The 230,686-nt window shown below is 45.2% G+C and carries 183 protein-coding genes and 4 pseudogenes (2 of these 187 running past the window's edge); 75 read left to right on the forward strand and 112 right to left on the reverse strand.

Translation table 11 applies throughout. From position 1 onward, the window contains the following. The 3 genes from NP165_RS14310 to NP165_RS14320 all read right to left on the reverse strand — a co-directional run. Nucleotides 1-914, reverse strand: partial view of a putative 2-aminoethylphosphonate ABC transporter permease subunit gene (locus NP165_RS14310; protein ID WP_257086830.1) — the 5' portion only. Its footprint begins 799 nt before the window's first position; 914 of the gene's 1,713 nt are visible here — the first part of the coding sequence; the start codon lies at nt 912-914; its stop codon lies beyond the left edge, outside the window. A 25-nt stretch (nt 915-939) separates the two neighbouring features. Continuing rightward, a complete protein-coding gene (locus NP165_RS14315; RefSeq protein ID WP_257086404.1) occupies nt 940-2,055 on the reverse strand; it encodes a putative 2-aminoethylphosphonate ABC transporter ATP-binding protein in 1,116 nt (371 codons plus the stop codon). A 166-nt stretch (nt 2,056-2,221) separates the two neighbouring features. Then, on the reverse strand, nt 2,222-3,232 hold the full coding sequence (locus NP165_RS14320; protein WP_257086405.1) for a putative 2-aminoethylphosphonate ABC transporter substrate-binding protein: 1,011 nt from the start codon (nt 3,230-3,232) through the stop codon (nt 2,222-2,224). Nucleotides 3,233-3,525: 293 nt separating this feature from the next. Between NP165_RS14320 and phnW the strand changes: the two genes are divergently transcribed. Further along, the gene (phnW, locus tag NP165_RS14325; protein WP_257086406.1) at nt 3,526-4,641 is read left to right on the forward strand and encodes a 2-aminoethylphosphonate--pyruvate transaminase; all 1,116 of its coding nucleotides are present in this window, start codon (nt 3,526-3,528) and stop codon (nt 4,639-4,641) included. Nucleotides 4,642-4,699: 58 nt separating this feature from the next. Continuing rightward, entirely contained in the window at nt 4,700-5,521 is an 822-nt protein-coding gene (phnX, locus tag NP165_RS14330) for a phosphonoacetaldehyde hydrolase (RefSeq protein WP_257086407.1), read from the forward strand. A gap of 102 nt (nt 5,522-5,623) precedes the next feature. Here the strand turns inward: phnX and yjjG are convergent, their stop codons facing one another. Then, nucleotides 5,624-6,298: a pyrimidine 5'-nucleotidase gene (yjjG, locus tag NP165_RS14335; RefSeq protein WP_257086408.1), complete on the reverse strand. Its 675-nt coding sequence runs from the start codon at nt 6,296-6,298 to the stop codon at nt 5,624-5,626. 95 nt (nt 6,299-6,393) lie between these two features. On the opposite strand from yjjG, the gene NP165_RS14340 reads away from it, so the two are divergent. From NP165_RS14340 to NP165_RS14360, 5 genes are all read left to right on the forward strand, one after another. After that, nucleotides 6,394-7,323, forward strand: coding sequence for a LysR family transcriptional regulator (locus NP165_RS14340; protein WP_257086410.1), 930 nt, complete (start codon nt 6,394-6,396; stop codon nt 7,321-7,323). A gap of 121 nt (nt 7,324-7,444) precedes the next feature. Then, nucleotides 7,445-7,579 (forward strand): hypothetical protein, encoded by a 135-nt coding sequence (locus NP165_RS14345; RefSeq protein ID WP_257086411.1) that lies wholly within the window; start codon nt 7,445-7,447, stop codon nt 7,577-7,579. Between the two features lie 101 nt (nt 7,580-7,680). Further along, complete coding sequence (elbB, locus tag NP165_RS14350; RefSeq protein WP_257086412.1) at nt 7,681-8,331, forward strand: isoprenoid biosynthesis glyoxalase ElbB; 651 nt, start codon at nt 7,681-7,683, stop codon at nt 8,329-8,331. Between the two features lie 296 nt (nt 8,332-8,627). Continuing rightward, the gene (yiaY, locus tag NP165_RS14355) at nt 8,628-9,776 is read left to right on the forward strand and encodes an L-threonine dehydrogenase (protein ID WP_257086413.1); all 1,149 of its coding nucleotides are present in this window, start codon (nt 8,628-8,630) and stop codon (nt 9,774-9,776) included. Between the two features lie 215 nt (nt 9,777-9,991). After that, the gene (locus NP165_RS14360; RefSeq protein WP_257086414.1) at nt 9,992-10,723 is read left to right on the forward strand and encodes a dienelactone hydrolase family protein; all 732 of its coding nucleotides are present in this window, start codon (nt 9,992-9,994) and stop codon (nt 10,721-10,723) included. Between the two features lie 96 nt (nt 10,724-10,819). On the opposite strand, the gene NP165_RS14365 is transcribed toward NP165_RS14360, so the two are convergent. Then, nucleotides 10,820-11,482: an SH3 domain-containing protein gene (locus tag NP165_RS14365; protein ID WP_257086415.1), complete on the reverse strand. Its 663-nt coding sequence runs from the start codon at nt 11,480-11,482 to the stop codon at nt 10,820-10,822. 55 nt (nt 11,483-11,537) lie between these two features. Between NP165_RS14365 and NP165_RS14370 the strand changes: the two genes are divergently transcribed. Continuing rightward, nucleotides 11,538-12,098: a hypothetical protein gene (locus NP165_RS14370; protein WP_257086416.1), complete on the forward strand. Its 561-nt coding sequence runs from the start codon at nt 11,538-11,540 to the stop codon at nt 12,096-12,098. A 90-nt stretch (nt 12,099-12,188) separates the two neighbouring features. Here the strand turns inward: NP165_RS14370 and NP165_RS14375 are convergent, their stop codons facing one another. Continuing rightward, nucleotides 12,189-12,521: a 4a-hydroxytetrahydrobiopterin dehydratase gene (locus tag NP165_RS14375; RefSeq protein WP_257086417.1), complete on the reverse strand. Its 333-nt coding sequence runs from the start codon at nt 12,519-12,521 to the stop codon at nt 12,189-12,191. Continuing rightward, nucleotides 12,514-13,305: a phenylalanine 4-monooxygenase gene (phhA, locus tag NP165_RS14380; RefSeq protein WP_257086418.1), complete on the reverse strand. Its 792-nt coding sequence runs from the start codon at nt 13,303-13,305 to the stop codon at nt 12,514-12,516. The genes NP165_RS14375 and phhA overlap by 8 nt, the downstream gene beginning before the upstream one ends. A gap of 224 nt (nt 13,306-13,529) precedes the next feature. Between phhA and NP165_RS14385 the strand changes: the two genes are divergently transcribed. After that, a complete protein-coding gene (locus tag NP165_RS14385) occupies nt 13,530-15,521 on the forward strand; it encodes an acetoacetate--CoA ligase (RefSeq protein WP_257086419.1) in 1,992 nt (663 codons plus the stop codon). Nucleotides 15,522-15,576: 55 nt separating this feature from the next. On the opposite strand, the gene NP165_RS14390 is transcribed toward NP165_RS14385, so the two are convergent. Then, the gene (locus NP165_RS14390) at nt 15,577-16,155 is read right to left on the reverse strand and encodes a class I SAM-dependent DNA methyltransferase (RefSeq protein WP_257086831.1); all 579 of its coding nucleotides are present in this window, start codon (nt 16,153-16,155) and stop codon (nt 15,577-15,579) included. Nucleotides 16,156-16,300: 145 nt separating this feature from the next. On the opposite strand from NP165_RS14390, the gene NP165_RS14395 reads away from it, so the two are divergent. Next, on the forward strand, nt 16,301-17,179 hold the full coding sequence (locus NP165_RS14395) for a LysR family transcriptional regulator (RefSeq protein ID WP_257086420.1): 879 nt from the start codon (nt 16,301-16,303) through the stop codon (nt 17,177-17,179). 197 nt (nt 17,180-17,376) lie between these two features. Next, a complete protein-coding gene (locus NP165_RS14400; RefSeq protein WP_257086421.1) occupies nt 17,377-18,270 on the forward strand; it encodes a cation diffusion facilitator family transporter in 894 nt (297 codons plus the stop codon). Between the two features lie 72 nt (nt 18,271-18,342). Here the strand turns inward: NP165_RS14400 and NP165_RS14405 are convergent, their stop codons facing one another. Then, nucleotides 18,343-19,377 (reverse strand): ABC transporter substrate-binding protein, encoded by a 1,035-nt coding sequence (locus NP165_RS14405; RefSeq protein ID WP_257086422.1) that lies wholly within the window; start codon nt 19,375-19,377, stop codon nt 18,343-18,345. A gap of 170 nt (nt 19,378-19,547) precedes the next feature. Between NP165_RS14405 and NP165_RS14410 the strand changes: the two genes are divergently transcribed. After that, nucleotides 19,548-20,411, forward strand: a complete 864-nt coding sequence (locus NP165_RS14410) for a DMT family transporter (protein ID WP_257086423.1) — start codon at nt 19,548-19,550, stop codon at nt 20,409-20,411. Nucleotides 20,412-20,502: 91 nt separating this feature from the next. On the opposite strand, the gene NP165_RS14415 is transcribed toward NP165_RS14410, so the two are convergent. The 4 genes from NP165_RS14415 to NP165_RS14430 form a co-directional block, all read right to left on the reverse strand. Then, nucleotides 20,503-22,110 (reverse strand): methyl-accepting chemotaxis protein, encoded by a 1,608-nt coding sequence (locus tag NP165_RS14415; protein ID WP_257086424.1) that lies wholly within the window; start codon nt 22,108-22,110, stop codon nt 20,503-20,505. Nucleotides 22,111-22,489: 379 nt separating this feature from the next. Continuing rightward, nucleotides 22,490-23,506, reverse strand: a complete 1,017-nt coding sequence (locus NP165_RS14420; RefSeq protein WP_257086425.1) for a manganese-dependent inorganic pyrophosphatase — start codon at nt 23,504-23,506, stop codon at nt 22,490-22,492. Nucleotides 23,507-23,736: 230 nt separating this feature from the next. Next, a complete protein-coding gene (locus NP165_RS14425; RefSeq protein WP_257086426.1) occupies nt 23,737-24,510 on the reverse strand; it encodes an ABC transporter ATP-binding protein in 774 nt (257 codons plus the stop codon). A gap of 3 nt (nt 24,511-24,513) precedes the next feature. Further along, nucleotides 24,514-25,566, reverse strand: coding sequence for a FecCD family ABC transporter permease (locus NP165_RS14430; protein WP_257086427.1), 1,053 nt, complete (start codon nt 25,564-25,566; stop codon nt 24,514-24,516). Nucleotides 25,567-25,779: 213 nt separating this feature from the next. On the opposite strand from NP165_RS14430, the gene NP165_RS14435 reads away from it, so the two are divergent. Continuing rightward, nucleotides 25,780-26,862 carry an ABC transporter substrate-binding protein gene (locus NP165_RS14435; protein WP_257086428.1) on the forward strand — a complete coding sequence of 361 codons (1,083 nt, stop codon included), beginning with the start codon at nt 25,780-25,782 and terminating at the stop codon, nt 26,860-26,862. Between the two features lie 99 nt (nt 26,863-26,961). Here the strand turns inward: NP165_RS14435 and NP165_RS14440 are convergent, their stop codons facing one another. The 7 genes from NP165_RS14440 to NP165_RS14470 all read right to left on the reverse strand — a co-directional run bounded on the left by NP165_RS14440 (nt 26,962) and on the right by NP165_RS14470 (nt 34,615). Continuing rightward, nucleotides 26,962-27,720 (reverse strand): SDR family oxidoreductase, encoded by a 759-nt coding sequence (locus NP165_RS14440; protein WP_257086429.1) that lies wholly within the window; start codon nt 27,718-27,720, stop codon nt 26,962-26,964. Between the two features lie 9 nt (nt 27,721-27,729). Next, complete coding sequence (gene mmsB, locus NP165_RS14445; RefSeq protein WP_257086430.1) at nt 27,730-28,626, reverse strand: 3-hydroxyisobutyrate dehydrogenase; 897 nt, start codon at nt 28,624-28,626, stop codon at nt 27,730-27,732. An 18-nt stretch (nt 28,627-28,644) separates the two neighbouring features. Next, nucleotides 28,645-29,775 carry an enoyl-CoA hydratase/isomerase family protein gene (locus tag NP165_RS14450; RefSeq protein ID WP_257086832.1) on the reverse strand — a complete coding sequence of 377 codons (1,131 nt, stop codon included), beginning with the start codon at nt 29,773-29,775 and terminating at the stop codon, nt 28,645-28,647. Nucleotides 29,776-29,803: 28 nt separating this feature from the next. Further along, the gene (locus NP165_RS14455; protein ID WP_257086431.1) at nt 29,804-30,580 is read right to left on the reverse strand and encodes an enoyl-CoA hydratase; all 777 of its coding nucleotides are present in this window, start codon (nt 30,578-30,580) and stop codon (nt 29,804-29,806) included. A gap of 49 nt (nt 30,581-30,629) precedes the next feature. Then, a complete protein-coding gene (locus NP165_RS14460; RefSeq protein ID WP_025541258.1) occupies nt 30,630-31,784 on the reverse strand; it encodes an acyl-CoA dehydrogenase family protein in 1,155 nt (384 codons plus the stop codon). Between the two features lie 88 nt (nt 31,785-31,872). Then, entirely contained in the window at nt 31,873-33,366 is a 1,494-nt protein-coding gene (locus tag NP165_RS14465) for a CoA-acylating methylmalonate-semialdehyde dehydrogenase (RefSeq protein WP_025503677.1), read from the reverse strand. Nucleotides 33,367-33,436: 70 nt separating this feature from the next. Beyond that, complete coding sequence (locus NP165_RS14470) at nt 33,437-34,615, reverse strand: thiolase family protein (RefSeq protein ID WP_257086433.1); 1,179 nt, start codon at nt 34,613-34,615, stop codon at nt 33,437-33,439. Nucleotides 34,616-34,824: 209 nt separating this feature from the next. Between NP165_RS14470 and NP165_RS14475 the strand changes: the two genes are divergently transcribed. From NP165_RS14475 to NP165_RS14500, 6 genes are all read left to right on the forward strand, one after another. Then, a complete protein-coding gene (locus NP165_RS14475) occupies nt 34,825-35,211 on the forward strand; it encodes a MerR family transcriptional regulator (protein WP_140084906.1) in 387 nt (128 codons plus the stop codon). A gap of 45 nt (nt 35,212-35,256) precedes the next feature. Then, nucleotides 35,257-36,426, forward strand: coding sequence for an isovaleryl-CoA dehydrogenase (locus tag NP165_RS14480; RefSeq protein WP_257086434.1), 1,170 nt, complete (start codon nt 35,257-35,259; stop codon nt 36,424-36,426). A gap of 114 nt (nt 36,427-36,540) precedes the next feature. Continuing rightward, the gene (locus NP165_RS14485; RefSeq protein WP_257086435.1) at nt 36,541-38,148 is read left to right on the forward strand and encodes a carboxyl transferase domain-containing protein; all 1,608 of its coding nucleotides are present in this window, start codon (nt 36,541-36,543) and stop codon (nt 38,146-38,148) included. 107 nt (nt 38,149-38,255) lie between these two features. Then, on the forward strand, nt 38,256-39,038 hold the full coding sequence (locus tag NP165_RS14490) for an enoyl-CoA hydratase-related protein (protein WP_257086436.1): 783 nt from the start codon (nt 38,256-38,258) through the stop codon (nt 39,036-39,038). Next, nucleotides 39,031-41,106, forward strand: coding sequence for an acetyl/propionyl/methylcrotonyl-CoA carboxylase subunit alpha (locus tag NP165_RS14495; protein WP_257086437.1), 2,076 nt, complete (start codon nt 39,031-39,033; stop codon nt 41,104-41,106). Before NP165_RS14490 ends, NP165_RS14495 begins: the two co-directional genes overlap by 8 nt. Next, nucleotides 41,087-41,989: a hydroxymethylglutaryl-CoA lyase gene (locus NP165_RS14500; RefSeq protein ID WP_257086438.1), complete on the forward strand. Its 903-nt coding sequence runs from the start codon at nt 41,087-41,089 to the stop codon at nt 41,987-41,989. The genes NP165_RS14495 and NP165_RS14500 overlap by 20 nt, the downstream gene beginning before the upstream one ends. Before the next feature lie 122 nt (nt 41,990-42,111). Here NP165_RS14500 and arsB read toward each other — a convergent pair whose 3' ends face one another. Then, complete coding sequence (gene arsB, locus NP165_RS14505; RefSeq protein WP_257086439.1) at nt 42,112-43,179, reverse strand: ACR3 family arsenite efflux transporter; 1,068 nt, start codon at nt 43,177-43,179, stop codon at nt 42,112-42,114. A gap of 148 nt (nt 43,180-43,327) precedes the next feature. Then, entirely contained in the window at nt 43,328-44,386 is a 1,059-nt protein-coding gene (trpS, locus tag NP165_RS14510; protein WP_257086440.1) for a tryptophan--tRNA ligase, read from the reverse strand. 366 nt (nt 44,387-44,752) lie between these two features. Here trpS and NP165_RS14515 point away from each other — a divergent pair, with 366 nt between their 5' ends. The 7 genes from NP165_RS14515 (at nt 44,753) to ppsA (ending at nt 55,877) form a co-directional block, all read left to right on the forward strand. Further along, a complete protein-coding gene (locus NP165_RS14515; protein WP_257086441.1) occupies nt 44,753-47,587 on the forward strand; it encodes an AMP-binding protein in 2,835 nt (944 codons plus the stop codon). A gap of 107 nt (nt 47,588-47,694) precedes the next feature. Continuing rightward, complete coding sequence (locus NP165_RS14520; protein ID WP_257086442.1) at nt 47,695-47,868, forward strand: hypothetical protein; 174 nt, start codon at nt 47,695-47,697, stop codon at nt 47,866-47,868. A gap of 185 nt (nt 47,869-48,053) precedes the next feature. Next, on the forward strand, nt 48,054-49,781 hold the full coding sequence (gene acsA / locus NP165_RS14525; protein WP_257086443.1) for an acetate--CoA ligase: 1,728 nt from the start codon (nt 48,054-48,056) through the stop codon (nt 49,779-49,781). Then, nucleotides 49,778-51,805 carry a pyruvate dehydrogenase (acetyl-transferring) E1 component subunit alpha gene (gene pdhA / locus NP165_RS14530; RefSeq protein ID WP_257086444.1) on the forward strand — a complete coding sequence of 676 codons (2,028 nt, stop codon included), beginning with the start codon at nt 49,778-49,780 and terminating at the stop codon, nt 51,803-51,805. The genes acsA and pdhA overlap by 4 nt, the downstream gene beginning before the upstream one ends. Further along, the gene (locus NP165_RS14535) at nt 51,798-53,090 is read left to right on the forward strand and encodes a dihydrolipoamide acetyltransferase family protein (protein WP_257086445.1); all 1,293 of its coding nucleotides are present in this window, start codon (nt 51,798-51,800) and stop codon (nt 53,088-53,090) included. Before pdhA ends, NP165_RS14535 begins: the two co-directional genes overlap by 8 nt. Next, on the forward strand, nt 53,087-53,332 hold the full coding sequence (locus tag NP165_RS14540; protein ID WP_257086446.1) for an acyl carrier protein: 246 nt from the start codon (nt 53,087-53,089) through the stop codon (nt 53,330-53,332). Before NP165_RS14535 ends, NP165_RS14540 begins: the two co-directional genes overlap by 4 nt. Before the next feature lie 106 nt (nt 53,333-53,438). After that, a complete protein-coding gene (ppsA, locus tag NP165_RS14545; RefSeq protein WP_257086447.1) occupies nt 53,439-55,877 on the forward strand; it encodes a phosphoenolpyruvate synthase in 2,439 nt (812 codons plus the stop codon). 101 nt (nt 55,878-55,978) lie between these two features. On the opposite strand, the gene NP165_RS14550 is transcribed toward ppsA, so the two are convergent. The 4 genes from NP165_RS14550 to NP165_RS14565 all read right to left on the reverse strand — a co-directional run bounded on the left by NP165_RS14550 (nt 55,979) and on the right by NP165_RS14565 (nt 60,977). Beyond that, on the reverse strand, nt 55,979-56,800 hold the full coding sequence (locus tag NP165_RS14550) for an iron-sulfur cluster-binding protein (protein ID WP_257086448.1): 822 nt from the start codon (nt 56,798-56,800) through the stop codon (nt 55,979-55,981). After that, a complete protein-coding gene (locus NP165_RS14555; RefSeq protein ID WP_257086450.1) occupies nt 56,790-57,842 on the reverse strand; it encodes a 4Fe-4S dicluster domain-containing protein in 1,053 nt (350 codons plus the stop codon). Before NP165_RS14555 ends, NP165_RS14550 begins: the two co-directional genes overlap by 11 nt. Further along, nucleotides 57,839-60,031 carry a formate dehydrogenase subunit alpha gene (gene fdhF / locus NP165_RS14560; protein WP_257086451.1) on the reverse strand — a complete coding sequence of 731 codons (2,193 nt, stop codon included), beginning with the start codon at nt 60,029-60,031 and terminating at the stop codon, nt 57,839-57,841. The genes NP165_RS14555 and fdhF overlap by 4 nt, the downstream gene beginning before the upstream one ends. Before the next feature lie 118 nt (nt 60,032-60,149). Next, nucleotides 60,150-60,977 (reverse strand): formate/nitrite transporter family protein, encoded by an 828-nt coding sequence (locus NP165_RS14565; RefSeq protein WP_257086453.1) that lies wholly within the window; start codon nt 60,975-60,977, stop codon nt 60,150-60,152. A 92-nt stretch (nt 60,978-61,069) separates the two neighbouring features. On the opposite strand from NP165_RS14565, the gene NP165_RS14570 reads away from it, so the two are divergent. Next, a complete protein-coding gene (locus tag NP165_RS14570; RefSeq protein WP_257086455.1) occupies nt 61,070-63,799 on the forward strand; it encodes a cation-translocating P-type ATPase in 2,730 nt (909 codons plus the stop codon). Between the two features lie 236 nt (nt 63,800-64,035). On the opposite strand, the gene NP165_RS14575 is transcribed toward NP165_RS14570, so the two are convergent. The 10 genes from NP165_RS14575 to NP165_RS14620 all read right to left on the reverse strand — a co-directional run bounded on the left by NP165_RS14575 (nt 64,036) and on the right by NP165_RS14620 (nt 75,590). Then, nucleotides 64,036-64,695, reverse strand: coding sequence for a PEP-CTERM sorting domain-containing protein (locus NP165_RS14575; RefSeq protein WP_257086456.1), 660 nt, complete (start codon nt 64,693-64,695; stop codon nt 64,036-64,038). Between the two features lie 207 nt (nt 64,696-64,902). Next, the gene (locus NP165_RS14580; protein WP_257086457.1) at nt 64,903-65,505 is read right to left on the reverse strand and encodes a methyltransferase domain-containing protein; all 603 of its coding nucleotides are present in this window, start codon (nt 65,503-65,505) and stop codon (nt 64,903-64,905) included. A gap of 98 nt (nt 65,506-65,603) precedes the next feature. Beyond that, complete coding sequence (locus NP165_RS14585) at nt 65,604-66,806, reverse strand: phenylacetate--CoA ligase family protein (protein WP_257086458.1); 1,203 nt, start codon at nt 66,804-66,806, stop codon at nt 65,604-65,606. Nucleotides 66,807-66,815: 9 nt separating this feature from the next. Further along, nucleotides 66,816-67,637, reverse strand: coding sequence for an ABC transporter ATP-binding protein (locus tag NP165_RS14590; RefSeq protein ID WP_031427966.1), 822 nt, complete (start codon nt 67,635-67,637; stop codon nt 66,816-66,818). Between the two features lie 48 nt (nt 67,638-67,685). After that, nucleotides 67,686-68,930: an ABC transporter substrate-binding protein gene (locus NP165_RS14595; RefSeq protein WP_140256964.1), complete on the reverse strand. Its 1,245-nt coding sequence runs from the start codon at nt 68,928-68,930 to the stop codon at nt 67,686-67,688. A gap of 54 nt (nt 68,931-68,984) precedes the next feature. Then, the gene (locus NP165_RS14600) at nt 68,985-70,052 is read right to left on the reverse strand and encodes a branched-chain amino acid ABC transporter permease (RefSeq protein WP_029850350.1); all 1,068 of its coding nucleotides are present in this window, start codon (nt 70,050-70,052) and stop codon (nt 68,985-68,987) included. 11 nt (nt 70,053-70,063) lie between these two features. Then, on the reverse strand, nt 70,064-70,957 hold the full coding sequence (locus tag NP165_RS14605; protein ID WP_257086462.1) for a branched-chain amino acid ABC transporter permease: 894 nt from the start codon (nt 70,955-70,957) through the stop codon (nt 70,064-70,066). After that, nucleotides 70,957-72,909, reverse strand: a complete 1,953-nt coding sequence (locus NP165_RS14610) for a long-chain fatty acid--CoA ligase (RefSeq protein WP_257086463.1) — start codon at nt 72,907-72,909, stop codon at nt 70,957-70,959. Before NP165_RS14610 ends, NP165_RS14605 begins: the two co-directional genes overlap by 1 nt. Next, nucleotides 72,909-73,709 carry an ABC transporter ATP-binding protein gene (locus NP165_RS14615; protein WP_029805691.1) on the reverse strand — a complete coding sequence of 267 codons (801 nt, stop codon included), beginning with the start codon at nt 73,707-73,709 and terminating at the stop codon, nt 72,909-72,911. Before NP165_RS14615 ends, NP165_RS14610 begins: the two co-directional genes overlap by 1 nt. A gap of 243 nt (nt 73,710-73,952) precedes the next feature. Then, complete coding sequence (locus NP165_RS14620) at nt 73,953-75,590, reverse strand: electron transfer flavoprotein-ubiquinone oxidoreductase (protein WP_257086464.1); 1,638 nt, start codon at nt 75,588-75,590, stop codon at nt 73,953-73,955. Between the two features lie 157 nt (nt 75,591-75,747). On the opposite strand from NP165_RS14620, the gene NP165_RS14625 reads away from it, so the two are divergent. The 3 genes from NP165_RS14625 (at nt 75,748) to NP165_RS14635 (ending at nt 78,177) form a co-directional block, all read left to right on the forward strand. Next, complete coding sequence (locus NP165_RS14625) at nt 75,748-76,500, forward strand: electron transfer flavoprotein subunit beta/FixA family protein (RefSeq protein WP_257086465.1); 753 nt, start codon at nt 75,748-75,750, stop codon at nt 76,498-76,500. Beyond that, entirely contained in the window at nt 76,497-77,423 is a 927-nt protein-coding gene (locus NP165_RS14630) for an electron transfer flavoprotein subunit alpha/FixB family protein (RefSeq protein WP_257086466.1), read from the forward strand. The genes NP165_RS14625 and NP165_RS14630 overlap by 4 nt, the downstream gene beginning before the upstream one ends. Before the next feature lie 112 nt (nt 77,424-77,535). Beyond that, nucleotides 77,536-78,177 carry an START domain-containing protein gene (locus NP165_RS14635; protein ID WP_257086467.1) on the forward strand — a complete coding sequence of 214 codons (642 nt, stop codon included), beginning with the start codon at nt 77,536-77,538 and terminating at the stop codon, nt 78,175-78,177. An 85-nt stretch (nt 78,178-78,262) separates the two neighbouring features. Here the strand turns inward: NP165_RS14635 and rsgA are convergent, their stop codons facing one another. The 5 genes from rsgA to NP165_RS14660 form a co-directional block, all read right to left on the reverse strand. Next, nucleotides 78,263-79,306, reverse strand: a complete 1,044-nt coding sequence (gene rsgA, locus NP165_RS14640; RefSeq protein ID WP_257086469.1) for a ribosome small subunit-dependent GTPase A — start codon at nt 79,304-79,306, stop codon at nt 78,263-78,265. Between the two features lie 350 nt (nt 79,307-79,656). Further along, nucleotides 79,657-80,136, reverse strand: coding sequence for a copper-resistant cuproprotein CopI (gene copI, locus NP165_RS14645; RefSeq protein WP_257086471.1), 480 nt, complete (start codon nt 80,134-80,136; stop codon nt 79,657-79,659). Between the two features lie 71 nt (nt 80,137-80,207). Further along, nucleotides 80,208-83,357, reverse strand: coding sequence for an efflux RND transporter permease subunit (locus tag NP165_RS14650; RefSeq protein ID WP_257086473.1), 3,150 nt, complete (start codon nt 83,355-83,357; stop codon nt 80,208-80,210). Beyond that, nucleotides 83,354-85,066, reverse strand: coding sequence for an efflux RND transporter periplasmic adaptor subunit (locus tag NP165_RS14655; protein ID WP_257086475.1), 1,713 nt, complete (start codon nt 85,064-85,066; stop codon nt 83,354-83,356). Before NP165_RS14655 ends, NP165_RS14650 begins: the two co-directional genes overlap by 4 nt. Nucleotides 85,067-85,080: 14 nt before the next feature. Then, nucleotides 85,081-86,406, reverse strand: a complete 1,326-nt coding sequence (locus NP165_RS14660) for a TolC family protein (RefSeq protein WP_257086833.1) — start codon at nt 86,404-86,406, stop codon at nt 85,081-85,083. A 281-nt stretch (nt 86,407-86,687) separates the two neighbouring features. Between NP165_RS14660 and NP165_RS14665 the strand changes: the two genes are divergently transcribed. The 3 genes from NP165_RS14665 to NP165_RS14675 all read left to right on the forward strand — a co-directional run bounded on the left by NP165_RS14665 (nt 86,688) and on the right by NP165_RS14675 (nt 89,926). Next, the gene (locus NP165_RS14665; RefSeq protein WP_257086476.1) at nt 86,688-86,822 is read left to right on the forward strand and encodes a hypothetical protein; all 135 of its coding nucleotides are present in this window, start codon (nt 86,688-86,690) and stop codon (nt 86,820-86,822) included. A 543-nt stretch (nt 86,823-87,365) separates the two neighbouring features. Further along, complete coding sequence (gdhA, locus tag NP165_RS14670) at nt 87,366-88,718, forward strand: NADP-specific glutamate dehydrogenase (protein ID WP_257086477.1); 1,353 nt, start codon at nt 87,366-87,368, stop codon at nt 88,716-88,718. A 134-nt stretch (nt 88,719-88,852) separates the two neighbouring features. Continuing rightward, a complete protein-coding gene (locus tag NP165_RS14675; RefSeq protein WP_257086479.1) occupies nt 88,853-89,926 on the forward strand; it encodes an HPP family protein in 1,074 nt (357 codons plus the stop codon). A 94-nt stretch (nt 89,927-90,020) separates the two neighbouring features. Here NP165_RS14675 and norW read toward each other — a convergent pair whose 3' ends face one another. Both norW and norV read right to left on the reverse strand, forming a co-directional pair. After that, a complete protein-coding gene (gene norW, locus NP165_RS14680; RefSeq protein ID WP_257086481.1) occupies nt 90,021-91,163 on the reverse strand; it encodes an NADH:flavorubredoxin reductase NorW in 1,143 nt (380 codons plus the stop codon). A 10-nt stretch (nt 91,164-91,173) separates the two neighbouring features. Continuing rightward, the gene (norV, locus tag NP165_RS14685) at nt 91,174-92,664 is read right to left on the reverse strand and encodes an anaerobic nitric oxide reductase flavorubredoxin (RefSeq protein ID WP_257086488.1); all 1,491 of its coding nucleotides are present in this window, start codon (nt 92,662-92,664) and stop codon (nt 91,174-91,176) included. A 189-nt stretch (nt 92,665-92,853) separates the two neighbouring features. Between norV and norR the strand changes: the two genes are divergently transcribed. After that, nucleotides 92,854-94,386: a nitric oxide reductase transcriptional regulator NorR gene (gene norR, locus NP165_RS14690; protein WP_257086490.1), complete on the forward strand. Its 1,533-nt coding sequence runs from the start codon at nt 92,854-92,856 to the stop codon at nt 94,384-94,386. Here norR and NP165_RS14695 read toward each other — a convergent pair. Then, nucleotides 94,383-94,588: pseudogene (locus NP165_RS14695) on the reverse strand (transposase); the annotation flags it as partial. The gene norR and the pseudogene NP165_RS14695 overlap by 4 nt on opposite strands. Nucleotides 94,589-94,985: 397 nt before the next feature. Here NP165_RS14695 and NP165_RS14700 point away from each other — a divergent pair. Continuing rightward, complete coding sequence (locus NP165_RS14700; RefSeq protein WP_257086492.1) at nt 94,986-95,195, forward strand: cold-shock protein; 210 nt, start codon at nt 94,986-94,988, stop codon at nt 95,193-95,195. Nucleotides 95,196-95,398: 203 nt separating this feature from the next. Further along, a complete protein-coding gene (locus NP165_RS14705) occupies nt 95,399-95,554 on the forward strand; it encodes a hypothetical protein (protein ID WP_257086493.1) in 156 nt (51 codons plus the stop codon). A 235-nt stretch (nt 95,555-95,789) separates the two neighbouring features. Here NP165_RS14705 and NP165_RS14710 read toward each other — a convergent pair whose 3' ends face one another. Both NP165_RS14710 and NP165_RS14715 read right to left on the reverse strand, forming a co-directional pair. Beyond that, nucleotides 95,790-96,284, reverse strand: coding sequence for a YcxB family protein (locus tag NP165_RS14710; protein WP_257086495.1), 495 nt, complete (start codon nt 96,282-96,284; stop codon nt 95,790-95,792). A 295-nt stretch (nt 96,285-96,579) separates the two neighbouring features. Continuing rightward, nucleotides 96,580-96,840, reverse strand: coding sequence for a DUF5062 family protein (locus tag NP165_RS14715; protein WP_257086497.1), 261 nt, complete (start codon nt 96,838-96,840; stop codon nt 96,580-96,582). A gap of 290 nt (nt 96,841-97,130) precedes the next feature. Between NP165_RS14715 and NP165_RS14720 the strand changes: the two genes are divergently transcribed. Next, nucleotides 97,131-97,469 carry a cytosolic protein gene (locus NP165_RS14720; RefSeq protein ID WP_257086499.1) on the forward strand — a complete coding sequence of 113 codons (339 nt, stop codon included), beginning with the start codon at nt 97,131-97,133 and terminating at the stop codon, nt 97,467-97,469. A gap of 226 nt (nt 97,470-97,695) precedes the next feature. Here the strand turns inward: NP165_RS14720 and NP165_RS14725 are convergent, their stop codons facing one another. The 3 genes from NP165_RS14725 to NP165_RS14735 all read right to left on the reverse strand — a co-directional run bounded on the left by NP165_RS14725 (nt 97,696) and on the right by NP165_RS14735 (nt 99,777). Beyond that, the gene (locus NP165_RS14725) at nt 97,696-98,307 is read right to left on the reverse strand and encodes an NAD(P)H-dependent oxidoreductase (protein WP_257086501.1); all 612 of its coding nucleotides are present in this window, start codon (nt 98,305-98,307) and stop codon (nt 97,696-97,698) included. A 23-nt stretch (nt 98,308-98,330) separates the two neighbouring features. Beyond that, nucleotides 98,331-99,050: a carboxymuconolactone decarboxylase family protein gene (locus NP165_RS14730; RefSeq protein ID WP_257086503.1), complete on the reverse strand. Its 720-nt coding sequence runs from the start codon at nt 99,048-99,050 to the stop codon at nt 98,331-98,333. A 376-nt stretch (nt 99,051-99,426) separates the two neighbouring features. Continuing rightward, entirely contained in the window at nt 99,427-99,777 is a 351-nt protein-coding gene (locus NP165_RS14735) for a cyclophilin-like fold protein (protein ID WP_257086504.1), read from the reverse strand. A 556-nt stretch (nt 99,778-100,333) separates the two neighbouring features. Between NP165_RS14735 and NP165_RS14740 the strand changes: the two genes are divergently transcribed. Further along, nucleotides 100,334-101,248, forward strand: coding sequence for an AraC family transcriptional regulator (locus NP165_RS14740; RefSeq protein WP_257086506.1), 915 nt, complete (start codon nt 100,334-100,336; stop codon nt 101,246-101,248). 147 nt (nt 101,249-101,395) lie between these two features. Here the strand turns inward: NP165_RS14740 and NP165_RS14745 are convergent, their stop codons facing one another. The 8 genes from NP165_RS14745 to NP165_RS14780 all read right to left on the reverse strand — a co-directional run bounded on the left by NP165_RS14745 (nt 101,396) and on the right by NP165_RS14780 (nt 114,474). Next, entirely contained in the window at nt 101,396-102,847 is a 1,452-nt protein-coding gene (locus NP165_RS14745) for a glycoside hydrolase family 32 protein (protein ID WP_257086507.1), read from the reverse strand. A 54-nt stretch (nt 102,848-102,901) separates the two neighbouring features. After that, on the reverse strand, nt 102,902-104,557 hold the full coding sequence (locus NP165_RS14750) for an ABC transporter ATP-binding protein (RefSeq protein WP_257086516.1): 1,656 nt from the start codon (nt 104,555-104,557) through the stop codon (nt 102,902-102,904). A gap of 22 nt (nt 104,558-104,579) precedes the next feature. Further along, on the reverse strand, nt 104,580-105,659 hold the full coding sequence (locus NP165_RS14755; protein ID WP_257086517.1) for an ABC transporter permease: 1,080 nt from the start codon (nt 105,657-105,659) through the stop codon (nt 104,580-104,582). A gap of 9 nt (nt 105,660-105,668) precedes the next feature. After that, nucleotides 105,669-106,667 carry an ABC transporter permease gene (locus NP165_RS14760; protein WP_038884521.1) on the reverse strand — a complete coding sequence of 333 codons (999 nt, stop codon included), beginning with the start codon at nt 106,665-106,667 and terminating at the stop codon, nt 105,669-105,671. A gap of 49 nt (nt 106,668-106,716) precedes the next feature. After that, the gene (locus NP165_RS14765; RefSeq protein WP_257086518.1) at nt 106,717-108,777 is read right to left on the reverse strand and encodes an ABC transporter substrate-binding protein; all 2,061 of its coding nucleotides are present in this window, start codon (nt 108,775-108,777) and stop codon (nt 106,717-106,719) included. 688 nt (nt 108,778-109,465) lie between these two features. Then, entirely contained in the window at nt 109,466-110,584 is a 1,119-nt protein-coding gene (locus tag NP165_RS14770; protein WP_257086519.1) for a carbohydrate porin, read from the reverse strand. Between the two features lie 301 nt (nt 110,585-110,885). Then, nucleotides 110,886-112,265, reverse strand: coding sequence for a melibiose:sodium transporter MelB (gene melB / locus NP165_RS14775; protein WP_257086521.1), 1,380 nt, complete (start codon nt 112,263-112,265; stop codon nt 110,886-110,888). Nucleotides 112,266-112,356: 91 nt separating this feature from the next. Continuing rightward, nucleotides 112,357-114,474, reverse strand: a complete 2,118-nt coding sequence (locus tag NP165_RS14780; RefSeq protein ID WP_257086523.1) for an alpha-galactosidase — start codon at nt 114,472-114,474, stop codon at nt 112,357-112,359. Nucleotides 114,475-114,734: 260 nt separating this feature from the next. Here NP165_RS14780 and NP165_RS14785 point away from each other — a divergent pair, with 260 nt between their 5' ends. Beyond that, nucleotides 114,735-115,670: a helix-turn-helix domain-containing protein gene (locus NP165_RS14785; protein WP_257086524.1), complete on the forward strand. Its 936-nt coding sequence runs from the start codon at nt 114,735-114,737 to the stop codon at nt 115,668-115,670. A gap of 335 nt (nt 115,671-116,005) precedes the next feature. Then, nucleotides 116,006-117,004, forward strand: coding sequence for a substrate-binding domain-containing protein (locus tag NP165_RS14790; RefSeq protein WP_257086526.1), 999 nt, complete (start codon nt 116,006-116,008; stop codon nt 117,002-117,004). Nucleotides 117,005-117,088: 84 nt separating this feature from the next. Here the strand turns inward: NP165_RS14790 and galM are convergent. The 4 genes and pseudogenes from galM to galE form a co-directional block, all read right to left on the reverse strand. Further along, nucleotides 117,089-117,211: pseudogene (gene galM / locus NP165_RS14795) on the reverse strand (galactose-1-epimerase); the annotation flags it as partial. A gap of 9 nt (nt 117,212-117,220) precedes the next feature. After that, nucleotides 117,221-118,381, reverse strand: coding sequence for a galactokinase (galK, locus tag NP165_RS14800; protein ID WP_257086528.1), 1,161 nt, complete (start codon nt 118,379-118,381; stop codon nt 117,221-117,223). Nucleotides 118,382-118,505: 124 nt separating this feature from the next. Then, nucleotides 118,506-119,558, reverse strand: coding sequence for a UDP-glucose--hexose-1-phosphate uridylyltransferase (locus tag NP165_RS14805; RefSeq protein WP_257086530.1), 1,053 nt, complete (start codon nt 119,556-119,558; stop codon nt 118,506-118,508). A 55-nt stretch (nt 119,559-119,613) separates the two neighbouring features. After that, nucleotides 119,614-120,624 (reverse strand): UDP-glucose 4-epimerase GalE, encoded by a 1,011-nt coding sequence (galE, locus tag NP165_RS14810; protein WP_257086531.1) that lies wholly within the window; start codon nt 120,622-120,624, stop codon nt 119,614-119,616. A gap of 603 nt (nt 120,625-121,227) precedes the next feature. Between galE and NP165_RS14815 the strand changes: the two genes are divergently transcribed. Together NP165_RS14815 and NP165_RS14820 are read left to right on the forward strand one after the other, a co-directional pair. Then, a complete protein-coding gene (locus NP165_RS14815) occupies nt 121,228-122,397 on the forward strand; it encodes an iron-containing alcohol dehydrogenase (protein ID WP_257086532.1) in 1,170 nt (389 codons plus the stop codon). 91 nt (nt 122,398-122,488) lie between these two features. Next, nucleotides 122,489-123,358: an aldo/keto reductase gene (locus NP165_RS14820; protein ID WP_257086533.1), complete on the forward strand. Its 870-nt coding sequence runs from the start codon at nt 122,489-122,491 to the stop codon at nt 123,356-123,358. A 228-nt stretch (nt 123,359-123,586) separates the two neighbouring features. On the opposite strand, the gene NP165_RS14825 is transcribed toward NP165_RS14820, so the two are convergent. The 4 genes from NP165_RS14825 to NP165_RS14840 all read right to left on the reverse strand — a co-directional run bounded on the left by NP165_RS14825 (nt 123,587) and on the right by NP165_RS14840 (nt 128,946). Then, on the reverse strand, nt 123,587-124,687 hold the full coding sequence (locus NP165_RS14825; protein ID WP_257086534.1) for an alpha/beta fold hydrolase: 1,101 nt from the start codon (nt 124,685-124,687) through the stop codon (nt 123,587-123,589). Between the two features lie 289 nt (nt 124,688-124,976). Further along, complete coding sequence (locus NP165_RS14830; RefSeq protein WP_257086535.1) at nt 124,977-126,170, reverse strand: acetate/propionate family kinase; 1,194 nt, start codon at nt 126,168-126,170, stop codon at nt 124,977-124,979. Nucleotides 126,171-126,556: 386 nt separating this feature from the next. Beyond that, complete coding sequence (locus tag NP165_RS14835; RefSeq protein WP_257086536.1) at nt 126,557-126,844, reverse strand: DUF2218 domain-containing protein; 288 nt, start codon at nt 126,842-126,844, stop codon at nt 126,557-126,559. Between the two features lie 107 nt (nt 126,845-126,951). Next, nucleotides 126,952-128,946 (reverse strand): TonB-dependent siderophore receptor, encoded by a 1,995-nt coding sequence (locus NP165_RS14840; RefSeq protein WP_257086537.1) that lies wholly within the window; start codon nt 128,944-128,946, stop codon nt 126,952-126,954. Nucleotides 128,947-129,064: 118 nt separating this feature from the next. On the opposite strand from NP165_RS14840, the gene NP165_RS14845 reads away from it, so the two are divergent. Both NP165_RS14845 and cueR read left to right on the forward strand, forming a co-directional pair. Beyond that, nucleotides 129,065-130,033: a helix-turn-helix transcriptional regulator gene (locus tag NP165_RS14845; protein ID WP_257086538.1), complete on the forward strand. Its 969-nt coding sequence runs from the start codon at nt 129,065-129,067 to the stop codon at nt 130,031-130,033. 31 nt (nt 130,034-130,064) lie between these two features. Next, on the forward strand, nt 130,065-130,451 hold the full coding sequence (cueR, locus tag NP165_RS14850) for a Cu(I)-responsive transcriptional regulator (RefSeq protein ID WP_257086539.1): 387 nt from the start codon (nt 130,065-130,067) through the stop codon (nt 130,449-130,451). Between the two features lie 56 nt (nt 130,452-130,507). Here the strand turns inward: cueR and vctC are convergent, their stop codons facing one another. The 5 genes from vctC to NP165_RS14875 all read right to left on the reverse strand — a co-directional run bounded on the left by vctC (nt 130,508) and on the right by NP165_RS14875 (nt 134,817). Continuing rightward, the gene (vctC, locus tag NP165_RS14855) at nt 130,508-131,263 is read right to left on the reverse strand and encodes an iron chelate ABC transporter ATP-binding protein VctC (protein ID WP_257086540.1); all 756 of its coding nucleotides are present in this window, start codon (nt 131,261-131,263) and stop codon (nt 130,508-130,510) included. Between the two features lie 7 nt (nt 131,264-131,270). Next, nucleotides 131,271-132,221: an iron chelate uptake ABC transporter permease subunit VctG gene (gene vctG / locus NP165_RS14860; protein WP_257086541.1), complete on the reverse strand. Its 951-nt coding sequence runs from the start codon at nt 132,219-132,221 to the stop codon at nt 131,271-131,273. Next, nucleotides 132,211-133,146, reverse strand: coding sequence for an iron chelate uptake ABC transporter permease subunit VctD (vctD, locus tag NP165_RS14865; protein WP_257086542.1), 936 nt, complete (start codon nt 133,144-133,146; stop codon nt 132,211-132,213). Before vctD ends, vctG begins: the two co-directional genes overlap by 11 nt. A gap of 70 nt (nt 133,147-133,216) precedes the next feature. Continuing rightward, nucleotides 133,217-134,131: a siderophore ABC transporter substrate-binding protein gene (locus tag NP165_RS14870; protein WP_257086543.1), complete on the reverse strand. Its 915-nt coding sequence runs from the start codon at nt 134,129-134,131 to the stop codon at nt 133,217-133,219. Nucleotides 134,132-134,355: 224 nt separating this feature from the next. Beyond that, nucleotides 134,356-134,817, reverse strand: coding sequence for an RNA-binding S4 domain-containing protein (locus NP165_RS14875; RefSeq protein WP_257086544.1), 462 nt, complete (start codon nt 134,815-134,817; stop codon nt 134,356-134,358). A gap of 496 nt (nt 134,818-135,313) precedes the next feature. Here NP165_RS14875 and NP165_RS14880 point away from each other — a divergent pair, with 496 nt between their 5' ends. After that, on the forward strand, nt 135,314-137,026 hold the full coding sequence (locus NP165_RS14880; protein WP_257086545.1) for a sensor domain-containing phosphodiesterase: 1,713 nt from the start codon (nt 135,314-135,316) through the stop codon (nt 137,024-137,026). A gap of 98 nt (nt 137,027-137,124) precedes the next feature. On the opposite strand, the gene NP165_RS14885 is transcribed toward NP165_RS14880, so the two are convergent. The 5 genes from NP165_RS14885 to NP165_RS14905 form a co-directional block, all read right to left on the reverse strand. Next, nucleotides 137,125-137,928 carry a MetQ/NlpA family ABC transporter substrate-binding protein gene (locus NP165_RS14885; RefSeq protein ID WP_257086546.1) on the reverse strand — a complete coding sequence of 268 codons (804 nt, stop codon included), beginning with the start codon at nt 137,926-137,928 and terminating at the stop codon, nt 137,125-137,127. Between the two features lie 86 nt (nt 137,929-138,014). Next, a complete protein-coding gene (locus NP165_RS14890) occupies nt 138,015-139,607 on the reverse strand; it encodes an ABC transporter ATP-binding protein (protein WP_257086547.1) in 1,593 nt (530 codons plus the stop codon). Between the two features lie 2 nt (nt 139,608-139,609). Beyond that, nucleotides 139,610-140,647 carry an ABC transporter permease gene (locus NP165_RS14895; RefSeq protein ID WP_257086548.1) on the reverse strand — a complete coding sequence of 346 codons (1,038 nt, stop codon included), beginning with the start codon at nt 140,645-140,647 and terminating at the stop codon, nt 139,610-139,612. Continuing rightward, a complete protein-coding gene (locus NP165_RS14900; protein WP_257086549.1) occupies nt 140,647-141,735 on the reverse strand; it encodes a microcin C ABC transporter permease YejB in 1,089 nt (362 codons plus the stop codon). The genes NP165_RS14895 and NP165_RS14900 overlap by 1 nt, the downstream gene beginning before the upstream one ends. Nucleotides 141,736-141,798: 63 nt before the next feature. Continuing rightward, nucleotides 141,799-143,607: an extracellular solute-binding protein gene (locus tag NP165_RS14905; protein WP_257086834.1), complete on the reverse strand. Its 1,809-nt coding sequence runs from the start codon at nt 143,605-143,607 to the stop codon at nt 141,799-141,801. A gap of 428 nt (nt 143,608-144,035) precedes the next feature. Here NP165_RS14905 and NP165_RS20105 point away from each other — a divergent pair, with 428 nt between their 5' ends. The 6 genes from NP165_RS20105 to NP165_RS14930 are packed head-to-tail and all read left to right on the forward strand — an operon-like array spanning nt 144,036 to nt 148,776. Then, on the forward strand, nt 144,036-144,200 hold the full coding sequence (locus NP165_RS20105) for a hypothetical protein (protein ID WP_371133750.1): 165 nt from the start codon (nt 144,036-144,038) through the stop codon (nt 144,198-144,200). A 23-nt stretch (nt 144,201-144,223) separates the two neighbouring features. Next, on the forward strand, nt 144,224-144,955 hold the full coding sequence (locus NP165_RS14910) for an immunity protein TsiV2 protein (RefSeq protein ID WP_371133751.1): 732 nt from the start codon (nt 144,224-144,226) through the stop codon (nt 144,953-144,955). Nucleotides 144,956-144,981: 26 nt separating this feature from the next. Next, complete coding sequence (locus NP165_RS14915) at nt 144,982-145,926, forward strand: immunity protein TsiV2 protein (RefSeq protein WP_257086550.1); 945 nt, start codon at nt 144,982-144,984, stop codon at nt 145,924-145,926. Nucleotides 145,927-145,929: 3 nt separating this feature from the next. Beyond that, on the forward strand, nt 145,930-146,874 hold the full coding sequence (locus NP165_RS14920) for an immunity protein TsiV2 protein (RefSeq protein ID WP_257086551.1): 945 nt from the start codon (nt 145,930-145,932) through the stop codon (nt 146,872-146,874). A gap of 3 nt (nt 146,875-146,877) precedes the next feature. Continuing rightward, nucleotides 146,878-147,822: an immunity protein TsiV2 protein gene (locus tag NP165_RS14925; protein WP_257086552.1), complete on the forward strand. Its 945-nt coding sequence runs from the start codon at nt 146,878-146,880 to the stop codon at nt 147,820-147,822. A 3-nt stretch (nt 147,823-147,825) separates the two neighbouring features. Further along, a complete protein-coding gene (locus tag NP165_RS14930) occupies nt 147,826-148,776 on the forward strand; it encodes an immunity protein TsiV2 protein (protein ID WP_257086553.1) in 951 nt (316 codons plus the stop codon). Between the two features lie 129 nt (nt 148,777-148,905). On the opposite strand, the gene NP165_RS14935 is transcribed toward NP165_RS14930, so the two are convergent. Next, the gene (locus tag NP165_RS14935) at nt 148,906-149,424 is read right to left on the reverse strand and encodes an NUDIX hydrolase (RefSeq protein ID WP_257086554.1); all 519 of its coding nucleotides are present in this window, start codon (nt 149,422-149,424) and stop codon (nt 148,906-148,908) included. Between the two features lie 172 nt (nt 149,425-149,596). Between NP165_RS14935 and NP165_RS14940 the strand changes: the two genes are divergently transcribed. Next, nucleotides 149,597-150,595 carry a 2-hydroxyacid dehydrogenase gene (locus NP165_RS14940; protein WP_257086555.1) on the forward strand — a complete coding sequence of 333 codons (999 nt, stop codon included), beginning with the start codon at nt 149,597-149,599 and terminating at the stop codon, nt 150,593-150,595. A 1,064-nt stretch (nt 150,596-151,659) separates the two neighbouring features. Here NP165_RS14940 and NP165_RS14945 read toward each other — a convergent pair. Beyond that, nucleotides 151,660-154,020: a Lon protease family protein gene (locus tag NP165_RS14945; RefSeq protein WP_257086556.1), complete on the reverse strand. Its 2,361-nt coding sequence runs from the start codon at nt 154,018-154,020 to the stop codon at nt 151,660-151,662. A gap of 199 nt (nt 154,021-154,219) precedes the next feature. Here NP165_RS14945 and NP165_RS14950 point away from each other — a divergent pair, with 199 nt between their 5' ends. Continuing rightward, nucleotides 154,220-154,714, forward strand: coding sequence for a hypothetical protein (locus NP165_RS14950; RefSeq protein WP_257086557.1), 495 nt, complete (start codon nt 154,220-154,222; stop codon nt 154,712-154,714). Nucleotides 154,715-154,802: 88 nt separating this feature from the next. Here the strand turns inward: NP165_RS14950 and NP165_RS14955 are convergent, their stop codons facing one another. Next, entirely contained in the window at nt 154,803-155,702 is a 900-nt protein-coding gene (locus tag NP165_RS14955) for a LysR family transcriptional regulator (RefSeq protein ID WP_257086558.1), read from the reverse strand. Nucleotides 155,703-156,049: 347 nt separating this feature from the next. On the opposite strand from NP165_RS14955, the gene NP165_RS14960 reads away from it, so the two are divergent. The 3 genes from NP165_RS14960 to NP165_RS14970 all read left to right on the forward strand — a co-directional run bounded on the left by NP165_RS14960 (nt 156,050) and on the right by NP165_RS14970 (nt 162,113). After that, nucleotides 156,050-157,747, forward strand: coding sequence for an L-lactate permease (locus tag NP165_RS14960; protein ID WP_257086559.1), 1,698 nt, complete (start codon nt 156,050-156,052; stop codon nt 157,745-157,747). A 268-nt stretch (nt 157,748-158,015) separates the two neighbouring features. Then, nucleotides 158,016-159,152 (forward strand): FMN-dependent L-lactate dehydrogenase LldD, encoded by a 1,137-nt coding sequence (gene lldD / locus NP165_RS14965; protein ID WP_257086560.1) that lies wholly within the window; start codon nt 158,016-158,018, stop codon nt 159,150-159,152. Between the two features lie 123 nt (nt 159,153-159,275). Next, the gene (locus tag NP165_RS14970) at nt 159,276-162,113 is read left to right on the forward strand and encodes an FAD-binding and (Fe-S)-binding domain-containing protein (protein WP_257086561.1); all 2,838 of its coding nucleotides are present in this window, start codon (nt 159,276-159,278) and stop codon (nt 162,111-162,113) included. A gap of 81 nt (nt 162,114-162,194) precedes the next feature. On the opposite strand, the gene NP165_RS14975 is transcribed toward NP165_RS14970, so the two are convergent. The 6 genes from NP165_RS14975 to ugpB form a co-directional block, all read right to left on the reverse strand. Continuing rightward, a complete protein-coding gene (locus tag NP165_RS14975; RefSeq protein ID WP_257086562.1) occupies nt 162,195-163,742 on the reverse strand; it encodes a long-chain-fatty-acid--CoA ligase in 1,548 nt (515 codons plus the stop codon). Between the two features lie 351 nt (nt 163,743-164,093). Beyond that, entirely contained in the window at nt 164,094-164,900 is an 807-nt protein-coding gene (locus NP165_RS14980; protein ID WP_257086563.1) for an HAD-IIB family hydrolase, read from the reverse strand. Next, nucleotides 164,893-165,993, reverse strand: coding sequence for a sn-glycerol-3-phosphate import ATP-binding protein UgpC (locus tag NP165_RS14985; RefSeq protein ID WP_257086564.1), 1,101 nt, complete (start codon nt 165,991-165,993; stop codon nt 164,893-164,895). The genes NP165_RS14980 and NP165_RS14985 overlap by 8 nt, the downstream gene beginning before the upstream one ends. Nucleotide 165,994: 1 nt before the next feature. After that, nucleotides 165,995-166,843, reverse strand: a complete 849-nt coding sequence (ugpE, locus tag NP165_RS14990; protein ID WP_257086565.1) for a sn-glycerol-3-phosphate ABC transporter permease UgpE — start codon at nt 166,841-166,843, stop codon at nt 165,995-165,997. Next, complete coding sequence (gene ugpA, locus NP165_RS14995) at nt 166,843-167,724, reverse strand: sn-glycerol-3-phosphate ABC transporter permease UgpA (RefSeq protein WP_257086566.1); 882 nt, start codon at nt 167,722-167,724, stop codon at nt 166,843-166,845. Before ugpA ends, ugpE begins: the two co-directional genes overlap by 1 nt. Nucleotides 167,725-167,815: 91 nt before the next feature. Further along, nucleotides 167,816-169,123, reverse strand: a complete 1,308-nt coding sequence (ugpB, locus tag NP165_RS15000; RefSeq protein WP_257086567.1) for a sn-glycerol-3-phosphate ABC transporter substrate-binding protein UgpB — start codon at nt 169,121-169,123, stop codon at nt 167,816-167,818. A gap of 226 nt (nt 169,124-169,349) precedes the next feature. Here ugpB and NP165_RS15005 point away from each other — a divergent pair, with 226 nt between their 5' ends. Together NP165_RS15005 and NP165_RS15010 are read left to right on the forward strand one after the other, a co-directional pair. Further along, nucleotides 169,350-170,084: a glycerophosphoryl diester phosphodiesterase gene (locus tag NP165_RS15005; RefSeq protein WP_257086568.1), complete on the forward strand. Its 735-nt coding sequence runs from the start codon at nt 169,350-169,352 to the stop codon at nt 170,082-170,084. Then, nucleotides 170,084-170,866 (forward strand): DeoR/GlpR family DNA-binding transcription regulator, encoded by a 783-nt coding sequence (locus tag NP165_RS15010; RefSeq protein ID WP_257086569.1) that lies wholly within the window; start codon nt 170,084-170,086, stop codon nt 170,864-170,866. The genes NP165_RS15005 and NP165_RS15010 overlap by 1 nt, the downstream gene beginning before the upstream one ends. A 7-nt stretch (nt 170,867-170,873) precedes the next feature. Here NP165_RS15010 and NP165_RS15015 read toward each other — a convergent pair whose 3' ends face one another. Together NP165_RS15015 and NP165_RS15020 are read right to left on the reverse strand one after the other, a co-directional pair. Continuing rightward, complete coding sequence (locus NP165_RS15015) at nt 170,874-171,185, reverse strand: cupin domain-containing protein (RefSeq protein ID WP_257086570.1); 312 nt, start codon at nt 171,183-171,185, stop codon at nt 170,874-170,876. A gap of 136 nt (nt 171,186-171,321) precedes the next feature. After that, nucleotides 171,322-171,951: a CAP domain-containing protein gene (locus NP165_RS15020; protein WP_257086571.1), complete on the reverse strand. Its 630-nt coding sequence runs from the start codon at nt 171,949-171,951 to the stop codon at nt 171,322-171,324. Between the two features lie 644 nt (nt 171,952-172,595). Between NP165_RS15020 and NP165_RS15025 the strand changes: the two genes are divergently transcribed. Further along, nucleotides 172,596-173,216 (forward strand): esterase/lipase family protein, encoded by a 621-nt coding sequence (locus tag NP165_RS15025; protein WP_257086572.1) that lies wholly within the window; start codon nt 172,596-172,598, stop codon nt 173,214-173,216. Nucleotides 173,217-173,281: 65 nt separating this feature from the next. On the opposite strand, the gene NP165_RS15030 is transcribed toward NP165_RS15025, so the two are convergent. The 3 genes from NP165_RS15030 to NP165_RS15040 all read right to left on the reverse strand — a co-directional run bounded on the left by NP165_RS15030 (nt 173,282) and on the right by NP165_RS15040 (nt 178,585). Further along, nucleotides 173,282-176,032 carry a M16 family metallopeptidase gene (locus tag NP165_RS15030; RefSeq protein WP_257086573.1) on the reverse strand — a complete coding sequence of 917 codons (2,751 nt, stop codon included), beginning with the start codon at nt 176,030-176,032 and terminating at the stop codon, nt 173,282-173,284. 254 nt (nt 176,033-176,286) lie between these two features. Further along, complete coding sequence (locus NP165_RS15035) at nt 176,287-177,162, reverse strand: mechanosensitive ion channel family protein (RefSeq protein ID WP_257086574.1); 876 nt, start codon at nt 177,160-177,162, stop codon at nt 176,287-176,289. 214 nt (nt 177,163-177,376) lie between these two features. Further along, the gene (locus NP165_RS15040; RefSeq protein WP_257086575.1) at nt 177,377-178,585 is read right to left on the reverse strand and encodes a NupC/NupG family nucleoside CNT transporter; all 1,209 of its coding nucleotides are present in this window, start codon (nt 178,583-178,585) and stop codon (nt 177,377-177,379) included. 578 nt (nt 178,586-179,163) lie between these two features. Between NP165_RS15040 and NP165_RS15045 the strand changes: the two genes are divergently transcribed. After that, nucleotides 179,164-179,607, forward strand: coding sequence for an exoribonuclease R (locus NP165_RS15045; protein WP_257086576.1), 444 nt, complete (start codon nt 179,164-179,166; stop codon nt 179,605-179,607). Between the two features lie 67 nt (nt 179,608-179,674). On the opposite strand, the gene NP165_RS15050 is transcribed toward NP165_RS15045, so the two are convergent. From NP165_RS15050 to prsK, 7 genes are all read right to left on the reverse strand, one after another. Then, nucleotides 179,675-180,394 (reverse strand): carbonic anhydrase, encoded by a 720-nt coding sequence (locus NP165_RS15050; protein ID WP_257086577.1) that lies wholly within the window; start codon nt 180,392-180,394, stop codon nt 179,675-179,677. 242 nt (nt 180,395-180,636) lie between these two features. Next, nucleotides 180,637-183,846 carry a chitinase C-terminal domain-containing protein gene (locus NP165_RS15055; protein ID WP_257086578.1) on the reverse strand — a complete coding sequence of 1,070 codons (3,210 nt, stop codon included), beginning with the start codon at nt 183,844-183,846 and terminating at the stop codon, nt 180,637-180,639. A gap of 292 nt (nt 183,847-184,138) precedes the next feature. Next, nucleotides 184,139-185,707 (reverse strand): sensor domain-containing diguanylate cyclase, encoded by a 1,569-nt coding sequence (locus NP165_RS15060; RefSeq protein ID WP_257086579.1) that lies wholly within the window; start codon nt 185,705-185,707, stop codon nt 184,139-184,141. Between the two features lie 268 nt (nt 185,708-185,975). Beyond that, the gene (locus NP165_RS15065) at nt 185,976-186,887 is read right to left on the reverse strand and encodes a polysaccharide pyruvyl transferase family protein (RefSeq protein WP_257086580.1); all 912 of its coding nucleotides are present in this window, start codon (nt 186,885-186,887) and stop codon (nt 185,976-185,978) included. A gap of 91 nt (nt 186,888-186,978) precedes the next feature. Then, nucleotides 186,979-188,241 carry a hypothetical protein gene (locus NP165_RS15070; protein WP_257086581.1) on the reverse strand — a complete coding sequence of 421 codons (1,263 nt, stop codon included), beginning with the start codon at nt 188,239-188,241 and terminating at the stop codon, nt 186,979-186,981. Between the two features lie 73 nt (nt 188,242-188,314). After that, nucleotides 188,315-189,661, reverse strand: coding sequence for a PEP-CTERM-box response regulator transcription factor (gene prsR, locus NP165_RS15075; protein ID WP_257086582.1), 1,347 nt, complete (start codon nt 189,659-189,661; stop codon nt 188,315-188,317). 85 nt (nt 189,662-189,746) lie between these two features. Next, nucleotides 189,747-191,771 (reverse strand): XrtA/PEP-CTERM system histidine kinase PrsK, encoded by a 2,025-nt coding sequence (gene prsK, locus NP165_RS15080; protein WP_257086583.1) that lies wholly within the window; start codon nt 191,769-191,771, stop codon nt 189,747-189,749. A 415-nt stretch (nt 191,772-192,186) separates the two neighbouring features. On the opposite strand from prsK, the gene NP165_RS15085 reads away from it, so the two are divergent. The 4 genes from NP165_RS15085 to NP165_RS15100 all read left to right on the forward strand — a co-directional run bounded on the left by NP165_RS15085 (nt 192,187) and on the right by NP165_RS15100 (nt 196,264). Next, nucleotides 192,187-193,230 (forward strand): glycosyltransferase family 2 protein, encoded by a 1,044-nt coding sequence (locus tag NP165_RS15085; RefSeq protein WP_257086584.1) that lies wholly within the window; start codon nt 192,187-192,189, stop codon nt 193,228-193,230. 119 nt (nt 193,231-193,349) lie between these two features. Further along, the gene (locus tag NP165_RS15090) at nt 193,350-194,339 is read left to right on the forward strand and encodes a glycosyltransferase family 2 protein (RefSeq protein ID WP_257086585.1); all 990 of its coding nucleotides are present in this window, start codon (nt 193,350-193,352) and stop codon (nt 194,337-194,339) included. Further along, complete coding sequence (locus NP165_RS15095; RefSeq protein ID WP_257086586.1) at nt 194,332-195,108, forward strand: hypothetical protein; 777 nt, start codon at nt 194,332-194,334, stop codon at nt 195,106-195,108. Before NP165_RS15090 ends, NP165_RS15095 begins: the two co-directional genes overlap by 8 nt. Before the next feature lie 148 nt (nt 195,109-195,256). Continuing rightward, entirely contained in the window at nt 195,257-196,264 is a 1,008-nt protein-coding gene (locus tag NP165_RS15100) for a glycosyltransferase family 2 protein (RefSeq protein WP_257086587.1), read from the forward strand. 53 nt (nt 196,265-196,317) lie between these two features. Here the strand turns inward: NP165_RS15100 and NP165_RS15105 are convergent, their stop codons facing one another. From NP165_RS15105 to NP165_RS15125, 5 genes are all read right to left on the reverse strand, one after another. After that, nucleotides 196,318-197,799, reverse strand: coding sequence for an oligosaccharide flippase family protein (locus NP165_RS15105; protein WP_257086588.1), 1,482 nt, complete (start codon nt 197,797-197,799; stop codon nt 196,318-196,320). Nucleotides 197,800-197,905: 106 nt separating this feature from the next. After that, nucleotides 197,906-198,922, reverse strand: a complete 1,017-nt coding sequence (locus tag NP165_RS15110) for a polysaccharide deacetylase family protein (RefSeq protein ID WP_257086589.1) — start codon at nt 198,920-198,922, stop codon at nt 197,906-197,908. After that, on the reverse strand, nt 198,919-200,697 hold the full coding sequence (locus tag NP165_RS15115; RefSeq protein WP_257086590.1) for an arsenate reductase/protein-tyrosine-phosphatase family protein: 1,779 nt from the start codon (nt 200,695-200,697) through the stop codon (nt 198,919-198,921). The genes NP165_RS15110 and NP165_RS15115 overlap by 4 nt, the downstream gene beginning before the upstream one ends. Before the next feature lie 90 nt (nt 200,698-200,787). Next, complete coding sequence (locus NP165_RS15120) at nt 200,788-202,275, reverse strand: oligosaccharide flippase family protein (protein WP_257086591.1); 1,488 nt, start codon at nt 202,273-202,275, stop codon at nt 200,788-200,790. Between the two features lie 18 nt (nt 202,276-202,293). Then, on the reverse strand, nt 202,294-203,487 hold the full coding sequence (locus NP165_RS15125; protein ID WP_257086592.1) for a GNAT family N-acetyltransferase: 1,194 nt from the start codon (nt 203,485-203,487) through the stop codon (nt 202,294-202,296). A gap of 228 nt (nt 203,488-203,715) precedes the next feature. Between NP165_RS15125 and prsT the strand changes: the two genes are divergently transcribed. The 3 genes from prsT to NP165_RS15140 all read left to right on the forward strand — a co-directional run bounded on the left by prsT (nt 203,716) and on the right by NP165_RS15140 (nt 208,484). After that, nucleotides 203,716-206,478 carry an XrtA/PEP-CTERM system TPR-repeat protein PrsT gene (gene prsT, locus NP165_RS15130; RefSeq protein ID WP_257086593.1) on the forward strand — a complete coding sequence of 921 codons (2,763 nt, stop codon included), beginning with the start codon at nt 203,716-203,718 and terminating at the stop codon, nt 206,476-206,478. A 59-nt stretch (nt 206,479-206,537) separates the two neighbouring features. Further along, a complete protein-coding gene (locus NP165_RS15135; protein WP_257086594.1) occupies nt 206,538-207,320 on the forward strand; it encodes a S1 family peptidase in 783 nt (260 codons plus the stop codon). Between the two features lie 357 nt (nt 207,321-207,677). Then, nucleotides 207,678-208,484, forward strand: a complete 807-nt coding sequence (locus NP165_RS15140) for a PEP-CTERM sorting domain-containing protein (RefSeq protein WP_257086595.1) — start codon at nt 207,678-207,680, stop codon at nt 208,482-208,484. 336 nt (nt 208,485-208,820) lie between these two features. On the opposite strand, the gene tdh is transcribed toward NP165_RS15140, so the two are convergent. Both tdh and NP165_RS15150 read right to left on the reverse strand, forming a co-directional pair. Further along, nucleotides 208,821-209,852 carry an L-threonine 3-dehydrogenase gene (tdh, locus tag NP165_RS15145; protein WP_257086596.1) on the reverse strand — a complete coding sequence of 344 codons (1,032 nt, stop codon included), beginning with the start codon at nt 209,850-209,852 and terminating at the stop codon, nt 208,821-208,823. Continuing rightward, complete coding sequence (locus tag NP165_RS15150) at nt 209,852-211,048, reverse strand: glycine C-acetyltransferase (protein WP_257086597.1); 1,197 nt, start codon at nt 211,046-211,048, stop codon at nt 209,852-209,854. Before NP165_RS15150 ends, tdh begins: the two co-directional genes overlap by 1 nt. Nucleotides 211,049-211,247: 199 nt before the next feature. On the opposite strand from NP165_RS15150, the gene NP165_RS15155 reads away from it, so the two are divergent. Next, the gene (locus NP165_RS15155) at nt 211,248-212,168 is read left to right on the forward strand and encodes a LysR family transcriptional regulator (protein WP_257086835.1); all 921 of its coding nucleotides are present in this window, start codon (nt 211,248-211,250) and stop codon (nt 212,166-212,168) included. Between the two features lie 44 nt (nt 212,169-212,212). On the opposite strand, the gene NP165_RS15160 is transcribed toward NP165_RS15155, so the two are convergent. From NP165_RS15160 to NP165_RS15175, 4 genes are all read right to left on the reverse strand, one after another. After that, entirely contained in the window at nt 212,213-213,664 is a 1,452-nt protein-coding gene (locus NP165_RS15160) for a PepSY-associated TM helix domain-containing protein (protein WP_257086598.1), read from the reverse strand. Between the two features lie 111 nt (nt 213,665-213,775). Next, nucleotides 213,776-214,135, reverse strand: coding sequence for a hypothetical protein (locus NP165_RS15165; protein WP_257086599.1), 360 nt, complete (start codon nt 214,133-214,135; stop codon nt 213,776-213,778). A gap of 130 nt (nt 214,136-214,265) precedes the next feature. After that, nucleotides 214,266-214,649 carry a cytochrome b562 gene (locus NP165_RS15170; protein ID WP_257086600.1) on the reverse strand — a complete coding sequence of 128 codons (384 nt, stop codon included), beginning with the start codon at nt 214,647-214,649 and terminating at the stop codon, nt 214,266-214,268. A gap of 84 nt (nt 214,650-214,733) precedes the next feature. Beyond that, nucleotides 214,734-215,477, reverse strand: coding sequence for a phosphatase (locus NP165_RS15175; protein WP_257086601.1), 744 nt, complete (start codon nt 215,475-215,477; stop codon nt 214,734-214,736). A 187-nt stretch (nt 215,478-215,664) separates the two neighbouring features. Between NP165_RS15175 and NP165_RS15180 the strand changes: the two genes are divergently transcribed. From NP165_RS15180 to NP165_RS15205, 6 genes are all read left to right on the forward strand, one after another. Then, entirely contained in the window at nt 215,665-218,544 is a 2,880-nt protein-coding gene (locus NP165_RS15180; RefSeq protein ID WP_257086602.1) for an HD domain-containing phosphohydrolase, read from the forward strand. 376 nt (nt 218,545-218,920) lie between these two features. Beyond that, nucleotides 218,921-220,423, forward strand: a complete 1,503-nt coding sequence (gene zwf / locus NP165_RS15185; RefSeq protein WP_257086836.1) for a glucose-6-phosphate dehydrogenase — start codon at nt 218,921-218,923, stop codon at nt 220,421-220,423. Then, complete coding sequence (gene pgl, locus NP165_RS15190; RefSeq protein ID WP_257086603.1) at nt 220,420-221,136, forward strand: 6-phosphogluconolactonase; 717 nt, start codon at nt 220,420-220,422, stop codon at nt 221,134-221,136. Before zwf ends, pgl begins: the two co-directional genes overlap by 4 nt. A gap of 39 nt (nt 221,137-221,175) precedes the next feature. Next, on the forward strand, nt 221,176-222,624 hold the full coding sequence (gnd, locus tag NP165_RS15195) for a decarboxylating NADP(+)-dependent phosphogluconate dehydrogenase (protein ID WP_257086604.1): 1,449 nt from the start codon (nt 221,176-221,178) through the stop codon (nt 222,622-222,624). 75 nt (nt 222,625-222,699) lie between these two features. Further along, nucleotides 222,700-223,014 (forward strand): DUF4144 family protein, encoded by a 315-nt coding sequence (locus tag NP165_RS15200; protein WP_257086605.1) that lies wholly within the window; start codon nt 222,700-222,702, stop codon nt 223,012-223,014. 409 nt (nt 223,015-223,423) lie between these two features. Further along, nucleotides 223,424-223,561 carry a hypothetical protein gene (locus NP165_RS15205; protein WP_257086606.1) on the forward strand — a complete coding sequence of 46 codons (138 nt, stop codon included), beginning with the start codon at nt 223,424-223,426 and terminating at the stop codon, nt 223,559-223,561. Nucleotides 223,562-223,657: 96 nt separating this feature from the next. Here NP165_RS15205 and NP165_RS20005 read toward each other — a convergent pair whose 3' ends face one another. The 3 genes from NP165_RS20005 to NP165_RS15225 form a co-directional block, all read right to left on the reverse strand. Continuing rightward, a complete protein-coding gene (locus tag NP165_RS20005) occupies nt 223,658-225,139 on the reverse strand; it encodes a methyl-accepting chemotaxis protein (protein ID WP_306439764.1) in 1,482 nt (493 codons plus the stop codon). A gap of 13 nt (nt 225,140-225,152) precedes the next feature. Further along, entirely contained in the window at nt 225,153-225,665 is a 513-nt protein-coding gene (locus NP165_RS15220; RefSeq protein ID WP_257086607.1) for a PAS domain-containing protein, read from the reverse strand. Nucleotides 225,666-225,857: 192 nt separating this feature from the next. Then, on the reverse strand, nt 225,858-227,618 hold the full coding sequence (locus NP165_RS15225) for a sigma-54-dependent Fis family transcriptional regulator (protein WP_257086608.1): 1,761 nt from the start codon (nt 227,616-227,618) through the stop codon (nt 225,858-225,860). 318 nt (nt 227,619-227,936) lie between these two features. On the opposite strand from NP165_RS15225, the pseudogene exaC reads away from it, so the two are divergent. After that, nucleotides 227,937-229,455 (forward strand): annotated as a pseudogene (exaC, locus tag NP165_RS15230) (acetaldehyde dehydrogenase ExaC). 41 nt (nt 229,456-229,496) lie between these two features. On the opposite strand, the gene NP165_RS15235 reads toward exaC, so the two are convergent. Then, a complete protein-coding gene (locus NP165_RS15235) occupies nt 229,497-229,688 on the reverse strand; it encodes a hypothetical protein (protein WP_257086609.1) in 192 nt (63 codons plus the stop codon). Nucleotides 229,689-229,848: 160 nt separating this feature from the next. Continuing rightward, a pseudogene (locus NP165_RS15240) lies at nt 229,849-230,686 on the reverse strand (HD-GYP domain-containing protein) (it continues 314 nt past the right edge of the window).

Here is a 230,686-nt window from a genome sequence, read left to right on the forward strand (position 1 = left end):
CCATCACGCAGTTTGTTTGGCTCCGGTTTGTAAGGAACAGAGCGAGTATCAAATAGGCTTTTCTGTTTTTTCTGCACCCAACGATCCGCTGTGAATGCAAACAAAGCAGGGATTAACAGCACAATACTTGTCACCGCACCCATCGAAAAGTTTTGCTGGCCAACCACTTGTTTGAAAATATCGGTCGCTAACACGTTATAACTGCCACCGATCACTTTTGGCACACCAAAGTCACACACAACCAACGTAAATACGACAATCAACGTGCTGATAAGTCCGTATTTAGCCGCTGGCAAAGTAACGACAAAAAAGGTCTTTAACGGCGATGTTTTAAGTGCTCGTGCCGCTTCATACAATCGCGCATCTGATGTTCTGAGTGAGGTCGTCATGATCATAAGTGCATGAGGAAACGTCCAGAATATCAAACCCAGTGAGATACCAATCAATCCGTAAACTGAATGACCACCTAAAAGCTCTTTTGCAATACCTTGATTACCAAATAAGAAAATCAGGCTTATAGCAGGCAGCAACGAAGGCGCAAGAATTGGCGCAGTACCCAACACATGAAACAGCCCTTTACACGGCATACATGAACGAGTGAGCGCGTAGGCATAACCAAACGATAGTACACCGACCACCGCAGTAACGAGCAAGCCGACCGTGAATGTATTTCCTAAAGAGTGCCACAATGCGGCTTGAGAGAAGTAATCAGCAAAGTTTGCAAAACCCACAAACTCGCCATCACGACCTTGCACACTTTTTACCATCATCGCCCATAACGGCATGACAATAAATAGGATCATCAGTATCGACAAAATGGTTAACAGCCCAAACAACGTCAGATTGTCGCGGCTTAAACGTCTTATAAAACCTAACGTGAACGGTTTCGGCACCTTAATTGTTGGATTGGTCATAGTGTAAGATTCCATTACTGCTCCCCTACGCCGCTCTGTCTTGCTGATGAGCAGCAGAACTTATCGATGGATACGCACGCACTCCCTGATTAGCGAACTCAATATAGCGAATCTCACCCACTTTTAGCTGTAGCTGCTCGGCCTTTTCACCAGTGATATCGATGTAGATAGCATCGGCACTTTGGTCATCTTGCAACGTACACTCGACCCGATAAAAAGCGCCAAGAAATTCAGATGATGTGATTCGAACAGGTAATGCACCTTTTGAGTGCTCTACAATGCGAACGCTTTCAGGGCGCACAGCAAGAGCGAAATGATCACCGCGAGACAGCTCAACGTTTTCAATAGTAGGTAGCGGTATTAAAGACTCAGCGATACGTAAGCTTGTGTCCGTCGTCAATGACGCTTCAATAAAGTTCATCTTCCCGACAAAGCCCGCCACAAAGCGAGTCGCTGGCTGCTGATAGATCTCTTGCGGCGTACCGACTTGCTCAATCACACCATGATTCATAACCACAATGCGATCCGCCATGGTTAACGCCTCATCTTGGTCATGCGTAACCATAATCGTTGTGATCCCCAATTTGCGTTGGAGCTTACATATTTCATCGCGCAGATGAACACGAACCTTGGCATCAAGCGCCGATAAAGGCTCGTCAAGAAGAAGCAAACCCGGAGATAGAGCCAACGCACGCGCCAAGGCTACACGTTGCTGCTGCCCGCCAGAAAGTTGGTTAGGGAATTTGTGCGTTGAAGTGGGAAGACCGATCATCTCAAGCCAGTATTCGACTTTCTCTAACGCTTCTTTGGTCGACATGCCTTGATTTTTTAAACCAATCGCAATGTTCTCTTGCACAGTCAGGTTCGGAAATAACGCGTAGGACTGGAAGACAATGCCAAAGTCACGCTTTTCAGGTGGTAGAAACGTCGTATCTTCGCCGTCTTGGTGGATACTGCCGGAAGTGGGTAAATCTAGTCCCGCTATCGCTCTCAGTAATGTTGTTTTCCCGCAGCCAGAAGGGCCAAGAAAGCAAACAAACTCCCCTTTTTCGATTGCTAAGGATATTTGCTTTAACGCGGTGAATTGGCCAAATTGCTTCACCACATTTTCAATTCGTAGATAAGGTTGGTTAGTTGACATAACACACTCTCCAAATGGTATATACCAATTTTAGTTTTAATGTGTTACAGCCGAATGACAAATTTATAGAGAAAAGATGACATCCAGATGACGAATAATAATTCAACAAACGTAAAAAAGGAGAGCCAGCCCTCCTTCATTTAATACTTTCAAAACAAAATGTTACTTACGATTTCGGTTCAGACTTCGCGTCAAATTTTTCAGACCATTTCGCCAAAACTTCCGCACGTTTGCTGCCCATTTGCGCAAAGTCCATCTTCGCCATATTGTCTTGTACATTCGGGAAGTGGGATGTTGTCGCTTTCACATCTTTGTGAGCAACCACTGGGTACATTTCTACGTACAGTTCGTTCGCTGCTTTAGAGATTGACCAATCGACAACGCGTTTAGCTGCATCAGACTCTTTCACCAAACCAACCGCTTCAGATTCCCAGCCAATACCCTTTGGTGTGATGACATCTAACGGCGCACCCTGCGTTTTCAGTTTAGCGCCGCGGCTAGCCATAGAAATACCAATTGCGACTTCGCCCATACCAGCTTGAACACATGGTTTAGAACCAGAATGAGTGTAATGCGCGATGTTTTGGTCTAGATCTTTCATGTAGTTCCATGCTTTATCTTCGCCCATATTTTGCAGCCAAGCAGACACCTGCATGTAACCAGTACCAGATGATGCAGGGTTAGGCATTGCAATGTGGCCTTTGTAAACTGGCTTAGTTAGGTCTTCCCAGCTTGTTGGTTTTGGAAGATTAAGCTGCTTTGCAACAATTTCGTTAAAGCATACCGCGTTAAAAAATGCGTCGTTGCCGTACCAAGCTTGGTTTGTTTGAGGATCGTTGAGGCTGTTATTAAGCTCGTTAACCCCTTTTGGTGTGTAAGGCTTAAGAATGCCTTCTTCTTTAAGTAGCGCCATAGATGAGCCTGCCAAGCCCCAAACTACTTCAGCGTGTGGGTTATTTTTCTCTGCTAACAGCTTAGCCGTCATGATGCCTGTAGAATCGCGTACCCATTTAATCGATACGTCTGGATTTTCTTTCTCAAACGCTGATTTGTATTTTGCCAGAATGTCAGTTTCAAAAGCGGTGTAGACCGTCACTTCCTGTGCTGCCAATGCATTTGTTGCAAGCAGTGACACAAGTGCAGCTAGCGATCCTTTCATCAAACGGTTCTTCATCATCTTCTCCAATTTAGACTATTTCGTTAGAGACCTGTTGCTTAGGAAAATGCCTAAACAATTGGTCTGTACCAGTTAATTGCTATACACCCTAAAAGCGCTTTATGACGATTGTGTGAATAAAAATTGTCAATTTTGCTAAATGAAATTAAAAAAGACAGACACACAAAATCACACGACAAGTGATGTTAAAGTTTTATGAATTTCGTAATTACGCTATTTACTCGTGTTTTAGCGTCCTGATAAAGTAGATTTCATATTCTGGTATACACCAAAAATAAGTAATGGACACTGGCATGAAAAACGAATATCTACTGCTGACACCTGGACCTTTATCGACATCTGAATCTGTACGCGAAGCGATGCTGAAAGACTGGTGTACTTGGGATGATGACTACAACAAAGAGATCGTCGAAGTCATTCGCACAAAACTGGTCAACTTAGCCACGCAGCAACAAGGCTACACTAGCGTACTCATGCAAGGCAGCGGCACCGCATCGGTTGAAGCAACCATCGGCAGCGCCATTGATAAAAACGGAAAGTTATTGGTCATCGATAACGGTGCATACGGCGCCCGTATTGCTCAAATAGCAGACTATCTGAACATCCCGTGCCATGTCGTTTCTCCCGGCGAAACATCACGGCCAAACTTGAACAAGGTTGAAACGGCATTGGCATCGGACCCGACTATCAGCCACGTCGCCATTGTTCACTGCGAGACAACAACGGGCATGTTAAACCCGATTAAAGACGTTGCTGAATTAGCAAAACGCCACAATAAAACCGTGATTCTAGATGCGATGTCGAGCTTTGGCGGTATCCCTATGGACATCGGTGAGCTAGATATCGACTTTATGATCAGCTCTGCGAACAAATGCATTCAAGGTGTTCCGGGCTTTGGCTTTGTTATTGCCAAACAAAGTGAACTGGAGAAATGTAAAGGTCGTGCACGCTCGCTGAGCTTAGACCTCTATGACCAATGGCATTGCATGGAAGCCAATCACGGTAAATGGCGTTTTACGTCACCAACACATACGGTACGCGCGTTCTACCAAGCGCTGCTCGAGCTTGAGCAAGAAGGCGGCATTGAAGCGAGACACCAACGCTACCAAACCAACCAAAAGACATTGGTTAAAGGTATGCGCTCATTGGGTTTCGAGACGCTACTCAGTGACGATCTGCACTCACCGATCATCACCTCTTTTTATTCACCAACCGATGAAACCTATCAATTCAAAACGTTTTATCACTCACTGAAAGAAAAAGGCTTTGTTATTTATCCGGGTAAAGTCTCCAACGCGGATTGTTTCCGAATCGGCAACATCGGTGAAGTTTACCCAGAAGATATTGAGCGATTAATCGTTGCGATTGGTCAGTCAATGTACTGGAAACAAGCAGAATTGGTGGCGTGAGCACGGCTGCTCATTTAAACCAACTCATCACGCAACAACTACTTATAAGGAAAACGACATGACTGTATCAACTTCACCTGTACAAGCGGTTATTTTTGATTGGGCAGGCACCATTGTTGATTTTGGCTCTTTTGCACCAACCAGTATTTTTGTTGAAGCGTTTAAACAAGGCTTTGACTTTGAGATTTCACTCGATGAAGCACGTGAGCCTATGGGAGTGGGCAAATGGGATCATATCCAGGCTGTCGGCCGTATACCGCAAGTTGATAAACGCTGGCAAGAGCAGTTTGGCCGTTCAATGAACAGTGATGATGTCGACCGCATTTACGCGACTTTTATGCCGCTTCAAAAAGCGAAAGTTGCTGACCATGCCGAGCCGATTTTGAATGCCATTGAAGTCGTGAATCAACTTAAGCAGCGTGGCATTAAAATTGGTTCGTGTTCTGGCTACCCACGCGAAGTCATGGACGTATTGATCCCAGCTGCGGCAGATTACGGCTACCAGCCAGATTATGTGGTTGCCACTGACGACTTACCACAAGGTGGCCGCCCTGCACCATTCATGGCGCTCAAAAACGTCATCGAGCTAGGCGTGACCAACGTTGGCGCGTGCATCAAAGTGGATGACTCTGCGCCGGGCATCGATGAAGGGCATAACGCGGGCATGTGGACAGTGGGATTACTGCTTTCTGGAAATGAAGCCGGATTAACTTTTGAAGAATATCAAGCGGCTAGTGAAGAGACTCTTGCTAAAGCTCGCGAAAAAGCACGAGCAAAATTCATCAAGAGCTCGCCGCATTACCTTATTGATACTATCGCAGACCTCCCGGCTGTGATTGCTGAAATCGAAAGCCGAATTGAAGCTGGCGAACGTCCATAGGATTTAAGCAATAAAAGCAGTTCGGGCGCTCTTAAACAGAGCGCCCGCTTTATTATCGTTTCTTAAAGAGTTGGTTAATACTAATCGATTGATATAAGTGCATTAAGCAACAAGAATCTCTCTCAGTTGATGCAATGAATTCACCGTATACTTTGGCGAAATCCCTTGTACCTGCTCTTCGCTATGGCTGTTTAGCCAACACGTTTCGATGCCAAAGTTAATACCACCGAGAATATCCGAGTGCGGGTTATCGCCCACCATCAATATTTTGCTTTTACACGGATTCCCCATCACTTCTAGGGCATGACTGAAGATACCCGCATCCGGTTTTGCTACGCCGACTTCCTCAGAAATGATCACATGGTCAAAGAACTCTGTCATACCTGTTCTTTCTAAACGAATCGCTTGTAGCTCAGTAAATCCATTCGTAATGATGCCCATTTTCGCTTTGCCGTGGAGGGCTTCCATGAGCTCTTTAGCACCCGGCAGCAGTGTACAAATATCAGCCATCGCTTCCAAAAAGGCGCTATTGAGTTCTTGCGTTGTGGTTTCTAATTTCTCAGCCCACTCCTGAAAGCGCGTGTGTTTAAGTTCGTGGGCGGTAATCTTACCGTCTTGGTAGTCCACCCATAAAGGCTTGTTCACCTTTTGGTAATGCTCAAAGTCCTGTTGAGTAAAATCGACACCTTTGCGAGAGAACATCAGCTGCATCCCCTTGAATGAATCAAAGTGGAACAGGGTTTCGTCAGCGTCAAACAAGATCCAATCGTACTTCATTTTTCTCTCCTCAAATTTGCAGCGCTAGTGTAGATTGTTTTCCATTAGATGATAATCTAAGAATATAGAAAATAATTGTAAACTAAAACTCAACTATGCAAGCTTTCTCATCCATTCCTGTTTTTGTTGCCGTCGTCGAATGCGGTGGCTTCTCTCCTGCGGCAAACAAACTTAACATCACTAAGTCAGCGGTGAGTAAGCGCATCAACCAGCTGGAAGACGAACTGGGTATTCGCCTGCTCAACCGCACCACCAGAAAACTGAGCCTAACCGAAGCGGGTAAACGCTATTATGAGTATGTTTCTCAATCTTTAAACCTAGCTCAGCAAGGGATCGACGCAGTCACCGAGCTACAAGGAAAGCCACGCGGGAAGCTCAAATTAACCGCTCCCATGTCTTTCGGTGTGCTGCATGTTGCGCCTTTAGTGGCGGAGTTCCTGACCCGTTACCCTGATGTCGAGATAGATCTCCAACTGGAAGATCGCATGGTGGATTTGGTTCAGGATGGCTATGACTTAGGTATCCGCATTGGCAACCTACCCCTCTCAAACCTTGTCGCCAAACGACTCACTCCGTGCCGAAGCGTACTTTGTGCATCGCCTGATTATCTAAAGCAACACGGTTCTCCAACCAAACCGTCCGACCTGTCGAGTCATAACTGCCTGCAATACTCCTACTACCGTGGTGGTTCGGAGTGGACCTTTGAGTCAATGGGGCATGAGTTTAAAGTCGTGCCAAAAGGTCGCTTAACGGTTAACAATAGTGAGGCGATCCGCAGAGCAGTGATTGAAGGTGTGGGTATTGGCCAACTGCCTACTTTCATCGTCGCAAAAGACATTGCTGCTGGCTCGCTCGTTCCCGTGATGCAAGACTACCAACTTCCCATACACGCCGTTTACGCAGTCTTTCCAGAACGAAAACATATGCCTGTAAAAGTAAGATCTTTCATTGATTTCATCAGTGAGCGATTAGGCGCAGATAGGCCTTACTGGGATGACTTGATTAAAGGCACGCTCAATGTGTGATCTCATGCCCACAGTACAGAACAATCCATTTTTCTTTGCAAACTCATGATTTAACGCAAATAAATGTAACTTCCTCCTGTTTACATTACCTGAGGAGAACAACCCAATTAAGGAGCCTGCAATGAAACATTTTCTCCCTTCTAGCGTCATGCTTACTCCTTTTGTTGTTAAATACTATGCTTCTCCAGAAGAAGACGAGGATCTTGAACAACTCGACGAAGAGTGCGTAGAGCAACAACCCGAAGAAGAAGATTGAGATCCACTTCCAATCGTTATTGGAAAAGATCATCTACCCTAAGTAGCACTAGTAACAAAGCGTTAGTAACAACGCGTTAGTAACAAAAGGAAACGTTAACGATGAAAAAAGTAGCCGTCATACTTAGTGGCTCAGGTGTATTCGATGGATCTGAAATCCATGAGGCTGTACTAGCATTGCATGCAATAGAAAAAGAAGGTGCGAGCTGGCACTGTTTCGCGCCTGATATCGATCAGCTTCACGTGATTAATCATAAAACCGGCGAAGAAATGGATGAAAAGCGCAACGTGCTCGTCGAAGCTGCACGTATTGCGCGTGGAAATATTGAAGACGTCGAAAAGTTACATGCGGATGACTTTGATGCTCTGCTTCTGCCGGGAGGATTTGGCGCAGCCAAAAATCTGACAGACTTTGCAGTAAAAGGCGCAGAATGCAGTATTAACACGCATGTCGCTAGGGCTTGTCGCGATTTTGCTAATGCCAAGAAGCCAGCTGGCTACTTATGTATTTCGCCAGTAATTATACCGATGATCTACGAAAATGGTGTGAAAGGTACGATAGGTAACGACGCGGCCACATCTGCTGCGTTTGACGCTATGGGCGGTGTTCATACCGACTGTTCAGTGAACAGCATTGTCTACGATGAAGAGCACAAGGTGCTTTCTACTCCCGCTTATATGCTCGCTGGCTCAATTTCTGAAGCCGCTAGTGGTATCGAGAAGTTGGTGTCAAAACTCATCTCCCTCACCTAATATTGAATTTTTATTCAACCCTACCCAATCCAATTCATTTATGGATTGGGTGCTTTAGCATTCACCAAGCCTTGCTTTATTGACAACCAAAAAACAGATAACCAATTAATATTTAACACTTATATCAACAAAAATATACAACAAGACTCATATCACAATTCCGACTTAAACTAATACTTTTGGGCTATACGCCAATCTAATTTCGCCTATACTCAATGTCAACTTACGCAATTTTATTCATAACAAACCAATGGATTGATTTGCGTTTTGTAACCCAATAACAATGGAGCAAGCCAATGACTAGTGCGTTTTTCATTCCTACAGTTAACCTAATGGGTGCTGGTTGTCTTACAGACGCAGCAGATAACATCCAATCTCAAGGTTTTAAAAAAGGCCTTATCGTCACTGACAAAATCTTGAACCAAATCGGTGTTGTTAAAAAAGTTCAAGACCTTCTTACAGAACGTGGGGTTGGTACTGTAGTCTTTGATGGCACTCAGCCTAACCCAACTATCTCTAACGTGAATGACGGGCTTGAACTGTTAAAATCCAATGACTGTGATTTCGTTGTTTCTCTGGGCGGCGGTTCTCCGCACGACTGTGCAAAAGGTATCGCTCTTGTTGCATCAAACGGTGGGAAAATTGGCGACTACGAAGGCGTAGACCAGTCAGCTAAGCCTATGCTGCCATTGATTGCTATCAACACAACAGCAGGTACGGCATCTGAAATGACACGTTTCTGCATCATTACCGATGAAGAGCGCCACATTAAGATGGCTATCGTTGATAAGCACACAACGCCACTTGTTTCGGTAAATGATCCTGAGCTAATGCTAGCAAAACCAGCTTCGCTGACTGCAGCAACAGGGATGGACGCACTTACACACGCTGTTGAAGCTTACGTATCAACAGCAGCGACACCAATCACTGATGCTGTCGCGATTAAAGCGATCGAGCTGATCCATGCGCATCTACGCACGGCTGTAAGCAACGGCGACGATCTTGAAGCACGTGAGCAAATGGCTTACGCACAGTTTATGGCGGGTATGGCGTTTAACAATGCGTCACTGGGTTACGTTCACGCAATGGCGCACCAGCTAGGTGGGTTCTACGACTTACCTCATGGTGTTTGTAACGCGATTCTTCTTCCGCACGTACAACGTTACAACGCGCAAGTGGTACCTGCTCGTCTACGCGACGTAGCGAAAGCACTGGGTGTAAATGTTGAAGGTATGACACCAGAACAAGGTGCGGACGCGGCGATCGACGCAATCGTGTCACTAGCGAAAGATGTTGGCATCCCAGCAGGCATCCAAGAGCTTGGTGCAAAATCAGAAGATATCCCTACCCTTGCTGATAATGCGCTAAAAGACGCTTGTGGTTTTACCAACCCTAAACAAGCCACTCACGAAGAGATCTCTGCTATCTTCGAAGCAGCAATGTAAAGTTTCTCACCTTTCATCCTTTTCCTATTCAAGCCTCTTCGGAGGCTTTTTTCATGCCTTAGCTTCTAAAATACCGTCTACAATCATATTACTAAACAAAATCAGTCGCGGGTTATCGGTTGTTCAGGGGCCTTGCTTTAACCTCTATTCTCGAAATTTAGACTTTCGAAAGATGAACACGCTTCTGGAGACGTTGCAATGACACGGAGTGAAATATGAAACCAGTACTAGCACTAAGCCTGGCAATTCTAAGCTGTTCGGTAATCGCTGGAGAGAACAAAGTTTACAATGTAAATGGTAGTGAATACGAGGGCTACTGGGCTGCTGTCGATGACAACGCGCCACTGGTATTGCTCATTCATGACTGGGATGGTCTCACGGATTATGAAGTGAAGCGTGCCAATATGCTAAACGACTTGGGATACAACGTATTTGCTGCCGATTTGTTTGGTAAAGGTATCCGCCCAACAAAAGTTGAGGATAGACGACAACATACAGGTGAACTTTACGAAGACCGAGAAAAACTCAGAGCCTTGATGCAAGGCAGCCTGGATTTCGCTTCAAAATTGACCAAAAAAACGCCTAAAACCGTCGTGATGGGATATTGTTTTGGTGGAGCCGCTGTTTTGGAGTCTGCTCGTGCTGGAATGAACGTAAAAGGCTTTGTCACATTCCACGGTGGTTTAACAACACCAGAAGGTCAAAATTATGAAGAGACCAAAGCCCCAATTTTGATTCTCCATGGTACAGCAGACTCAGCCATCACTATGGATCAATTTGCGGATTTAGCAGACGCATTAGAGGCTCAGCAAGTCGATCATGAGATGATCACTTACAGCGGAGCACCTCATGCATTCACTGTCTTTGATAGCCCTAGATACCGTAAAAACGCGGATGAAAAGTCTTGGAAACGTTTTGCTGAGTTTCTGGCACAAGTAACGAAGTAGCAGTTTTGAGTGTAGATCTTAACTCTCCCGCTAAGGACTCCCCCCTCTAGCACAATGGTTTAGATCTACGCTCACTTTATTCGCAGTAAGCATTTATTATCGGTAAAAAGTCTCGCCAGTCTGTACATCCAAGTAAATTTTATTCGCTTGTTTTAGGCCACCACAATAAACAAAATACACGTCCCGCTCACTGAATGTGACCGACCGCATCCACCCTTTTGTCTCTTCAAAATCTTCTGGTGTACAGGTTTTGTCTCTTAGCAGTTCTTCTGTCTTCCAGATAAATGACTCAAAATGCTGTTTAAAATCATCTGACGATTCAATATAGCTGCTTATCGTTTCGATACGCTCTTCTTTTGTGATCGTTGGCGGGACTTCTAACAACTGATCCATCGGCACCCACTCTGCCACTTCCTCTCCGCCTTCTTCATAAACGTAGTAGACAGAAATTCGCCCCCACCCATCTTTTTGTTCAAGAATATGAAGCTTATCCCCTTTGTAAGCCAAACTCTCTACAAAGGCGTCGTAGCTAGGATGTTCTCTTATGCCCAACTTTGCGACATTGACATAGTAATCTGTGATCGGCGCTTCTTTGATTTCTCTTATTTCAATTGGCTGCTCTACAGGTTTCGGTACAAGCTCCGTTTTTTCAGGCGTCTCTTGAGGTTCATGCTGAGGCTTCCAATAGAATATATAGTAGCCGCCACCAGCACACCCGATCCCAAGCAACAACAACAGAATCATGACTATCTTTTTCATATCTAGGCGGTAATTTCCTATACTTAATGCATGGCTAACAACTTTTGTATGATATATGAAATGGCGTTACTTCTTTTTAACTATAGCGGCAGTTATATCGATCTCTTTACCCAATTATGCGGTAAGCGAAGAGTGTAACGAGGAAACATGGAATCAAGCGCTCAATTATCAGAAAAAAGTGGATAGGTGGTACAACTCGCAAGCACGACAATTCAATGATTTTCTTAAAGTGCATAAGCAGCACGTGTTCTTGCATCAAGAATTTAATGCGCGAGAACTGGAAACGATCTGGAATCCACGCAAACGAAACCTACAAAGAAAGATCGACATGCAAATTAAAGCATCTGAAATCGTCATTGTGGCATTAGACGATCAATCAGACCAAATAAACGAAGAATCAGAGATAGTTCAATCGGCGTTAAGCCGCTGGCAACGCATTAGTCAGAATTGTGAAAAGGAACATAAAATAGCGAACGCCATTTCTAGCCTTAAATACATAAAATCTAACCAAAATTTGAAAGTTGAATTAGTGCAACTATTAGACAAAATAGACCGTGTCAAGCGCATCTATCAAACTGAGGTGGACACACTGAACTGGACTAAAAACGTCCACTGACTTCCAGTTTTTCGCGAAAGAAAATAGCCGAAGCCCATCGTGTAAACACAGGATTGCTTCGGCTATATCGTTTATTTAGATTAGATAATCTTAGTTAGGGAGTTTGTCGCACTTCGCTGCGCAAATGAAATCGTTTTGATGTAACCCTTTAATAGAGTGGCTCCACCATGTAACCGTCACTTTACCCCACTCAAGCAATATTGAAGGGTGATGGAATTCGTCCTCAGCCAATTCAGACACCTTGTTAGCAAACACCCACGCCAATTTATAGTTTTTGAAGGTATACACTTTTTCTAGCTGCGGAATATCGTCTCGCTCCACGATCTGCCAACCGTCTAACTCGGTCAGTAAAAGCTTTCTTTCCTCTGCACCTAATGCAACAGCGTCGCCGCTACACGATTCACAGCGTAATTCATCAAGCATGTGTCACTTCCTTTGGTTCAAATAATGGGGGTAATAATCCTGCTCTCATCGCTTGTCTTACATGGAACATTAAGTCCATTTGGCTTAGCTTATAGAGCTCTTCAATACTATCTAATACAAAATACTCCGGTTGCATAATATCAATGCGATATGGCGTTCGAAGTACGGTGTGAATATCAAACGTTTCTCGATGGGGTTTAGGGTCATCAAGCGAGTAGACGGTTTCGCCTGGTGAAGACAAAATACCACCACCATAGATTTTGCACTGCTCGCCTTCTTTAACTAAACCAAACTCAACCGTGAACCAATAAAGCCTTGCCAAATAAACACGCTCTTTACTTGTAGCGTTCTGGCCTAGCTTCCCATAAGTGTGTGTAAATTCAGCAAACTGAGGGTTGGTTAACATGGCGCAGTGGCCAAATATTTCGTGAAAGAAGTCTGGTTCCTGTAGATAATCAAACTCTTCACGCGAGCGTAAGAAGGTGGCAACCGGAAACTTCTTATTCGCCAACAGTGCAAAAAACTTATCAAAGTTAATCAGTGCAGGGACAGGTTCAACTTGCCAACCGGTTTCTCTCATCAACACTTCGTTGATTTCCGGTAACTGCGGCACTCGATCTGTCGGTAGATTAAGCATCTCTAAACCGCGCAAATATTCCTTGCAAGCGCGCTGTTTTATCAGCCCAAGTTGGCGGGTTACTAAGTCATGCCAAATCTGATCGTCTTCATGGTTCCATTCCACAAATCCTTTATCATTCACTGGCTTAGATACGTACTGAGTCATTGTTTTATCCTTTAACAATTCCTTTACAATTAAGCCTATCCTGATGTCTGAGTGGTGACAATCAAACGACACACATACGCCCCTTTACCTGTGTAACATTTTCTTTACAACTTGTGTTTTTTTACTTATTTTTCAGCGTTCTGATCCTGCATTGTTGTTTGACTTTGTCCAATTTTCATTCAAAACTTAATCGGTCAAATATGGATCAGCCAGACGAGGAAGTCATGTCAGATTGTGTAACATCACCAGTGGAGCCTATTTGGGTTCCGAGCGAAAAGCGTATTGAATCTTCTAACCTTCAGCAGTTTATTCAACATATCAATATCCAAGGACACCAATTCAAAAACTATGCAGAGCTCCATCAGTGGTCTGTAGAGTGCAAAAAAGATTTTTGGTTAGAGGTATGGCAGTTCTGTGACGTCATTGGCTATCGAGGTGATTGCATATACGGTGAAGGCTTAGCAAAATGGGCAGAATTTAGCACCAGCAGAGATACCATTTGGTTTCCGCAGGCACAACTGAACTATGCCGAAAACCTATTGGCTTACGCTTTTCAAGCTCCCCAAGACGTCGCAATCTGGTTCAAAAATGAGCGAGGAGAAACCAGCAAACTGACTTGGCAAGATCTGTGCGATAAAGTGTCCATCGTTCAGCAATGGCTGTCCCACAATGGCGTAGGTAAAGGTGATGTTGTCGCTGGCTACCTTCCACATATGCCAGAAACGATCATCGCTATGCTCGCGACCACCAGCTTGGGTGCAATTTGGACCTCCACCTCTCCCGACTTTGGTGTGGCAAGTGTTGTCGAACGATTTGGTCAAGTGCAACCAAAGATTCTGTTCTGCTGCAACGGCTATCAATTCAATGGCAAAACATTCGATATGCAGGAAAAGAATCATGAGATCGTGAAATCACTTCCTAGTATCGTCAACACTTGCCAAATTGAATACCTCAAATCCCAACCGGCCAGTGATTTAAGTAACGAAACGTTCTCTGATTGGGAAGCCATCTTGGCCAGCTTTTTACCGCGCGGAGTAGAATACAACCGTGTCGGATTTAACGATCCGCTGTTCGTACTCTATTCATCAGGCACGACAGGCAAGCCCAAATGTATCGTTCACTCCGTTGGCGGCATCACCATCAATCATCTTAAAGAACACCAGTTACACAGTGACATCCAACCTAAAGACCGCGTCTTCTACTACACAACATGCGGCTGGATGATGTGGAACTGGCACGTATCAGCCCTTGCTAGTGGCGCTACCTTAGTCATTTTTGATGGTAGCCCAATGTACCCCAACCCGGACGTACTTTGGCAACTGGCTCAAGAAGCGGAAGTCACCCTATTTGGTACATCCGCCAAGTACCTCGAAGCGTTGCAAAAGGTCGATTTCGCCCCTGGAGAGCATTATCAACTCGATCACTTAAAAACGCTCTGTTCAACAGGCTCAGTACTTTACCCTCAACAATTTGATTTTGTTTACGCCAATATAAAAGTCGACCTGCATTTGGCCTCAATCTCTGGCGGTACGGATATTTGTGGCTGCTTTGTTCTCGGCAACCCTATTTCACCCGTGTATCGTGGGGAGTGCCAGGCTGCGGGTTTAGGACTGGATATCGCCGTCTTCAATGACAAAGGGGACCCCGTCGTTGGTGAGCGCGGTGAACTCGTTTGCCGGAACAGCTTCCCTAACCAGCCGTTGGGTTTTTGGCACGACAACGGCGAACGCTACTACGATGCGTATTGGGCAAAGTATTACAATACTTGGCATCATGGTGACGATGTTGAGCTCACTCCATCAGGCGGTGTGATCTTTTATGGTCGCAGCGATACCACACTAAACCCAGGTGGTGTAAGAATTGGAACGGCCGAAATCTATCAACAAATCAATCAATTACATGGCGTTAAAGACTCTATCGCCGTTTCACGCCATGTTGATGGCGATGAAAAAATTGTCCTGTTTGTCCAGCTCGACAACGATTCTGTTTTAGATGATGAGCTGAAATCACAGATCCGTGCCACTCTCAAATCTAAGTGTTCACCTCGACATGTTCCAAGTGAAATCTATGCGTTGAGTGAAATACCAAAAACAAAGTCAGGAAAACTTGTGGAACTTGCCGTTAAGCAAGTGTTACATGGACAAGAAGTGAAGAACAAAGGCGCGATTGCTAATCCGCACGTATTGGAAGAAGTGGTTCAATTTTCACATCAATAACGCACCAAAAGAAAGCCCGGCGACTTGCCGGGCTTCCTTTCATTGTGATTAGACATCATTTTTTCGCAACGGCCATTAAGACTGTCAAAGTGCCTTGCGGTGTATCCACTTCAAATGCCGTTGTTACTGTCACTTCATCAAACCCAACGGAGCTTAATACTTGCTTAGCGTGAGAGAGTGTCATTCCACCCTCCTGACCATCTTGAGCCAGCCAATCCCAATGAACAAAGTAACCACCCTTATCAAGCAGGCTGTAGACAATATCAACAACATCTGAGTAATTCGGAAGGAAACCACACACAGAAGATGCGACGACAGCGTCAAACTGTCTACGAAATGCAGGGTGCATTGCAACAAGCCCACGAGTTAACATATCAACCACAGGCTCTACATTTTCTAACTCTTTTTGATCCAACTGCTCGATCATGGCTTCAGAGCTATCTAAAGCAACAATGTCTTTTACTATAGGAGACAGTTTTTGGCTGAGTAAGCCAGTACCACACCCAAAATCAAGAATGTGAGTACCTTTTAGATCAATGATATCTAGCAGTGACTCAAATGCTTTAGTGGCAAAAGCTTCTGTAGATTTTTCTTTTTCCCAGTCGACTGCGACATCATCCCAACTAATTGCCATCATGATCTCCCTATAACTTCTTCATTTGGCGCTTCCCAAGAGTATCAAAACTTCATGAAATTCCTAGCGTTTCAAAGCGGAAAACGGACAATCTGCGAATATTGTTGTACTATTCGGCTAAAATAAGACTGATATTGACCAATAAATGAACTTATCTCAAATCGAAGCTTTCTGTAGTGTTGCAGATACGGGCTCTGTCTCTGAATCGGCTCGCCAGCTTGAGTGCAATAGAACCAAATTGAGCATGGCAATCAAAGCACTAGAGAAAGATCTTAACATCGAGTTGTTCATCCGTAGTGGTAATCATCTTACACTGTCAGAAGCTGGAAAAGCGATTTATAAAGACTCGCAAAACCTACTGATTACCGCTTCTCGAATTCGACAAACCTGTGCTCAGGTGTCCGGAGAATTTAACGCAGAAGTTTGGATTGCACGTGACGACTCTCTCCCCGACGAATTATGGCAAGACCTTTCACACCGGTTAAATAATCGTTTCCCAGCGACGTCGTTTAACATTGTACTCGCCTCTTCTGGTGACTTAGCCAACCTCGTTTCCACACAACAAGTCGATTTCGCGTTTGGTGTCGACTACGATAGTTCAGGTGATCCGCATATCGAGTATCAACCGCTGGGTAAGATTCGCATGATGTCTGTCTGCAAAGCGGAAAATCCCCTCAGTAAACTCCGACGCGTTTCCGATGACGAACTTCGTAACTCGATGCAAGCGGTGATGGTCTATTTAAACGAAAAAGATAACCCCGAATTACAGCCTTTTTCCCTCCGACATATCGGTTTTTCATGCTTTGATTACATGCTCAACACCATCTTAGAAGAAGACGCTTGGGGGGTATTGCCCGAGCCCTTAATCCGCCACCTTCTAAGAAAACAGGAACTGGCAGTCATTAAACATACATACGGTTTAACCCAAGAAGATTACTGTATGTTTACCGCCGCAGGCATGGCTGAACATCCTGGGATGTCATGGCTCGCTGACAAGTTGAACGAGTATTTGTTTGACTTCTAACCTTATTTATCGGTATTCATCTCCACGAATATCAGTGAGTGTCAAAAATACTGACAGATAGATTTACTCATAAGACACTGAAAAATAACCAATTTATTTTCAACACACAAAAGCCAATCATTTTTCGTACAGAAGTCGTTTGTCAAATCCTCATAATTTGAGAAAAATATACATGTGTTTTGCGAAGAGATTCCACCATGTGTGCTAGGACAAGTTTAAACGAGAAAAGACTGCTTACCTTTTCAGCCCTTTTGGCATCTGGGTTTGCGGGGGGCGGTATGTTCCTTGGTTTATTGGTAGGCTCACTTGTCATTGTTTTTGACGGTGTTTATTCCCTCGTCAGCTTACTGTTAACATTATTGTCACTGGCTGTATCTCGCTATATTGAACGTCCGTCTCACTCCCACTTTCCGTTTGGTAAAGCCATCTTTGAACCGGTTGTCATTGCTATTAAAGGACTGGTGATTTTACTGGTCGTCAGCTACTCACTTTATGCTGCTATCGTCGCGATGTTTAGCGGTGGTCGTGAAGTAGACGCCTCTATCGCTACCCTTTTCGGTGCGGTTAATGTGATCGGCTGTGCTTATGCTTGGTGGTATATTGCGAAAAAATCTCAACGCTTTTCATCTGGTCTGATTGAGGCAGAAGCGACTCAATGGAAAATGGATACGCTACTCAGTGTTGCAGTAACGTTAGGGTTTATCTCCGCTTGGTTAGTCTCTATTTCCCCATACGCGGAATATGCTGTCTACGCTGACCCTATGATGATGATTTTGATGTCTTTTTATTTCATCAAAGTGCCATTTGAGATGCTTCGAGATGCCGTTCGTGAGCTTCTGATGATGACGCCCAGTGATGATATTTGTACTGCGGTAGACAAAGAAGTTACAGCATTAGATAAACAAATCTCACAGAGTATAGAGATCGCGGGGATTACTAAAGTTGGACGAGAATTGCGAGTTAATTTGGATGTGCGCGCGAATGGCAACGAGCTAAAAGTGGCCGAGATTGAAAAAACACGCCGAATCCTCAAAGACAAGCTTTCAAAACTCTCTTTGAACCTCAGCCTCACGATGAATATTGCTCGCTAAGGTTGAAACAGATCCCGCTTTAATAGAAGAGCAAACCCCAATATTACTGGGGTTTGCTTTTTTAGTTCACGATTATTGAGTTCTTAAACGTTGCCAATATTTTTCGTAAATGGCCAACGTTTCACTCCCTACATCATTAATGAATTCACCATTTTTCATATCTTCGTCTTTAGGGAAAATGGTTTCGTTGTATTTCAATTCATCTGGCAACAGTGCTCGCCCTGACTTTGTCGCAGACGCATAACCTAAACTGTGAACGATTTCCGCTTGGTTCTCAGGTTGATACATAAAATTGATAAATGCATGCGCCAACGCTTTTTGCTGACTGCCGGATGGAATCACAAAATTATCCATCCAAAGCACAGCACCTTCTTCTGGCATTACAAACTTCAGCTCTGGTAAGTCTGTTTGCCCTTGATAGGCATTACCATTCCATTGCATGCCAAGCGCCGCCTCACCAGACACGTAAGGAACATGCGGTGCGTCCGAGTTATAAAGCAATGTATTGTCTTTTAACGCCGCTAACGATTCGTACGCTTTTTGAATCTCTTGTTCATTTTTGGAGTTAACACTGTAGCCATTCAGTTTTAACGCCATACCAAATACATCTCGGATATCATCAATCAGCATGACTTGCTGTGCATACTGTTTATCCCAAAGCTGAGCCCACTTCGTGATAGGCGCATCAACCAAGGTTTCATTGTAACTGATGCCCGTCACACCCCAAATGTACGGAAGCGAGTAATCATTTTTAGGATCATGCCCTTGTCCAAGTAGACCTTCCATCGTATCTGACATGTTTGGAATCAAACTATGATCCAATTTAGCGAGCAAACCTTCACGAGCCATTTTTTCAATGAAATAGGCCGATGCAAACACCACATCATATCCGCTGCCCTTAACGAGTTTGAGCTTGGTATACATCGATTCATTATTCTCAAAAGTAGAATAATTAATCGTCACATCGTATTGCTGTTCAAAGGCTTTAAGCGACTTTTCTGGTAAATATCCACCCCAAGCGTAGACATTTATAGTTTCAGTACTGGCTTGAGCCACTGAAGCAATAGATAACGCACTAAAAACAAGTCCTTTGATAAATGGATTCATTACTTTTGTCCAAACATATCCAGCACCGCGCTGGTGGTCAAACGCATAATTAGGCAAATTGTCGTTCTTGAAAAGAAAATTATATTTATCATCAAGGATGTTATTCGTTATGAATCTGAGCAATCATTCGACTAAATTCATAACAGGCCTACTCTCTTATAAGGAAATGAATGTCGACTCTCATACTCACTGCTGTCGCGATGATCGCTTTTGCTGGAAACTCAGTGCTATGTCGTCTCGCTCTGGCGGAAGAAGCCATCGATGCAGGAAGCTTTACATTAATTCGATTAGTCACTGGGGCTATCACATTAGGGGTTATTCTCTTCTTCCGTGCTGGCGGCGACAGAGCGACATATCCTGGCCTCAAATTTACACTGCTTGCTGGCACTGCTCTATTTAGTTATGCGGTGCTATTTTCATTTGCGTACACACAATTGTCCGCAGGTACGGGAGCGCTGCTTTTATTTGGCTCGGTTCAACTCTCTTTATTGGGCTTGCATTGGTGGCAAGGTCAACATTTTCGCGGATTAGAGATAGTGGGCATTATTTGCTCACTCGGAGGGTTTGTGTGGTTAATGCTGCCCTCTGCATCACAGCCAAACCTCTTTTCGGCAATACTCATGCTAAGTTCTGGCGTTGCATGGGCCATGTTTACCGCCCTCGGCAAAACCATCAACTCGCCCGTTTCAGGCATTACATGGGGCTTTATTTCTGCCTCTGCACTCTCGATATTGTGTATTCCTTGGATGCTTAGCAATGCCACGGTTTCGGCGGAAGGAGTCATCCTTGCCACGCTTTCTGGATCGATCACATCAGCAATGGGATACGTGCTTTGGTATCGAGTGTTAAAGCAACTCACTTTGCTCCAGGCATCCATCAGCCAGCTATCTGTTCCGGTCATTACGTTGATATTGGGCGTCATATTGCTGAGCGAGGTCATCTCAATACGTGAAGTGATAACAAGCGTGGTAATCTTAGGCGGGATAGCCCTTGTCTTCGTATCTCGTTGGAACAAAAACAGTGGCAATGCTTAATTAAACACGCCACTGTTGTCGATACGCTCGGGTTTTGTCTGAGTTTTAAATGAATGGCGGTAATAAGCTACCGCCATATCAGGTCTACAGATTAAACGATGAACTTACTCATCAAACGATTGATTTGCTCAACATTAGACTTTATGTTTTCTCCCGTCTGATAAACGGTATTTACATAGTCTGAATTGGCATTTGTCACGTGCGAAACATTTTCTATATTGCGATTGATCTCCATTGAAACCTGACTTTGCTCTTCTGCAGCAGTCGCGATTTGGATGTTCATCTCGTTAATATCTGTAATATTCGTACCAATCACTTCTAAAGATTGCTTCACTTGCTCTACAGAATTCACCGATTCATTCGCGAGTCGACCACCAGACTGAATAACATCAATCGCCTCTTGAATGCTCTGTTGAAGTTGATTAATCGTTGCTTGAATATCTTCTGTAGATTGCTGTGAGCGACCAGCCAGTGAACGAACTTCGTCTGCAACGACCGCAAATCCACGCCCCTGTTCGCCAGCCCTTGCAGCCTCAATAGCAGCGTTAAGTGCAAGCAAATTGGTTTGTTCTGAAATACCATTAATCACATCGAGCATAGCGCCAATTGAAGTACTGTCTGCGCTTAGCTGTTCAATAACCGCTTGTGCTTTTTCCATTTCAGTTACTAAAGCGGTGATTTGTACAGAGGTTGCTTCACTTACTTCTCTACTCTCGAGTGACAATGACATCGCTTTTTCAGTGCCTGCTGCCGTTTTTGAGGTGTGCTGCGCAACTTCTTTCGCTGTCGCCATCATTTCGTTCATCGCGCTTGCTGCTTGCTCTGCTTCAACGAGCTGAGATGACATTCCATCCCTCGCTTGTTGCACTGAACGATGCAAAGTTTCCGTTGCGTCTGCGAGCTCATCGGTTGCTTTACCAACCGTCTTAATGGTCTCTTGTGTTTTCTCGACAAATCGGTTGATCCACCTTGCAGTCACACCCAATTCATCTTGGCGAGATTCATCTAATCGTTTTGTCAGATCCCCTTCACCCTGAGCGAGATCCTCAGCCATACTCGCCATCGCATTGATTGGTTTTAATACACCGTTGATAGCAAAGAAATACATGGCGACGAGAGTGATGACAAACAGTACCGTTGTTACATACATAGCTTGCTGAATTGCGGTGCTACTCTCAACTTGTTGTTCAGCATAGTAACGAGAGCGTTGAGTCACAATGGTCATGACGTTTTCGATTTGATTAGAAATCTGTTCAGACGCCTCATCGAATTCAGACATCATCTTGTTACCACCACTTGGGCCAAACTCAATATACGCATTGGCCATCACTTTACCCGTTTTGAAATAGCTATCTAAAGCAGGTTTGAGGTTCTCGTAGGCACTCGCATTCTCCTTATCAAGCGATGCCAATTCAGCGATGAGGTTATGCGCCTTATCATAGTGTTCTTGGGCGACATCAATACCGTCATTTAATCCGTCTAAACCTCTAGTTGCACTAATATCAGTTAACCACTGTTGAATCTGAATAATCTCAATCTGCAACTCGTAAGACTTAGCCACGGTCGGCTCAATCGCTTCACTGATAAGAACTGAAGACTCGTGAATACGATTACTTTGATAAAGCATAAAAGCGGACTGGGCTGTAAATCCAATCAACAACCAAATCAAAGCTATTGTTATTTTTCTTTTTATATTCATAACGTCCCTCTCCCCCCTGGCTAGTAGAAACTAGAGATTAACAATAAGTGATGAATAATATTCTCACTCTTTTCGGTTAAACTTTTACCACTAGTTCACCTGTTAGTCGCAATTTTCCCGTTCACAACGGGATACCTATCACTATTGGACTCCATTAGTGACCTATATCGTTGAAAGGCATCCATAAAGTTGGAACTAGCTTCAATCAAGTTAGCCATGCTGTGCCATGTTCTAAACAGAAAACTTAAAAAATCACTGGAAGGGAATTGAGATGAATTAAAAAAGGCTCAGCCACATTGTGACTAAGCCATTTATAGAGGTATTTTAAATTGTATTAACAACTGCCCTTTACTCTTTAGAAGAGCACGGGCAGGAACGGTTAAAGTGCTTCTACCGCTTTCTGAATCGCAGGACCAATTTGACGCTTACGTGAAGTAACGCCGTCTAGAACTAACATGTCACCTTTGATCTCTGCATCAAATGCGTTGGCAAGAATTTTCTCATCTTGCTTGTCAGCCCAAAGAATATTTGCACGTTTATTCTTGGTATCTGTAATTGAGAAAAATAGATAATCGAGTTCCTGCTCTTGTTTGTAAGACTTCATCGCTTTAAGGAAGTCTTCCTTGCGGTCAATGAGCTGTTGCGCCGTTAGCGTTTCCGCTACACCGATTCCGACCTTTTTGCCTCCGAATTCAAAATTCTTGTAATCCATGGTCAAAATCGTTTCTGCCGTGAAGTGACTAAGATCGGACTTTGCAATGAGCATCTGCTGACCAAAATCCTGAATATCTTTAACGCCTGCTATTTTCGCAAGCTTAGACGCATAGTGTTTATCGTACTCAGTCGTGGTGGACGATTGGAAAACGACAGTATCAGAAAGGATTGCGCCTAGGCCAGCACACGCCACAGATTTAGGCAGTTCTACATTCAACTTATCTGCGTTTGCGGCTAGGATTGTAGCGGTTGAACCCCACGCACGAATATCCATGCTCACAAGTTGTGGCATGCTAATCGGCTTACTACCCATGGCATGGTGGTCGATGATGGCAACAATTGAAGCAGGGTCGACCGAAGGTGCAAGCTGAGTTGATTGGTTAAAATCCAGTAAGCCGATTTGGTGTGAAGAGAAATCCGTTTTAATCTGTGGTGAATCGATTCCACAGTATTTAAAGACAAATTGGCTTTCAGGATTTGGAGCTTCAGTTACAGCGGGTGTACCGCCATAAATATGAGATGCAACAATAACAGAAGCCGCACTATCGGTATCAGGACTTAGGTGCCCTACCCAAACAAGGTTTTCTGTATTGTTATTTTTGATTGTTTCCAAATCCAACGCAGCGTTTGCAGCACAGCTAAACGAAGCAAGAATTGTCAATCCAAGTAGTGAGCGTTTCATTTGAGTCCTCAATATTAATTACATTTAGTGGGCAGGTATTACACATGCCATTGGTTGCAATTTAGATAGGTAAGAGGCTCAAATCATTAGATATTTATCTGCAGACCTGTTTTTTTCGACACGCTACACACTTACTAAATTCTCATTAAGCGTAGGAAAACATTATTTATTCTTCATTGGTGATAAATTGCACACTAATTAGTTGTATCAATGAGATAAATTTCCAGAACTCAAGCTGCCCTCTTGCGAATAGTGCGAACAAATGGCGTACCCATGTCGTCTTTAATCACCTGTGCATCGACATCATAAACACGTTGTACAAGCTCAGACGTCAAAATATCTTTAGGGTGACCAGACGCCACTAAATCACCCGATTTTAATACCAGCAAATTGTCCGCGTATTGGGCCGCCAAATTCAGGTCATGCAGGACCATAACGGTAATATATTGCTGCTGGCGAGTTTGGCTGACTAAATGATCGAGTAATACATGTTGATGATGTAAATCTAACGCGCTGACAGGTTCGTCCAACATCATAATCGTTGGCTCGCGCATCAGGGCTTGGGCAAACAGCACCATTTGACACTGACCGCCACTCAGCGTGTTGACGTTTCGGTTTGCCAAATGCGAAAGCCCGATACTCTCTAAGATATGCAGCGCTTGATGGAGGGTGTGATCGTCAACACGTAGACTCAGAGCGTCCATTCGCCCCAACAAGATGACTTCCGTCACCGTTAAGTTCACATCGAGATTAATATCTTGCGGCATGTAACCAAACTTGCTGCGCCACTTTGCCAACGACTTATATGACAAGGCTTCGCCGCCATATCTGATTTCGCCACCACTCAGTTTTTGATCGCCAAATAACGTTTTCAGTAATGTACTCTTACCCGTGCCGTTTGGGCCCAGAATCGCGGTCACTTGACCCGGTTGTAGATCAAAACTCATTTCACGGGCTAGGGTTAACGAGCCAATCTGAATGTTTACATTGTTTGCGGTCAGCATACATTAACCTCGCTTTGCGATAATCAGCCAAAAGAAAAATGGGACGCCGATGATCGCGGTGACAATTCCGATAGGGAACAGCGCACCAGGAACAATTACTTTTGAGAGCACTGATGCTGTAGAGAGCAGAAATGCACCAATCAAAAAGGAAAGTGGTAAGAAGAAACGCTGATCCTCACCAACCAAAATTTTGGCGATGTTTGGCGCGACAATTCCAACAAAGCCAATAATACCCACAAAGCTCGTGACCGTTGCAGTCATTAACGCGACAATAAACAGTGTTTTCAGGCGTAGCTGTTTAACGTTAACACCGACACTTTTTGCCCGTTCTTCTCCCAAACGCAGCGCCGTTAACTTCCAGGAATCTTTCATCAGAAACAGGAAACCAAAGACCACAACCACAGAGGTTATCAATAAGTTGCCCCAAGTCGCTTTCGATAAACTACCAAAAAGCCAGAATAAAATTTGTTGGCTGAGTTCTGGAGAGGAAACAAACTGAACCAAAGACAAGAGCGACTGGAAAAGAAACAAGAGTGCAATACCAGCCAAGATGAGTTGCCCTGAGCTGATATGGCGCATGGAAGCCAGAGCAAACAAGAAACAGGCCGCTAGCATGCAGCAAATAAACGCCCCGAGTGGCACTGCGTAATTGCTGTCTATCCCTAAAGATCCAAAGTAAAGCGTAATGGCTGCGCCAAAACCGGCTGCGGCCGCCATGCCTAACGTGTATGGGCTCGCCATATTATTATTGAGTAAGGTTTGCATCTCTGCCCCACCGACTCCCAACGCTCCACCCACAACGATAGCCATTAACGCTATTGGCAGGCGTAAATTCGTCACAATGACTTGCGTTGACGCATCGACCTGAAACGGTAAACCAACAAACTGTAATATCGCATGCAAAACACTTGTCGCATCCAGCAAAGATGGCCCCGTCATAACATCGAGTACCAGTGATACCACCAAAATAAGACAAAATGTGCTGAGAACAACCATGCGACGATGTTCGTGCTTTCTCTGTTGTTCAATGGCTTGTAATACTGCTTCAGACTGCATCTGACACTACCTGATTCTTTTCATTTATGGGTTATTTGCTACGGCTAAGATTGACGCTGGCGCTAAACAATTTATCGAGGTTTCAATTTAGTCCGCATACTAACAGAAATGATAATAATTTGCATAAGTGTTAGTAAATAAATTATCATCTCGACCAAATAGGGACTGGCAGAGCACGCTGGCGACAATGGATAAAAATCAAGGTTATCATCAATGTATAAAAATTTAGTTAGTATTGCTGCGCTCGCATTCAGTTCATTCGCACTAGCGGATATGACGACGGTGACGGATGTTCTGGGAAGAGAAGTCACGTTTGACGCGCCAGCTAAGAGAGCCATCGTGGGTTTCTACCCAGAAGATTACATGGCTATCGGTACAGAAGCTGCTTATGACAATGTTGTCGGCATGTCTAAATATATCTGGCAAGCACGCCCCGCTAACTGGGATCTTTACGTAAAACATCGCCCTTCTTTGGACACTATTCCGGGCATTGGTCGCGTAGATACCAACACATTCTCAGTAGAAAAAGTGATTAGTCTAAAGCCCGACCTATTGATGTTGGCAGATTGGCAATATAAAGGATTAGGCTCTGAGATAGAACGCATCGAAAGCGCAGGAATACCTGTTCTTGTCGTAGACTACAATGCCCAAACTCTTGAGCGACATATCCAAAGCACCCAATTGATTGGTGTCATTACAGGCCAAGAAGAGCGTGCCGAGAAAATCGCGGATGAATATCGCCAAAATATTGAACTCATCAACAATCGCTTAGCCTCTGCTAACCTCGAAAAGCCAAAAGTCTATACAGAATACGGTGCTTCTGGCATCAATGAAGTAGGCTACACGTTCGGCAAAAACATGTGGGGCGCAATTGCTACTATGGCTGGCGGTAACAATATTTCAGCACCTTACGTTGAATGGTGGGGGAAATTAAACCCAGAGCAGATCATCGCTGCCAACCCAGATGTTATTGTCATGACGGGTTATGAGTCAGGCAGTTCGGATGACGCGATGGTAATGGGACAAGGTGTTCAAGAAGATTTAGCGAAAGAGCGTTTAGCCGGATTTAAAAACCGCCTAGGTTGGTCATCAATTTCTGCGGTTCAAAACAATCGTATGTATGCCGCCTACCACGGCGCTTGTCGAACGATCATGGATGGCGCGATGATTCAGTTCTACGCCAAAGCCCTATATCCAGAATTGTTTAGCGATGTAAACCCAGAGCAGGCGTACTTAGATTTTTATAAAAAGTACCTACCCGTGACTCCAGAAGGTTCGTTTGTCACTCAGCTGTAGCGGCGCGACAAATAGATAAAAACTGTATTTCTGTAAATTGTGGAACCGTCACGTTAAAGAGCTAGCGACACCAATAGTCGCTAGCTCTTTTTTTTGACTTTACATTCGCATTCCACCATCGACTTCCAATACTCTTCCGGTGACGAATTCGTTCTTCAGCACGTACTTGATGGTCATCGAGATTTCATCTGCTAAACCTAGTCGGCCAGCAGGAATCATACTCACCAAGCGATCCATCGCTTCAGGTTTTATTTGATCGGTCATTGCAGTTTTGATGACACCCGGTGCAATCGCCACTGAACGAATGCCAAAACGCCCTAACTCTTTCGCCCACACCGTCGCCATGGTGGCTACCGCCGCTTTGGATGCGGAGTAGTTGGTTTGACCAATGTTCCCGGCACGCGCAACGCTCGATATGTTGATCAACACGCCTTTACTGTCGGTGTTCAGCATTACCTTGCTCGCTTCGCGACCGCACAGAAAAGTGCCTGTCACATTCACATCCAGAACGGACTGAAACTGTTCCAGCGACATCGTATTGATCTGACCATCTTTTACTTTAATGAACATGCCATCGCGCATAATGCCTGCGTTGTTAATCACGCCATTGAGCTGTTTGAAATCCGCTTCAATTTGCGCAAATGCAGCGCACACCTGCTGCTCGTCAGTCACGTTCGTCACATAAAAACGAGCGGTAACGCCGAGAGCTTCACACTCCGCTTTCGTTTCAGCCAGTTGATCTGGGTTGAGGTCGATAAGCGCAAGATGAACGCCACTTTCCGCCAAAGACAGTGCCATTTGTTTACCCAGTCCCTGCCCTGCCCCCGTGATCGCAATGACCTTATTTGCTAACTCCATAAGCGCTCCTTAGGCCTGATTTTGCTTTTGGTAGAACTCAAACAAGCTTGAGAAATCTTTTTGCCCGTTGCCCTGACCGTTGTGAAAATTAAACAGGTTACGAGCCAAGCTGCCCATTGGCGTTGATGTTTGACTGGCAACCGCCGCTTCCATCGCAAGACCGAGATCTTTCGCCATTAACTGGCTCATAAAGCCGCCCTGATAACCATTGCTTGCAGGTGTGTTTTCCATCACGCCCGGACACGGGTTGTAGAGCTCTAGAGCCCAATTTCGACCCGAACTTTGCAGCATAATGTCGGACAACACTTTAGGATCGAGTCCATTTTCCATACCCAAATTGAGTGCTTCACAGGTGCCGCTCATCAAAATGCCCAACATCATGTTGTTACAGATCTTCGCCACCTGACCGGCTCCGGCGTCTCCCGCATGAAAAATGTTTTTGCCCATGTGGCTAAGCACCGCTTTGGCTTGAACAAAATTCTCTTGTGAGCCACCAACAATAAAAGTCAACGTACCTGCCGCTGCGCCTGCAACGCCACCGGACACTGGCGCGTCCACAAAACTGATGCCACGCTGCTCTGCTTGCTCTCCAACTGATCGTGCTATCGCTGGATCAATCGTCGATGAATCAATCAGCAAAGTGCCCGATTCAACGCTATCTAAGATCCCGTCTTGGCCAAGATAAACGCTTTGAACGTGTTGGCTCGCTGGCAACATGGTAACGACCACGTCCGCACCTTGTACTGCCTGCTGAACCGAATTGGCACTTGAAGCGCCTAGTGCGGTAAGTTCTGCCACAGCGTTTGGATTCAAATCAAACACTTCAACGTTCAAGCCCGCTTTGAGTAGGTTCTTAGCCATAGGCGCACCCATGTTGCCAAGGCCAATAAATGCAATTTTGTCCATGTCGTATTTCTTCCTTGTCTAAAGTGCCTCAGTGGCAACCGACGATGCGGTCAGTGGGTATTCTGTTGAGTCAATTGGTGCGAAGAAGCGTTCCAAAGCTTGTGGCGTTACGTCAGAAACCGTGCGATATTGCCAAGTCGGTTGATTGGTTTTATCAATAATCAACGCGCGAACCCCTTCTCTAAAATCACCTTCTAACCCACAACGTAACGTAAGGTTAAATTCCATATCAAAACACGCTTTCAAAGAGAGTTTTTGATACTGCGTTAACTGCTGATAGGTGATATTGAGTGAAAGTGGACTACCGTAGTGCATCGCTTTTTGTGCACTGATGAACCATTTATCGTCGACATCAACACTGGATATCGCCTCAACAACCGTTGGCAAATCTCCCGTGCAGAGCTGTTCAATCAATTCCGCATGAGGCATCAATAATCCTTCGCCTAACTCCTTAGCTTCTATAGCATTGAGAATCGAGGAGAGTTTGTCGTGTATATTCGGTTGACTGAGCCAATTGACGTTAGACAAATGTTCGATTAACTGTTGCTTCCCTTCGGGTGGTGCAACCCATCGGCTTAGCCCCAGTGCTTTCATATCCGTGGCGTTGATTTGACATGCAGTCAGGCCAAGGAAAAGTGCCAAATGTTTCGGTAACTGATTTAAGAAATAGGTCGCGCCCACATCAGGATAAAGACCGATTTTAATTTCTGGCATCGCAAAGCGAGTGGTTGTTTCCGAAACGCGATGGCTTGCGCCCATAAACAGGCCAACTCCCCCGCCCATCAGGTAACCGTGTCCCCATGCTATGATCGGTTTTGGATAAGTATGAATAAGATGATCACAACGGTATTCAAGGTCGAAAAACGTTTTCATTGCATCAACCGCTGAATCAAAGTCTTGCTCTTTATTCTCAAGAGCGCGGTAGATAGCCTGAATATCGCCACCAGCACAAAACGCTTTTTCACCTTGAGCATGCAAGAATACCGCGACGATGCTGTCGTTCGATTGCCACTCTACCAGTTGGTTATAGAGCTGCTCGATCATCACATAGCTAAGTGCGTTGAGTGCGGCTGGGTTATCTAACTCCAACACACCGATGGCAGAGCCATCAGCACACTCAATTTGTGACACGTTTACTTTGCTGGGCATATTTACTTTGCTGGTCATGACGCCTCCGTTAACTGTTCGTCCAGTTGGCTTTACGTTTCTGCAAGAAGGCGTTCACACCCTCCGTCTGATCTTGTGTATTGAACAGCTGTAAGAAGAGTTCACGCTCCAGTACGAGTCCGGCCGCGTGAGTTTGGCTGCGTCGACCTTGAATGAGCGTTTTGCATGCAGAAACGGATTTCGGAGATTGACCTGCGACACGCTGTGCCAGTGCCATCGCTGAATCTAGTGCTTTGCCTTTTGCAACGACTTCTTCAACCAAACCGATTTGTTCCGCTCGATCCGCAGTCACACGTTCACCACACAGGATCATGCGCTTCGCCCAACCTTCTCCAACCAATGCGGTCAGGTTTTGCGTCCCGCCCGCACACGGCAACAAGCCTACCGATGCCTCTGGCAGTGCCATTTGTACTTGTTCTTCTGCGATGCGAATGTCACACGCCATCGCCACTTCTAGCCCGCCGCCCATCGCGTAACCATTAATTGCCGCGATAGAAACCCCATCGAATGCAGACAGCGCTTCAAAAGCTTCACCAAATGCGAACGCCATATCTGCTGCTTGCGATTTATCGCCGGATGCAAAGTTGTTGAGATCCGCACCTGCAGAGAAGAATTTCTCGCCTTCGCCTGTTAATACCAACGCATAAATAGAGCGATCATTACTGAGTTCAATCGCCAACTCTTTTAGCTGATTCAAAGATTCAAGCGTCCACGTATTTGCAGGCGGGTTACTAATCGTGAGCTTGGCAATGTGCGCTTCGCGCTCTAGTTTGATTTGTGCCGTCATAATCTTTCAGTCCTTTTTTATTCCTTTAGGTAAGGCTCTGTCTCGCTTTCTAAAGCAGCTCAACGCCTTCCGTGAGTAAACGTCTTGAAATGATCAGACGCATGATTTCGTTGGTACCTTCAAGGATTTGGTGAACACGAACGTCTCGGAAATGGCGCTCGACTGGGTATTCTTTGATGTAGCCATAGCCACCGTGAATTTGCAGCGCCTGATCGCAGACTTTAAAGCCCACATCCGTGGCAAAGCGTTTTGCCATGGCACAGTACGCACTTTTTTCTGCGTGTTGAGCATCGAGTTTGGCGGCAGCGAGTCGCACCATTTGACGCGCAGCAACCAGCTCTGTTGCCATATCGGCCAATTTAAACTGTAGTGCTTGGAATTGTGCCAGTGAACGTCCGAATTGTTTACGCTCGGTCATGTATTGCTTGGCTTCGTTCAGTGCCTGTTGTGCCGTACCGACGGAACAAGTAGCGATGTTGATTCGACCGCCATCCAGACCAAGCATGGCGAACTTAAAGCCTTCGCCCTCTTCACCCAACAGATAGTCAGCAGGAATGCGGACATTTTCGAAGGTGATCATGCGCGTTGGCTGGCAATTCCAACCCATTTTGGCTTCTTTCTTGCCATAGCTAATGCCTTCGCAATCAGCAGGAACGACGAACGCAGAAACGCCACCCGCCCCTTCGCCGCATGAACGCGCCATCACGACAAGAACATCCGTATCACCTGCACCAGAGATAAATACTTTTGCGCCATTCAATACAAACTCGTCACCTTCACGTACCGCACTTGTCGTTAGCGAAGCGGCGTCAGAGCCTGCATTGGGTTCGGTTAAACAGTAGGAAGCGAGCTTTTCACCTGAAATTAAATCCGCGCTAAATTGCTGCGCCACTTCGGCTTTGGCAAAGCTGGTGATCATCCACGTCGCCATGTTATGGATTGTCATAAACGCCGTAGTCGCGGTACAACCCATGGCCAATTGCTCGAAAATGATCGCCGCATCCAAACGAGATAACCCCAAACCACCGTGCTCTGGCGGCGTGTAGATGCTCAAAAAGCCAAGCTCACCCGCCTGACGCAGTACATCTTTAGGGAAATGATGGTTTTCATCCCACTCGGCCGCGTGCGGCGCTAACATTTGGTCTGCAAACTGCTTTGCTACTTCGGCAAACGCGAGTTGATCTTCGTTTAATTCAAAATCCATCTTGAAGTCCTAAGGTCTAATTCGTTGCACTTGACGCCAAGCCCACTCAAACGGAGGGGCTTAGCTAGAGGTATCGCTACTTCTGTGACTAGCTCAATTGAATGGTCATGTTTGGACCGCTTGGAATGTCATCTTCAAACCAACGTGCGGTGACGGTTTTCGTTTCGGTGTAGAAGCGAACCGCTTGTTTGCCGTAAGCATGTAAATCGCCATAGAAGCTGCCTTTCCAGCCAGTAAACGAGAAGAACGGCAATGGCACCGGAATCGGCACGTTGATGCCTACGTTACCCACTTCGATATTGTGTTGATACTTTCTCGCTGCTGCGCCATTCGCCGTAAAAATAGACGTACCGTTACCGAAACGGTTTGCATTGATCAGCTCAATTGCCGCGTCTAAATTGTCGACTTCCATTGTCAGCAGCACAGGACCAAAAATCTCTTCCTGATAAATCGACATGTCAGTGGTCACGTTGGTAAACAGCGTTGGTCCCACCCAGTTACCATTAGGGAAGCCGGGTACTTGGCAATCTGTCCCATCCAGAACACAGTTCGCGCCAGACGCTTTGCCTTCATTAATAAGATTCACCACACGCAGCTTCGCTTGCGGGCTAATCAGTGGGCCATAACCTGCGGTTTCATCGTCCCACGCCCCTGGTTGAACTTGAGCTAACGCCTCTTTAAGCTCTGGAATCCATTCTTTCGTTTCGCCAACAAATACTGCCACCGAAATCGCCATACAGCGCTGACCTGCGGCACCGACCGATGCGCCAACTAGGTTATTGATGACTTGCTGTTTGTTTGCATCTGGCATTATGACCATGTGGTTCTTCGCACCCGCAAATGACTGCACGCGCTTTAGGTTGTCCGTACCGGTTTTGTAGATGTACTCACCAACTGGCACTGAGCCAACAAAAGAGATCGCACGAACGACTGGATCAGTTAGAATGCGGTCAACCTGCTCTTTGGTGCCGTGAACAATTTGCAGCACGCCTTTTGGTGCGCCTGCTTGTTCAAACAGCTCCGCCAGTTTCATTGCCGTTAGTGGCACTTGCTCTGACGGCTTCAAAATGAAGGTATTACCGCAAGCAATCGCCATTGGGAACATCCACAACGGGATCATAGCCGGGAAGTTAAACGGTGTGATGCCAGCACAAACGCCGAGCGGTTGAATGTAAGAGTAACCGTCGATATTGGTCGCGACGTTTTCAACCGTTTCGCCCATCATTGAGCTACAAATGTTCGCCGCTTGTTCTACAACCTCAATTCCGCGCCAAACATCACCTTTTGCATCCGCTAGAGTTTTACCTGTCTCACTTGAAAGCAGTATCGCCAACTCATCGTGTTGCTCTTTTAGCAGGTGTTGGTAACGCAGCATCAATCTCGCACGCTCCGGCGCTGCGACTTCCTTCCAACGCTTGAACGTCTCTGTTGCGCTGGCGATCGCCGCATTCATTTCTGATTCCGTGGCACAAGGTACTTGCGCAATCACTTCGTTGGTTGCCGGGTTAGTTACATCTAGCCATTGTTTTGAGTCGGAGATGGCAAATTCACCACCGATATACTGCTTTACTTGTTCTGTCATGATGACATCCTTGTATTTTTCAGCTTGTTACTGACTACTGTTATGTAAATGAAACTTTGTTGAGAATGAATTAGCAGATTTCAATCGCGATTGCGGTAGCCTCGCCGCCACCAATACAAAGCGATGCAACGCCGCGCTTACCGCCCGTTTGTTTAAGAGCGTGAATCAAAGTGACGAGGATTCGGTTACCACTTGCACCAATGGGGTGGCCTAAAGCGCATGCACCGCCGCGAGGGTTCACTTTGCTCTCGTCCAGTTCGAGTGCCTTCACCGCGTATTGAGTCACAACAGCAAAGGCTTCATTGATTTCCCAAAGGTCCACGTCTGATTTGTCCCAGCCCGTTTTTTCCAGCAGCGTTTCAATCGCGAATACGGGTGCAATTGTGAACTCATCAGGCTGTCTTGCATGCGTGCTGTACGCGACAATTTTGGCTAGAGGTTGAAGGTTTTCCTGACGGCCAAATTCACTATCGACCAATACCAGTGCCGATGCACCATCAGAAATGGAACTTGAGTTGGCTGCCGTTACGCCGCCATCTTTGGCAAACGCAGGACGTAAGGTAAGAATTTTAGCGACGTCGAGTTTGCTCGGCTGCTCATCGTCTACAACCAAGGTTTCGCCGCGTCGACTTTTTACGTTAACGGCAACAATCTCTTCTTTGAACAAACCTTGCTCAATCGCTTGCTGCGCGCGAGTCACCGACTGCTGCGCCCAGGCATCCATACTTTCACGGCTGAACTGATACTTTTGCGCGGTTTGTTCAGCAAAGACACCCATCAATTCGCCTTGGTAGGCATCCTGCAAACCGTCATAAAACATGTGATCAAGCACTTGCTCGTGACCCAAACGGAAACCATCACGCGCTTTCTTTAATAGATAAGGAGAAGACGACATGTTTTCCATGCCACCCGCGATAACCGCGTGCGCGTTGCCAGATTGAATCAGGTCATGTGCCAGCATGACGGTTTTCATGCCCGAACCACAGACTTTGTTCAGCGTCGTACAACCAATCGATTGAGGCATTTCTGCTTTTAGGCTTGCTTGTCTTGCTGGCGCTTGCCCCACGCCGGCAGGTAAAACACATCCCATCAACACTTCGTCTATTTTATGTGCGTCTAGCTGGCTTTCAGCTAGTGCTCCTTGGATGGCTTTAGCACCAAGTTCCGTGACATCGGTTGAAGCCAATGCACCTTGAAAAGCGCCGATAGGTGTTCGTTTAGCGGCAACAATCCATGTTTCATTTTTCATTTCATTAACCTTTTGTTGACGTTTACGTCATAACTATACTAACATTTACGTTAACGTCAAGTTTGAGGTTATTGTTTGTTCGATTGACTAGCCAACTTTGAGTAAATGCGAGTCATATCAATGCTTCAGGGATACTGAACTATATTTACTTTAACGTTAACGAACTGTATATTCGTACGAATGTTATACGAAAGTCTTAAGGTTAAAGAATGAATACATTTAAGATCAGTGAGCTCGCGAAGGAGTTCGATATTACCACCCGAAGCATTCGCTTTTACGAGGATTTAGGTCTCTTAACTCCGGAACGTAAAGGCAATACACGAATCTACAATGGTCGCGATCGAATTCGACTAAAACTGATTTTGCGAGGTAAGCGATTAGGCTTTTCTCTTGCAGATATCAAAGAGTTATTTGAACTCTACGATACCGATCAAAGTACTGAGCAGTTGAACTACATGATTCGGTTGATCGAAGAGAAGAAGGCAGCATTGCAACAGCAAGCGAATGACATCCAAGCGGTGATGATGGAGTTGAGCGCGGCTCAGTTGCGATGTGAAAACACACTGAGATCCATGAAAGGCGAAAAAGTCACCTGACACCTCAACTCTGGGATGTAGGTGACGTAAAGGCAAGGACACGCAATGAAATCTACCTACTCTTCCCTAAACTTTGTATACGATGACAATACCGATTTGCTTCGCGAGCAAATCAATAGTTTTGCTGCAAGAGAAATTGCGCCTTTAGCGCAATCTATCGACCAATCTAACGACTTTCCAAACCATCTTTGGTCCAAATTAGGTGAAATGGGTCTTTTAGGTGTGACCACCAGCGAGGAGTTTGGTGGTGCGAACATGGGCTATCTCGCCCACGTGATTGCCATGGAAGAGATCAGCCGAGCATCCGCTTCAGTTGCATTAAGTTACGGCGCTCACTCCAATCTTTGTGTCAACCAAATCCACCGCAACGGTACACAAGCGCAAAAAGAAAAATACCTACCAAAGCTCATCTCCGGTGAACATATCGGTGCCCTTGCAATGAGCGAACCCGGCGCTGGCTCTGATGTTGTCTCTATGCAGCTTAAAGCCGAACGTAAAGGCGATATATTCCTGCTAAATGGCAACAAAATGTGGATCACCAACGGCCCTGATGCACACACCTATGTTGTCTACGCAAAAACCGATCCAAGCCAACATTCCAAAGGCATCACGGCATTTATTGTAGAACGCGGATTCCCTGGATTTACTCAAGCACAAAAACTCGACAAGTTGGGCATGCGCGGCTCAAACACCTGTGAACTGGTCTTCCAAAACTGCGAAGTCCCTGCGGAAAACATTCTCGGCGAAGAAAACCAAGGTGTGAAAGTGTTGATGAGCGGTTTGGACTACGAACGCGTGGTGCTTGCAGGTGGCCCGCTTGGCATCATGCAGGCGTGCATGGACATCGTTGTGCCTTACATTCACGACCGCAAACAGTTCGGCAAATCCATCGGTGAATTCCAGCTAGTTCAAGCAAAAATCGCCGATATGTATACACAAATGAATGCCGCGAAAGCCTACGTTTACGCAGTGGCTGCCGCTTGTGATCGCGGTGAAACCACCCGTAAAGATTCTGCTGGCGCGATCCTCTACAGTGCAGAGCTGGCAACCAAGATGGCATTAGATGCCATTCAGCTACTCGGTGGCAATGGCTATATCAATGAGTTTGATACGGGCCGTTTGTTGCGTGATGCCAAGCTGTATGAAATTGGTGCCGGCACTTCAGAAATTCGCCGCATGCTTATTGGTCGCGAATTGTTTAACGAAAGCGCCTAATCATCATACCTAGGCGTTCTGACTCGAAACAACTTCCTTATTCAACCTAAATCTTATTCAACATAGATAAAGACGGGATTTGTCACCCGTCTACCGAATGGAGATCGGCTATTTATGGCTTGTTTGACGACCAATATTAATACCCATTCAGAGCAGTATCAGGAAAATTACCGCTCTATGGCATCACTCGTGGATCAACTCTATACTGTGACTGCGCAAATCGAAGATGGCGGCGGTGAGAAAGCCCGCGAGCATCAGCAGAAGAAAGGCAAACTTCCGGTACGTGAGCGCATTCTTGCCCTCCTCGACCCCGGTTCGTCCTTTCTAGAAATTGGTCAGTTTGCTGGCTGGGATGTGTATCCAGATTACGTTCCATGCGCGGGCGTAGTAGCGGGTGTGGGTGTGATTGACGGCACCGAGTGCATGATCGTAGCGAATGATGTAACGGTAAAAGGCGGCAGTTACTACCCACTTACGGTTAAAAAACACTTACGCGCACAGGAAATTGCAGAAAAGTGCCAACTGCCGTGTGTTTACTTAGTCGACTCTGGCGGTGCCAACCTCCCCCGCCAAGATGAAGTTTTCCCTGACAAAGACCACTTCGGTCGTATTTTCTATAACCAAGCTCGAATGTCAGCCAAGGGTATCCCGCAAATTGCGGTGGTCATGGGGCTATGTACCGCTGGCGGCGCTTACGTACCTGCCATGTGTGATGTTTCCATCATCGTCAAAGAACAAGGCACGATCTTCTTAGCTGGCCCTCCTCTGGTAAAAGCGGCGACAGGCGAAGAAGTGAGTGCGGAAGATCTTGGCGGCGCAGACGTGCATTGCCGTACATCTGGCGTGGCCGATTATTATGCAGAAAACGACCACCATGCATTAGAGCTGGCAAGACAAGCGGTTTCACAAATCAACCACTTGAAACCCGTCCAACTCAAGCAAAAAATGCCACAAGAACCACGCTTTCCTGCGCAAGAGCTGTACGGCATCGTCGGAACCGATCTTAAAAAGCCGTTTGATGTTAAAGAGGTCATTGCCCGAATTGTTGATGATTCACAATTTGATGAATTTAAAGCCTTGTTCGGTGAAACCTTAGTCTGTGGCTTTGCCCATATTCACGGTATGCCGATTGGCATTGTCGCTAACAACGGCATTCTATTTTCAGAGTCGGCACAAAAAGGGGCGCATTTTATTGAGCTGTGCGCACAACGCAAAATTCCTCTGCTTTTCTTGCAGAACATAACGGGCTTTATGGTCGGTCAGAAGTACGAAGCCGAAGGCATCGCCAAACATGGCGCGAAAATGGTAACCGCTGTTGCGTGTGCAGACGTACCTAAGTTTACCGTAGTGATTGGTGGCTCGTATGGCGCAGGGAACTACGGCATGTGTGGCCGCGCTTATGATCCAACCATGATGTGGATGTGGCCAAACGCGCGCATCTCCGTAATGGGTGGAGAGCAAGCGGCTGGCGTAATGGCGCAAGTCACCCGCGATATTAAAACGCGCAAAGGAGAAAGCTGGAGCGCGGAGGAAGAAGAAGCGTTCAAACGTCCAATTGCGCAGCAATATCAGACTCAAAGCCATGCGTATTACGCCAGTGCACGCCTGTGGGACGACGGGATTATTGATCCGGCGAAAACACGCGATGTTGTCGGTATAGCTCTGTCTGCTGCGCTTAATGCTCCAATACCAGACAGCAAATTTGGCATTTTCCGCATGTAGCCAGATACAAGGCAAACCTTAACTCCTCGCTATCCACCGATGTTTATCCGAGTTCTGGTTAGCGAGCAATGGAATATCAGACTGAAATGTCAGACAAAGGAAGTCACATGACCGGACTACTGCTTGAAAAAGACAGCAATGGCGTTGCCTGGTTGAGCCTGAATCGACCAGAAAAACACAACGCGTTTAATGATGAATTGATTGCTTCTCTGATTGAAACGCTGGAACAACTTGAACGAGAGGATTCTTTACGTGCGCTGGTTCTAACGGCGCAAGGGAAACACTTTTCTGCGGGTGCAGACCTTGGCTGGATGCAGTCAATGGCCACCAAAACCGAGAGTGAAAACCTTCAAGATGCACAGCAATTAGCGATACTCCTGCATAAACTGGATACCTTTAGCAAACCAACCATTGCCATGGTGCATGGCGCGGCATTTGGTGGTGCGCTTGGGCTTATCTGCTGCTGCGATATCGCCATTGGCACACCTGAGAGCCGCTTCTGTTTGAGTGAAGTGAAACTCGGCTTATTGCCCGCGACCATCGGCCCTTACGTAATCCGAGCAATTGGACAACGACAAAGCCGACGCTATTTTTTAACCGCGGAACTGATCGATGCCGAGACAGCGCTATCGATCAATATTCTTCATCAAATAGATCCTCAACCACGTGAAGCCGTCAATCGCACCATTGAGCACCTGCTTAATAATGGCCCGCAAGCGATGCAGGCAGCAAAAGCACTCTGCTTACGTTGTGATAGCCAACCTATCGATCACTCATTAATTGAATACACCAGCCAAGCCATTGCAACCGCCCGCGTGTCCAGTGAAGGACAAGAAGGACTGAGTGCATTTTTTGAAAAGCGCGCCGCCAATTGGAGGAATCATGTTTAAAAGAATACTGATCGCAAACCGCGGTGAAATTGCCTGCCGAATCATTAAAACCGCAAAAAGCATGGCTATAGAGACGGTTGCCGTCTATTCCGAAGCGGATCGCAGCAGCTTACATGTTAAACAAGCAGATTTCGCTGAATTCATTGGCCCTGCTCCGGCGAGTGAATCGTATCTCGATATCGATGCGATTATCGGCGCTGCGAAAAAATGGCAAGCTGATGCAATCCATCCTGGATATGGTTTTCTCTCCGAGAACCCGAAACTAGCCAAAGCGTGTAGTGAAAATGACATTGTATTTATTGGCCCTTCCACCAGCGCAATTGAAGCGATGGGCTCGAAGTCTCAAGCCAAGGCCATCATGTCAGAGGCGAACGTACCTCTCGTTCCGGGCTATCACGGCACAGACAACAGCGTTGAGCACTTATTGGCGGAAGCGGAAAAGATTGGTTACCCTGTGATGCTCAAAGCAACCCAAGGTGGCGGCGGTAAAGGCATGCGAGTGGTCAACAGTGCAGCCGAAATGCCGTTGGCCATCGACGGTGCGCAGCGTGAAGCGCTTTCAAGCTTTGGCGACAAGCAGCTTCTTATCGAAAAATGCATATTGCAGCCTCGCCACGTTGAAGTTCAGGTATTTGCTGACCAACATGGCAACTGTGTTTATCTTTCTGATCGCGATTGCTCTATTCAACGTCGTCACCAAAAGGTGGTCGAAGAAGCTCCTGCACCCGGCCTGAGTGATGAACTGCGAAAACAAATGGGTGAAGCCGCAGTTCAGGCCGCTCAAGCGATTGACTATGTAGGCGCTGGTACGGTTGAGTTCTTGCTCGATAGCCGAGGTCAATTCTACTTCATGGAGATGAATACCCGTCTGCAAGTTGAACACCCTGTCACTGAATTGATCACTGGCGTTGATTTGGTTGAATGGCAATTCAAAGTCGCAGCTGGCGAGTGTTTACCTATCTCGCAATCCGAAATCACCCATAACGGACACTCAATCGAGCTGCGAATTTACGCCGAAGATGCCGACAACGACTTTATGCCGTCGACTGGACGCATTGATTATTTACAAGAACCCATTTCGGACAGCAATGTTCGACTAGCATTTTTGCGCGTTGATAGTGGTGTGACCCAAGACGATACCATTAGCGAGTACTACGATCCGATGATCAGCAAACTGATCGTCTGGGGGCAAACACGTGATATCGCGCTGAAGCAGCTTAAACAGGCGTTAACTCAATATCACGTGCGTGGAGTAACGACAAACATCGGTTATCTGCATAGCATTGTTTCGCAGCCAGCCTTTGCCGACATTGAGCTCGATACAGGTTTCCTAGTTAAACATCAGCAAGACATTAGCGCTCAGCAAAACGTGTCGGATTCTATCTGGCTAACGTTGGCGGCGGTTGCTCGCTGGAATGCTCTCATTTCAAAATCAGACAGCTCAACGTTACCCTCGCCAACCAAACGAGGTTTTAGGCTGTCAGTTGACAACGTTTATCGATTTAACTTCACGGATGACAATGCCAATCATCAAGTACGTTTGCATCATTCGTCTCAAGAGAATTCGTCTCAGCAATCATGCACTCAACATCCTGAGCCCTTCACTATCGAATGTGGCGAAGAACGACATCAGGTGACACTGCTTGAAAATGACAACCCGTTTATCGTTGATATCGATAATGTGCGTTACACCTTTAACGCGCTCAACGACGAACAAAAGACAACCGTGTTTTATCTTGGTCAGCAACGTACGTTCGCTCATCAACCAAGTTTTGAATCACCAAAAGGCAAAGACGACGAACTTAGTCCAACCGCACCACTCAACGGCGTGATCTCGGCGGTCATGGTGAATAAGGGTGATGAAGTAGCGGCTGGCGATCCATTGTTAGTGCTCGAAGCGATGAAGATGGAATACACCATCACGGCTCCGGTAGCAGCGACCGTTGATGAAGTATTTTATCAACATGGAGACCAAGTACAGCACGGTTCAATTCTGCTGCATTTAATTTCTGCACCCGATAATGTCTGTGAAGATAAGGAGCGCGAATATGCTACCAGCGAAGGTTAATATCGTCGAAGTCGGCGCACGCGATGGCCTGCAAAACGAAACGGCAGTAACGCTGGTCGATAAAATCCGTTTGATTAACCAACTAAGCACCAGTGGCTTAAAACACATTGAAGCAGGCTCTTTTGTCTCGCCGAAATGGGTACCTCAAATGGCCGATTCCGATCAGGTGTTTGCTGGTATCACGCAAAAGCCTGACGTGGTTTATAGCGCGCTCACACCAAATCTCGCAGGGTTAGAACGTGCACTGGAAAGTGGCGTAAAGCAAATTGCGGTATTTGGCTCCGCTTCTGAAGCGTTTAGCCAAAAGAATATCAACTGCAGCATTGCCGAAAGCCTCTCTCGCTTTGAGCCCGTTATCGAATTGGCGAACCAGCACAACATACCTGTGCGCGGATATTTGTCTTGCACCATGGTTTGCCCCTACGAGGGTGAAATCAAGCCAGAACAAACTACCAAGGTCGCCAATACGTTGTTTGATATGGGATGTTACGAGATTTCGCTCGGCGACACTGTCGGAAAAGCAACGCCTAATCGCGTTATCGCCATGCTGGATTCGCTGTTAACGCAACTGCCAAAAGACGCGCTAGCGGTACATTTTCATGACACTTATGGACAAGCGTTGGCCAATATTTACCAAGCCTTGTTAATGGGCATCAACACCATTGATAGTGCGGTAGCGGGTCTAGGCGGCTGCCCTTACGCGAAAGGTGCCAGTGGCAATGTTGCAACGGAAGATGTGCTTTACCTGTGTGAACAGCTTGGTATTGAAACGGGGGTTGATCTCAACATCATCAATGAAGCGGGTTGGCAAATTTGCCGAGCCTTAGGTAAACGACCAGCTTCGAAAGTGGCGTTGGCTTTGGGCGATCCGCACAGCTTGTAATTCCTTTTCATATTCTTTGCTCCCCTACTCGCTTCTGTTGGAGCGAGTAGTCCTTCCTTCATGTTTCTAAGCATTCTCGAGCTTTTTATTAATGAATGAAACGTCACTACTGTGTACAGTAATTACACTTCATAGTATTTACGTTTCATTCTGAGCGCGACATTGACCAAAGCGATCAACACCGGAACTTCCACCAGTGGGCCTATCACACCCGCAAAGGCCTGATCGGAATTTAAGCCAAATACCGCGATGGAGACCGCAATCGCGAGCTCGAAATTATTGCCCGACGATGTAAACGCAATTGAGGCATTCTGATCATACGGCAACCCCATTCGCTTACCGATGTAGAAACTGGCAAAAAACATCACCATAAAATAGATCACAAGAGGGATCGCGACTCGAAGTACGTCCATGGGCAACTCAATGATCATTTCGCCTTTGAGGCTAAACATCAAAACGATTGTCGCGAGTAACGCTATTAGTGTGATAGGAGAAATGCGCGGGATAAAGACTTCGTTGTACCACTGCTCACCTTTCGCTGACACCAACCACTTACGGCTTAAGAACCCTGCCAAAAATGGCAATCCAAGATAAATCAGCACACTTTTCGCGATATCTAAAATGGTGATATCGACAACGAAGCTGTCCAAGCCGAAATAAGGCGGAAGAACCGTAATAAATAGCCAAGCCATAAAACTATACGTCACAATTTGGAACGCACTGTTTAACGCAACCAAAGTAGCGCCGTATTCTTTATTTCCGCCGCTAATATCGTTCCAAACCAGCACCATGGCGATACAACGAGCCAGACCAATCAATATCAACCCCACCATGTAGCCAGGTTGTTCGCGCAAAAACGTGATTGCTAACAGGAACATGAGTACGGGGCCGACGATCCAGTTCATGACAAGCGACAGCGTGATGGCTCTTTTATCTCGCGTCACTTCTCCAAGTAGGCTGTAATTGACCTTGGCCAATGGCGGATACATCATCAGGATCAAGCCAATCGCTAACGGTATGTTGGTTGAACCCACAGACATGCTTTCATTCCACTGTGCCACTTGTGGAAACAACACACCGATACCGACCCCGACCGACATCGCTAAAAGAATCCATACCGTGAGGTAGCGATCCAGAACATTCATTCTTTGTGAAGCGCTAGCCTGCGCAAAACTTTCCATATTACTCATATCAACCTCAATCGCCTTTTCCACAACCACTTACTGCAATGCGAATACTTAACAATCATTATTCAAGCACAACATGCCCGCTTTATGACGCATTATTGCTTTGGTTTCTTCATTCGCACACAGCAATAGAAGAAACCAAACTCAGAATTTAAAGAATGTTCAGACCAAATACCTCTTTCACATCCACAAGCACTTGTTGTGTTTTTTCTCGAGAGATCTCACTCCCTTTAGACAATATCTCAATTAGCTGAGCTTTGTCCGACAAGAACTCCGTTCTCTTCTGTCGAATTGGTCTGAGCATTTCTTGTAAACATTCTTCCAGTATCTTCTTGGTCGTGCCATCGCCAAGACCGCCGCGCTGATAATGCGCTTTCAGTTCCTCGACGTAGGCCGCCTCAGGGTGAAAGGCATCCAGATAAGTAAACACAACATTGCCATCGACGCTGCCTGGATCTTCAATTCTCAGGTGGTTAGGATCGGTGTACATCGACTTCACCGCCTCTCTGATTTCTTTTTCAGAAGCACCGAGGTTGATGGTGTTTCCCATCGTCTTGGACATTTTGTTTTTGCCGTCGGTACTTGGTAATCGCGATGCGTTACTCAGCAGCGGTCTGCATTCTTTTAATATCTTTTTCCCCGCCAAAGAATTAAGTTTACGCACAATTTCATTGGTTTGTTCAAGCATCGGTAATTGGTCGTCGCCCACAGGAACAAGGGTGGCATGAAACCCTGTGATGTCTGCAGCTTGAGAGATCGGATAGGTTAAGAACCCTGCCGGTATAGAACGCTCGAAACCTTTGCTTTGAATTTCACTTTTCACAGTAGGGTTTCGTTCTAAACGCGCGATGGTCACGAGGTTGCTGTAGTACATGGTCAACTCCGCTAAAGCGGGCAATTGCGATTGCAGACAAATGGTCGTTTTCGCAGGATTGATGCCTACCGCCAGATAGTCCGCAACGACATTAAGAATGTTTGATGACACTTTGGTCGGGTTGTGGGCATTGTCGGTCAAACCTTGCATATCCGCGACAAGGATCGTCTGTTGATGATGGTTTTGTAGATCAACGCGCTGCTTCAAAGAGCCGACATAATGGCCTAAATGCAATGGGCCCGTCGCTCTGTCACCGGTAAGAATGATTTCGGCTGTTTTGGTGGATTGCTTGGTTGCTTGATTAGTGGCTTGATTAGTGAATGGTTGGTCGTTCATATGATTATCTCCAAAGTAAATAGATCGCTACTGGAGATAAATTGAGAACACACTCTTAGCTACCTTCCAGCAGCTTAAGAATGTAAGAATTCCGCGCCGCTCTAATAAGAGCGCCACCAGAATAAGATTAAGAAAGTATTCGGATAAAATGTCATTCGAGCAAAGTATCAGCATTAATCGGCGAAATCAATGCAGCACTTTTTTATCTTATATTTTGCATTGCAGCTGCGTTTCTCAATCTCTTAACTCCTGAGCGTCCGCCCCTCACCACTTAATATTTAAATCATCAATAAGCTAAGCTTTAAGCAGCCGGCTATTTATGAAAAGCAAAACGAGTGATCACTCTTCTAGCTCTAGGAGCTTTGCATGTCTGACGACAACCGTACCCATCAAGATTCAGAGAAGATTGCGCTATCAGTGATACAAATTGTGCGTGATTTGGCGCTTGAGTTAGATCCCAACGCGTTCTCATCAATATCGCTGAGCTTGAAGAGCAACCTTGATAGTGACCTTGGCTTTGATAGCCTGACCAGAGCTGAGCTGTTAACCCGCATTGAAAGTCACTTTCGCGTTTCGCTGCCAGAACACGCACTGGCCAATATTGAAACTCCTGAAAATATCGTCGCGGCGATAATGCAATCCTCCCCTGCAAACCAGGCGGCTTTACTCGAAACACAGGCCCAGCCCATCCATTTAGACAACGTTGAAAATCAGCCGACGGACGTGACGACATTACAGCAGTTGCTCGACTGGCATGTGACGCATCACCCTGATCGGCCTCACCTCTATGTTTATCAAAACGCAGATCAAGTCGAAGAAATCAGCTACAAAAAGCTGAGGGACAAAGCGCTTGAGATTGCGGCGGGGTTGATGGAAGCAGGCGTCGAAGCGGGAGAGTGTGTCGCGATTATGCTGCCAACCAGCAATGATTACTTTTACAGTTTTTTCGGAATCCTGTATGCCAGAGCGATACCTGTGCCTATCTATCCACCAGCCAGAATCCAGCAAATCGAGGACCATTTAAAACGCCACGCCAGTATCTTAAACAATGCACAAGCGAAGCTACTGATCACTGTGCCTGAAGCCAAAGCAGTTGCGCACTTGTTAAAATTGCAGGTTCCATCCATTGATGCGGTTGTCACAGCAACTGAGCTAGCAAGTTCAGCAAACCTGCCAGAGACTGGCGCAGCAAAAAGCAGTGACACGGCCTTTCTTCAATACACCTCCGGCAGCACTGGAGTACCTAAAGGCGTCACCCTTACGCACTCGAACTTATTAGCGAACATTAGAGCAATGGGCAAGGTGGTCGGCGCTAACTCGGATGATGTTTTTGTCAGCTGGCTGCCCGTTTATCACGATATGGGGCTGATTGGGGCATGGCTTGGCAGCTTGTACCACGCGATCCCTTTGGTGATCATGTCTCCTTTGCTTTTCCTGACCAAGCCAGAGCGTTGGCTGTGGGCGATTCACCGTTACCGTGGCACACTCTCCCCCGCACCGAATTTTGCGTATGAGATTTGTGTCTCTCGGGTCAAAGAAAGCGATCTAGAAGGACTCGACCTCAGTAGTTGGCGACTGTCTTGGAATGGTGCAGAGCCCGTCAGTCCGCAATCTATCGCGAACTTTACTGAAAAATACGCCAAATACGGCTTTAAGCCCGAAACCATGTCTCCGGTTTATGGCTTGGCCGAATCTTCTGTCGGGCTAACATTTCCGGCAAACACCAGAAAGCCTCGTATCGAATATTTCCAAAGAGAAGCACTAACGCATTTTGGCCATGCAATTCCCGCTCGAAACCAAGACTCTGGCTCTATCCCCTTGGTGGGGTTAGGCCAACCACTCCCAGGTCATCAGATCCGCATTGTCGATGAGCTAGGTAAAGAGCTACCGGAAGGAGAAGAAGGCGCGCTCGAATTTAAAGGCCCGTCAGCCACGCAAGGCTATTATCGCAACCCAGACAAAACCAAAGCGCTGTATCACCACGACTGGCTAGTCACCGGCGACCGTGCGTTTACGATTGGTGGCGAGCTATTTCTAACCGGGCGCAGCAAAGACATCATTATCAAAGCGGGGAGAAACATTTACCCTCACGAACTAGAGCAAGCGGTAGGCAACGTAGAAGGGATACGCAAAGGCTGTGTCGCCGCCTTTGGCTGTCATGACCGACGTTCTGGCACTGAAAAGTTAGTCGTACTGGCTGAAAGCCGCGAGAGCGATGAAGAAAAAACAAAGCAGTTCAAGAAAGAGGTAAACAACCTGTCATGGAGCCTGCTCGGTAGCCCCGCTGACGACGTGGTCATTGCTCCCCCTCACACCATCCCTAAAACTTCCAGCGGAAAAATTCGCCGTAGCGCCTGCAAAGAGCTGTATGAACAAGGCGCTCTAAGCAAACAGACGCGAGCATTCTGGCTGCAAGCCATTCATTTAGCGACCGCTGGCATAGTGCCACAACTACGAAAATACACTCGCACCCTGCTGGATATCGGCTACGCCGCATACGCTTGGCTCATTTTTGGCTTGCTCGTTCCTGTGGTTTGGAGCCTTGTTGCTGTCATACCTAGCCAAGATTGGTGCTGGAAGACGGCGAGGCTGGGCGCGCGAGTTTTAATGCGAATGACGGGCACACACTGCAAGATTGAAGGACAAGAGCATCTGCAAGCCAAGAGCAACCCCTGCATTTTAGTCGCTAACCACTGCAGCTATTTGGATGGATTGGTACTGATTTCAGCAAGCGATTTAAAGTGTCGTTTTGTGGCCAAAAATGAGCTGACGCGTAACCCGTTTGCACGAATTTTTTTAACCAAACTCGGCACTGAGTTTGTCGAACGTTTTGATGCTGAGAAAAGTGTTGGGGATGCGCGAAAACTCTATGACAACGTGAAAGATTGTCGGCCACTTGTCGTGTTTCCAGAGGGCACCTTGTACCGAATGGCGGGGCTGCATCCATTCCACATGGGCGCTTTCATTGCCGCGGTCAATTCTGGTGTACCTGTCATTCCCGTGACGATCTGCGGTACTCGCTCTAAGCTCCGAGGCAATTCTCTGTTTCCGCGCCGTGGCGATATCAGTATCAAAATTGGTGAGCCGCTCTACCCTGATGGAAACAACTGGAACGCCGCCATTGCACTCAGAGACAAAGCGCGAAGGCACATCTTACAGCATTGCGGCGAGCCCGATTTGGGCCATGAAGCGGTAAGGTAAGCAGCTACGTTATCCTCACAACGTTATCCACACACCGTTACCCACACTACGCGATACGAATGCTCTTCTATACTTGGAGTAAGGCACCGTCATGGAGGCATGTGACAATGGATTTCACAGAAAAGCTGCGCTTAAAAGGTAAAGCGGAAGAAGACCTGTATTTCGCCGAATTGGACCGCCAACTGATCGATGCTATGCATAAAAAGACGCAACAGGAGCAAAACGGTTTTCAGCCAGAAAGCATGGACAATGTTCCGCCTCAGACCACACCAGGAAAATAGCCTAGCTTGAGACCCGCAACTAAAATTGAGCACTCGTCCCTCGGTGCTCTCGGCTGTTTTAGCGTCATAAAAATAGAACATTAGCAAAATCTTAAACTCACGCTGGAAAAGCCCCCTCAATAAACCATACTTTTGTTACGTCTATTTCTCTCTGGGCAAGACTCTTTTTGTGCAGGACATCCAATATGGTTAAAACTATCTTTCACCAAGATTTAGCAGACAAGGCTAACTTTCAAATTGATGCACCCGCCCCAGCGCCAGAGGTAAAAGGGCTACCCAAAGGGGGATTGAATATTGGTTATGAAGCACTGGATAGCCATCTTGGACAGCCCACGCAAAACAAATTGGCGCTGCGTTGGATCAGCAAAGAGAACCACATCGTCGATTTCAGCTATCAAGCACTTTGTCAGCACACCAACCGTTTTGCTGATTTGCTGGATCAGCTCGGTTTAGCCAAAGGCAGCCGAGTCTTCACGCTGGCAGGCCGTAGACCTGAGCTTTATATTGCCGCGCTCGGCACACTCAAAGCCGGATGCGTTTTTACCCCGTTGTTTTCAGCCTTTGGGCCAGAGCCCATCCGCTCTCGCATGGAAATCGGTAACGCCAACCTGATTGTCACCACGCGCAGCTTGTACCGAAAAAAGCTCAAAAGCTGGTGGCAAGAGCTACCTCACCTAAAAGCGGTGCTGCTTATTGATGGCAATCCTGACAACGAGCCCGGCTGCTGCGATTACAGCGAACTGATGGAAAAGGCAGATCCAAACCGAGGCTGTGAAACTACTCAAGCAGAAGATATGGCCCTGCTGCATTTTACCAGCGGTACCACAGGCAAGCCCAAAGGAGTGATCCACGTTCATCAAGCGGTGCAGCACCACATCCACTCCGCATTTTACGCGTTAGACCTCAAGCCCGATGACATCTATTGGTGCACCGCCGACCCTGGTTGGGTAACAGGCACGACCTACGGCATCATTGCCCCACTCTGCATGGGCGTCACCATGGTGATTGATGAAGCAGAGTTCGACGCCGAGCGCTGGTATCAGATCTTGCAAGAACAGCAGATCACTGTTTGGTACACCGCCCCCACGGCAATCCGGATGTTGATGAAAGTGGGTGATGCGTTAGCCAAACAGTACGCTAGACCCAACTTGCGCTTTATGGCCAGTGTAGGAGAACCATTGAACCCAGAAGCGGTGGAATGGGGTGAGAAAGTATTTGGCATGCCGTTTCATGACAACTGGTGGCAAACGGAAACAGGCGGCATCATGATTGCCAACTTCCCTAGCCAACCGATCAAGCCCGGCTCCATGGGTAAACCACTGCCCGGTATTGAAGCCGCCATAATAAACACCAGCAATAGTAGTGAATTGCAGATGGAAACCCAGCCGATGCAAGTCGGCGAACTGGCACTCAAAACGGGTTGGCCTTCCATGTTCAGGGGCTACCTCAACCAAGCCGAAAAATACCAGTCCTGCTTTACCAACGGATGGTATCTCAGCGGTGACCTCGCCATGCGAGATGAAGACGGCTACTTCTGGTTTGTCGGCCGTAAAGACGACTTAATCAAATCGTCTGGACACTTAATCGGCCCTTTTGAAGTGGAAAGCGTGCTGATGGAACACCCAGCAGTCGCCGAAGCGGGAGTTATCGGCATCCCCGACCCTGTAGCGGGTCAACTTGTTAAAGCCTTCGTCGCGCTGAAACCTGACATCACCGCCGATGAAGAACTGCAACAAGAACTGCTCGGACTAGCGAGAAAACGGCTCGGCGCGGCGGTCGCTCCTAAAGAGATTGTCTTTCGTCACAACCTGCCTAAAACACGTAGCGGAAAAATTATGCGCCGTTTACTTAAAGCTCGCGAACTCGGGCTCCCAGAAGGGGACATTTCTACATTGGAGAGCGATGAACAATGAATAAAAGGCTTCATATCAACCGCCAACATCTACTCGACCAGCTTGAAAAAATGCTCCGTATCCGCCGCTTTGAAGAAAAGTGCGCCGAGCTGTACGCCATGGAGAAAATTCGCGGTTTTCTTCATCTATATATCGGTGAAGAGGCGATAGCCGTCGGCGTGATGTCGGCGCTCAACCCAGACGACCAAGTCGTTGCCACGTATCGCGAGCATGGGCATGCGCTCGCCCGTGGGCTGAGTATGGATAGCGTCTTGGCAGAAATGTACGGCCGCGCGAACGGTTGCAGCCACGGGCGCGGCGGCTCGATGCACCTATTTGATAAAAACTTACGCTTTTACGGTGGCAACGCCATTGTCGGCGGAGGGCTACCCCTCGCCACAGGGCTCGCCATGGCCAATAAGAAAATGCACCGAGACGACATCGCGGTGTGCTTTTTTGGCGAAGGCGCTGTGGCCGAAGGGGAATTTCACGAAAGCCTCAACTTAGCTGCGCTGTGGAATCTTCCTGTCCTTTTTGTGTGTGAAAACAACCGCTACGCCATGGGCACAGCACTCGCGCTTTCCGAATCCGAAACCAATATCGCTCAAAAAGCCAAAAGCTACGGCATAGAAGCCGCCCAAGTCGATGGCATGAACGTGGTGGATGTGGAAGCCGCTGCCTCTGAAGCGGTCGATTTTATTCGCCAGAATCAAAAGCCTTATTTCATTGAATGCCAAACCTATCGCTTTCGAGGGCATTCGAGTTTTGATACTCAATTGTATCGCGATAAAAGTGAGGTCGCCCTGTGGGAAGAGAAAGGCCCAGTAAAACAGCTGATCTTATGGCTGAAGGAGAACAACCACTTCCAAGATAACGAACTGACCGCCATCGAAAGCAAAATTGCGCAAGAGATCAACGACGCCATCGCGTTTGCCGAGAATGGCGAGTGGGAACCCGAAGAGCACCTGACTCGGTTTGTTCATAGCCCCAAAACCCAGCCCCCTGCTAGCCCGATACCGTCAAGCCAAGCTCCTGCTACCCTTACCTATCGAGAAGCATTACGCGCAGGCATTAGCGATGTACTAATCAGTGAACCACGCGCCTTTCTCATGGGTGAAGACGTCGGCCGTTATGGCGGCTGCTACGCGGTCAGCAAAGGGTTGTTTGACCAATTTGGAGCAGACAGGATCATAGACACTCCACTCTGCGAGTCTGGCTTTGTAGGCGTTGGGGTTGGCGCGGCACTGGGTGGGCTGCGCCCGATTGTCGAAGTGATGACGGTGAACTTTAGCTTGCTCGCCATGGATCAAATCATTAATACCGCCGCGACCTTACTGCACATGTCGGGCGGGCAGTTTAACGTCCCGATAGTGATCCGAATGGCGTGTGGCGCAGGCAAACAGCTTGCTGCGCAGCACTCGCACAGTTGGGAAAATTTCTATGCTCATGTTCCGGGCTTAAAAGTGCTTAGCCCCGCAACACACAATGACGCTCGCTACATGCTCTCTCAAGCGATGATAGACCCAGACCCTGTGCTCATTTTTGAACATGTCATGCTGCTGAATGAAGAAGGACCAGTAAGCGCAGAGCCCGATGCCCCAATGAACCAAGCGCTGGTGCGCCGCGCAGGTACAGACGTTACTCTGATCACCTACGGCGGCAGCCTTAGCAAAACCTTGCAAGCCGCTGAGCAACTGGCCAGCGAAGGCATTGACGCCGAAGTGGTAGACCTTCGCTCTCTCCGACCGCTGGATACACCAACCATCATTGCGAGCGTCAGTAAAACCCACCGCGCCGTTATCAATGACGAGGGCTGGTACACGGGCAGCCTCGCGGGCGAAGTCAGTTCGATTATTATGGAAAACGCGTTTTGGCAGTTGGATGCCCCCGTTCAACGCGTTTGCACCCAAGAAGTTCCGATTCCCTATCCTCATCATCTAGAACAAGCCGCTCTTCCTCAGTGTGACAAAATTGTGGCTGCAGCCAAAGCCACACTCGTGCTTCCCAATTGGCAAACAAACGAACGGAAGCCAGACAATGGATAATACCGGACACAATTCAGCACTGGTCGATATCACCATGCCTGCATTAGGGGCAGACATGCGTGACGGGACGTTAATTGAGTGGCTTGTTAAGCCCGGCGACCAAGTGGCAAAAGGCGACGTTATTGCAGTGATAGAAACCAGCAAAGGCGCGATAGAGGTGGAGTCCTACCACAGCGGCACCATTTTAGAATTGTTGGTGGAGCCAGAGATCAAACTCCCTGTCGGTAGCGTGATGGCAAGAATGGAAAGCGATAGCGCAACCAATGACGCCGTCTCTGAAAACGCCTCCTCCGAAGAAAAGGAAGCCGAAGCCGCAGCCAAAAACATGGATGTGATTCAGGCATCTCAGCCGAGTGATACACCTTTGCCTCCGTACATCGCGCCTAAAACACAACGCGATGCAACAAACGCAAATCAGACGCATAGGCCGCTAGCCTCCCCTGCTGCGCGCCACCAAGCACATCAATTAGCGCTAGACTTGTCTGCCTTGAGCGGCAGCGGGCCACAAGGTGCGGTGATTTTGCGGGATCTCGCCACGCTGACAGAGGGAAGCATCGAGAAAGTCGTAGAGAGTCCAAGCCGAGAAAATACCAGCCCTACGTCTACACCGCCTATCGCGCCCCCTTCGCCGATGCGCCAAGCGATCAGTGATGCCATGACGCGCTCAAAACGGGAAATCCCTCACTACTACCTTGCGTTAGACATCAATCTAACCAAAGCGCAGCATTGGCTGACTGAGCAGAATCAGAATCGCGAACCAGAGCAACGCATCCTCCTACCCGCGTTAATACTCAGTGCCATCGCCCGTCAACTGACTCGCTTTCCGCAACTGAATGGTTTTTATGATGAAGGGCATTTCACCCCTTCAGCGCAAGTGAACATTGCCAACACCATTAGCCTTCGTGAAGGTGGGCTTGTGACCCCCGCGATTCTCAATGCAGACAGCCTCTCCTTGGCGCAAACCATGGACGCCTTACGCGACTTAACCGAACGAGCTAGGCATGGGCGGCTTCGCAGCTCGGAAATCAGCCAAGGCACCATTACCGTCACCAGCATTGGCGAGCGCGGAGCGGACATGATCACTGGCGTAATTTACCCGCCTCAAGTGGCCATCATCGGTTTGGGTCAAGCGCGTAAAGCCCCCATCGTACAAGGCGAAACGGTTGAAATCGGCGATGTCTTGACCGTAACGCTCGCCGCTGACCATCGAGTGAGTGATGGCATCAACGGCGCACGCTTTCTACATGCGCTCGCCAAACAACTGCAACATCCGGAGGCACTATGAACAACGACGATATCTCAACGGTTATCGCTGAGGCTTTGGCCCACATCGCACCCGAAATCGAAGTCAGTGACATCGACCTCAATGAAGACTTGCGGGAAGAGTGCGATCTCGACTCGATGGACTTTCTCAATCTGTTGGCCTCGCTCAAGAAAAGCACTGGGGTCAATATCCCCGAGAGTGATTACGCCAAAGTTCGTAGCTACAACCAGTTGCACGAGTATTTGCAGCAACATGGCAAATAAACGCCGTGCTCATTCACGAATGTTATTCACTCACGTACCAGACGAACCAAAACCATAAGAGTAACGCGGTGGCTTAAACGACATCACCCAAATAAGGATTAACACCATGCAGGCAGAGACTACGCAACCGTTGATTTATCGCTTTCACTATCTCCACGCGAGTGATATTGCCTTGGTCGGCGGTAAGAACGCCAACTTAGGGGAAATGATCAGTCAACTTAGCCAATCTGGTATCCGTGTGCCAGAGGGCTTTGCAACCAGCGCGCAACTGTATCGAGACTTCCTACATCAAAACGAGTTGGATGTGCCGATCGCCTCAATTCTCAGTGCGATGGATAAGGGCGTTCTCAGCCTAGCGGAAGCCGCCAAAGAGATCCGAACGTTAATCCAAAATAGTCATTTCACCCCTGCCCAAGAAACACTGATTCTTGACGCGTACCATGAGCTGAGTGAGCGCATCGGCGTCCCGTTGGCTTCTGTCGCAGTGCGCAGCTCAGCCACTGCAGAAGATCTACCCGGCGCCAGTTTCGCGGGTCAACAAGAGAGCTACCTCAATATTCGCGGCGATGCTGATTTGCTAGAGGCGTGTAAGCAGTGCTTCGCCTCGCTGTATACCGATCGCGCTATTGTTTACCGCCAAGAACAAGGGTTTGAGCACCAGCAAGTCGCGCTGTCTATCGGAATACAGCAGATGATTGAATCAGAATGCTCGGGGGTGATGTTTAGCCTAGATACCGAGAGCGGCTTTCCCGATGTCGTGATCATCAACGGCAGTTGGGGGCTGGGTGAAACCATTGTGAAAGGCTCAGTGACACCCGATCGATTTATGGTTTACAAGCCACTACTAGAGCGCGGAAAAACGCCGATTATCGAAAAGCAGCTGGGCAACAAATTAGAAAAAATGCTGTTCAACAGCGCAGATGGTGAAGCTCCGACGATTACGCTGCCAACCACTGAAGCCGAGCGTAATCAGTTGGTGATCAATGATGAAGAGATACTGCAACTTAGCCAATGGGCGATGACGATTGAACGTCATTACGGTTGCGCTATGGACATGGAGTGGGCCAAAGATAGCCACAGCCACAAGCTGTACCTTGTGCAAGCAAGGCCCGAAACCGTTGAAAGCCGTAAAAACAGTGCGGTGCTGGTGAACTACCAGTTAGAGAAAACCTCGAACCCTATTTTGCTCGAAGGAGCGAGCGTCGGTAGCTCCATCGCGGTCGGCCAAACGTATACCATCATGTCACCGGATGATATTGCCGAGTTCCCCGAAGGGGCGATCCTCGTGACTGAACGCACCGACCCCGATTGGGTGCCCTTGATGCGAAAAGCAGCGGGCATCATCACTGACTCTGGCGGGCCAACCAGCCACGCGGCCATTGTGAGCCGAGAGCTCAAAGTCCCGGCGATTGTTGGTACTGAACACGCCACACAGACCCTCACTTCTGGCCAAACCGTCACCTTAAGCTGCGCCAAAGGAACCACGGGGCAAGTGTACGACGGTGTGGTTAACTACACTACGCAAGAGATCGATCTCACGTCGTTGCCAGAGACTAAGACTCACATCATGATCAATGCCGCCATGCCTGATGGCATTTTCCACTGGTGGCAACTGCCTAACGCGGGTGTGGGTTTAACTCGGATTGAGTTCATCATCTCCAGTCAAATTGGCCTGCACCCTATGGCGCTTCTCTACCCGGAGAAAGTCACTGATACCGATGTGGCTCAAGCGATTCAGCAGCGATGCTCAGGGGTGGCTACTCTGCCTGATTTTTTCGTTGATAATCTCGCGCGAGGCGTCGGGAAAATTGCCGCAAGTCAGTACCCCAAACCTGTGATTGTCCGCATGTCTGATTTTAAGTCCAATGAGTACCGTGGCTTGCTCGGCGGTCAGTTTTTTGAACTCAATGAAGAAAACCCCATGCTTGGGCTAAGAGGCGCATCCCGCTACTACCACCCTCGCTATCAAGAAGCGTTTCAGCTCGAATGTAAGGCGATACTGAAAGCCAGAGAAGAAATGGGGTTTGATAACATCATCGTCATGATCCCGTTTTGCCGCACGGTCAATGAAGCCGACAAAGTGCTTGAGGTGATGGCAGCAGCCGGACTCAAACGGGGTGACAATGGTCTAGAGGTCTATGTGATGTGTGAAATCCCTTCCAATGTCATTCTCGCGGATCGTTTTGCCGAACGGTTTGACGGGTTCTCAATCGGCAGCAACGACTTAACCCAGTTAGTGTTAGGGATTGACCGCGACTCCGCAGAACTGAAACCGATGTTTGATGCGCGAGATGACGCGGTGAAAAGTTTAATTGAGCAGGTCATTCAGGTCGCACACAGTAAAAGGAGAAAAGTGGGGATTTGTGGTCAAGCCCCTTCCGATCACCCCGAGTTCGCCGAATTTCTTGTAACTTGCGGGATTGATTCGATATCGCTCAACCCCGACTCCTTTGCCAAAGGGTGCGAAGTGGTAGCCAAAGTGGAGCATGTTCTTGCTCAACAAACCAATCAGAAAGCGAATCAACAAGCCAAACCAAAAAACTGAGCCAAAAAGCGGAATTTATTGGCAACCGAGTACCAAAAAGAAATGCGGGTTCGCTAACCAGTGTGTTTACGAACCCGCTTGTTTGTTATGACATTTTCCCATTACGAAAAAAGCCCTTTTGCATCGCTCCAACGAAAGGTTGGCCCTTGTTTGCATACATAATGATTTTTTAAGTAACAGTGCCCACACAAACCAACCGCGCAGTGCATGCGTCGCTCCAGCGATAGGTAGATCGCGTCTTCGCTCATGCCGTGATGAAGCAAACAGCCAACCACACTGTGCATCATAGGTTCTGGCCCAGAGATCAAAGCGCGGTCTGGAAGTTCAGCAAAGGTCTCTAACACTTTGGGTAAAACGCTGAGTGCAGTGCCTCGGTAATACCCCTGCCCCTCTAAGCCGGAAATGTTTTCAACTACATTGAAAATAGGCACATGGTGCTGCCAACGTTCGCGTTCAGGATTCAGCATGAGTGTATTTTTACTGCGAGTGGCGTACATCACCACCAGCTCTTCGTAGCTGTCTTGTTCGATAAGGCTGTCAACAGTGCTCACCAAAGGCGCCATACCACAGCCGCCCCCAATCACGAGCACTTTTTTATCGGCCAAGTCGTTGGTCAGCCACCCTTGGCCAAACGGCCCGCGAGCGCCGAGCACCTCTCCACTCGCTTTAGTGAACAACGCATGGGTGACTTGCCCCATTTTACGTACCAGAGCGCGAAAGTGTCCGGACTCATCCGGCAGTTCAGTGAAGGTAAATGGCGCTTCACCCACGCCAGGTACGCACAGCATAAAAAACTGGCCGCTTTGTGCTCGCAACCAAGCCGGAGCGTCTTCAAGTAAGCGAAAGTGATAGTGACGGGTATCTTCTCCATCATCATAAAAATCGATAATTTCAATACGGTTTGGGGTTAGGCTATACATCATCAGCAATCCTTTTCATTAATGAATGCACTCCAATCACACCGGGGCAAGTCTGCTCGCAGCGACCGCACCCTACACAGCCATACCGACCAAACTCTGCGACAAAATCCACGCTGAATTTGTGATACCAAAAGCGCTCGACCCTTTTCCCTGCCTCTTTGGATGGATTGTGAAAGCTCGCCTCTCGCTGGAAGCCTTCATATAAGCAGGAATCCCAAAATCGTACTTGGGTGGTATTCGAGGTATTTGTATTAGACATTTTGCTATCAGACCTATCCGTTGCGGTGACTGAGCGTGTGCCATAACAAGAGCAAGTCGGACACAGCGTGGTACAGCCTGAACACCCTAAACACTGAATGCCAACTTGTTGCCAGAACGCCTCTGACACCTTGCTCTGTGACACTTTGCTGATGCCATCAACAAGGTACTGGTGGTCAGGAAAAGCCTGTTCGCATTGCGTTGTGTGCTCCCATCGCTGGCTGCTCTCATGGGCCGTCGCCACTTTCAGATCCAAGCCTTGTAATGACGCTTCACCGCGCTTGGAAAGCACCACAAGTAACCAGTGTTGCTCGTCCAATGGATGCAGCACCAAATCGGCGGTTTCATCACGCACGCTGGGGCCAGCGTTTACCGTCGGGCAAAACCCATGCTCACACGGGTGAATGCAGTCTAGGCCAACGAGCAGTACTTTCTCTCTACGCGCCTGATAATAAGGGTCTTGTTCGAAAAATTCGTCTTGATAGCGAATTGCCACCAAATCGCAGCTTTGCACGCCAAACAGGACAAACGGCTCTACGTTCGGTAACGTCTCTTTAAACAACTGACCATCAAAAACGTACAGAGGTTCCTGTTCGGCAAAGAAGAAGGATTTGGCTGAATGCGTCGGCTGACGATGGATTAGCGGCGGTCGTTCATCACCACTCACTTGCTGCCAAAAGCATTCACTCTGTGCCCCTTCTCGGTCTTCGACCACTTGGTAGAGAGTTCGGCTTTGTAACAGATGCGCTCGCAGTGCATCTAACGAATCGAGCAGGTAAGTCATCATTCTGTTTCTTCCCCCTGTAGCTGCCAAATCGCACTTGGCTGATGCCCGGCTGGCAGCACTTCAACGGCGACCGCACACGCTTTTAGTTCCGGCATTTTGGTGATTGGGTCTTGCGCGGTATTGGTAAGCTGGTTCGATGGCGCTTCTTTAAAGTGATACGGCATACTCACGACCCCTGGCGGCACATCCGTACTAATCATGGCACGCGTTTCGATATACCCACGCCGCGAACGCACCCCGACCGGGCTATACAATGCAATACCAAGTCGGTCAGCATCCTGCGGATGAATAAACAAGATCCCAGGGGGAATTTCGCGCTCAAGCAATGGAGACTTACGCGTCATCGAGCCACAGCCGTAGTGAAAATGCAGCCGATTGGTGGTGAGAATCAGTGGGTATTGCTCATCCGTGGATTCGGCAATCGGCACATAGTGCACCGGGGTGAGGCGCGCACGGCCAATCGGGAAGGTCTTTTGGTGGAGAACCGCAGTCCCCTCTGGCGCGCTCTCATTGCATGGCCATTGCAAACCGTCATGTTCGGCGAGTTTGGTATAGGTCATCCCTTGATAAGATGGCGTTAACGCGGCCATTTCATCGAACACCTCTTCACTGTTTGTCCAGCTTAACGCGTGGCTACCCATTTTTTCTGCCAGCGCTTGCAACCATTGCCAATCCGCTTTGGACTCACCTAACGGTGACATCGCGGGGTTGATTCGCTGCACGCGGCGTTCGCAGTTGGTAAACGTGCCCGACTTTTCGGCAAAAGAAGCGGCGGGAAGAATGTAGTCGGCCAATTTGGCGGTTTCTGTCATGGTCAGCTCAGCGACCACCAGCAAATCAAGCGATTTATAGGCCTCACGAACGTGATTTTGGTCTGGGTCGGTGACTACGGGATCTTCACCAAACAGGATTTGAGCGCGGGAGCTTCCTGCTAACGCGGCTTTGGTCATGCCCAATGAGGTCAGCCCTGGCGATGATGCCACCTCGCAACCCCAACGCTCGGAAAAGCGTTGCTGCATGGCGGGATCGTCAACCCGTTGATACCCAGGGTACACGTTAGGCAGGCACCCCATATCACACGCGCCTTGAACGTTGTTTTGGCCGCGCAGAGGATTAATGCCCGAACCGGATTTACCCATCTGCCCACAAATCAGCGCCAAATCCGCCAAAGCAATCACATTGGATGTTCCGCTGACAAACTGAGTAATCCCCATGCCATAGAAGATCATGGATCGATCAGCTTGGCTATACGCTTGCGCGGCTTGGCGAATCTGCTCGGAATCAATCCCAGTAATACTCTCTACAGATTCTGGTGTGATGTTTTCGACCTGTTTTTTTAGTGCCTCAAAGCCTTCACAGCGATTGGCGATAAAATCCTTGTCATGCCACTGATTACTGATGATCACCTGCATCATGGCGTTAATCAGCGCAATATTAGAGCCTGGGTTGAGTTGCAAGTGCAAATCCGCCAGCTTCGCTAATCGAGTCACGCGCGGGTCAATCACGATCAGTTTGGCGCCTTCCAATTTGGCGCGCATGATCTGCCCACCCAATACGCTATGGTTGGAGGTTGGGTCTGCGCCAATCACCACGATCACTTGCGCTTCAAACAGATCTTTCGCGCTGTTGGTCATGGCTCCAGAACCCAGCACTTGTTTCAGGCCCGCCACGGTTGGGCTGTGGCAAATACGAGCGCAGTGATCGATATTGTTGGTGCCTAACACCGCTCTCGCAAATTTCTGCGCCGCGTAATTATCTTCATTAGTTGCCCGCGCACTACTGATCACCCCTGTCGCGTTGGGGCCAAATTCCTCAATAATCTCTGTAAGTGCTTCGCTTATTTCACTCAGAGCTTCATCCCAACTTACAGCAACAAATCCATCACGACTGCGTTTTAACGGCTGAGTAATACGATTATCGGGCGAAATGGCATAAATGCTGCTCCAACCCTTTTCGCACAACTTGCCTTGGCTAATCGGGTGATGGGCCAACGGGCTAACGCCACTCACTTGCCCTTGCTCATTGCAGGAAAGCAGCATCCCACACCCAACACCACAAAATGGGCAGATGGTTTGAACAGTTCGGGATTGTATAGAGAGCGGGTTATCTTGGTTTGCAGGTGTGGACTGCAAGGAGTTTGAGAGAGGAGAAGTGGGTGCCTGTGAAGATTGTTGCTGATGAGATTTCATAGCCTTAACCTTGCTACCTGAAACTAGCTAAATTATAGCAGCCCCACTCAAACTCGCCGTAAAGTCGAGCGTTTCCTCTTTCAGAAATGACGTTTAATTTGGGATGTTTTATCCCACACTAACTGGGATTATCACTATGCCCACGCAGATAAATAATGTGATACACCAAACCGACAAACACACTGCCACCGACAAGGTTACCTAAGATAACCGGCACCAAATTACCAAGAAAACCAAGTACACCTACCGCGTTTGCGACCTCTACCGTGCCGGAGCTTTGCAGCATCATGGCTAAAGGAATAAAGTACATATTAGCAATGCTGTGTTCAAAGCCTGCCGCGACAAACGCAGAGATTGGAAAAACAATCGCCACCGCTTTATCCACCACGCTTCGGCCCGCCAGCGCCATCCAAACCGCCATGCACACCAACACATTACACAACACGCCGCGGAAAAAAGCCGTCCAGAAAGGCATGTCACATTTGGCAGCGGCAATTTTTGCGTAAGTCAGCGCGATCGCGCCTTGGTTCATTTCTGGGTGTCCGGACAGAAACACCAGAGCCGCCACCCCAACGGCGCCGACAAAATTGGACAGGCACACAACCACCCAATTTTTTAATAGCTCACCCGTGGTGATTTTTTTATCGGCCCACGCCATCGCCAACAAGTTATTGCCGGTAAACAGTTCTGCGCCCGCGACAATCACCAAAATCAACCCCAAAGAAAAGGTCAATCCGCCTAGCACTTGCTGCGTAGCAAAGCCAAGCGAGGCATCCGATTTCACGAGAGTAAAATACATTCCACCCAAGCCGATAAAGGCACCAGCCAAAATTCCGAGCATCACCATAGACAGCAGCGGCAAACGCGCTTTAGTCACGCCAATAGAGTCTACTTTCTCTGCGATTTGTTTCGGTGAAAAAGAATCGAACCCATAAATATCAGCCACGATAGACTCCTATTTTCCTCTTTCATAACCATAAGCTAGTTCATATCGTATAATTATCAATCAACAAAGAGGTTCTCCAGTGAGGCGATAGCATGACAGAGTCCAGCCACCCGTGGCACAGTCAATCCGTCGAGGACACCTTTTCTGCCCTCTCCAGCCAACCCAACGGATTAGAGCCACAGGAAGCCTCGCAACGCTTAGCCCAGTATGGATTGAACAAACTTCCAACCTCTCACGGGCGCACCGTTTTTCAGCGCTTTATCGCTCAGTTTCACAATGTATTAATTCACGTTTTACTGGTTGTGATGGTCATTACCGCGCTACTCAACCACTGGGTGGATGCGGGCGTTATCGCAGGGGTGGTCGTGATCAATGCGATCATCGGTTTTCTCCAAGAAGGGAAAGCAGAAACCGCGCTCAACGCCATTCAAGCCATGCTCGCCCCAACCGCCTTGGTGTTACGCGGCGGGCATCAGGTCAATCTTAAAGCCGAAGAGCTGGTGGTGGGAGATGTGGTCATTCTGCAATCGGGTGACCGAGTGCCTGCCGATCTCCGGTTGTTCCGCAGCAAAGGGCTACAAGTCGCGGAAGCTGTCTTAACCGGAGAATCGCTCGCAACTGAAAAGAATATTAACCCCGTGAGCCAAAAGAGTGCTTTGGCCGACCGAGACTGCATGGCGTATTCAGGCACCATGATTACCCACGGACAAGGTTCCGGCGTGGTTGTCGCAACGGGGCTCAATACCGAACTGGGCAAAATCAGTTCGCTGGTTTCTCGCGTAAAACCAGCCACAACCCCACTACTGAAACAAATCGCACAGTTTAGCCAATGGTTGACCGTTGCGATCTTAGTGGTAGCGGTTGCAACGTTTGCCTTTGGCTTGCTGGTGCGCGGCTACCCAATAACGGATATGTTCCTAGCCGCGATCAGTCTAGCCGTGGCGGCGATCCCAGAGGGGTTACCTGCGATCATGACCATCACCCTCGCGATTGGAGTGGAGCGAATGGCCAAACGCAATGCGATCATTCGCCGACTCCCCGCGGTGGAAACCCTAGGCTCTGTGACCGTCATTTGCACCGATAAAACCGGCACACTGACTCGCAATGAAATGACGGTGACAAAGATCGTCACGGCGAATGAGCAATTCGAACTCAGTGGTACAGGCTACGATCCTCATGGCGTTGTGACGATCAATCAGCAGGCCATCTACCCCGAACAAAAGCCGCTGCTGATTCACACCGTTCGTGCAGCAGTGTTATGCAACGACGCAACTCTCCAGCATCAGAATGAACAGTGGCAAATTCAGGGCGACCCGATGGAAGGGGCGCTTCTGGTCGCAGGAGAAAAAGCTGGGTTAGATTCAAAAACGGAACACCAACTCTGCCCGCGCACGGATCTGATCCCATTCGAATCAGAACACCGCTTTATGGCGACACTGCACCATAACCATAAGGGTGAAGCGTTTGTTTTTCTTAAAGGTGCGCCTGAGCGTGTGCTCGATATTTGTAGTCATCAAATGATCAACCCTGCCACACATAACGAGACATCCTTGCATCTACAAACAACCGCTCTAGACCGTACTTATTGGCAAAAGCAGATTGATGCGATGGCAAAACGGGGAATGCGGGTTTTGGCGATGGCCTACCGTCCGGCGGAATACGAGCACATCGAACTGACCTTTGATGACGTGCGCGACAATCTCATCCTGTTAGGGCTATTTGGTTTTATCGACCCGCCAAGAGACGAAGCCATACAAGCCGTGAAAGCGTGTAACCAAGCAGGCATACGCGTAAAAATGATGACGGGCGATCATGTGTTAACGGCCAAAGCGATTGCTCAACAAATCGGCCTTATCAATACCCAAGACTCGCTTACGGGCCTGCAAATTGATGCTCTCAATGATGAGGAGTTATTCGCCGTCGCCAGAGACATTGATATCTACGCCCGAGTGAGCCCAGAGCATAAAATGCGGCTGGTCGATACGCTGCAAAAGCATCACCAAGTCGTGGCAATGACGGGGGACGGCGTCAATGATGCGCCAGCACTCAAGCGCTCTGACATCGGCACTGCCATGGGACTGAATGGCACCGCCTCGGCCAAAGAAGCAGCAGAAATGGTACTCACGGATGACAATTTCGCCTCCATTACTGCGGCAGTTGAAGAAGGACGAGCGGTTTACGACAACTTGAAAAAGGCCATTTTGTTTATTCTCCCAACCAACGGAGGCGAAGCACTGGTCATCTTATCGACCGTAGTGTTGGGATTTAAAGATCTGCCACTCACACCGATTCAAATTCTGTGGGTCAATATGATCACCGCCGTCACACTCGCTTTATCTTTGGCTTTCGAACCCAAAGAGCACAATTTAATGCAGCGTGCACCACGATCTCCTGATACTCCTATCCTCACCTCACACCTTATTTGGCGAGTTTGTTTTGTCTCCATCATTCTTATGTTGGGCACGTTGGGAATGTTTGTATGGGAGATGGCCCAGCAAGAAGATATCGACAGAGCTCGGACAATCGCGGTGAATACATTGGTGATGTTTGAAGTGTTTTATCTGTTTAATTCCCGCTTCATTTTAAACAGCATATTTTGTCGTCGAGGTCTTACTGGCAATGTCTATGTGTTAATCGCCATTGCGGTGCTTATGGTGTTTCAAGCCGGCTTCACTTACCTGCCTATAATGCAAACGCTGTTTGGCACCCAAGCGTTAGAATTCGAAGTCTGGCTACGAATAGTATTGGTCGCGTCGTCTGCCCTCTTTTTAGTTGAGCTCGAAAAATACTATTTGAGAAGGACAGCCCGAATTCGGTGCTAGGTGATGGTTACGTTAAGGTCTTTTATTATCCACGAGTAGACTAATTGATTGACAGACTTCATTTGAAACTAGAATGCATTACACCAGTATGTTGACGTAGAGTAGAACTTTTAGGTTGGGTGTGCTTTAGATTAGTGAATACCGCGACTCAAAACTAAATTGGCCTTGCTATAAAAGCAAGGCCATTTTGAACAGTAAGCCACTCCAATTTTAACTCCAACGAGCTTAACATGGGATCAGTTGAATTGTTTGCGGCGCGCCAAACCTAAACCGATAAGGCCTAGGCCTAGGAAAAAGACCGAGCTTGGCTCTGGTATGGGCGTTGCCGGTGTGCTGCTGTATGACTTATCGCTGCCAGTACAATTTTCATTCCCATTTTCTAATGTACCATCACCGGAACATAGCTGTTGACTGCGTACGCCCACTAGACCGAAGTTAGACAAATCATCGAAGCCAAAATCATCTGTCGTCCAGCTGAATGTTTGAATTTCATCCCAGCCTTGACTTCCGAGCCTGAAGACAAGCTCCCACTCTCCATCTGGATCGTCCAAAGGAGGGTTAAGACCATTTAAAGTACAACCATTGCCACAATCATTTGATGTTGTATCTGTAGCCCAAAGTTGGACCTGATTCGCTGGTGAGACGTTTGTTAGGCCAACACTGGCGGGCATCGTTACATCACCCAAATCAATAAACACACCGAGACCTTCGGCATTCCATGGGTCAACAGTAAAATTATAGTGAATTTGATTATTAATTTCGTCGTGCTCTATGGTGAATATATAGTTACCTGACTCACCCTCATTCGTAATCCAATTTTCATAAACAATCGTCGCTTTCGCCGGGCTGATAAGCAGTAGGCTCAAACTCAAAAATATTGCTGATCTAATGTCCATTGTGTTCATCCCAATACTAGGTTAATCGTAGGCATTAATTACATAGATCATTAAGCAAAATTTGAGCCGAAATAAAAAGCATTTATAAAACCGCATGTTGCAAAAATAGGTTTGGAAGCAACATCACAAAGTGTAAAATTTTCTGACATTTCAACCCTTCCAGCATAAATACAATAGAGCCGTTTCTATGACAAATGGGCCGGAGTACTACGTCTTCTGCCACACCATCCACTGCTCTTTACCTTTGAATACTTCGACGCTGTCGTTAACTGGTGATGACTCAATAAGAACGAAAGATGGTTCTAACCTTTGTTCAATCTCTCCGCTACGCAAACAAAAAGGAGGAAAACGCGATCGGTAGTCATCGCTGATAACAAAATACCCCACCAGCAAGCCATTACTTGGTAGCAAACGCTCAATCATCGCAAAGTAGTCATCCCACTTCCCTCTCGGTAATGCGGCTAAAAAAGCGCGTTCGTAAATCACATCAAACGCTCGGGAAAAGTCCGCCCTAAATACATCCCCCAACATCACTTTATCTTGATATTGACCAAGCTGAGACTTCGCAAGATTGACGGCTTCTGCGCTGTAATCCATTGCGATGACGTCATGCCCGAGCTCTACAAAATGCGACACCTCATAAGCCGCGCCGCAGCCAGGAATGAACACCGACTGCGGTACGTTAAAAGAGCCGTTTAGATAGTTTTTAAGCTCTTGTGGTACTTTGCTGCAATCCCACGGCATTCGGCCACTTACAAACAAATCATCCCAAAACTGTTGATTGATTATTGGTGAGTCGGTGGTTTTCATTGCGCTCCCCTTAACGCTTTTTAGCCATAAAAAGAAATGGATACGCAAGTTAGCTTGGTATCCCTTTACATTTTTATTGCGATAGGCCGTGCAAGTACCTAGTTCCGTAAATCATTGATTAAAGGCTGATCTGCTGTATTTGGCACAAACAACACATTGCCTTTGAGCTTGGTGACAGACTGCAACGTCGCTTGAATCTCTTCTGCGGATATATGATTGTCTTCGCAGCAGAACGTGATGGTATCGTTGAAGCCGTCACGCTCAATCTTCAAAGAACCTTTGATTTCATGACGTCGACACACTTCTTGGATCTGATGCGGATACACAAACAGACCTTTGACTTTAACCGCCGAGTCCGCGCGACCCATCCAGCCTTTTATTCGCATATTGGTATACGATGAATTCGCATCGTTTTCAATGTATGCAGACAGATCGCCCGTTGCGTAGCGAATAAGAGGAAACTTCTCATCAAGCGAGGTAACGACCACCTCTCCGACCTCACCCAGTTGTACTGGTATACCTTCGGGATCAACGATTTCGACAATAATATCTTCGGCAATCACCAAGCCTTGCTCGCCAGCGACTTGATACGCAATCAAACCAAGCTCTGCACTCGCGTAGGCTTGAAATACTGCAATGCCTTTCTCGATAAACGCTTGTTGCATTTCTGCGGTGACGGCTTCACCAGAAACTAACGCTTTGGTAAAACTAGTTAACTCGCCATATTGCTCTTGGTATTTCTGTAGCAACGTCAACAAATAAGATGGCGTGCCCGTGTAACCCGTCGGCTGAAGCTGTTTGATCGCTTCAATCTGTGCTTCGGTATTACCTACCCCAGCCGGAAATACCGCGCAACCACACGCTCTAGCACCGCCATCCATAATGAATCCACCCGGAGAGAAGTGATAAGAGAGCGTGTTGTGAACCAAGTCACCACTACGAAACCCTGCGGCATGAAACGCGCGTCCCATACGCCAGAAGTCCGATTCATCCGTTTGCGCCTCATACAAGGGCCCCGGAGATTGAAACACACGCGCCATCTGGCCAATCGCAACGCTGTTTAAGCCACCAAACGGCGGTTTAATCTGCTGCTGACTTGGGACATTGAACTTACGCGTGATCGGGAACTGGCCGAGCCCTTCACGATGACTTGCTTTTGAAGCGTCGATATCAGCAAAAATGTTGCCGTAGTGTTCGCTGTGCGTCTTTGCGTTTTCAATCACTGTCGGCAAGCGTTGAAACAGCGACTCTTCTCTCTCAGCAGGAGATAAAGACTCTTTTGCATCGAATAATTCGTTCATCACTGCTCCTTACAACCAACGCTTACGACGTTTGTAAGACTTAAGATTCTTGAAGCTCTTACGCTCTTCGTCGCCACCACCGAGATAAAACTCTTTGACGTCTTCATTATTGAGCAGCTCATGTTTAGTACCATCAAGTACAATCTTGCCTGACTCCATAATGTAGCCATAGTCGGCAGCATGCAGCGCAAAGTTCGCGTTCTGCTCAACCAGCAACATGGTGATACCTTGATCTTTATTGATCTTGTTAATAATACTGAACACCTCTTTCACCAACAGTGGCGAAAGCCCCATCGAAGGCTCATCAAGCAGGATCATTTTCGGGCGTGCCATCAGAGCACGGCCAATTGCCAACATCTGCTGCTCACCGCCCGACAAGTAGCCAGCGAGGCCAGTGCGCTCTTTCAGTCTCGGGAAGTAGTCAAATACCATTTCGATATCTTGCTCTACTTCGTTGTCATTACGGGTAAACGCACCTAAACGAAGGTTTTCGATAACCGTCATGTCTTCGACAATGCGACGCCCTTCCATCACTTGGAAAATGCCCGAACGGACAATCTCTTCCGGGCTTTTGTTGTCGATACGCTCGCCCATGAAGTTGATTTCCCCACGGGTCACTTCGCCATCTTCCGTTTTCAACAAACCAGAAATCGCTTTTAATGTCGTCGATTTACCTGCCCCGTTCGCGCCTAATAACGTCACGATCTTCCCTTTCGGCACCTCAAGGCTCACGCCACGCAATACCAAAATGACTTCATCGTAGACCACTTCAATATTGTTCACCGAGAGCAATATTTCTTCAGGTTCGATATTCGTTGCTAATTCACTCATCAAGCCGCTCCTTGCGCAGATGGGGGTTGCCCCCCACCTATCCTATTATTAGTAACCTAGCCAATCATCACGACGTGACAGCGTAACCTGAGACACTTTCTTAACGTCTACCGCGCCACCTTTGTTGTTACCCATAAACACGTTTACTGTTGTCGTGCCGCGGTGATCTTCTGGCTGCCAGTTCGCTGGAATACATACACCTTCTAGACCTTTTGGCACCCAGTTTTTGTGTACATACATACCTTTCTTGATGTTTTCGCCAGTAATACCGCCATTACCTTTCGCCCATTCCATTGCTTCTTTCATGTAGAACGCAGAGCAAACACCGCGAATGTAGTGGTGAGTTCTAAACTCGCCCGGTTCAGATTCTGACTGTTTCGAAATTTCCTGAACCAGTTTCATCCCTTCGCTATCGTCGCCCCAGAATGCGGTCATCCCTGGGAATACATAATCTTTCAGACCATCACCTGCCGCTTCGATTACAGGTTTATCGCCACCCCAGATATTCGCCATGTACTGGAATTCCGTGCCTACTGTGTTACACGATTTCACTAGCGATACCACCGAGCCACCTAAGTTGGCGATGTAACCGTAGTTCGTGCCAGACTCTTTAAGTGATAGACATTGCGCTTTAAAATCACCCGGTTTGAGTGACACCACCACTGGGTTTTGCACGTCAAAGCCCAGCTCTTTCGCATATTCTGCACACGCTTCTTTTGGAGCGTTAGGGAACGGATGGTTATCACCAATGTGAGTAAACTTAGGTGCGCCTGTATTACCCTTCGATTCCCAATCCTCTTTCGCCCACTTCACCAATGCACGACAGGCATCCGAGTAAGAAGCGCCATAGAAAAAGTTATACGGAGCAGGCTTGGCTGTTTTCGGGTTTTTGCCCGTAGGGTCCGTTAAGTGGCCCGAGTAAGAAGCTGAAAATACTGGCACTTTGTCTTTGGTTACGAAAGAGATCAGCGCCTCCGTATCTGCTGTGCCCCAACCTTGCATTGCCACCATGTTTTTGCGAGCAACCCAACGTTTGTAGTTCGAAATCGCCACTGGCACCTTGTACGCCATATCCACCGTTTCAAATTCAAGCTCAGTACCGTTGATGCCGCCATTTTGGTTTATCCAACGCAAGGCGTCTCGTACCCCAGAACCATAAGGTTTACTGACGTATGCAGTAGGACCAGAAAAGTCCACCAGATGCCCGACAAACACGGAATCTTTTGCCCAAGATGCGGTAGTAAACAGTGCCGAAGATAGCACCAACGTTGTCGCTAAATGTCCTTTATTCATAACTCGTTGTCCTTGTTATTTAGGTATATTCCACTTAAGTACACGACGTACCGATTAGTAAGAAAACGGATAGTGTTTCCAATATGCTCGAATTTGTTGCCAGCGATGCGACAACCCTTGAGGTTCAAAAATTAAGAACAGCATGATGACCAGACCAATCGCCATCTCTTTGAAGTAAGCAAGTCCATCAATGAACGAAGTGTTATCGCTAAACGCAGCCAACCCTGTCACGCTAAACTCTAATACTTCAGGCAGTAATACGATGAATATCGTACCCATTAAGGTACCTTTTACCGATCCCAGACCACCGATGATGATCATCGCTAAGAACTGAATCGACATCAAAATGGTAAAGCCTTCAGCGGAAACAAACCCTAAATAGTGACCATAGAGCGCACCACCAATGCCCGCGTAAAACGCACACACACCAAAAGAGAGCAAACGATATTTAGTCAGGTTGATGCCCATGATTTCCGCTGATAGGTAATGATCTCGCACAGAGACAAACGCACGGCCATCACGCGAACGGATGAGGTTCGAAGCCCACATATACATAAAGATCAACGCAAACAGTGCAACATAGAAGAAGCTTTCATCGGTTGAAAACTCGAAGCCAAACAGGTTGATTGGGCTGGCACTCGCGCCGTATGAGCCACCACTGAACCACTCCGCGCGTGCAAAGAAGTCTTCCAAAATGAACTGCGCGGCTAGGGTCGCAATCGCAAGGTACAAACCTTTGATTCGAGCGGCTGGTAAGCCAAAGAGCATTCCGACGATCATGGTCAAGTAACCCGCGAGCGGAATGGCAAACACCACTGGAATGTTGAACTGGTTGTTCAGCCAAGCCGATGCAAACGCGCCAAAGCCAAAGAACGCACCGTGACCTAGCGAGATTTGTCCGGTAAAGCCGACCAGAATGTTCAAACCAAGGGCCGCGATACCGAGGTACGCAATTTGAATAAACAAGTTAAGGAAGTAAATATCCAGTACCAGAGGCGCTGCCAGCATGGCGATCACACCCGCTATCGCGAGGCTTCTGATGGTTTTGGTTTCAAAAATTGGCGTATCACTTTTGTATGTGGTTCGAAAATCCCCACATGGGCGCATGCTAAGTTGAGCCATAGTATTTCTCCTTAAATACGCTCAATATCTTTGGTACCAAACAGGCCGTATGGCTTGAAGGCAAGAATGATTAACAGCACATAGAAAGGTGCGATGTTGTAAAGGTTACCCACTTGCAGGTATTGGCTATCAAAGAACTCAGCTAAGTTCTCCAGCACCCCGATGGTGATACCACCGACGATTGCGCCGACAACCGAATCCAAGCCACCCAAAATAACCGCTGGGAATACTTTGATACCGATGATGGATAGTGCGTCTGATACGCCATTTACGATCCCGATAACAATCCCTGCTGTCGCGGATACCATCGCTGAAATAGCCCAACTGATGGCGAACACTCTCTTGATGGAAATGCCAAGACTCTGGGCGACCTGCTGGTTAAATGCGGTCGCTCGCATCGCCAAACCCATTTTGCTGAATTTGAAGAACCAGTAGAACGCGCCCATGATGATCATCGAGAAGATCAAACTGAGGATGTAAGCAAATTCCACGTTCAAACCACCAATATTGACCACATTGGTCTCAAACACTTGCGGGTACGACACCGCCGATACACCAAACATCCATTTCATCAGTGCTTGGAAAAACATCGACAAACCAATCGTCACCATGATCACCGAGATGATCGGCTCACCAATCAACGGCCTGAGCACGATGGTTTGCACCGCGATACCAAACACCATCATGAAGGCGAGCGTCAGTAAGAAGCCGACGAAAAACGGCAGTTGTAGATGCACCAATGCTGCCCAACACACCCATGCGCCGATCAGTAGAAACTCACCCTGCGCAAAGTTCACCACCTGAGTTGATTTGTAAATCAGTACAAAGCACATGGCGACCACGCCATACAACATGCCGACGATCACGCCATTAATGACGAGTTGCAGTAATAAATCCGTATTCACTATGCGATCCTCCGTTGTTCGCTATCCACCAGTGTCAGCTCATGTTGAATAAGCGTTTCTATCACCAGCGACGTTTGAATGCGTGTCTTGGTTCCATCCTGATAAGTGATCACCGTATCGACGTCCACAGTCGGCGCGGCGCTGTAAATGGTCTCGATGATGTCACCGTATTTCTCGGCAACCACACCACGACGCACTTTACGTGTACGAGTTAGCTCGCCGTCATCCGCGTCCAGCTCTTTATAAAGCAGAATAAATTTGCTGATTTTCTGTGCGTCTGGCAGCGATTCATTCACTTTCAGCACTTCTTCGCGAATCGCCTTATACACTTCTGGCTGTGCAGAAAGGTTGGTGTAGTTGGTAAACGCAATCCCCTTTTGCTCCGCCCACTTCGCGACAATCGCATAACGGATACAGATAATCGCAGAGAGCCAAGGTCGGCCTTTGCCCACCACCACCGCTTCCGCGATAAATGGCGAGAACTTGAGTTTGTTTTCAATAAACTGAGGTGAATAGCGGTCGCCGTGGCTGGTTTCTGACATGTCTTTCAGACGGTCAATCACCACTAAGTGACCAGAATCTTTAAAGTAGCCCGCATCGCCTGTGTGCATCCAACCGTCTTGAACATCTTCATCGTACGCCGCTTGGTTATTGAGATAGCCGGTAAACATGCCGGTACTTTTCGCGATGATCTCACCCACCCCATTGCTGTCTGGGTTGATGACTTTCACGTCCGCATTGTCAAATGCGACACCAACTGAATCGTAATCCACGTCATCGGCTTGGTGTACGGTGTACGCGCCACACATTTCGGTCTGGCCATAAAGCTGTTTGAGTGGCACACCGATCGCTTGCAGATAACGGAACGTGTCTGGCCCCATTGCCGCACCACCAGTAGCCGCAGAAGTCAGATTCGAGAAACCTAAACGGTCGCGTAGAGCGCGCAGAAGAATCCATTCCGCCAGCTTAGAACGCTTGCCCTGATCCAGTGCTTTGTTCGCCAAGCTCATGCCTAGTTTGTACATCTTTTGCTTAAACGGTGTGGAGTCCATCATGCGTGCAGACACATCCGCCACAATGTTTTCCCATACTCGCGGTGCAAGCAGCACGAAGTTCGGACCAATCTCGCGCAAGTCAGACATCATGGTCTCTTGCTCTTCCACAAAGTTGACGATTTGACGAGAAATCAACGCCTGACCAACCACGTAAACCTGCTCCATGATCCAAGGAAGAGGAAGTACAGAAACGTAGTTGTCGCCCGGAGAACGTGGGTCCGCACGCAAGTAAGCCGCACAGTGATCTAAAAAGGAGCCGCTGTGTAGCTGTGCCAGTTTCGGTTTTGAGGTCGTACCCGAGGTGGTACAAAGAATCGAGAGATCGCTGCCTTTGGTTGCATCAACCATACTTGGATATTTGTTTGGTTCCGATTTATCGATCTGTTGTCCCTTTTGGTAGATTTTCTCTACATCGATAAGCCGTGGATCATCGTATTTGCGCATCCCGCGTGGGTCGCAGTAAATGATGTATTCCACACTTGGGATTTCATCGCCGAGCTCAAGCAGTTTATCGCATTGCTCTTCATCTTCGGCAATCACAACTTTTGCTTTGGCGTAGTTGATTAAGTACGCCACTTCTTCGTGCATGGAATCTTGATAGATACCCAATGAATAGCCTTTGATCGCGTGCGCCGCTAACTCGCCCCATACCCATTCAGGTCGGTTGTCACCTAACAGGCCAACCACATCTTGCTCGCCGATGCCTAAATCTTGTAGCGCCAGTGCCATCCACTTGACTCGGTTTTCGTAATCCTGCCAAGTAAACTCTCGCCAAATACCGAACTCTTTCTCACGCATTGCCACTTGCTCTGGCCAGTGCTTGGCATTGTGCTGCAACACTTTTGGAAAGGTATCTAAGCTGGTTATATCTGCCCAATCATTATGTTGCTGTGCCATTATGCACTCTCCTCTAATGTCGGTAGTTCTTCACCCAAGTACGCCTGTTTCACGTGTGGGTTCGCCATCACTTCTTCCGGTTCGCCCATGGCAATGTGTTTACCAAAATCCAAAACCAACACGCGGTTAGAGATGTCCATCACCACGCCCATGTCGTGTTCAATCATGATGATGGTGATATCGAGTTCTTCGTTCAGATCCATGATGAAGCGCGCCATGTCTTCCTTTTCTTCTAGGTTCATCCCGGCCATTGGCTCATCTAGCAATAACAGCTTTGGCTTTAATGCAATCGCACGAGCCAGTTCAACACGTTTGCGTAAACCGTATGAAAGTGTTCCAGCTGTGGCTTTGCGGATGTGTTGGATCTCAAGAAAGTCGATGACGTCCTCCACGTACTTGCGGTGCGCCATCTCTTCTTTTTGCGCGTTAGAGAACCAATAAAGCGGGCCTGTCACGAAGTTGTTTTTTAGTAGGTGATGTCGACCAACCATGATGTTGTCGAGCACAGACATGTGTGAAAAGAGGGCTAAGTTTTGAAAGGTTCTTCCCAAACCTAACTCAGCGCGTTGACTCGGTGTTCGTTTGGTAACGTCGTTTCCAGCAAAGACTACAGAACCTTTATTGGGTGTGTATCGACCAGAGATGCAGTTGAGCATCGAGGTTTTGCCAGCACCATTGGGACCAATGATTGAAAAGATTTCCTTTTCATTCACATGGAAGCTCACGTCGGTTAAAGCTTTCACCCCACCAAAGGCCAATGAAATATCGTTTACCTGCAAAAGAGGTGTTTCCGATACCATAGTTGATCTCCCTTTCATTTTTTGAGTGCTTTCCATTGAGCACTATCTGGAATCAAACTTAATTTTGATACTGGTAACCGCTTCTACACCTAGGCATCAATATTCATTCAGTTTACGTAAACGTCAAGTTTTAATCAGGATAGTGTTTCGGTAAGTAAGTTGCAATCAACTTACTCAATAAACATTTGAACTAACGCAAACTTTAAGTAAATAAATTGTTACGGATTTGTTTATATAAATTGACTACATATTTGGGTAGTTAGGACCACCGCCACCCTCTGGTGGAGTCCAGGTAATATTTTGGCTAGGATCCTTGATATCGCAGGTCTTACAGTGAATACAGTTTGCTGCATTGATCTGTAGTTCAGGCTGTTTTTCACTGTGCACAATTTCGTACACCCCCGCAGGACAATAACGCTGTGCAGGCTCGGCATAGAGCACCAAATTCTGCTCAATTGGTATGAGATGACTGGTAAGTTGTAAGTGACAGGGCTGATCTTCTTCATGGAAGATATTGGACAAATAAACGGAAGAAAGGCGATCGAAACTTAAAACACCGTCAGGTTTGGGATAAGTAATCACGTTGCTGCTTTTAGCCAACACCATCGCTCGGTGATCAGGCTTATCGCAACGTATATTCCACTTTGCTTTGCCTTTTAACACGTTGTGCTCCAGCAGCGCTAACCCTCCGCCAAGCCACGAACCAAATTTGTGTATACCGCTAGAGAAGTTCCGCGCTTGATAAAGCTCTTCATAGAGCCAAGACTGTTCGAAGTGTTTCTGATAGTCAGCGGTAACCGATTGATTTGAAATCGCTTCAATGACTGCTTCCGCCGCAATCATGCCTGATTTCATTGCGGTATGCGTGCCTTTGATTTTAGCTCCATTGAGTGTTCCAGCATCGCAGCCAATCAACAAGCCACCCGCAAATTGTTGTGTAGGAAGGGAATGAAAACCACCTTTGGTAATGGCTCTCGCACCATAGCTAATGCGCTTCCCATTTTTTAGGTACTGTTCAATCATCGGGTGATGTTTAAAACGTTGAAATTCGTCAAACGGACTCAGATGAGGATTCTTGTAATTAAGGTCAACAATCAAACCGACAGCAACTTGGTTGCCCTCAAGGTGATAGAGGTAGCTGCCGCCAGTTGCTTTGCTAGAAAGTGGCCAACCTAATCCATGAACAACTAGCCCTTGTTGGTGCTGCTCTTCTGGTATTTCCCACAGCTCTTTAAAACCAATAGCGTAATGTTGCGGTGTTTTATCTTCTGCCAGATTAAACTTGTTAATCAACTGCTTACCAATATGACCTCTGGCACCTTCGGCAAACAGTGTAAACTTAGCACGAAGCTCGATACCCGGTTCGAAATTGGCTTTCTGTTCTCCGTTTTTGTCGAGCCCCATATCCCCAGTGATCACGCCACAAACACGGTTTTGTTCATCAATAATGGCTCGGTTAGCACTAAAGCCGGGGTAGATTTCTACACCTAGGTTTTCTGCTTGCGATGCCATCCAACGGCACAGACTGCCCAGACTTATGATGTAGTTTCCGTCATTGTGTAACGTGCTAGGTACTGCCCAAGATGGTAACTCGTGGCCATTGATTTCATTGCCCAAATAGTAAGTTTTATCTTGGTTTACTTTGGTATTGAGTGGTGCGCCTCTCTCTTCCCAGCCCGGAAACAGTTCGTCCAAACTGCGTGTTTCAAACACGGCTCCCGACAAAATATGCGCGCCAACTTCCGAACCTTTCTCTACAACACAAACTGAGATTTCTTGGTCTTTTTCCATTGCCAACTGTTTGACGCGACAGGCAGCAGACAAGCCTGCCGGTCCCGCACCCACAATCAGAACATCAAACTCCATGCAGTCTCTTTCCATGGTTGTATTCCCTTCTTATTTGCATGTTGCCAACTTGTTAAATAACAATATATTTAAAGTTGACGCAAACGTAAAGGTAAATTAACATCATTTTAAAGACGTCATCACATCGTCTTCACTGTAAACACATAGTCTTCACTGTAAAAAGGAATCTAACGTGAAAATACTAGTGCCAATTAAAAGGGTCATTGACCCCTACATTAAAGTTCGTGTTAAAGCGGACAATAGCGATGTTGAAACCAATAACGTCAAGATGACGATTAACCCATTTTGCGAAATCGCCGTTGAAGAAGCAGTGCGACTTAAAGAACAAGGGATTGCAGATGAAGTCATCGTGATGAGTGCTGGCGGTGCACAGTGCCAGGAACAGTTGCGTACTGCCCTTGCGCTGGGAGCCGATCGAGCCATTCATATCGACACGGCGGACAAAATTGAACCGCTTGTCGTTGCAAAATTACTTAAAGCGCTGGTCGAGCAAGAGCAGCCGCAATTGGTCATTACAGGCAAACAATCGATCGATACGGACAATAACCAAGTCGCTCAAATGCTGGCCGCTTTGCTTGATTGGCCACAAGCAACATTCGCATCGGATGTGAAGATTGAAGACCAAAAAGTGCAAGTTGTGCGAGAAGTTGATGGCGGATTGATGACGGTAGCAATGAATTTGCCTGCGGTGATCAGCACTGACTTACGCTTGAACGAACCTCGTTTTGCTTCATTACCTAATATCATGAAGGCCAAACGCAAACCCCTAGATACAGTGACACCTGAAAGCCTAGGCGTTGAAGTGACGTTTAGCCAAACCATCACGGAAGTTACTCCACCAGCGGCTAGAAAAGGCGGTATCAAAGTGGAGTCTGTTTCAGAACTTCTCGATAAGCTACGTAACGAAGCAAAGGTGATTTCATGAAGAATCTAATTATTGCAGAACATGACAACAACCAACTGCACGCCGATACGTTGAAAGTGGTTAATGCTGCATGCCAAGTGAGCCAAGACAACACTCTGTTGGTCGTTGGTTTCCAGTGTGAAGAAGTGGCGCAACAAGCGAGCCGCGTCGATGGTATCTCGAAGGTAATTTGCATAGATGACGAATCGCTGGTGCACCAATTCGCAGAAAATATCGCGCCTGTCGTAGTCGGACTTGCTGAAGGCTTTGACGGCATTTGGGCTAACTCATCATCCAAAGGCAAAGATCTTGCGCCACGTATCGCAGCCAAGTGTGGAGTCGGGCAAATCTCGGATATCGTTCAAGTGGTGGATGAAAAAACGTTTATCCGCCCTATTTACGCAGGCAACGCTTTCGCTAAAGTGACTTCAAATGACAGTTTGCGTGTGGTCACCGTGCGCGCGTCGGCCTTTGATCCTGTTGCTTGTAACAATCAAGTTGATATCGAGCATCAACCACTTACGGTTCAATCACCTGTCGTCGAACTAATCACGATCGATAAAACCATTTCAGAACGACCTGAACTCACCGCCGCAGAAGTGGTGATCTCGGGTGGCCGAGGTGTGGGAAGCAAAGAAAACTTCGCACTGATTGAGAAAGTCGCCGACAAACTTGGGGCAGCAATTGGGGCGTCCCGCGCTGCCGTTGATGCTGGCTTTGTGGCTAACGACTTGCAAGTTGGTCAAACCGGTAAAATTGTCGCACCTAAGCTTTACATAGCGGTTGGGATCTCCGGCGCTATCCAGCACTTGGCGGGAATGAAAGAGTCGAAGGTGATTGTCGCCATCAACAAAGATCCGGATTCTCCCATCTTCGAAATCGCCGATTACGGATTAGTAGGCGACCTATTTGATGTGTTACCTCAGCTCGCTGAGCAGTTGTAAGCACTCCTATTTTTTGTGTGAGGGGTGAGCATGTTTGTGCTCGCCTTTTTTATGTCTGAAAGGTCAAAATTGTATAAGCTTGAACTAAGGGCATTTACTGAAAAAGTGGATTATGACGAGTTTGCGAATAAGCACTCTGATGGTGGCAGCGTTAGTGTCAGTTACTGCGGCCGCAGAGGTGGGCAATCACTGGCAATTTGATAGCGATGATGACGGGATAGCCATCTATTCTCGTGCGCATAAAGAAGGTTTGGTCGAGATTCGTGCTCAGATGTTCACGCCAACCAGTTACAGCGCGTTTTTAACGTTATTGGAAGACAGCGACAATATTCCTAACTGGATAGATAACGCCAGTCACAGCCGAGTGTTGCATCAGATTTCGGCCACTGAAAACATTGTTTATACACAATTCACCGCCCCGTGGCCTGCCAAAGATCGTGATATGGTCACCTATTCGAAGTATTGGGTTGATGAGTTTGGGTTCACGCTAAAGATCAAAGACGCGCCTCCTTCTACATACCCAAAACAAAGCGGCTATATTCGTATTCAGGCCGTTGACGCCACTTGGGTATTGCAAAAACTCACCAATGGCACCACCTACATTGAGTACACGGCATTTGCCGATCCCGGTGGTCTGCTGCCAGATTGGTTAATGAACAAGCTCTCCAAAGAGAGTGCCCGTGCAACATTTCACAACTTAAGAAACCAGCTGCCTAAGTACCAAAGATACGACCACCCGCAGATAGACGAGTGAGCTTATGTGATTTTTCGGCGATAAAGAGTCAGAACGGTTTCGTCCTGACTCCTGATTGGCTTAAATTATCCCGAATTGAGGTGATTTAGTACCCTTTCTTCATCAAGCGTTTTTCTGACACGATTGAACGATATGATTGACTGAGTTGTTTAAACCTGGCGCGCTGTTTATGTAAAGCGGTGCTATTTCTTTCTTGCTCACGGAGTAATTTGAAATAGTTGCTTAGTCTACGCTGGTCAATTTCACCCGTTTCAAGGGCTTGCAAAATAGCGCAACCTGGCTCGCTTTGGTGCTGACAATCGCTGAATCGACACATCTTGCTGAGCGCTTCGACATCAGCAAAAGTTTCACTCACGCCCGTTTCGCAGTCGGCAATCTGTAACTCCCGCATCCCTGGGGTATCAATCAGCACCCCACCGGAAGGCATAAAATGCAGAGAGCGCGACGTGGTTGTGTGGCGTCCCTTGCTGTCATCTTCGCGAATCGAGCCCGTTTGCTGAATCGACTTCCCCATTAAGGTATTGATCAAAGTTGATTTCCCTACCCCAGACGATCCCATAAAGGCGACGGTTTTACCGGTTTTACACCAAACACTTAAAACGTCACAACTGGCGCAGTCCAGTGCATTAACCGTTTCCACCATTAACATCGGGTCACTCGCCTGAACGGCTGCGCGTTTGTCTTCACTGTCGTGACACAAATCGGCTTTAGTCAGAACCACCACTGGCTCAACACTGTATTCATGGGCAAGTGCTAGGTAGCGTTCAATCCGACTAAGGTTGAAGTCGTCATTTAGTGAACTAACGATAAACAGGGTGTCGACGTTCGCAGCGATATACTGCTCGGCCACTTTACTGCCGGGTGCGCGACGGCTGAACAACGAGGTTCGTTCCAGCTGCCGTACAAACAGATGATCATGGTCGAGTAGTATCCAATCTCCGACGGTCATCGCAGGCAGGCGGTGATGAATGGGCAGGTGGATTTCTCCGTATTCTGTCTGGATCGTATACCCACTACGGTGATGCGCCAGTACGCGGCCAATTGTTGCGGTCTCTAGATCATTCAGTGTCAGTTGTTGTTGAAATATTGGTTGCCAACCGAGTTGGTTGAGCGTAATTGATGAATTCATTGCTTTTCCCTACGCATACAGAATCGCGTTGCAAAGCGCTCTGTGCGCAATCAACAGAAAATGTGAGGGTCAAATGAATAGGCATAGACCCCGGTTAAGAAACACCGGGCAATAGATGGAAGTGAGAGAGGTTAAGAAGTTGCTGTTTATCTCAGCGTTGATTGTCCGCTCTGCTTCTCAATAGTTGCCGGGTGGGTTTTGAATACAATCATCAGATTCTCCTTACAGGTATGAATGTGTTTTGATAGTAGCACAGTTGTTACAAGATGCCACAAGGTTGGTATGACAGGGAATAGCAATCTGGACAGGTGGAATGGCAAGAGGCAGCATTCGCTGCCTCTGATTTAGTGCTATAGAGAGAGATTCATCACCATACCCGATTCAGCATGTCCTGGAATATTGCATGCAAACTCCACGTTGCTGTCTCCATGAAAATGCCAAAGCAGTTGTTTTGCTTTACCCGGCTCAACCGTAACGGCATTCCCCGAGTCATGCATATGATTTGACATCGTTTTCATCATTTCACGATGCTCTAGCTGCTCCTTAGATGATCCAATCGTAAATTCGTGATCCATCTTGCCGACATTCATCACCACAAACTGCACCACATCGTTTGGTTCAATCTTTACTTCTTTCTTGAATTTAATCGTCATGTCATCATTCAAGACAACATGAACGACTTTGTCTGGTTTTGCCCCTTTCGCTGGCATACCGACGTCTGACATACCTTCTACGTTCATCATCGAATGATCCATTTTAGAGTGGTCCATCTCTGCAAACGCAGATGTCGCTGTCACTGAAAGTAGAACGGCTAATAATGTCTTGTTCATTTTGTATTCCTTACTAAAACGCTTGGATGAATTTGTAGGGTAAGGTTTCTGCTCCCTCCCTAGCGGTTAACTTATTGAGTTAGGTTGTTTGTCTTTGATTGCAGGCTCAACTCACGCTGCTTCCAAAGCTTAAAAATGGCAGGCAGTACCAGTAGCGTCAGAACCAAAGCTGATGCCATACCGCCAATCATAGGTGCGGCGATACGCTGCATCACTTCCGAGCCGGTACCTTCGCCATACATAATTGGGATTAAGCCGATGATGACGGTAAGAACGGTCATCATTACGGGACGAACTCGAAGCCCTGCGCCCTCTCGAATGGATCCACTGAGATCGGCTTCTTGAAGAAGTTTATTTTGCTCTAACGCATCACGTTTGGTGTGGCTCCAAGCCTGATTTAAGTAGACCAACATGATTACGCCAATTTCGACAGCCACCCCTGCCAGTGCGATAAACCCGACCCCAACGGCAATAGAAAAGTTGTAACCGAGGTAATGCATAAGCCACAAACCGCCCACCATGGCTAAAGGCAGAGTCAGCATGATGATCATGACTTCTTCCACTCTTCGGAAGCTGAAGTAAAGCAAGAGCATGATGATGGCGATGGTGATCGGTACCACGACACCTAGGCGCTCTTTTGCTCGTTCCATATACTCATATTGTCCAGACCAAGCTATTGAGTACCCTGCAGGTAAGTTGAGCTGCTGAGCAACGGCTTCTCTAGCTTCCTCTACGTATGAGCCTAAGTCCCGCCCCTCAATATCGACAAATACCCAACCATTCGGACGAGCGTTTTCTGTCTTAATCATTGGTGGGCCGTCTTCATAGCGAACATCTGCGACATCAGCCAGAGCGATACGAGCACCATTTGGCGTGACCAAAGGTAAGTTATGTAGTTTTACAACGGAGTCTCGGTAATCCTGCGGGTAGCGAACATTGATTGGATAGCGCTCTAACCCCTCAATGGTTTCCCCGACATTCATACCGCCAACCGCAGTAGAGACCACTTGCTGAACCTCTTTAATACTCAAGCCATAACGTGCGGCCGCTTTGCGATTAATATCAATGGTGACGTATCGCCCACCCGCGACACGCTCTGCATAGACAGAAGCCGTACCTGTAATGCCGTTTAGAATCGGTTCGAGTTCAGATCCAATATGCTCAATTTCTTTAAGATCAGGCCCCGCGATCTTGATGCCGATGGGCGTTTTGATCCCTGTTGCGAGCATGTCGATGCGCGTTTTAATCGGCATCACCCAAGCGTTAGTCAAGCCTGGGAACTGAACCAAGTCATCAAACTCTTTACGCAGTGATTCGGTGGTGATTCCCTCGCGCCACTGATCTCTGGGCTTAAGCTGGATAACCGTCTCAATCATGGTGAGTGGCGCAGGATCCGTTGCGGTTTCCGCACGACCGATCTTGCCCCAGGCCGTTTCCACTTCAGGAACGGTCATTATGAGCTTGTTGGTCTGTTGAAGCAGTTCTCGTGCTTTACCAATGGAAATGCCTGGGTATGTGGTTGGCATATACATCAGGTCACCTTCATCCAGAGGCGGAATAAACTCACTGCCAAGCTTAGTGGTTGGGTAGTAAGCAGAACCCATCAACACAATGGCCAGTACAATCATACTCTTTGGGTAGGTTAAGCTGACGTTCAGCAACGGCTTATAGAGTGCAATCAATCCTCTGTTGATGGGGTTCTTGTTTTCTGGCAGTACGTTACCCCGAATAAAATAGCCCATCAGTACTGGCACTAAGGTGATGGCAAGACCGGCTGCCGCTGCCATCGCATAAGTTTTGGTGAACGCCAACGGTGAGAACATTTTGCCCTCTTGCCCTTCTAGCGCAAACACGGGGACGAAACTCAGGGTAATAATGAGCAGCGAGAAAAATAAAGGTGCACCCACCTCTTGTGCCGCATCCCCTATCACTTGCCAACGGTTTTTATCGGTCAATGGCGTTCGGTCAATGTGTTTGTGAACGTTCTCAATCATTACGATTGCCCCATCCACCATCGCACCAATCGCAATAGCAATGCCACCTAACGACATGATGTTGGCGTTAATACCTTGCCAATGCATTACGATGAATGCTGAAAGAATACCGACGGGAAGGCTGAGTGCGATAACCAACGAAGAACGAATATGGAATAGGAACAACGCACAAACAATCGCGACAACAATGAACTCCTCAGCAAGCTTCGTCCAAAGATTCTCAACAGCCGCATCAATAAGAGTAGAACGGTCATAGGTAGCAACAATCTCAACACCGTCTGGTAGACTGCGTTGTAAGTTAGATAGCTTATCCTTCACCTTTGCGATCACTTCACTGGCATTCTCGCCAAAGCGCATCACTATCACACCACCAACGGCTTCACCCTCACCATTCAGCTCTGAGATACCTCGTCTCATCTGTGGTCCGAGATTGATATCCGCAATATCCCCAAGTAGCAGCGGTGTGCCTTGCTTGGTGACTTTTAAAGGCAGCGCTTCAATATCTTCAATGCCAGACAAATAACCGGTCGTGCGAACCATGTGCTCTGCTTCAGCAACTTCAACAACGGATGCTCCGCTCTCTTGGTTACCATTTTGGATAGCCATGTTCACTTGTTGCAAGGTGAGATCATAGGCACGCAACTTGGCTGGATCAATTTGCACTTGGTACTGTTTTACCATACCGCCAACCGTTGCGACTTCAGACACACCTTCCACGGTTTGCAGCTCGTACTTCAAGAACCAATCTTGCAAACTACGTAGCTCGGCTAAATCATGCTGGCCTGTTTTATCTTGCAGAACATAGCTGTAAACCCAGCCAACACCCGTCGCATCTGGGCCTAGCGTTGGTTTAGCACTGGATGGGAGCTTAGGGGCAACTTGACTCAGATATTCGAGAACGCGAGACCGTGCCCAATACATATCCGTATCATCGTTGAAAATGATGTAAACATACGAATCACCAAAAAACGAATACCCACGTACCGTTTCAGCCCCCGGGACGGCAAGCATGGCGGTCGTCAAAGGATAAGTCACTTGATCTTCAACGACTTGAGGCGCTTGACCTGGGTAACTTGTTTTGATGATCACCTGAACATCGGATAAATCTGGAATCGCATCCACAGGTGTATTCTTAACGCTATAAATACCCCCTAAAATTAAGGCGAGTGTAGCAACGACAACCAAGAATCGATTACTGATTGACCAACGAATAATGGCACTAATCATTGATTGCCCCCACTCAGCTCAAGTTTTTTAAGAAGGAACTCTGTGCCTTGTTTTTCAACTAGGAAGCGAACATTTTGGCCTTCTTCAAACCCTGTCAGGCTTACCTCTTCTCCAACAGAAAAGTTCATTTCTCCTGTATCCCAACCCCACTGTGAAACGGGCTGATGATTTAAGGTAATCATTCCAAAATCAGCCATGAGCATGGTAATGTCACCATTAACCCAAACCTCTGAGGCAATGTGAGATTCACTGATCTTATAGTCCACAATCTCGTACTGACCTGACTCCCCTTTTTGCATCTCAAACTCTAGAGATTGCCCTTGCTTGAAAGTCTCGAACTCTACCCCTTCAGCAACATTAAAGTTCATCACCATGCCAGGCCAATTCCATTCAGGAACGGGTTGATGATTAATAGTCAGCATGCGATGGCCTGCCATGACATCCGTAATTTCTCCCGTTGCCCAAGCCGTTTGTGTTGGCGCTTCGACACCATTAATTCGAGAAAGATCGGCGAATTGACTCGATTCTGAGTCCAGCATGAAGTGAGCAGAAGTGACGATACGATCACCTTGTTTTAAGCCTTGTCGTACTTCAATTTTGTCTGCCGCTTCTCGCCCAACCTCGATACGCGCTGAGCGATACTTCCCCTCTCCTTCGGATAGGACGACTCGGGTCATACCGCCTGAACGAATGACCGATGAACGAGGGATTGTCAGTACCTCATCGTTAGTGACAGGCTTTAAGGTTACGTTAGCAAACATGTTTGGCTTAAGCTCACCTTCAGGGTTGGCAAAACGTAAACGGACACGCAATGTTCGAGTGTTTGGGTCAAGGATTGGGTACACGTAATCCACCTCACCACTCCACTCACCACCGGGTAAAGCATCAAGCATCATCAAGGCTTGGCTTCCTTGCTTGATCCAGTGGGATTGACGTTCAAACACTTCTGCATCCACCCAAACTTCATCTAATGGACCTGCGCTGATCACGGCTTGTGCTGGTGAGAGATAGCCACCTTCTCGAATATTAAGACTGGCAATAACACCGTCTGCTGGCGCTTTTATCTCGATGGTCTGGGACGCTTTTCCTCTGCGAACAATCGACTTTATTTGGCTTCGGTCGACGCCCAGTGTGACAAGTCGCTCTGTCGCCCCTTTAATCATACCTTTGCGGTTGGTTTGATAGGCACTAATCAACTCTTCTTGCGCCTTGACCAACTCTGGAGAGTAAAGAGTGAAAAGAACATCATCTTGTTTCACTTTTTCACCGACAGCATTGATATAGAGCTTCTCGACCCATCCCGAAACGCGGACGTTGGTTTGCCATAATTGACTCTCATCAAACGCAATGTAACCAACGGTTTCTAGGCGTGGCGACAGCACTTCACGTTCAACTTGTGCGGTTTTCACACCTAGGTTATTTTCAACCGCCGGGTCTATTTTAACCGTCCCAGGCTTATCATTTTCCCCATTAAGCTCTTCGGCATACACAGGAATAAGATCCATCCCCATAGGAGACTTACCAGGCTGGTCTCGTTTGTAATTTGGATCCATCGGTGCAACCCAATACAGCGGTTCATCGCTCGCGGCCGAATCACTCATCTCTTTTGCGGAAATCTCATGGCTGAATACAGGCAAATAGGTGTTTGCTCCGTATCCCAATACACCGCCAATCAGTAATGCTAGGCTTGCAACTTTAAACGTACTCATTTGATATCCCTTTCTTATTGTTCTTGGTATTTAGCGGAAGGTTCAAAGACTTGATACTCAAAACCACCAAGCAATGAAGCAAGCTTGCTATTGGTTTGGTTTAAATCGGTGATCAGGCGCATAAGCTCAATTTTTAACGCCAACTCATCCGTAGAAGCGGTGATCACATCTCCGAACGGAGCAGTATTATTCTGATAACCTCGCTCCACAGCTTTGATGCGAGCTTTCGCCTGTGGCAATAAACGCTCTTGATATCGTGCAATACGTTCAGCTAAGTTCACTCTGTCCATTAGCAACGTATTGACCTGAGCATTCATCTGCGCGAGTAACGTGTCTTTTTGGTACTGAGCCGCTCCGACTTGGTATTGTGCCGCCACAAGGTTTCTATCTTGTCGGTTGTCAGTAAACAGAGGGATATCCATGGTGAGATAAGCACTCAGTAAATCAGAAGCAGGTTCACCCTTCATGTTGTTTGATTGTCGGTAGGCATACATCACCTCAACACCAAACTGAGGCGTGAAAGATTGTTCAGCCACTTCAACCTGCGTGCGATTAGCGGAAATATTGGCATCTGCTATTCGAGCCATTGGGTGCTGATTCAGAAGCGCATAATGCTTGGTATGACTGGAGTGACTTTGCAAGATCGAGTCTAAGCGCATCCAATCTAATTCATAACTCGCTTTGGTTGACGAATCAGTTGAGGAATTAGAGCTAAGCCACTCGGAACCTAACCACTCCGACAATTGTGCAGTAATGCGGTTTTGCATCTGCTGGTTGGATTGCAGCTTTTCATCCAATTTGTTCACTTGAAGCTGAGTATTAAGTAAGTCTTGTGCTTCACTATTACCAATCGAATAATTGGTGTGGATATACCGCTCCATCTCAACCATCAAGCGCTGGTTTTCTTCAATTAAAACCGCGGCATGCTGAAGATAACCGAGCTCCAACCATAGCTGGGTAATGCTATTGGCAACCTCTCGCTCACGAACTTGGATCTGGTAAGCCACACCCTCTGCTTTCTGGTTCGCTTTTTGCTGATTCAACGCCAAAGTCGAACCGCGTTCAAACTGCTGCATTAAGCCAACCGAAATATTAGTCATTGGGTCTTCATCGAACTCGAAAGACTCAACAGGCAATCCTCCAAAGCCGACTTTTAGCTTTGGATCCATTAGCGTTGCGCTGGCGACGCCTGACTCTCGCAAAGCTTGGGATTGGGCAGCGTATTGTGAGCGACTCGTATCACTCATTAATGCTGACTCAATCAGCGCATTAAGGTGCTGAGTTGAAGCAGCAACAGAATGCGCTGAATTGTGGGTTCCAGCATAAGAAATTACAGGCATTGCAGATACAGCAACTGCAACACTTAAGCTCAAGGTTTTAGGTAAACCAAGGCAATGAAATTCAATATTCACGATGTTATTTATCCACGAATAGAAATATGGACTAACCTCAAACCCTTCACAACGTACCAATCAGGTTTGAGAACGAACTGTGTTAGTTATTGAATTAAGCGGAAGGTGGGCGCAGTAAGTGTTGGATACGCGTGACTTTATCTCCGATTATAACGGATTGATGTAAAGCCAAAGAGGAAGAAAACGGGATTAATGAGTAAGGAGCATCTGTGGGGTATGACACGCTAGAGCAGACAGAAGTACAACAATTATCAACGCTTGAACTGGAATCACCACAGTGGGTCATTTTAGCCGAAGCCTTTGCGGTCGGCTCTTTTATAGAAATGTTGTCATTTATAGAGTGACAATGTGTTCCAGTATGTTTAGCGTGGTGTTCTACTGCTAATTCTGGGTACTTTGCATGATGTGCGGTATGGTGACTTGGCAATTCAGTAGAAGTCATCGTCACCTTAGTCGCTAGTATGTTATTTAATGTCATTGCTGGTGCACTCGACACATAGTTCGACATCAGCATCGCAAAGATACTGAAGATCGTAATCCATGTATTTTTGAGTGATTGAGTCATAACATACCTTTGTTTGGGAAGTTTGATTATAAACGTTACCCTAGCGGCAAGGTCAACCTGACACGTCTTTAAAATTTTAAGAGAAAGCGAAACATATTCAAGTTTCCCCCTGTTCTAAACAGACAAGTTTTTATATTTCACTAACAAGCCAATATTTTAGGCCGCAAAACAATACAATTATCTATTAGTGAACCCGTATAATTCGTCGCTCATCGCTTCTCAATCAATCTCTGACTTGTTTTTATTGAGGCTCAAGCAAATTTGTCATTAAATGACGCCGGACGTAACAAAAAGATTGCTTAAACATATCAAGGAAGGAAATATGACACATATACATGACACTATTGTCTCATTGCAGCACAGTAGTCCTGCTCAAAAGGAGTTCTACCAAGCAGTAGAAGAGGTTTTAACTTCTCTCGCGCCACTCATCGAAAGCAATCGTCAATACCAAGAACAAGCCATCATACAAAGAATTGTAGAGCCAGAAAGACAGATCATGTTTCGCGTGCCTTGGGTCGACGACGCAGGCAATGTTCAGGTCAACAAAGGCTACCGCATTGAATTCAACTCAGCATTAGGGCCTTACAAAGGTGGTCTGCGATTCCACCCATCAGTGAATGCAAGCATTATCAAGTTCCTCGGCTTTGAACAGATTTTTAAAAATGCGCTCACTGGTTTGCCAATCGGTGGCGGTAAAGGTGGCTCTAACTTCGATCCGAAAGGCAAATCTGACGGTGAGATTATGCGATTTTGCCAATCTTTCATGAACGAGTTATACCGCCACATTGGCCCTGTAACCGATGTTCCAGCTGGTGATATTGGTGTTGGCGCTCGCGAAATTGGCTACATGTTTGGTCAGTACAAGCGTTTGACGGGGCGTTATGAAGGCGTATTCACTGGTAAGAGTTTACTTTGGGGTGGCTCACTAGCAAGAAAAGAAGCAACTGGCTACGGCGCTGTTTATTTTGCAGAGTATATGCTGAACGACCGTCAAGACTCGTTGAAAGGCAAAAAGTGCTTAGTCTCGGGTGCGGGCAACGTTGCTATCTACGCGATTGAAAAGCTCTACCATAAAGGTGCTATCCCTGTTTCTTGCAGTGACTCAAAAGGCACCATTTATCACGAACAAGGTATCGACCTTGAACTGTTAAAACAGCTGAAAGAAGTAAAACGCACTAGCCTGGAAGATTACTTACACACTTACCCAGAAGCGGTTTACACGCCTGCGAGCGATTACCCTAGCGATGGTCATGCTGTATGGCGTTACCAAGCGGATGCTGCGTTCCCATGCGCAACGCAAAATGAACTGACTTTGGCAGATGCACAAGCACTTATCAGCAACGGCTGCCACTTGATCAGTGAAGGTGCCAACATGCCAACCACTCAAGAAGCGGTCAATGCGATTATTGATTCCCGTATTGCTTATGGACCAGGAAAAGCCGCAAACGCAGGCGGTGTTGCCACCAGCCAGCTTGAAATGGCTCAGAACGCAAGTATGCAAAACTGGACTTTTGAGAAAGTGGATACGCACCTGCAAGCGATCATGAAAGACATTTTCATCAGTGCCAACGAGACGAGTAAAGAATTTGGTCAACCTGGCAACTTAGTACTAGGCGCGAATATCGCGGGCTTTAGAAAAGTAGCCGATGCGATGATCGAACAAGGTATTGTGTAGTAAATAAAATAAATAGCCACCTTGCTCAGAGGTGGCTTTATCTTTATCGTTTGTTGGTGACATTGCCTCAGTGTGAGTATTCCAATAATATTCACCTTCACACCTTTCTTATTCCAACCATTGATGTACCTGTCATGCCATACGCCAATCGCCTACTTAATCTTTTGCATACGATAATCGCCGTACTCATTTCATCGACCGTCGTATCATTCACAGCACTCTACGGACATTCCTACCCCTATGCTCCTCTGTTGATTGCTTCAATAGGCGCATCAATAACGATCATTTTTGTTATTCCTAGCAGCCCAATGGGTAGAACCTGGCCCCTTGTCGCTGGCCATGTTCTTGCAGCATTAATAGGTGTCGTCTTATCCTCAGTCATTGAAAATATTGCCGTTTTGGCTTTGGTGACAATAACGTCCACTATTTTTGCGATGATCTTGTTAAAATGTGTCCATCCACCTGGTGTCGCCACAGCACTCGTCCCAGTGCTCAGTACAACGTCACAGCCAGTCAACCTGTCTTTTCTGCTCGACCCAGTCTTACTCAATGTTGTCCCCTTAGCAGTGTGTGGCATTGTTTTCCGCTGGTGGCTATCAAGACAAACGTCAACTCACACGGAACAAATATCAAGCAAGGCAGCGACAGCGCACAGCAAAACATCACTCTATTTTGAAGAATTGCATCAGGTAGTCGAAACGAGAAATGAATGGCTAGATATCGATGAAAAGACACTGGATGAAATTTTTAAGCAAACGCATTTACTCGCTTTAGAGCATAAGAATGAAAAATTGACTTGCGAGCATGTGATGACACGCGACATTCTTACTCTCAAAGAAACGGATACCGTTTATGATGGACTCAAACAACTGCAACAAAATAAGTACAGTGCAATCCCTATTGTCAATACGAGTAATGAGGTTTTAGGTATTTTTTCGCTTGTCGACTTTTTGCTTTATGTTGAACAAAGAAAAATTAACTCTTTCGTTGGGCTATACCTATTGGCTAAAAAAAGAACCTCTAAAACCATTGGTCAATATATGAAAAGAAACCCGATTTCTATTCATCAGGATCAGCACATAGCTCGTCTCATTCCCTACTTAACTTCTGGGTTTCATCATATACCTATTATCAACGATAACAATCAGTTAGTAGGAATGGTTACACAATCAGATTTGATTGAGTTTTTATATAATTTAAACCAATAGATCCCTGGAAAGCCTACCTCTGGCGAAAAATCACGAGAGGTAGATTCATCAAAGCTCTGAGGGTTATTTCGTGTGGTACAAGATCTGTTTCTTGTCATGCGACTTGAGACAGCATACGAAGCAATGGAAATGCCTGAGTCACTTGTTCGCCAGTCACAACAAAGCCCGTGATTTGATTGCTGCCATTTTCCGCTTTCGCCACGATGCCAGCCTGAGAAATCTGTACATTCCAAGTCGCAACGTTATTGAAGCTGCCCGCTAGCTGAATCGGGTAGCTTGGCGTTTTCACTTTTACCATCATTGGCGGCAACACCAGTTGTGCTTCTTGTCCCAACAACTGCTTACCAAGCACATTTGCGCTCAACACTATGGGTTGAAGGTAAGGCATCATGCGGCCTTGAATTTCTGCGCAATCCCCCAAAGCATAAACATTAGCAACAGAAGTCTGTAAGCAGGCATCTACGACGATACCTTTGTTGACGTCAATACCTGAAGCCATCGCTAACTTGGTGTTGGTGCGAAGTCCCGCCGCAGAAATGACCACATCCGTTGCAACGACTTGCCCACTGCTCAGTGTAATAGAAAACGCATCCCCCGAACGGTTTACCTCCTCGACACTATCACCTAACGCGAGTTGAATACCTTGCTGTTTAAGTTGGTGCTCTAGAGGCAACGCGACAAAATCAGGAATCAAATTCGCTAACACGTGTTGGCTGGGTTCAACGACCGTCACGGCTTTACCGCTACTGGCAAGATCCATTGCGATCTCTACTCCGATTAAGCCGCCACCAATCACCAATACACGTTCTGCTCTGCTGATTTGTACCTCAGCGGACTGGTATTCTTGCAGCGAATTTAACGTCATCACCTCTTCTATTGCGTTCCCCATCATTGGTGGCACAAAGGCTTTTGCCCCTGTCGCGAACACCAATTTGGAGTAAGGATAAGGTCGACCGTTCGCCATCACTTGCTGTGCTTGTGTATCCACACTTTCAATCATCGTGTTGGCAAATAGCTCGATATTGTGTTCTTTGGCAAACTCTTCACCCGTTTTAACCACCAAATCCTGTGCGGTTTGTTTTTTACTGAACACATGACTTAAGTCGGGTTTGTTGTATTCCGCACCGCCATCAGCGGTGAACACTTGAATCTGGATATGTGCGTCCATTCGACGCACAGTTTTGACTAATTGGTAAGCAGCGAAACCACTACCAATAATAACAATTGGTGCTTGCATCACCGCCTCCTTAACCCTTGTATTGAACAAATACGTCTTTACCCAAGTTGCATTCCGGACATAGGAAATAGTCAGGAATGTCACTCCACATTGTACCCGGCTCAATACCCTGATTAGGTTCACCTTGTGCTGGGTCATACACCCAATTACACACGGTACATACCATGCATTGGCAATCGGAAGCGTGTGCTTTTTCACTTGGCTCAATGGATTGAACGTCTGTTTGCAAGGCGGATACTTGGACCGCTTGAGGTACATGCGATTGTTCAGCGAGTGGCGCTGGAATAACAGGGGTTAGCAGCGCGTGCTTAGTCCATAGTTTCGCAATGTTCTGACCATGTTCGCGGCACTCTCGCATCGCTTTACCATCTGGCCTCCATTTTGTTTTCAAACTTACCGCCGTTTCAAAGCCAGCATCAGTTAAACGAGCATGAATGCGGTCAACCGCGCCACCATTCCAGCCGTAGCTACCAAACGCGGCCGCTTTCTTCGCTTTAAAACGAAGACCTGTAATTTCCTCCAGCATGCCTGCGATTTTCGGCATCATCACATTGTTCATGGTTGAAGAACCGACCAAAATACCTTTTGAACGAAACACATTGGCTAAGATTTCGTTCTTATCGTGCTTAGATACGTTAAACACTTTTACCGCGACACCTGGGTCTACATCGTGAATGCCTTGTGCAATCGCATCGGCCATCATACGAGTGTTGTTCGACATAGAGTCATAAAAAATGGTAATGCGATCTTCTTGATAGTTGTCTGCCCATTCTAGATACTGCTCGATAATTTGTACTGGGTTGTCACGCCATACAATACCGTGCGCAGTTGCAATCATATCGACTGGAAGATTGAAGCTCAGAACCTCTTTGATTTTCGCTGTGACTAAACTACTAAAAGGCGTAAGGATGTTTGAGTAGTAACGTAAACACTGATCCATCAATTCATTCTGATCCACTTCATCGTTAAACAGGCGCTCATCGCAATAGTGTTGACCAAAAGCGTCGTTACTAAATAGGACAGCATCGCCAGTTAGGTAGGTCATCATGCTATCTGGCCAGTGAAGCATCGGAGCTTCAATAAAGACCAACTGTTTTCCGTTACCAATATCAATGCTATCGCCTGTTTTTACCGTTTTAAAATTCCATTCTGGTTGGTGGTGGTGACCGACTATCGAATCAATTGCCGCTTCAGTACAGTAGATAGGTGTGTTTGGAATTTTCGCCATCAGTGCCGACAACGCACCTGAGTGGTCTTCTTCTGCATGATTAATCACAATAAAATCGATCGACTTTAGATCGATTTCCATTTCTAGATTTTGAATGAATTGTTGGCTGAATCGATGATCGACGGTATCGACAAGCACTGTTTTCTCTTCCCGGATGAGGTAACTGTTGTAGCTGGTACCCTTTGTCATTTTATATTCTGTGCCATGGAAGTCTTGCACTTCCCAATCGCGTTGACCTACCCAATGAATGTTGTTTTTTACGTGAATTGTCATGATGACTGCCTTAGATAACAAGATGAATAAATAATTTCCTTCTATAAAGCACCAAACGTGCCAACTTTTATTTTTGTTATTTATCATCGACTTAACAAAAACACAAAAGCACTTAATTGTCATTTAGACACAGTTGATAATTGTTATTTTGACAATATAATTGTCATATTGACATAACGGGTATTGGCTATGACTTCACTAATCGCTCAATGGCTTCACATCACGCAGGACCTAAACTCTGCCCTCACTCGGCAGGCACGTTTCGACACCTTGTTAACCACTATCCGAGAGGTACTAAAATGTGATTCTTCCGCCTTGCTTTTGTATGAAGATCAGCACTTTAAACCGCTCGCCATTAATGGCGTAGCGGAAGAAGTACTAGGCCGTCGTTTTTCTATTGATCAACATCCACGGCTAGAAGCGATTGCCCGAGCTGGCGATATCGTGCGTTTTCCATCCGACAGTGACTTGCCTGATCCTTACGATGGTTTAATCCCAAATCTCGAGGACAAATTGCACGTCCACTCATGCATTGGTTTACCTTTGTTAATTGATGACCAGCTCATTGGTGCTATCACCATTGATGCCTTCGACCCAAATCAATTTGATGGGTTACTCAACCAAGAATTGCGTTTTATCAGTGCACTTGCAGCAGGTGGTTTGCATACCGCGTTACTTCTCGAACAATTAGAAACACAAACCAGTCTTCCACGAGAGTCTTTTACGGAAAAACGTACACTGGATAACGAAATCATCGGCCATTCCGCAGGCATGAAAGCACTTCAAAAGCAAATAGATGCGGTTGCCGATACCGAACTGTCTGTCTTGGTTACGGGTGAAACGGGCGTGGGTAAAGAACTGGTTGCCAATGCAATTCATCACCGTTCTAGCCGAGCTGCCAATACATTGGTCTACCTGAACTGTGCGGCTTTGCCGGAATCTGTCGCAGAAAGTGAACTGTTTGGTCACATCAAAGGCGCATTTACTGGTGCTATCAGTAACCGTAAAGGTAAGTTTGAACAAGCAGATGGCGGTACGCTGTTTTTGGATGAAGTGGGTGAGCTGTCTCTAGGCCTACAAGCTAAGCTGTTGAGAGCGTTGCAGTATGGCGACATCCAACGTGTCGGTGATGATCGTCATATCCGTGTAAACACACGCATCGTGGCAGCGACTAACCGTATTCTGCATGAGGAAGTCACCGCGGGGCGTTTTCGTGCTGACTTATACCATCGTTTAAGTGTGTTTCCGCTACATGTTCCCCCACTCCGTGAACGTGAGGATGACGTAATACTATTAGCCGGCTTCTTCTCGGAACGACTAAAAAGCAAATTGGGACTCAATAGTATTCGTCTGTCGCCTAATCTGGTTCAGGCTTTAAAGAATTACACGTGGCCAGGAAACGTGCGGGAACTGGAACATGTAATAAAACGAGCAGGTGTATTAGCCAAAGCGCGAACTCCCTCTATGAATATCGAGTTAATAGAGCAAGATTTTGACATAACAACACCGAGCCATCTCCCCTCACCGACAAAAGATACCGTGGAAAACGTCCCGATTATATTGCCCGATACCAAACTTAAAGAAGCGACCGATACGTTTCAAAAAGCGATAATTGTTAAAGCTCTCGAGAAAAATGAAGGTAACTGGGCCGCAACGGCTCGTCAGTTGGGATTGGACAACGGTAATTTACATCGCCTGGGAAAACGCTTGGGGATCAAGTAACGCTCTGCCGTATCCTCCCTCCACATCACCGCTCGGGCAGCATGAACAAAGAATTCTCTTAGCTCTTTATTTCGTCGATTTGAAATACCCAGCATTCGTTGTTTTACTCCAGTAGAGCACGGAGTGGTACAAGCTCGATCCAAGCTGCGAAGTTTCGACGATTAGAAAAATCAGAAGGATTTCCAACACACGATAAATAGCAATGACCTCCTCTCAATATTGCTGGTCATCAGAAAGTCAGGCAGTTGAGCTGAACTGAAACTCAGCTAAACAAAATCATTTTGAATGAGTCTTTCATATAAATTTTTCTGGTACGTCACTTTGTAGTAAGTGCTTGTAATACATAATAATTAAACACCTTGTTACAACACCTTTAAACTTGTAAGGATAATTTAATTAAAAATAAAGGTATCTTTAGTTAAATAAGTCTGTATAGTAGCCATTGCTCTGACAAAGAGTTGTTTCAAGATAAAATATAAAGAAAGTTTTCCAGCGTTATCCCTAGCAAGTTTCTCTCTGTAATCTCCCTTAATTATCTATCCTAAAAATAATACCTATGTTCAGTGCACCTTAATTTTAATTTTCATAAGGGGCATAATATGTCTAATAAAGTAATTGGTACAGTAAAGTGGTTTAACGAAACTAAAGGTTTCGGTTTTATTTCTCAAGAAAATGGCGATGATTTATTTGTTCATTTCCGAAGCATTCTAGGCGATGGTTTTAAGAAGCTTGTTGAAGGCGATAAAGTTTCTTTTTCTGTAGGCAAAGGACCAAAAGGTCTTCAAGCTGAAAATGTAACGACCATTTAGTCTTACAGCTGAATTTTAACTACCTTGTCATATGTGTGGCAAGGTAGTTGCTCTGACAATGAGTTGTTTCAAGATAAAATATAAAGAAAGTTTTCCAGCGTTATCCTAGCAAGTTTCTCTCTGTAACCTCCCTTAATTATCTATCCTAAAAATAATACCTATGTTCAGTGCACCTTAATTTTAATTTTTGTAAGGAGCATAATATGTCTAATCAAATCGTTAATAATGAGAATAGCATTAATAAAAATAAAGCCATTCAAAACAAAGAAACCTCAATCAATGAAAAAATAAAAACAAATAGCCTTCTTCAAAGGATTACCAATGGTGAAGCTGGTGTTGTTTTGGAGGAATTACTTTGAGAAATAACGGTAGAAAGAAGATCTGGTTTAAGCTGAAAAAGTGCCAATCAAACACTAAAAAAACTTTATCAACTTGAATATACAGTTTGTAAAGGGTTGCCAGATGGCGACCCTTTTTCGTTCTATGCTACAAACAAATTTGTTGATTAGATATTGGTGTTATTGTCATCAGAAAGATTAGCGTAGGAGCCATACACCTCAGCCTCTAGCAAACTTTTGGGCAGAAATGTTTCAGTCAATTCGTTTTTGAGGCTGCGTGCTGCTCAATCATGAACGCGATCACTTCTTCCTTTAAGCAAGATTTGCTGACATATTGGCGTTGCTTACCTAGATGAAGGATGAACCCTAAATCGGTTTGTTCAAGTTGGTCGATTTCACTCCAAGCGATGCAGCGGTCTATTTTACCGCTTTTGTAGTTCACACCGTTCGCGTTAACTTTAAACACAACTTTGTTGCCACGGCTTGAGCTAATGGTTTGTCGCCATAACCACCAAGTTCGCTTGCAGTAAACACTGAACGCTTCAATAACACTCAATACGATAAAGAACCAACCGACGTAACCGTTAGGTAGCAACTCAAACTCTAATAGAACCACGCCAAAAATAAGAAAGAGCATCCCTTTCAGATATGATTGTGGGAACTTAGCAGGCTGGCTAGTTTGATCATAACACTCGGCAAAGAAAGGCTTGTCGAGCGTGTATTCTGTAGTGAATTCGAAATCTTTAGACATCTATGGTTACTTTAAGGTTTCTGTGAATGAGTATTCTATGTTGCGATCTTGCAACACAAGCATTGTATCGCTTCTCTGGGCTTATCTTTAGCAATTTTAATTCTGTTTTGTAAATCAATAATACCGAAAGACCCTAGGCGCTCTGTAATGCTATACACAGATAACCCAATAAGAACCATTGGTACGCATAGGATGGGGAAAGTAAGTTAGGGTTACGCACGATACTTGTTGAGTATAAGGTTTATGTATTTCTATTAAGCGCCTATTTCAGCGCCTAATAGGACAACATAGTTTTTTATTTTAGGGGATCGTTGTCTGGCAATGCATTATGAATCCAAAGTGCCAGTCTGTGTTTGATGTTAGCACCGTCGAGCTTGCTGTCAGGTAGTGGCGTGATCTGTTTGGCATCAACCAAGAATAAGTAAATCGCTTTTACTCTAACGGGTTGTGGTGACTGAGGGAGGTCAAAACCTTGCAGCTTTGCCATCTTCCCGCCGATCTCAAGTGCCTTCTTAACCAGTTTGTCTTCATTCTGAAGCTTGGATCTTTGTGACATTGATAGAATCCTCTTCTTAGCTTCAACTAATAATACATTAAGTGTCTCCAATGGCGTGTTAGTAAGCTCTCATATTGATAAGTTTAGGCTACAACATTCAGTAAGTACTTAAAAAGCACACTGAACAATACTTTAGGAGCCTAAATCGCTGATAGATTGATCGCGACGGAAGCAATGAGCAAATTTACAGAGATTGTGAAAACTTCTGCACAGCATTTCCGCCTTTACCCACTACTACGAACTCACCGGATAGTGATAAAATCGCCCCATCAGAATTATTGAGACACTCTATGTTTATCCACCATGTAAACGGCATCGACTGGCTGGTGATTACCGCCTTTGAAGAACTGAAACCTCTATTTATTGAAGAAGCCGGGGAGATTCCCGCTTGCTTCTCTAGCACCAGTGAATTGAGCCTGATTGATCAAGCTAAGCGCACTTATGGATATTTGCCTACGCTCAGCGGCATCATCACCGATACCGGAACGTTTCAAAGCCAAGATAACGAAGAAGATTTGAACCCACAGCTTGCCTGCCTAGTTGAGGGCCGCGGTCGGGTGTTTATCTATCACGGCGGCTTTGTGGCTTTCGTGGATGACGAGCAAACCTTTATTACCCGAATGGACTGAAACTAATTCAGTAAGTTGAAATCGGCGAATTAGCACCATTAATAAGAGGTGGGACATTTCTGAGTGACAAAGTGCACAGAGTGACCAAGTGCCAACTGTGAAGGTTTTGGACATAAACCAGTTAGAGTTTTTACTTAAATTAGCTAAACACAAATAACCTCAAGTATGGAAAACCATATAACTTAATCTCCATACTTATTTGTACAAATCCACGAACATAACAGACTTAATGCTTTAGCCTTTCAATCAGTACCTGCTGATACTCAGGTAATTTTGAACTAGAAACCGACTGAAATGCTAATGGCGTTAGGTAAGTCATGCCTGCATGTAGCGCACTCGCTTTCATTGGCAAAAACACATCTTCTAGTTTAACGCCTATTCTGCCCGACTCCCCGTAGGTACTAGCACCACCAGCCGCAGTCGTCACCAACAGCATTTCTTTTCCCTGCCATAATCCAGGTCCTACACTCCCCCAAACATCATTCATATAAGCTTTCATCATCGGAGTAATATTGAACCAATGGGTTGGAAACATAAATACAATGCGATCGTGTTTTCTCGTTAGCTCGCGCTCCTTTTGTGCATCGATGGCGCGAGTATCAAAACCATAGATAGTCTCTAGGTTTCGGACTGTCACTCCTTCAACACTTTCAGCAGCTTGCTGTATCCCCTTGGTCATCACTGACCTTTCTGGATAGGGATGTGAGACAATAACCAGCGTTTTTACATCGGTTTCATGCATTGGTTCATCTGCATATACAGCACTGATACATGCTAGCCATAAGATCTGGCAAGCCGCCAAAAAACACGTCAGATTATTTGCGCCGTTCCTTTTCATTTCAGTATGTTCCTACTTACTAATTAGTTTTTATCTAGGACTGAATCCAAAACAGTTTTTGCATTATTAGCAACACCTTCACCACAATATTTTTTGATGATCATTATGAATTCTTTTAGCTCATCAACGGTCACATCGTTATTCATACTAATGTTGTAGTGAGCTGCCAGCTGACTGTTTACACCCGGTATATTGGATAAAGTAGCAATGGTCGCGATTTCACGTTGTTTCCAAGTCAGCACATCACGGGCAAAAATGTCACCAAACAAATGAGATTTCAGGTACTCATCAATTTGAGGAGAGAAATCAAATAACGGCCCTTTTACTTCCACGCCGATGAGCTTAGTTTGGTTTTCAGCACCAAATTCAAGGCTGGTTTTATCTGTCGGTAGTGGCGATGACTCTGGCCCAACGACGTCTTCGATTCCATTACTCTTTCTTTCTTCGAGAACCTGCATAAATGCGGCCAATGCATTCAAGCTACGAGGGAAACCAGCATATGCGTATAGCTGACCCAATACTTCGTTAGTTTCATTAATGGTTAGACCTGCGTCCAAGCCTTCGTTCAAGCTTACTTTTAACTTTTCTATTTCACCACTGGCGGCAAACGCTGCAATCGGAATAATAGCCTTCTCTTTAGCATCAAAACCTTCTGCCGCCGTTGCTGTATTCATAGTCAATACCGCTAGCAAACTCGCCACCAAAATGGGCCATTTACTGAAATATCTGTCTGTACGAAACATTTGTGTCTCCTTATTCCCTTTGCATTTATAAGTACTTCAATTGCACTCTCTAAATATAAAGTTATCGCAAAATCTGCATACTACTTTGCCTAGAAGGGTTTAATTATTTCCTAATCTTCCATTAAGCAAACTCCGTTAGAATTGAAATATAAATACATACATAACGCTATATTTATAAATAACAAGAACACGACCATTGGCTTGATTATTAAAGTATAGAAACCACTTAAAAACAATTAATCGTTATTCACACAAGATAGTCATTTAAATGTATAAGTAAACATCGTCTATTTAATTAAATAGTAATAATCAGGCGTAAATTCATTTTTATCTCGTCCCGCTGATTAACAGGCCTTTATTTACAAAATCCAACGTATTACTCAATAACCTCGATAGTGACTTTCATTGAGCCACCAGAAGTAAAGCGCGCTAAATCGCCGTCAACTTTCCCGAGGTTAATCAATCCAGATGCATAGCCAAAGTTTTTATAAAACACGACTAAGTTACCCCAAGGCGCGTAGTATGAAATGTCTCCCGCTTTAGAACTCACGCCAGCTGGCGCCCCTTCCTTTGTTATCTTCGATGGTAGGTAGGCTATTTTTTCAGTACTGGCGTAATCTTCCAACTCTACCGTTAATGGTAGTTGGGCGATAAAATCTTGTGTGCTTGGACTATCATTTAATGTCGCAGTGATGGTGCGATCATCAAATACAAAACGAATCTTCATGGTTCCTTCCCCATAAATAGCTTCACTCTCGCTCACGTTGTTAGACGCGAAACAGAATTGACTCATAAGTAATAGAGGTAAGACCACAAGCGTGGATAAAACAGTATTCCGCCAGTTTCCCAATCGCATATATGTCACTCTCCTTAACTCTGTTGAATCTAAGCGGGTGCTAGTAAGCCAATAACAACCCGAAAGCGATGAACCACAGTTTCTATGACTCCTCATTAAAGTTACACCCGAATGATAAAAACCGTTAGCCTAATGATTGCTATTGCTTGCCTAATTGTCCAAAAAGCATTCGATTGAGCGCAAACAACAATAACTCACACCTTCATACCCTGAACTGCGACCACACTTGCAACTCATGGTTTACCAGTCATTAACCCTCAGCAAGATTCACTTTCATTCATCACTGGCATCGAAATTGTTTTTCAAAAACCAAACATACTCATCAATGACTAATTGCCTAATAGTCTTTACACGAAAGAAATAGCTGTTATAACTAAATAGTCGAAGACAGAAGCAGTCCAACCCTTTGGTTGCCCGTGGAGTAGCAATGAACGATTCACAAAACACAAGCCTAGTAGCAGCATCAATCCTTGCTGAAAAAATCCAAAAGTGGACAGGTGACGCAACACAATTTGATACTGCAATTCCTGGGCTTAGATTAAGTCGCTGGACAACACCTACACCACCAACCAGCTATACCCACAATCCAAGCATCTGTCTGATTGCTCAAGGAAAGAAACGTGTTTTTCTGGGTGAAGATAGCTACACCTATGATGCCAATCATTTCCTGATCTCGTCAGTTGATCTCCCTATTACTGCCAACATAATGGAAGCAAGCGAAGATGAACCCTACCTTGGACTGATAATGGAGCTGGATTTACAAGAGATTTCCCAACTCATTGTCGATACTGAGTTTTCTTTTAAGACCAGCAAGGAAGCACAGAAAGGTATTGCTGTAGGAGAACTGTCAGACTCGCTACAAGATGCGTTTATTCGCCTTATGGCTCTATTAGATGAGCCAGGTAGCATTAAGATCTTGGCTCCTGTAATCAAACGAGAGATTTTTTACCGATTATTAATGACTGAGCAAGGCGCTCGACTAAACCAAATCGTGACGACAGGTAGCCATAGCCACCAAATCGCCAAAGCCATTGACTGGCTAAAGAACAACTTTGTAAAACCATTAAGCGTAAGCGACCTAGCAGCGTACAGCGGTATGAGTAAATCTGCCTTCTACACCCATTTCCGCTCAATGACTTCAATGACGCCGCTACAGTTCCAGAAGAGGTTGCGACTCAGTGAAGCTCGACGCCTTATGCTGACAGAAAACTTAGATGCAATGGCAACAACATTTAAAGTGGGTTATGAAAGCCCCTCCCAGTTTAGCCGCGAATACAGTCGCTTGTTTGGATCGCCGCCGTCAAAAGACATTAAAGCACTGAAAGAAGCAAATATAACTTAAATTTTCTTCTCCTCAACCCGTTATCAAATAACAAAAGCGGGTGACAATTTTAAACCTATCACCTGCTTTAAGTTATGTTTGATTTATTCTAGATTTCCCGTACAACAATAATTTTCTGTACTATTTATCTAGTCATCGAAGTTATTTTCATTTAAAGAACGTTAAGCTTTCTACTATTCCCGTACCAGTAGAACAGTAAATATCTATAGATTTAACCTCCATAGGGAAGCTGAGTTCCGTAAAGCAGTATTCACCATCTTGTAGAAGAAGTTCGCTCGAGCAACGATCAACAATTAACGTAAGTTGCAGACAGTCACTATCAGGAATAGTTAAACTAGTGTCGTGACTGAACATATTATTATAACTATCTTCACCCTCAGCACCTACTTTTCGACTCGTAGTTATCACAATATTTTTTTCGTTACGTTCAATATTATATGTTAAACATCTATTACCTAAAGGCGAAATGGAAATTGAACTTCCTCTATGCAAGTACAACTTACCGTCTAATATGCCAGCTTGATAATCCTGAGATATAACTAAGCAATCTCCCGCATGGAGTGTTTTTTCGTGAGATATAATATTATCTCTTTCATTGAGCCATGGTTTAGGCAAAGAAGATAAAAGGCGCAAACCCGACTGAGTTCGTGACAGTTTTAAATCTCGAGGAACGCTCATTGCGCTTCGCCATGCCTGAGTTGGAACGTCGTTAGCGTACAACCAATTACTCATCCAAGCGATTGAAGTACGACGACCATCTGTCATATCAGACCAAGTTTGGGCGGCATAATAATCTCTGCCATAATCAAGCCACAAGGCAGTTTCTGCATCATGGTGATTGGTAAAGCGCTCCCCATCAAATTGGCCGATAAAATACTGAGTACCAGAGCCACCGGCGTAACTGCAACGCTGTACACCGACAATCAAAACCCAATAGCAGATATCGGAGCCTTCCAATTGGATGGGGAAAAGATCCGGACACTCCCAAGGCATCTCGTCATGTTTACCTTCACTCAATCCAAAGTTAGACGTTTTCTCCCACTGCTTGAGGTCTTTAGAACGATAAAAGCCTATCTCCTGCCCCTCTGTTACAACCATCACCCAGTGCTGGCTCTGCTCGTGCCAAATGACCTTCGGATCGCGGAAGTCTTTTAAACCTGGGTTAGGTAGTATCGGATTGTCAGTAAGTTTATTCCAACTAAAGCCACCATCTTTGCTGTAAGCGAGGCTCTGCATTTGTTCACTGTCTCTGCCGTCATCATAGGCGATACACGCAGTATAAAACGCCAGCGCACCAGGCTGAGTTTCGCCGTCAAATAACCCGCTGGTATTGCGCCAATCCACAACTGCACTGCCTGAAAAACACATGCCTTTTTCATCAGGGACCAACGCTGGAGGTAAGTGTTGCCAATTTCGCAGGTCAGCACTAACTGCATGTCCCCAGTGCATCGGGCCCCACTTATTCGCATAGGGATAGTACTGATAAAATAAGTGGTATTCATTATTGATGTAAACCAAACCATTTGGGTCGTTCATCCAACCGAACGGTGGCGTAAAATGCATTGTTGGACGAAAAATATCTTTTGCTAATTGTTGCATGTCGTTTAGTCCTAGGGTTTAACCTTTGATATTTAGATAAAATTTAAACTCTCTTTACGCTGCTATTTCAAAAGCCGCTTTTATCAGTTTCTGCGTATATTCCATTTTTGAATTTTCTAGCACATCAATCGTTAAGCCTTCTTCTACGACTTCACCATGCCTCATAACCAGAACCCGGTGACAAAGTGATTTCACCACTCGTAAATCATGGCTAATGAACAAGTAAGAGATGCCACGTTTTTCTTGCAACTGCTTAAGTAACTGGACGATCTGGTTCTGAATGGTTAAATCTAGAGCTGATGTCGGCTCATCTAATAAAATCACTTTTGGATCAAGAACAAGGGCTCTTGCAATGGCGATCCTTTGACGCTGACCACCAGAAAATTCATGTGGGTAGCGGTTGAGAATATTAGCGGATAGCCCTGCATCCAATAGCGCTTTTTCCAGTTTGAGTAAACGTTCACTCGGATCAGGATACAGGCCATTGACGATCAGTCCCTCTTCAAGAATCTGCTTCACCGACAGACGAGGGTTTAGCGATGAGAATGGGTCCTGAAATACCACTTGAAGCTCTTTGCGCAAAACACGAAGTTGTTCAGTAGTGATGCTATTCAGGCACTGTCCGTCATACGTGACTTTACCGTTGATATCTCCAGTATTGAGCAGCTGAAACATTGCCATTGCGAGTGTCGTCTTGCCAGAACCACTCTCGCCAACAATACCCAGCGTCTCACCCCGTTTGAGTGAAACGGAGATATCATCCACAGCGACCAGTTTTTTCTCTGGTTCACGACTAAACCAACCTTTCTTACCTAATTTAAACTCCACTCGCATCTTGTCAGCATGCAAAATGACCGGAGAAGCTTGGGGCACAGGTGACGCGACGCCTTTTGGTTCAGAGTCGATCAGCATTTTGGTGTAAGGGTGCTCCGCTTTGGTGAAGATATTCTCGGTTAACCCGTGCTCCACGACTTCACCACGCTTCATCACGTAGATGTAGTCCGCAAACTGACGAACAATGGTTAAATCGTGAGTGATCAACAAAACACTCATGCCCGTTTTTTCTTGCAAGTTCTTAATTAGACGTAAAATATTGGCCTGCACCGTCACATCCAATGCGGTCGTAGGCTCATCAGCGATAAGTAAGTCTGGGTTATTCGTCAGTGCCATCGCGATCATTACCCGCTGACGCTGACCACCAGAAAGCTGATGAGGGTATTGATCGAAGCGTTCTTCCGGGTGCGGGAGTTGCACCGCTTCAAAAAGCTCAATGGTTCTCTTTTTCGCCTCTGCTTTGGATACTTTCTGGTGAACTAAAATCGCTTCACTGACTTGTTCACCAAGCGTGTAAAGCGGGTTTAGCGAAGTCATCGGTTCTTGAAAGATCATTGAGATCTTATTGCCGCGTAGCTTCAACAACTGACGCTCGTTTGCGGCAGTGATATCAACATCGCGGTATGTGACCTTACTTTCTTCTCCAACTTGAGCATGTTTAGGCAGTAGCCCCATTAGCGAGCGAGCTGAGACCGATTTACCCGATCCACTCTCACCAACCAGCGCGACCATTTCACCCGCTTTAATGTTGTAACTTACCCCTTTCAGAGCTTGCACCAAACCATCTTCTGTTTTGAAGCCAACATTAAGGTCGGCCACCCTCGCAATTGTTTGTCTGTTAGCCGCTTGACTATCAGGTGTATTTCTATCTTGCATAATCTTTCCTCAACATCAGCGGTTAATTAGAGTAAGGGTCAACTGCATCTCGCAGACCATCACCAAGGGCGTTAAAACCCAATACAGCAATTAAAATGAAGCCAACGGGATAAAGCAGCCAAGGATAAGAGCCTATGGTTTGGAATTGTCCGGCTGCATTGAGCAATGAGCCCCAGCTAAACATGGGTGCTTTTACACCAACGGCTAAAAAGCTGAAGAAGCTCTCGGTGAGTACGATGGTTGGCAACATAATTGTCGCAAGAACAACTACGTTACTGGTGACGTTAGGCAGAATATGACGGAGTACAATACGCATATCTTTCGCACCAACGGCTTTAGCTGCTCGAATGTAATCCAGGTTTCGCATCGACAACGCTTGTGCCCGAACCTGACGGGCAACAAATGCCCACTGTAGTGACGACAGGATAACGATGAGCATGATAAAGACACTCAGTGAGTCGGCTGTTTTTGGTAACACTGCGATCAGCGCAAGATAGAGTGGCACCGCAGGGAATGCTAACGCCAACTCCGCAATACGCTGTACAACGAAATCGAATCGGCCGCCATAATAGCCAGACAGAATACCTACAACCGTCCCGACAGAGACCACAATGAATACCACCGTAATCGCAAAGATCAATGTGATTCGACTACCGAAGAAACAACGGGCAAGTAAATCACGACCTAAGTTGTCTGAACCAATTAGAAAAAGTGGTGAGCCGCCTTCTAACCCAACCAAGTGAGTGTTAAAGCTCATACCTAAAAATTCGTATTCCCAGCCCTGGTTAAAGAATTCTAAATGAATGCGACTGTCCTTATTTTCTGTGACGACAGGTAAAAACGTAACAGGGTCAAGATCCACGACTTTCTCGTACACAAAAGGACGTAAATGAAAATTACCTTCAGAATCGAAGAAATTAATATTCGCTGGCGCGTCATAAATATTTTCACTAAAGCGCACCGTTGGATCATTAGACGAAAAGAACGGGGCAAAAATAGACGTCAGGCCAAGAAGAGTGAGCAGAACCAAACTCATCAATGCCATTTTATTTCGTTTGAAACGTATCCAAACTAAGCTCGAGTAACTTTGTGACTGTTTCATGAGTACTACCTACGATAAACGAATTCTTGGATCTAAGATGGCTAGCAATAAATCGGAGATTAAATTACCGATGATGAGCAAGGCAGCCACTAGCAACATGATGGTGCCGATAACATACGTATCCTGCTCTGCCATTGCAGAAATGATCAGAGGGCCAATGGTTGGTATACCAAGTACCATGGCAGCTTCCATCTCGCCAGTAATCATGTAAGGCAATGCAACACCCTGATAAGAAATCAAACTATGTAAGGCATTCGGTACTGCGTGTTTATAAATAACTTTGCTTTCGCGTAGACCTTTTGCACGAGCCGTTTCGATATATTGCATTTTTAAAATATCGAGCAAGTTACCGCGCATCAGTCGAAGGTTAAATGCCATACCACCAAAGGCGGCAATAAAGATTACTGGCCAAATGTGAACCAAGGTATCGAAGAACTTATTCCAGGACATCGGTTCAAACAGATATTCGGGAGAGTTCATCGCGCCTATCGAACCAATGTCCCAGGCGAATATCATGAAATAAACGATAATGATGGCCATAACGAATCGAGGCACAGTCATCGCAATAAATGACAATAACGTCGCCACTCTGTCCCCGATTCTATTTTGGTTAGTCGCAGCAAATATCCCTGCAAATACGCCTAATAGAGTCGCACCAATATGACACCCCAGCGCGATAAAAATCGTTCTTGGTAGTCGTTCGCCAACAACGTCCATAACCGGCTTGTTGTAAGCAAACGAGTAGCCAAAATCAAAGTGGAAAACGATATTTTTTAACCAATTCGCGTACTGAGTCAGAACCGGCTCGTTTAAACCGTAACGCTCCCTTGCCGCGTCCGCCAACTGTTGCGCCTGTTCCGGAGAAGCCCCGCCCATCGAAATCGCTTGGTTTTTAATTAAATCGCCGTAATCTCCATCTGGCAGTTGGATGATGACGAAAGTGATAGCACTAAGCACAAGCAGTAAACCGATAGTGCTAAGTATCCGTTTAGTAATAAATTCAATCATGTTACATCCCATATTCAGGCGGGAGATTGCTTCCCGCCTTATCCTTGTGTTACTTCTTAGTATCAAGCTTGTACTCAGGAACAGTGTGTGGCTGCAGTTCTTTTAACTGCTGATCTTGTGGTACCCAAAAACGCTCACGCATTACGGCGTCTTCGGCCCACTGATATGCCGTGATTGGTGCGTTAGGAACGTTCTTAATCCGCTTATTGACGAGTAAAGCCCCTGGATAAGCCACTAAGCCGACGTGGTACACATTCTTCGTCATTTCATGGTTTAACTGACCAATAAGATCCGCTTGTTTTGCCGTGTCACGCTCAGCGAATATCTCATGAGCTAAGGTCACCATCTTCTCTTCAAACGACTGAAGTACTTGCGGTTTATTTTCGGTACCTCGGTGCCATACCGGACCACTCTGCGCAATTGGAGCTAACCACTCCATACGTTGCATTGGAACGATTAATTCTTTGTCACTGCGATTTAAGCGCCAATCAAAATCTGCCGCATCACGCGATGAGTCACCCTGGACACTATCGAGTAATCTTGGGATCAATTTGATGCCAATGTCAGCCAGCATAGAAACCAGGTTTTCATTGAAGACACCGTCTGCCGTGCCGTTGCCACTATTTAAAACAATCTCAACGTCATCGCCGTTGTTCACCTCTTTAGGGAAGTTCACAACACCGTTGCCATCGGTATCAACCAGCCCTAACTCTGATAAATATTGTTTAGACAAGTTTGGGTTAAATGGGTAATAAACAACATCATCTTCTCGGTAAAACGCTGTCTCCGGGTGTAAGCCACCTGCATATTCCGCAGTAAACGGACCTTTAACCAGCGCTTGTCCCAAGCTCTTTCTGTCTATGGCATGAGAAATCGCTTTACGGAACTTGAGGTCTCGATTCAGTTGTCGAATCGCCGCTTCCCGGTCATCACTCACAGATAAAGTCGGGTTCATGTTCATCTGAATCTGGAACGCCAGATTACGCGGACCGAACATGGCTCGAGTTGGTGAATTAGGCGAAGCGAGTTTGCGTAGCGTTTCAATGTATATCGGTGGATTTTCCATATTGGAAAAATCCGCACTGCCTGACATGGTTTCTAGTGTTCGTGACTCCCACGTAGAAAGCTTGTAGCGCATTTCATCGATATAAGGCAGCTGGTTACCTGCTTCATCCACTTTCCAGTAGTAAGGGTTACGGCGCAGCACAATAATCTGATCGTCTTTGTAGCTGACTGGCACCCAAGGCCCCATCGTTACAGTAGGTACTGCATTGGCAGGTAACGCATTGCTAAAATCTTCAAACGTGACGTTATCGTTATATTTAGGATGAAGTGGTTTGAGAAGATGTGCAGGCCCAGGACAGAATGTCATAAAGGCCATGTTGTAAAGTGCCTGATTCTGAAATGCTTTCTCGAAATGCCAACGAATGGTGTATTCGTCAACGATTTCTAGATTCGCCCCTTCACCTAATGCGTTTTGCGAAGAGAATGACGGAATTCTTGGTTCTAAAACGGTATCTTCCCAGTAAAAGCGTACGTCTTCGGAGGTAAATGGTTCACCGTCTGACCATTTAGCCCCTTTAATCAGATGCATGGTTAACGCCTTACCATCCTCGGACCATTCCCAACTTTGCGCCAGATTCGGCAGCACTTCTAATTCATCAGGTTTAATCTGATACATCGGACCGGTGCGCGTTAAACATTGCTGCACAGTATAGTTGATACCGCCCCAGCCTTGAGAGTGTGCAGCAGACCAGTTCCAGCCCTGTGGTCGACCACCAATAACATGACGAAGCACGCCGCCGTAAACCCCAACACCGTCAGGCATAGATGCTGTTTTTAATACCATTGGGACTTCAGGTAAACGTTGTTCAACTGGCGGTAATTTACCGGTTTTTACGTAATTCTCGGTGAGCCATTGAGGCTCTGAATAGTGTTCCAGTTTTTTGAACTCAACAATTTGTTCAGGAGAAAAATATTCGATAGATAAGCGATTTGGTATTTCCGAAGCTTTCGGAATTTTTGTCGCTCCTTCTGGCAGCGTTTCCGATAATGCAGGAAAACATATGCATACAATGGAAAGTCCTAATAGATGCTTTTTATAGTTCATTATGCATTGTCCTTTGATGTCGATAGTAGAGTACGAGTTATTTCTTCTTGTTTATTCAAATTATCCGACTCTTGAATTATCATCAAATCCAGTTCTGACCTCACATCACCAATTCTTACTTTTCAAGAGTAAATGAACACATTCCTTACATGGATTACATTAACCGCCCTTCCCCCACCCATACCCAATATATTTAGTCTAAATACTTGACTAAACCCTCACCTTAAAACCGTGTTAAACTCACCTTTATATTCTTACCTTTTAATACAAATAATCATAAAAACAATACGTAAGTCACATTAATATTTATCTGAAATAGTCAGGTTTATCACCACTGTTGATGAACACAACTGACTCTCTTACAGCAACTATATAATTGGTATGTATTTTAAAAATAATAGACCGATGTACACAGTACTGTGCAGTTAAATTCCACAACTATCTGATATCTAGAGTGGGTGTTGGCGCTACAAAGAGATTGTTGAATAATACCCAGAAAGGAATAAAAAATATCGGCAGTCGCTGTTATTAGAACTGAAAGCTTTGTGGCCCGATAAGCACCATAGTTACTAATGTAGTGAGGTAAAAAATCGTTGCGGTTGACTTTCGCGTCAAATAGTGACCGCGTGGTAAACACGCCATAGCTAATACCCATGCTGGCATTAACTATGGCCATGGCTATGTTCGTTTAGAACGCGTAGAACAGGCGTACTCGGGCACCAAAATCGTCATCTTCTTTAAAGTGCTCATCAGATTGGGTCTGAGTCAGCTTATTCGAAATACGGGTATAGTATGAGCCGAGAAGGATCGAGAAATCTTGAATATCTAATACGTCTTTGAATGCATAAGATGCATAAGTGGTCGACACTTCAACGTTGCCATCCACCCAACCCGAAAGCTCTTTGTTGTCGTATTCGTTGTCTGCGTAAACATAACCAATACCGACGTTATTCCAAAGTGCATTAACACCAGTAGTAAAGTTAGTTTCATCGACGGCGTCTAGATAAGCAACGTTGACGTTAACTGACCAACTATCGTTTGACCAGTTACCAGTCACACCATAGCCTGTTCGGTCAGAGATATCGACACCATTGGCCACAACAGCATTAGAAACTAAGTTGGTTTCCATCGCAGCCGCAATGCGGAATTGGCCTAAATCGTAAGCGACAAGTGGACGAACTAAAAATGAGTCTTTGCTTTTATCGATTTGATGGCCATGATAAGTACCTTCAACACCGTCCCTAAACAGGTTAGAGCGGTCGCCCATCATCGAACCCAGTTCAACATAGAGGTTGCCAAACGTCTGGTGATACATCAATTGACCATCAGCTCCACGACCACGCGCTTCTTTCATTTGGTAAGTGTATGCCCAACCATCTGTGTAGAGGTCATTTGAGGTATCACCCGAATATTCGAGGAATACATCCAAACCTACAGGGAACATATCTGTTCCCTCAAAACGACCCGTTTTGATCGCCCAGCCATCCTTTTTTCCAAACTCAAAGTAAGCATCATCTAGTACTACATTGCCCGTACTTTCAAATAGTGGCTGCGCCTTAACACCGACAAAATAATCTTTATCTGTGTATTTTTCACCTGCGAATTCAATGAGCACACGACCATCCTGGTTAAACTCTTGGTCACCAGACGCATTGGACTCTCGGTCACGGTAGTTAAAGTTTAATTCAACATTGCCTGCAATAGAAAAGTTGCCTAGTTCATTATCAATGATCTTAACACCAGCATTTGCTTGCAATGCAAAAGAAACACAGACAGCGCCCAGAGATAGTTTAAATGTTCTGTTCATGATTATACCTATATTTGTTTTTATTAAATTATGGAATTTAGACAATATAAATACCGTCCTTTCGGAAATAGATAATTATTTAGTTTCAGAATTAGCTTTGCTTACTACTATTAATTTACATTTAATTGGATAATCAATTGAATTTAACCACCAAATAAAATCAATCATTAACACATAGAATTAATGCATAACAAATAAATACTTATTATGATCTAACTAAGATAAGGCACAAGATAGATAATAATATTTTTTCCTTCTCCTCTAAATCATTAAAATAGGATGATAATTAAGACCTATTCTCTTAGTTGCTAAGTAATATTGGTAGTTTAAACCCATATCGCTCCATCGCTGTTTCAATTTTATTTTTATCGAAGCCATCATGAAGACGATAGAATTTACGGTAAACAACCAAACTGGCTATCATTAATAACATCGGTAGCCAAATCATCATGAACTCCAAACCTGCAATGGTTTCGCTACTCTGAACTGCATTGGGGATATAGCCAACGAATGACAAGCCAACACCTACAACAAACCCACCAGCTGCACCTGCAAACTTAACCAACATGGTTTGTACTGAGAAGATCACACTCTCGCTTCGGTGACCTGTCTTATATTCTCCATAATCGACAACATCAGCCAACATTACGGTCTGAAGTGCATTTATAATGCCCACACCATATGATTTCGCGGCGGCTCCCATGGCTATCAGAAGTACACTACCAGGAACAAAGGCACGCATTACATAGAGTAAAACGCAAGATAAAATCGCAAGGCCACAAGCAATTAGCCATAGGTTTTTACGAGGGAATAACTTTGCTATATAAGGAAAAGTAATGACACCGATGAATTCAGCAATCCCTGACACCATCATATAAGTAGAAAACAATTCAGCCTTGTTCAAAGCATAAGTGAAGTAGTAGATTGCAAAGCCGCCAAATATCATATTGGCAATTTGGAACGTCAATACTGAACTGATTAATACTTTGAGTTGGTCATTAGACTTTAAAATATCGCCCACATCTTTTAAGTTAAATCTTTGCGTTGTTTTATCAACAGTCACACTCTCTTTAACATTTCTTGCGACTAAGAATGCGCTCATAATAAACAGCACGGCTATTAGCATCGCGAGATTGGAAAAACCTTCACCCTGATCGCCGTTACCTAACTTGCCAATAATAGTCAGACCGTAAGTACCAGTTAGAAACCAGGCAAGGCTGGCAAACATACGCGGCCAAATGACTAATTTCTCTCTTTCCTCTCGGGAACTGGATAGTGCCGGTATCATCGACCAATACGGGATATCCATGATTGTGTATGTTAAGCCCCACAAAATATAAGCCGCTGCGGCATAGATATAAAGGGGTGTGCCCTCAAACGTATGAGTGCGGAATAAAGCAATCAGAACGACGGCATTCAAAAGTGTTCCAACGACAATCCAAGGACGGAACTTACCAAATCTAGTACGGGTGTTGTCTACTATCATCCCCATCATGGGATCTGTTACAGCATCGATAATTCTCGCAGCTAAAAAGATAGTGCCGATAAAGCCTGCCGAGAGACCGGCTACATCGGTAAAGTAAAACATTAAAAAAATATAAATAGGTGCACAGGCGAAATCTTTACCTAATGCTGCTAGTCCGTAGGATGCTTTGGTTTTTATCGATATTTGATTAGACATGTTACTACCCCGTTTTGCTCGTCGGTCGACTTGGCTATCAATGACACACCATTGATAGCCACAACCGTTTTTAATTATTTAACGTACTGAATCAATTTACCTTCTCAACTTTGATGAGCATCGCTGTTTCAGGATCGAGTAGCGGCATGCTTAGACCCACCTCTTTGCACCATTCACCGCTCAGTTCACACCCCGCTTCAGTCCAAGGTGGCTGGAACACGACAATATCGTTGTAGTTGGCTGGTTTGTCTAAAACATAAATACGGTAAGTCGCTTTATCATCCAAACCCAGTATGCGTAGGTTGCCACTCAACGAGTGCGTTGGCATATCCAGCTGCGCTACCATAACAACCGCTTCAGATTGATCTTCTGCTACTACCGATAAAACCTGATGTGCATTATCGTCAGTAGGCGTTCGCCACATTTTACCTGTGTGTAGTAACGTACGTAATTGCTTGTGCAGAGCGACATAACGAGCAAAGTTCGCTTTTTCATCACTATCTTCTTTCACTGGATCAAGCTCTATTCCCATATGACCAAACAGTGCTGTCAGTCCACGAAACTCAATGCTATGACGGCGGCGAGTACAATGGCATTTATCCGATCCAATATGGCTTCCCATCACTTCAGGCGGAAAGAAGTAACTCATACCACGTTGGATCCCTTGTCTTTCTAACGCATCGTTATTATCCGAAGGCCAGAAACGGTCAGTGCGTTTCAAAATTTCGTAATCAATACGGCCACCGCCACCCGCGCAAGACTCAATACTGACGTGAGGGAATTTGGCTCTTACCTTATCGACCAGCTGGTAGTAACGCTCTGTCTGTTTGCGTCCAGATGCCACACCATCATGCGCCGGCTGAACGATTTCTCGGTTCATATCCCACTTGATGTACCGAATATTGTAGGTACTTAAGAAATGAGCCAATCGTTCGTATAAGAAGTTAAACGCATCATCGTTTTGCAAATCAATAACATGTTGATGTCTGCCTGTCGGTTGGTCATAACCATCAACAGCTAGCAGCCAATCAGGATGTTCGCGGTATAAATCTGAATCTTTGTTGATCATTTCTGGCTCAAACCACAAGCCAAATTCCATACCTAACGCGTTAACGTGATCGACAACCGGTTCTAAGCCGTTCGGGTATTTGCGCTCATCCAAGAACCAATCGCCTAATGCCGCTGTGTCATCATCGCGACCTCTGAACCACCCGTCATCGATGATAAAACGTTCCACACCCATTTCTGCTGCTTGCGAGGCCATTTCCATGATGTATTCAGGATCATGGTCAAAATAGATCCCTTCCCATGTATTCAAATGCACCGGACGTAACTTCTTCTGAAAGTCTTCCGCGATAATCGATTGCCTTACATGCGAATGGAAGTGATGGCTCATCTCGTTGAGTCCGTTTTCACTGTAACTTGCATACAACCATGGCGTGGAGATACTTTCCCCTTTTTCGAGCGCGACTTCTCCCGGGAAATAAATGACTTCCGCTTGCATAGTACGACGACCATCCGTTTTTACATCGGCGCGTAATCGGTGGTTACCACTCCATGCAAAATGGAATCCCCAAACATCGCCTTGTGTCTCATCGAAATTAGACGTACCAGCCACCATTGCCGGATAATGTTCATGGGAAGTTCTGCCGCGTCGGTTCTCTTGCTGATATCCGTTGTGAAGGAGCGGTTGACGTTGTGTTTGGAATTCTCTTGCCCAACGGCCGTGGAACGTCATCAATTCATTAACTCTTACAGGTAACGGCATTGAGTTCGCAAATCGATTAACGAAGTATTGTCCCGACTTTAGGTTAGTTAACGTGTGACGTGTTTTAACCACGTCAAATTCATCTAAACAAATCTCTGTTACCAGTTGTAGCCCAGCCTGCCCATCTTCACTTGCGAGACTGATTTGAGTATCACTTTGTTGTATATCTTTTAAGAAGAATACTGGTGCCCAGTTCTGACCATTGCGGTGGCCTTCTAAACCCGGGCTGCTGAATACACCACGACCAAGTTCAGGTAACGTCGTCATGGCTACGTCTTTATCTAAGCGTCCATGAGGTACCGGACGATGCAAAGCGGAGCGAAAGTTTTCTAGGCTGCCACTTATCTTCTTACCCCAGTGTAGAATTTCTGCAAAGTCACCAACCTCAATAATAAGTTGGGACTCCGTTCCGCTTAACTCAACTAATTTTTTTTCTTTCATTACATCTTACTCGACATGTGGCAAACGATTAACTTGTAATCAAATTAAACGACTCTTCTTTTGTCATCAAATCGAAAAAAACACCCACATCACCAAACCTTACTTTTTAAGAGTCTTTAGATAAAAAGCAAAACCAAAAAGCATATTCCACACCAAGCATAAAACCTCCCCCCTTCCCTACACAAACAAGACCACAAAGCCAATACAGATCACATTTCAAATAAGCACCATCTGCTAGTCTTATCTCGAAGGCTTACTTTATGGCACCCAATCAAACGCTATTTGGACAAATTTACATGCATAACTTAGAAGTATTTCAGTCTGAAAACATCAGCTATTTAGTCAATGATATGCGCTCAGCACCTTTAATTGATGTAGACACTGAGTTGAGCTTTGAGCAGCGCAAACCTTTTTACATGGCGGACTATCATTGGCACCAGCAAATAGAAATCAATGTATTGCATAAAGGAACGCTCGAATACGCGATCAACAATGCTAACGTCCAAATATCTGCTGGAGAGATGGCTGTGTTTTGGGCAGTGACGCCGCATAGAGTAAGTAAAGTCAGTGACGATGCTATGCTCGGGATCATCAACATTCCCTTGAGTGCTTTTCTTGGTTGGGTATTACCACAAGAGTTTGTACAACAAGTTATGCATGGTGGGGTGATCACGTCTCAGACTGAAGGGGTTATCAGCCTTTCAGAAAGCAATCGTTGGCTTAACTGCTATCACAGCGAAAATAGCGTGAGAAATGGAATAGTCAGTGACGAGGTTTGTTTAATGTTGCGCCGCCTCTGCTCGTTCGATTACAAAGTCGAAATGTTCAGTTTTCTGCGTAACGGTTCTTCACGTCATCCAAATGATACGGGTTATAAAAATGTGCAGCTCATGCTCGATTACATTGCTAAAAACCATAACAAAGACATCAAAGTCGACGACATCGCAGCCCATGTAAAACTGCATCCGAAATACGCGATGGGACTGTTTAAAAATATGCTGAATGTCTCGATAAAGCAGTATTTGATTATTATGCGCATTAACCATGCGAAGGTATTACTGAGTAACACACGAAACCCAATCAAAAATATCGCCAATGACAGTGGCTTTAAGCACCCAGGTTCCTTTTTTGCTGCATTCAAGAGCCATACAAGTTTAACTCCTCAGCAATTTAGGTCAGAAACACAAATCATCTAATGATCTTACATGCTTTGTTCTTTAGTCCCAGTTTCTGGTCGAGAAGGTTACTCTCCCATAAATAATTTTTAGCTTGAGACCACCGACTTCAGTAGGCTGTTTCTTGATCGCAAGTCCTGTGCCACTCATTCCTCCTAGAGATAGTGGCGTATTCTGGGGAAAATTGACATCTGCGGAACCGAACCACAATGTAAACGCTTCCAAAACCACTAACTCATTAAAATATAGAAGATAAGAACCAGATTTCACAAATCAAAACCTTTAGGTATTTGAACTTGTTACACAATGAGTGTTTAATACTTCCAGTTAAAGTTTTTCACCATCAAAGGTTCTGTATGGCAACGATCAAGGATGTGGCGAAGGAAGCGAGTGTTTCGGTCGCAACGGTTTCCCGCGTGATAAACAAGTCACCCAAAGCAAGTCAATCATCAATCGATGCGGTGACCAAAGCGATGAGCAAGTTGGGTTACCGACCAAATGCTGCTGCTCGCGCACTGGTAAGCCAAAGTACAGATACGATGGGTGTGTTGGTCAGCGATGTGTCCGACCCATTCTTCGGTACACTCGTCAAATCAGTTGATAACGTCGCGCGTGAAAATGGCAAACATATCCTTATTGGTAACGGTTACCACAATCCTGAAGATGAGCGCCAAGCCCTGGAATTGCTGATCAATAGTCGTTGTGATGCGATCGTCATCCACTCCAAAGGCCTGTCTGATGAAGAACTGATTGGTTACGCCAAAGAGGTGAAAGGTATGGTGCTGATCAATCGCTATATTCCTGAATTGGCCGATCGTTGTATTTCTCTTGATAACCGCAAAGGGGCATTCTTAGCAACGGAATATTTGATTCGTCACGGACATCGAAAAATTGCTTGTATCGCCTCTACTCAGGATATTGAAGATACCGATGAACGTCTGCAAGGCTATCTGGATGCACTAAAAGAACATGGCATTGAGTTATCAAAAAGCTATATCGAGTATGGTGAGCCAAACAGTGATGGCGGTGAAGTTGCGATGACGAATCTGTTAACCAAATCTTTGGAGATTACTGGCGTCGTCACCTACAACGACTACATGGCAGCGGGTGCTTTGTCAGCGTTAGATCAAAATGGTATTGAAGTACCAAATAAGGTATCGATGGTAGGGTTTGATGATGGCTTAATTGCACGCTTTGTTCATCCCCACCTCACCACGGTTCGATATCCAATCGAGATGATGGCTGAACGTGCCGCTCGCTTGGCTTTGGCACGGTCACGTGACGAAAAAGTTGAAGATGATACTATTATTTTCAGCCCAACATTAGTGCGCAGAAACTCTGTTGTGCGTTGTTGATTATCTATATCCAATTGACTCCGAATCAAAAAAAGTGGGCATAGAGCCCACCAAAAATGCTATCTAAAATTCAAACTGATACACGATATCCAGAAACGTTACCGTCATACCATTCGCATTAGTAAGATGGAGTAGGTTCGCCGCTTGACCGTCAAACGATGGCGTTTACATCATCGCTTGTTCTAGTTGTTCAAAATATGCTTTCATCACTTGCCTTTACAATACTTCGGCCAGACCTGCGCCATCTTGGGCTTTGCAAACATAAATCGACTCTTTTAAACCTGTCGCTGCTTGGTATTTTGCTTCTACCGCCGCTTTCACTTCATCCACTAATGCAGGTCGAACAAGAGCCACGATACAACCACCGAAGCCACCACCGGTCATGCGCACACCACCTTGCTCACCGATCACTCCTTTCACAATCTCAACTAAGGTGTCGATTTCTTTAACTGTAATCTCGAAATCATCACGCATAGATGCATGTGACTGGGCCATCAATTCCCCCATGTACTTCAAATCGTGTGCACGCAGCGCTTGTGCCGCTTTTACTGTGCGGTCGTTTTCGGTGATCACATGACGCGCACGTTTTGCCACTATTTCATCCAGCTCAGAGATTTTTTCGTTGAACTGCTCAATGGTTACGTCGCGTAGTGCTTTAACGCCAAAGATTCGCGCCGCTTCTTCACATTGCTCACGACGAGTGTTGTATTCGCTGTCCACCAGACCACGTTTTTTATTCGAGTTGATAATCACGACTGCCATGTCCTCAGGCATAGAAACCGCTTGTGTTTCCAGACTGCGACAATCCAATAGCATGGCGTGGTTTTCTCGACCTTCTGCCGAAATCATTTGATCCATGATGCCGCAATTACAACCAACAAATTCGTTCTCTGCTTGCTGACCATTTAATGCGATTTCCGCCTGGCTGATTTCTAGATTGAATAACACTTTAAACGTCTGACCAATCACAACTTCCAGTGCCGCTGATGAGCTCAACCCCGCACCTTGAGGGACATTGCCGCTGACAGAGATATCAGCACCAGTAAACTGGTACCCACGAGCCAGCAGGCACTTCACGACACCGCGAATATAGTTCGCCCACATTTTGTCTTCTTGGAATATGATTTCTTGAGTGATATCGAATTCATCAACGGCGTTATCGTAATCAACCGATACCACGCGTACTAGGTTGTCTTCGCGCTTTGCTGCCGCAACAACCGTTTGATAGTTGATCGCACATGGCAGTACAAAACCATCATTGTAGTCGGTGTGTTCACCAATCAGGTTTACACGACCAGGCGCTTGGATAATGTGGCTTGGCGCATAGCCCAACACTTTCTCAAAAGACGCTTTCACATTTTGGATTAAATCAGACATAGTTAAATCTCAGCTTCAAATTGTATTTAGATCCCCGAACCCTTTGCTCATTCGCGATCGTGAACCACTTATTTGATTTTCTGTTTTTCAGGTTCTAGGGCCTAGGATCCTAGAACCTCCTAAATCACTGTTCTTTGTAGTGCAAATCACTCACATCACGCAGACGCTGTGCCGCTTGTTCTGCGGTTAAGTCGCGTTGGTTTTCAGCCAGCATTTCGTAGCCCACCATAAACTTACGAACTGTCGCGCTACGTAATAGTGGCGGGTAGAACAGTGCGTGAAGCTGCCAATGGTCGATATCTGTACCTTCTTCAAAGAACGGGGCGTAGTGCCAACCCATTGAGTAAGGGAAAGAACATTGGAATAGATTGTCATAGCGGCTGGTCAGCTTTTTGATAGCGACAGCAAGATCATCACGCTGCTCATTACTTAACTCGCTCATACGGCGGATGTGTGTTTTAGGTAGCAGCATGGTTTCGAATGGCCATGCCGCCCAGTAAGGGACAACCGCCAACCAATGCTCGGTTTCAACGACAATACGGGAGCCATCTTTTAGCTCAGCTTGTACGTAATCCACCAGCAGGTTGCTACCGTGTTCCTGGTAGTAAGCTTTTAGGTTTTGCTCTTTACGTTCAATCTCGTTTGGTAAGAAGCTGTTCGCCCAGATTTGACCATGTGGGTGAGGCTGAGAACAGCCCATGGTTTCACCCTTATTCTCAAACGCTTGAACCCAAACGTAGTCTTTACCTAGTTCTTCAATCTGCTCGTTCCACGTATCAATCACGCCACGGATTTTGTCTACCGGTAATTCAGGTAAGGTTTTGCTGTGGTCAGGAGAGAAACAAATCACTCGGCTCAAACCGCGTACACCTTGGGTTTTAAATAGTGGGTTGTCTGATTCTGGTGCATCTGGTGAGTCCACCATCAGCGCAGCAAAATCGTTATTGAACACGTACGTGCCCTCATAATCTGGGTTAACATCGCCAGAGATACGCTCATTTGTCGGGCACAGGAAACACTTCTCATCGTAGCTTGGTAGCTCATCAATCGCAGCTTTCTCATCTGCGCCACTCCAAGGACGTTTTGCACGGTGTGGTGACACTAAAATCCATTGACCCGTTAATGGGTTGTAACGACGGTGTGGATGATCCACTGGGTTAAATTCAACGTTCGACATTTTACTTACTCAACTGATTATTCTTGCAATTGCGGCGCACAACACCGGATGAAAATTAGTAACCTTGTGGGTTATTTGATTGCCAATTCCAAGTATCGGCAGTCATTTCAGCAACGCTGCGTGTTGCTTTCCAGCCAAGCTCGCGCTCTGCCTTGTCTGTGCTCGCCCAACATTCGGCGATATCACCCGGACGACGCGGGCACAACTCATAAGGCACAGGTTTACCGCAAGCGGCACCGAAAGCTTCTACCATTTCAAGTACGCTAGAACCTTTACCTGTCCCTAGGTTGTAAATGTGCAAACCCGCTTTATCACCCACTGATTTCAATGCTGCAATATGACCATCAGCCAAGTCCATTACGTGGATGTAGTCACGCACCCCCGTTCCATCTGGTGTTGAGTAGTCGTTGCCAAACACTGACAATTTTTCTCGGCGGCCAACCGCTACCTGAGCAATAAACGGCATCAAGTTGTTTGGAATGCCTTGTGGGTCTTCGCCCATGTTGCCTGATGGATGCGCACCGACAGGGTTAAAGTAGCGCAGTAACGTGATACTCCAATCAGTTTCTGCATTGAATAAATCACTCAAACACGCTTCCACCATGTATTTACTGCGACCATAAGGGTTGGTTGTTGCACCTGTAGGTGAGTCTTCTGTGATCGGAACGATTTCTGGATCGCCGTAGACGGTTGCAGAGGAACTGAATACGATGCTTTTCACCCCCGCTTTACGCATGCTGCGGGCCAACACCAATGAACCATTGACATTGTTATCGTAATATTCCAATGGCTTGACGACTGACTCGCCTACCGCTTTCAGACCTGCAAAATGAATGACCGCTTGGATATCATGCTCAGCGAATACCGAATCCAAAAACGCTTCATCACGAATGTCGCCTTGGTAGAACGCAGGTTGTTTGCCTGTTAGCGCTTCAATACGGCTTAACACTTCTATTTTGGCATTACACAAGTTATCGACGATGATGGGCTCCATGCCCGCCTCAATCATCTGAACGCATGTGTGACTGCCGATATAACCCATACCACCTGTGACAAGTACTTTCACTTTTACTTCTCCGCTGTTGCTACTTCCTGCTCGGTATCGGACCTGATGCTCACTGAGCCAGCGTTAATCACACCAAGTCGATACGCCCGATTCTTCTCTGGTTAAAATTCTATCAACCAACACCGATTCAGATCCGTGATCAAACTCAAATTAGTGTAAACGTTTACAGTAAATTAAAAGAAAGAAATAGTTTGTCCTTCCAGAGAGGAGTGACGCCTAAATTCTATATAGGTTAATATTCATTAGGGTTCATCAAGTCTCAATCTGACTGAATCAAAAAATTCAACTTAGATAAATAATTTAAAAACCACGGATAAAGTGTAATCGTTACCATTGGATTGCAGTTTGCTTTGAACAAGCAATAGATCAGCCAAGAGAAGCAGAAAAATTCGAGTTGTCGGTTTATTTTTTAGAGCTCAACAATTGGAATAATAGGCAATACTCGGAGACGATCCGACATTCACGAAAACCCTTTCCTCTTCTAAAATACGCCCTATATTAAACACGTTTGCGATTCAAGTTGTGAGCGAAAAATAAACGGCTTGTGACTGTCTGGTTTTTGCGACCATAAATCATAAGTGCTAACACCTTAGAAGGATGACCATGCAATTAGATTTCTCATACTACAACCCGACAACAATCCACTTTGGTAAAGACTCACTATCCAAACTGAACGATGAACTGCCAAACTATGGCGATACCGTTTTGCTTGTCTACGGTCGTAACGCAATTAAATCGAATGGCATTTACGACAAAGTAATAGCGAGCCTGTCCGCAGCTGGCAAAAATGTTGTTGAGCTATCAGGTGTTATGCCAAACCCGACTTACGACAAAATGATGGAAGGTGTTCAGCTTGTTCGCGAGCATAATGTCGACCTTATTCTTGCGGTTGGTGGCGGCTCAGTGGTTGACTGTGCGAAAGGAATCGCAATATCAGCACATTGTGAAGGTCAAGACCCATTCCAAAAATACTGGGTAGATTTTCAAGACTTAGAAAATGATGTGGTTCCAGTTGCTTCAATCCTGACCATGGTTGGCACAGGTTCTGAAATGAACGGTGGTTCAGTGATCACTCATGAAGAAACGAAAAACAAAGCTGGCCGTGTATTCCCGCCAGTTGCTTACCCTAAGTTTTCTATCCTGAACCCTGAATACACATTTACTGTATCTCAATACCAAATGGTAAGTGGTGTATTTGACACCATGTCTCACCTTATGGAGCAATACTTCTCAGACCAAGGTGCAAATACCACAGATTACGTTATCGAAAGTCTACTGAAGTCTTCAATCGATAACTTACGCGTTGCACTGAAAACACCAGATGACTATGAAGCACGTAGTAACATCATGTGGAATGCAACGTTGGCACTGAACACGATTACTGGCTTGTCAAAAACTCAGGATTGGCAGGTTCACATGATTGAGCACCAATTAGGTGCTTACACAGACTGTGCTCACGGTATGGGTCTAGCAGCAGTTTCACTGCCGTATTACCGTCTGATTTACAAATTTGGTTTAGATAAGTTTGTTCGTTTTGCTACTCAAGTATGGGGTGTATCGACAGAAGGTAAGACAAAAGAGCAAATCGCGCTTGAAGGTATTGATGCGCTAGAAGCATTTACTAAAGAGTGCGGTATCGTCACCTCTTTAGAAGAGCTAGGTGCGACGAAAGAGATGCTACCGAAGATCGCTGAATCAACCATCATCATCGGCAATGGCTACAAAAAGCTGACAAATGAAGAAGTTCTGAACATTCTTGAAGAGTGCTTCTAAGCATTATTCCTATTTCAAAGCGAGCATCAAAGCTCGCTTTTTCTTTTCCTCTCAGAGTGAATCTGAATCAGCGCTATAGAGATTTTCTACTATGGAATATACAACCTTAAGTAATAATCTAGAGATGCCGATGGTCGGTTTCGGTGTTTTTCAAGTAACAGATAAAGAGGAATGTAAGCAATCAGTGCTCAGCGCTATCCGTACTGGCTACCGTCTTATCGATACTGCGGCCGTCTATGGCAATGAAGATGCCGTTGGCGACGCTGTACGTGAAGCGATTGCAGAAGGTATTTGTGCACGTGAAGATCTATTTATCACCTCAAAACTGTGGGTTCAAGACATGGCAAATTACGATGCCGCTTACGCGGGTATCGAAGCCTCACTTGAAAAGTCTTGTTTAGAGTATTTCGATTTGTATCTGCTACACCAAGCGATGGGCGATTACTTTAGTGCTTGGCGTGCGATGGAAGATGCTTATGAGGAAGGAAAGTTAAAAGCAATTGGCGTATCAAACTTCTATGCGCACGTGTTGGCGAATTTCTGTGAGACGGTAAAAATTAAGCCAATGGTCAACCAAGTTGAACTACACCCTTACTTTGCTCAGCCTGCAGCCCTAGAAACCATGAAACAATACAACGTTCAACCCGAAGCGTGGGCACCACTTGGCGGCGGCCGTCACAAACCTTTCGAAGACGAAATGCTAGCAGGTATTGCTAATGCGCACGGCAAAACAGTCGCTCAGGTGATTCTACGTTGGAACTTACAACGTGGAGTTACTGTGATTCCAAAATCGATCAAACAAGCACGTATTGAAGAAAACTTCGATGTTTGGGATTTCACTCTTTCAGGTGAAGATATGGATAAAATCAATTGCCTTGATTTAGGATACGTCGGTGAAGCAGTGAAGCACTTTAACCCTGAGTTTGTTCGCGGTTGTCTGGGTGTGAAAATTCACGACTAGTAATGGCGAATATAATCATTCCGTCATATTTGAGCTGACCTGTTTTCATTAGTCGCCACTACCCACTAAAACCAATGCCAATCAGTTCGTTATCAACAATGATTGGCATTGGTTTTATTAACATGGGTATAAGCCGCTCACAACTTTCTCTTGAACGGCTCTTTTTTCTTAAATGTACTTTAAATTTCAACGAACTTAGCCAATTGTTAAGCGCATGAAATCTCTTGCTTATGCTAAGTGTTCTTTAAAGAAACCTTCCATTTTGTCAAAAGGAATCACATCCATCTGATCATAAAGATCGGTATGGGTTGCGTCAGGAATAATCATCAGTTCCTTCGGCTCTGCGGCTGCTTCATAGGCCGTTTCACTGAAGTAGCGAGAGTGTGCCTTCTCACCATGGATTAGCAGCATCGGACGCGGCGATATTTCTGCAATGTAAGTTAAGATTGGCATGTTCATAAACGACAATGGCGTTGTAATCGTCCATGAAGCATTGGAGTTAATAGCTCGCGGATGGAAGCCGCGTTGCGGATCTTTATAGTAAGCGGCATATTCAACAACAAATTGCGGTTCACCGCCTTGCAGCTCAAGTGAAACAGGACCGTAAGCAGGTTTACCACTTTCTGCGTCTTTCCAACGTTGTTGTCCCAACTGCTCCAGCCCCTGTGTGCGTTGCTCAAGCGTAACACTGTCGTTGTAGCCTTTCGACATAACACGAGTCATATCATACATTGTGCTGGCAACAACCGCTTTAACACGCTTGTCTATTGCTACCGCATTTAATGCCATGCCGCCCCAGCCACAAATACCGATCACACCAATACGCTCGCGATCAACATTTGACTGCAAACCGATAAAGTCGACTGCAGCACTGAAATCTTCAGTATTGATATCTGGAGAAGCAACATTACGTGGTTCTCCACCGCTTTCACCAGTGTATGACGGGTCAAACGCCAGCGTAACAAATCCGCGCTCAGCCATTGTCTGTGCATAAAGACCAGATGACTGTTCTTTTACTGCACCAAAAGGACCACTAAGAACAATTGCCGCGAGTTTGCCAGAGCTGTTTTTTGGCTGATAAAGGTCAGCCGCAAGCGTAATTCCGTAACGGTTTTTGAAGGTAACTTTTTTATGGTCAACTTTATCGCTTTTAGCGAAAGTCTTATCCCAGCTATTACCCAGTTCTAAATTCGCGCTTGCCACAGCCTGGCCTCCTGTAAATGCACCAACGCTTAAGGCAACAGCGCCTGCACCAGCCATTTTCATTGCATTTCGGCGACTCGCGTCAGGCAAGTCCTGGCTGGTGACTGTATCGTTGTGTTTGTTCATCTGGTTTCTCCTAATCATTCCGCTAATCTTGTCAGCTCAGTATCGACGTTTGCTTTAATCAGCCTTCGTCATGCTGAGACAACTCTGTTAGCTTGAGAACGCACATCAAATGAGGCAAACAAGGCAACACAAACCTTACTGGCTTGGGAGCGAAGAAAGTAAGTTGAAAAAATCAATGTAGTGAATAATGGTTGTGTCACCATGCGCGTGATTAGCGATGGTCTGTACAACAAAAGAATCAAAAAAGCGAGCACCAAGCTCGCTTTTAAATATTTGATTTTAATGTAAATTACAGCAGTTCTACCGACTGCTGAGCGATAACGAATTCTTCGTTGGTAGGAATTACCATAGCGACAGCACCTAGAAGTTCCGATTCCGCAATCACACCAGCGTTACCAAAACGTGCCTCTTCGTTGCCCTTCACATCTTCAACGAAGCCCAGTAGTTTTAGGTTTTTCAAGATTTCGCTACGAATAGGAAGAGAATTCTCACCGATACCACCGGTGAAGATCACTGCGTCTAGGCTGTTCAGCGGGATCAGGTATGAGCCGATGTACTTAGCAACACGATATGTGAACACTTCAAAGGCTAGCTTCGCTCCTTCGTGTCCATTTTCCATCGCTTCTAAAATACCGCGTGCGTCTGATGTCAGACCGGATACACCTAAGAAGCCCGACTTTTTGTTCAGGGTTTCAAATACTTTTTCGTGGCTCCAACCTTTCTTCAGTAGGAACTCGATGATGCCCGGATCAAGGTCACCAGAACGTGTGCCCATCATTAAGCCGGCTAACGGGGTGAAACCCATTGACGTGTCTACTGATTGGCCATTGCTGATAGCACAAACTGAAGCGCCGTTACCTAAATGTACCGAGATAAAGCTCGATTCATCGATCGGTTTGTTCAACATTTTCGCCGCTTCGCGGCTTACGAAGTAGTGACTAGTGCCGTGGAAACCGTATCGACGGATACCATATTCTTTGTACAGTTCGTTAGAAATCGCGCCAGTAAATGCCTTTTGCGGCATTGTTTGGTGAAACGCAGTGTCGAAAACAGCAAACTGAGGAAGGCTTGGGAAAGCAACTATAGCCGCTTTGATGCCTTTTGCGCCTGCCGGGTTGTGGAGCGGTGCTAAGTCCGACAGGTTCTCAATTTCTGCTAAAACTTCGTCGTTGATACGAACTGTAGAAGTGAATTTTTCTCCGCCATGCACGATACGGTGACCAACGGCAACTAGGTTATTGGTAAAACCTAATGTTTCAATTAGGCTAACGATTCTATTGATCGCATGCTGATGATGATTGTCTGGAGCGGTGATGGCTTCTTCTGTTTTTTCACCGTCGTGCTTCCAACTGATTACCGCCTCTGGCAAGCCAAAGCATTCGCCTAGACCCGATACAATCGCGTCACCAGATTGAGAATCGATAACCGCGAATTTTAGTGAAGAGCTACCAGAGTTAATCACCAGTACATACGAATTAGACATGAGGGGGTATCCTGTTTCAGACCAAGTTGCGAAAGCACTATGCTTCGATCGTTATGGGTACCATTATTCAATATTTTTTGAATCTTTCAACTTTATTTGATGCCTTTTAACGCAATCAATCAAAAATTGTTGATCTAACACAATCAAAGATTTATTTCATAGCTGGAATTTAATATCTCGGCCGAATTATCTTGGCCTTGATATGCTTTGCTCATATGCAATCAGGCTTTGTAAAACAGTATTTTACTGTGCCAAGTGTAGATAGTTCGATAGCTTTTGAGGTTTAGATTTGTAGCTGAACATGCAAGATTGAGAACTGCCCATTCAAATATTTTTGAATGGAGCAGCTTTGATTGGTCCGTTTTTAACTACTCCTCTAGAGCGTGTTAAGCGGAGTGCCAAGTCAGTTGCAGCGTTTCACGCCTAGAAAACATATGAACGTGAGAATCAATCACTGCAATCACCCCATTCACTTTTTGCTCATTTTCAGCGACGCAGCGAATCGTTAATGTGTTCTTCGTTACATCGGTAGCCATATACGCCTTACCTACAGGGAAATGAACTTCCCCTTTTTCGTCGTCCCATGTCGATTCAACTTTTCTCGCGAAATGACGACATAACACCACTAAATATTTGCTGACATGCTCAGATTGAATGACTGTGTACTTTTCCATGTAAATACCTGTTTATTATGTTGGGTCTTTCGCCCTATCAATGTTAAAAAGCTGCCCTTTCGGGCAGCGGTGTTTCTAGCCAACTTTTGTTGTTATTTGCAGTGCTATTAGAATTGATAAGAAGCGGAGAGTTTGAAGTTTCGACCAGGCTCGTAGTCGTTCGCGACAAAGCCACGTGCAGTACCAATGCGTGACGCATGAGAAACGTATGCTTCATCGAAAATGTTATCGACGCCCACTGTTAGTGAGAGGTTCTCGTAGCTTGAAGGCACCCACTGCGCGTATATGTTATGAACATCGTACGCTTCTTTTGGATCACTCCCGGCTGGCACATTGTCTTCTTCCAATACCGCTATTGAGCTCCAGCCAAACAAGGTATCAATGCTGTCTACGGTGTAGTCGAGGGTAAGCGCGATGCTATCACCCATATCCATACTGCCACCTGCGCCCATAACTGGCGTGCCATTGGTCTTATCTTTGATGTCTGAACGAGAATAAGAAATCTTAGAGTTCAGGGAGTCATAGCCGTAAGACGTGCTGATCTCAAAACCTTTGATTTCGACATCACCCAGATTCTCGAACGTATATCCTGTTCCGCTTCCCGTTTCAGTAATGTAATCGTCAATATCGGTTTGGAATACAGTCACATTTGCACCAACAAAGTGATCGCCTAATTGCGAGCTATAGCGAATACCACCTTGACGGTTTAAACCAGTTTCAGGTTTGATGTCGTCAGCCAAAACGGACGCCTGCTGGAATTTCACAAAACTCTCTAACAGTTCTGGACCTTTGAACAGGCTGCGCGCACTCGCGAATAGCGTCCAATCACTGTTGATGTCCCATTCCGTGCCAAGCGACCAAGTCACGTCGTCAAACGTGTCTGTGCTGGTTTCTGCTTTGCGTTTGTAGTGGTCATAACGCAGGCCACCCGTCACATTCCAGTTGTCTAAAACGTAGAGTTTGTTCTCGGCAAACATCGCAGTAGAGATTGCAGATTCGTCCATGTACTCCACGCCGCCGTATTTACTTGAACTGTTCTTGTCCATGTAGTCAGCACCGTAAGTCACTTGGTTATCCAGAGCTGCCAGAGCGTAATCAGATTGGAATTTCACATTCACGCCAAGGTTATGGTTTGTGGCTTCGTTTTGCGATGCACGGCCCATACGCTCCCAACCTGAGTTGCGTTCATCACGGTCAATGGTTGTTTTACTGCTATACGCCACAACTTTACCGCTGTGCTTGTCCGTATCCAGTTCATAACTCAGCGTGACTGTGTCGCGATCATAGTCTGTCGGCAACAGTATATCTTGAGATAGCCCTTGGTTTGCGTTGCTGCTCATATCCGGGCGTGGACGGTAATCACCGCTGTCACGGTAAATGTCGTAAGCCAATTCAAAGCGGTGGTTTTCTGAGGGCTCAAATCCTAACTTACCTAAGATGTTATATGTATCACCTTCAGTACCAAACGACTCTTCGCCATTGCCATCTTCAAAGTCATCACGGTGAACAAAGTGGCCATAAAGCATTGCGTCTACGTTGTCTGACAATAAACCATACACGGTTAAAGAACCTTGTCGGTTTGCGTTGGATGCGTAACCACCAAATATACGTGCACCAAAGTCCTCACCAGAGCGGAGCAGATCTTTTGCGTCTTTGGTTTCAAACGACACCGAGCCGCCAAGCCCGTTTTGGGTCACGGAGTTGTTACCCACTTGAATATCGGCAGACTTTAGAATGTCTGGGTTAAGCGTCAGGTTGCCCACGTGGTGAAACATGTTCGCGTGCTGTGACGCGCCATCTAGACGAATGTCCAAGTCGGTTTCGCCTAAGCCACGGATATTAATACGTTGGTTGACTGAGTGAGTGCCACCCACGTCCACACCTGGAATATCACGCAGCAGATCAGACATGTGGTCGGCTTGTTTCAACGACATGTCCTGCGCACCAATCGAGTCTGTGTTTGAGGACACTTTTGTCCCCCACACAAGCACTTCATCAAAATAGCTTTCCTCTTCATTTGCCATTACAGGTGCACTAACGGCAATGCCAACGGCACAGCAAATCATTGTTTTATTTAGAGGTTTACGGTTAACCCTTCCCATGAGCCTGACTTCCTAACTGGTAATGATAATAATTCGCAGGTATGATAGGTTTCAATTTTATTAATGAGAAGCATTTCTAGTTATGCGAGATTGCATAACTGTTATGAAGGATTACCAAATGGACAGTGGCGCTGCACAAATGAGCTTACCTAAGATTGTTTTGACGCAAACCGTATCAGAGGAAAATAAACATATCATCTTGAGTCAGAATCGATTCAGCGATACGCCCATCGTTGAAGGGAAGCTCATTAATTATGAAGTGCCGAAAAGCTTTGCTGTTTATGGTGGTTTAAGTACGGAGCTTGTCGATTCTCACGTGGTGTCTTCGACTTCGGCATCCATGATTGTCACCATCGTGCTAGAAGGTCGATTAACCTTTGGCTACGACGATTTAGAATTTCATCTAGATGGCAACAAACAACCGGAAGCTGTATTGGTTAACCTAACCAAAGCCGCGAGTTTTCATCGTAGTATCGAAAAAGATAATCACCTGCTCAAAATTAACCTTTTATTTCATTCTAACTGGCTGCTTTCGCGCTTAGGTAACCTTGGGTCAACGAGTCCGTTTTTCGCTCTGCATCTTGGCCATGTAAAGATCCCGCTGACATCAACAATCAAGGATCTAGCGTTAGCTATCATTCAGTGCGGGCAACCGCAAGACTTTGCCTCCAAACTCAAGTTAGAATCGCTCGCGTTACAAATGCTGGAGGCGCTTTACCCTCATGCCTCTTTGCTGGGTGATCGTTCCCCCGCGAATGAATCTTTCTCAATCAGCCCTGACCGAATAGAAGATGTCCTTAACCATATCGAAAGACACCTTAAAGGGACGTTAACCATTGACTCTATCGCCTCACATTTTTCGATGAGTCGTTCCAATCTGCAGAGAACGTTTCGTCAGCAAGCCGGAGTCACGATCAACAACTACATCAGACAAAGGCGGTTAAGAAACGCAAAGCAGAACCTTGAAAAAGGATTATGCACAATCACGGAAGCCGCCTATGAAGCGGGCTACAACCACCCCGCCAACTTTACGATTGCGTTTAAAAAAACCTTTGGCGTCCCACCAACAAAAGTAGTAAAACCGTAAGTAAGACGTTGAACCGCATCAAGGATCAGACATGAACATTGGTGAAATATCGAAAATTACCGGCCTATCAAGCAAGTCCATCAGGTTATATGAAGATAAAGGGCTAATCACGCCACCTAGTCGAAGTGAATCCGGTTACCGAGAGTATCGCGAGCAGCACATCCACGAACTCAACATGATTTCTCGCACCAAAAACGCGGGGTTTTCACTGCTTGAATGCAAAGAGTTTGTCGAGCTTGCTCAAAACCCTCACCGAAAAAGTTCTGAAGTGAAAGCCAAGACCTTAGAAAAGCTCAAAGAAGTGGAAGCTAAGATAAGAGAGTTGAAAGAGATCGAAAAACAACTCAAAAGCTGGGTTTCAGTCTGCCCTGGCGATGAAGGCAGCCAATGCCCGATTATTGAAGACTTAACCAAATAAAAGAACCCACAACGTGTGCTGTGGGCTCTTGAGTTCTTAAATGAAGAAGACTTGGCTTAGTAGTATGTACACATACGCTTGCCATCAACCTCGATAATATTAAAAGGTGTTTCGTAGATGCGTTCTAGTACGTCCGCTTGAATCACCTCTTCAACGCTACCCTGAGCAACTATCTTCCCCTTCTTAAGTGCAATGATTTTGTCTGAGTAACACGCAGCAAAATTAATGTCATGGATGACAACAACCACCGCCTTATTCATTTCGTGCGCAAGACGACCAACATTACGCATAATCTGTAGCGAGTGTTTGATGTCTAGGTTATTTAATGGCTCATCCAAGAATACATAATCTGTATCTTGTGCCATCACCATCGCAATAAACGAGAGTTGACGTTGACCGCCACTCAGCTCGTCAAGGTATTTGTCTTGAATGTCGGTCAGATCGAGGTAGTCGATGGCCATATCAATGACCTTGGCATCTTCCTCGGTCAACTTACCTTGAGAATAAGGGAAGCGACCAAATGAGACCATTTCACGAACAGTAAATCGCATCGTAATACTGTTTGCCTGTCTTAGCACCGCTAAGCGTTTAGCCAGATCTTTGGTGTCCCACTCTGAGAGCTCTTTGCAGTCTATATACACTTCGCCGCTATCTCTGCTGACAAGTCGGCTAGCCATAGAAAGCAATGTGCTCTTGCCCGCACCGTTTGGCCCGATAATAGAAGTGACTTTACCGTTCTCAAACTCTGCACTGGCGTTATCAACCACCGCAGATTGACCAAACACTTTTTTGAGGCTTTTTAATGTAATCATATCTACCCTAAACAATCTTATTGCGCAGCAACATGGTTAAAAAGTACAGACCGCCAATGAAGTTAATCACTACGCTCAGCGTGGTTGAGAAGCCAAACAGATTTTCCACGACCCATTGACCGCTCAGTAACGCCGCGACAGAAAGCGACGAAACACCCAACAGCAACACTTTGTGCTGATAGCTACTAAACAGCTCTCGCGTTAAGTTCGTAACCAGCAAACCGAAAAACATGATTGGACCAATCAACGCCGTTGAAATGGAGATCAACACCGCTGACAGCATCAAAACGTGCAGTGTGATTTTCTTTACGTCAACGCCCAAGCTGGTCGCGTTATCTTTGTCTAGCCAGAGTACGTCTAACACGCGGTGTTTTCGGTACAACAACCACGACACCACAAGCAGCAATGGTGTGCTCATGTACACCAAATCCACGTCAATATTGTTGAAGCTGGCAAACATGTTTGACTGAACGGTGGCGAAGTCGCTCGGGTCCATCAGCATTACAAAGAATGAGGAAATACTGCCAAACAGCTGACCTAGAATGACGCCCAGAAGCAAAAGTACCATCAGGTTTTGTCGCTCGCCTCGGAAGTAAAAGCTAAACAGCAGGACCGAAAATCCCAGCATAGCGGTAATAGACACACCGAAGTTAAAGTACGGGTTCATGGCGATGCTGCTTAATCCGCCAAATATGACGACCGTCAACACCTTGGTGAACATATAGAGCGCATCAAACCCCATAATGCTCGGCGTTAATATCCGGTTATGAGTGATCGTTTGGAACGCCAACGCCGATTGCCCAATCGCTATACCGGCAATGATAATCGCCAGTACTTTAGGGATACGGCGTGACAAGAAGTACTGATAATTATCAGCATTAAGGCCGATCGCAATAAACAACCCACTAAAAAGAAGCGCGCATGTGGTGAGCACAAGCAATTTGTTTCTATCTTGCACTGCGCTCCCCCTTAAGAATAAAGAAGATAAACACACTGCCACCTAAAATACTGATGATGGTAGAAATTGGGATTTCATACGGGAAGATAATCAAACGGCCTGCTAAGTCGCAACACAAAACAATCAGTGCGCCTAGAACCGCGGTAATTGGGATATTTCGTCTCAAGTTGTCACCGTAAAAACGGCTGACTAAGTTAGGGACGATCAATCCAAGAAATGGCAGCATCCCCACAATCATCACAACCGAAGCCGACATGACTGACACGAGCAACACGCCGATAATAAGAACTTGCTGGTAGTTCAAACCAAGATTGACGGCAAAGTCTTTACCTAGGCCAACCGCAGAAATTCTGGTGGCATACAGATAGCTAAATAGCGCAAATGGCAGCGCGATATAGAGCAATTCATAATCACCTTGGAGCAAGTTAGCGAAGTTCGCTATCGTCCAACTTGAAAGGTTTTGCACCATATCGTATTTGTAGGCAATGAAGGTCGCCATAGAATCAACGACGTTGCCGAAAATAATACCAACCAAAGGCACAAAAATAGCGTTCTTAAACTGAATGCGGTTGATAAACTGCACGAACAGCAGCGTGCCTAACATAGAGATGGCAAAAATAAGCCACAGCTGTTGCCCATTAAACAGAACTAAACTGAGTACATATCCGAGCATGGCACACTCGATTGTGCCTGACGTGGAAGGCGACGCAAATCTATTTTGGCTGATCTGCTGCATAATTAGACCAGCGATACTAAGACCAGCGCCAGCTAGGAGAACAGCCGCTAAACGAGGGACTCGGCTGGTAAATAGTAGTTCCCAGCTATCGCGGTTACCATTGAGTAACTCCACGACATTCAACTGCCCTATTCCAACAAACAAAGACACGACGCTTAATATGCCTAGTGTCCACGATAACTTCTTCAAAACGAACCTCTTGAAATAAAAAGCCTCAAGCACAAGGCTCGAGGCTCTTTGAATCATACAAACCGAGTGATTAATTCACGCTGATCGTAGACTTAACATCATCGATCATTTGCTCTGTCGCGCGTACACCGCCAATAGACAGATACCAAGCGTTGATGTCTAAGTACGCCATTTTATTGTTCTTATAAGCATTCGTTGCTTTAACAAGATCATTTTCAAAATCGCGTTTAACTGTGCTGCCTTTGCCTTTGTTGATCAGAATATCTTTATCAACAATCAGTAGCGTTGACGGGTTTTTCTCACGAATAAACTCGTAAGAAACAAGATCACCATGGCTACCACCATCTTTCACTTCTTGAACAGTCTCAGTGAAACCAAAATCTTTGTAGATGGAACCAAAACGTGAGTTAGGACCAAATGTGGTGACATTTCCACCCGCACTCATTACCGTTAATGCATCCACTTTATTGTTTTGGTTGTATTGACGAATGGCTTTGAATTCATCATCAAGCTTAGTAATTTGCTGCTCAACGAACGCTTGCTTTTCAAAGACTTCACCCAACATACGCCACTGTTCTTGTGTACTTTCCCAGTAACCTTTCTTGGAATCTAAGGCATACACAATCGTTGGTGCAATTTCAGACAGTTCCTTAAATTTATCAGCGCCGCGAGGACCCACAATAATGAGATCAGGTTTTTGCGTATAGATCGTTTCGAAGTCAGGTTCAAACAAACTACCCGCTGAAACAAAATCGCCTTTGCGATACTGCTCTAAGTAATCAGGGAACATACTTACCGTTGATACTGCGACTGGTTCAATACCAAACGCTTTGACAGTATCAAGTGGCCCTAATCCGATCACAACCACGCGCTCAGGGTTTGATTCAAGTTGAGTCGTCCCTTTCATATGTTCGACTTCCACCACCTTCGCGTTAGCACCGAATGCGGTCATTACCAATGCTAGCGCAACTGCCTTCAATCTCATTGTATTAATCCTTATGCGTATCAAATCGAAAGCATTATCATTTAGATTTTCACTATTGTCACTATTCAAATTTGAATTTAAGTGTTAAGTGGCTAACAAACCACCAAAAGAAAGGAATAGGAATTTCGTTATGGCATGATCAAAAAGGCGCTATTCCTTATAGAAATAGCGCCTTTAAAACGTTCTAAGTCAAAGCATGGCCCGTCTTAAAAAACAGGAATTGACTAGAAAAAGTCGATGGAAGAACGTCCGTTCTGTTTTTTCTCTTTGTTTTCGGTCTTTGCTTCGCTTTCAACCTTTGCTTTATCTTGTTTCTTACTCGATTTACGCTGACTACTCGCCGCAGGTTTACTTTTTTTAGCGTGACTTTGAGGAGTCTTCTTGTCCTGTGGCGGACTGCTAACGCTTTGTGGCTGTGGCTCTGTCACAGGTGCATCACACACGACTACGTAATATTCTTGGTTAAACTCAAAAAAATCGCCGTCGTACATCTTTCTGCGTTTTCGAGTCTCAAGCTCACCATTCACTGCCACATAGCCTTCAGAGATGATGTGTTTCGCTTCACCGCCTCCGCCAACTAAGTTAGCAATTTTAAATACTTTATATAGTTCAATCGGTTGAGATGACACTTCGATGCCAATCGCTTCGATTTCTATCTCTTCCCCGTGGTCGAATTCTTCGCTCATTTACTACTCGTCGGTTCTTAATCACTTTTTAAAGAGTCTAATCTTTAATACACCAGAAAGATACAAATGTTACCACGCGTACCTCATCATTAAAGCCCTAGCGAGTTACAGCATTCCCCCTAATTCACTGGCTGGTAAATATCGCGCCATGGCACTAAGTCAATTAAAATGTAACGCAATACTAGCGTGCTACGAGTTTTGTGCTATTTTACCCCCTGTTTACCGACACACCTCACAATAAAGTCGAAATATGTTTGAAATAAAGAGTGAATTTACGTTAATTACAGATACAACAATTATGAATGCCTTCGTAAGAAGTAATGGGTGACAGCATACCTACGCGTAGTTTGTCCCTGATCACTCTAGTTTAATGAGAGTAGAAATTAACCGTAACGAACGTATACCGTTTGTTGTTTTAGGTGCGTCTATCTATATGTCACACTCTATGAATAGCGTCGCAAATAATTTGCAGATCGCTGATGTATTAGAATATAAAATGTCCCTAGTTCAGGACGACTTTGCACATACTCCTTTATCTCTTTCCAAGATCGAGTTGGATGAGTTAATGGATAGCAATGTCAAACACATCCTAGACGTCCTTGACGGTGGGGTATTTAGTATGTCCGAAACGGGTTATATACGCTCCTACTCTCATGCTTTTTATAAACGTTTCGGAGTCGAACAAGACACCTTTAATCTGCAGGCTTGGCTTGAGCTTGTTCACCCCCTTGATAGACCAAAACTTCAGCAAAAAATTGACTTTCATTTCTCTGGTAATGAGCGAAAGCACAAAACGCAGTATCGAGTTCGCACCACTGAAGGGCACTACATTTGGGTTACTGGTACTGCGGTAATAAAAGAGATTAACGGTAAACGTATCCTAATTGGCTGCCATAAAGATATCTCTGACCTTAAATTAAACGACATTGATCCTTCGTATTCCTCAACACAGCAAGAACTTTTCTGGCTAGGAAACGAACAGAAGCTAAAAATGGACGTTGAGAATCACTCTCGTGAGCGCGAATATTTCAGCCTTTTTTATGTCCAAATTACCAATATTCGCTCTTATCTTTCACTCTATGGCCCAAATATCCTCAGAGACCTTCTCAAGCATTTACGTGTTGCCTTGAGCAGTTTGCCGGAACAGACATACGACGTTTACCAAATCCGATCTGATGATTTTGCTATCCTTATCAATGGTGATTTACCCCAAAACGAAATTATTCAATTGGGAAGAAAAATCACCAGAAAATTTAATGATTCGATAGAAACCAATGAGATCTTATACGGGACCGAAATTTGCGTGGGGATATACCCTAATTTCCCTCTCAAAAGAGGGATGGACGAAGCGATCCAAATTGCATCTCGCACCTCTCAGTTTGCGAGCGAGCAAGAGTCCAATAAACTCAGTGTTTATGAAGGCTCAACCAAAACAAAAGTTGATCGCCATTGTTACGTAGAGCGAGAGCTTGGCAACGCCATCATGCAGCAAATTCTCTCGGTCAAATTTCAACCTATCGTATGTGCACAGAAGAATAAACTCGCCAGTTTTGAAGCCTTGGTTCGCTGGAGATCGCCAGAGTTTGGGGAAATTTACCCAGATGAATTTATCTCTGTCGCAGAAAGAAAAGGACTAATCGTCGATTTGGGTTACGTCGTGTTTACTAAGGCTTGTCAGTTTCTTCAGCAATACCAAGAGACTCATCAAAACGATGTCCGTGTAAACATCAATGTTTCGGTTATTCAGCTTCTCAATCAGAGTTTTCCTGACACGGTCAAAGCGCTGGCCGACCAATACCAGACACCGACCAAAAACATTGTGCTCGAGCTGACTGAAACCTTAATTTTAGACGGCAATAAAAAGGCAGTGAAGCAGCTTAATCGCTTAAAAGATTATGGGTTTCAACTGTCGCTTGACGACTTTGGAGCGGGCTACACCTCATTGAACAGCTTTTTTGATTTGCCACTGCAACAAATTAAAATCGACCGCTCAGTCGCACAGCGCTCGATGACGAACCCAGCGACATTTGAGTACCTCTCTTTTATTACTCAACTGTGCCGCACCTACAACGTAGATATTGTGATAGAAGGTATTGAAGACGCCAAAATGCAGAAGATGTTCACCGATATGGGCGCGTCTTACCTGCAAGGCTATTGGTTCTCTAAGCCCCTCTCTATTGCCAGTGCAAGCTACTACACAGCGGTTTAGGCCATTGGGCTAATCTGCATGGCAGATGAAAATATAAAAACCAATAAACAAAACGGCCCATCATTGATTGGGCCGTTTTCGTAGCAAGCAGTGCACGCTTAAAAAGCAGGTTCAATAGTGCCGTTGAATTCCGTTTGCATGAAATCGCGAATCGCTTGAGATTGGTAGATTTCCACAAACTTTTTATAGTCTTGGTTATCTTTATCTTGTTTGCGACTGGCGATCACCATAACCGCTAACGGGGCATCTTTGGACTCTAAGTAAATGCCTTGCTTTTTCGGGTCTAGCCCTGCCGACATCACATAATTCATGGTAATCGCAGCGGCATCCACATCGTCCAAAGTACGTGGCAACTGCGCGGCATCCACTTCCACAAACTCAAACTGTTTCGGGTTGCTGACGACGTCATTCAGCGTTGCTTTAAAACCAGAACCCTCTCGTAACGTGATCAGTTTTGCATCCGCAAACAGTAGTAAACCGCGTCCGCCATTGGTTGGGTCATTCGGAATAGCGATGCGCGCTTTTTCTGGTAGCTCGTCGATTGAACGGTACTTATTGGAGTACACACCCATGCGCATCAGGATGGATTCGCCAATTGAGACAAGCTCGGCCTCTTGGCTATTGTTGTAGTTGTCCAAAAACGGTTTGTGCTGGTAGCTGTTTAAATCGATACTGCCATCTTCCAGTGCCGCATTCGGTGTAATGTAGTCAGAAAACTCCACAACCTTAACGTTAAGCCCTTGCTTGGCAGCTTCTTTCGCTACCGCTTCAACAACTTGTGCGTGCGGGCCTACAGTAGCACCGACCTTAATCTCGCTGCTCTCATCTTGACCACAGGCCGTCAATCCCAATACCAAAGACGCAACACATGCAAACTGACTGACTTTTCTTAATCCTTTCACTCTTCATTCCTTATTATAATTAAATAGACGTTTAGCCATCTAAATAGCCATACTACTATCGAAAATAATTTACGCAATAAGATTTTTTAGAATGAAGATAGCGATACCAACTCTTTGGTATAAGGGTGCGTTGGGTGAGTAAATAGTCGCTCTGTGTTTCCTTGCTCAACGATCTGCCCTTGCTTCATCACTATGGTGTAATGGCACAAAGATTTCACGACATTTAAATCATGGCTGATGAAGAGATAACTCAAACCGTATTTGCTTTGCAGCGATTTGAGCAAATCGAGCACCTGCGCTTGAACCGTTCTATCGAGCGAAGAAGTGGGTTCATCAAGCAAAATAAATTCCGGTTTAAGAATGAGTGCCCGAGCAATGGCGATGCGTTGACGTTGCCCACCAGAAAACTCATTGGGGTAGCGATGTCGAGATTCAGGGTCAAGATCCACCTCTTCCATCACTTCGACAATCATTCTATCAATTTCATCATCACTGAGATTTTGGTGGACATGCAAACCTTCACCAATTACTTGTGCGACCGACATCCTCGGATTGAGCGCCGAAAACGGGTCTTGAAATACCACCTGCATTTTACTGCGATAAGGAAGCATCTGGCGTCTGTCCAACCCCTGTAATTCATGCCCATCGTAAGCAATGGAACCCTGAGACTTTACCAATTTCAAAATCGCCATGCCGGTGGTTGATTTGCCAGAGCCACTTTCCCCCACCAAACCTATTGATTGCCCTTTACGCAATGAAAACGCCATATCGGTCACCGCTTTGATGTGCGAGATCACACGCTTGAACAAGCCCCCTGTAATCGGAAACCACACACGCAACTGGCTCACATCGAGTATCGTAGATTGCCCATCAAGCAAAGGGACTGGCTTGCCTCTTGGGTCAGAGTTTATTAATAGCTGTGTGTAAGGGTGCTTGGGAGCGTTAAAGATTGAGTGGCATTCCCCCTCCTCCACCAGCTTACCTTCTTGCATGACCGCAACTCTGTTCGCAATGCGCCTGACGATGCTTAAGTCATGGGTAATGAATAACATCGCCATTCCCAATTCTTTTTGTAGATCCTTCAGTAAGTCGAGAATTTGAGCCTGTACCGACACATCAAGCGCCGTGGTTGGTTCGTCTGCAATTAGAAGCTCAGGGTTATTGATCAGTGCCATCGCAATCATCACCCGCTGTCGCTCTCCACCCGACAACTCATGCGGGTAAGAATTAAGCTTAAGTTCAGGGTGATGAATGCCCACTTTCTCCAACCACTCTATAGCGATTTTTTCAGCTTTACCCTGACGCACTCCGCGATGGATAGATAACGTCTCAACTAGCTGTTTTCCGATTTTATGCAGAGGGTTCAAAGAGACCATTGGCTCTTGAAAGATCATACCGACACGTCCGCCACGAATCCCGCGAAGCTGTCGCTCGGAGCATTTCAGCATATCAACGCCGTCAAATTCGATTTGCCCTTCCATATAGTGAGAAGAACCTTTCGGCAATAGTTTTAGAATTGAATTGGCAGTGACGGATTTGCCAGAGCCACTTTCCCCCACCAAAGCCAGAGTCTCACCCTTCTTTACAGACAAAGAAACCTGATGAGTCACTTGCTCAATTTCACTGCCGCGGCCAAACCCTACAGACAACCCTTCAATGGTTAAAATTGGTTTACTCATCGCTACCTTCCTTGGTGGTGAGGATCAAACGCATCACGCACTGCTTCGCCAACAAATACGAGTAAAGTGAGCATTAGTGATAAAATAAAGAATGCCGAAAAACCGAGCCAAGGCGCTTGTAGATTGGCTTTACCTTGTGCCAAAAGTTCCCCCAAAGAAGGCGAGCCCGCAGGTAAACCAAACCCTAAAAAATCCAGTGACGTTAACGTCGTTACTGAACCAGATAATATAAAGGGCATCATGGTTAATGACGCCACCATGGCATTAGGTAACATATGTCTGAGCATAATACGCTCGTCACTGACCCCCATCGCATAAGCCGCTCTTACGTAGTCGAAATTGCGGCAGCGTAAAAATTCAGCCCTCACAATCCCAACCAAACTCATCCAACTGAACGCCACCATAATCCCCAGCAACCACCAAAAATTGGGTTCAACAAAGCTCGATAGAATAATCAGCAAAAACAGTGTTGGCATCCCCGACCACACTTCTATAAATCGCTGTCCAAACAGATCCAGCCAGCCGCCGTAATAGCCTTGCGTCGCCCCCACCGCCACGCCAATCACACTCGAAACAATGGTCAATACAAACCCAAACAGCACAGAGATTCTAAATCCATAGATAATACGCGCTAGAACATCGCGCCCTTTATCATCAGTACCCAGCCAGTTCACATTATCAGGGGATGACGGCACAGAGCCTTGTATGTTGAAGTTGATGGTGTCGTAGCTAAACGGGATTACCGGCCAAATGATATAGCCCTGCATTTCTATTAACTCAATAACATACGGGTCTGTATAATCGGCTTCGGTTTCAAATTCACCGCCAAATTCCGTTTCAGCGTACTGCTGGGCGATGGGGTAATACCACTGGTTGTTGTAAGCCACCAGCAAGGGCTTATCGTTTGCGATTAACTCCGCAAATAAGCTGATGACGAACAACACCAAAAAGATCCACAGTGACCAATAGCCGCGTTTGTTTGCTTTGAACCGTAACCAACGCGCTTCGTTTAACGGATTACTTCTCTTTTTCCTCAACATTAGCGCGCCTCAAAATCGATTCTTGGGTCAACCCATGTATAGGTCAGGTCAGAGATAATGCCTAAAATTAATCCCAGCAAAGTCATAATATACAAAGAGCTAAACACCACCGGATAATCGCGTTGGATAGTAGATTCAAACCCTAGTAGCCCTATGCCTTCTAACGAAAACATCACTTCAATCAGCATGGAACCTGTGAAAAAGATGCTGATGAACGCAGCTGGGAATCCCGCAATAATAATCAGCATCGCATTTCTAAAAACATGCTTATAAAGAATGCTGCGCTCATCCAGCCCTTTTGCTCTGGCTGTGACCACATATTGCTTATTAATCTCATCAAGAAAGGAGTTTTTAGTTAGCATACTTAGCGTTGCAAAACCACCAATGACCATAGCCGCAATGGGAAGGGTTAAGTGCCAGAAATAGTCGATAATTTGTTCATACCAGGCCAGCTGTTCAAAGTTACCTGAAACAAGGCCACGCAACGGAAACCAACTAAAATAGTTGCCACTGGCAAACAAAATAATAAGGATGATGGCGAACAAGAATCCCGGAATGGCGTAACCGACAATGACAACCGCACTCGACCACACATCAAAGCGAGAGCCATGATTAATCGCTTTAAGGATTCCCAGCGGAATAGAGATCAAATAGATGATCAAAGTACTCCACAACCCTAATGAAATCGACACAGGTAAACGCTCAATAATCAGGTCGATAACATTGCCACCTTTAAAAAGACTGTCGCCAAAATTGAAGGTGGCATAGTTTTTAAGCATGTCCCAATATCGTTCCAGCAAAGGTTTATCAAACCCAAACTGCTTTTTGATCGCTTCAACCACTTCAGGGTCAAGCCCACGTGAGCCTTTATACCCTGATACGTTCGTCTCATCCCCTGTACCTAAATCGACTTCACTTCCCCCTCCGGCAAAGCGCTCCATAATGCCTGACGTATGCCCTTCCATTTGCGCAATGGCTTGCTCAACCGGACCACCAGGTGCAATCTGGATAATGAAAAAGTTGATGGTGATAATGGCCCACAACGTGGGGATCACCAACAGGAGTCGACGCAAAATATAGGCAGCCATGAATCCCTCTTGCTAGCTGTCGTCCGTTACTTACCGAGAACACTTGTCCTCACACTGCGGTTGTTAGCGACGTTTTTCCGGAAGTTTCGCCGCTTTTTTCTCTGATACCCACCAAGTGTCTTGCCCAAGGTCGTACTTTGGCATAATCTCTGGGCGCTCAAATTTATCCCACATCGCCACGCGATATTTACTCAGATGCCATTGCGGAATAATGTAAAAATTCCACTGAAGTACGCGGTCAAGCGCTCGGCCCAAATAAAGCAAGGCCTCTGGGTTTTGCTGATTTTTGGCGATTTCTGACGTGAGGTGATCGACAACCGGATCTTTAACCCCTGCGGTGTTGTACGTGGAATCGATAAAATTAGAGTTCCAAACAATCATCAAATTAGGGCTTGGGTAAGCGTTCTCACTGTAGGGTGAAGAAAGCATATCGAAGTCTCTGTCACGCAATCTTTTTATATACTGAGTGGTATCGACTGTGCGGATCTTCATCTCGATCCCCATTAAACTCAGGTTCTTTTGCACCGGGATGGCGATGCGTTCTGTTGTCGGGCTATAGATCAAAAATTCGAAGCTCATTGGCTCGCCTGTCGCCACATTGGTCATCACCTTATCTTTGAGCTCCCAACCCGCTTCTTTAAGCAATTTAAAAGCCGTTCGCATTTGAGCGCGGATTCGTCCAGAACCATCACTGACAGGCGGTTGATACTCCTGCGTAAACACGCGTGGAGGAAGCTTATCTTTAAACGGATTTAGAATGGCTAACTCTTGCTCAGAAGGTAAGCCTTTGGCCTCGTACTCTGTGTTTTGAAAGTAGCTTCGTGAGCGTGTGTATTGATCGTAGAACATATTCTTGTTCATCCACTCAAAATCCATCGCGTAGTTAAGTGCTTCACGTACCTTTGGATCTTTAAACACGTCACTTTGAATATTGAATACAAACGCCTGCATACTTTCCGGCTTTTGATGAGGGATCTCTTCTTTGATGATAAATCCTTGATCAAAATTCACACCCGTGTAGGAGTTAGCCCAAAACTTCGCGGAACTTTCCATACGAAAATCAAACTCGCCAGCTTTAAAGGCTTCGAGCATGACGGTGTCGTCTCGGTAGTAGTCATACTGAATACGAGCGAAGTTGTTGCGACCGACATTCACGGGCAGATCTTTGGCCCAGTAGTCCGCCACCAGTTCATATGTCACGCTCTGGCCTGATTTGTAGTCGCTGATCTTATATGCGCTGCTGCCAACGGGCGGCGTCGCTAATGGCTCTGATAAGCTTTTATCTTGCCAAAAGTGTTTTGGTAACACGCGTGCGCTCTGCGCGAAACTAAACAGCTTTTCACGGTTTGGCTTTGCCATTTCAATACGCACTGTGAGCTTGTCTTTCGCCTTAACGGATTTGATATCCTGATAATAAACACGATATTGCGGCACACCTTCTGCCATAAACTTATCAAAGGTAAAAGCCACATCATCCGCAGTAATGGGCTGACCATCGTGGAAGCGTGCCTTAGGATTAATATCGAGTTCTAACCAAGTAAAGTCATCGGAATAACGGACTTTTTCAGCAATGAGTGGGTAATACGCATCGATTTCATCGCTCGGAGAATACATCAAGGTATCGTACAACTCCCCACTTTGAGCCGCCGCCACACCGCGTGAAGCAAATCGGTTAAAGTTGTCGTACGTTCCGACTTGACCATATGTCACGGTGCCATACTTAGGCGCGTTTGGATTCACATAATCAAAATGCGTAAAATCCGGCTTGTACTTTGCTTCCCCAAATCCAACCAGCACAGAAGTTTCTATCACCTCTGCATACGAAAAACTGGTTGTTAATGCTAACGCGCACCCCAGCACCACCTTGTGCATTGCCCCCATAAGCGACTCCCTTGCTCATTTAGACCCAAATTCCCTAATAGGCTATTAATTAATATTAATAATTCAATTACTTGGATAAGTATAGAAGTCACTCTAAGTTTCTGTGTAATAAATTCAATCCAATTAGCGGGTTATTGCTATTTCTTTGACATGACGTACGGTTACTAAAACAAAAAATGGTTCTAAGAATTCATTTTTTGGAAAATTTACTAATTTATTGGATAAAGATTACTTAGATTAAACCTAACCATTTGATTTTCATTATAAAGATAATTGGTTCGTATTTTGCTTGTCGTGAGTAACATTTATTCATCGACTGGTATTATGAGCAACCCACTCCCTCCTAAAACCTCCATGCTTTGGCACGACCATGCCTATACACATGAAGAATCTGTGGACTTAGTTTAAAGGAGTAATCTTTGGCCTATTTACCCTTTTACATCACACCAGAAGAGTGTGTTATCTATCAAGAGGCTCAGGAGCAAGAGATTGCATCCGGTGACCATGTTATCAGTTGGGCGACTGTTAACGTAGAAGAGCCCTCTCGTTATATCCACATAAGTATGACGTTGGTTCGTCAATAGTATGCGTACTCATTTTTTTCTTATTGGTTGATTTTGGAAACGTATCTCAGGCATTAACACTGGCGGGAGGGCTATCTTTAGGCGTATTAATCGTCTATTTCTTGCTAAGACTCAATTTTTTAAAGCGGTATAGTTTTACCTTATCCGAAAAAGGATTCATCTCTAAACAACGTAGTACTTTGCCCAAATGGTTCAACACTGCTGCGCAAGTCATGGGCTGGTTTGGTGCAATTGTCTGTGTATTTATGGTCGCGGTCGCAGGCCCCATGGCTCTGGCTGGAGCTGGCGGATTTATCTTACTCTCGTTTGGTATGTTAAAGCGCCAGCCGGATGAACCGACTGAGATCAAAGTCGGAATGAGAGAAGATTGGTTGTTTGCGTACTACAACAAAAAGCGCAAAGTCATCCAGTTTTTTTACAAACATGACAAATGCTATTACAGGGACATATATAAAACGACCATTTTTCGGTCTCACAGTCGAGGTGACTCCTACATTTTCTTCAAAACCGTGACTGATCTAGAGGCAATGATAGAAAAACTCTCCAACGACTATCATCTTGAATGTATTGAAGTTGAAGATCACAAAGAAATATTTAAAGGAAAACCTGAGCCCAAACTGGCCGATATACCTGTGCGAAATCTCGAATACCCTATTGATGATACGTTTGAATTAAGAGCAAAAAAACGCCGCCACCAAAATGGAAATACATTTACCGCAGTAAATGGCGGACCAAAGCCGAGATTGAAGAATTGAACGCCGACACCGCCAAGGAGTAACCTTTGGCATATTTACCCTTTTACATCACCCCAGAAGAGTGTGTCGCTTATCAAGAGGCTCAAGAGCAAGAGATCGCGTCTGGTAGAGATGTCGTCATCTGGAATAAGTTCGATATAGAGGAGCCTTTTAGGTATTTATTTTTATCGGTAGCTGTTGCTGCCGTTAGTCCTTTATTTTTTCTCACTTATTTTCTTCACGACAGTAGTCAAATGATCGTGACCTACATGCTGACTGGTGTAACTGTTCTCATGTCTGGTGTGTCCTATCTTACCTTTGGCCTAGATAATCGCTACGATTGCATACTGTCTGAAAAAGGCTTTGTGGTTAAAAAGCGGCGCAATATGCCCAAATGGGTCAACACTGCCGCACAAGTCATGGGCTGGTTTGGTGCTATTGTCTGTGTATTTATGGTCGCGGTCGCAGGCCCCATGGCTTTGGCTGGGGCGGGCGGCTTTATCTTACTCTCGTTTGGAATGTTAAAGCGCCAACCGGATGAGCCAACGGAGATAAAAGTCGGGATGCGAGAAGATTGGTTGTTTACCTACTACAACAAAAAACGCAAAGTCATCCAATTTTTCCACAAATACGATGTCTGCTGTAAATGGAATTTAGAAAAAAACACCATATTTAGAGCGCACAGTAGAGGCGATAGTTACCTCTTCTTTAAAACCGTAACTGACCTTGAGGCAATGGTAGAAAAACTCTCCAACGACTATCACCTTGAATGCATCGAAGTAGACAATCACAAAGAACTATTTGAGGGAAAAATAGAAACTAAACTTCTCCATATCCCTACTCGAAGTCTTGAATACCCTGTTGAGGATACATTTGAATTAAGAGCGAAAAAGACACCGCCACCCAAGTGGGAATATCTGTACAACGGTCAATGGCGAACCAAAGCCGAGATTGAAGAATTGAACGCCGAATCAACCACCGCCAAGGAGTAACCTTTGGCATATTTACCCTTTTACATCACACCAGAAGAGTGTGTCGCTTATCAAGAAGCTCAAGAGCAAGAGGTAACATCTGGTGAAGACACCATCACTTGGCAGAAGTTCGATATCGAAGAACCGAACCGATATTCCAATATCCTATTCAGTCTAATACCTATAGTAGTAATGGCTGGTGTATTACTTTCGTTTTGGTTTACTGCTGACAAAGATGAAATTATTGGTTTTAGCTTCATAGTATTTTTGATATTGGGCTATGGTTACTGTTATTTAGTATTTGGCCTCGATTATCGCTATGAACACACCTTCTCAGAAAAGGGCTTTGTGGTTAAAAAACGGCGCAATATGCCCAAATGGGTCAACACTGCCGCACAGGTCATGGGCTGGTTTGGTGCTATTGTCTGTGTATTTATGGTCGCGGTCGCAGGCCCCATGGCTCTGGCCGGAGCTGGCGGATTTATCTTACTCTCGTTTGGTATGTTAAAGCGCAAGCCGGATGAACCGACGGAGATCAAAGTCGGAATGAGAGAAGATTGGTTGTTTGCGTACTACAACAAAAAGCGCAAAGTCATCCAGTTTTTTTACAAACATGACAACTGCTATTACAGGGACATATATAAAACGACCATTTTTCGGTCTCATAGTCGAGGTGACTCCTACATTTTCTTCAAAACCGTGACTGATCTAGAGGCAATGATAGAAAAACTCTCCAACGACTATCATCTTGAATGTATTGAAGTTGAAGATCACAAAGAAATATTTAAAGGAAAACCTGAGCCCAAACTGGCCGATATACCTGTGCGAAATCTCGAATACCCTATTGATGATACGTTTGAATTAAGAGCAAAAAAAACGCCGCCACCAAAATGGAAATACATTTACCGCAGTAAATGGCGGACCAAAGCCGAGATTGAAGAATTGAACGCCGACACCGCCAAGGAGTAACCTTTGGCATATTTACCCTTTTACATCACACCAGAAGAGTGTGTCGCTTATCAAGAAGCTCAAGAGCAAGAAATCGCGTCTGGTAAAGATGCCATCATCTGGAATAAGTTCGATATAGAGGAGCCTTTTCGGTATTTATTTTTGTCAGTAGCTGTTGCTGCCGTTAGCCCTTTATTTTTTCTCACTTATTTTCTTCACGACAGTAGTCAAATGATCGTGACCTATATGCTGACGGGTGTAACTGTTCTCATGTCTGGTGTGTCCTATCTTACCTTTGGCCTAGATAATCGCTACGATTGTATACTGTCTGAAAAAGGCTTTGTGGTTAAAAAACGGCGCAATATGCCCAAATGGGTCAACACTGCCGCACAGATCATGGGCTGGTTTGGTGCTATTGTCTGTGTATTTATGGTCGCGGTCGCAGGCCCTATGGCGCTGGCTGGGGCAGGCGGCTTTATATTACTCTCGTTTGGTATGTTAAAGCGCCAGCCGGATGAACCGACGGAGATCAAAGTCGGGATGAGAGAAGATTGGTTGTTTACCTACTACAACAAAAAACGCAAAGTGATTAAGTTTTTTCATAAATACGATAACTGCAGATATCGAGATGTGGCAAAAACTCTTGTGCACAGAAGCCACAATAGGGGCTATAGCTTTATGTTTTTTAAGTCAGTTTCTGACCTTGAGGCAATGGTAGAAAAACTCTCCAACGACTATCACCTTGAATGCATCGAAGTTGAAAATCATAAGGAATTATTTGAAGGAAAAATCGAACCTAAACTCCTCCACATACCTACTCGAGGTCTCGAATACCTTGTTGATGAAACCTTTGAATTAAGAGCAAAAAAGACACCGCCGCCCAAGTGGGAATACCTGTACAACGGTCAATGGCGAACCAAAGCAGAGATTGAAAAATTGAACGCCGAATCAACCACCGCCAAGGAGTAACCTTTGGCATATTTACCCTTTTACATCACACCAGAAGAGTGTGTTATCTATCAAGAGGCTCAGGAGCAAGAGATTGCATCCGGTGACCATGTTATCAGTTGGGCGACTGTTAACGTAGAAGAGCCCTCTCGTTATATCCACATAAGTATGACGTTGGTTCCGTCAATAGTATGCGTACTCATTTTTTTCTTATTGGTTGATTTTGGAAACGTATCTCAGGCATTAACACTGGCGGGAGGGCTATCTTTAGGCGTATTAATCGTCTATTTCTTGCTAAGACTCAATTTTTTAAAACGGTATAGTTTTACCTTATCCGAAAAAGGATTCATCTCTAAACAACGTAGTACTTTGCCTAAATGGTTCAACACTGCTACACAAGTTATGGGCTGGTTTGGGGCTATTGTCTGTGTATTTATGGTCGCGGTCGCTGGCCCTATGGCGCTGGCTGGGGCGGGCGGCTTTATCTTACTCTCGTTTGGTATGTTAAAGCGCCAGCCGGATGAACCGACGGAGATCAAAGTCGGGATGAGAGAAGATTGGTTGTTTACCTACTACAACAGAAAACGCAAAGTGATTAAGTTTTTTCACAAATACGATGTCTGCTGTGAATGGAATTTAGAGAAAAAAACCATTTTCCGCTGCCATGATCGAGGATACACGTACTTATTCTTTAAGACTGTTACCGATCTGGAAACGATGATAACTAAGCTATCAAAAGACTATAACCTCGAATGCATTGAACTAAAGGATCATAAAGATTTTTTTGAAGGCCGGGTTGAATCGAAACTCCTCCACATCCCTGCTCGAAGTCTCGAATACCCTGTTGAGGATACATTTGAATTAAGAGCAAAAAAGACTCCACCGCCAAAGTGGGAATACCTGTACAACGGTCAATGGCGAACCAAAGCCGAGATTGAAAAATTGAACACCGAATCAGCCACCGCCAAGGAGTAATCCTTGGCGCATTTATTTCTGACTCAGCCAAATCACTGTTACAAGCTTAATTGAACCACAAAATTACTGAGGCAGTCGCGCTGAGAAAACTCAGCCCCATCAAATGAAACTGTCGAGCGATAGGTGGAATCAAAGCATTTCTTTCGCAACGAGCTGCAGAAGATAAGTTTCACGCTCGATGCTCATGCCCTTCTTCGGGCTTTCTGCGATCGTCTTTTCATTGTGGGCAATTGCGTCGTGAATGTTGATCCACATCGGCTTCATGCCATTTTTGATTTCATAATCTTCGTACGAGGTTTGACCAAGCTCTCTGTCGATTTTGCACGTATAGCAGTAAGAAATCATGTGCATTACGTCTGCGTCGTCTTTGTACCAAGGGCGAAATTCTTCAAAGATACCGAATGGCTTGATGCTATGAATATTGTTTGCGCCCGTTTCTTCTTCCAGCTCGCGTACCATACCTGCAATTACATCTTCGCCTTCATCTAAACCACCACCAGGAATGGTGTAATCGTGGTAACGCTCTGTATAAAGCAGAAGAATATCCTCACCATCAACGACGATAGCGCGCGCGGCATTGCGCTTAAACACAAGCTTATCGTCAAGGTGATCAATATCGGGATGAATCGTTGTTTTAAGGTGTCTCATTATTAAATGTACGTTAGCAAGAATTTGCCGCGATTCTAACACATCGCCATACCTATACCACTGGATAGAACTCAGTGAGTTACCACATAAAATTGATGGTTTTATTTTTTATCAATTAGATGTTCAATAGAGACAACTTTTCCTCCTACATCTATTTTTTGAGAGGCCTTTTATGTTAGATGTCGCTTTTTTCAGTGCCAAGTCTTATGACCAAGAGTCATTTAGCAAAGCAAACGAAAAGTTTGGTTTTAATCTGCACTTCCACGATTTTGCACTTACGCGTAAAACGGCCAAGATTGCCCACGGCTGCCAGGTTGTATGCCCTTTCGTAAACGATGACCTTTCAGCTGAGGTGCTTACGTCGCTCGCTGAAAACGGTGTGAAAATGATCGCCATGCGCTGCGCAGGTTTTGACAGAGTAGACCTACAAGCAGCTAAAGCGCTCGGTATACAAGTTGTTCGCGTTCCGGCCTATTCACCAGAGTCCGTTGCTGAGCATGCTGTGGGGTTGATGATGAGCCTCAACCGCCGATTCCATAAGGCATATCAACGCACCCGTGATGCCAACTTTTCCCTTGAAGGTCTAGTCGGTTTTAACTTTTTTGGTAAAACCGCTGGCGTGATTGGCACTGGTAAAATAGGCATTGCCACCATGCGAATTCTTAAAGGACTGGGGATGGAGATTCTTTGCTACGACCCTTATGAAAATCCATTGGCGCTAGAAATGGGCGCAACTTACTGCAGTAAAGAAGAGCTGTTTTCTAAAAGTGATGTCATCACTCTGCATTGCCCGATGTCAGAGGAAAACTATCACCTACTCGATGAAGAAGCCTTCAACCAGATGCAAGATGGTGTCATGATCATTAACACCAGTCGTGGTGGACTACTGAATGCAGAAGCCGCAATTGAAGCGTTAAAACGTGGCCGAATTGGCGCGCTTGGCTTGGATGTGTATGAAAATGAAAAAGATCTGTTTTTCCGCGATAAGTCCAACGACATTATCGTAGATGACGTTTTCCGCCGTTTATCTGCGTGCCACAACGTACTGTTCACGGGCCACCAAGCGTTCTTGACGCATGAAGCATTAGGCAACATTGCCGATACGACGCTCGGCAGTATTGAAGCGTTCAGTAAGGGTGAAAAATCAGGGAATGAACTGATTGAGCTTTAACACTGTTAGTCTATAAAACAATCAAGTTTATAGAGTGTAGGGATGTGATGACCAAGGGAGGCTGACCCATTTGTTAATGGCTTTAGGGGTGACAGTGGGGAGCAATCACGCTCCCCATTCCTTTTTGTTTCAATGCACAGTTTGAAGGTATATGTTATCTGTAAAAAACGCACTTAGTCCTGTCTAAAGCGATAATTGCATTCTGCTTCTTTCGATAAATTGTCTACTCAGTCATTGATGTGTTTCTTATCTCCTAAAGAAGAGACTACAAGGTGATAAAAATAGACTAGACCCCACGCAAAAAACAGTAGTCCTATCAACGGCTTTAACATCACTAAATTGAGCATAATCACAAAGCAAATACTTAGATGTTGTCTATCCAAACGTGTAAATAAAAATAGCGACAATAAAAAACAACCAGTTTACCCACATGAATAAATCGAAGGTAATCGCTCTATTCCTTCGACGATGACGTATGATAGGGTACCCTAGAACAAACAAAGTAAAGATACCTCCAGCACCAATTCCACCTAACGACAAACTGTATTTATCTTTAAATGCTTCAGGATCTTTTGCCAAACAGTTCACCAATGAGTTGATGTGTTTTCGATCACCAAGGCCGTATACTACTAAGTAATAGAAATATACGAACATCCAGATAAGAGAAAATAATGCTGCGCTAGAAATTATCGTATCTATCACGTTCGCAAACCTTTGATTGACTGCTCTATAGAAAAATTGTTGAATCTAGAATTCAAAATGTACTCACTCACCCTATCTTGTAGCTGCTTACTGGACTCAAACCAGCAAACCGCAACATTACTATCAATCCGGTATTGTTAAATGCAACTTATTGTGCGATTGGAGTTCGACACCCTAAAGCATTATCTAAATTTATCGAATAGAAGGCACTTGATAACACGCTTTGGATCATGAGTGAGTGACAACAATCTACCAGATCTGATTAATCCTTGAATTAAAAAGTGACAGGTTGTGCCCTGGGTAATCCATAGACGATAAACATTTAGGGCTTCCATTTGGAAGCCCTAATACTACTTAACGGATTATTTTCGCAGTGAGTTCAGTTTGGCCTGTGCAATACCAAACACAGTATTGATAGGGTAACTGCCCTCTTCGTTTAGCTCGCCTGCAGGTTTGCCCATAAATAGCTCAATGGCTTCGACTACGTGGTCAATAGCCCAGATATGGAACTCACCCTTTTCGACTGCTTTCACAATATCGGGTCTTAGCATCAGGTTATGCATGTTTGAACGCGGGATAACAACGCCTTGCTCATTGTGTCGGCCCTTAATGCCACAAACATCGTAGAAGCCTTCAATTTTTTCATTCACGCCACCAATAGGCTGCGATTCACCGAACTGATTCATTGAGCCAGTGATCGCGATATCTTGCCTATTGGGTTGTTTCGAGAATGCCGATACCACCGCACATAATTCAGCCATGCTTGCACTGTCACCATCGACGCCGCCATAGGATTGCTCAAACGTGATCGTAGTATTAAGTGGCACTTTGGCCGTTCTGCCAAACACTGACGACAAATACGCGCTCAGAATCATCACGCCTTTAGAGTGGATACTGCCGCCCAAGTCGACACTTCTTTCGATATCAATCACATCGCCTTCACCATAGCAAATTGTCGCTGTGATGCGGTTTGGCGCACCGAACATATATTCGCTGGTACTCAAAACAGACAGTGCATTAACCTGACCGATAGCACTCCCTTCTGTCTGAATCAGCGTCGTCCCGTTAATGAACCCTTCCATGACAGCGTCTTTCAGACGGCTAATTCGGAGCTCTTGATTGGCCAATGCCTCTTCTACGTGTGTTGAGCGAATCATATTAGAGTTTGCCTGCTTCGCCACGTAGTTTGACTCGCGAAGAAGATTCGCAATATGCGCGGAATGTAACGACAGTTTCGTCTGATCTCCAGCTAAGCGAGAGCTATGTTCAATGATTCTCGCAATCGCTTTACGGTCACAATGAAGCATGCCGTTGTCGTGTACAACACTAGAGATAAAGCGAGCGTAATGCAGTTCAGACTCAGCGCTACGTGTCATTTCGTCTTCAAAATCCGCGGTCACTCTGAACAACTCACTAAATTCTGGATCGTAATGTTGCAACAGCTGATAAGTTCTATAATCGCCAAACAGAATGATCTTAACATCCAAAGGAATCGGCTCTGGATCGAGTGACACTGTGCCAGTCAACGTGACTTCTTTTTCCAGAGAGGTGAAGCTCAATTTACGCGCCCTTAACGCACGCTTAATCCCATCCCATACATAAGGTTGCTCCAACACTTTCTGAGCATCCATCAACAACACACCACCATTGGCTTTGTGTAAACTGCCCGCGCGAATCAGTGAGAAGTCGGTAAATACGGTACCCTTAAACGTGGCGGTCTCGATGTAACCAAACAGCGAGTGATAGTTCGGGTTCTCTTCCACCACAATCGGGAAGTCTTCTTTTTTGCGGCTTACTAGAACGTTAATCTTGTAGCGGCGAGGCAGTTTTTTATCCAATGACGCGCTGGCAATCTCCGCTTGCTCTTCACTTTTCTCCAAGAAAATATCGGCGTTTTCAACAATGTCTTTTTGCAGGTCTTTTAAGTACGCCTTAATCTCTGGGTAACGAGAATAGTCTTTCTTCAACTGCTTGATGAAATGAGCAATAACGTCGAGTGTGACTTCGTCGTTAAGCTTTTTGATCTTATCGCTGTACGACTCTTCCCATTCTGTCAGCTGTCTCACCATATCGCGCAGCTGCACTTCCAGCGTATCAATCGTATCGCTGAAGTGTTCTTGTTCTTTCTTACTTAGATTGTCGAAGCTCTCTTCGGTGTGCATCTCTTCGCCATTCATAGCGACAAATTGATAGTCTCCCTGAGTGGTGATGGTCAGACTGATGCCTTGGGCTTTCGCTTCTTTCGCTATTTGAGCCAACTCGGCTTCTTGTTTTTGCGCCAGTTGGTTTTTAAGCTTGTCCGCGCGGCTGTAATAGATCTCATTGTCAAACGCGAGTGGAATCGCATTCAGCAGCTTAGATATGAGTTTTTCAATATCGTGCCTTAAACTACTACCCACACCGAATGGCAGCTTCAGCACTTTAGGCGTACGAACATCTTCAAAATTCGCGACATAGCACCAATCATAAAGTTCGCTTGGCTCATGTTTATGACGATTTAAGTAACGCAAAATCATGGTGCGCTTACCTAGGCCATTTTGCCCGATGGCGTACATGTTGTAGCCTTTTTCTTTGATCGACATTGCAAACTCTAATGCCTTTTGCGCTCGCTCCTGACCAACGATCTCGTCAATGGGTGCCAGCTCCTTTGTCGACTTACTTGGCAACATTTCCAGCTCGGCAGCATGATACAACTGAGTTGCCTCTAAGCGTTGAATAGCCATCTTACATTTCCTTGTTCGGACTTCTTTTGCCTTAGTGTAGGTTAGATTTGGTTATATTTTAGTGACTTAGATGCAATTTACGTTCAAGTGATTAAATATCCACCAAATTACACACCCCGCCACACAAATGATAATCATTTGCAATAGTGGTTAATTTCTATTTAAATGTAGGATAAATAATTCTGGCGGAGTAATAAAAATGGATCTACAGCAGTGTTGGACACACTATCTGAAAGCTGAACAGTTGTTAGAACAGGGCCATTGGCCAGAAGCGTACTATTTATATGATCAGGTACTTTGCCATCTGCCTTCCCACATTCAATCCGCGATTGAAAGCGACGACACGAAACCCTGTCAATTTAGTTGCTTACTTACTGGCTTAAGAGATGCTGCGGTGTCGCAATCTGAAATCCTGAACAAAATGGGCCAACACCATAAAGCGTTTGATCTTTTGAATCAGAGTTATGCTCTACTGCAGTTTTTGTCGATTGAGAGTTCAGAACTGGTTTATGCCACTCACCACATTCTCGACAAAAACAGTGAAGAGCTATTGCAGCATATGGGCGCGTTTTGCACTGCACAGCGTAATGCTCAGTGGATGCTTGAATTCGAGCAAGTACAAAAGGCTCACCACCACTTTGCCACGCTTAAAACGTACAGCTTAGCAACGGAAAGTTCGCGAACCATCAATTAAACAATAGAGGGTACTCATACCACCTATTCGGTTTGGCCGCCGACCCAAAAGCCGGCACACGGATGTGTCGGCTTTTTTCTTACAAAAATTAGAAATAATGTGAAATCGTAAGGTATCTTTCTCTGATATGTTCGATCAGTAGTCTCACCTTATTTGGCGGCTGACGAGTAAAAGGATAAACCGCATAAACGCCTAGCTTTTTCCCTACCTGTTCCGGAAACAAATCCACCAACTGGCCGTTGCGTAAATCGTGGTACACCAAGCACCTTGGTACATAAGCAATACCGTGGCCGCCTAGCGTGGCTTTGCGCAGCGCCGTGGCGTTATTAGTAAAGAACGCGCCAGATACACTCACAATGTAGTTGCCATTTTTGGATTTAAACTCCCACTCACTTGCACCCGTGGTTTGGTATGCGTACTGCAGGCAGTTGTGGCTTACTAAATCTTCTGGTTTGGCTGGTTTACCGTTTCTGGCGACATAAGCAGGCGATGCGCATACCACCCATTGCGAGTCGAGAATGTGCCTTGCAATCAAACTAGAATCTTCTAAATATCCGGTTCTTATCACCAAATCATAACCACCTTCGACAAGGTCGACAAAGCGGTTATCCAGTTCCATATCCACGGTTAGGCCCGGATGCATGTTACAAAATTCGGCTACCGCATCGGCTAAGATTAAATCGCCTGAGATACACGGAACGGACATTTTAATGTGGCCACTTACATTCTCACCAAAGCCAGATATCGTGTTCATAGCTTCGACAGTGGCTTGCTTCACATTTTTTGCGCTATGGGCAAGGGCTTTACCTGCTTCCGTTAACGTCAATTTACGCGTAGTTCGATATAGCAATTGAACCGCTAATTCCTCTTCCAAACGGGCAATTCTTTTGCTAACTACCGAGTTTGTAAGATTATTTATCTCTGCCACTTTACTAAAGCTACCCGTTTCTACTACCTGAGAAAACAGGATTAAATCGTCTGCTCGCATCTTATTATGTCATTTTTGGAACTAATCATTTTCATTATTTCCCTATATCAACAAAAAATAAAGCGGTAAATTCCTCGCGAAATTAACACTAATAACACAAATACAAAATCTAAGAGGCTCACAAGAGTCCAGATTTAGAAAGAAAGTCGAGCCAATCTGGATACGCAGTTGTACGACTCATTGTTTATTAAGGAAACTTATCAAAAGCGCCAAGTTAAGCCAGTTGTTACTTTAGTGACTACTATGTAATAACGGATTAACAAAGCATCTAGATAAGAAGTCCATATGAGTAATTGATGTTCGAATGCTTATTTAGATTGGTATCAATGCCTTTACGAGGAATACCAATGAGCGAGACTCTACTTGCCTTAGTGGCTTTTTCACCTATTGTGGTGGCGGCCATACTACTAGTCGGCCTTAACTGGCCAGCAAAACGTGCGATGCCTGTCGCGTTCGGTTTAACCGTTGTGATTGCCCTGTTCTTCTGGGACATGACAACAACCCGTGTGCTGGCATCTGTATTTCAGGGATTAGGGATTACTGTCTCTGTACTTTGGATTGTATTCGGTGCGATCTTCCTGCTGAATACCCTAAAACACACAGGTGCGATCAGCACTATCCGTAACGGCTTCACTGACATTTCGCCAGACCGCCGTATTCAAGCCATCATCATTGCATGGTGTTTTGGTTCTTTCATTGAAGGTGCATCCGGTTTCGGTACACCTGCAGCTATCGCGGCTCCGCTTCTTGTGGCTATCGGTTTCCCTGCGCTTGCAGCGGTACTAATGGGTATGATGATCCAATCGACGCCAGTATCATTCGGTGCGGTAGGTACACCTATTATCGTAGGGGTAAGTAAAGGTCTTGATACGCACAACATCACGGAATCTCTGATCGCTAACGGCTCTAGCTGGGAAGCGTACATTCAGCAGATCACATCTAGCGTTGCGCTTATCCACGCAACCGTTGGTACGCTAATGCCAGTATTGATGGCAATGATGCTAACGCGCTTCTTCGGTAAGAACAAAAGCTGGACAGAAGGCCTAGACATTCTACCATTCGCCATTTTTGCAGGTCTGTCGTTCACTATCCCTTACGCACTAACAGGTGTATTCCTTGGCGCTGAGTTCCCGTCTCTAATCGGTGGTCTATTTGGTCTGGCTATCGTGGTAACGGCAGCGAAGAAAGGCTTCCTAGTGCCTAAATCACAGTGGGATTTTGAAGACGAGAAGAAATGGCCTTCGGAATGGCTTGGCACGCTAAAAGTGGCAGAAGAAGAGTCTGTAACGCATGCGAAACCAATGGGCATGGTAAAAGCATGGCTACCATACGTACTACTAGCAGTAGTTCTTGTAGCAAGCCGCGTAAATGCCGATTTCAAAGCATTCCTAACTGGCATAAGCCTTTCATTCAACAGCATCCTTGGTGAAACTGGCATCAGTGCAGCGATTCAGCCACTTTACCTCCCAGGCGGCATCCTAGTGTTCGTTGCTCTGCTAGCAGTACTGATTCAATCTCGCAGCGCGACACCACTGGTGAAAGCGTTCGGCGAATCAAGCAAAACACTAGTGGGTGCAGGTTTCGTACTGGTGTTCACTATCCCAATGGTGCGTATCTTCATCAACTCTGGCATTAACGAAGCGGATCTGGCGAGTATGCCTGTGACCACGGCAAACTTTGCAGCGGGTCTAGTAGGCGAAGCCTTCCCTGCTCTAAGTGCAACCATCGGTGCGCTGGGTGCATTCATCGCGGGCTCTAACACTGTATCAAACATGATGTTCAGCCAGTTCCAGTTTGAAGTAGCACAAACACTGACTATCTCAAGCGCGACAGTAGTGGCTCTACAAGCGGTCGGTGCGGCAGCAGGTAACATGATTGCGATTCACAACGTAGTGGCAGCCTCTGCGACAGTAGGTCTACTTGGCCGTGAAGGTGCAACACTGCGTAAAACGATTATCCCTACGTTCTACTACCTAGTTGTGACTGGCATCATCGGTTTAATCGCTATCTACGGCGTGCAAATCACCGATGCACTGATGAAATAACTGAAACGATTTACGAATTTGGCGTTAGTGCCTATTCCCCTGACAAGAGCGACACTAGTGTCATCCTTATTGGGTACTAACGCCATCTCTTTTACAGATGTCGATATAGCCTGATTACAGGCATAAGAATTTAAAAGTTGGCAATATCACCTGAGTTGTACAGCCAGTGAGGACGACTTCCCACATGGCACTCAGACAACCAGAGTGATGAACAATAAATCCAGCTTTCGCTTTCTTTGAAAGCACTGAATTAATAGGACTGATTATTATGATTATCTCTGCTTCAACAGACTACCGCAAAGCTGCTAAAGCTAAGCTGCCTCCTTTCCTGTTTCACTACATCGATGGTGGCTCATACGGAGAGCACACTCTTAGACGTAACACGGAAGATTTGGCAGAGATCGCGCTAAAGCAGCGCGTACTTAAGAACATGTCAGATCTGAGCCTAGATACTGAAATCTTCGGCGAAAAATTTGCGCTACCGATTGCCCTATCTCCAGTAGGTCTAACCGGTATGTACGCACGCCGTGGTGAAGTTCAGGCAGCAAAAGCAGCAGAAAAGAAAGGCATTCCGTTCACCATGTCTACCGTTTCTGTATGTCCGATTGAAGAAGTAACACCAGCGATTCAACGCCCAATGTGGTTCCAGCTTTACGTACTGAAAGACCGTGGCTTTATGCGTAACGTTCTTGAGCGTGCAAAAGCGGCAGGCGTAACAACACTGGTATTCACAGTAGATATGCCTGTACCGGGCGCACGTTACCGTGACATGCACTCTGGTATGAGCGGCCCTAACGCTGCAGCGCGCCGTGTATTCCAAGCGATGCGTCACCCACAATGGGCATTCGATGTAGGTCTGTTCGGTAAGCCACACGATCTAGGTAACATCTCAACTTACCGTGGTGAACCAACTAAACTGGAAGATTACATCGGTTGGTTGGGCGAAAACTTCGACCCATCAATCTCTTGGAAAGATCTAGAGTGGATCCGTGATTTCTGGGATGGCCCAATGATCATCAAAGGTATTCTGGATGTTGAAGACGCGAAAGACGCAGTGAAATTCGGCGCAGACGGTATCGTAGTCTCTAACCACGGTGGTCGTCAGCTAGATGGCGTAATGTCTTCTGCTAAAGCGCTACCAAGCATCGCAGACGCAGTGAAAGGCGATCTGAAGATCTTCGTAGACTCAGGTATCCGCACAGGTCTAGACGTGGTTCGTATGCTAGCAATGGGCGCAGACTGTGCAATGCTAGGTCGTTCTTACATCTACGCACTAGCGGCACAAGGTCAAATGGGTGTTGAAAACCTACTAGACCTTTACGAGAAAGAAATGCGCGTAGCAATGACGCTAACGGGCGCGAAGAGCATTCAAGACCTGAACCGCGATTCACTAGTAAACATCTAATTTACTTCGACTAAATTGAATAGGTGTCACAGCAATCTTAAACATTGTGTGACACCTTTTTTATCGCCTGGACCAATAACATAAAAACAACAACTCCAGCAGACTCACAACAAGGAAGCAACAATGGCGAAATCACTGACAGCAGCTGCCTACGAACAACTGGAAGAATTACTCGCTCTGCACATTGATCCGGAGCGGATCATCACCCAAGAAGCAAAACGTCTAGCTTACGGCACCGATGCGAGTTTTTATCGCTTGGTGCCGAAAATCGTTTTAAGGCTGAAGAATTTAGATGAAGTCATCTACGCGATTCAAAGCTGCCGCGAAATGGGCATTCACTTCACGTTTCGTGCCGCTGGCACCAGCCTTTCGGGCCAAGCCGTCTCTGACTCTGTACTCATTACCCTCACGGATGACTGGCGCGGCCATGAAATCATCGACAACGGCGACAAAATCATTCTGCAACCGGGCGTAATTGGTGCCGACGCCAACAAATACCTTGCGCCTTTCAAACGTAAAATCGGCCCAGATCCAGCGTCCATCAACACCTGTAAGATTGGCGGTATCGCGGCAAACAACGCCAGCGGCATGTGCTGCGGCACCGCGCAAAACTCTTACCGCACTGTCGATAGCGTCAAGGTGGTCTTTAGTGATGGCACCTTGCTCGATACCGCCAGCAAAGACAGCATCACCGCCTTTAAAGCCACGCGCCCAGACATCATGGAAGGGTTGCAGGCACTGGTGGCAGACACGCAAGCCAACCACGAACTCAGCGAACGCATTCGTCACAAATACCGCCTGAAAAACACCACAGGTTATGCGTTAAACGCGCTGGTGGATTTCAGCGACCCAATCGAAGTGTTGGAACACCTACTGATTGGTTCCGAAGGTACGCTCGGCTTTATTGCCGAAATCACCTACAACACTGTGATTGAGCATGCACACAAAGCCTCTGCCCTACTGGTGTTTGCAGATATCGAAGAAGCCAGTAAAGCGGTGACCACGCTGTCGAAAACGCCAGTCGCCGCTGTAGAGCTCATGGACGGGCGCGCGCTTCGCTCTGTGGCCGATAAACCGGGTATGCCGGCGTTTATTCCAGAGCTTGACCTCGAAGCTGCTGCACTGTTAGTTGAGTCCCACGCCAGCTCACAAGAAGAGTTAGACAGCCAATGTGAAGCGATTCTTGACTCGTTAACGGACTACACGATCATTGAATCTGTGCCTTTCACATCAGACGCCAAAACCGTCGCGACGTTATGGGGGATCCGTAAAGGCATGTTCCCAGCCGTGGGCGCGGTACGCGAAGTGGGCACCACCGTTATTATCGAAGACGTTGCCTTCCCTGTTGAGAATCTCGCTAACGGTGTACGCGATCTCCAAGAGCTGTTTGACAAATACCACTACAGCGAAGCGATCATTTTCGGTCACGCATTAGAAGGCAACCTGCACTTTGTCTTCACCCAAGGGTTTGAATCGCAAAGCGAGATCGATCGCTACGGTAAATTCATGGATGACGTGGCGGACTTAGTCGCCGTAAAGTACCAAGGCTCATTGAAAGCCGAGCATGGTACAGGCCGTAACATGGCACCGTACGTTGAGCTGGAATGGGGCAAAGATGGCTACGCTCTGATGCAGCGCATCAAAAAACTGTTTGACCCAGAGGGCTTGCTAAACCCGGGCGTCATCATCAACGACAGTCCTAGTTCACACATCGAAAACCTCAAACCGATGCCAGCCGCAGACGATATTGTTGACCGCTGTATCGAGTGTGGCTTCTGTGAGCCAGTGTGCCCCTCCCGCACCCTGACACTCTCTCCACGTCAACGTATTGTGCTGTATCGTGAGCTACAAAGACGCCGCGCGGCGGGTGAGAAAGTCGAAGCTTCTGAACTTGAGCAAGTGTTTGAGTATCAGGGTTTGGATACGTGTGCCGCGACAGGTTTATGTGCCGACCGCTGCCCTGTTGGCATCAACACTGGCGATTTAGTGAAAAAGCTGCGCACCGCGAAATACCAAAAATTCACTCCGATTGCGAAATGGACAGCGAACCACTTTGCGACCACGACTTCCCTAACCCGCGCCTCGCTAAAAGCGAATCAAATCGCGGTAAAAGTCATTGGCGAAAGCGGAATGTCTAAGTTGGTTAATGGCATGCGTAAGCTCAGTCATAATAAGACGCCCGTTTGGATGCCAGAAACACCACAGTCCAATACGCATAAACTGAAAGATGCTCTTGAGCTACTTGTCCGTTCAGACAAGAAAGTAGTTTATGTGCCATCGTGTGCCTCTCGTACCATGGGACAGCAGTCCGATGCACCCGATCAACGCAGCCTGACAGAGGTGACACTGTCACTTATCAAGAAAGCCGGTTTTGAGATCATCATCCCTGAAGGGATTAATGATCAGTGCTGTGGCATGCCTTACGACAGTAAAGGGATGACCGATATCGCGCAGGCAAAAGTGGAACAGCTACAGCAGGCGCTTTGGAAAGCAAGCCTAGAAGGTGAATACCCAATCCTTATGGATACCAGTCCTTGCGCCAAACGTAGCATTGATAGCTTTACCAAGCCGCTTGAAGTGCTAGAGCCAACTGGTTTTGTCTCTAAGTACTTGTTGCCGCATTTGGACATCACTCAAAAGCAGGAGACCGTGATGCTACACGTGACCTGTAGTTCGAGAAAGATGGGGCTAGAAAGCGAGATGCTGACCTTGGCCAAAGCATGCGCAAGTGATGTAATTTTGCCTGAACACATTGCATGTTGTGGCTGGGCGGGTGACAAAGGCTTTACCACGCCAGAACTGAACGCGGCGGCGGTGCATCCACTCAAAGAGCAAGTGCCAGCAAACTGTACACGTGGCTTCAGTAACAGCCGAACTTGTGAGATTGGCCTATCTCACCACAGCGGGATTCCATACCAGTCTATCTTGTACTTGGTTGATGAAGTCAGTACTGCGCTGTAGTGCTCGCTACTAACGGAGAAAAGGGCAGATGTTCACCATCTGCCCTTTTTTATCGCTTCTCAGCCTCATTCACCTTCCACTTTAAGCGGTGACTTGTTCGACTTCCGCCTTCAACTCACGCTTTAAGATTTTGCCTGTCGCACTCATTGGCAGTTGCTCACGGATTTCCACAAAGCGCGGGTATTTATAAGATGCAAATTGCTCTCTACCCCAAGTTTTTAACTCGTCCGCTTCAATATATTGTCCTTCTTTCAGCACAACATAGGCTTTGATCTCTTCGCCATACTCTTCGTTTGGAATCCCAAGTACAGCTACCATGGCGACCGCAGGGTGCGTCATAAACACTTCTTCAATTTCACGCGGATACACGTTAAAGCCACCACGGATGATCATGTCTTTGACTCGATCTACGATAAACATGTTGCCCGACTCATCAAAACGGCCAATATCACCCGTGTAGAACCAACCGTTTCTCAACGCAGCTTCTGTTGCTTCCGGTCTGTCCAAGTAGCCTTTCATGACATTGTGACCACGAACAATGATCTCGCCTTCTTCCCCAGCAGGTAGCGGATTACCCCCTACATCGACAACTTTGACCTCTACGCCTTGAACAGGCTGGCCTACTGAACCTGGAATGCGATCACCGTCAAGATGGTTAAAACACGCAATAGGGCTAGTTTCGGATAATCCATAACCTTCCAAAATTGGAACGTCAAAGCGAGATTCAAATACACTGATCACTTCTTTCGGTAATGATGCGCCACCACTGATTGCGATACGAAGGGATGACACGTCAGCCTCTTGCTTGGCATGAATCAGACCAATATACATCGTTGGTACACCAGCAAAAATGTTGACCTTGTGCTTTTCGATGAGCTCAAGCACATGGTTAGGCTCAAAGCGTGGTACCAACACCAATTTAGAGCCACTCAGAACGGCTGCATTCAAGTGTACTGTTTGACCGAATGTGTGGAATAGCGGCAGAGTAACCAAGTGAACTTCGCTTCCCTGACATCCCATAATGCTTTGTCCCACCATCGCATTCATTACGATGTTGTTCTGCGTCAGCTCTGCGCCCTTTGGCAAGCCCGTCGTGCCCGACGTATACAAAATAACGCAAGTGTCATCCGCTTCTCGCATCACATAATCAGCAAGTGGTTCCACATCTTGAATAAGTGCACTCAGCGTTGGTAATCCGTTGTATGACTGCTGCGTTTGGTCTTGCGTCATAACAATCATCTGCTCACAACAGGCAACCGAGTTGAATGCTGTTTGCCCTTCCTTAGCCATAGGCAGCTCAGCCGAGCCTTCGAAACAGAAATAGAATTTCGCTTTTGAATCTTCTAAGTGGTACTTAATCTCGCGAGATTTCAATAGCACATTGAGCGGCACGGCAACTGCACCTGCTTTCTGAATCGCAAAGTAAACCAATGGGAAAAATGGCAAGTTAGGGCAACTGATTGCAACTCGGTCGCCAGGCTGTACGCCTTTGCCTATCATGGAGTTCGCGATTTTTCCAGCAATCTCATCAAACTGAGCATAAGTTAGTTCTACATCACCACAAACCAAAGCAATCTGGTTTGGTTTACTAGAAGCATTTCGTTGCAGAGCAGCAGCAAGATTCATCATATTGGCGTTACCTTTAAATTCTTCACGTAGTTGGAGTTAAATATTAAAACAAACGTTTGAATCTAATTACTCATGAATTGGTCAACGATGTCAATAAAACGATAGTTAGTTGTTAATCAATTGTGATCTAACCGTGATGAGAGTAAAAAACCTAAAAACAATCAACCATTTAATATTCATCAAGTCACCTATTAACCTCAAATGATACGAGCTTGAATGATTCTTAATGAGTATTCGTGAGGCCAAGCTTTCAGGCGAAGTATCGTTATTTGCTCAAATTAGAAACAAAAAAAGGGTAACCTACTGGCTACCCCACTTGTTTCGACAATTTCTATCGTGTTTACAAACAAGCTATGATTTTGCTTTCACGATAACTTTCGCCAGTTGTGCAAAACCAAACCCACCTCTTCGCTCCGTTAAATACGCAGGTTGAGCATCGAGTTGGTTCAACACAGGCGTTATGTTCGCCACGCCAATTGTCGTCGACAACCAAGCAAACATCCCTTCATCGTTGAGTGAATCACCGACATAAGCAAGCTTAGACAACTCAGGCAGCTCCCCTTGATTATGGCTGCGAACGTACGCTTCTCCTGTCGCGCGCTTACTGTAATCTCCTACCCATGCATTCAAATGAATAGAGCTTAGGGTTGCGTTAACATAAGACCCATTCACTTTTATATTTCGTACGCGATGCGCAATCTCGCTTTTTAGTTGAGTGGAAACCGCGGTAACATCCTGCCCAAGATCAACCGCGACGTCGCTAAAACGAAATGCTTGGTCTTGTGCAAACTGTATCTCTGGATAATCCGATAAGATTTCAGATATCGCTTGGTATAAGGCCTTTTGGTCCTTTTGCATTTCGACGCGATTTCTTAGGTAGTTTATATGAAATGCGTTGTCATCTTTACGCATCCAAAAGGCACCGTTTTCACCAATCACACCATGAAGCGGCCAAAGCCTTGCGATTTGATCGCACCAACCTGCGCAAGCACCTGTCACCGCCACCACTTTCACACCCACATCTTCCAAATGTTGTAGCGCTGTTAGGGTATCTGGCGGCAATTTCCCTTGCCATGTGAGCGTATCATCCACATCCGTCAACAACCACTCGATACGACTTGCGCATGCCAATGGTAGCTCGCTTAATGGTTTAGGCATTACACACCTCTTGGAGATCGGCAGTGCTCCATTCCACTCGTTTCTGTGTTTGGCTATCGAACAAGTGGATGTGCTGCGGTTTAATACCAACGCCCAGACGATCACCAATGTCAATTTTGCTGTGCCCATCCACTCGCACCACCAGCTTTTGTGCGTCGTCCCCTTGCATTGCACAGTAAAGCAACAAGTCTGCGCCCAACGCTTCAATTAGCTCTACATTAACCTCGAACCAAGGATTATCTTGAACAATAGTGAGGTGTTCTGGACGTAAGCCAATCTGAATTTCCCCTAAATTTAAGGAATCCGTAGGTAGAGGGTACAACGCATCACCGAGTTTTAGCCCCCTTGCCGTTACCTCACCTTCAAGGATGTTCATCGAAGGTGAGCCGATGAAGGTCGCGACAAACATGGATGCCGGAAAATCATATAAATCGAGTGGTGTACCCACCTGCTCTACATTACCTTGGTTTAACACCACCAACTTATCTGCAAGCGTCATGGCTTCAACTTGGTCGTGGGTGACATAAACGGACGTTGTCCCTAATCTGCGCTGCAATTTTTTGATCTCTAATCGCATTTGCACACGGAGTTTGGCATCAAGATTCGAGAGTGGCTCATCAAACAAAAACACTTTGGGCTGGCGTACGATAGCGCGGCCCATAGCGACACGTTGACGTTGTCCGCCTGAGAGCTGCTTAGGTTTTCGATCCAACAAATGATCCAGTTCAAGCATTTTTGCCGCTTCGTTAACCAAGCGTTCTATCTCTTTCTTGGGTGTTTTTCGGTTGCGCAGCCCATAAGCCATGTTGTTGTACACGGTCATGTGAGGATAAAGCGCGTAGTTCTGAAACACCATCGCAATGTCACGCTCACCAGGTTCGAGATCATTCACTGTTGTTGAATCTATCTTCAGTTCGCCAGAGCTGATCTCTTCAAGGCCGGCGATCATTCTGAGTAACGTAGATTTACCGCATCCACTTGGGCCAACTAAGACCACCAGCTCGCCATCATTGATATCTAAGTTGAGTTTTTGAATCGCCTGATAGCCGTTCGGGTAACATTTGGCGATGTTTGAAAGTGTAAGTGTTGACATATTATTTCTCCGAATCGACTAGACCTTTCACAAACGCTTTTTGCATCGCGAGTACCACGACAACTGGCGGAAGCATGGCAATGATCGTGGTCGCCATGATTTTGTTCCATTCAACGACACCATCCACCACGCCAAGCATCTGCTTAATGCCCATAACGATGGTGTAGTATTCAATGTCGGTTGTGATAAGCAGTGGCCAAAGGTATTGGTTCCAGCCGTAGATAAAAGTGATAACAAACAGCGCGGCGATATTTGTTCGTGACAGCGGCAGTAAAATATCAATGAAAAATTTCATTGGCCCAGCGCCATCTATTCGTGCCGCTTCGACCAGCTCGTGAGGAACAGTCAAAAAGAACTGCCTAAATAGAAAAGTCGCGGTTGCACTGGCAATGAGTGGAATGGTTAACCCGTAAAACGAGTTCAGCATATTCAGGTTCGTGATCACCTCAAATGTCGGCATAATGCGAACTTCAACAGGCAACATCAAAGTAAAGAAGATCATCCAAAACGCGATCATTCTCCCCGGAAAACGAAAGAACACCACCGCGTAAGCAGACATAATTGAGATCGTCAATTTCCCTAGGGTGATACACAAGGCCATCACGAGTGAGTTAAACAGCATGCCCGTAATCGGTAGCTCGGTGTTGTTTACAGTACTGGCATTACCCAAGAGTTCTGCAAACACCGAGAAACCAAGATCACCAAACCAAAGCGGCGTTCCAGTGGAAAATGCACTGTTCTCATGTGTGGTCGCGACTATCGCTATCCATACGGGTAAAGCGATGGACGCTATCCCGAGTACAAGGATAACGTGACAAAACAAATTAAATATAGGTCGACGCTCTACCATTAGTAAGCCACCTTCTTCTCAACATATTTAAATTGGAACACGGTTAATGTCGCGACCAAGATCATCAGAATGACAGACTGAGCGGCCGATGAACCAAGATCTAACCCGATGAAGCCGTCGTTATACACCTTATAAACAAGCGTGGATGTACTGTTGCTCGGCCCGCCTTGGGTCATCGCATGGATAATGGCGAAAGTGTCAAAAAATGCGTAAACGAAGTTCACCACCAGCAGGAAAAAACTGGTTGGCGAGATAAGAGGAAAGCTGATCGTTATAAAGCGTTTCACTGGCCCGCTACCATCAATGGCGGCCGCCTCATGCAGAGAGCGAGGAACAGATTGCAATGCCGCTAAAAAGAATAAGAAGTTATAGCTGATCTGTTTCCAGGTTGAGGTGATGATCACCATCCACATTGCATGGTCACCGTTAAGAGTTGGGTTCCAATCGACTCCGAACCAAGCTAAACCTTGAGTGGCAATACCAATCGTCGGATCAAATAAAAATAACCAAAGCGATCCCGCCACCACTGGGGCGACCGCATACGGCCAGATTAAAAAAGTTCGATACATGGTCGCACCACGCACAATCTGTTCCGCAAACGCAGACAGCACTAAAGCGCTAACGAGAGCCAGCACGGCAACGCTGACACTGAACCGCAACGTGGTAAACAACGAATCTAAATAATAGGGATCGTTAAGGAGCGTTTCAAAGTTCTCCATCCCAACGAATTCTCGGCTCATACCGAAAGCGTCTTCAAGTTGTGAAGACTGAAAAATAGCTTGTCCTGCTGGCCAAATAAAAAACACCAAAGTAATGATCAATTGAGGTGCGATTAACGCTACAGGCAGCCACTTGTTTTTAAATACAACTGGCGATGACATAGTAAATACCAAAGAAAATCAAAGAATCCCAGCCAAGCATCAACGCATGGCTGGGACACCAAAAGAAAAGCTGACGCTCTCCTATTAGTGATTATTTTTGTGTGCGTTCAAAACGGCGTAATTGCTCATCACCACGACGCACGGCATTGTTCAGTGCAGTTTTCGCACTTGCTTTACCTGCCCATACTGCTTCTAGCTCTTCGTTAATGATGTCGCGCGTTTGCAAGAAGTTACCAAAACGAATCCCTTTTGAGTTTTCAGTTGGCGCTACTGACGTCATCTGCAGAACCGCAGTGTCTGTACCTGGGTTTTGCTGGTAGAAACCTTGCTTTTTGGTCAACTCATACGCCTGTTTTGTAATCGGTAGATAGCCTGTGAACTGGTGCCAATCGGCCTGTACTTCTGGGCTAGATAGGTAGCTGAAGAATTTCGCTACGCCTTTGTACTTGTCGTTAGAGTGGCCACGAAGTACCCATAGCGAAGCACCACCAATAATGGTGTTTTGCGGTTTAGAGATCACATCGGAGTCATAAGGCAGTTGAGCAACACCGATATCCACGTCTTTCATGTTCTCTTTAATGCCCGCCAAGCTCGCAGACGATCCCATCGTCATTGCGCACTCTTGGGTATAGAACAGCGGCATGCCGTCTGACTGACGTCCACCATACTTAAAGATGCCCTCTTTCGACCATTCACCCATTTGCTCGATATGTTTCACAAACGCAGATTCATTAAACTTGAATTGGGTATCTAAGCCAGCAAAGCCGTTGTTGTTTGTCGCGACAGGCAGGTTGTTACGCGCGCCAAAGTTCTCAATTTGAGTCCACGACTGCCATGTGGTGCTAAAGCCGCACTTCGCGCCAGATGCCAGTAGCTTACGTGAGACATCCTCCATCTCTTTCCACGTTTTAGGCGCGTCTTTAACACCCGCTTTTGCAAACATGTCTTTGTTGTAATAAAGCACTGGTGTTGAACTGTTAAAAGGCATTGAAAGCATTTGGCCATCATTTGTCGTGTAGTAACCCGTGACCGCAGCTAGGTAGTTATCCGGATTAAACGGTTCTTTTGTGTCCGACATCAGTTGGTATACCGGGTAAATGGCTTTTTCCGCGCCCATCATGGTTGCCGTACCTACCTCAAACACTTGCACGATCGCAGGCTGTTCTTTAGCACGAAACGCAGCAATGGCACTGGTCATTGTTTCTGCGTAACTGCCTTTGTACACCGGTTTGATTTCGTAGTCTGACTGGCTTGCGTTAAAGTCTGCAGCAATTTCATTGACCTTCTTTCCAAGTGCACCACCCATTGCGTGCCACCACTCGACTTCCGTTTTTGCTTGTGCCTGAGCGCTCATCAGAGCAGCGGTAACTGCAAGCCCAGTGAGGTATTTAATCGACATAATGATTCCTTTTTATGGATTTTGTTATCGGCTGTTGGCGAATGTTCATTTGATAAAACAATTCGCTGCATTAGTTTCATATGAACACTAGACATGAAAAATGACGCTTAAATGACATTTAAATGAACTTATTTGAGCGCGACTAAGTTCATTTTTTTGTCATTAGAGTGTCATATGAAACCGTAATAGTCCGTCGTTACCGTTAATCAATAAATGGGACAAACGAATGAATTTAACCGCACACCGTGGCTTATCTAGCCTAGCGCCAGAAAACACATTATCCGCCTTCAACATGGCTATCGATTATGGCTGTCAATGGATTGAGATTGATGTGCAGCTAACACGTGACTTTGTTCCAGTTGTCATCCACGATCAAACGGTTGATCGCTGTACCAATGGCACAGGTAGAGTGGCTGATTTAAGTTGGCATGAGCTTAGATTATTGGATGCCGGCAGTTGGTTCGACGAGGAGTTCGCAGGAGAACATATCCCCTCATTAGCAGAGACCCTAAGTTTGGTCAAAGATGCGGGGGTTAGCTTGAATATTGAGCTTAAGACCTACCCCGAAGATGACATTGAACTACTGTGTGAGCGCGTTGCACAGATCGTTACCGAATCTGAAATCGACCCAAACCAACTGCTCTTTTCAAGTTTCAGTTCAGAAGCACTAACAAGCATTGCGCAATATTTGCCAAATGTAAGACGTGGTCAATTGTGGCAAGAAATACCCACCAACCTAGAAGTCGTGCTCCAAGAAGTCGGTGCATACAGCGTCCATTGTGATTATCGATTTCTCACTCAAGAACAAGCGAAGCACATCAAATCTATCGGGTACAAGCTGTTTTGCTATACCGCAAATGTTCCAGAGCAGGTCAACGCGCACTGGCAATGGGGTGTCGATATGATGATCACTGACATGCCTCAACGCTATACCAATGCTACCGTGTCGGAGCGTGCTTAATGCACGAGCTTAGTCACCGTCAACAGACCATCGTTGAGCTTATCCATCAGCAAGAGTACTGCTCCATTGATGGATTGGCTCAACGCTTTGATGTCACCACACAAACCATCCGCAGAGATATTAATGAGCTGTGTAATTTAGGGCTCGCACGACGGCATCATGGTGGCGTGGGATTACCCATCACCTTAAACAATCGAAGTTATGCCTCTCGGTCGATGACAAATTTGCCAGACAAACAGCGTATTGCCGAGCAAGTCGTCAGCGCCATTCCTAATGGGATTACTTTGTTCTTGGGCATTGGAACCACAATTGCCTGCATCGCAGAACGATTAGAAAACCATAGGGAGTTACGAGTGGTCACGAACAACCTTGAAGCCGCGCATATCCTGTCGCAATTTAGCCATATTGAGACTTGGATACCGGGAGGCCGTATTCGTACCAATGACCGCGATGTGGTAGACAATGGCGTTGCAGACTTCTTTGCTCAGTTTTCAGCGGATATTGGTATCATTGGATGTGCCGCTGTCTCAGAGCTCTCCAGCCCCGACTTATCACTAAACAGCAAACTCAACATTTCGTCCCAAGAATACGTGATGGAACATAAGTTACCTGAAGCGAAAGTTAGCCAGGCGATCATCTCGAATTCTCAACAAACGTGGCTGGTCGCAAACAACACGAAATGGCAACGTAAAGCGAACACAAAAGTTGCGCCACTAAGCTTATTTGATCGTGTCTTCCAAGGACGTTGGCATATCGCTTCGAATGAAGCCCATACGGTTTAGAATGTACTTAGTAAAAAACGGCCAACCATATCGTCACTTCATCCGGGCAAGTTTCGACAACCTTGTGTTTCACATGTGCCTTGATATTCAAGTAGTCACCCGTTGCCAAACGCACCACACGCCCATCATCAAACTCAATAACGCCATACCCTTTTAACAGCAGTACCCATTCGTTATCTTCTTGATCGTACCAACCGTCATTCGGAGACGTGTGTCCATATGAAAGTATTCGTTCTATCTTTATCCCATTTGAACAAAGTAGATCTTCGAATATTTCCTCTGGGAGCGCGTTAGGAATGTTTTGAAACAAGTTTGCCATGAGTCACCCTTATGTTCTGTTTTAGGGGATTCTTATAGACTAGTTGCAAACGTAAAGTGATCGTTAGTTTTCTTTATACAACAAAAAGGCCCCGAATAACCTCGGGGCCTTACATCTACTTGGTGCGAATGGGATCTTACTGCGGACGACCAAACACCTGTGTCCAGTAGATGCCGTATTTCGTACCTGAATTTTCTACCGCTGATGCGCCCATCTCAGTCACACTGCTACTCATAATGTTTTTACAGTGACCTGAACTTGCCATCCACGCTGCCATAACCGCGTCAATATCTTTCTGACCGACTGCAACGTTTTCTGCCCAAGCGCGGGCAACGTAGCCTGTATCTTCGATACGATCACCCGGAGAACTGCCATCAGAACCAGTGTGATCCATAAAGTCAGCGTTTGCCATATCACTAGAATGACGATAAGCCGCAGATTCTAGGCTATAATCCCACGTCAACGCTGGCACAGCTGGCATCATTGTACCGCCACAGTTTTGCTCTTGTGAGCGAGCTTGATTGACGGCATAAAGCATAAGATCCGCAAAATCATTCGATGCAGGCGGAGAGACTGGATCGGCCGTTCCACTATTGCCACCGGTTGTTTCACTGTTACCGCCAGTGGATGGAGCTGTGCCTTCGGTGCCTGTACTCGTGTTGCTACCGTTAGAGCTCACTGCATCTGAAGAATTAGAGTCACCGCCTGAACCACCACAACCTGTCAAAATTACTGCTGAAAGCGCGATTAATGGAATAAATTTCATAATATACCTAGCTAAAGAAATAGACACTTGCGCTTTGCTAATCACAATATTCCGTTGATAGTTGGGAATGAATAAGATTAGCAAAGCCCCTTAATGATTTTTCACATCAATAAGATGGCGAGCACTATACTGACTCCACCTATAACGCCTCAATATGCAACGATTATTTTTTGACCATTTTGACAGCTATTTAACAAACAGAAATAAGAATAAATGACTAAAAAACAAAATAAGCAACTGATTATAAAATACTATTTTAATTCTCAATTTTGATACAATTCCTAATCATTGCTACACAAGCGGCTTCGAATCTCCACAAGTCTTGATTCCTTTTTCAGAAAAATCACTTATCCCTCTCAGACAGCAATCATAAAACGGTTATATATCAAGTAGTAAAAATCATAGTTTCCTGAACACCAAATTTTAGCTAAATGCGTTCACTGAGTGAGTTTTGTCAGAGAAAAGTAAAATAGCGGTGTAATTCAATGGTCACACATGCCCTTGAAGAGCACCCAGCCCCTGTCACTCACTATTCAAATCCCTTCTGATGACTCAGTCACATTCTTAAACATCACAAGCACTTACACTAGGTCATGTTTGAGCAAAGGGATTATCTTATTGATGTTCATGCCTCGGAGCTTTGTATGAAAATCATTATCTTACATGGGTTATATATGCATGGCATGGTCATGCAGCCACTGAGCCAAAAGCTAAATAACCTTGGATACAACACGCAAGTCATTACTTACAACAGTGTCGCGATCAATCCGAAGCGCCTTTTCAATAAGATTGATCATGCGTTGAGCCAAGAAAGTACAAACGTGCTGGTTGGCCATAGTTTAGGTGGATTGATTATTAAGCAGTACCTGGCGTCACGCCAATGTACGGATGAATGTGTATCTCACGTGGTCACGCTAGGATCACCCATGCGAGGAGCGTCTATTGTGACTCGGATTCAAGACTTGGGCATAGGCAAAATATTGGGGAATTCTCTTCATTTTGGTTTGCGGGAACATAATAGCCGCTGGGACTACCCTCAAAAACTCGGCAGTATTGCGGGAACGTTACCTATTGGCGCGCGTGCTCTTTTCCTTATGGATAGACGTAAGCCCTCTGATGGCACAGTCACGGTTGAAGAAACAACCATTGAAGGTATGACGGATCATATTTTGACCCCAAGTAGCCACACTAGCCTGATTTACAGTTCTTTTGTCCCGAAGCAGATCCACCACTTCATACAACATGATGCGTTTCTACACGATTAATGCATTGAGCTGAAAATAAAACAGCCGCCTAGTCATAATGGCGGCTGTATGCGTTAGTGCATCGACTATTTCTTAGGCGTTAAACTGTATTTGCTTGTCACGGACGCCTCTCCGAACGACTCCTGAATTCTTTGATTCAAATCTTCGAGAGTAATAGAGTTGACCATGCCATCTACATCTTTTAACGCATCGACACCGTAACCATGAGCCAAGTAACGACCATATAGCCACGCTCGATCTACTGAATCGTCTTGCATTGGTTGTAACGCAACAACCAACTGCTTGGCTGATGTCTCCAACTCTTTTTGGCTAACGCCTTTCTTTAAATCCAACAACACGACATCAATCGCCTGTTTGATCTGGTCTAGGTCTTTCGGTGCGGCTTGCGTTTCAATAAACCAATCTGTACTCGGTTCTTGGTCTACATTTACGCCATAAGCGTCTGGTGCGTAGTCTAGGCTGAGCTCCTCCCGCACGTATTCATTCAAACGCTTAAACAGTATCCTTTGTAACATGTCATCCATGAACACCGTCCTTACTGACGGCTGCGAAGCATTCGAATTGGTTACTCGTACTAAATACAAGCTGTTCTGCTCATTATGCTCAGGCAAGTCAATGTTGTGTTTAGGATTGACGTTATAGGCTACTTGGTAGTTCGGCGCGGTGGCTTTTTCCAATGGAATAGACGCGATGTACTGACGCAGTAACGCGGTCAAATCACTGGCTTCCATATCGGCAATGACGACTAACTTGTTGCCTCTGTTCTTGCCAAATAACTCATTGTGAACTTGATGAATTTGTTCGCTTGTGACGGTCGCATAATCAGGTGACGTCAACGAGTAATGGCGACTATTCGATAGGTAGTTGTTTCGATTAATGGCTCGATGCCATTGACCCATTGGCGTTGCCAAAATGCGTTCCAGCTCTTCGTACCGTTCAAGGCGAACCTTATCGAGCTGTCTTTCATCGACTCTGATATTCGTCGCGATGTTGTAAATCACTTTAAAGGCTTGGGCTAGGTTCTCCTTATCGGTGCCAAGCTCAATACCATGCTGTGTGAATCCTATAAATGGCGCAATATCAATGTTCTGGCTTCTTAAAAATTTATCGAATTCAGGACCATTGAACCCGCCAATTCCACTCCGTGTTACCGTTGGAATGGCCAATTCCTCTGCGGCAAAGAGCTCAGGTGATAATGCCGCTCTTCCACCTTGGCTGACATACACAACATCAACCTGTTCATCCAAGGTGTCGTCACGTTCAAACCAAACTTCAATACCATTTGAAAGAGTCCAGACATGAAAACCTTGCTCATTATCCTGCTGAGACGCAATGTCACCTTTCTGCTTTGGCTCATCAAGCCCTGTTATGTCACCATCGGTTCGGGTTGGCTTTTTCCCTTTGGCGGCAAGCGTTGTTCTCACATCGCTTAGACGCTTTTCCATCAACGTGAGTGATTCTTCTTCACCTGCGCCGATAAGGACAACCATTTCATCACGGAGAAGAGAGCGAAGACGTTCGTTGACGCGTTGCAGGTCAACACTCGCAATAAAGCCTTCTAAACTTTCGCGATAATCTTGCTTGGACTGGCTCTGCTGGCCGATGGAAAGATTCCAAGTTCGCCCTTCTGACAAGTTGGTCGCATCTTGCTGTGCCCAGTCATGATCCAGATCACGCAACCTTTGCTCATAGTCTGAAAGTGACACGCCAATGTCATTTGCTTGAACGCCGTGGTCGCGTAATGACGCTAAGGTCTGTAAAAATAACGTCTCTGCGCTGTCTCGGTGCTCAGGAGGAAAAGAAACCGAGTAAATCGCAACACGATGTTCATTGATGGACGAGCGTCCGGCAAACAAATCCTCTACAGGTAATGAGGTATCGCTAAACTCAGACGTGAGTCGATGATTAATGATGTCTAACGCCAATTCATCCAACCATGAATCGATGATCTGTTCACGAGTCTCGTGCTTAACTGGATTGCGTACAGACATCAAACTAATGCCCGGCGATTCATATTGGCCGATAGTATCCACATAATCGACGAGATCGAAGGCGATTTTGTCTACTTTATTTACCGCCCCAGAATCGGATTTTTTCCAACTTGCAAAATGCGTTTGTACCAGTTTTTTCGCCTGCTCGACGTCTACATCCCCGGTAATGATGACTTCAGAAAAGTGTGGTTGATACCAATATTCGTAAAATGCCCGAATGGATTGCGCCGTCGCATCGTTTACAGATTCTACTGTACCAACTGGATCGGCATTTTCTAGCGCAGTCCCCTTGATCAAGTGATCATAGAACTTTTCGTTAAACGCCTTATTGTCCGGGCGATTACGACGAATTTCGCCTTGTATTACGCCTTTTTCTTTTTCGACTTCTTCATCTGAAATCGTCAAGCCATCGCCAATATCTCGCATCCACTTTACACCATTCTCAAGTTGGCTCTTATCGGGTAGATCCAGCTTGTATACTGTTTCGTAATAGCTAGTGTATGCGTTGATGTCTGCACCGAATGACAATCCAGACTCTTCAAACATTTTGACTACGTCGTTAGAGGTAAAATGTGTGCTGCCATTAAAAGCCATATGCTCTAGGAAGTGCGCATACCCTTTTTGGTTCTCCGTTTCATTTACAGAGCCAACATGAACATACAAGCGTAAAGAAACTGGCTCTTTATCATTTGGATAGATGTGGTATTTCACACCATTTTCCAACTCTCCTTGAGTCCAGTCTAAATCTGGCTGGATCGGCGTCTCCGATGCAGGTTGAGAACATCCGACGAGAAAGAGAGAGACAATCAATAATATTATTCTCATTAGTACACTTCTTTTTATAAATCATCGTAGAAATATAACTCAACCCTATGTTTTTGTTTATAAAAAAGGGTAAATAAGCACGTATTTTTAGTGCGTATAGCAAAACAAGAGGCGACATGTAAATAGAAGTGATATTAATGTTCGCGGGGGTAACACTGACGTTGTCAATGTGTATAAAAAACCCACCGTACCGAATCAACCAATAAGCTGAATGGCTTGGGTGGGTGTTATTAGGATGGTACTCGTTTCCGATACTATGCGTTTGTTTGTGAGTGGTTTTCGTCTTGAGTTTTCTCTTTCGGGAAACGTTCTTCATACAACGCCATGAAATCCGCTCGAATCTCTTGTTCTAAGTGTGTGGCTTTGTCTGTTGGGCAAAACAGCATAAAGTGCACAATCTGCTCTCCAGTAGGGCCACTGCTAATATGGATATGGGGTTCAGAACTTGGGAGATCCACGCCGGCATGTTTTTCAATCACCATGTTGTAGCGTTTAGCCACTTCATGGAAATAATGAATGTGCTCGTCAATCTTTTCTAGCATCTTAGGGACAAGTGGGTATAAATTGACAAAATCAGGCACAATAATAGAAAAGTTATGGAAAACATAACGCTTCATAAAGTTAAGATTCTTGACCGGATAAGTAAAAAACATGCTATTCGGTAGAGTGGCGGTTTTACCTGTGTAATTATATTGGCCGTGGTAAAGATCAATTTCTTGAATCACCGTCGCCATCATATTGTGCTCGATAACTTCACCGCATATCTTCCCGACTTCGATCCAATCTCCCACGCGAAAAGAACGCGAGCTTGCTCGTTGAATTGAACCTGTAAAGCAGAGAATGATCTCTTTCGAGGCAACCACAATAGCAACAGCAATTGCTGTCACTGATAAAGCGAATTCATTTATCTCTGATTTCCAGAGAATAAAGAGCAAAAGGACTATCAGCGCAAATGAGCCATTTTTGGTTCGCGACATCCAATTGCGTCGCTCCTCTGACACGAACGCTACATCGCCGCGAATTTTTGACAAAATCAAGCGGCGAAGAAGATAAACCAGCGCAATAATCAACGCGGTAAAAACCATTTTTTGAGTCAGAAGAAAATCGATAATGACTTGTACTTTCTCCACTCGGTGCTCCTGTTTATATAATGTATTTTTAAAGGAAGTGGCCAAATTGCTACTGGCCAAATGTGGCGCTAACTTCCCATACCTGCACACAAAGATCTAGTTCAAAAGCTCAATAATGCCGTACAGATAGCTAACAGCACATGGTTTAATCTATAAAAAAGCCCGACTACGAATGCAGCCGGGCTAAGCAATAGTTAACAATGTCTAAACTAGATTACATCAGAATGAAGATGCCCGCTAAACAAGCACTCATCAGGTTAGCTAATGTACCAGCCAATACCGCTTTGATACCTAGGTTTGCCACTTCTGAACGACGATCAGGTGCAATCACACCGATTGAACCAAGTTGAATCGCAATTGAGCCGATATTGGCAAAACCGCATAGCGCAAAGGTAATGATCACTTGGCTATGCTCAGACAACAAGGCTTTGTTTTCTACGAAATCAATAAAAGCAACAAACTCGTTCATTACGATCTTTTGACCGATGTACGAACCCGCCGCTAACACTTCATGAGCAGGAACACCGATCATCCACGCCAAAGGAGAGAAGACATAACCAAAGACCGCTTGTAGAGTGATTCCTGTATAGCCAATCTCTTCACCTAGGCTTTCAAGGCCGGTGTTCACCATCGCAATCACACTTACGAAGGCAATAAGCATTGTTCCGACCGCAACGGCAACTTTCATGCCGTTCATCGCGCCGCTTGCCAACGCGTCAATCACATTGCTCTCTTGCGCTGTATCCATCTCAATGTCTGATTGGTCGATTGGCGTTTCACGCTCAGGTACGATGATCTTAGCCATCATCAAACTACCTGGTGCCGCCATAAAGCTAGCTGCGATAAGGTATTTTAGCTCAACGCCCAAACCTGCATATCCGCCCAATACACTGCCGGCAACAGATGCCATACCACCAGCCATAACAGCGAACAGTTCCGAGCGAGTCATACGAGAAAGGAAAGGACGAACAAGTAGAGGGGACTCACCCTGAGAGAGGAAGATATTACCAGTAGCGACAAGCGATTCTGCTTTACTCGTACCGAGGAATTTTTGAATGCCACCACCGATAAATTCGATGACTTTTTGCATAATGCCTAAGTAATAAAGGGCGGAGATCAGAGCGCTGAAGAAAATGATGATAGGAAGGACACGAACTGCGAAGATAAAACCAGTATTGGCTAAGTCACCAAATAGAAAACCGATACCTTCATCGGCAAAGCCTAATAGACTAGAAACACCACTGCTGAGGCTGGTTAGCGCGGCTTGTCCCCAAGGGAAATAAAGCACCAAAGCGGCAAAGCCAACTTGAAGAAACAATGCACGAGACACTGTTTTCCAGTTAATCGACTTACGACTTTCTGATAGTAATACCGCACACAATAGCAGCGCGACTACACCGATTAAGCCAAATAAAACATTCATTTAAGATAACCTCTACAAGCATTGAGTTGGCAGCTGGTCCGGTCCGTGGGGTCATTCACCATTCCCTGTGACGGCTTGTATTGGTAGAGCAATGCTCTTAACCGGGCGGAAAGTATAACGAGGAAAAATAGATATTCATCACATATTTTTAAGCAAACGTTCAACTGTTCACACAATAATCACTTTGTGCGTTTCTCACACACAATTTGCTACTTGTCACAAAATTAAGCAACAAATATGCAATTAGTCTAACTTACTGTGAATAGCCCTCAAAGAACTCAACATATAATCATTATCATTTGGGTATGAATTGGGAAAATGCTATTTTGGCTTCTAACATTTAGCCGAGTGAATAAAAACGCACTCAAACCCACTTTCCCCTAACAACGTCAGTTAGTTACTACTATTAAAACTAAAAATATTAAAACCAAAAGCCCCACTTACTTGGTGGGGCTATTCATTTCTAACTCGCCTCTTTCCACTTGGGCAGTTTGCCCCATTCGCAGTGATGAATTGGGCAGATAAATGCCATAATTAGTAGTACAATGCGCGGCCATTTAAAGCTTCGAGAAATGATAATGCAACGCGACTATACTTATTCTTCTCTTTCGGATATGCCTCGTGAAGAACTAGAAGAGTTGAGCCTTAGATTGGTTCACAGGCTTGTCCCTGAAGAGTCCATGACAGAACTGTTCACTTTTGACCACGAAGAGACAGATTCAGAAGACAAACTACAAGAAGCGCAGTTTGATGCCATGTTAAGAATGAACGCCATTGCTCTCAGTGAACTGCCTGCACTATTTAGCGAGTCTGACAACAAAGAGCAGAATATAGAACGTATGCAGCGCCTGCTTCTTTGGCACTTCTATTCCGTTTCTTTTCATCTTGAACGCGCAATTCCACTGGAAACACACTGTAACCACGTTGAAATCATTGTTAAGCAAAGCCCGAAGAACGCGCTGGAATGGGTAACAACTCTGACAGATCTACTGCGCCAATACGCACAAATTGGTCAGCGATAATATCCTTAGATGCAATGAGCCCGCAAAGACTGCGGGCTTTTAACAAATGACCTCTGCTCGAGATAATTTAATTACTCATCACTTTGCGCGCATTCAATGGCTGAACTGGTCGATTATTGTGGCCCATCGCCTCTTCAAACTGACTGATTTGGTCTGCTGACATATTCTTCGCTTCTTTTAGCACAAACCAGCGTACACCTTCGCTACAAGGTGGCGTCGTGAGCGAGCCATTGAAACGATGATATTGGCCACTTTTAGGTAGCAAATCTGCCACTTTAAAGTCTTCAGTCAACGCGTTAGTACCGTCTTCGTTTGATACATCATCGAGCAACTTTTCCAGAGAGGTATTCTTAGATTCGCTTCGGTTAAACATCACCGCGATAACCGCGAGGTTACCTTGACTGTCTGTATTGACAAAATGTGCTTCTAAAGGGAAATGTTTATTATTGATGGTGTTTTCAGAAGGTGTATGAAAATGAAATTGCGCTAATGAAAACTCTACACCATCAATTGTAAATGTATTTTCTCCGACAACTTTCGCCTGAAGTGTATGTCCATTATTCGTAATCTCGGTTACTTGTCCTTTGTAAGCGATATTTAAATCCGCTAAATCCGCTTCTAGGCTCTCACCAATATCAATTGGGCTTTGGTTTTTACCTTTAGAACATTCTGGAGCCAGCTCTCCCCAATGATCCGGACCATGTTGGCCTTTATACCCCCAATCCGCAGCTTGTGCAGATGACATTACTGTGCCGAGTAACGCTAGCGTTAATATCTTGAATTTCATGTTGTTGCCTTTAGTGGTTTTCTGTTGGGCTTATGTTTATCACACATAAACCTTATATTTCTTATGGAATGTTTGTTTGCAATATCGTTTTGGAAGCAAACGCACTGGCTACGCGCTAGCAAAAAACCTGGCTACTAAAAACTTAGCTACTAAAAAGATTTTCGCCACAGTCAGTAGCGTTCGGTTCTCATAATGAAGAAACCCCACTCGAGAGCGGGGTTCGTCTTATTGCATCCAATCGCTTATGGACACGTTACCTCTTCCCAGAACCAGTTAGTCTGAGTTGGAGATTCCCATACACCTGGGCTGTTCTTCGCCAAGAAACATTTACCATTGTATGAAACCGTTGTTCCATTGCTCACTTGCGTGCTACCAGGAACCCAAGTCACCACTTTACCTGGATCGGTTGTTCCGCCAGTATCGCCACCGCCTGTATTACCGCCGTCGGTATTACCACTGCCAGTGTCACCACCTGTCGAGCCAGAAAGATCCGCGACTGGTAGATCAGGTTGCTCAAACTTGAACGCGTACTCTACGCCGTTAACAGTTACGCTGTAGTTCGCTGGGCCAGAAATTGGTAGGTAGTAAACCATATCCAGTTCGTACGTACCGCCTGCTGGAAGATCTTTCCATGCTGGTAGTGAGAACGCTACACGGTGCAATGGGCCGTCTAGACCACCGATGTTGTCCGGACGAGTATGGCCAGAAGCAATCACTTTCAAGCCACCACCAGATTGATCTTTCGCGTTATCTGGTGCTGATACCGGAATATCAAATTGGAATTCCGTGCCACCAGGGATCGCTTGACCCGTGTTGTTAGTGAAAGTGATCTTAGGGTTGATCGGGTAGTTTTGATCGCCCACTTTGAAACCACCAACGCTAACAGCAATATCTACCGCTTCCGTTGGGATTGCTCCCGTCGCTACTTTGTTACCGTATGGTGTCGCAGACTTAAACTTGTCGTAGATGGCTTTAGTCATGGTGTTACCCATGTGGTATTCACCGTTACCTGCCGCACAAGCTTGCTCTGTTGTATCGATTGCCGTACGGTTACCCGCTGCATCCAATACGTAACAGTTATAGTCACCTGCTAGTTCCCAGAACATGATACCGCCGATTTCTTTATCGATAACGTAATCAGCTTTCACGTTGATGGATTCTTTATCTTCCGTTGATAGGAATACGCTCTTCTCAGCGTTCCACAACCACGGAGCAACAGCGACTGAGTCGTAGTGACGAGTATACGTACCAGTTAGTTTGTCTGAAGGATCCGTTGCTGGGTTTAGACCGTATGCTTCAGCATAAGAACCCCAAATGCCTTTTTCTAGGTTCTTCGCGTGCCACATTGGGTTTGAACCTGCGCCCATTTCCTTGCCTTGTGGGTCAAGGTCGTGCCACATGTTGTCGATACCAATAGCACCGTTACCACAGTTGTTCTTCTCACCTTCACCAGTGCCTGGTTGACACTCAGCTTGGTTAGGAAGTGCAGCGCGGCCCCATAGACCGTTTTCACCGCCAGTGACACCTTGCCAACCACGAGTATAGTAAGGTACACCGATGTTGATACGACCAGCAGGCATAGAACCACGGAAGTAGTGGTAAGCCCAGTCAGTGTTTAGGTAACCGATGCCGCCGTAAGCAGCAGTGCCGTATACGTTCCACTGTGCTAGCTCAGAGTCTTTACCTGTATCGAATAGTGCCGCGTTGTGACCAACGTGGTCGTTCCAAGCACCGTGCAAGTCGTAAGACATGATGTTTACGTAGTCTAGGTACTTAGTTACGTCGAATGTTTCCATACCACGTAGTAGGTAACCTGAAGATGGTGACGCGATAGTCAGCATGTAGTGAGTGCCGTCTTCTGCAGAAGCTGCATCCAACTTCTCACGTAGCACTTTCATTAGCTCTTGGTAAGACGCCCATAGGTACTGACGACGTGGCTCCATGAACTCTTTATCGTATGGGTTACCTGCACCAGCCATTGACGTTGGGTATTCGTAGTCAACATCTACACCGTCAAACTGGTATTTACGGATAAATTCTACTGCAGACGTCGCGAATTTCTCGATACCAGCGTGGTTGATTGAGCCATCAGCATTGGTTGTCATGGTGTAGAAACCACCGTCCGCAACACGATCACCGTTCGCACCGAAGTGACCACCAGTTTCTGCCCAACCACCGATAGAAATCAGCGTTTTAACATCGTGTTTTTTCTTGTACGTTGCTAACGCACCAAAGTGACCTTTGAAACCTAGAGCTGGATCAATCTCTACGCCAGGCCATGTTTTACCTGTTGCAGGGTTGTTTGGATCGTTAACGTCACCCACGTTTACTTTACCGTCCGAACCGATACTTACGAACGCGTAGTTAATGTGAGTCAGTTGTTCCCAAGGAATATCTTTTACAAGGTAAGCAGCTTGATCATCATCACCTGCACGCCAGCTTGTAAAGTAGCCAATAACACGACGTGGGTGGTCTGCACCCATCTTCTCGCGGCCTTCTTCGTCGTAGATTGAACAGTAAGGTACGTTCACACCTTCAGTTTGGTACAGACCATCTGGACGACAGTTACTTGTAACTGGAACGTCAACGCCTGCCACATTCAGTGTTACTAACGCTGAATCTGATGTTGCGCCTAGGTTGTCCGTTACGCGAGCGTAAACTGCAAGCGAGCCTGCTTTTGTCGCTGTGTAATTTAGTGTGTATGGCGCTGTAGCTGCTGTGCCGACTAACGCACCTGCAACGTAGAAGTCTACTTTCTCAACCGTACCATCAACATCTTTTGCATCCGCAGTTAACGTCACAACGCCACCCACATCAACGCTTGCCGCTGATAGTGCAACAGAAACAGTTGGTAGCTCGTTACCAGGAACCGTGCTGTCTGATACCGCTAAAGACACTAGACTTACTTCGCTCGCCAGTCCTTTATCATCATACGCGACTGCGCTTACTTGTTGGTTGCCCGCTTCCGCTGTCCATACAACGCTGTATGGCGCGCTCGTTGCCTGACCAACTACAACGCCGTTAACAAGGAATTCAACTCGGTTTACTGAACCGTCGGTGTCTGACGCATTTGCTGCAAGTACAATGACATCACCTGCGACAAGTGCTTCTGAAGCAGAAGGAGAAGTTAAAGTTACTGAAGGAGCAGCATTAGTTGGCGTACCAGTATCGCCGCCCGTATCGCCACCAGTAGAACAGCTCTCTAGCAGTTTCCATTCAGCGTAGTTGCCAGACGACTGTTCAGGGTTGTTGTTACGTGTCCAGTAGTTAGCTTGATACACGGAGCCGTTGTGTTGAACCTTAGCACCACCCGTGTACACAGTATCTGCCTTCCACGGGTCCAATGTTGAACAATCGACCGCCGCATAGCTGTTAAACGCCATTAGGCACGATGCAGTCAAAGTGCTGAGAGTAAAAACACTCTTAGACGTCTTTGCTCGTTGTAAGCGCATTTGTCATTTCCTTAAGTTGTTGTTTAAAAGGGAACAACGCTTCCAGTCCTTACTCTGAAAGCTTTATTCATCCTATAAAACAACTTGCGGGAATATGACTACTTTGACACGTATTAAAGTGAGAAACTTCAAATTAACTCGCAAACAGATTGCAGAGTTACACAAAAGCCACAGGGTTATTTTGCATCAACAACTAATTATTGAAATTTAATCAGAATGTAAACTTACGCTGAATAAGCAACAACTTACGGGGTTTATTTAGGCAAAATTACTCTAAAGTACGCAAACAAAGTTATGCGCCAAGCTCCGTTCTGTTGCGGCCATTTTCTTTGGCTAAGTACAACGCTTTATCCGCTTCTTTCAGCGCGCTTTTAATCGTTTGGGGTTCACCAGCCCAATGAGAAACCCCAACTGAGATAGTTATCTTGTTTACGACAGAAAAATGATGGCTTTCCATTGATTTACGAACCCTCTCCGCTACTTCAAACGCTTGGTTTAGGTCGGTATTGGCAAGGAAAATCATAAACTCCTCGCCACCGGATCGGCAGACAACATCCAAGTCTCGGGCTTGTAGTTTCATCAATTGCGCCACTTCTTTAAGCAGTTCATCACCTGCATCGTGGCCAAAAGTATCATTGACCTTTTTAAAATGATCGACATCCAGTGCCAGCATAGAGAAAGGGACATTATGCGCTCGGAAATGTTCCAGCGCCGTCTCCAAACCACGGCGGTTTAACAAACCAGTCAATGCATCCGTCATACTTTCCGAATGCAGTTTCTCAATCGTCATCGACACAATATTTAACGCTTTCAGAAAATTTTGCTTCAGATGAGACGCTTCAAAATACCAAGGCTTAATGGCTTTGAGCTCCTCAATCGTTAATGCATGGTTATCGAAAGCTTTAACCGTGCTTGCCAATTGCCACAATGGTTTCGATATAAAAAACGCCGAGATCCAGATCAATAGCAAGGTGAGTAAACCAATGGGGATCGATTCCAAAAGCACTTTCCACATCTGATCGTCTAGTTCGGCAAGCGTCAACGCCTTTGATCTTTGTGCAATCACTCCCCAGTTAGAGCCTTTAACCGGAGCGTACCCTGCCAACATATCAATCCCTTGTGAGTTCACGATATCTCGCCCACCGTATTGCCCTTCAACAACTGCATTAATCGCTTGGTTGATGGTAATGACTTCTCCCACACGATTTTTATCCGGGTGGTAAATCAGCGTCCGGTGTCTATCCACCACGAACAAATACGAACCATCTTTATAACTGTGCTTACCGAGTAAAGCCGTCAGGATATTTTTCTTTTCTAAGTAGATAGTCCCCCCCACGTAACCCAGATATTCACCACTGGCAGAAAAAATAGGATAAGACAAACTGGTCAGATAGTTACCTGCTGGCGAGATAAACGGATCGGTAATCAACGGGCGTTGCGCTTTAAGCGATTGAAGAGAACGTTCACTTTCAAGCTTCATCCCTTTTATGCGTATATTTTCCGGAGAAATAGAAACAATGACACCCTTTGCGTTTACAATCACCACCGAGTTAAACGAGTTAGTTTGGGTACGTAAACGATCGACTTCCTCGACCAGCACCGCAGAGTCGTTCATTTTATTCGACAGCGATTTTGCACTGTACGCCAGTTGGTTCATCCCAGACTCGATAAACACATCGGTCATTTCTGCCATTTTTTCGGCATAAACGCGGTTAGATTCGATCGTATTGTTGATGAGCAACTCACGCTGCACTCGGTAAATCGAGTAAAAAGAGTTGAGTAATGTGATAACAACACTAAACACACACAAAAGGAGGATCAGTTTTCTTAGGTTCAATTTTTCTTTGGTTCTTTCGTGCATCTAGCCGTGCCATTCAATTTTTATGTGTGGGTATAATCAATTTAATTCACATAGATTCTAATCTCAATGCCTATAAATCCCTATAAAAACAAAAAGTTTTAGTAAAGAATACGTTATACGTTCAGAAAAATCGCCCTCTCTAAAAAGGAGCGTATATGATCACAGGTAAATATGATCGTCAACTTGATCGTTCGAATGGTTCAAAAAACGTTCGCGATCTGGCCCTGAGCTAGCGAGTGATGCCTGTTAAGCATCTCCCCTCATTTGGTCATGCTGATTTAGCTTCCTGGTCATGCCATGTAAGATTGCTAAACTGTTTTAAAGAATACTCATATACTGCTTGGCATTTATAATAGTTATTTGGATAAAAGTTCACCGATTTTCCTATCAGAGTGGCAGAAATGGCAACGTGGAGGCGATTTGTGTTAATCACTTCAAATTGGTTGATGTATTTCAGGAACCTAGCCCCTCCTTCTTTAATCATCACTTCTGTTTCCGTGCCAAGGGCAAACACTTCAGAAATATCAATATTGTCATCGGGCAGATCCAATTTTGTCTTTTCACCGTCAGTTCTAAAGGCATTCAATATCTTTCGATCATCTTGATTTTCGATAGGAGCACGAAATAATCCTAGCAGCCCCTTAAAAGTCGGTGCCTGTTTATCTGAAAGACGAAGTTTGCAAAGAACATAACAACCAACGACAGAAATCTTATCTACCCACCCAGCTTTATATTGCATTGCAATATTCGTATCCATATGCAGAGCCATATCTTTTGCAAGGTAAACATTTGCCTTAGTTTTACTATTCATTAAATATAGGTAAGAAACTTTTTCTCTACATATAATATCAACATTTTCACCAAGTTCATTCAACAACGCATCCACGCTGTGAATAGTATGGGGAAGAATAACTAATTTCTTTACATTATTATGAATGCGACGAATAAATCGTACGGAGAAATTAGACTTGGCGATATTACCGCCTCCACCATAAAATACTATTTGGTCATGAAGTGGGTGTCTATGCCTGTCTACAAACCTCAAATTAACCCCAAGTTGATTACATTTCTGTATGGTCCCTTCAGCAATAATACTGTCACCAGCATTTCCTGGGTTAGGAATATAGAAAACGTCTTTGTTGGAGAATCGAGCAAGATAATCTTCAATGTTAATTTCCATTTAAAACCCTTAAATTTCATTAAACCCAACACTTAAAATAATACTTCACAAGTTATTAACAAAGCAATAAAACACATTAAAGTTAGTATACCTAAATCACAATCACACTTTGGATAGTAAGAAATACAGATTGGAGATTATTATAAGCGATAGTTAACATAACAAACGTTATTAGCATCCATATTCTCTTTAAGCTTACGCTTTTTAATCCATACGCGATGATTATAGACAAAGCTAGCATTGTGTGACCGGTATATAAAAACAAACTTCCTCGATCTTGATATTCAACATGGAATAACATAGTAACGACAAGCCATACGATGGATGCAAATAGTAGGGAGCTTCTGTTTCTCAACGCTAATAAATATAATACGACCAAAGCAATCATGGAAATATACGCTGCTAAATGGAATCCTCCATTCCTGAAATCCGCCATATATACACCTTTCTCTATCTCAACCACACTGTGAAAAGGAGCTACAAAGGTATGCACAAGAAAAGTTCCCATAATTGACATTATTCCTTCTTTTTCTCCAGGCCTTGCAACCGCCCACAGAGTGCGTTTTACAACATCAATAGGGTTAGACAGAATCTCTATAATAGTTTGGTAGTAGCAGAGACAAAACATGATAAAAAACAAAGTAGTAAACTTTATTGTTCCTTGGGTAAGGTAGCTCACTATTTCTTTGTTGCTATGTTTTATTTTCTTATTCCAAATCAGACTGCTTTCCAGAAGAATGACAAGTAATAAAAGGTACGTAGTCGTGCCTACCGCCATTACGTACACCAGTATTTTCAACCAGTTAACATCTAGTTCCCCTGATGTTATTTCCTTTAGATACAGAGCATAACAACATGTAATCCAGAATCCTGCCAGTACATATGTATCTAACACAATACCATTCACGATGAACGTTGAACTTAGCATCATGAACAGCGTTAACAGCGTAGCTTTTGGAGAAGACTCTAGTATGTTCAAGAAAATGAAATATGAAAGTACTAACGTTCCCGTGTGAAAAATCAAAGATAATATGAGAACACTGACCTCTGGATCTACGCCTATACTCTGCAATAGCTCAGAAGGAAAACGATACAGATACAAAAAAGGGTGTTTTATAAGTAAAGGCGGGGCTTCTTGTGCGGCTTTGTATTTCCACTCTTCAGATGAATACGCCAGTGTTTCAAAAAACCAAGCTTGGTCAAAATCAAATGCGATGTTTATATGACTATAAAACCCGGCACTCAGTAATTGAAAATTAATTAACGAGAAAAATACAGACGAAATTGAAATGATAAAAAACAGTGATAGCGAATTATCTTTTACCTTATCTAAAAGATTGTCATTCATTCTCATGCAGCTACTTCCTTGTCGGAGGGAAGACATTTTATGTTTACTTCAAGGGCATTACATTCCGCATAATATTCCTTTAGCTTTTCAATGCATACTTATCCAATAGGTTATAAAGCGTTGGTCTTGTGATGCCCAAACATTTTGCTGTGTTAGATAAGTTTCCGTCACAGTAGTTTAACGCTTTAGATAGGGCTTCCTTCTCAGCTTTTTCTCTCGTTACTTTTAAACTGAACTCTAAAGACGCATTCGCTTGCTCCTCATCTATATCCAATCCTAGATCGCTATCCGTAATGAGCTTTGTATCGCTCATTACCGCTGCTGATTTAATTTTGTTTTGTAGTTCTCGAATATTTCCCGGCCAATGGTGAGCCATAAGTGCACTTGTCGCTTCTTCACTAAAACCAGTAAAGTTTCTGGACAACATTTCGGATGACTGGTTGAGTAAATATCGACTTATAATCAAAATATCTTCATTGCGCTCTCGTAGTGGTGGTATATCAATCACGATTTCACTAACACGATAAAAAAGATCTTCTCTAAACGTTTTTTCCAAAACCATTTCGCGCAAATTCTGATTAGTTGCACAAACAATCCTGATATCGACAGGGATCTGGTTTCTTCCCCCCACTCGTTCAATGACTTTATCTTGCAGGAAACGTAATATTTTGGCTTGTAGTGGGTAGGGCATATCCCCAATCTCGTCTAGGAATAGAGTACCTCCGTTCGCACATTCAATTTTTCCTGGCGTTGTCTTGTTAGCTCCCGTAAATGCACCTTTCTCGTGCCCAAACAGTTCACTTTCAAGCAAGTTTTCTGGGATGGATGCACAATTGATAGCGACGAATGGCTGGTCACTCCGTTTGCTCTTGCGATGAATTTCTCGAGCAATCAGGTCTTTCCCTGTTCCACTTTCACCTAGAAGAAGTGTCGTCAATTCGGTGGGGGCGACTTTGTCGACCATGGACTTTACGTGCATGATTTTCGGACTCGTACCAATAACTGCAGAGTCTTGGGAGTCCAACACGTCACGTTTAGCATTTTCAGACTCGATGGCCGATACGAAGAATGCACGATTAATGATGACGGTAAGTTCTTCATCATTAATCGGCTTTTGGTAGAAGTCATGGGCGCCTAACTTTATCGCCGTTAAGGCATTCTGCTTGTCGTCATTCCCTGTAATGACGATAACCTTACAACTTGGATCTAATGACAATATATCCTGTAAAGTTGCAAGACCTTCACTCGCATTCTCCTCGTCAGGCGGAAGCCCTAAATCTAATGTGACAACCCGAGGTGAGAACCGCCTCAGTGACGAAATGGCTGACTCTCTGTCATCTGCAAAAATCACATCATAGGTATCTAAAGTCCATTTCAACTGTTTTTGAATACCAATGTCATCTTCCACAACAAGCAATTTTTCCATCACACCTTCCCCTGGTATAACTGGCTTTCAAGTAAGTAAACACCAAACACACGTTCGCTATGAGTATGATTATAGTAGAGCTTTATTATTCGGTAGGTATGTATACATCAAAGCGTGAGCCAACGCCCTCTTCAGAACGTACTTCAATATACCCATTTAATTGCTCAATTAATTTTTTGGCATCATAGGCCCCAATCCCCATGCCTGCATTTCCTTTTGTTGTATCAAACGGCTTAAACAGCCGGTTGGTGATAAACTCCTCCGACATACCGGTACCATTGTCTTCAATACTCACGCCAAAATACCCCTCTCTATCAATTCGAGACACTTTTACACATCCGTCAGATTGGGTAGCATCTTGTGAGTTTTGTATCAGGTGCGAAAACACATTCTTTATTCTTTCCTTATCAGCATTAATAAAGACTTTGTCTTGAAATTTGTTATCAAAGACAGGCTTAGGAAGGGCACTCATACGTTCGTTACACGCCTGAATAACGACATCACAAATGTCCGTTGTTTCTGCGATACTTTCCTGAATTCTGTGTTTTCTAAGATGCGACAATACCTTGTTCAGTCTCGCGCCTGCGGAGTCAATGGTCACAAATGCGTCGTCAATGAACTCTGTGTTGTGCTTGTGTTTTTCCGCGTTCTTTGACAACAGCTCCAGTTGCGCTAAAACGTTCTTTAAATCATGAACTAAGAATGTCGACATTTGGTTGAACGCACTAAATTGCTGGCTTTCTGCCAACTTCATACTAGTGATATGTAGGTTGATGAACACGGATAGCTGTTTGCTTATCACCCGCATCAAGTCTCTATCTTCAAAGTCTATCTTGTTTGAGCTATTTATCTTAGACAGCAGGCAAACAAAATTAAAACTGCCAGGTTCAGCAATAGGGACAATATATTTAATTTCTTCAATTGCAGCGATATCTTGCCTATTAAAATCAAATGGCGTGTTGGATTTTTCGCTCTTGAGCTCATCTATATCAATAATCCATTGGTTTTCAATGGACTTTCTCGACAAATCGAGTAACAGGCTCTGATAGTCATTCGCCCCTATATTGAAGTTGGCTCTTTCTAGCAGCCTATTGTTACTGAGCTCAAACAAAATGCCTCGTTCACAACCAAACGGCTTTATCATTGAGGTCAATGCTATGTGATAGGGCGTTTCACTATTATTCTCTAGTGTTGTGGCGAACTTCATCCACTCTTCCCGATAGTCATATTTATTTTCGTAAAAGTGCTTCACGATAAAGACTTTCAGCTGATTTCTTAGTGATTCAGAAAGGAACAGACTGACTAAAACCGAGCAGCTGAGCGCTAAGAACACATACTGTGCTATGTTGCTCCAACTGTATCCCAAGTACTTGATTAAGTAACCAGTCATTGCCATAGCGAGTAAATACACGCCAGAGACGATGAGCAACGTACTGTGGAACAGTATGTCTCTGGATACATAAAGCCGAATTGACCAGCTTTGAATACGTCGAGCTGTGAGGATGATAAGAGGAGCAGAAATTAATGAAACCCAGCCCCTTCCATATAGGAAACTCTCGTCAACCCTTTGCATGAGAAGTGCATCCGAGAAGAAAGCGAGATCATAGGTAAACAAGATACCCAAACCCAAACAAAGTGGTTTAATTTTCCACTTATGAACTGGTTCGGTACGTCGGTATAGCTGTTCTATCAAAGAAAGAACAAAAACGGATTGCGAAAGGTGTATGATCAAAAAGATATCATACGTTTGCGACGTGGGTTTGATCGCCAGTTCAGCGACTAAACTAAAAGCCAGTAGGCTCGATATCAATACCCTCAACCGGCTTCCACTTATCAAAGTCAGTATGTTTTCATCGTGCCTTAGGATATTCGCCAGTATCCCCACCCAGAATATATTTCTTAACGTTTCAGCGCTCAGAACCTGGAAAAGATTGAATTCATAGTAGCTTTGCAGTGCAAAACTGATTGACCAGATAATGCTCAAGCCAAACGTCAATGCGAGCATCGTTCTCTGACGAGATTGAGTTTGTGTGAATAATAATAAAAGAAACGAGAAAAGATAAGCCGCACCAGATAAAGAAAATCCGACTATCCCTAACCATTTTTCCATAGTCATATCCTTATGAACTAGTTGATATAATTAGACAGCTAATATTTTGGTTTTACTGAGTGACTTTCCTTGAACACGCAGAAGGAACCACGCTCTCCTTAAAGGTGCTTTCCTGCACAACTCATTGTTACGCTGATGTTTCTTATATACATTTTAGACTAGTTCATGTGTGACACCTGAGCCTTGCTCTCACCAGCATCACACTTCAGCTTAAATCAGTCACCATCCATGCTTATTGCTAACTTGGCAGTATGATAAAGGCGATAATAAGCCGATTTTCCGATCATTGGTTTAAACACTCTCCTTAAATGCATTCAACAATCATCACATCTTAGTGATTGTTAGCTTGTAATTCATACATTACAAAACTATACAATAGATAAGTCGTTGAACTTTCAGTAACGAATGGGTGACTATGAAAATAAGACTCGCGGCCATAGCGAAAGATGAAGGCGCTTATCTTCCGGAGTGGGTCTACTGGCATCTTCAACAAGGCTTCGATGACATTTACATCTGTATCAATAATAGTAGCGACAATTCTGAAGTGATTGCTCAGAGGATGGCAAAAGAGTGCGCTGTCACTGTTCAATCAATAGAGGATGAGCGCCAGTATGGCTTTAATGATGACTTAATCACCCCTCGGTTTTTAAAGAACAACCCTCTTCAATCAAAACTGTATGCTGACATATACGCCCAATCCCATCGTGATGGATACTCTCACATTTTGTTTCTCGATATTGATGAGTTCCTATGTACTCAGGGGCAAAGCATCCAAAACTTAGTTGCTGATAGTATTCAAGACGACGTCATATTGTTTAACTGGTTTAATATAAGTGGTGAAAAGGTCCCATTTTCCTGTATCGGCTCTCACTTAAAAGGGGAAAAGAGTCCATTTACTAAATATCTCCTAAAAACAGGTTTAACAGATATCCAGTTCGTTTCAACTCACAATGTCTATACGAACAGCTCGTCGAAAGCACTCTTTGGCAGGCATAAAACCAACGACAATACCAATTACTTAAAAGACTCAGGCTGGAGTGACAAAGCTTTTATTCTTCACCGTCACCTTCGTTCCCAACCAGAGTATTTGTCGCTTTTAAGCCGGGGGGACACCTGGGACAACTCCCTCATTGGGTTGAAAAACAATCGCCATGGATGGTCTGAGATTGGAAAGCACTCAGTATCGATAGAAAAGTTGGATCTAGATGTCTATAAACGCAACTTTGAAAAGTTCCTGTACGATTGCGATATACATGGCCAAGTCAAGGATGCTCAGGATTATGTCCTGAATAGAGCAAAAGCAACAAGAGAAGTCGTGAATCGAGTACAAAATCTCAATCGAGATTTAGATCGAGTTCTCGCAGGCACGGATTTGCAACACATTGATAGAGGGCTGAAATACACCGTTAAGCGTTGGTTTTATCAATTTATGGTAAGAAAAAACATCAATAATTATTAGAACTTTTAAAGACAGCAACCCTGTGCAGAGTGCTGCTAGTCATACGCAAGAGCGGCTTTGACGAACAGTAGAGAACCGACCCCTTTTGATAACAAAGGAATTGTTTATAGTGCGTGGTTATGAAAAGTAAATTACCCTTTTTTTCTGTCATTATTTCAACATGTAACCGCCCAGAGCTACTTCAGCGCTGTTTGGAAAGAATTGCCTCTCAAAAGTTTGATAACTATGAAGTTATTATCATTAACAATGGCTCTAAATCTCATTTCAACGCGGAATACAAACAGGTTGAAAGAAATTTCGATACAAGGTTTAAGTTCTATGATTTAAACAATGAGCTATCTGCTGGCTTTGGTCCCGCTCACTCTAGGAATTTAGGGATTGACACTGCGTGTGGAGAATACATAGCATTTTGTGACGATGATGATGAGTGGATTGACAGCAATTATCTGTCTGATGTTGTTGACTACTTGGAAAGACACACGACCGATTTAATCATTTCAAATCAATTTGGGATAAGCGACAACCCCGAAGAGTGCAGCCAGCCAAAAGTTTGGTTTAAGGGTTTTGAAAATTATTTAGAGAAATCACCAGAAAAGATAAAGCGACTCTCTAACCTGGATTATTTCTCCGATGTTGGTTCCTTTCCTCATTTGAATACCTCTATTTATAAAGCTTCATTTATCAGAGACTTAGATGGGTTTAATCGGTCTTTGTGGTATGAAGAAGATTTAGACTTGTTTCTGAGAGCATTACAGAGAGAACCGTCCATTGCTTTCAATGCAAATTTTGTTTCCAACCACTACATCCCAAACAAAGACAAAATGGATAACATCACCAGTAGTATTGATACATTAAAAAAATACAAGCTGCGGTTAATTTATTTACAAAATCTAATTAATGAGTTCGGCGTTAAAGAATCGAACAACTTTGTTAAATCACTCGCCAGTGATACTTTTAAACATCTTACTATGTACACTTTGTCAAAAAAGGATTACCGAACTGCAAAGATGTATGCATTTAATGCGCACTGCATCAAGCCAAAGTTTAAGTGGTTCAGCTTTTTCATTTATATTTATTTTTTAAATTTAATAAAGGCAAAAAATGACTAGCTTAAAAAATTCATTAGAAGTTGTATTGAAACGTCCAGATGTACTCATTCCTCAAAGGCACTTATTGCTAATCAGCCATATGAGAGCAAACACCAGCCTTATAGGTCATCTATTAGGAGACCATGAAGATATCAATGGCTATTATGAAATGCATATCGGCTACTTTAGTTGGAAAAGCCTGATAAGACAAAAAATTGAATTCTATAACTCTCACCCAAATCAAGCATCTAGCCAGTATTTGTTTGATAAAATACTTCACAGTGAGCACTATATCTCACCAGAAGTGTTAGCTAGAGACAATGTCATTCCTCTGTTTTCCATACGTAATCCGGTGGATACCATTCCCAGCATCATAAACCTGTATCGTAAGGTTAATCAGAATCATGAATTTTTTACCGTTTCAGGTGCCATTCTTTATTATGAAAAACGCCTGGATACATTGCTCGAACTGGCTCGGGAGATGGCCCATGAGTACTTCTATATCGATGCTGAAGCCATAAAAACCAGAACAAAAGAGACTCTTGACTACATAACACGGGAACTGAATTTATCCAGCCCTTTGCAGCCTACGTATAAATCGAATGTAAAAACTGGGCAAGGGGATTCTGGCGATCATTCCGATAACCTTAAAAAAGGATTCATAAGTAAAGAAAGCTCGAATTACTCTGATTTCAACTGGCCTGATGGAGAGAAAGAAAGATTACTCAAAAAATACGATGAAGTTCGTGCGAAAATGATAGAGCTTTCAAAATCGGCATGTCTGAAATGACAACGAATCAACACATTTCAATATCACACGCACTCGCACATGGCGTCCGCTCGCTTATTAAAACAATTAGGCCAGAAAAACGATGCAGAATCTGATACTCACAATCATTGTTCCATTTTATAACGTAGAAAAATATCTAGGTCAGTGTATGGAGAGTCTTATTGCACTTGATTGTGTTGGCCAGTATGAAGTTTTAATGGTTGATGATTGTGGACAGGATTCTAGCTTATTAGTGGCGGAGCGATACATTGAGAAATACCCTGATATTTTCAAGCTCATTCAGCATGACGCCAACAAAGGGATATCGGCAGCGAGAAATAGCGGCCTGACCCAAACAGAAAGCCCATACGTTATGTTTGTTGATTCTGATGACTGGCTGTCAGAAGGGGCAATTAAACCGTTATTAAATACACTCGCTAATAGCTCCCCTGACTTCCTGTTCTTTGATTTTACAAGAGAGTGGCAAAGCCGTCGTGAAGACATGCCATTTTTGAAAGATATGGATGAGCCTAAACCAATAAGTAATGAACTGTATTTTTCCTTTCTACAAAAGGTACCCGTGACTCCATGGGGAAAGGTGCTAAAAACGGATACCGCCAAGAAGTTTTGTTTCACTGAGGGTATTATTTTTGAAGATGTGGCGATCATCCCTTTGATGATTCTGAAAAGTAAATCAAAGCTCTACTACCCTGGTATCCGATACCACTACCGTCAGCGAGAAGGCTCCATTATGGCCGAGCGACGTGGAGAGATTGAAAGTTTATTTAAAGCATACAGCATCTTGTTGTCTAATCTCGATGAGGTTAGTGATCATAATATTCGCCAAGATTTATTGTTCATTTTACTTAGAGATTGGCTGATTAATGTGCGTGTTGCTTATAGAGAGAAAAAATATAAAAAATCCATGAGCTTATTGGATGAAGGCATTTTGTTTTTTAACATAAGCAATCGCCATTGGATAAAAAGCGATCACTTAATTAGACATTTATCATCAACATCATTTTGGTCAAAGTTAAAAATCAAGCTCATACTTTCTTTAATAAAGAAAAAACCATTTAAGTTGTTTTTTCTAATGCACATAAACTACCTCTCGATCAATTGGAAAAACACAAAGACTTTAATAAACATACAGTCTATCACCAGTTCAGGATCGTAAAAGCATCATAGGTATAAGCTTGTTCATACCCAGAAATATATCAAAGCTTGGATTTATCTACCATAAACCAGTCGGTAGTTGCCTAAAACAGAACGAATCTTACCCAGCCAATACCCCCAAATGACAGATTTTTTGCCCACAAAAAAAATCACCATTAAAACACTTGCTGCATAATACACTCCCCCTAGAACTACATTTGTCGCGAGTCCAAGTATTGTGTTTTCTTCACTCATATAGCCATATGATAGTCCACTATACATAACAAAAGCCGCTACCGAGGGCACTGTGATCACGATGAATATTGCTCTCAACGAAAAGCCTAAGGTGATTTTTACAAATGCTATGGTAACCAGAAACATAACGACCGCAACTGAGACTCTAACATAAGCAAACTGAGTTAAATCACCAACCATATTTACGTAGTTTGCCAAAGAAAACGCGATGGCAAGAAAAAACAAAGCTAATATATCCAGCGAGATACTTATTTTTGTTTTTCCCAAGTAGTCATAAATATTATGTGATAGTGATTGTAGCGGGTATCCCATCATCATCATCGATAACGGCCCTAATATCGGAATTAACGCCTCCCATTGATCCCCAAGAACGACCAGAGTAAATTGCTCTGATACAATGAAGGTCCCGACAATTGAAGGAATGATGAGCAGATAAGTCAAAGCTAAGAACTTGTAAGTATTTAAGTAAAGAAGGTCTTTATCATTTTTTAAGTGTGAAAGCGCTGGAAATAAACCCCAAGTGGCAGGGCTGATGATTTCACTGAAAGGGAGGGTTGAAAAATCCTGAGCTATTTTATATTGACCTACTTGGTGCGAGTTAAACATATTGCTAACTAAAAATATATCCAACCTGTTTTTAGAATACCCCAGGACACTTCTTGTCAGTAGCCAAGTTGAGTTCTTAAGCATCGCTTTGTTAAACCGCCAATCGAAACGCGGAGAATACTTATAAATGATGTAAGACCCTACTAGGCTGATAAATGCCCCCACAAATGACCCTATGACCAACGCCCAATATGTTGGATTGAAATAAGCGATAGTCAGAGTGGTCACAGCAGTTATCACTTTAACTACAATACCTAGTTTCACCATAGGTTTATAGTTAACGTCTTTCTCCAGCCTAACCAGACCGATATTACCAAACGCTCCGAAAAAACCTGATATAGAGATAAGAATAATAATTAGTTGTAGGTCGGACTCATTGACAAACGAAGCAATCACACCTGAAGATGCGATTAATATCATCGTAATTACAAACCTAATAAGTATTCGTAAAGTCCAGGCTGTATTTAAGTCTTTATCTGATAAGTCAGTATGGGCAATCAAATAGCGTTTTACGCCAACGGCAGATAAAGTTTCAAAAAAACCAATATAAATTGTCGCTGTAGCAACGATACCGAAAGCTTCAGGTGGGAGCAGCCTAACTAAGATAAGGGAGCTAACAATACCGATGAAACGCAATCCCCATCGGCCAATAAGGTTCCAGATATAGGCATAGGTAAGCTTTTTTGTAATATCCAATTTGGCTCCTTTTTAAGTTACTTGTAGCAACTTATAGTTATTATTGACTACTAGCGACATTGCGCTTTTGGTGTAGGAGGCGTAAATAATGTTATCTAATAGGAATCTACATGCCTTGCCTGTTATAACCGGACCCACCGAACATTAAAATCTTGTCTTCATGATGATCTTTAAAAACAATAGAGCTTGGTAAGAAACTGGAGCTGCAAGAGATAGTGCCAAACCACTCCAGGTACTCTAATACTGAACGCTTAAAGCGATCTAACTCATTGGCTGTCGTTACATAGGGGGTTCCCCCTACTTTCACACTGGGAGAATGAAATGAGAGCAAGAACTCTTTCTGACCAATGCTCATTAGACTCTCCGTCATCTGCTTCATATGGTCATAGGTAAAGCCTTCTGGTGAAAGCCTATATTTTTTGACTCTTAAAACCTTTGATAGCAAACCCGATATTTTATTTCTCTGAATAAAATCAAGACTTGAGGGGTTAAGATTGAAATGGTTTTCGATAGTACGATTGAATGAGACGACTGAGCAGGTGTGAGGAATGTAAGTTAAAGCGTCCTTACTGTGAATCTTGTTGGTATAATTCACAAAGTTTGGCCCTTCAACATGTGAAAAGTTCGAATATGCAGAAATACTTAAATCTACTTTATACCCAAGAGATTTAAGTATTTCCGCACTGTTCTCACCTGTGCCATACCTTCCAGCAAGGTAAGTGATAGGCCTTGTGCCCGTCTCCTTTTCTATTTCTTCAGTTAGCGTTTTGAGTTTACTAAACTCAACATTCTTGGGTAGGTTCCCGGGAAAAGAGTGGCGGTTTATCACTTCATCATTGTCATCTTCATAAGGTGGGTTTACCCAAGGGTGGAGGTGTGTAGCAAACTCGATGTTCTCTCCCTCTTGAGCTTTAAAGTGCTTTACGACCTTTTTACCATCGCTGCTCATGATAAAAGGGTAATCCATTGCTAATGTTACTTTTCCTCCGCACTGGAGTATTTCGTCAACAAATTCAATAAGCTCATCACCATGTGAAACCTCGGTATTAGACCGATAAAAACCATCATCCCAATTAAATTCCTCTTCAGCATGTATCACAATACTCAGTTTTGGATTGCTCATTGAATAGCCCCTTTATAAATACTCATAAAGTTATCTAACGCATTTTTGATTTTGTCATAGCATTTTTTTATGGTTTCGACGTCACTTTCGTATGGGTCATCTATTTCACTCAGACACGGGTATGTATTATCCAAAAGGTCTGCTGCACAAAACGCATGGTTAACCCTATAACCAGACTCAATAGCATCGCGATTTTTGTCATCAAAGTAGATGACAATATCCGTTTCTTTAATATCCATCTGTGTCAAACACTTAGAGGAATGGTTAGTGAGATCACACTGCAATAGAGAGGCTGCCGATATTGCAATATCTGGGCTCTGTCTTGACTCCTTTGGATGAAACCCGAATGAATCAATATCTAATGAGACATTACTGCGTTTCATTTGGTCTGAGAAATAATGTTCCGCAAAAGGGCTTCTGATGATATTCCCATAGCAAATGAAAATTATCTTTCTACTTTGATTTTCGGAGAATACTTTCCTGAGCTTATTCCTCATTAACCATCTGCGGTAGTGGGTGAGATAGGTTCTTTCTTTGAACACGGACCCCATGATATTTTTTGAAATTTCCCCGACCTCGGCAACAAAAGGCTTTGGGTCATCAAAACGTAGGGTATCAATACTCTCTTTCGGAGAGAGAAAACGCATCACTCCAGCAAGCCGTTTCGCCATATGCATGACCGCTTTCTGACGACCGACTTCTTTTGAGATCTTCTCACTTTCTCGTTTTATTTCGTACAGATCGGCAGTTAACGCTCGCGCCGTGACATGCGAGATGGATGTATTTACCGTTTTTGACTCAGCACTTTCGAGCAAAAAGTCCGTATAAATTTTAGGAAAGTCGATGCCTGCGTATTCCGCTAATGGAAGCCCACCCCAAACACGCGCGTTAACTTCAACTAAAATCCATCGATTACTTTGCAAGTTTCTTCGAAACTCAAACATGGCAAGACCAGTGAGGTTTGTTTCTCGGCAAATCTTCTCTGTTGCTTGTAGCTGATCCGGGTCTAATTCAGAACTTCCCCTGTAAGAGCTGCCTCCTCCGGCATCTGGCTCTGCTAATCTGCGATAGGAAAACGCGGTTTTTACTTCCCCTTTCCATGCAAAAACGGATAGCCCTTCCCCACTCCCTTTAAAATAGCTCTCTACCAGATAGCGTTCGCTGGCTGAATTGAACTGCTTAAAATCGAGAAAATCACGTTGTGATTTCACAATAACGACTTTGTTTCTCTTATCTAAAGATGTCATCTCAAAAGACTGGAGAGGCTTAACAACGAATCGGTCGCCATACTTTTCTGTGAGTTGGCGATAATCCGTTTCGGTCAGGTCGATAAGTTCGCCACCCGCAACCGGAACATCACACTTGATTGCGATTTCTTTCGTTTTCCACTTGTCAAACAGAGCATCCAACGCCTCTTGATTCGCGATGGCCAACTTTGTTGTGGTAGGCAACTCTTTCCTTACCTGCCAAAGCGGGTATATCGCTCTTTCATCACATGGGAATACGATGTCATATTTGTATCTTTCAATTAAGCATAAGACGTTAACTATCCACTCATCATTACAATAAGCTTGGTAGTTGTAATAGTAAGCCGCTGATATGTATTTGCTTTTCAAGGAAGGGCTTGTTCGATCGTAACAAACAACGTGAACCGTGTAGCCAGCCCTACCGAGTGACCGAACCACTGAAAGAAAGCTTCGCGTATCCTCTCCCAATACAAGTGCAGAGCGTGATTCGCTTCCTTGATTTTTTAGCGTAACTCCCAAATCGGACATCCTCTGAATTTCCCTTTCAGCTTCTGTTATTAGTGCCTCTCCCCTTGCAGACCGGAGAAGAGGCTTATGCCCTCAACCATGTACCCATTTTTAGACTGAATCGCTCATTCGGTGTGAAGGCTTTATCTTCCTTAATACGCTGTATATAAAAGCGTATTCTTCTATCCATTGTTTAGCGACCATGATGATAACTAGCATAGTAGGAACAAACACTAACGCACCTACCGATGCCAACACCATAAGATTTATGACGTCAGGATATTGGAGGTGATCCCGAATCAGGGTAAGCGTATTGACCATGACTATCGCCGGTATCATTGGTAAAAGAATGACGAATACCACTCTAAGTATAGAAAGGTTTATCAGTAACTTATAAGAGACACACAACATCAAAATAAAAACTGTGACAAGAGAAACGCGATACTCGGTATAAGCGAGAATATCGAAGCTGCTCTGCCCGGAAAACCAAGTAATGATACCCACTATAGCGGCAATCATAATGGTATCGAGAACGATCAAATACTTAACTTTTGATAGGTTCGTTAATACAGATTGCAAAGAGATGTTCAAAGGCATAGACAACATGAGTATCGCAAGCAATCCAATAACAGGTGAAGCCTCTACCCATTTATCCCCTAAGACAACGGTTGTAAACAGCTCACTTAAGGCATAGATACCGAAAACAGAAGGGACAACTAACAGGTAAGAAATCGCCAGATATCTTAAAATACTGTTATGAAGTTCCGTTTTGTCATCACGCACTTGGGTGAGCCCTGAGTACATTGAATTCGTAGCAGGTGCGATTAGTTCGGTAAAAGGTAACCACGCAAATTCCTGACTCACCCGATAGATACCGACATCACTACTCGTTAGATACCGACCAAGCAAAACAGCATCAATCCTTGAACGAACGTAACCTGTTGTCATAGATAATAGATGCCATTTTGAGAATGACCACTGTTCACTCCATAAACTCATTGACCATCGAGGTCGATAGGGATGCATTCGGTATGACCCTGCCACAGTCATCACTTCACTTACAATTAGACCAATCACTAATGCCCAATAGTTTTGCAGGTAAAACGCAAAGAAAAGTGTAATCGGTACTATCGCGATCTTAACTGTAACAGACAGCTGAGTGAGTGGCTTATAATTGAGCTCTCTTTCATAGATGACGAGCCCAACGTTTTTCAGCGAGCTGATCACTGGAATAAGGCACGACATCAGTAAAACATCTGATAGTGCTGGCTCATTCATGTAAATCGCGAGTTGATGGGCAAACACAGCCACAATAAAGCTACAAGCGACTTTGAGTACGATGTTTAACGACCACGCACTATTCAACATTTCATCAGTGCAGACTTTGGCTTTTATTAAATACTTATTTGTTCCTGCATCTGAAATCATCACAAAGAACGCCAGTACAATACTTGCTAACGCCACAATTCCAAAGTCATCCGGTTCGAGAATTCTTACTAAGCACAGTGTGCTTATCAGGCCAATACTTCTGTTTAACCATTTTGCTAACAGGTTCCAAAGATAACCAACAGCGATCTTTTTGTTCAAGTCAGCCAGCATATTGATAAACTCCTAGCTCTAGGATCGACTCGTAGATTTTCGAACCCACTCACCATAACTATCTCCCGCTTGGCTTACCCCGCGAAGCACACTCTTTTTCTTATTCATAACCCATAATTTGGCGCTTCTAAATACGTCTTCCATCATAAGAAGAGAGCTTGAGTGTTCGTACTGATTCACAGATAGCTTTCCCTTTGTATTAGAAAAGGTTTCCTTATATCGGGCCGTGCCACCCATGAAATCATAAGATGCAACGCCTTCTTCTAGGGCCTTATTAATGAGTAAATAGTGCGATACTAATCCAGGTTTATACTGTGAACTTGTTCGTTGATAGTTTATGGCGCAAAGGTAGAAGTAGACGTGATTATCATGCTTAAAGTTGTACATGATGGATAAAGTCTCGGTACCCGCTTTAATGTGGTAGACTTCCACTGCTCCAGTCTCAATTCCTCTCTCAATCAAAAGTTCATGAAAAGCAACGAAGTCCTCATTTGAAAATCCGCTTTTGACATGCTCAGCACTCCAACGTGCTAAATGGAGAGGTTTTGCGATTTTTAGCATCTCTTTCGCTTTTTCCGCTGAACTCGCTTTTTCGAGGGTTATTTCACCTAGATCGCTATACTTCCTCATACTTCGCAAGATTTGGTAGCGAGAGTTACGTGATAAAAATTGAAGTACAGATTGGTTTTTCTCTCTCAAATCATCCAAATTTAAGGCGTAATTCTTTGTTTCCCAAACCGTTCTTTTCTTTAAGCCAAGGTGCTCAATGTAACCGAATTTTTTTTCGTCACTCGCACCAATGACAATGGCATCGGGCTTATTCACGCCATAAACGAGGCACTCAACCATAGCCACTCGGATAAGATCTTCCTCTCCTGCATCCATCAGAAAATCATTGTATTCAATCCAAATCTGATCATGCACCGGGTTACCTGTCCGATGAAGATAGTACTTTCCTTTAAACGGGATGAAGAAGAGATGAGTCGGTTGTTTGACTAAGATACCTAAGCCCACGGTTTTGCTGTTTTGTCTCGCTTCAATAACCGAAAACTCACCAACAAAGCAGTCTAACCAGGTGCCTATCCATAACCAGGAGAGAAAAAAACTTGGCTTGGAGCGCTGCTCTAAATCGCACCACGCTTGCTTAAGCCAAGACTTATCTGGGTTGTAGTATATTTCGCATTGAATACTGTCACGCTGTCGTTTTTTCAAAGTTTATCCTTAAAAATTGGGGAGGACTTCATCACCATTTTTTATGGCATCCCTGGCCACTCACACAACACGCACAAAATGGGTTTACCGCTACGTCGCTCAATGCATCTTTCTAAGTATGGCTTGCTAATAGACGATTTGCTTAAAAATTAACTTAAATTTATACATTTAACTAATAGTGTCTATTCTAAATATGTCTACAAAAAAATTTTAACGCAGAGAAGTGTTATGTCATACGAAACGGAAATCACCCCTAAGAAACTCGCTTTGGCAGGGCTGACAATTTCAGCGCTCCTTTTCTCCCACACGGGCTTTGCAAACAAATACATTAGCAGTGCGGAAGATTATCTCAGTAAAAATGAGACAAACGCGGCAATGATTGAATTAAAAAATGCCATCCAAAAATCCCCCGAAGACGCTCTTCCCCGCTATATGCTGGGTAAAATTTACCTTGAACAGGGCAACTTCACTAACGCTGAGAAAGAACTCTCTAGAGCACTGAAATATGGCTACAATGCTAAGGAAGCCTTACCACTTCTTGCTCGTGCTTTGCTCAATCAAAATAAGCTTGATGACATATTCTTACTCGTTGAAGATTTTTCTGATACTGGTACAACACCAGACTTACTTGCCATTACTGCGATGGCCGAAATTAAACGAAATAACTTGGATGAGGCCAAAACTCTGTTGAAAAAAGCAGGGACTGACACTGTTTATGGCAAACTTGCTCAAGCCACTTATTTATCAACAACGAAACAGTTGGAATCTGCATCTGACTATGTAGATTCACTATTGAAATCAGAGACTTCTAACAGTGATGTATGGATGCTTAAAGGGCATTTAGACATCGCTCAAAACAAGTTTGATGAGGCTTATGACAGTTACGCAACTGCCTATAAACTTTCTCCTAATGCTCGCCAATACATCTTTTTTATGGCTCAAGCGTTAGTCAGTGGGCAAAAACTTGAAGAAGCTAAGCCTTTAGTTGATAACTTACTTACCACACACAGCCACAACATATACGTAAATGAGCTTAAAGCAATCATCGCTTTTGCTGATAAAGATTACTCCGTTGCTAAAACTCATGCTGATCGAGCGATTCATAGTGGTTCTGACAGTTTAAGGGTTTCAACAATCTCTGGGATTTCCGCCTTTTATCTCGGCCAGTTTGAACAAGCTCACAGAGTATTTACAAAAATCTATCCGGAGCTTCCAAAAGATCATGTGGTCCATCGCCTCTACATTATGAGCCAGATTGAATTAGGCTACGTTGATGAAGCGATTGAATTGTTAAATAACTATGATATTCAATCACCGGAAGAGAGCCGCTTTATATCACAGGCGAGTATTGAGCTTGCTAAAATAGGCAGAAATGAGACTGCTTTGAAGCTGGCTAAGAAAGCAGCCATCAATGATAGCAGCCAGATAGAGGCGACGTTAGGTTTAGTCAAACTCGCGAACAATGACCTCTCAGGTATTGAAGATTTGCACTCTGCAATCGAGGCCGACCCTTCCATGCTGGACGCAAAGCGTGGACTATCCAATTACTACCTATCGCGTAAGATGTTTGATGACGCAGACTCCGTTGCGGACAGATGGCTAGAAAAACAGCCAAATGATACAACGGCGTTAATGCTAAAAGGCGTTATCAATAAAGAAAAAGGTAAGATCGACCTAGCCCAAACATACTTTAATCAAGTAAGGGAAATTGATCCAAACAATGTCCAGTCCATCGTCGAACTTGCTGACATTGAGTCTTCCAATGGCAATACGCAAAAGTCCCTATCTCTACTGGTCGATGCGAAAAACCTTGCGCCAAATAATTACAAAGTTAACACGAAGTTTCTTGAGTACAGCAAACAGATAGGCCGCCTCCCTGAGGCCATGCGCACACTGGACGAACAAATCAAAGCAGATCCACTTAATAGTCACCTAAAAGTTCAAAAAGCCCATGCACTGGTGCTGAATGACGATAAAAAATCCGCCGTCAATGTGCTTGAATCTCTACCCCATGCCGATAAAGACGCCAACGTTTTGAAGTTTCTGGGTAACCTCTACTTTTCTTTAGGAAAAATACCAGAGGCGAAAAGAAATTATCAGCAATGGGTCGATACGGATATTTACAACCCAACTGCCTATATCCGTAGTATTCAACTATTGGGCTACAACAATGAGATTGATTCGGGTTTAAATCTTACCCAAAGAGCACAGAGTGTGTTCCCTAATGATGCACGATTTTCATTAATAAGGGCTGAATTGTTCTTCAAAAGCGGTGACCTGGAGAACGCTCAACGTACGCTCGATGCGATGCCTGAACATGTTCGAGGAACGGCTTACTCCTTAGAACTTCAGGGGGCTATCTATATTGCTAAGCAAGACTTCTCAACAGCTGTTGATGTCTACAAGAAAAGCTATGCTGCAATGCCAAACATCCAAAATGCACGCAAATTAGCATCGATTTACTCATTGAATGATCAAAATACAGAAGCGATTCGCTTTCTGAACAACGTAATCGAACAACATGGTGAAAAAGCAGAACCGCTAAAACTAAAATTGGCGGAACTGCAGATCAAATCACAGCCCGAGAAAGCGCTGGCGCAGTACGAGGCTATCCTTGCAAAAGACCCAAACAATGCTCTGGTACTTAACAACTTAGCCTGGCTTTATATGGATAAAGATCAGACAAACCAAGCTTGTAAGTATGCACAAAAAGCCTACGAGATAGCGAATCGAAGTTTTGAAATCGTTGACACTTATGGCTACTGTTTGCTTAAGTCTGGTGATACCGCCCGTGCTCTCGAACTTCTTGAGCTTGCCTATAACAGTAGACAGCAGAATGCAGAAATCGCATTACATTTTGCTGAAGCCTTACTCTCCAACCGCCAAATCACGCAAGCAACGAAGGTACTATCTTCGGTCGTTACGGAAGATCCGCACTTAGTTTCCCGTAAAAGCTTACTCAATGAACAAGTAAAACTTTTGGCGCAATAAAAAAGCGGTCGGCTGCTAAGTGCTTTACGCTCTAAGCAGCCGTTAATTACTCAACGTCAGTGAACGTAAATATTCCTATGGTAATAAAAGTAAACTTCCGTAATTTTTGTTTCTTGTTGCTAGCTCTATCAAGCACAAGTGTTATCTCTGCCGACTTGCCTGACACCATTGCAAAAGTAAAACCTTCTATCGTTGCTATTGGTATTTACAACCGACTCACCTCCCCAAGCTCAACACTCCTTGGCGCTGGTTTTGTTGTTGGGAATGGACAACTAGTCGCGACCAATGCTCATGTGATTTCTGTTCCCTTGAATAAAGAGAAAAAAGACAAATTAGTCGTTTTTGTCGTCAAGGAAGGCGGAGCGGAAGTTCGCAGCGTGACTGTGTTATCAGTAGATAAAGTCCACGATTTGGCGTTACTTAAAATTTCAGGCCAGCCTTTGACACCACTACATCTTTCAGAGCGACGAGTCAGAGAAGGTGAGCTATTTGCGTTTACTGGATTTCCTATCGGCGCAGCTTTGGGACTAAACCCAGTCACGCATCGAGGAATCATATCCAGCATAACGCCTATCGCAACCCCTGTAAAAACCACAAAGGAGCTTTCAAGCAAACAATTGAGATCTTTGAAAAACTCCTATGATATCTATCAGTTAGATGCAACAGCTTACCCAGGCAACAGCGGCAGTCCTGTTTATGATCCAGACACAGGAGAAGTCGTGGCTGTTATTAATAAAGTCTTGGTCAAGTCAACCAAAGAAAACATGCTTTCTGATCCAAGTGCGATCACCTATGCCATTCCCGTGAAATACCTGAAACGGCTCATTCGAAACCTAAATTAGCCCCCCTCCCCCCGTTTAAAGCCTAAATTTATTCTCTTAACTCAAATTGCGAAGAGATAGTGGGTCAACCACTATCAGATTCACTGGGCCATTTTTATTAAGCAATGATCCCCTTGGTAAACAGCGGTGTAATGAAAGCAAAAAGCAATCAAATTCAGTGTCAGCTTATTTTACATTGTCCACATATTCTGAATCTAAAGCACGAACCCAATAGGCCCAAAACAAATATAAATCATTGTTATTAAACAACAAATAAAACAAATTCATTATATGGCATGGAATATGTATTTAGATACCTTGAGCTGGCAAAGACGTTACTTTGCATTAACTTAAACAAAAGAAGATATAGAGGGATATATGTTGAATTTTATTAGAGCTTTATCCGTTATGGCTTGTGCTTTGCTTTTCCATGCTAACGCACAGGCATTGGAGATACTTATTGATGATTTCTCTGAAGATCAAACCTTACTGCAAGACACTGTTGTTGATGGGACGGGGGTCCATAGTCAAGTCAATGATGGTGGTGCAGGCACTATATTAGGTGGCTACCGAGATATCTACGTCGAGGAAATTGATAATGGCATTGCAAGTCAACCAGATAATCCCATTTTGGGGATTAGAGCCGGTGTATCAGCTGGACGATTTGTTGCAGTACTCGATGACCTTGTTAAGGCTTATGCTGTAGTAACTTACGATGGTTCGAATGAGGTTGGTTCTGGTTGGAACGTTGAAGGTGCCGGTGGTGTTGATACTGGAGGTTTAGGCGGTATTAGCTTTGCAGGTATCGCTGGGTTCCTATTTGAAGAAGTGTCTAATGACCTTGTCGCACCAGCTCAGTTAATCATCTGGACTGATGACAACAATGATGGCGTTTATGTTAAACACATCCTTGATTTTGTGACCTTTGGGGATATTAATGATGGTGATGTATATGATGCCTTTATCAGTGCGGCTGGTTTCTCAGACTTTGGTAGTATCAACTGGGATAAAGTGGGGGCATTCCAAGCGATATTTAACTTAAGTAACGACGGTGACACACTATTAAACGTTGACTTAAGTCTATCCAGAGCAACAGTTGTACCTGAGCCTGCGGCTCTTTCGATGCTCGGTGCTGGAATGTTGATGTTGGGCTTTGTAGGATACAGACGCAGAAAGAATCAGTAATTGTTGATGATTCTACCCAATAATGCAGTTTGTTTCTCGCTTGCTATGCCTTCAGAGCGAAGTTGAAGTTAGCGCAAGCTTTTGCAAACCGTAGCGATTTGCCAGCCACATAAATAATGTCTCTAAATATGGCGAAACTGAAGAATGCTAATTCGACAGTTTCGCCATTCCTGTTGTGGCTGCCTTGCTCGTAGTGGATTTAGGTTTTCCTCCTGGCTCAAGGACCATATTGAGAGCTTTCCTGTCAACTGCACATTAACAATATTGTAGATTGAGTAATACCGCGCAAAAGTAAAAAAAGCGCCCCTCTCGGAGCGCTTCGTGTATTTGATGTGGTTATTCCCAATCAAGGATAACTTTACCGGAAGCCCCGCTGCGCATAGCGTCGAAGCCTTTTTGGAAATCATCAACCTTGAAATGGTGCGTGATGATTGGCGTTAGATCTAGGCCTGACTGAATCAATGAAGCCATCTTGTACCAAGTTTCGAACATTTCGCGGCCGTAGATACCTTTGATAACTAGACCTTTGAAGATCACTTGGTTCCAATCGATACCCATGTCTGATGGTGGAATACCCAGTAGCGCGATACGACCGCCGTGGTTCATGGTTGTCAGCATTGAGTTGAATGCTGAAGGGTTGCCTGACATTTCAAGGCCTACATCGAAACCTTCAGTCATGCCTAGCTCAGACATTACGTCTTCTAGCTTCTCTTCTGCTACGTTTACCGCGCGGGTTACACCCATCTTGCGAGCAAGATCCAAGCGGTATTCGTTTACGTCTGTAATCACCACATGACGAGCACCAACGTGTTTTGCAACCGCTGCAGCCATAATGCCGATTGGGCCTGCACCTGTGATTAGCACGTCTTCACCCACTAGGTCGAATGAAAGCGCCGTGTGTACCGCGTTACCAAACGGGTCAAAAATAGACGCTAGATCGTCTGAGATCTCATCAGGAATCTTAAACGCATTAAATGCAGGAATCACCAAGTACTCAGCAAATGCACCTTCACGGTTTACACCCACACCAATCGTGTTACGACATAGGTGAGTACGGCCGCCACGACAGTTACGGCAGTGACCACAAGTGATGTGACCTTCGCCAGAAACGCGGTCGCCAATCTCAAAACCACGTACTTCCTGACCAATCGCAACCACTTCGCCCACGTATTCGTGGCCTACAACCATTGGAACTGGAATAGTCTTTTGTGACCAATCATCCCAGTTGTAGATGTGCACGTCTGTACCACAAATAGCGGTTTTCTTAATTTTGATCAGAATGTCGTTATGACCAACTTCCGGTTTTTCAACCTCAGTCATCCAAATGCCTTCTTCAGGCTTTAGTTTCGATAGTGCTTTAATTTTCATTACTTGATGATCTCCATGTCACGACCAACTTCAATGAACGCATCAATTGCGCGGTCTAGTTGCTCACGAGAGTGTGCCGCTGACATTTGTGTACGGATACGAGCTTGACCTTTTGGTACAACCGGGAAAGAGAAACCAACCACGTAGATGCCTTTCTCTAGTGCGCGCTCTGCAAATTCTGCCGCCACTTTCGCATCACCCAGCATAATCGGGATAATCGCGTGGTCTGCGCCTGCAAGCGTAAAGCCCGCTTCTGTCATACGCGTGCGGAAGTGTGCCGCGTTTTCCCATAAACGGTCACGCAGGTCACCACTTTCTTGTAGAAGATCCAACACTCGGATTGATGCGTTAACAATCGCTGGAGCCACAGAGTTAGAGAACAGGTACGGACGAGAACGCTGGCGTAACCAATCTATCACTTCTTTCTTACCAGACGTGTAGCCGCCTGACGCGCCACCCATAGCTTTACCCAGCGTACCTGTGATGATGTCGATACGATCCATCACGTCGTGGTACTCGTGTGTACCTGCGCCAGTTTTACCCATAAAACCCACTGCGTGAGAGTCATCAACCATCACTAGTGCGCCGTATTTATCTGCTAGGTCACAGATAGCTGGCAGATTAGCAACAACACCGTCCATAGAGAAAACACCGTCTGTCACGATAAGCGTGTTACGAGCACCCGCTTCTTTCGCAGCAATCAGTTGTTGCTCTAACTCTTCCATGTTGTTGTTTGAGTAACGGAAACGCATCGCTTTACAAAGACGAACACCATCGATGATAGACGCGTGGTTCAACGCATCTGAAATGATCGCATCTTCTTTACCAAGAATGGTTTCGAATAGACCTGTGTTTGCATCAAAACAAGAGGTGTAAAGAATCGTGTCTTCTTTACCTAGGAATTGAGAAAGCTTTTGCTCTAACTCTTTATGGATGTCTTGAGTACCACAAATAAAGCGTACTGAAGCCATACCAAAACCGTGCTCATCCATACCGGCTTTACCCGCTTCAATTAGTGCAGGATGGTTAGCTAAACCAAGGTAGTTGTTCGCACAGAAGTTCAGGACTTCTTCACCAGTTGAGATTTTAACAGCCGCTTGCTGTTGAGAAGTGATTACACGCTCTGATTTGTATAGGCCTTCAGCCTTTACTTCTTCGATCTGATTTCGAATCTGTTCGTAGAATGCAGAAGTCATTTCAAATTCCTTCCTAGTTATAATTATTAAGCTTAATGCTTGCGTTAGTTCTGCGGCTTCGTGCCTGCAGTGAATTAACTTAAGTGTAAACGAAGCGCCGTGAATCCATTATCCCACTGGGTGGAAAAACATTATTGAACCTGAGGCACAAATAAGCTCTACTAGAGGGCAATTGATGTTTTATCTAACCGCACACATTATGAACAACACTAAGCTGATCGCCCTACTCCCTGATTTGGCATGTTTTATCCTGATCGTAGAAGAAGGGAGCTTTACCGCCGCTGCGAAAAAACTCGAAGTAACACCTTCTGCACTGAGTAAGATGGTCACTCGTTTGGAGGCATCGCTGTCGGTAAAGTTGTTTGAGCGCACGACTCGAACCTTAATCATCACGCGAGCCGGACAACAGGTTTACGATCAAGCGGTCATAATGGTTAACGCCGCCAAACAAGCGGTCGAACTGTCGGTTTCTGACCACACCGAGATCAGCGGCGCATTAACGGTGGCAGCGCCCGAAGCGTTCTTAAACTCAGTGCTGCAGCCTTTTGTTGTTCCTTTCCTAAAGCAATATCCTGACATTCAACTCAAGTTGCGCGTAGCAGATGGTGAAATCGACCTGATCCGCGATAATATTGATATTGCGTTTAAACTGACTGACAAACCCGATGAGAATTTGGTGCTCAAAGAGATCGGCAGCACCAACTTAGTTTTGTGTGCCAGCCCTGACTATATTGAGCAGCGCGGCATGCCTTCTCATCCGAATCAGCTGATTGAACACGATTGCTTGTACCTTGCTGAGAACGACCGCGACCACATCTGGGACTTCTTTAAAGACGATGAGTTTCACTCGGTTCCTGTTTCTGGTCGCTACGCGGTTAACCATTCGCAAATGCGCCTAACCGGGGTTAAGAATGCGTTGGGGATTGGCATTTTCCACGATTTTGTGATCGCAGATGCGGTAAAAAACGGTGAAGTAGTGCCTGTATTAGCCAACTGGACGATTAAGAGCAACTATCACGGCGGAGTGGCAATGCAATACGCGCAAACCAAATATATGCCCGCGCGATTAAGGGCATTTATTGACTATGTGAGTGATGAGCTGACGAATAAACTCGCTTAGCCGATGAGAATATGGCCCGATAGACGGGCCATATTTATTGCGGGTTACGCGAAGTAGTGTTGTAAACGCTTGGAGCGACGAACCAAAAGCCAATCGAGAATAAGCGTCACTGCGATAGTGAGCCCCGCCAGAGGGAAACAGATCCCGATAATCAGCAAACAGACTAAACCTGATTTCCAAATCGCGTCTTGTTGGAACTTAGGAGGTACGCCCAGCTTCTGTTGCCCGACGGGTCTTCTCTTCCACCACATCACAACGCCAGTGATTGAAATAGCGATAAACGCAATACAAAACAGCGCATTCAACGCTTTGTTGATCACGCTGACATCCCCTTGGTGGAGCGAGATGCCTGCTGCCATCAGCTTCGCCATTAGAGTGTAATCGTCCCAAGTCACATCGACTAACACCTCACCTGAATACTGGTCAAAGTGAGTGGTTCTATCTTGGCGAGGGTCAATCACATCGCCCGCCATTGAATTAGCGGCAACGGTGTATACACCTGTTTCAGACTTAGGCATGAAGACTTTAAATTGCGTAAAGCCGAGTGCTTTGGCTTGGTCGATAATCTGGTCAATGGAAACAGTGGCATAGTGTTTCATGCTCACCGTCTCAGAGCCATGATGGCCTGAATGATCTTGTGCTTGCGATTGTGGCAACGTCGAATGCTCTAAGTTCCATGGCAACTCTTCTTCACTGCCATGATTTAGGCTTGAGTGCGTTAAGTCAGATTGCGGCTTTTCTCCCCACGTATAGTAGGTTGGAAAAGTGTTCCAGCCTTGAACCATTTTCGCGCCCCACACGCCAGCCCACGCTAAACCTGACAACACAAATAGCAACAGAACGACGGACAACACACCACCTAAGTTAGCGTGAATATCACGTAGAAGAATACGGCTGCCCGATGAAACGCGTAGCTTTAAGAAACCCGCGCGCGAAGCATTATCACTCGGTAACCACATGTAAATGCCAGTGACTAAGAGCAGAATACTTAAGCTGGCGGCAATTTCGATCAGAAAATCACCTAACTTGCCAATCAATAGCGTACCGTGAATATTATTAGCGAGCTCGTACCAACTATCGCTTCGGTCAATCTCACCCTGTACTTGCGCTGTGTATGGATTCACCGCGATAAAAAGCGATTTCCCATCTTCAAAGCGAATACTGACTTTATTGGCGGTATCTGGCTGTTTCGACGAGATAAACTGAGTCATCGCGGCTTCAAGGTACACTGACTTTACCGCTGCAATTTGCTGAGAAGCAGGCAGCGTTTGCTCTTGTGGCACAACAGAAAGAACATCTTGATAGCGCAGTTGCTCGATTTCATCGTCAAAGAGCATCACTAAGCCCGTCAAGCTGAGCATGATCATAAATGGAACGACAAACAAACCAGCATAAAAGTGCCATCTCCATGCGAGAAAATAGCGCGCTTTGGTTTGTTGTGTGGATTGTAGGCGTGTGTTGTCCTTAGGCTGAGTCTGAGTTTGACTACCCAACATTACTGTTTTCCTTTTTCTAACGACGCAAAAAAATGCCCACATCTTTTTCAAGAAGTGGATCCGTTTTGAGCCTGAACTTTACTAAACGATTTATTGAATTTTTGAATTACGTTATGAGAAAACAATACGTTGAGGCGGCGCACGTGGGACAGCAATCTGGTAGCGCACGCTTAGAGCCAAAAAAGCGTACCGCTCGACTACGGTCAGTGTGTGTCGTGATGTGTAGAGAGGTGTTGGAAGTGAATCTTGGTGAAAGCTTGAAAAATGGCTAAACGGACAAGGCTTACTGTGCTGAGTCTCGGCCTTACCTTCTTCAATTTGTACTAATTCGAAACCATTGATGGTACAAAGCGTTGCCCAGACGCCAGCATTAGCGCCATGAGCATTGATGACAGGCATCAAAGTAACAAGCACCCAACTAAGGGCGCTTGCTAGTAACATGGTTCGGTTAAAGTTCGCTGCGCGTGTCATTGTCACTCTCTAGTGGAATAGCGAGACTATATAACGAGTCGCTAACCATTTCCGCAACGAAAGCAGCAAAACTAAACCATGGTCATAACTTTATGTCGCGTACTGTAAACATCAGACACGACATAACAAATTAACCGAACAGCTTGCTCCAGATGCTTGGATTTTTCTTCTCGTGGTACTCTTCACGCAGCGCATCAACTTGTTGAAGTTCTGCTTTAGCTGCATCGATATCACCTGCGTCTAGCTTTGCTTCTACAGAGTCTAATGCCACTGAAAGTTTGTTGAAGCCTTCAAGATAAATGTCAAATTTCTCTGGTGCGTACTCACCACGCTTAGATTCTTCAACCAATTCCGACAGGTTTACAATTGCTGTCTTCATCGATTCAACTTCCGTTGCTTCAGCCGCGTGTTTGAATTCGATTTTCATTTGTTTCATGTTTGCTTTCAGATCAACATCTGCTGCAAACGTGTGAGCAGAAACCAAAATAGCCAGAGCTGGGATTAACTTTCTCATTGTAATAATCTTCTTTATTGGGCGTTTAAAAGCGCGATTTTACTGAATTTCGCTTCCGATGTTGAGCGACATTTTTGTATCAAACTATAAACTCTGATATTCATCGATAGGATCGCGCCCACGAAGCACCAAAAAGTCTAAAAACTGTCGGCAGTTATGTGTAATGACTTTGTCGCTATCAGCACCAACATGATCAAGTAACTCAGACACAAGACTTAAGTTACCTACGTCGTGACAAAAGTGCGCGTCGCTTCCTGTGGTAAAGTAAACCCCAATTTCCTTGCCCAATCGCGCAAGTTCATAACAACGTTTTACACTGCCCATTCTGCTATTTCCCCTTAACGTGGTGTTATTAATTTCGATGGCGACGTTGTGATCTTTCGCGCACTGCAAAACCCGTTCAAAATCAAAATCAAAATGTGGGTTTCCTAGGTGACCAAGCGCATCCACTCTTCCCCCTTTGATCACATTCATTAATGCCTGAGTATGCGTTTCTTTATCTGTAGGGCGAAATACAGGCTCATGGAAACTCGCGATGGCCCAATCTAGATTGCGCTCGGTGGTAGGATGAATGTCCACTTCTCCGTCTACATTCAGAATGTTGGATTCCACACCTCTTATCACCGCGACACCATCCAAAAAACGTGGAAGAACACGCTGGTTAGAGAAAAACCAGTAGTGAGGCGCCCCCGGCATAGACTCTGCGTGATCCGTGGTACAGAACATTTGCAAACCATTTTGTTTGGCAAGTTGAGCATTTTCTATCAACGTGCTGTATGCGTGTCCACTCGCATATGTATGAGTGTGTGTATCAATGACTAACTTCATATCGTGCAACTAATCAATCCCATTACCAGTAGTGGCATTAGCCTATCGCTTAAAATACGTACAAAGCAAATTAATCCTTGATGAACAAAAAATTGCCAAATCACTAACAGTACATTTTATAACCCTATTTTTTGCATCATTGACATATTGATTAATACTTAATAGGACTTTAATAAATGGTTCAGGTATGAAAATTCGCCGCTATTCGCTCAGCATCCATATAACCAGTTTGTTCCTAATTCTGACGACCATCGTCGGCGTTGTGCTAATTTCGATAAGTTATCACCATGCTGAAGAATTACTCGCGAGTAGCGCACAAGAAGTGGGCCGAGAGAATAGCTCTAAACTGGAATCTACATTTCAGCGTAGAGTCGGACCTATTTTAACGGCGCTTGATTCATTGGCATTAAGCCAAGTCGTGGAAGAGCACCCATCGCCCGTAGAAGAACAGCGTTTTCTCAAATATGTAAATCTTATTTTTGAGCGCAATCAGGAATTAGCCTCCCTTTTCTACGCCAACGAGCAAGGCGATTTAACGATACTAAGAGCACTAAGAAGCAACCAGGACAGGCAAAGATTTGACGCCCCTGAAAAAGCCAACCTGATGGTTCATGCTACGACCATCAGTGGAGCGGATAACTATTATTTTCTTGATGGAAACTACCAGCAAGTAGGTAAAAGAGAATCCATGGGCAATCAGTTTGACCCAAGACCCAGGCCATGGTTTGTTAATGCGAGCCTTGACGGAAAGATCAGGCTCACCGATCCCTACTTTTTCTACTTCCTCAAAACAAACGGCGTAACCTTATCAAGACGCTCTCACAACGGCCAGCTGGTGGTCGGCGCAGATTTTACTCTCGACTCACTATCGCAGCAAATTAGCAAGCTGGGTAACTCCACCAGCAGCAAACTCATTTTGTTTGATACTCGCTTTACCGTTTTGGCACACCATCAAGGAGGGGTAACGTTAGGAGCAGATGAAGAACAAGTAACTAAAGAACTTAGCGATAGCTTATTTGCATCCATTTTTGAACACCCGACCACTGAGCCATTGTTTAAGAAAGTCACGGATAAGTTCAGTACGTGGTCACTCACCATGACTCCAGTTAGCCTAAATGATCAGACACAATTGCTGCTCGCCGAAGCAACGCCTCAGAAAGAACTGCTATCCGGTCTGTTTTCTATGCGCGACAGACAAGTGAAGGTCGCATTGGCACTCTTAGCCGTCAGCTTCATCATCGTTTGGTTTGTGGCACAGTGGTTATCGAGACCGCTAAAAAAACTCGTACTTCAAACCGACAGTATTGCGCGATTTGATTTTAAGAAAACACGCTACCCTAAGAGTGTAATCAAAGAAGTTGCGGATCTTACCCATTCCATAGAACTCATGGAGCATACTCTCCATGATTTGTTGAAACTGTTGAGAGAAACCGCAAGCAATCAGGATTTCTCAATCTTAGCGAAAACCATCGCCCACCAAAGCTATCTGGTGACCAAAGCAGAAACGATTGTGCTTTACACGAGAGCCGGTAGCAATGGCGATTATGACATCGCCGCCAATCATGCCATCATCCCTTTTAAAATTGATATCAATGAATTTTTAGACTCTACGGCTTGGGTTCAACAGGACCTTTCGAAAGGCGATGTGCTTCATTTCAGGAGAAACGACAACTGCCTCGCGAAATACCGAGAAACGCTTTACAACACCGATCTCTTTATGTTCCCACTTATTAATCGTAACGAGCAATTGGTCGGTATTCTCCTTTTAGGTTACGAGAGAGCAATAACACCAGAGCAACGCGACAAACACGCATTTCTAAGGGAGCTATTAAGCTTCGCTGAGCTAGCAAAAGAGAACATCGACAAGATTCGTGAACAAAAAGAGATGCTCAATGCGTTTGTTGAGCTGATTGCCTCAGCTATCGATACGAAATCCCCCTACACAGGCAGCCACTGCCAGCGCGTACCCAAATTGAGTGAAATGCTGACAAAAGCAGCCGATGCAGATAAGAACCACTTCCCTAACTTTAACATGAGCAAATCCGACTGGGAGTCGTTGTATCTTGCTTCTTGGATGCATGACTGCGGTAAAGTGACCACACCTGAATATGTGATTGATAAAGCGACCAAACTCGAAACCATTTATGACCGAATTCATGAAGTGAGAATGCGTTTCGAATTATTGAAAGTACAAGCCGAAGTTGATTATTGGAAGGCTATGTCTGAGGGAACCGAAGATGAACAAGCGCTACGGAAAACTCTAGCGGAAGCTCATCAGCGCCTTGATGAAGACTTTGCGTTCGTTGCCCATTGTAATATTGGCTCAGAATCAATGGACGCTGAAGATATTGATCGCCTTCACGTCATCAGTCAGCAACAATGGAAAAGAACACTGGATGATCAACTGGGTGTCTCTTGGCTCGAAAAGGAACGAGCAAATTCGCCTGTACCCCTCCCCGTCATGGAGCCTTTATTGAGTGACAAGCCTATTCACCAGATACGCTGGCCAGCAGGAATTAACCCAAAAGAGATGTGGTCAGAGTCGTTTGTGCTTGAGCCGGGCAAACTGAAATACAATCGAGGCGAACTTTACAATCTATCAATTAAGCACGGCACACTCACAGCTGAAGAACGATTCATCATCAATGATCATATTATTCAAACCATGATGATGCTGCATCGTCTCCCTTATCCTGAACATCTCAAGGATGTCCCTGAGATCGCATGCGGACACCATGAAAGAATGGATGGGAAAGGTTACCCTAAAGGTATTTCTGAGATAGAGCTGTCTATTCCAGCCCGTGTAATGGCGATTGCAGACGTGTTTGAAGCACTAACATCGAGTGATAGACCATACAAAAAGGCGAAAACCCTGACAGAATCCATCGAGATCATGACTAAAATGGCGACGTCAGGCCATATCGATCCAAAACTTTACTTGCTGTTCTTAGAAAAAGAGCTAGACCAGAAATACGCGGAACTGTTTTTAAGCCCTGAACAAAAAACGGTTTTTGATCGTAAATCTCATATGGACAAAGTGAAAAAGTACCTGAAATCGCTCTTTTAATCTTAAGCCAAGAATTTGATGGCTGGCCATTAATCCAATTAGAACTTTAACTCTAATTTTCAGTAAGTTAGCCCCTTCACCGTCTTATAACAATCAATGACTTAGCAAAAAACGAGTTATTATTTAATCGATTGCGTCACAAAAGGTTGATGTATATCAAATACTCATGGACAATACGCTACCGAATTGACAATAGTCTCGATATTTTTGCACGTCGTTGCATAGATATTGCTTTTGCCTAAGCCTTTTTATGCGTTTGCCTATTAAAGTAATAGGTAAAACCTATTTTTATTATTTTTGTGCCGCTGATAGCTTGGCAGCACTTTAGAGCCTACACAGGCGCAGAATAACTACCTCGTTTTTAAAGGGAAAGATGATGGTAATACCAGAAAACAGCAGCATCGTGATTTTTGGTGCTTCGGGCGACTTAACCTATCGTAAGTTGATCCCAGCTTTGTACCACCTTTACGCAAGTAAGCAGCTCCCGGAAAACTTTGCGATTTTGGGTGTGAGCCGTACTGAATACAGTGACGAGTCTTACCGCGAGAAACTGAAGCGTTCGCTTCAGGAGATGGAAAAAACTGAGCCTGCAATACTCGATGCTTTCATCAATCATCTGCATTACCAAGCCATCAATACCTCTGATACCGCAGACTACAGCAAACTGGCAAGCCGTCTGGATCAGCTTGCTGACCAATACCAGTTTGAACAACGTAATACTCTATTCTATCTAGCGACTCCACCTAGCCTATACAGCGTTATCCCTGCAAGCCTTGCTGCCCACGGTTTAAATAGCGAAGAAGACGGCTGGAAACGCCTGATCATCGAAAAACCGTTTGGCTACGATCTTCAGTCTGCTCAAACGCTCGATAAAGAGATTCACGAGCACTTCCTAGAGCACCAAATCTACCGTATCGACCACTACTTAGGTAAAGAAACGGTTCAAAACCTGCTTGTTTTCCGCTTCTCTAACGCGATGTTTGAACCGCTTTGGAATCGTAACTTTATTGATTACGTGGAAATCACAGGCGCTGAATTCTTAGGTGTTGAAGAACGCGGCGGTTACTACGATAACTCTGGCGCTGTGCGCGACATGTTCCAAAACCACCTGCTACAAGTATTAGCTATGGTAGGTATGGAACCACCAGCGCAAATCAACGCTGATTCTATGCGTGATGAAGTGGTAAAAGTGCTGCAGTGTCTTAAGCCGCTTGAAGAAGATGACCTACGTAACGACCTTGTACTTGGCCAGTACACCGCGTCTGATGTGCGTGGCAAACACCTTCTTGGTTACCGCGAAGAAAACGGTGTTGCCGATGATTCACGTACGGAAACTTATATTGGTCTTAAAGCTTACATCAACAACTGGCGTTGGAATGGCGTACCATTCTACGTGCGTACGGGTAAGCGCCTACCAACACGTGTTACGGAAGTTGTGATTCACTTTAAAGCCACTCCGCACCCAGTGTTTGGTCAAAATGCACCAGAAAACAAATTGATTATCCGCATCCAGCCGGACGAAGGCATCCAGATGAGCTTTGGCCTAAAAGAGCCAGGCGCAGGTTTTCATGCCAAAGAAGTGAAGATGAACTTCCATTACGCTTCGCTAGAAGAAACGCAAATGCTAACGGCATACGAGCGTCTTCTGCTTGATGCCCTAAACGGCGATGCAACTTTGTTTGCACGTAGCGATGCGGTTGAAGCGTGCTGGCAATACGTTCAGCCAATTCTAGACTTCAAACAAGACCCACAATCACTATTTGGCTACGCCTGTGGTACTTGGGGACCAAAAGAAGCAGACGATTTACTGCAACGCGACAACCGCGCATGGCGTTTCCCTTGTAAAAATTTAACTGACACGGACTACTGCGAACTATGATCAATCACAAGATCTTTGCTACAGCACAGCAGGTTGTAGAAAGCTTGGCGAACGACATGAAAGCGTTCAGCGAGCTTGGTCGACCTGTACATATTTCTCTTTCTGGCGGCAGCACACCTAAGATGCTGTTTAAGCTTTTGGCTTCTGCACCGTATGCAGAGTCGATTCAATGGCAAAACCTTCACTTCTGGTGGGGTGACGAGCGCTGCGTTACGCCAGATGATGCAGAAAGCAACTACGGTGAAGCCAACGCCCTGCTATTTAGCAAAGTAAACCTACCGGCTGAAAACATTCACCGAATTCTTGGCGAAAATGATCCGCAAGCTGAAGCGGAGCGTTTTGCTAAAGAAATGGCCGACGTTATCCCATGTGAGAATGGCACACCTGTCTTTGACTGGATTCTACTTGGCGTGGGTGCAGATGGCCACACGGCTTCTTTATTCCCGGGTCAGACAAACTACGCTGACGAGAACTTGTCTCTTGTCGCGTCTCATCCAGAGTCTGGCCAACTTCGCGTGTCTAAGACAGCAAAAGTGTTAGAAGCCGCAAAACGAATCAGCTACCTAGTGCTAGGCGCAGGCAAAGTTGAAATCGTTCACGAAATTCACACGACTCCAGCAGAAGAGCTGCCTTACCCTGCAGCGAAAATCCAGTCTAAAGCTGGTGAAACGGAGTGGTACCTAGATTCAGATGCAGCAGCGAAAATCGTTTAGTACGGTTGCGCATCCATTAAAGAAAATTGGAGAGAAACAATGAAAGGTGATATCGGTGTAATTGGCCTAGCAGTAATGGGTCAAAACCTTATCCTAAACATGAACGACCACGGCTTCAAAGTAGTCGCTCACAACCGTACGGCTGCAAAAGTTGACGAGTTCTTAGAAGGCCCAGCGAAAGGCACGAACATCGTTGGTGCTTACTCTCTAGAAGAGCTAGTAGAGAAACTAGAAGCGCCACGTAAAGTGATGCTAATGGTTCGCGCGGGTGACGTTGTAGACCAGTTCATCGACGCTCTAGTACCGCTACTAGACAAGGGCGACATCATCATCGACGGTGGTAACACAAACTACCCAGATACCAACCGCCGCGTTGCTGCACTGCGCGAAAAAGGCATCCACTTCATCGGTACTGGTGTATCTGGTGGCGAAGAAGGTGCACGTTTTGGTCCATCTATCATGCCTGGTGGCGCTCCTGAAGCTTGGGAAGCGGTTAAACCTATCTTCCAAGGCATCTCTGCAAAAACTGACGCTGGCGAGCCTTGTTGTGACTGGGTTGGTAACGACGGTGCAGGCCACTTCGTTAAGATGGTTCACAACGGCATCGAATACGGCGACATGCAGCTGATCACTGAAGCTTACCAGTTCATGAAAGACGGCCTTGGTATGTCTGCAGACGAAATGCAAGCAGTGTTCGCTGACTGGAACAAAACTGAGCTAGACAGCTACCTAGTAGAAATCACAGCTGACATCCTTGGCTACAAAGATGAAGACGGTGAAGCACTAGTTGAAAAGATCCTAGACACTGCTGGCCAAAAAGGTACAGGTAAATGGACGGGCATCAACGCTCTAGACCTAGGTATTCCGCTAACGCTAATCTCTGAGTCTGTATTCTCTCGTTGTCTGTCTGCACTAAAAGACCAACGTGTTGAAGCTGAGAAACTGTTTGGCAAGACAATCACTCCAGTTGAAGGTGATAAGCAAGAGTGGGTTGACGCACTTCGTCAGGCACTTCTAGCGTCGAAGATCATCTCTTACGCTCAAGGCTTTATGCTAATGCGCGAAGCATCTAACGAGAACGGTTGGGATCTAAACTACGGTAACGTAGCGCTAATGTGGCGTGGTGGTTGTATCATCCGCTCTGCATTCCTAGGCAACATCCGTGACGCGTATGAAGCAAACCCAGACATCGCATTCCTAGGTTCTGATGACTACTTCAAAGGCATCCTACTAAACAGCCTGAGTGCATGGCGCAAAGTGGCAGCGAAATCTCTAGAAGCAGGCATCCCTATGCCTTGTACTATCTCGGCACTATCATTCCTAGATGGTTACACCACAGCACGTCTGCCAGCAAACCTACTGCAAGCTCAGCGTGACTACTTCGGTGCTCACACTTACGAGCGTATCGACCGTGAGCGTGGTGAATTCTTCCACACTAACTGGACGGGTACAGGCGGTGACACAGCGTCTACCACTTACGACGTGTAATTATCACTCGTAATTTGAATCAAAACGCACTGCTTCGGTAGTGCGTTTTTGTCTGGATATAGCAGGAAAAGCAACATGGTAAACTGGCCGAGTATTTTGAAATTAGATGGCGATGAAGAGCTGATTTACCTCGCTGATCAAGATGCGTTTCTCGCCGATTGCGCGGAAATGATCATGCAGCGAGAAGATCGTCTAATCGATTCTGAGGGATATACCTTCTCGATCGAAAGCAATAACAACTCTATCGTCTTGTGCCCATGCAATGCTCAACTCGATGCAAAGCAAGTATCTACACTCATCCAAGAGCATGAGTTCGCGAATGCACAGGCATGCATAATTAAGATTCATTTCGCCAGCGTAGCTCAAGCGATTCAGGCACTAGCACACTAGTTTTGTTCTTATTTTCATTAAAAGCTCGACCCTCTACTCGTCATTTACCTCTTTGAATGTATTAGAATTATTATCTTTATCAGCCTATCGCGTGCTCAAGCAATTCACTCCACGCCAACATTCAAGGCTTTTCAAACCGTTATTCGTTCGGGTAAAATCCGTGACTCCCGTCACATTAGAGTATTTGTTCAACTCAATTCATATTGAGTTGTAATCATGGTTTTGGTGGGGAAAGAGGTGGAGAATGAGTGCTCACTTAATACTCACTGCTCCTCCTTGAATTAATTTCAAACGGAGGATGTTAGCCGATAGCATCTCCTTTAATTTGATTGTGCGGACTTAACCAGATGTTATGCGCCGCAAGAATTTAACGCTTACGAGCGGTGTATTAACTCACTGAGGTTCTACGATGACTATTAATAAGTACTTTGTTTTTGTTCCACAGGCACAGGAACACAAATTCGAAAAGGAAAATGAAGTGGTTTTAGAAAAGGAAGCTCAACGTCAAGCTTTGGTCAAACAGGCTCAAAAGGATGGCGGGTTGTAATAACAATCTTGTTCTTCCTAGCCACCGGAAACAGAAAAGGAGTACCAAATGTACTCCTTTTGTTTCTATCTCTCAGATGTATACATGGCGTTCAGATTAAGCGTATTTGCTGTGTTTCTCTATGACGACATCCGTTATCGCATTGACTACGCCCAGGCTCGCATCTTCTGCTTTTTCAACCGAGGTAAGTAGCTCACTTAGCACTTCATCATCGTTTAGCCAATCTTTCTTCACATGCTCCATCGCGGCACGAACATTTTCATGAACCGCTGCATGGCTTGATTCCATACGTTTATAAGCACTGAGATGACGGAAAGATTCATAACCTTGGCCGTTGTAGTACCACTGACCCAATCGACAGTTAAAGTGATCAACTTGCACCGCATCCGCTTCTGGGCCTTCGCCGTTTTTCTCTAAAGCAATGTAGCCGTTTTGCATGTAGACGACGTGATCCAATTTAACCAACGACGCGAATGACATGTCTTTGGTTGCAATAGCGAGCTGAATCGTCTCTTCAGACGCGATCGCAGCTTTATCGAAGCTATCGTGGAAGTGATCCACTTCTTTCGCAACAATGCTGGTTTGCTCTGACACTTCGCTCGTTTGAGAAACCACTTCGTCAATACGGCCCGTTAATGAGTTAATTGTCTGGCTAATGTCCTTCGTCGATTCGCGCGTTCTATCTGCAAGCAATCGCACTTCATCTGCCACGACAGCAAAACCACGCCCCACTTCACCTGCCCTCGCCGCTTCGATTGCTGCGTTAAGTGCTAGCAAGTTGGTTTGCTCTGCAATATTGGTGATCACATCAATGGTTTCTGAAATGCGTCCACTTTCTTCACCCAAAGCTTGCGCCGTAGATTCCATGCTTTGCATGCACGACGTCATGCTCGATAAGGCAACACGGATTTTCTCTGCTAATGCGCGGCTCTCTTCAGCACCATCTCGGCTTTCTGTTGCAATCTTCAGTACATCATCCATCTTACTGGACAGATTCACCAACTCCGCCTGGTTGTTTTTCAAGTTCCCCAGCAGGTTACCGGTATTAATTCGGTGAAGTTCACTTTTCAGGCGGTTCTGTCGACCAAAAATATTAACCTGATGCATCGACTCTATCGCATCATTGATTTTGTGCATCGTATTGGCAAAATCTTTGGGCATACCTTCAGGCATAAGTTTTCGGTAGTACTTGCCTTTACTTGTCGCTTCGAAGCTATTGGCCAACTCTCTTGAGTTAGTTTCAATGATGTCCAAAAAGTCGTTTAATGCCCATGCAACAAACCCGACCTCACCCAAGCCTTTTGTTTGAGTAATTCGCGCGTGCGTATTGCCATTTTTTGCAAGCACTAACACCTTATGAATACGCTCTAATGTTTCCATTGGACGCATGCTGTCGATATAAGCGTAAATGGCAAACATCACAACAAAAACAAGGATCACCGCTTCATAAACAGAAAAACCGTGATAATAGGCATTCAACCCGTACATGATGATTGTCGTAACCACGAAAACCGTACAGATAATTAGAAACTTTTGCCGTAACAGAGGCACATTCTTACTGGCGTGTTGTTTTTCCATTGTGTCCTCTCCTTTAGCGGTGTTTATTATACAAATCGATAACAAACTCTTCGTAGCTCATGCCGTGCAGCTGTTTTACCTTATCGACCATCGCATCCCATGACGCATCCGGTGAAGAGCTTCGCTCCATCGCATTCATATCAGAGTAGATTTTTTCTATTTCTTCTCTTGCTTTGCGAGGGGCATTACGACGTACCGAAAAGTAACCCACTAGCTTTTCATCTTCATAGTCGGGCGTCACGTTGGCGAATACCCAGTAGTACCCACCGTCAGCGGTCGTGTTTTTAACAAAACCAAAAAATTCCTCACCCGACTTTAGCGTTTTCCACAAGCCATGGAACACACCTTTAGGCATGTCTGGATGACGAATAATATTGTGATGCTGCCCTAAGAGTGCGGATTCAGGATAGTTAGACACTCGCATAAATACGCGGTTCGCGTACACAATGCGCCCCTGGGTGTCGGTTTTAGACATGATAAATTCGTCATGCCCGAAACTAACTTCTTGGTTTGATTGACTAGACAAGGTCGTATTCCTAACGAAGAAATGAACTTTTTTATTAGATGCTAAATAGAATAGAGACTTTATAACCTTTCGCAAGGCCCAACTTAAAATAAGGATATACTTATCAATTTTTTGCGTTCATTCCGCTTACAAAGAGCACAATAACCCTGCATTTTCATGAATCGACATCACATCAAACGCTTGCTGAGTCTTCTACTTCAGCATCCCAAGCTTTTTCAACTTACGATAGATGGTATTTCTACTGACGCCCAGTATTCGTGAGACTTTACTAATATTGCCATTATGGGCGTTGTATACATCGATAAGCGTATTGTTCACTGCCGACTGCAAATCCGCTGTTTCAAGCCCACCTTCCGTATTGTCTTTTTTATCAACCAAAAGTTTAGTTAGGTGAGTGGGGATATGTTCTAACTGAAGCTCTTCTCCATCTCCACCCATTAAGCAACTTACCTTAAGTAAATTGTCGAGCTCTCTTAAATTGCCTGGCCAATAATAATTGGAGAGTAACGCAAGCAACGAAGAGGAAAGCTTCTTCTGCGACCCACTGTATTTGTGGTAAATCGCATGAATGATTTCTTGTTTGTCTTGCCGAGTTCTTAACGGTGGTAAATGCACGATTAAACCATTTAACCGATAATAAAGATCCTGTCTAAAGTGTCCCTGTGACACCAATTTTTCTAAATCTTGATGAGTCGCGGCAATAATTTGGATGTCGACTTGGTGGCTTTCTGTCGAGCCGACGGGCACAACCACTTTATCTTGGAGGACAGACAACAACCGACATTGAGCTTCTAAAGGCATTTCACCAATTTCATCAAGGAATAAAATGCCTTTATCCGCCTGTCGGATACGCCCTAAATAGCCTTTTGCGCTCGCGCCTGTAAACGCCCCGGCTGCATGGCCAAAAAGTTCTGATTCAATCAGGTCTTTGGGCAAGGCTCCACAGTTTACCGTGACTAACGTTTCCTTACGGCGATTACTGTTTTTATGTAGGGCTTTGACAAACTCCCCCTTACCTACCCCTGTTTCACCCAAAATAAGAAGGCTGATGTCTTTGCCCAAAACGCGATTGGCTTGTTGCCATGCGGTTTCAATCTGGTGATCGCCAAAATGAAGATCGCTAGAAGCGCTCACCAATTTGCTTCGAGGGTTTTTGTGTTTTAAAGCTCGCTGCTCATACACAAAACTCGGGCCTTTTTTTGATTCTTCTAATAGCTCATCCACCGATGCGCCTATCAGACTGGGTGACGACATTAATTGCGAAGCGAGTTGATTGTGCGCGACAACTTGTCCACTCTCATTGGCGATAATAATCCCCTGCCAACCCGAAGTAAGAACGGATTTGTCCATTGCAAGGTCGATTTGAAGGACCCCTTCGGGTATCTGCGACAAAAGACGATTTTCAACTAGCTGAACCATATTCTGAACGAGCAGTTGCGCCATAACATCGTGCTCAGTCTGTTCACTGGTCACATCCAATACGCCCACCAGCTCAGCTTTGTGGTTGAATAACGGGCTCGCTGAGCAGCTAATAAAACGGTGATGTTTAATGTAGTGTTGGTTACCGACGATAGTCACCGCGCGCTGATCGTGCAGTGCAGTACCAATCGCATTAGTGCCCTTTATGCGCTCTTGCCAGCAGGCACCTGAACTCAGTGATATGGTCGTCAGTTTGTCGCGAAATCGCTGTTGTCCCCAACTTGCAACAACAACACCTTCGGCATCGGTCAAAATCAAACGACTATCACTACGAGCGAAGACTTGATTGAACAAAGGCAGTGCGCACTCTTCTACCGCATTGATCACATGCTGTGCATCAAAGCGTCTTTGTTGCATCACTGCGCCAGTGAGCATGGCGTCACTCGGTTTTTTGATCTCTTTTAAACCGGCTTCTCGACTTCTGTCCCAAGATGACGCTAACCAATCACTGATATGTAGAGTCTGTAAATCCATAGTTGTCCCACTTATGAACAATTTCAGTGTGTCATTTTGGAACACTTGAACATCAAATTAACATTTTTCTCGCTTTCGACATTCACCAAACAACACTGTTTAAGCCTTGTTAACTCTAGCTTTTCATCAAATGTACAACAAGTTTTTAACATCTGGCCTGTGATTTGCGTTACCTAATCTGAACAAAAAAATGCACCACGAGTGTTGATAGCGTTTTAAGTAAGTTGTTGCTCAATATATGCCCATACAAACGTGAACGAAAACTTGCTTAGAACGGTATCTAAAAAAACATGAACGAGAAACAATAAGGATATTTCTATGATTTACGCACAACCAGGCAGCCCTGAATCTGTAGTTCAATTTAAGTCACACTATGACAACTTTATTGGCGGTGAATGGGTTAAACCGGTAGGTGGGGAGTATTTTGATAACATTTCTCCAGTCAATGGCCAGCCTTACTGTAAAGTTGCACGATCTGGTGAGGCCGACATCGCTCTAGCATTGGATGCCGCGCACAAGGTCAAAGCGTCTTGGGCAACCACCAGCGTAACGGAACGCTCTAACATTCTGCTTAAAATCGCTGATCGTATCGAAGCTAACCTAGAAGAGCTGGCGGTTGCGGAAACGTGGGAAAATGGTAAACCAGTACGCGAAACCCTAGCAGCCGACCTTCCGTTGGTTGTTGACCACTTCCGTTACTTTGCTGGCTGTATCCGCGCTCAAGAAGGCAGTGCCGCTGAGCTAGATGCCACGACGGCAAGTTACCATTTCCCTGAGCCGATTGGCGTTGTTGGTCAGATCATTCCATGGAACTTCCCTATGCTAATGGCAGCATGGAAACTGGCTCCTGCACTTGCAGCAGGCTGTTGTATCATCCTTAAACCAGCTGAGCAGACTCCGACGTCTATTCTTGTTCTTATGGAGAAGATCGGTGATCTACTTCCAGCAGGCGTACTTAACGTAGTTAACGGCTACGGCCGTGAAGCAGGTGAAGCGCTAGCAACCAGCAACCGTATCGCAAAATTAGCATTTACTGGCTCTACACAAGTGGGTAACCACATTCTGAAGTGTGCGGCGGATAACCTCATCCCATCCACCGTTGAGCTTGGTGGTAAATCTCCAAACATTTACTTCTCAGATATCTTCGATCACGAAGACGAGTACCTAGATAAGTGTATCGAAGGTACGCTGCTAGGCTTCTTCAACCAAGGCGAAGTATGTACTTGTCCTTCTCGCGTGTTGGTACACGAAGCGATTTACGACAAGTTTGTGGCGAAACTGACTGAACGTGCGAAGCTAATTAAACAAGGTAACCCGCTCGATACCGATACCCAAGTCGGTGCTCAGGCTTCTCAGGAGCAGTTCGATAAGATCCTAAGCTACCTAGAAATCGGCCGCCAAAGGGGCAAGAGTGGTGTTTGGTGGCGGCGTATCTGAACAGCCTGACTCTATCAAACAAGGTTACTACATCCAGCCAACTATGTTGGAAGGCCACAACAAGATGCGCATCTTCCAAGAAGAAATTTTTGGCCCAGTGATCGCCATCACCAAGTTCAAAGATGAAGCAGAAGCGCTGGAAATCGCGAACGACACTGAATACGGCCTAGGTGCGGGTGTTTGGACTCGTGACGCAAACGTAGCATACCGCATGGGACGCAAGATCGAGGCAGGTCGTATCTGGATCAACTGCTACCACGCCTACCCTGCACACGCAGCATTTGGTGGCTACAAGAAATCAGGCATTGGACGCGAAACGCATAAGATGATGCTGGATCACTACCAAAATACGAAGAACTTACTGATCAGTTACGATATAAACCCACTCGGTTTCTTCTAACGACTGATTTCTTCTAAATAGTTGAACGGTAACGGGTGTCTTTAAGACGCCCGTTTTTCTTTTGACTCTTTGTACTTATCAAATAAATACAGAGCCACACTGATGACTAATGCGAGTACTGAAACAGTAAACAAAATGGGCATCTTTAATATCCACGCCAGTGTCGCCGTCAAAAACGCAATAAACAATATCATGCGGCTGTTAGACATAATTCGGCCTAATTTTCTGCTCATAACGCCTCCTATTTTTAAGGAATCAAAAATTAAACTTAGCAATGCACTGCTTCATTGCATACCTTAATTTTCGCACCGATAGACGAAATAACGACCTAAATTATTATCAAATGTTATCACTGTGTGATTTAGCCCGTACCTTTGACATGGGCAACGGCAACTAGCAGGCAATGTATTGATTAGCGTCAACGGTATCTAAATATTGCCTACGAATATCAATAAATAATTCAAGATTATTGAGCAGCACATCGACACACTCTGGATCAAACATTTTTCCTGTTTGCTGCTCCACGTACTCCACCACACGCTCAATATCCCAAGCTGGCTTATAAGCCCTTCGGCTAAGAAGCGCATCAAACACATCGGCTAATGTCACAATCCTCGCTTCCAGAGGGATAGACTCTTTGCAAAGTGCATCTGGTAATCCAGATCCATCAAACTGTTCGTGATGGTGCCTGACAATATTTTTGATAAGCTGAGTTTCACCTTCAGAGATTAAATGCGTGCCAGAGAGCGAGATCACTTCGTCGATAATTTTTTCACCATAAATTGTGTGATTATTCATGACTAAGCGCTCTTCAGGCGTAAAACGTCTGGTGCTGTATAGGATATCGTCTGGGATCATGTACTTCCCGATATCGTGTAATGGCGCGTATTGCCTGATTCTATGAATAAACTGATGGCTGATGTCAGCACCATTTTCAGACAATATTCGAGCAATCAGCTCACTATAGATACCCATTCGAATCAGGTGTTCTTTGGTTTCCGGGTCTCTTGCATGCCCCATATTTAATGCGATATCTAGCGAAGAGCGGAGGTGTCTTTGATCTTGATAGAGCTGAATAAACAAATGTGCGACGGTCTGAGACAGATAAGCTCAATCTCTCGCCACAATCTCTTGATTAAAATAACTAGACTGAGAAGCGTTAATAAAGATAAAACCAATGGTTTCCCCGTGGTGGGAGATGGGGAAGGTGTAGCTGCTGCGATGTCCTTTA

The sequence above is a fragment of the Vibrio japonicus genome, from assembly GCF_024582835.1.
Classification (GTDB): domain Bacteria; phylum Pseudomonadota; class Gammaproteobacteria; order Enterobacterales; family Vibrionaceae; genus Vibrio; species Vibrio japonicus.

Coding starts and splice junctions, on each gene's coding strand:
- NP165_RS14315 (WP_257086404.1), bottom strand. CDS start 2,055: ATGTCAACTAACCAACCTTATCTACGAATTGAAAATGTGGTGAAGCAA.
- NP165_RS14320 (WP_257086405.1), bottom strand. CDS start 3,232: ATGATGAAGAACCGTTTGATGAAAGGATCGCTAGCTGCACTTGTGTCA.
- phnW (WP_257086406.1), top strand. CDS start 3,526: ATGAAAAACGAATATCTACTGCTGACACCTGGACCTTTATCGACATCT.
- phnX (WP_257086407.1), top strand. CDS start 4,700: ATGACTGTATCAACTTCACCTGTACAAGCGGTTATTTTTGATTGGGCA.
- yjjG (WP_257086408.1), bottom strand. CDS start 6,298: ATGAAGTACGATTGGATCTTGTTTGACGCTGACGAAACCCTGTTCCAC.
- NP165_RS14340 (WP_257086410.1), top strand. CDS start 6,394: ATGCAAGCTTTCTCATCCATTCCTGTTTTTGTTGCCGTCGTCGAATGC.
- NP165_RS14345 (WP_257086411.1), top strand. CDS start 7,445: ATGAAACATTTTCTCCCTTCTAGCGTCATGCTTACTCCTTTTGTTGTT.
- elbB (WP_257086412.1), top strand. CDS start 7,681: ATGAAAAAAGTAGCCGTCATACTTAGTGGCTCAGGTGTATTCGATGGA.
- yiaY (WP_257086413.1), top strand. CDS start 8,628: ATGACTAGTGCGTTTTTCATTCCTACAGTTAACCTAATGGGTGCTGGT.
- NP165_RS14360 (WP_257086414.1), top strand. CDS start 9,992: ATGAAACCAGTACTAGCACTAAGCCTGGCAATTCTAAGCTGTTCGGTA.
- NP165_RS14365 (WP_257086415.1), bottom strand. CDS start 11,482: ATGAAAAAGATAGTCATGATTCTGTTGTTGTTGCTTGGGATCGGGTGT.
- NP165_RS14370 (WP_257086416.1), top strand. CDS start 11,538: ATGAAATGGCGTTACTTCTTTTTAACTATAGCGGCAGTTATATCGATC.
- NP165_RS14375 (WP_257086417.1), bottom strand. CDS start 12,521: ATGCTTGATGAATTACGCTGTGAATCGTGTAGCGGCGACGCTGTTGCA.
- phhA (WP_257086418.1), bottom strand. CDS start 13,305: ATGACTCAGTACGTATCTAAGCCAGTGAATGATAAAGGATTTGTGGAA.
- NP165_RS14385 (WP_257086419.1), top strand. CDS start 13,530: ATGTCAGATTGTGTAACATCACCAGTGGAGCCTATTTGGGTTCCGAGC.
- NP165_RS14390 (WP_257086831.1), bottom strand. CDS start 16,155: ATGGCAATTAGTTGGGATGATGTCGCAGTCGACTGGGAAAAAGAAAAA.
- NP165_RS14395 (WP_257086420.1), top strand. CDS start 16,301: ATGAACTTATCTCAAATCGAAGCTTTCTGTAGTGTTGCAGATACGGGC.
- NP165_RS14400 (WP_257086421.1), top strand. CDS start 17,377: ATGTGTGCTAGGACAAGTTTAAACGAGAAAAGACTGCTTACCTTTTCA.
- NP165_RS14405 (WP_257086422.1), bottom strand. CDS start 19,377: ATGAATCCATTTATCAAAGGACTTGTTTTTAGTGCGTTATCTATTGCT.
- NP165_RS14410 (WP_257086423.1), top strand. CDS start 19,548: ATGTCGACTCTCATACTCACTGCTGTCGCGATGATCGCTTTTGCTGGA.
- NP165_RS14415 (WP_257086424.1), bottom strand. CDS start 22,110: ATGAATATAAAAAGAAAAATAACAATAGCTTTGATTTGGTTGTTGATT.
- NP165_RS14420 (WP_257086425.1), bottom strand. CDS start 23,506: ATGAAACGCTCACTACTTGGATTGACAATTCTTGCTTCGTTTAGCTGT.
- NP165_RS14425 (WP_257086426.1), bottom strand. CDS start 24,510: ATGCTGACCGCAAACAATGTAAACATTCAGATTGGCTCGTTAACCCTA.
- NP165_RS14430 (WP_257086427.1), bottom strand. CDS start 25,566: ATGCAGTCTGAAGCAGTATTACAAGCCATTGAACAACAGAGAAAGCAC.
- NP165_RS14435 (WP_257086428.1), top strand. CDS start 25,780: ATGTATAAAAATTTAGTTAGTATTGCTGCGCTCGCATTCAGTTCATTC.
- NP165_RS14440 (WP_257086429.1), bottom strand. CDS start 27,720: ATGGAGTTAGCAAATAAGGTCATTGCGATCACGGGGGCAGGGCAGGGA.
- mmsB (WP_257086430.1), bottom strand. CDS start 28,626: ATGGACAAAATTGCATTTATTGGCCTTGGCAACATGGGTGCGCCTATG.
- NP165_RS14450 (WP_257086832.1), bottom strand. CDS start 29,775: ATGCCCAGCAAAGTAAACGTGTCACAAATTGAGTGTGCTGATGGCTCT.
- NP165_RS14455 (WP_257086431.1), bottom strand. CDS start 30,580: ATGACGGCACAAATCAAACTAGAGCGCGAAGCGCACATTGCCAAGCTC.
- NP165_RS14460 (WP_025541258.1), bottom strand. CDS start 31,784: ATGGATTTTGAATTAAACGAAGATCAACTCGCGTTTGCCGAAGTAGCA.
- NP165_RS14465 (WP_025503677.1), bottom strand. CDS start 33,366: ATGACAGAACAAGTAAAGCAGTATATCGGTGGTGAATTTGCCATCTCC.
- NP165_RS14470 (WP_257086433.1), bottom strand. CDS start 34,615: ATGAAAAATGAAACATGGATTGTTGCCGCTAAACGAACACCTATCGGC.
- NP165_RS14475 (WP_140084906.1), top strand. CDS start 34,825: ATGAATACATTTAAGATCAGTGAGCTCGCGAAGGAGTTCGATATTACC.
- NP165_RS14480 (WP_257086434.1), top strand. CDS start 35,257: ATGAAATCTACCTACTCTTCCCTAAACTTTGTATACGATGACAATACC.
- NP165_RS14485 (WP_257086435.1), top strand. CDS start 36,541: ATGGCTTGTTTGACGACCAATATTAATACCCATTCAGAGCAGTATCAG.
- NP165_RS14490 (WP_257086436.1), top strand. CDS start 38,256: ATGACCGGACTACTGCTTGAAAAAGACAGCAATGGCGTTGCCTGGTTG.
- NP165_RS14495 (WP_257086437.1), top strand. CDS start 39,031: ATGTTTAAAAGAATACTGATCGCAAACCGCGGTGAAATTGCCTGCCGA.
- NP165_RS14500 (WP_257086438.1), top strand. CDS start 41,087: ATGCTACCAGCGAAGGTTAATATCGTCGAAGTCGGCGCACGCGATGGC.
- arsB (WP_257086439.1), bottom strand. CDS start 43,179: ATGAGTAATATGGAAAGTTTTGCGCAGGCTAGCGCTTCACAAAGAATG.
- trpS (WP_257086440.1), bottom strand. CDS start 44,386: ATGAACGACCAACCATTCACTAATCAAGCCACTAATCAAGCAACCAAG.
- NP165_RS14515 (WP_257086441.1), top strand. CDS start 44,753: ATGTCTGACGACAACCGTACCCATCAAGATTCAGAGAAGATTGCGCTA.
- NP165_RS14520 (WP_257086442.1), top strand. CDS start 47,695: ATGGATTTCACAGAAAAGCTGCGCTTAAAAGGTAAAGCGGAAGAAGAC.
- acsA (WP_257086443.1), top strand. CDS start 48,054: ATGGTTAAAACTATCTTTCACCAAGATTTAGCAGACAAGGCTAACTTT.
- pdhA (WP_257086444.1), top strand. CDS start 49,778: ATGAATAAAAGGCTTCATATCAACCGCCAACATCTACTCGACCAGCTT.
- NP165_RS14535 (WP_257086445.1), top strand. CDS start 51,798: ATGGATAATACCGGACACAATTCAGCACTGGTCGATATCACCATGCCT.
- NP165_RS14540 (WP_257086446.1), top strand. CDS start 53,087: ATGAACAACGACGATATCTCAACGGTTATCGCTGAGGCTTTGGCCCAC.
- ppsA (WP_257086447.1), top strand. CDS start 53,439: ATGCAGGCAGAGACTACGCAACCGTTGATTTATCGCTTTCACTATCTC.
- NP165_RS14550 (WP_257086448.1), bottom strand. CDS start 56,800: ATGATGTATAGCCTAACCCCAAACCGTATTGAAATTATCGATTTTTAT.
- NP165_RS14555 (WP_257086450.1), bottom strand. CDS start 57,842: ATGATGACTTACCTGCTCGATTCGTTAGATGCACTGCGAGCGCATCTG.
- fdhF (WP_257086451.1), bottom strand. CDS start 60,031: ATGAAATCTCATCAGCAACAATCTTCACAGGCACCCACTTCTCCTCTC.
- NP165_RS14570 (WP_257086455.1), top strand. CDS start 61,070: ATGACAGAGTCCAGCCACCCGTGGCACAGTCAATCCGTCGAGGACACC.
- NP165_RS14575 (WP_257086456.1), bottom strand. CDS start 64,695: ATGGACATTAGATCAGCAATATTTTTGAGTTTGAGCCTACTGCTTATC.
- NP165_RS14580 (WP_257086457.1), bottom strand. CDS start 65,505: ATGAAAACCACCGACTCACCAATAATCAATCAACAGTTTTGGGATGAT.
- NP165_RS14585 (WP_257086458.1), bottom strand. CDS start 66,806: ATGAACGAATTATTCGATGCAAAAGAGTCTTTATCTCCTGCTGAGAGA.
- NP165_RS14590 (WP_031427966.1), bottom strand. CDS start 67,637: ATGAGTGAATTAGCAACGAATATCGAACCTGAAGAAATATTGCTCTCG.
- NP165_RS14595 (WP_140256964.1), bottom strand. CDS start 68,930: ATGAATAAAGGACATTTAGCGACAACGTTGGTGCTATCTTCGGCACTG.
- NP165_RS14600 (WP_029850350.1), bottom strand. CDS start 70,052: ATGGCTCAACTTAGCATGCGCCCATGTGGGGATTTTCGAACCACATAC.
- NP165_RS14610 (WP_257086463.1), bottom strand. CDS start 72,909: ATGGCACAGCAACATAATGATTGGGCAGATATAACCAGCTTAGATACC.
- NP165_RS14615 (WP_029805691.1), bottom strand. CDS start 73,709: ATGGTATCGGAAACACCTCTTTTGCAGGTAAACGATATTTCATTGGCC.
- NP165_RS14620 (WP_257086464.1), bottom strand. CDS start 75,590: ATGGAAAGAGACTGCATGGAGTTTGATGTTCTGATTGTGGGTGCGGGA.
- NP165_RS14630 (WP_257086466.1), top strand. CDS start 76,497: ATGAAGAATCTAATTATTGCAGAACATGACAACAACCAACTGCACGCC.
- NP165_RS14635 (WP_257086467.1), top strand. CDS start 77,536: ATGACGAGTTTGCGAATAAGCACTCTGATGGTGGCAGCGTTAGTGTCA.
- rsgA (WP_257086469.1), bottom strand. CDS start 79,306: ATGAATTCATCAATTACGCTCAACCAACTCGGTTGGCAACCAATATTT.
- copI (WP_257086471.1), bottom strand. CDS start 80,136: ATGAACAAGACATTATTAGCCGTTCTACTTTCAGTGACAGCGACATCT.
- NP165_RS14650 (WP_257086473.1), bottom strand. CDS start 83,357: ATGATTAGTGCCATTATTCGTTGGTCAATCAGTAATCGATTCTTGGTT.
- NP165_RS14655 (WP_257086475.1), bottom strand. CDS start 85,066: ATGAGTACGTTTAAAGTTGCAAGCCTAGCATTACTGATTGGCGGTGTA.
- NP165_RS14660 (WP_257086833.1), bottom strand. CDS start 86,406: ATGCCTGTAATTTCTTATGCTGGAACCCACAATTCAGCGCATTCTGTT.
- gdhA (WP_257086477.1), top strand. CDS start 87,366: ATGACACATATACATGACACTATTGTCTCATTGCAGCACAGTAGTCCT.
- NP165_RS14675 (WP_257086479.1), top strand. CDS start 88,853: ATGCCATACGCCAATCGCCTACTTAATCTTTTGCATACGATAATCGCC.
- norW (WP_257086481.1), bottom strand. CDS start 91,163: ATGCAAGCACCAATTGTTATTATTGGTAGTGGTTTCGCTGCTTACCAA.
- norV (WP_257086488.1), bottom strand. CDS start 92,664: ATGACAATTCACGTAAAAAACAACATTCATTGGGTAGGTCAACGCGAT.
- norR (WP_257086490.1), top strand. CDS start 92,854: ATGACTTCACTAATCGCTCAATGGCTTCACATCACGCAGGACCTAAAC.
- NP165_RS14700 (WP_257086492.1), top strand. CDS start 94,986: ATGTCTAATAAAGTAATTGGTACAGTAAAGTGGTTTAACGAAACTAAA.
- NP165_RS14705 (WP_257086493.1), top strand. CDS start 95,399: ATGTCTAATCAAATCGTTAATAATGAGAATAGCATTAATAAAAATAAA.
- NP165_RS14710 (WP_257086495.1), bottom strand. CDS start 96,284: ATGTCTAAAGATTTCGAATTCACTACAGAATACACGCTCGACAAGCCT.
- NP165_RS14715 (WP_257086497.1), bottom strand. CDS start 96,840: ATGTCACAAAGATCCAAGCTTCAGAATGAAGACAAACTGGTTAAGAAG.
- NP165_RS14720 (WP_257086499.1), top strand. CDS start 97,131: ATGTTTATCCACCATGTAAACGGCATCGACTGGCTGGTGATTACCGCC.
- NP165_RS14725 (WP_257086501.1), bottom strand. CDS start 98,307: ATGAAAAGGAACGGCGCAAATAATCTGACGTGTTTTTTGGCGGCTTGC.
- NP165_RS14730 (WP_257086503.1), bottom strand. CDS start 99,050: ATGTTTCGTACAGACAGATATTTCAGTAAATGGCCCATTTTGGTGGCG.
- NP165_RS14735 (WP_257086504.1), bottom strand. CDS start 99,777: ATGAAGATTCGTTTTGTATTTGATGATCGCACCATCACTGCGACATTA.
- NP165_RS14740 (WP_257086506.1), top strand. CDS start 100,334: ATGAACGATTCACAAAACACAAGCCTAGTAGCAGCATCAATCCTTGCT.
- NP165_RS14745 (WP_257086507.1), bottom strand. CDS start 102,847: ATGCAACAATTAGCAAAAGATATTTTTCGTCCAACAATGCATTTTACG.
- NP165_RS14750 (WP_257086516.1), bottom strand. CDS start 104,557: ATGCAAGATAGAAATACACCTGATAGTCAAGCGGCTAACAGACAAACA.
- NP165_RS14755 (WP_257086517.1), bottom strand. CDS start 105,659: ATGAAACAGTCACAAAGTTACTCGAGCTTAGTTTGGATACGTTTCAAA.
- NP165_RS14760 (WP_038884521.1), bottom strand. CDS start 106,667: ATGATTGAATTTATTACTAAACGGATACTTAGCACTATCGGTTTACTG.
- NP165_RS14765 (WP_257086518.1), bottom strand. CDS start 108,777: ATGAACTATAAAAAGCATCTATTAGGACTTTCCATTGTATGCATATGT.
- NP165_RS14770 (WP_257086519.1), bottom strand. CDS start 110,584: ATGAACAGAACATTTAAACTATCTCTGGGCGCTGTCTGTGTTTCTTTT.
- melB (WP_257086521.1), bottom strand. CDS start 112,265: ATGTCTAATCAAATATCGATAAAAACCAAAGCATCCTACGGACTAGCA.
- NP165_RS14780 (WP_257086523.1), bottom strand. CDS start 114,474: ATGAAAGAAAAAAAATTAGTTGAGTTAAGCGGAACGGAGTCCCAACTT.
- NP165_RS14785 (WP_257086524.1), top strand. CDS start 114,735: ATGGCACCCAATCAAACGCTATTTGGACAAATTTACATGCATAACTTA.
- NP165_RS14790 (WP_257086526.1), top strand. CDS start 116,006: ATGGCAACGATCAAGGATGTGGCGAAGGAAGCGAGTGTTTCGGTCGCA.
- galK (WP_257086528.1), bottom strand. CDS start 118,381: ATGTCTGATTTAATCCAAAATGTGAAAGCGTCTTTTGAGAAAGTGTTG.
- NP165_RS14805 (WP_257086530.1), bottom strand. CDS start 119,558: ATGTCGAACGTTGAATTTAACCCAGTGGATCATCCACACCGTCGTTAC.
- NP165_RS14815 (WP_257086532.1), top strand. CDS start 121,228: ATGCAATTAGATTTCTCATACTACAACCCGACAACAATCCACTTTGGT.
- NP165_RS14820 (WP_257086533.1), top strand. CDS start 122,489: ATGGAATATACAACCTTAAGTAATAATCTAGAGATGCCGATGGTCGGT.
- NP165_RS14825 (WP_257086534.1), bottom strand. CDS start 124,687: ATGAACAAACACAACGATACAGTCACCAGCCAGGACTTGCCTGACGCG.
- NP165_RS14830 (WP_257086535.1), bottom strand. CDS start 126,170: ATGTCTAATTCGTATGTACTGGTGATTAACTCTGGTAGCTCTTCACTA.
- NP165_RS14835 (WP_257086536.1), bottom strand. CDS start 126,844: ATGGAAAAGTACACAGTCATTCAATCTGAGCATGTCAGCAAATATTTA.
- NP165_RS14840 (WP_257086537.1), bottom strand. CDS start 128,946: ATGGGAAGGGTTAACCGTAAACCTCTAAATAAAACAATGATTTGCTGT.
- NP165_RS14845 (WP_257086538.1), top strand. CDS start 129,065: ATGGACAGTGGCGCTGCACAAATGAGCTTACCTAAGATTGTTTTGACG.
- cueR (WP_257086539.1), top strand. CDS start 130,065: ATGAACATTGGTGAAATATCGAAAATTACCGGCCTATCAAGCAAGTCC.
- vctC (WP_257086540.1), bottom strand. CDS start 131,263: ATGATTACATTAAAAAGCCTCAAAAAAGTGTTTGGTCAATCTGCGGTG.
- NP165_RS14870 (WP_257086543.1), bottom strand. CDS start 134,131: ATGAGATTGAAGGCAGTTGCGCTAGCATTGGTAATGACCGCATTCGGT.
- NP165_RS14875 (WP_257086544.1), bottom strand. CDS start 134,817: ATGAGCGAAGAATTCGACCACGGGGAAGAGATAGAAATCGAAGCGATT.
- NP165_RS14880 (WP_257086545.1), top strand. CDS start 135,314: ATGTCCCTAGTTCAGGACGACTTTGCACATACTCCTTTATCTCTTTCC.
- NP165_RS14890 (WP_257086547.1), bottom strand. CDS start 139,607: ATGAGTAAACCAATTTTAACCATTGAAGGGTTGTCTGTAGGGTTTGGC.
- NP165_RS14895 (WP_257086548.1), bottom strand. CDS start 140,647: ATGTTGAGGAAAAAGAGAAGTAATCCGTTAAACGAAGCGCGTTGGTTA.
- NP165_RS14900 (WP_257086549.1), bottom strand. CDS start 141,735: ATGGCTGCCTATATTTTGCGTCGACTCCTGTTGGTGATCCCCACGTTG.
- NP165_RS14905 (WP_257086834.1), bottom strand. CDS start 143,607: ATGCACAAGGTGGTGCTGGGGTGCGCGTTAGCATTAACAACCAGTTTT.
- NP165_RS14935 (WP_257086554.1), bottom strand. CDS start 149,424: ATGAGACACCTTAAAACAACGATTCATCCCGATATTGATCACCTTGAC.
- NP165_RS14940 (WP_257086555.1), top strand. CDS start 149,597: ATGTTAGATGTCGCTTTTTTCAGTGCCAAGTCTTATGACCAAGAGTCA.
- NP165_RS14945 (WP_257086556.1), bottom strand. CDS start 154,020: ATGGCTATTCAACGCTTAGAGGCAACTCAGTTGTATCATGCTGCCGAG.
- NP165_RS14950 (WP_257086557.1), top strand. CDS start 154,220: ATGGATCTACAGCAGTGTTGGACACACTATCTGAAAGCTGAACAGTTG.
- NP165_RS14955 (WP_257086558.1), bottom strand. CDS start 155,702: ATGCGAGCAGACGATTTAATCCTGTTTTCTCAGGTAGTAGAAACGGGT.
- NP165_RS14960 (WP_257086559.1), top strand. CDS start 156,050: ATGAGCGAGACTCTACTTGCCTTAGTGGCTTTTTCACCTATTGTGGTG.
- lldD (WP_257086560.1), top strand. CDS start 158,016: ATGATTATCTCTGCTTCAACAGACTACCGCAAAGCTGCTAAAGCTAAG.
- NP165_RS14970 (WP_257086561.1), top strand. CDS start 159,276: ATGGCGAAATCACTGACAGCAGCTGCCTACGAACAACTGGAAGAATTA.
- NP165_RS14975 (WP_257086562.1), bottom strand. CDS start 163,742: ATGATGAATCTTGCTGCTGCTCTGCAACGAAATGCTTCTAGTAAACCA.
- NP165_RS14980 (WP_257086563.1), bottom strand. CDS start 164,900: ATGCCTAAACCATTAAGCGAGCTACCATTGGCATGCGCAAGTCGTATC.
- NP165_RS14985 (WP_257086564.1), bottom strand. CDS start 165,993: ATGTCAACACTTACACTTTCAAACATCGCCAAATGTTACCCGAACGGC.
- ugpE (WP_257086565.1), bottom strand. CDS start 166,843: ATGGTAGAGCGTCGACCTATATTTAATTTGTTTTGTCACGTTATCCTT.
- ugpA (WP_257086566.1), bottom strand. CDS start 167,724: ATGTCATCGCCAGTTGTATTTAAAAACAAGTGGCTGCCTGTAGCGTTA.
- ugpB (WP_257086567.1), bottom strand. CDS start 169,123: ATGTCGATTAAATACCTCACTGGGCTTGCAGTTACCGCTGCTCTGATG.
- NP165_RS15005 (WP_257086568.1), top strand. CDS start 169,350: ATGAATTTAACCGCACACCGTGGCTTATCTAGCCTAGCGCCAGAAAAC.
- NP165_RS15010 (WP_257086569.1), top strand. CDS start 170,084: ATGCACGAGCTTAGTCACCGTCAACAGACCATCGTTGAGCTTATCCAT.
- NP165_RS15015 (WP_257086570.1), bottom strand. CDS start 171,185: ATGGCAAACTTGTTTCAAAACATTCCTAACGCGCTCCCAGAGGAAATA.
- NP165_RS15020 (WP_257086571.1), bottom strand. CDS start 171,951: ATGAAATTTATTCCATTAATCGCGCTTTCAGCAGTAATTTTGACAGGT.
- NP165_RS15025 (WP_257086572.1), top strand. CDS start 172,596: ATGAAAATCATTATCTTACATGGGTTATATATGCATGGCATGGTCATG.
- NP165_RS15030 (WP_257086573.1), bottom strand. CDS start 176,032: ATGAGAATAATATTATTGATTGTCTCTCTCTTTCTCGTCGGATGTTCT.
- NP165_RS15040 (WP_257086575.1), bottom strand. CDS start 178,585: ATGAATGTTTTATTTGGCTTAATCGGTGTAGTCGCGCTGCTATTGTGT.
- NP165_RS15045 (WP_257086576.1), top strand. CDS start 179,164: ATGCAACGCGACTATACTTATTCTTCTCTTTCGGATATGCCTCGTGAA.
- NP165_RS15050 (WP_257086577.1), bottom strand. CDS start 180,394: ATGAAATTCAAGATATTAACGCTAGCGTTACTCGGCACAGTAATGTCA.
- NP165_RS15055 (WP_257086578.1), bottom strand. CDS start 183,846: ATGCGCTTACAACGAGCAAAGACGTCTAAGAGTGTTTTTACTCTCAGC.
- NP165_RS15060 (WP_257086579.1), bottom strand. CDS start 185,707: ATGCACGAAAGAACCAAAGAAAAATTGAACCTAAGAAAACTGATCCTC.
- NP165_RS15065 (WP_257086580.1), bottom strand. CDS start 186,887: ATGGAAATTAACATTGAAGATTATCTTGCTCGATTCTCCAACAAAGAC.
- NP165_RS15070 (WP_257086581.1), bottom strand. CDS start 188,241: ATGAGAATGAATGACAATCTTTTAGATAAGGTAAAAGATAATTCGCTA.
- prsR (WP_257086582.1), bottom strand. CDS start 189,661: ATGGAAAAATTGCTTGTTGTGGAAGATGACATTGGTATTCAAAAACAG.
- prsK (WP_257086583.1), bottom strand. CDS start 191,771: ATGGAAAAATGGTTAGGGATAGTCGGATTTTCTTTATCTGGTGCGGCT.
- NP165_RS15085 (WP_257086584.1), top strand. CDS start 192,187: ATGAAAATAAGACTCGCGGCCATAGCGAAAGATGAAGGCGCTTATCTT.
- NP165_RS15090 (WP_257086585.1), top strand. CDS start 193,350: ATGAAAAGTAAATTACCCTTTTTTTCTGTCATTATTTCAACATGTAAC.
- NP165_RS15095 (WP_257086586.1), top strand. CDS start 194,332: ATGACTAGCTTAAAAAATTCATTAGAAGTTGTATTGAAACGTCCAGAT.
- NP165_RS15100 (WP_257086587.1), top strand. CDS start 195,257: ATGGAGAGTCTTATTGCACTTGATTGTGTTGGCCAGTATGAAGTTTTA.
- NP165_RS15110 (WP_257086589.1), bottom strand. CDS start 198,922: ATGAGCAATCCAAAACTGAGTATTGTGATACATGCTGAAGAGGAATTT.
- NP165_RS15115 (WP_257086590.1), bottom strand. CDS start 200,697: ATGTCCGATTTGGGAGTTACGCTAAAAAATCAAGGAAGCGAATCACGC.
- NP165_RS15120 (WP_257086591.1), bottom strand. CDS start 202,275: ATGCTGGCTGACTTGAACAAAAAGATCGCTGTTGGTTATCTTTGGAAC.
- prsT (WP_257086593.1), top strand. CDS start 203,716: ATGTCATACGAAACGGAAATCACCCCTAAGAAACTCGCTTTGGCAGGG.
- NP165_RS15140 (WP_257086595.1), top strand. CDS start 207,678: ATGTTGAATTTTATTAGAGCTTTATCCGTTATGGCTTGTGCTTTGCTT.
- tdh (WP_257086596.1), bottom strand. CDS start 209,852: ATGAAAATTAAAGCACTATCGAAACTAAAGCCTGAAGAAGGCATTTGG.
- NP165_RS15150 (WP_257086597.1), bottom strand. CDS start 211,048: ATGACTTCTGCATTCTACGAACAGATTCGAAATCAGATCGAAGAAGTA.
- NP165_RS15155 (WP_257086835.1), top strand. CDS start 211,248: ATGAACAACACTAAGCTGATCGCCCTACTCCCTGATTTGGCATGTTTT.
- NP165_RS15160 (WP_257086598.1), bottom strand. CDS start 213,664: ATGTTGGGTAGTCAAACTCAGACTCAGCCTAAGGACAACACACGCCTA.
- NP165_RS15165 (WP_257086599.1), bottom strand. CDS start 214,135: ATGACACGCGCAGCGAACTTTAACCGAACCATGTTACTAGCAAGCGCC.
- NP165_RS15170 (WP_257086600.1), bottom strand. CDS start 214,649: ATGAGAAAGTTAATCCCAGCTCTGGCTATTTTGGTTTCTGCTCACACG.
- NP165_RS15175 (WP_257086601.1), bottom strand. CDS start 215,477: ATGAAGTTAGTCATTGATACACACACTCATACATATGCGAGTGGACAC.
- NP165_RS15180 (WP_257086602.1), top strand. CDS start 215,665: ATGAAAATTCGCCGCTATTCGCTCAGCATCCATATAACCAGTTTGTTC.
- zwf (WP_257086836.1), top strand. CDS start 218,921: ATGGTAATACCAGAAAACAGCAGCATCGTGATTTTTGGTGCTTCGGGC.
- pgl (WP_257086603.1), top strand. CDS start 220,420: ATGATCAATCACAAGATCTTTGCTACAGCACAGCAGGTTGTAGAAAGC.
- gnd (WP_257086604.1), top strand. CDS start 221,176: ATGAAAGGTGATATCGGTGTAATTGGCCTAGCAGTAATGGGTCAAAAC.
- NP165_RS15200 (WP_257086605.1), top strand. CDS start 222,700: ATGGTAAACTGGCCGAGTATTTTGAAATTAGATGGCGATGAAGAGCTG.
- NP165_RS15205 (WP_257086606.1), top strand. CDS start 223,424: ATGACTATTAATAAGTACTTTGTTTTTGTTCCACAGGCACAGGAACAC.
- NP165_RS20005 (WP_306439764.1), bottom strand. CDS start 225,139: ATGGAAAAACAACACGCCAGTAAGAATGTGCCTCTGTTACGGCAAAAG.
- NP165_RS15225 (WP_257086608.1), bottom strand. CDS start 227,618: ATGGATTTACAGACTCTACATATCAGTGATTGGTTAGCGTCATCTTGG.
- NP165_RS15235 (WP_257086609.1), bottom strand. CDS start 229,688: ATGAGCAGAAAATTAGGCCGAATTATGTCTAACAGCCGCATGATATTG.